Here is a 230,686-nt window from a genome sequence, read left to right on the forward strand (position 1 = left end):
GAGTTGATACTGCACAAAACGTGATGGTTGCAGTCAACGAAATATATACGAGGGGAAATGCTGAAGTGCGTAGCGGGGACACTGTTGCACTCATTCCTCCTGTAAGTGGTGGATAATAGATATTAGAGGATTTGGTTATGGCCAGCGGCTGTAACCAATTTTTTTATGTGTGAAAAGATTGTAGAGGTACTTGGGTATGATCTTCGTAAATAAAACATCCCCGGCGTGCTTTAGAAATGTGAGGATCGAGCTGTTGAATGAGATCATACAATTCGCTGATTCGTCTCACATTGAAATCTGTTTGAGCTTGAAGCTGTTCTTTTAGTTCTTTTGTGCTCACGATGCTTCCCTTTTTTTCTTTAATAATATCTACACACCTTGCTGCGTAGTATATTTTGTCATTAGAAGGTCTGCTCTCTTTCATATCAAGTAATTTGAGCTCATGATAAATCAGTTCTCTTTCCTTTCTAAAGTATTGCCATGCTTCTTGTTCCTTTTCATAAAGTAAAATCAATTGCATTTTCAATTTTTCTCTTAACATTCACTTGACTCCATTTCCACTATCATTTAACCTACCTCTATTTTACATTATATGAAAAAATAACATTTGATCAAGTAAAATCCTTTTATTTTTATTTTTTTAATATGAAAGTATTGATACTAAAGGCTCATCTGTTCTATAAAAGGCGCTAAACATAGTCCTATAAAGCCGGGATTCATTGAAATTACTAGGAATATTTTAACAAAAAATTGTTGTGTCTAACTGAGACCATCTGAATCCAAAGGAAAAGGATATTTATTCCGAAAGACATGTTGTTTACTTCATAAACTGTTTTTCAGTCAGTAAAATCATAATTTTTTCATATGAATATGGTCGGATCAAGGTATCATTTGAAGGATGTCGTTCATGAAAATAGAATAATAGATTCAATCCTATCACTATGAAAATAAGAAAATCAAATGATCTATCACTTATTGGCAATCTTTTGATAAAATAGAAACAACAAGAGTATGAAAAAACGATTCCATACTTACAGCACATGGAGAGGATGACATTTGATGAAAGAAACAACGCAAAAACCCACAATAATAGGCGTAAGCACAAGACCATCAGAGTATTTAAAAAGAGTGTGGGAGCAGCCATTCGTTTGGTGGCCTTTATCATGTGTGCTTGTATTAACAGTTGTTGTCACTTATTTGTCTCAGCTAGTGAATGAAGGATTGTGGGCAGATTTAATTTTACCAATCCCTTTCGTTTATGTGATCACGCTCATTGGTCTGGTCATTGGGATTGTCATTAATACTGCCGTATACAAGTTCATCGTCTTTTTAGCAAAAGGTGATGCAACGTTTCAGCAGCTATTTTCAGGTGTACTTTATATCACACCTATTACGATCATTGGTACGATTATTTCTCATTTGGCGATCATTTTTTTTCATGTGCCAAAAGATATCACGGTTACCTCATTAAACGCATTCATTCGAATGTCTGGTCCATGGCATGCCGTGTTAGCCAATATCGATCTTTTTGTGATCTGGAATCTTGTTTTAACAGGCTTTTTATTGATCAAAGTCGGCCGCATTTCGCCAAGAATATCTTGGATTATTGTGAGTGTCTTTTATGTATTATCTTTAATTTTTCAATATGTAGGAACCACAATCACCATCAACATGCAGTAAGCTGGGGGTAGAATGTTTTTATGAGAAAGAAAATCATTATCGGATCCATTATCATTATTGTGATTGGTCTATTCATTGGATTTAATATTGCAAAAAACCAATCAAAGCCTGCCTCTACGGCATCATTTAAAACAGTCCAACTTGCATCAAAAGAAATAACTTCTACGGTGATGACGCCTGGAACACTTTCATTCTCGGAGGAGCAATTCATTTATACAGAAGAAGAGAAGGGAAGCCTGAATCATATCGCTGTGAAAGAAGGAGAAAAGGTGAAAGTTGGAACACCGCTCCTTACATATGAAAATAAGGAACTGGAGCTTGAAGAACAGCAGCAAGCACTTGCGGCTGAATCAAGTACACTAAAGCTTGAACAATTACAAAATAGACTCAATTCATTAGATGAAAATCAGGGAAAAAAGGTGGGCGCTGATTCGAAAAACGAGCGAGATCAGCTTGAACTCGAACTCAAAGCTGCTGAATTAGAGCAAAAACAAGCGGAGCTTAACCAAGAAAAAGTAAAGGCACAAATAGAAGATTTGACGATACATAGCAAAATTGAAGGAACAGTCATCTCCATCGAGCAAGATGCTGGCGCAGGGAAGCTAGAAGAGAGACAGCCGGTAATCCATATTGGCAATGAGAAAAAAATGATTGTACGAGGCTTAATCAGTGAGTATGATGCTATGAAAGTCAAAAAGAAACAAAAAGTAAAGGTAACGTCTGATGTCATTCGCGGAAAGAGTTGGCAAGGAGTAGTGAAAAAAGTGGGCGCTGTGCCTGCCCAGTCAACAGCAGAAACAGCTGCTAGTGATCAAACGGTACAATATCCAGTCGAAATTGAAATAAAAGGGAAAAAGCCGGATGCAAAACCAGGCTTTAAAATGATCATGGAAATTGAAACGGACAAGCGTCAAGTGCTCACAATTCCTGAAACAGCTGTGAAAAAAGAGAAAGATGGTTCATACGTTTATGTTGTTGAAAAGAATGCACTGAAGAAAGTAAAAGTGACATTAGGTGAAACGTCAGGTCAAGATCTTGAAGTGACGAAAGGTTTAACAAAAGAAGATCAAATCATTGCAGAGCCATCAGATGATATGTATGACGGAATGGAAGTGAATGCTGAATGATTCAGCTTTCAAACGTGACAAAAAGCTACGAAGTCGCTGAGGAGACATTTGATGTATTAAGTGATGTGGACCTCGTCATTGGTAAAGGCGAGTATATGTCCATTATGGGCCCGTCCGGTTCTGGAAAATCAACGTTAATGAATATCATTGGCTGTTTGGACCACCCGACCTCCGGACAGTACCATTTTCAAGGTATGGAGCTGTCGGCAGCAAAGGATCAAGAACTGGCAGTGATTCGAAATCGATCCATTGGTTTTGTTTTTCAACAATTTTATTTACTGCCTAGATTAAATGCGAGGCGAAATGTGGAACTTCCGATGATTTACGCTGGTATCAGTCAAAAGGAAAGAAAAGAGCGTGCGGAAATGGCACTTGAAAAGGTTGGTTTGGCAGATCGAATGAAGCATATGCCAAACGAGTTGTCAGGGGGACAAAAGCAAAGAGTAGCCATCGCACGTGCGATTGTCAATGAGCCGGAGCTCATCTTGGCAGATGAACCAACAGGCGCTCTTGATTCAAAAACGAGTGGCTCGATTATGGAACAGTTTACAAAGCTCAATGAGGAAGGAACAACGGTTGTGCTCGTTACTCATGAAGAAGAAATAGCTGCGTATACAAACCGGATAGTCGTTGTAAGAGATGGACGCCTCGCTCAAGATAGATTGATACAAGGAGACACAATGAATGAAACTCTTTGAAAATATCAAAATAGCGCTGAATTCTGTCCTAGCTCATAAATTGCGGTCTATTTTAACGATGCTTGGCATTATTATTGGGGTTGGCTCGGTGATTGCAGTCGTTGCCATCGGTCAAGGCGGCGAGCAAATGCTGAAAGAATCAATTTCAGGACCAAACAATACCATTGATATGACCTATACACCCTCTGATGAGGAGTTAAATGCGAATCCGAATGCGTTATTTGAAGCCACATTTACTGAAGAAGACATTCAAAGTGTTCAAGCATTGAATGGGGTTAAACAGGTTGCCTCCTCCACGGCACAAGGCATGCAATTAAGATTCCAAGATACAACAATAGATGCAACGGTCAATGGGATTAATGAAGGCTACACGAATGTACATTCATTACATATAGCAGAAGGACAGGACTTACGTGAAATCGATTTTAGGAGCGGAAGAAGGGCAGCTGTTATTTCAGAAGGGATACAAAAAGAATTGTTTAATGGAGAGAAGGCAGTAGGCGAGTTGATTTGGATGAATGGACAGCCGGTTGAGGTGATCGGGGTTTTAGCAAAACAGGAAGGGCTGTTTTCATTTGATATGAATGAAATATATGTCCCTTTTGCAATGCTGACAACTGCATTTGGTGTGAAAGAATATGATAAGTTGTCTATTCAAGTCGCACATGCTGATCAAATGAAAGAAGTAGGAAAGAGTGCGGCTGCACGCTTAAATGAAAATCACCATACAGAAGATGCTTACGAAATGATCAATCTGGAAGAGATTGCAGCAGGCATTGGTCAGATTACGTCTGTCATGACAACAATCATTGGCTCAATTGCTGGTATCTCATTACTTGTCGGCGGCATTGGTGTCATGAATATTATGCTCGTATCAGTCACAGAAAGAACAAGAGAAATCGGAATTCGAAAGGCACTTGGGGCAACTAGGACTCAAATACTCGTTCAGTTTTTAATTGAGTCTGTCGTCCTTACACTGATCGGTGGGTTACTTGGAATCGCTCTTGGCTTAGGAGGTGCTTCACTTGTGTCACTGTTTGCAGGGTGGCCTTCTCTTGTATCGTGGCAAATCGTATGTGGAGGCGTCCTATTTAGTATGCTCATTGGTATTATTTTTGGACTGATTCCTGCCAATAAAGCAGCGAGGCTCGATCCTATTGAATCACTTAGATATGAATAATCCTAAAGTTAACGTACGAGGTGCTGACAAGAAGGTAGAACGAGATATGTTGCCTGCTGTTCCGCACCTGAAGCCTTTATGCAAAACGCATAAAGGCTTTTTTTCGTTCAATTGAATGAAATGAAAAATGATAGAAATGCTAATATCATGACTTTCTTCTTAATGTCACATATTTTTCAGTTTACAAATGGTACATATAAAGGTAAGATGACCATTGTGAAAGATTTTGATAGTTATTGAATGTATTTGATTGTTTTGTATTGATAATGTTGAAAAAAGCGATTACAATAAAGGTGCGCGCAAAATGAATACGTTTTCAAAAGGGGGTGTTTTCAATGCTAACACCAGAAAGACATCAACTCATTATCGACTATTTAGAAGAAAACGATGTCATCAAAATACAGGACTTAACGATTATGACGGATGCGTCTGAATCTACAATTAGAAGAGATTTATCAGCCCTCGAAGAAAAAGGCTTTCTTAAAAGAGTTCACGGAGGAGCTGCTAAAATATCTAGTATTCGTCTTGAGCCAGATGTGTTTGAGAAATCTGCCAAAAACCTTCATGAAAAGTCATTGATTGCAGAGGCAGCTGCATCACTTTTAAAACAAGGCGATTGTATTTACTTAGATGCTGGTACGACAACACAGCAAATGATTGACTTTATCGATCCAGATCAAGATATCGTGGTGGTGACAAATGGTGTCATGCACATTGAAGCACTCATGAGAAAAGGCATTTCTTTTTACCTGATAGGCGGATCAGTGAAACATCGAACAGGAGCCATGGTGGGAGCCGCATCTTTGACAGCTATGGAAAATTACCGTTTTGACAAAAGCTTTGTTGGGACGAACGGCATTCATCCCGAGGCAGGGTTTACAACACCTGATCCAGAAGAAGCGCTCATTAAAAAAAGAGCCATAAAGCAGGCGAAAAAAACCTACATCTTAACAGATGCCTCAAAGTTTGGCGAAATATCGTTTTCAACCTTTGCTAGTTTACAGGAAGCCACCATTATCACAAACGACGCAAAAGAGGATTCATTCGATAATTACCATGAAAAAACGGTTATAAAGGTAGTGAAAACATGATTTATACAGTTACTTTAAACCCATCAGTTGATTACATCGTACACGTGGAGGATTTTGCGGTCGGCGGTTTAAATCGTTCAACCTATGACAAAAAATATCCAGGTGGTAAAGGAATCAATGTCTCAAGGCTTTTAAAACGGCACGGTGTTGAATCAAAAGCACTTGGATTCATTGGCGGTTTTACAGGCAAATATATTCAAGACTTTTTACAAAACGAACAATTACAAACAGCCTTTCATGAGGTGTCAGAAGATACACGTATCAATGTGAAACTAAAAACAGGCGAAGAAACAGAAATCAACGGGCTCGGTCCAAGTATTAATGAGGCACAGTTCGATTCGTTTTTGTCCCAATTCACTTCATTAACAGAAGGCGATGTCGTTGTATTAGCAGGCAGCATTCCTTCTTCACTGCCTCATAACACATATGAGCGCATTGCTGAAGTATGTGCGAAGCAAGGGGTAAGAGTAGTACTTGATATTTCTGGAGAAGCCTTAAAAAAAGCAGCAGATCTGAAACCATTCTTAATGAAACCAAACCATCATGAGTTAGGTGAAATGTTTGAAACCAGTATTTCATCTGCAGAAGAAGCCATTCCTTATGGGAAAAAGCTGTTGGAACAAGGTGCTGAACATGTCATTGTATCTATGGCTGGAGACGGCGCTCTCTTATTCAGTAAGGAAGGGATCTTTCAATCTAATGTTCCAATAGGCAAGCTGATCAACTCAGTTGGTGCAGGGGATTCAGTTGTTGCAGGATTCTTAGCTGGCGTTTCTAAAGGCCTTTCCATAGAAGAATCATTTAAGCTTGGCGTCACATCAGGAAGTGCTACAGCATTTTCTGAGGAACTTGGAACAAAAGAGCTTGTCGATACATTATTGCCACAAGTAAAAGTCACACGCATTTAAAGGAGGAGTCATCATGAAAATTACAGAACTACTCACGAAGCATACGATTAAGCTTCAATTAGACAGCCAGCAAAAAGAAGCCGTTATTGAAGAACTGGTCACTGTATTAGATACAGCTGGTAAATTAAATGATAAAGAAGGCTACAAAGCAGCTGTTGTTAATCGTGAAAAACAAAGCTCTACGGGAATCGGAGAAGGAATTGCGATTCCTCATGCGAAAACAGCAAGTGTGAAAGAACCTGCCATTGCATTTGGTCGTTCAACAGCTGGTGTAGATTATGAATCATTAGACGGACAGCCAAGTCATCTTGTCTTTATGATTGCAGCAACTGAAGGCGCAAACAACACGCATTTAGAAGCACTTTCTCGTTTATCCACACTTCTCATGCGTGAAGAGATCCGAAAGCAGCTTCTTGAAGCGGCTACTGAAGATGAAATCATTGAAATTATCAATACACATGATAAAGACGATGAAGAAGAAGAGGAAGTCAAAGAGGAACCGGCTGCACCGGGAAAACCTGCTAAAATTTTAGCGGTGACAGCTTGTCCAACAGGCATCGCGCATACATTTATGGCCGCAGATGCTTTGAAAGAAAAAGCAAAAGAAATGGGCGTTGACATTAAAGTTGAGACAAACGGCTCTAGTGGAATTAAACATGCCCTGACAGCAAAAGAAATTGAAGAAGCGCCAGCTATTATTGTGGCAGCTGATAAACAAGTTGAAATGGAACGCTTTAAAGGCAAACATGTCATTGAAGTACCTGTGACAGCTGGAATTCGCCGTCCGCAAGAATTGATCGAAAAAGCCATCAATCAAGATGCGCCGATTTATAAAGGTTCAGGCGGCAGTTCTTCCAAAGATGAAAATGAATCGTCAAGCAAGGGAAGAAGTGGATTCTATAAGCACTTAATGAGCGGTGTAAGCAACATGCTTCCGTTTGTTGTTGGGGGCGGTATCCTCGTTGCGATTTCATTCTTCTGGGGAATTAACTCAGCTGACCCTAAAGATCCTTCTTTCAATTCATTTGCAGCTGTATTAAAAGGGATTGGCGGAGATAATGCTCTTGCTTTAATCGTTGCTGTACTAGCTGGATTTATCGCAATGAGTATTGCAGACCGTCCAGGTTTCGCACCAGGTATGGTTGGCGGATTCATGGCCTCAGCAGCAGGAGCTGGATTCTTAGGCGGATTGATTGCTGGTTTCCTTGCTGGTTACATTGTGGTGCTGCTCAAAAAAGTATTCACCTTTGTACCACAGTCGCTCGATGGTATTAAACCAGTTCTGCTCTATCCATTGTTCGGTATTTTCTTTACAGGGATTATCATGCATTACATCGTCAACACGCCTGTTAAAATGGTCATGGACGGATTAACACACTGGCTTGAATCACTTGGTACTGGAAACCTTGTATTAATGGGGATTATTTTAGCTGGTATGATGGCCATAGATATGGGTGGTCCGATTAACAAAGCGGCCTACACATTTGGTCTTGCGATGATTGCTGCTGGCAACTATGCACCGCATGCTGCGATTATGGCAGGTGGAATGGTGCCGCCGCTAGGAATTGCTCTAGCGACAACGATCTTTAGAAACAAATTCTCTAAACGTGACCGTGAAGCAGGTATTACATGCTACTTCATGGGAGCTGCGTTCATTACAGAAGGGGCGATCCCATTTGCAGCGGCAGATCCTCTGCGCGTCATTCCTTCAGCTGTGATTGGTGCAGCTGTTGCAGGTGGATTAACAGAATTCTTTAGAGTGACGCTTCCTGCACCGCACGGCGGACTATTCGTTTTCTGGGTAACAAACCATCCAGTTCTTTACATCATCAGCATCTTAATCGGTGCCATCGTTACAGCGCTACTTCTCGGAATTCTAAAAAAACCAGTCCGACAAGAAGCTTAATTTGAAAAGAAGCATCGTGAAGAGCGGTGCTTCTTTTTGTTTAATCATCAGCAAATTAGGAAAAAATATCTAATTGAATGGTTGTCTTGTGAATTTTTAAATGACATGTGATAAAGTAAAGTTATTCAATTCGCGTTTCAAGTCTTTTAGCAGAAAGTCTTAGGAGGAAGCAGTATTTTGAACGAAGAAAACAAACAAAACGAAAATGACATTCAATCTGATGGGAAACAAGCCAAAAAAGAGAAGAAAAGTTCTCTGTTTGAATGGATCAAAGCTATTTTAATTGCACTTGCCCTCGTCCTCATCATCCGTACGTTTATTTTTGAGCCGTATGTGGTGGAAGGAGAGTCAATGGAACCAACCCTTCATGATGGAGAAAAGCTGTTTGTCAACAAAACCATCAACTATCTCGGTGGAGTCAAACGTGGTGACATCGTGATTATTAATGGAAAAGACGGTCAGAAAATTCATTATGTCAAACGATTGATCGGCCTTCCAGGCGACACGATTGAAATGAAGGATGATACGCTTTACATTAATGGTAAAAAAGTAGATGAGCCTTATTTAAAAGAGAACAAGGCGCATGCCAAAGAGTATGAGGTACATTTAACAGGAGATTTTGGTCCAGTGAAAGTACCGAAAAACGATTACTTTGTTATGGGTGACAACAGACTGAATTCTATGGACAGTCGAAATGGACTCGGACTCATTGAAAAGGATCGGATTGTCGGCACATCAGAATTTGTTTTCTTCCCATTTGGCGATATTCGACAAACACAATAAATACACCTTTCTCAATGCGTAAGAAAGGTGCTTGAATGGACGACCCTTCATGTAGGGTCGTTTTTAATTTGGTGTGAGCATCGTGACAATGATGACAATGGCCAAAACAGAAGCGAAAACGGACCCAGTAATCGCCAAAACAGAACGGAATAATCCGATTTTCACATTGTCTTTTCCGCGCTTTTGTAAAAAGCGTTTTGAAAAGATGTGGACCAGTGTGTAAATGAGGACAAGCCCAATATAAAGGCCAAAGTCTCTTGCATTAAAGCCAGTCGCCGATAAATAAATGCCCATAAAGAAAATCAATAAACAGTATTCCATGAGTGTGAGTAATCTCAAATCGCCCGAACTCCTTCAATAAAAACATTCCCACTTATTATACCATATTGGACAAAAAGCCTTTGTTCTTAGCGAGAGACGTTTCTATCAATCGTTATTCATGTTATACTTCATATTGATGAATGAGTGATGGAGGATTAATAAATGATTGCAGTGAATAATGTTAGTTTGCGATTTGCTGATCGTAAATTATTTGAAGAAGTAAATATTAAGTTCACTCCTGGCAACTGCTACGGACTAATTGGTGCCAATGGAGCTGGTAAATCAACGTTCTTAAAGATTCTTTCTGGAGAAATTGAAGCTCAAACGGGCGATGTTCATATGAGTCCTGGTGAACGTTTAGCGATTTTAAAACAGAACCACTTTGAATACGAAGAGTTTGAAGTGTTAAAAGTCGTCATCATGGGTCACAAACGTCTATATGATGTGATGCAGGAAAAAGATGCGATTTATATGAAACCTGATTTCTCAGATGAAGACGGGATTCGTGCAGCAGAGCTTGAAGGTGAGTTTGCTGAGTTAAACGGATGGGAAGCGGAAAGTGAAGCTGCGATCCTATTAAAAGGTCTTGGCATTCCAGAGAGCTTGCAATCGAAGAAAATGTCTGAGCTTGGCGGATCTGAAAAGGTTAAAGTATTGTTAGCACAAGCTCTATTCGGTAAACCTGACGTTCTCCTTCTCGATGAGCCAACGAACCACTTGGACTTACAAGCGATCCAGTGGCTAGAAGAGTTCCTCATTAACTTTGAGAATACCGTCATCGTCGTCTCGCATGACCGTCATTTCTTAAACAAAGTATGTACGCATATTGCAGACCTTGACTTTGGAAAAATTCAAGTGTATGTCGGAAACTATGATTTCTGGTATGAATCAAGCCAGCTGGCATTAAAACTCAGCCAGGATGCCAACAAGAAAAAAGAAGAACAAATTAAGCAGCTTCAAGAATTCGTTGCTCGGTTCAGTGCGAACGCATCTAAATCGAAGCAAGCGACATCAAGAAAGAAATTGCTTGATAAGATTTCGCTAGATGACATTAAACCATCTTCTCGTAAATATCCTTATGTTCATTTTGCGCCAGAGCGTGAAATCGGAAATGATGTCCTTCAAGTAGAAGGTCTATCAAAAACGATTGACGGTGTAAAAGTACTGGATAACGTCAGCTTTATTATGAATCGCGAGGATAAAATTGCGTTCTTAAGCCGTAATGAGCTTGCTGTCTCTACTTTATTTAAAATCCTTGCTGGTGAAATGGAGCCAGACAGCGGGACGTTTAAATGGGGCGTGACAACATCTCAAGCCTTTTTCCCTAAAGACAACAGCGAATATTTTGAAGGAAGCGATTTAGATCTTGTTGATTGGCTTCGTCAATATTCTCCTAATGATCAAAGTGAAAGCTTCCTGCGTGGTTTCTTAGGCCGTATGCTTTTCTCTGGGGAAGAAGTGAAGAAAAAAGCAAGCGTCTTATCAGGTGGAGAAAAGGTTCGTTGTATGTTATCAAAAATGATGCTGTCTGGAGCGAATATTTTGCTGTTAGACGAGCCGACGAACCATTTAGACCTAGAGTCCATCACAGCGCTGAATAACGGTCTAATGAGCTTTAAAGGGGCTATGCTCTTCTCATCTCATGACCATCAGTTTGTTGAAACAGTTGCAAACCGTATTATCGAAGTGACGCCAAATGGCATCGTTGATAAACAAACAACTTATGATGAGTTCTTATCAGATCAAGAGATTCAAAAAAGACTACAAGAGCTGTATGCATAAACATAAAGAAAAGACATCCACATGAGGATGTCTTTTTTCTTTAAAAAGCCCAATTTCCATTTCGGAAAATCGGTTCACGTTTACCATCTTTTGTGATTCCATCAATATTCATTTCCTTTGAACCAATCATGAAATCGACGTGTGTAATACTGCTGTTCACACCAGCTGCGTCTAATTCCTCTCGTTTCATCTCTTTACCGCCTTCGATATTAAATGCATAACCGCTGCCGATGGCAAGGTGATTGGATGCATTTTCATCGTAAAGTGTATTGTAATAGAGGATATTTGAGTTAGAAATTGGTGAATCATCTGGTACAAGGGCAACCTCACCTAGATAATGTGAGCCTTCATCTGTTTCAACGAGAGAGGTTAAAATGTCTTCGCCCTCTTTGGCTTTCACATCTACAATACGCCCATTTTCAAAGGTTAACGTAAATTCATCGATAATGTTTCCTGCATAACTAAGTGGCTTAGTGCTAGAGACAGTCCCGTTTACACCATCTTTTTTAGGTACGGTAAAGACCTCTTCTGTTGGCATATTGGCCATGAATGATACGCCGCGTTCACTCACGCTGCCAGCACCTACCCAAATATGCTGTTCTGGAAGTTCAATCGTTAAATCTGTACCTGGTGCTTCATAGTGCAGCTTGTGGTAGTGACGTTCATTTAATACTTTTACTTTTTCATTTAGTGATTCATCATGCTTTTTCCACGCTTCAACAGGATCTGGCTGATCAGCGCGGGCGACTTTAAAGATTTGTTCCCATAATAATGCAACAGCTTCTTCATCTGCATGCTCAGGGAAAATCTTTTTCGCCCAATCTTTTGATGCAGCACCGACGACTGTCCATGCAACTTTGTCAGATTGAACGTATTGACGATATGTATGAAGTGCTGAACCTGCAGCTTTTTGCTGTGAAGCAATTTTTTTCGAGTCAATGCCACTTAGAAGATCAGGGCTTTCTGACAAGATCGTAATAAAAGCACCGCCACGTTTTGCGATGGTTTCCATCATCTGTGCTTCCCATTCTGGAAATTGCTCAAACACATCTTGTGGGGCATGTTCATATTTTAAACGGGTCAGGACACCATCACTCCAGCGGACATGTACGTTTTTCGCTCCGCGCTCATATGCGTGTTTTGCCACAAGACGGACAAGGTCTACAGATTCAGTGAACGCAGATACGACCACTTCTTGACCACTTTGAACATTTACACCTACTTCAACGATGGTTTTTGCATATTGATCTAGTTGTTTTTCAAATGAACTCATAAAAAACCCTCCTTTAGTCATGTTCATCATATCAGATTTAAGACCGAAAAGGAAAATGGGGAGCCGTCCCGAAGCAAAATAAAAAAGCCGCTTTCGTGCGGCTTTTTTAGCGGTTCAGTTGTTTCACAGGCTGTGCATTAGAAGGGGGCATATGTGAAAACGACAGACTCATTCCTCCTAAAATAATACCGGTTAAAATGACTGTGACAACGACCCGTTTACCTAAATCAAGCAACATGTTCTTCCTCCTTCACGTTTATCCATTCATCACGATATGATCGAAATGATGAAAAAAGAAGTAGAACATGAAGATTATTTTAATGTTTTTTGCAATTTGTCGATTACTTCTAATGAACGACCTGTTCCAATTGCGACAGATTCAAGAGGATTTGCTGCGATATGAACTGGGACGACAATTTCTTGAGAGAGCCATTCTTGAATGCCGTTTAATAGTGCACCACCGCCAGTTAGAATGACGCCGCGATCTACGATATCACCACTCAGTTCTGGAGGGCTGTCTTCTAATGTAGCCCGAATCGCCTCTAAAATATGAAGAAGTGATTCTCGCATAGCACCTTGAATTTCTGTTGATTCAAGTGTAATTGTTTTTGGAAGACCTGTGACAAGGTCGCGTCCACGAACTTCTAATGATTCAGGTTCGTGTTCAATGAGTCCATAACCAATTTCCATTTTTACCTGCTCAGCTGTCCGTTCACCGATCAGTAAATTGTATTTCTTTCTCACAAAAGTAATGATATCTTCATCCAGTTGATCTCCGCCAATTCGGATCGAGTGGCAAGAGACAACTCCGCCAAATGAAATGATCGCTACCTCTGTCGTTCCTCCACCAATATCTACAACGACGTTGGCAACAGGCTCGTCCACCGGGAGATCAGCACCGATTGCAGCTGCGACGGGTTCTTCAATTAAATGCACATGCTTTGCCCCGCAATTTTTGACAGCATCGCTGATCGCGCGGCGTTCGACAGCTGTTGAACCTGATGGTGTACAAACAACCACAGTCGGCTTTCTAAAGGTAAAACCAATATTTTTTCCTGCTTTTTTCATAATTTGTTTAAGTAAATCGGTTGTCATATCATAATCAGCGATGACACCATCTTTCATCGGACGGATCGCTACAATTTTGCCAGGTGTTTTCCCAATCATCTCTTTTGCTTCTGACCCCACTGCAAGGACAGTTTTTGTTTCCGTATCTACTGCCACAACGGATGGTTCATTGAGAATAATTCCTTTATTTTTACTGTAAACCAATATGTTAGCTGTTCCTAAATCAATTCCAATTTCGGCATTTTGAAACATGTTTTCACCCAATCTCTATTTTTGCTGTTTTAAACAATTTTACATTTAAAAGTTCAGAGGGTTGAGGTCATTTGTGGGGGTTTGTGATCACCTTGAAATGAATCTGTAAAATTCAAGTCTCATTTTGACAATCACAATAAATTTTCCCTTTGGTTTTTCGATTTTGAAAAAAATTTTTATGCAGGAGAAACCTTTTAAGAATCTCTTACGTCTACGATATATCAATTGGTGAAAAACAGATTGATCTTGAGCTAATGAAAGAAAGAGGGAACGAAATTGAAATCTATCGGAGTTGTAAGAAAAGTAGATGAACTAGGGCGTATTGTGATGCCAATCGAATTGAGAAGAGCACTTGATATCGCTATTAAAGACAGTATGGAATTTTTTATAGATGGAGATAAAATCGTCTTGAAAAAATATCAGCCAGAGGGCGTCTGCCTGATGACTGGTGAGATTACTTCTGAGAACCACGAGTATGGAAATGGTCAAATTACATTAAGCGCTGAAGGCGCAGAACTACTGCTAAAAGAGCTTCAAGAAGCCCTTCAGCAGTAAATAAAAATAGCCTGTTCTCTCCCATTGTGCTGAGAGCAGGCTATTTTTTCTAAAAAAGTTCCTTAAAAATGCCGCATCTCCCTCAAAAAATAAGTGGAAAATGGTACAATTGACAAAGAATCTCAGGGCGGCAGGTGGAATTATTTGAACAAAACATATCAAGTACGGATCCTGTTATCCGTTCTTGCATTTATATTAATTTTGAGCTGGGATTTCTTTTATTATCTTAGCGGCTATCACATTAATTGGCCGCTCGATCTAGCCTTTACAGTCGTTGTTTTGGCCGGTATTTGGACCATCTCAGGCTATGTGGACCGGTTGAATTTGCTTGTATCAGATTTGAATAAACGAGAAAAAGAAGCACACGAACTGACAGAGCGGCTGAATCGAATAACAGATAACTTGCAAGAAATCGTCTTTGAAACCAATGAAAAAGGTGAAATCATTTTTTTAAATCAAGCATGGAAACAAATGACGGGTTACGACATAGAGGAGTGTCTAGGTACGATGTACAATCAGTACTTTGATCAAGAAGAGCATGTCGTTCAGCATTTGTTGTCTGTGATCAAAGAGCATAAGGATGAGGGGCGGGTGGAGCTGCAGCTTCTCCATAAAGAAGGAAAAAAGGTATGGGGAGATGTGCATTATAAGCTTTATTTCGATGAACAGCACCAGTTTACTGGAGGTATTGGAACGGTTGCGGATATCACGAAACAAAAGCAGGCAAAGCTTGAACTTGAAAGATCAAATCAGCAATTACAAATGCAGGCACAAAAGCTGGCTGTTGCAGGACAAATAGCCGCTGGCATTGCCCATGAAGTCAGAAATCCGCTCACCTCAGTCAATGGATTTTTGCAGCTGATGAAAACGCAATATCCTGAAAGAACCGATTATTTTGATATCATCTTTTCTGAAATTAAACGCATTGATTTTGTTTTAAGTGAGCTGCTTGTCTTAGCAAAACCTCAATCGGTTCAATTTCAAGAAGTACAGCTCCATGATTTGCTAGAGCAGGTGATTACCTTATTAAAGACAAATGCCGTTCTTTCAAATATTGATCTCAAACAGCCGTTTAAGAAGCAGGATGCTGGCACGATATTAGCAGACGCCAATCAAATGAAGCAGCTGTTCATTAACTTAATCAAAAATGCGATCGAGGCGATGCCTGAAGGCGGCAATATATACATATCAACAGAAAAAGTGATGAATGAATGGAAAATCACGATTCAAGATGAAGGAAAAGGAATGTCCGAAGAGGACATTCTGAAAATATATGATCCTTTCTTTTCGACTAAAAAAGAAGGTACAGGACTTGGTTTAACGATCTGTGCGACGATCTTAAAAGATCACCATGGAAGAATGGATGTAAAGAGCGAGCTCAGCAAAGGGACGGCTTTTGATATTTACTTACCTGTGTATCAAAAAAGCAGATAGTAGCAAGGTGAGAGGATGTGATGTGTGATGACGAAAGAGACAAAGACGTTATTTGTGTATGGGACACTTTTAAAGCACGAAAAGTATCACGAGACATTGATGAAAGAAAGCAGTCCATTAGCAGCATCTGCTTGGATAAAAGGGAGACTGTACGATACAGGTGAGGGTTACCCTGTGTGTGTTGTCTCGGAACAAAACACAGTATATGGAGAATTGTATGAGGTCAGTGATGAAACGCTGCATAAGATAGATGAGCTAGAGGAAGGGTATGACCAGCAGGAAATAGAGGTTATGACAGACCAGGGGCCAAGATCAGCCGTTGCTTATACAATATGTAAGCAGAAGGCATCGAGTCTGAAGGAGATTGAAAGCGGCTGCTGGAAGTCATATCAACTATGGGAGCGCAAACCGTCTTCCTTCTATTATTTTGCCTATGGGTCCTGCATGGATGATGCAAGGTTTAAGCTTGCGAAAGTGGATCATTATTTCAAACAAATCATCGGCGGCGGCACACTTGATCGTTTTACCACAAGGTTTACATTGGTGCGTCCTGATGGATCAAGAGCAGATATGGTAGAAGACGGCGGAGAAACAGAGGGTGTTCTATATGAAGTACCTTTTGATGCCATTCGTTATTTGTACAAACGAGAAGGTGTAAATGAAGGGACTTATCGTCCAGCATTTGTCGATGTCACAGTAGGTGATCAAGTGTATGAGGACTGCTTAACGTTTCTCGTTTTAAAAAAGAGCGAAGAAATTGCGCCTCCTGGTCATTATCGCAGTGAAATCGAAAAAGGAGCAGACCTTTACTTAAGTGAAGCGTTCCGCAAAAAAATACGGTCGCATATGGATTCATTAATGAAACCGTAGTAAAATGCATGGTAAGTGATATAAAAGGAGTCTGAACATGAAAAAGGAATATGCAGTCATTGGTCTTGGACGCTTCGGCGGAAGTATCTGCAAGGCGCTAAGCGAAGAAGGACTTGAAGTCATGGCCATGGATATGAATGAAGATCGTGTGAACGAATATGCTAAAATTGCATCACATGCCGTGATTGGTGATTCGACGGACGAATCTGTTTTAAAGAACCTAGGCATTCGCAATTTTGATCATGTGATCGTGGCGATAGGTGAAAACATTCAGGCGAGTATTTTAACAACGATTATGCTGAAAGAACTTGGTGTCAAAATGGTCACAGTGAAAGCTCAAAATGACTACCATGAAAAGGTTTTGAATAAAATTGGTGCGGACCGTATTGTCCATCCTGAACGAGACATGGGCAGACGGATTGCACATAAAATTATTTCTAACAACGTGCTTGATTATTTAGAGCTGTCAGATGAGTACAGCCTCATTGAAATCGTCGCCAACAGCAGACTCGCTGGGCACTCTTTGTTAGATCTCGACATTCGTGCAAGGTACGGGATCAATATCGTGGCAATTAAACGCGGGAAAGAAGTGATCGTTTCACCGCTCGCAGATGAAATGATTCAAAAAGAAGATATCCTCATTGTCATTGGGGCAGTGGCAGATATCGGGCGCTTTGAAAAACGGGAAATGCAGAACGACTATTAAACACTCCGAGAAGGGGTGTTTTTTTGTTTTAGAAGTGTACATATGGGGCGGACATTGTGGGAGAGAACAAAGTGGAAAAGAGCCGTTTACTTTCTAAAAGAACAGCAAAATAGAACATGGTTATTTTTCAGCCAATTATCACTATTCAGAAATAAAAATCAATCTTTTGATATGGTTGATTTTCTCTAAATGTCATTGACTGGACAAACAGATTCGTTTACGATAAGAAACATTATATTGTTTACTCGGAGGAGGCAGTGTCGTTGGATAAGGAGCTTTTCAGACATCAAATTGAGGTAGCTGCAAAGAGAAAAAAAGCAGCCCTAGTGATTAAACATGCGAAGGTTATGGACGTGTTTAACCAGGAATGGATAGACGCTGATGTCGCTGTTGAAAATGGAAAAATAGTAGGAATTGGGGAGTATGAAGGAGAACAGGAGCTGGATGCAACAGGTCAAATGCTTGTTCCCGGTTTCATTGACGGCCACGTTCATATCGAATCCTCGATGGTGACTCCTGCTGAATTTTCCAAAGCTGTCGTTCCTCACGGCGTGACAACTGTTGTAACAGACCCGCATGAAATTGCCAATGTATCCGGTGTTGCAGGTATCCGTTTTATGCTCGAAGAAGCGAGAAAAGCTGCTTTAAATATATATTTCATGCTGCCATCCTGTGTACCGGCAGTCAGCTTTGAACGATCAGGTGCTACACTAAAAGCAAAAGATTTAAAGCCTCTTTATCAGGAGAAAGAAGTGCTTGGTCTTGCCGAAGTGATGGATTATGTCGCGGTGGAACAAGCGGAAGAAGATATGCTTCAAAAACTGCTTGATGCTCAACATGAACATAAACTCATTGATGGCCATCTAGCAGGATTAACGGACCGATTAATTAATGTGTACCGAACAGCTAATGTCCAAACGGATCATGAGGTGACAACAGCTCAAGAGGCCCTTGAACGTGTCAAAAGAGGCATGTATGTCATGCTCAGAGAAGGCTCTGTTGCTAAAAACGTGAAAAACGTATTACCTGCTGTCAATGAGAAGAATGCGAGACGCTTTTTCTTTTGTACGGATGATAAACATTTAGATGATTTAATGGCTCAAGGAAGTATTGATGAACAAGTACGGATGTCGATACAAGAAGGATTGGACCCCTTTATAGCATATCAAATGGGAAGTTTAAACGCAGCGGAGTGTTTCGGTCTCAAAACAAAGGGAGCGATTGCACCAGGCTTTGACGCGGACTTTATGCTCATTTCTGACTTACATGAGGTAGGAATTACAAGCGTCTTTATCGCAGGAGAATTGGTCTCTGAACATGGAGAATATTTGCCGAGTGTCGACAAGATCACGCCAATTTCTTCGCTCATGCAATCGGTACATGCAGTGGACGTTCAAGAGAAAGATCTAACGCTGCCTATAACAGATCACCAAAAGATGAATGTCATTCGCATTATACCGAATCAGCTTGAAACGAAATTAGAACAAATATCTCCTTCTGGAAGCGATGGACAATTTACGAGTGATATTGATCGAGATGTATTAAAAATAGTACTTGTCGAACGCCATAAAGGTCTATCTGAAATTGGGATAGGGGTTGTCAGCGGATTCGGCTTAAAAGAGGGGGCAATTGCAACAACAGTTGCCCATGACTCGCATAACTTAATTGCCGTTGGAACAAATGATGCTGATATGATCAAAGCCATTGAGACGTTAAAAGAAGCAGGGGGGGGTTTGACCGTTGTAAAAGACGGAGAAGTTCTTCATACGCTTCCATTACCGATTTCCGGTTTATTATCAGATCAACCTGCACATACGGTCAATGAAAGCCTTCATGCACTCCATGAAGCGTTAAACGAAACAGGCTTTGTCTTAGACTTTAATCCGTTTTTGACATTATCCTTCTTGGCACTGCCAGTCATTCCTGATGTGAAAATGACAACACAAGGATTGTTTGATGTGAGAAGTTTTCAGCATCTCCCAATTCAATCGTAAAACAATGACTAGACCCGCACGTATCGTACAGATATGCGGGTTTTTTTATTGCGCATAAAAAAGAGACACAGCCAATTGGCTGTGTCTCCCTGTACGTCATTACACTTCCATAATAATCGGTAAGATCATTGGGCGGCGTCTTGTTTTTTCATAAAGGAAAGGAGCAAGAGTGTCAGTAATCTCGTTCTTAATTTCTGACCATTGAGTCGTCTTACGTTCCATTACTTTTTCAAGATGCTTTGAAATGAGATCTTGCGCGTCATTAATGAGGTCTCCAGATTCTCTCATGTAGACAAAACCTCTTGAGATTAAATCAGGACCTGCAGAAATTTTGAATTCTTTCATATCCATGCTGACAACAACAATGACAAGACCTTCTTCTGAAAGAATGCGGCGGTCTCTTAACACGATGTTGCCGATATCACCAATACCGCTACCGTCGATATACACGTTGCCTGATGGAATTTTGCCAGCGACACTTGCTTCGTCACCTTTCAGAGCAAGAACTTCACCGTTATCCATGATAAAGCAGTTTTCCTCAGGAATTCCGCAATCATTCGCAAGTTTAATATGCGTTTTTTGCATGCGGTACTCACCGTGGATCGGCATGAAGAATTTAGGTTTAATTAAACGGAGCATCAGCTTTTGTTCTTCCTGCCCGCCGTGTCCAGAGGTATGAATATTATTAAGTGAGCCATGAATGACTTCAGCACCAGCACGATACAGCTGGTTAATAGTACGGCTTACGCTAATATTGTTACCTGGGATCGGTGAAGACGAGAAGACAACAGTGTCTCCAGGGTTAATTGAAATCTGGCGGTGCGTACCGTTGGCAATACGAGAAAGAGCGGCCATCGGTTCGCCCTGACTACCAGTACAAAGAATGGTTACTTTGTTTGCTGGAAGGCGGTTGATTTCATTGTGTTCAATGAACGTGTTTTTTGGACATTTGATATATCCGAGCTCTTGTCCAATATCAATGGCAGACTCCATGCTACGCCCAAACACAGCGACTTTTCGGCCGTTGGCAACAGCTGACTCGATCACTTGCTGAAGTCTGTGAATGTTAGATGCAAATGTAGCAAAGATAATACGTCCATCTACTTTTCTGAAGATGTCATCAATGCTTTCACCTACACGTCTTTCGGACATCGTAAATTCTGGAATTTCACTATTTGTACTGTCAGATAGAAGACAAAGAACGCCTTCTTTCCCGATCTCAGCCATTTTCGTTAAATTGGCAGGCTCGCCAACAGGAGTAAAGTCAAACTTGAAATCGCCTGTATGTACGATGTTACCAGGAGGTGTCTTCACGACAATTCCATAAGAATCTGGGATACTGTGCGTCGTTCTAAAGAAAGACACAGCTGTTTTTCTAAATTTGATCGTATCCTCTTCTTCAAAGATGTGAAGTTTGGTCTGTCTTAATAGACCATGCTCTTCCAATTTGTTACGAAGTAGGCCGATTGCGAGTTTGCCTCCGTAAACTGGAATGTTCACTTGCTTGAGAAGGTAAGGGATACCGCCGATGTGGTCTTCATGTCCATGAGTAATAAAAAGACCTTTGATTTTATCTTCGTTTTTAACTAAATACGTATAGTCAGGGATGACGTAATCAATTCCAAGAAGTTCATCTTCAGGGAACTTAATACCAGCATCAATCAAAATGATTTCATCTTGAAATTGAACGCCATACGTGTTTTTACCGATCTCGCCTAATCCGCCGAGCGCAAAAACTGCCGCCTGATCGTTTTTTACAAATTTCATTCCTCTCATAGCTCCAATACTTTAAAATTTTCACTTTCTCGTTCATAGTCTAAAAAAGCACCGTCTACAGGCTGAATGAATTCAATATTGTAGTTATGTTTTTTCAACTTATCGCGTACGTCTCTTTCAGAAACCGCTTCAACGTATAGTGAATCTGTGTGTTCTCTCACAGGTACCTCAGTCGTACTTGCCTGAAAAAATACCTTATATATCATCCAAATCTCTCCTTAAATACCGTATGTTACACTCGCTTATTCTATTATATTAAAAAAACGCGCATAAGAAAAGTCTCAGAGAAAAAAGGACCTTCAGCAAATGTGCGGAAGATCCTTTTAAGCAATCGATTTTTTACGAAGCATGTCCTTCCATTGTCTTCGAATTTTCTTGCGCAGACGACGAAGCATCGCGGATCGCCTCCTTTCGGTATGAGTCTCATTCAGCCATTTGTTCCGTTCTCTCTATATACTTGTATTATATGATGTTTCCACTTAATGTTACATGGTTATATGTGGGAAATGGGCGTTTTAAGAGGAAGTGGTTTCGTCAGTGAAGATCTTTCTGTATGATGAAGGGGAGAGGGTATACATAACAAGAGACAGGAGACGAGATATGAATAAAAAAGTCATCTTCTTTGATATCGACGGTACTTTATATGACCATGATAAAAAAATACCTGAATCAACGAAGCGAGCTGTTCGTTTATTAAAAGAAAAAGGGCATCATCTCTTCATTGCATCTGGCCGTTCGCCTTTTCTTATCCAGCCTATTTTAGAAGAAATAGGGCTTGACTCATTTATTGCTTATAACGGTCAGTATGTCATGTACGAAGGAGAAGTCATTTATGGCAATCCGCTTAAGCAAGAGCTGATGGATAAAATTTATGAAACAGCGGATCAACATGATCATCCGCTTGTTTTCATGGGAGAGAAGACGATGAAGGCGTCTGTGCCGAACCATCCATTTATCCATGAAGGGATTGGCACTTTAAAAACAGAGCATCCCGAGCATGATTTGTCATTCTTTAAAGAAAACGTCATTTATCAAATGCTGCTATTTTGTAAAGCAGAAGAGGAACATCTATATGAAGCGTTCCGTGAAGAAATTGATCTCGTCAGGTGGCATGAGCTGTCTACTGATGTCCTGCCAAAAGGTGGATCAAAGGCTGAAGGAATTAAACGAGTCATTGAAAGACTTCCGTACGATCAAAAGGACACAATTGCCTTCGGTGACGGGCTGAACGATCGAGAAATGATTTCGTTTGTTGGAACAGGCGTTGCAATGGGGAATGCAGTCAATGAATTAAAAACATTAGCTGACTTTGTCACCAAACCTGTAGATGAGGATGGCATATTCCACGCTGTGACTGAATTAGGCCTTATTGAAGAATAAAAAACAAGACCCGCTGATGGACGGGTCTTGTTTTTATTTTATGATCTGCCGATCGCAACCGCGTTGTCTGGCTCGGCGAATGGATGATCTTTTTGAATATGATCATAAAACATAATGCCATTTAAGTGGTCAATTTCATGCTGAAAAACGATGGCCGGAAACCCTTTGAGGCGAATATCAATGTCTTCACCTTCAAGCGTTGTACCTTTCACCCTGATTTTTTCATAGCGCGGGACGAATCCAGGGATGGCTTCATCAACAGATAAACAGCCTTCTCCAGTAGCTAAATAAGCTCTTTTGACTGAATGGCTAACAATGCGTGGATTGAATAATGCATAGCTGTAAAGTTCTCCGCCCTCGTCTTCACAGTGAACAGCGATCATTCGTTTACTGATATTGATTTGCGGAGCTGCTAGGCCAACACCGGGTCTAAGTTCATATTTTTCAGCAATGTCTGCATCCTGACTGTTTTTGACAAATTCAATCATGTCAGCTAATTGCTGTTTTTCTTCTTCTGTTGGCGGGAGTTCGACCGCTTCAGCTGTTTGTCTTAAGACGGGATGCCCGTCTCGTACGATATCATCCATGGTAATCACAAAACTTCACTCCTATTTCCTTTGTATGTAAAGTATATAAAATGATACACGACATATGCAATGAAATAAAGAAGACCGGTCGTATGAGACCGGTCAGAGGCTTATTCAGCCATTAGCAGCAGCCACCGCCGCCTAAGAATGCTGCGCCAACAATGATCAATAGAATGAATAGGACGACGATTAAAGCGAATGTACGTCCACCACCGTAACCGCAACCGTATCCACCACCATAACTTGGATAGCAACAACCGCCGCCGTATCCATAACCGTAACCGCCGTATCCACCATACATACTTCCATGACTATAATTAGACATACTTTTGACCTCCTTTGGAAATACACTCGGCCTCTCATAAGTGAAGGCGAAGCGTGTAATATAAACTATGTATGAATGCACTATTTGTATAGTCATGAGCCTAGAGCATGAAAAAAATCTTCTTTCCCCTCAAAAAACCAACCTCTTTCCTTGTCACAACCGCCCTGAAAAATTATAGTGGTATGTGGAGATGTAAAGGGGGACCTTGTAATTGAAACAGATGAAAAGAAGAATAAAAGCAGGTGCAGCTTTAGCGGGGATATGTACCCTCTTGCTTGCGGGCTGCGGAGGTCAAAATCCGCTTTATGAGATGCAAGATGCCATGACAAAAATGAGCGAAAAAGAAGCATCCTTTGAAAAAGAACAAGGTACACTGCAAAGCTATGAGAAAAAAGAGCAGCAGTTGTATAAAAAAATGATTCAAACAACAAAAGACCACACAAAAACAGTCTCAAGCTTGTCTGATCAAGCATTAGCATCGGCAGAAAAGCGTGAAGAACATTTAAAGACAGAAAAAGACAGCATGGATCAATCGAAAAAAGAATTTCAATCTGTAAAGGAATTCGCTGGACAGATAAAAGATGAAGAAGTAAAAGACAAAGCAGAACAAACAGTCAAATCAATTGAAAAAAGATATGCATCGTATGATCAGCTTTACCGTGAGTATCAAAAGGCGCTGAAACAAGACAAGCACTTGTATGAATCCTTAAAAAGAAAAGACTTAGGATACGCCGAACTGAAATCCAAACTGAAAACAGTCAATCGTTCCTATAGTAAAGTGAGAAAAGAAAGTAAGAAGTTCAATCAATATACAGATCAATTGAACGAATATAAACAAGCTTTATACAAAACAGCTCAGAAAGAATCGCAAAATAGCTAAAAACAGTACTTGCATATTTGCTAGCTCTGTTTATCGCTGCTACTCACAAAGTGCCTGCGTGTCGTTACTCGTTTTTCCAAGATGTCAAACTGAAAAGAAGAGAAAGGGTTAAAATGAAGTCCATTTTGGCCCTTTGTCCATCACGTTCAAAAGAGTTGGAAATAGCTCTTTTTTTATTTTTCGACAAAAACAAACATGTGCTATTGTAGTACAGTGATCCACTCTATACTAGTACAGTTTGTGCTGTTGATTAAACAGATTGATACAGGTCACCATAAAAAGTAAAGCGAATACATTTATTTAAATAAAGCCGTTAAATCAATTGACGGACTATTTTTCTTGTTGTAAACTATTCCTTGTTAACAGAAGTTGTATTAGTTTTTTGTGAACTATCGTTAATACAGTTAGAAAAACTCAAAAGCAAGCGATCATCCAATGTTTCGACAATGATCTTTGTGGCTATTATATACAGGAGTCATATGAGCATTTTGGGTTATCCTATATCTGTATGTATAAATGGATTCACGACAAATTGACTGTTAAAAGAAAGGAAGAGGTGACTTTAGAATGGCTGCAAAAACAAAAAAAGCAATTGTTGATAGCAAAAAGCAATTCGATGCCATCAAAAAGCAGTTTGAAACGTTCCAAATTTTAAACGAAAAAGGCGAAGTCGTAAACGAAGCGGCAATGCCAGATCTTTCAGATGACCAATTAAAAGAATTAATGCGCCGTATGGTGTTTACACGTGTATTAGATCAACGTTCAATTTCATTGAACCGTCAAGGACGTCTTGGCTTCTATGCGCCAACAGCTGGACAAGAAGCTTCTCAGCTTGCAACTCACTTTGCACTTGAGAAAGAAGATTTCATTCTTCCAGGATATCGTGATGTACCACAATTAATCTGGCATGGTCTTCCACTAACAAAAGCATTCTTGTTCTCTCGTGGACACTTTGTTGGAAACCAAATGCCTGAAGATGTGAATGCACTTTCTCCGCAAATCATTATCGGTGCACAAATCATTCAAGCTGCTGGTGTAGCTCTTGGTTTGAAAAAGCGCGGTAAAAATGCTGTTGCAATCACTTACACTGGTGATGGTGGAGCTTCACAAGGTGATTTCTACGAAGGTATTAACTTTGCAGGGGCTTACAAAGCGCCAGCGATTTTTGTTGTCCAAAACAACAGATATGCGATCTCTACACCTGTTGAAAAGCAATCTGCTGCACAAACGATTGCACAAAAAGCAGCTGCAGCTGGTATCGTAGGCGTACAAGTTGACGGTATGGATGCATTAGCTGTATATGCAGCGACTGCTGAAGCTCGTGAGCGTGCTGTAAATGGTGAAGGTCCAACATTAATTGAAACTCTTACATTCCGTTACGGCCCACATACAATGGCTGGTGACGATCCAACAAGATATCGTACAAAAGAAGATGAAAATGAGTGGGAGCAAAAAGATCCATTGGTACGCTACCGCAAATTCTTGGAAAACAAAGGCCTTTGGTCTGAAGAAGAAGAGAATAAAGTCATCGAAGATGCAAAAGAACAAATCAAACAAGCAATCAAAGAAGCTGACGAACAGCCTAAGCAGAAAGTCACTGATTTGATTGAAAACATGTACGATGTGAAACCATTTAACTTGGTTGAACAGCTTGAAATCTACAAACAGAAGGAGTCGAAGTAAGCCATGGCGCAAATGACATTGATTCAAGCGATCACTGATGCGTTACGCACAGAACTGAAAAATGACGAAAACGTTCTTGTTTTCGGAGAAGACGTTGGTAAAAACGGCGGCGTATTCCGTGCGACTGAAGGATTGCAAAAAGAGTTTGGTGAGGATCGTGTATTCGATACTCCACTTGCTGAATCTGGTATTGGCGGTCTTGCAATTGGCCTTGGACTACAAGAATTCCGCCCAGTAATGGAAATTCAATTCTTCGGATTCGTTTACGAAGTATTAGATTCTGTTTCTGGACAAATGGCTCGTATGCGTTACCGTTCTGGTGGACGCTGGCATTCTCCAGTGACAATCCGTTCTCCATTTGGCGGAGGAGTTCACACACCTGAGCTTCACGCTGATAGCTTAGAAGGTCTTATTGCACAACAGCCTGGTATCAAGGTTGTTATTCCTTCAACACCTTACGATGCAAAAGGACTATTAATTTCTGCAATCCGTGACAACGATCCGGTTGTATTCCTTGAGCATATGAAACTTTATCGTTCTTTCCGTCAGGAAGTTCCTGAAGAAGAGTACACAATTGAAATCGGTAAAGCTGACGTGAAACGTGAAGGTTCTGACCTTTCAATCATCACTTACGGTGCAATGGTTCACGAATCACTTAAAGCTGCTGAAGAACTTGAAAAAGAAGGCGTTTCTGCTGAGGTCGTTGACCTTCGTACAGTGAGCCCGCTTGATATTGAAACAATCATCGCTTCTGTTGAAAAAACAGGCCGTGCGATCGTTGTTCAAGAAGCACAAAAACAAGCTGGTATTGCAGCAAACGTAGTAGCTGAAATCAATGATAGAGCAATTCTTAGCCTAGAAGCACCAGTACTTCGTGTAGCTGCACCTGATACTGTATTTGCTTTCTCTCAAGCTGAGAGCGTATGGCTTCCAAACCATAAAGACGTGCTTGAAACAGCTAAGAAAGTTCTTGAATTTTAATTAAATGACAGAGGGGAAAAGAATTTATTTCTCTTCCCCTTTATCAATTACATGACCGTGTAATGTTGACAGAACAAGGGTTTAACATAATCTAGGAGGCGAAAAACAGTGGCATTTGAATTTAAACTTCCGGACATCGGAGAAGGTATCCACGAAGGTGAGATCGTTAAGTGGTTTGTAAAACCAAACGACGAAATCAATGAAGATGACGTTTTAGCAGAGGTACAAAATGATAAAGCAGTTGTAGAAATTCCTTCACCTGTTAAAGGAAAAGTATTAGAATTAAAAGTTGAAGAGGGAACAGTTGCAACTGTAGGACAAACAATCATTACGTTTGATGCACCTGGTTACGAAAATCTTCAATTTAAAGGCAGTGAAGAAGAAGGCGAAGCGAAAACTGAAGCTCAAGTACAAGGTACTGCTGAAGCTGGTAACGAGCCTGAAAAGAAAGAAGTTGCTCAAGAAGAAGCGGCAGCAGCAACTGGTGCTGGCGCACAAGAGCAAGTAGATGCTGATCCTAACAAACGCGTTATTGCTATGCCATCTGTACGTAAATATGCGCGTGAAAAAGGCGTTGAAATTTACAAAGTTGCAGGTACTGGTAAAAATGGCCGCGTGCTAAAAGAAGATATCGACAGCTTCCTTAATGGCGGTTCTGCAGCAACTCAAGAAGCAGCACCTCAAGCAGCTGAAAGTGCGAAAGAAGAAGCGGCTCCAAAAGCGGCAGCAGCTCCAGTTCTAGAAGGAGAATTCCCAGAAACTCGCGAGAAAATGAGCGGAATCCGCAAAGCGATCGCGAAAGCAATGGTGAACTCTAAGCACACAGCTCCTCACGTAACATTAATGGATGAAGTTGATGTAACAAACCTTGTTGCACATCGTAAACAATTCAAACAAGTTGCAGCTGATCAAGGAATCAAGTTAACTTACTTGCCTTACGTTGTAAAAGCTCTAACTTCTGCTTTGAAAAAGTACCCAGTACTTAACACTTCTATCGATGATAAAACAGATGAAGTTGTTCAAAAGCATTACTACAACATCGGAATTGCAGCAGATACTGAAAAAGGCTTGCTTGTTCCAGTTGTGAAAAATGCAGATCGCAAAGCGATTTTCGAAGTATCTAACGAAATCAACGAGCTTGCAACAAAAGCACGTGATGGTAAATTGGCTCCAGCTGAAATGAAGGGTGCATCTTGCACAATCACAAACATCGGTTCTGCTGGTGGACAATGGTTTACTCCAGTCATCAACCACCCAGAAGTAGCGATCCTTGGTATTGGCCGTATCGCTGAAAAAGCGGTTGTTCGTGATGGCGAAATCGTTGCAGCTCCAGTCTTAGCTCTTTCCCTAAGCTTTGACCACCGTATGATTGATGGAGCTACTGCGCAAAATGCCCTTAACCACATCAAGCGTTTATTGAATGATCCACAATTAATTTTAATGGAGGCGTAAATTCATGGTAGTAGGAGATTTCCCAATCGAAACAGATACTCTTGTCATCGGTGCAGGTCCTGGTGGATATGTAGCTGCTATTCGTGCTGCACAGCTAGGACAAAAAGTAACAATCGTTGAAAAAGGAACACTTGGCGGCGTATGTCTAAACGTCGGCTGTATCCCTTCAAAAGCATTGATCAATGCTGGACATCGTTTCGAGAATGCAAAGCATTCTGAAGACATGGGTATCAAAGCTGAAAACGTAACAGTTGATTTCACAAAAGTTCAAGAGTGGAAAGCTTCTGTTGTCAACAAATTAACAGGTGGAGTTCAAGGTCTTCTAAAAGGAAATAAAGTAGACATCGTCAAAGGTGAAGCTTATTTCGTAGACAGCAACTCTGTACGTGTCATGGATGAAAATTCAGCGCAGACTTATACATTTAAAAATGCAATTCTTGCAACTGGATCTCGTCCAATCGAATTGCCTACATTTAAATACACAGACCGCGTGATTAACTCAACTGGTGCTTTAGCGCTTAAAGAAGTACCTAAAAAGTTAGTTGTCATCGGTGGTGGATACATCGGTACTGAGCTTGGTACTGCTTATGCGAACTTTGGAACAGAAGTTGTCATCCTTGAAGGTGGAGACGAAATCCTTCCAGGTTTTGAAAAGCAAATGAGCTCATTAGTGAAACGTAATCTGAAGAAAAAAGGAAACGTTGAAATTCATACAAACGCTCTTGCAAAAGGCGTTGAAGAAAAATCTGACGGTGTCACTGTTACTTTCGAAGTAAAAGGTGAAGAAAAAACTGTCGATGCTGACTACGTACTTGTGACTGTTGGTCGTCGTCCAAACACAGATGAGCTTGGTCTTGAGCAAGTTGGTGTTGAATTGACAGACCGCGGAGTTGTCAAAACTGACAAACAATGCCGTACAAGCGTTTCAAACATCTATGCAATTGGTGACATCGTTGATGGACCACCACTTGCACACAAAGCTTCTTACGAAGGTAAAATTGCTGCTGAAGCAATCGCTGGAGAGCCAGCTGAAATTGATTACCTTGGTATTCCTGCTGTTGTATTCTCTGAGCCAGAACTTGCAACTGTTGGATACACTGAAGCAGAAGCAAAAGAAGAAGGAATCGACATCGTTGCAGCGAAATTCCCATTCGCAGCAAACGGACGTGCACTTTCTCTTGATGCAACTGATGGCTTCATGAAGATGATCACTCGTAAAGAGGATGGTCTTGTGATCGGTGCACAAATCGCAGGTGTTGGTGCTTCTGATATGATTTCAGAGCTTAGCCTTGCAATTGAAGCTGGTGTGACGGCTGAAGATATCGCAATGACAATTCACGCTCACCCAACTTTAGGTGAAATCACAATGGAAACGGCTGAAGTAGCAATCGGAAGCCCAATCCATATCGTAAAATAATGAACGTTTAACCCCTCTCCACACGGAGAGGGGTTTTTTATGTATGTGAAACGTCGCTGAAAAAGAAAAACCCTCATGAGATGAGGGCTTTTTTCATATGGATATATAAGTGCAAAGTCGAACCGTTAATTTGTATTCACTCGATCTAATGCTTGGCATATGGGTGATAAGATATCCTCTTTACTTCGGACATTACCTTCCACCTTCACAATGACTTTTTCATTATTGACAAGTAAAATAGCCGGCAGTTCGTCTACTTCATTTTTCCAGCCTTTACGATCTTCTTTGACAATCATCTTGGACATTTCCTTCGGATATTCATTTTTTAAATCGAGCACTGCGTCATAATAAGGACTTTCTTTATCAAGATTTTCTGCATCAGTAAAAAAGAGAATTCTTGGCTTTTGAATATGACTGACCTGGTCTGTCTGATTCGGTATGATATACGCAAATGAGCATGAACTAAGTACAAAGAGCATAGGGAATATAATGAGAAGGGTCCTCATAAAATTCAATCTATTCACCTCAAAATCCTTTGGGGTTGTACCAACATTTTTAGGAGCCAGTTCCCTGTTAGTCACTCTAGTGTATCACGTCCTTTTTGACAATTTTCGATTGTTACTCAATTGTTACAGAATTGATATGAAGCAAAATACATTTGAAACGTTTCCTCAATATGATGAGAAAAAAGCATATTTTTATAAAAAATGATTAAATGTGTCATACAATTAACCGTTGACAACTTAAATGTGACATCATATTATAGAGATATGAAATAGATTAAACGCTTTCAAACTTTGAGTAAAGAAAAGGGGAATGTACGTGGGTACAATTATTTGTCAAGATTGCAATGAAACCATTGATCAATTTGAAAATGAAAAAGTGACAACACTTTATGGAACATGTGGTCACTGTCATTGCTGTGATGAAGCCTCTGAATAAATAAAAAAGCATGCAGCTCCAATTGGGGCTGCATGTTTCTTTTTTTATAAAATGGCTTTTTGTTCTTTAATGACACGAATCATATCTAGTGTGGAATCTTCAGGTCCTTGAACAGGAAGACCGATTTCGATATTTTTAAAGATATAGGAGATATTTTCTTCTGTGATGATTTCTCCTGGTATAAAAATAGGAATACCAGGCGGATAAACCATGACAAATTCTGCAATGATCCGGCCTGCCGCTTCTTTAAATGGAATGACTTCCGTTGTTGCGTAAAAAGCGTCACGCGGCGTCATCGCAAGCGAAGGGATCTCAGGCAGTAACACTTCTGTCACGGCTTGTTTGCCGCCTTGACGTGCAGAGGTGGCCGCAATTTCCTTCATAGCCGTTACAAGCGTATCAATCGTCTCATCACAATCGCCAGGCGTCACGATACATAAAATGTTGTATAGGTCAGAGAGCTCTACTTCAATTCGGTAGCTTTCTCTCAGCCATTTCTCCACATCATGGCCATTCAGTCCAAGGTCTTTAATGGAGATGATTAATTTTGTTGGGTCATAATCGTAAGTAGAAGGTGAACCGAGAATTTCTTGACCAATACAAGTAATACCTTCAATTTCGTTTAAACGAGTTCTTGCTGATTCAGCTAATCGAATGGCTTCATCTGCAAGTGCCTTTCCTTCAGTCGCTAATCGCTTTCTAGCGACATCCAGGGAGGCTAAAAGCAAATAAGAAGTAGACGTAGTTGTCAGCATGCTTAAAATAGATTGTACTCGATCCTTTGAAACAAGCCCTTCTTTTATATTTAAAATCGAGCTTTGGGTGAGAGAGCCACCAAGTTTATGCACACTTGTTGCTGCCATATCAGCTCCCGCCTGCATCGCAGACAATGGAAGCTCATCGTGAAAATGAATGTGCACACCATGTGCCTCATCTACAAGAACAGGTACGTCATATGAATGAGCAATCTCTACAATGGTTTTTAAATCAGCTGAAATGCCAAAATACGTTGGGTTAATCACAAGCAGCCCTTTCGCATCTGGATGTTTAGTCAGCGCTTTTTTAGCTGACTCTGGCGTGATGCCATGAGAGATGCCAAGCTCTTTGTCAATTTCCGGGTGAATAAAAACAGGTACTGCACCAGAAAATACAATCGCAGACATAATCGACTTATGGACATTACGTGGAACAATAATTTTGTCTCCAGGGCCACAGACGGTCATCACCATTGTCATGATCGCACCGCTTGTTCCTTGTATAGAGAAAAACGTATGGTCTGCACCAAATGCTTCTGCTGCAAGCTCCTGTGCTTCTTTGATCATTCCTCGAGGCGAATGTAAATCATCAAGAGGTTCTATATTAATAAGGTCAATGCTTAATGCATTATCTCCAATGAATGCTCTAAATTCAGGATCCATTCCGGCTCCTTTTTTATGGCCTGGAATGTGAAATTGGACTGGATTGGTTGAAGCGTGTTTTTTTAGTCCAGTGTATAAGGGTGTATCATGTTGTGACAATTGCTTTCCCACCTTCATCGAAATACCTGCTATTATTATCCCAATAACAGCAGATTTCATTGCATAAAACAAAAGAATTATATTATGAACTGATCGGAATGTAAAGCATAAAATCAATCGGATTCTGATCAAACAGATGCTATAATAAAAGTTCAAATAAGAAATGTGGATTAAAGTGAGGGACAAGTAATGGAATATCAATATCCAATGGACGTCGACTGGACAACTGAAGAAAAGATGGCGGTCATTTCATTTTTTCAAGCCGTTGAAAAAGCCTATGAAACAGGAATTGCGAAACAAGCGTTACTAGAGGCTTATAAACGATTTAAAGAAGTTGTACCATCAAAAGCAGAAGAAAAGACGCATTGTGCGGCGTTTGAAAAGGGAAGTGGGTATTCCCCTTATCGCACAGTAAAAAGTGCAAGAGAGGCTGAAGAAACAGCTATGATACGGATGTAAAAAACGAGCCAATATAGGCTCGTTTTTTTATACAGATTCTTTTTGTGTAAAGCGGTATAGATAAGTTACTGTGCGGAAGGCATCTTCAATTTTCGATAAGAATTCTTCATTATTCATTTGAATAACTTCTTCTCTAGGAAGCTGGATGCCGCAAAGGAGTTCGGCCTTTTTGACTGTTTGAACACGTTCAAATAGTGTTCTCAGCTGTTCAGCATCAAGTTCGCTGTGGCGGAGGACGTCCGGTTTCATATGATCCTTAGACCAAACAAAGTCTTGCGGTATTTTCTTTTGGATCGTGTCCAGCTCTTTTTCGAATAGTTGCCCATATTCACCTTTCACTGGAGATTCATAAATGAGCGCAAACCATACAAATACATGAGTTTTCCAAAGCCCAATTTGAAAATGAGGGAGCTTTTTATACCCACGCTTACTGTTAGCGAAAGCCACCCAAGTGTCATTTGGCGGGTTGACTGATCTTCTTGCATGTTTTGCCACGTGGACAAACATTTCGTCACCTGTAATAGAAGAAAGAAGCGGTGCAAAATGTTCACCAAGTGCTTCAAGCTTTGGACGGACTCTCTCTTTTAATACGGTCATACGTTCATCTAAACCGTCTACTGTGAATGTTTCAAAATCTTCATCTCTAAAACGCATTTCACTCATGTTATGCCTCCTGTATCTTTTCGCTGATCATATTTTATCATAGCTTGGGTCAAGCTCAAAAAAAGATGCACTTTAAAGAGAAAGATAGCAGGGATCTTGGTTCGGCGTTTAAAAACTTCGATTTTGTGGTACATAACAAATAGGTAAAAACACAATTTTCAGAATGTCGTTGCGGTTATGCGATCGCTTCATACGATATAAGCAAGAACCATTTCTCTTATCGATTGTATTTTTTATCAATGAAAACTGACAAGGAATGAATCATTCTCTGGAAGGGGCGTTGACCAATGAAGCAAATCGTGAAGCATGGGTATAGACAAGAGAAGAAGAATCGCATCGCTGTGTGGAGATTAGAGGTTGATTATGAGCTTTCTACGCTTCATGAAGCCATCGAGCAAAAAGATGATATCCAGGTAGAACGCAGCAAACGAAAGCTTGAGCGCCTAAGAAAAGAATGGGAGCAGCTTCAAGGGTAAAACAAGGTGAGGTAAAAACGAACCAATTCATCGGTTCGTTTTTGTATGAAGCTGCTTTTTTCTTGCTTTTACGTACATAATATCAGTATGCTAATACAAATAGGTACTACATAGAAAAGAGGTTTACAGTCCGATGACAAACTGGGTGGAAATTGACCGACTTGCAAAGCTTTGGGTAAAAGAAGCGGGTAGCCGCATTAAATCATCCATGCAGGAAGGTCTATCAATTGAAACAAAATCAAATCCAAATGATCTTGTCACAAACATCGATAAAGAAACAGAACGTTTCTTCATTGAAAAGATACAGTCGACATTTTCAGATCATCATATTTTAGGAGAAGAGGGTCAAGGGGAAGAAGTGACCTCTCTTGACGGGATAGTATGGATCATTGATCCAATTGATGGCACCATGAACTTTGTCCATCAAAAACGAAATTTTGCCATTTCAATTGGGATATTTGAACATGGTGTGGGGAAAATCGGCCTTATTTATGACGTCATCCATGACGAGCTCTATCATGCAGTCAAAGGAGAAGGGGCGTATATGAACGATACCTTACTCCCGCCTTTAAAAGATGTTGCCATTGAAAAAGCTATTGTCGGCATTAACCCAACATGGGCGATTGAAAGCCCTCATTTTGACGCTAAGCCGTTTGCCCGTCTCGTACGCGATGTGAGAGGAACACGAACGATTGGGTCAGCTGCACTTGAACTAGCTTACATTGCAAGCGGAAGAAGCGACGCATATGTCACGTTAAGGCTAGCGCCTTGGGATTATGCGGCTGGATGTGTGTTACTTGATGAAGTAGGTGCTGTTTACTCGAATATTCACGGAGAACGCTTGACGTTTCTAGAGAAAAATAGCATTGTTGCTGGAAATCGATCCGTCTGTGAAAAAATCTTGCATGATTACATAAAGGGAAGCGAAAATAAAAAATAAACAACATCACTTCATGAGAATGAAGTGATTTTTTGTATTTGATGAAACTTTTTGACAAGTCAAATGTCTATACGAACGAGGCCTTAATTTGAAGTAAAGGATTGTGTAGCGATGTTTGATTTGTTTAGTGATTTATCCCTCCATTTTGAAAGGTTTTTTATTTTAAATGAGTACAGTATCCACATGATTCAATGGTGTGTGCTTGGACTATTTGTCCTTTTCATTACACTTCCCATATGGAAAGAAAAGAAGAGTAGTTATGTATTTTATGCTGGAATCGTATTAAGAGTAGTTCTGCTAGGGAGTATGACACTTGAGATGATCCACCAAGTGCTAGCTAGACAGTATACGATCGAAACATTTGAAGTGCTGACAGATTTCATGCAATTTCTCATCTATGGATATGTCTTGCTTGCATCACTTTTCTATGTGATTTCTCTTCCTTATTTAAAAAATAGGGGCATGTTTTTTGCGTTTGATTTATCTGTGTTACTTCTGCCTTTATGTCAAACGGTATTTATTGTGTTAGTTGAAAGCAAAAAGTTCTTTCTCAGCGGTGATACGGAGCTGGTATGGAGAGATTTAATCATCATTTTGCTTATGATTGGCTTTGCCGCATTGGTACTTCACCTATTCTTTCGTTTGTTTTGGCATCAGAAGTGGAAAGAATTGCTGTTTTTCTATGGCCTGATTTTCGCTGCGCTGCTGTATATTTTTTATCCTTCTATCTCGAAGCATGAGCTGCAATCTTCGTTTAAATCCATTGTGATTTTAGTAGCGGCCGCAGGAAGCTTTATGACCTTACATTTGTTATGTGCGTTACTACAAAACAAGGTGAAGTTGAGAAAGTGGGGTGCTTGGGGAATTGTCGTCTTTTTTATGCTAATGCTAAACCCGGTCCTAAATCTCCCACATATCATGTTTCAATTTACTAAAACGGAACTGACAGATACTTTCTCAGAAGAATATCGCCCTTTATCTGAAGCAAGTGCAAAAGCATTCGCTTCAAAGTTTGTACCAGCGGACACTACATTATATTCAACGACTATTAAACAGCCGATCTCTGATAACTACGTGTTTGCAGCCGATCAGTATGAAGTGAATGTTTCTGCGTTTACAGGTGAATTAAACAGCTATTTTTATCATGGTCGCGCAAAGGGTCAGCATTTGACCGATAAAGAATATAGGGAAAAAACCATTGAATTTTTTGAAAGAAGCGGCCGATCCGTTGATCTAGACCGCATTCATGTAGTGGTTGAAAAAGAAGACGGGGAGACAAGCGTTCTTCTTTTGCCAAAAATGTCTCAGAATAAAGATGAGAGCTTAGCGTTTGCCACTTGGAAAAAAGAGACGCTTCGACAAGCGCAATATGGGAACGCCATCTTTCAATTGAAGGATGTAGACGGGATCAATTTAACAAACAAAGAAATGAAAACGAAAATTAATCGTATTTATAAAAAGTTAAATTTACAGCCCCCAGCTTACCAGATCACAGACGTTGATGCTTTTTATTTTGAATGGCAGCATGAAGTGGCGGTAAAGACAGCCGATCAATCTGAATTTCTGTTTAATGGTTCAACGAAAGAATTGCTGAAAATACAGCTATCAAAAGCGATTCTTCAACAGAAAAAAGGAAATATCAGTGACGAAGATTTGTTTGAAATGATAGGGGAACAGTCAAAAGACGTGAAGACAGAAACAGGAACTCGTGAACACAAACAATATACTTTTCACGGGTCATCAAATTTACTTCATGTGACGAGAGATGCCGATGGAATTGAGTTGAATTGGCAATCAGACTCTTCTTTACCGCATACGGTATCGAATCAAGAACGTGATGAAGTCTATCAGCAAGTTCTCAAAAAGTATGAACCTTATGCCATCTATAAAAAACAAATCAAGCCGGTGAGAATGATCGACAAAGAGGGGAAAATGAGCATTTCGTGGTTTGTGATCATTCAAACCTTCGGATCGAATGAGCGGAAAATATATGAAGTAAATGGACGAACAAAAGAGGTGCAACGTTTTGACAGATAAAGAAAAACAAGCCATCTTTCAAGACTTATATGAATTGTATCAGGAAGGGGAGCTTGGAGAAGAGGCTTCTAACTGGATGAAGACGCATGAAAAGCAGTTTCAGCATTCTGTTAAGGGAAACGAGTTTGCTCCTGTCCACACTGAGGATCAGAGCGATTATCACGAATTAAAACGCATGAAGTGGTTTATTTCTTCGTTATACTTCTTTTTTATCGTTTTATCAATTTGGATGACTGTGTGGTTTTATTTTTGATGTCTAGACCGACCAATCAAATTGAAAAAATATATGAAGAATATTTTCAGGAAATCACCAAATATTTATATCGCAGAACGGGAAATGTCGAAACAGCCAAGGATCTTGCGCAGGATGTATTTATCAAGGCACTGCATGGATTATCCTCTTTTAAAGGACATTCAAGCATTAAAACATGGCTTTACACCATTGCTTATCATACATTTGTCAACGACTATCGCCGAAAAGTAAAACGAACTTTTACGGATGTAGAAAAAGCTGACTTTTTAGAGCAGCAGATATTCATGACACCTGAAGAGCATTTAGAAACTCAAGCGGATATTCAAAGACTGTGGAGCCATATCAATCAATTGAAGGATTCTTACCGGGAAGTCCTCATTTTAAGAGATATTCAGGAATTATCGTATGAAGAAGTAGCGGAAATTTTGAATTGGACTTTATCTAAAGTAAAGACAACCCTTCATCGAGCAAGATTAGAGCTGAAACGAAAGCTACATTGTGAGGAGTTCAACAAATGAACTGTTATTTGATTGAAGAACTATTACCACTTTATATAGAAGGGGACACGAGTGAAGAAACAAATCAATTAGTGAATGAGCACTTACGTTCATGCAAAAAATGCCTTCATCTATATGAAGAAATGAAAGAACCAGTCTCTATTGCAAAGTCAACAGATTTTATACCGTTCATAGATGAAAAAGAAGAAAAAAGAAAGTTTGAAAAGCGCTACTATGGAAAACTGTTATTAAGGGCAAGTATCGTTTTTAGTATCGTCTATCTCATCATGCTCTTGATCTATTGGATATAAGAAAGAACCCCCATCTGGATGAACCGGATGGGGGTTTTTTGAGCTTAGTTCAATTTTTCTTTAGCAATTTGAACTGCATCATAGAACGTTTTTAATTGCTCTTGAGGAATTTTCTTAAGCAATTGGTTGAAAACAAGTAATTCAGTAGAGCTGAATCCAAGACCTTTAGCGATTTTAGAATCAATTACAACGTTTCCTTTTTTGTCTAGAACAAGTGCATCACCAGCAAGATCAGCAATTCTGATCACTGATTTGAAAAGCTTTTCGAATTTAGTTGCTTCTTCTTTAGTAAGACCAAGTTCAACAGCTTTTTCTGCATCAAAAACTAATTTTCCTTTTTCGTTTTTAGTGATGCTTTCACTGAAAACGATTGTAAGAACAGCTGCGCGATCTAAGAATTTCTCAGCAGTCGCCGCTTCTTCTTCAGTCAAACCGAGCTCAACAGCTTTTTTCACATCAAATGTGTAGTTGTTGTCTTCCTCAACAAATGAATTGATGAGAATGTTGATGACACGCTCGTTTTTCTCCAATAATTCTTTAATAATTTGTTGCTGCTCAAAAGGAATCCCTTTGAAAGTTGCAGCACTTGCTTGCCCAGGAGCTACTGTTGTGAAAGTAAAAATGATAGCTAAAGCGAAAAATACAACAGAGCTGAGCGATTTGCTCAAAAACTTCTTCATGCTTCTTTTCTCTCCCTTTTCTGTTAAATTTTGTTGCAAGAACAGCATACCATGAGAAACTTTGTGGAAGAATAGGAAAAATGTAACTTTGTGTTTGATTTTGGAGAACTATAAAAGTTCTTGTCGAAAAATGGAAGAGTTCAGATTGCTTAGATTTGCCAACACTATATGAATTTTTTAGTTGAATCACTAGGATTACATAGGTGGTTGGTCTTGTTTTTACCCAAAATAAAAGCCTTCTACATGTAAAATGTAAAAGGCTTTTCATAAATTTTATGATTGTACGTTTAATTTTCGTTTTAATGTAAATCCTGTACCCATGAAAATCATGGCGAACACAATACTTAAGCATGTTCCCAGTATGCTTTTTTCTGCAACAGACACTCCAATAAACGCCATACTGACGACGGCAAGTAATGCACATAATAATAGAAGCCATTTGATTTGTTTCATTTGTCTCCATCCCTTTTTTTAGAGTTAATATAAGTTTACAGAAAAACGATCGGCATTTAAAGGGGATTGTGATATAATATGAAAGTTATCTAATTATTTTAGGAGATGAAAATGTGAAACTTCGAAAAGACCTTCGCAACATCGCAATTATTGCCCACGTTGACCATGGTAAAACGACGCTTGTTGACCAATTGCTCCATCAAGCTGGTACTTTCCGTGCGAATGAAAATATCGCTGAGAGAGCCATGGATTCAAATGATTTAGAGCGAGAGCGCGGTATTACGATCTTAGCTAAAAATACTGCGATCCATTATAAAGATACACGCATTAATATTTTAGATACACCAGGACACGCCGATTTCGGTGGTGAAGTTGAGCGTATCATGAAAATGGTAGATGGTGTACTTCTCGTTGTGGATGCATATGAAGGTTGTATGCCTCAAACACGATTCGTGCTAAAAAAAGCACTTGAGCAAAACTTAACACCAATTGTTGTTGTCAATAAAATTGACCGTGACTTTGCTCGTCCAGCTGAAGTAGTCGATGAAGTCATTGACTTGTTCATTGAATTGGATGCAACAGAAGAACAGCTTGAATTCCCAGTTGTATATGCATCAGCAATCAATGGTACAGCAAGTAACGATGCTAGTAAGCAAGATGAAAACATGGAATCGTTGTTTGAAGCGATTGTTAACCATATCCCATGCCCAGTCGACAACCATGAAGAACCGCTTCAATTCCAAGTGGCGCTACTTGATTACAATGATTATGTTGGAAGAATTGGAATTGGCCGTGTATTTAGAGGAACGATGCAAGTAGGACAGCAAGTTGCTCTAATGAAAGTGGATGGCAGTGTAAAACAATTCCGCGTGACGAAGATTTTTGGTTTCCAAGGGTTAAAACGAGTGGAAATCAATGAAGCGAAAGCTGGAGATCTTGTCGCAGTATCTGGTATGGAAGACATCAACGTAGGTGAAACAGTCTGCCCGGTAGAACACCAAGAGGCTTTGCCGATCCTTCGTATTGATGAGCCGACACTTCAAATGACATTTGTTGTGAATAACAGCCCATTTGCAGGCCGTGAAGGAAAGTACGTGACATCACGTAAAATTGAAGAGCGTTTAGAACAGCAGCTTCAAACAGACGTAAGTCTTCGTGTAGATCCAACGGATTCACCTGATGCTTGGGTTGTATCAGGACGCGGTGAGCTTCACTTATCAATTCTGATTGAGAATATGAGACGTGAAGGATTTGAACTGCAAGTATCGAAGCCAGAAGTTATTGTAAAAGAAGTAGATGGTGTTCGATGTGAGCCTGTAGAGCGTGTTCAAATTGATGTACCTGAAGAGCATACTGGCTCTGTTATGGAATCAATGGGTGCAAGAAAAGGTGAAATGATTGACATGATCAATAATGGTAACGGTCAAGTTCGCCTGATCTTTACAGTTCCATCACGTGGTTTAATCGGATATACAACTGAATTTCTTTCATTAACTCGTGGTTTTGGTATTTTGAACCATACATTTGACAGCTACCAGCCGATGCAGTCTGGTCAAGTTGGCGGACGCCGTCAAGGTGTACTTGTTTCAATGGAAACAGGTAAAGCAACTGCTTACGGAATCCAAGGCGTTGAAGAGCGCGGTGTGATTTTCGTTGAGCCGGGTGTTGAAGTATACCAAGGAATGATTGTTGGTGAGCATAACCGTGAAAACGATCTTGTTGTCAACGTAAGCCGTATGAAACAACAAACAAACGTACGTTCAGCGACAAAAGATCAAACGGTTAGTATGAAAAAACCACGTATTATGTCACTTGAGGAATCTCTTGAGTACTTAAATGAAGACGAATACTGTGAGGTTACACCGGAATCGATCCGTTTAAGAAAGAAAATTTTAGATAAAAATGAACGTGAAAAAGCAGCGAAGAAGAAAAAGCTAGCAGGATTATCTTAATTCCATGAAGAATTAAAAAGATAGAACCCTGAAAGATAAGGGGAGGGAATCTTTTTGAATGATCAGGAAGTAAGTGAGAATCTATCCTTTTTCGCGATGCTGTTTCGTGTCGATGAAAATCCGCAAACAGGGATGTGGCTCCTATATGGCACCATCCTTGTTTTAGCGATTATTGTTTTTAAACTCGGATTTGCTAGACGTTTACCGATTTTAAAAGCACTTGTCATTTATTTGTTTTTGATTTTTGGTTGCACGTTTCTCACATTTCTAGGTATCTTCTTGCCAGTCGCAGAAGGCCTGGTTGTGGCAGCTGTCATTTTGATTATTTATAAAATACGACTGCATCGTGCGAAAAAAGAAGGAACAGTGAGTACGTAAAAAAGACCTGAACTTGTGTCAGGTCTTTTTTATGTCTTCTGTTCTTTTTTTCCTTTTTTCTTCTTTTTCTCTTTCGTCGCAGGATCTTGATAAAGAGAGAATCTGCCTGTTTTGATGCGTGCCTCTGTCTTTACTTTAATTCTTTCTTGGCAGTCATCGCACATATATGTATGAATCGGTCGATTTCTTAACCGTTTAGCAACAAGTGTATCATCATTAATGGTTTCAAGCTTTTCACATAATGAGCACTTCACTCTCATCATTTTCACCTCACTTTGGTCATGCCTTCATTATAGCATGTTTTTTGAGCCACTTAAAATCAGTATAAAAAAGGCTTATATCACAAGAGATATAAGCCGCAGCGTGTAGACAAACCCTCGCATTCGGTGTCAGGCCTGCGCTTCGGTGCTCACGAATGTCAAATTCGCTCCGCGCCGATGCTCGTCCTTCCTAGGGCTGCAAAGGTTTTCTATCACGCTGAAAAGAAGACAAAGAGCCAAAATAAAGTTCATTTTAGCCCTTTGTCAACAATCTGAGGCTTATATCACAAGAGATATAAGCCGTTCTCATTATTTCTTCTGATTCATATGATGGTTTGATTGATCGTTTTGGTTTTTTTCTAATTGCTTTTGATCTTGTTGTTTGAGCTGATGATTCGGATCATTCGTTGGATCTGTTTCGTTACGGTCGATTTCATTTCGAGGCATTTCTGGCATAACACGGCCCACAATAGCTGCTAATTCGTCCATAATTCCGCTTACTGGCCTGCCAGCTTGTATTTCTTTGCCCATTTCCTTTAAACGGCTCACTGTATCTGGATCAGCGACGACAACAGCATTCGCACCTTCTGGGTCATTTTTTAGCGCTTTGGCGACTGAATATTTAATGGTTTCAACTTTGCTTCTATCTAAATCATCTTTTACATCAATGCCGACGACAGCATACTTGCCGATGACGATCACTGTTGCGTCATTTACATCTGCTACATGCTCAGTCACATTCACTAGGTGCTTTGCCACATCTGTTGATGGGCGGGCTTTGTCAGTGTTTTTCTTGGATGAGTCTGATACTCTTACTAAATGCTTGTTTCCGTCTTGATGTTCTTGTGCCAAAGGCTTCTCTTGATGCTGGCAAGCGCCTAATAAAAGAATGGTTTGAACCATGAATAACGTCAAAAATAGTCGCATGTGTATTCCCTCCTTCACAAACTGCATGATTTATTTTATTGTTGAATTAACCTTCTAACTTTATTCATGAAAACATATATTTTAACAATCGTTTTTGGAAAGACAAGGATGAATGAAACCCCGATCAGGAGGCGAAGGACCTGAGTAAAATTTATGTATTAGACACAAATGTGTTATTACAGGATCCGAATTCAATCTTTTCATTTGAAGACAACGAGGTCGTGATTCCGGCCGTAGTGTTAGAAGAAGTAGACTCGAAAAAAAGATATATGGACGAGGTTGGGCAAAACGCACGACGTGTCTCACGTTTAATCGACGGGTTGAGATCGAAAGGGAAACTGCATGAAAAAATTACGCTGGAGTCAAAAGGAACGCTGCGTATTGAGCTGAATCATCGCTCTTTCCATGAACTTCAAGAAATTTTCATCGAAAAAACAAACGATAACCGGATTTTGGCTGTTGCCAAGAATTTGAGCTTAGAGGAAGAAACAAAACCGGATGGCCGGCCTGTCATTTTGGTCAGCAAAGATGTCCTAGTGCGAGTAAAGGCGGATGCCATTGGTCTGCAAGCAGAGGATTTCTTAAGCGATCGAGTGCTACAAAATGAAGACATTGATAACGGCTATCACGAGCTCTATATTCCGACTGAGCAGCTGAATACATTTTATAAGCAAAATCAGTTACCAATAAAAGACGTCACCCAAACGCCATTAAACCCTCATCAATTTGTTATTATGAAGGGAAATGAGGGTGGTTCTGCTTTGGGGATGCTTGATCAAAAAGCAGAGCATGTAAAACGGCTTATTTATGACCAAGAACATATTTGGGGAATTCGTCCAAAAAATGTCCAGCAAACGATGGCGCTTGAGTTACTTTTACGCCGCGATATTCCGCTTGTGACACTTATCGGAAAAGCGGGAACAGGAAAGACACTGCTTGCACTTGCTGCTGGATTAATGCAGACAGAGGACCTCGGCATGTTTAAAAAGCTCATCGTGGCGCGCTCTATTGTTCCTGTCGGTAAGGACTTAGGGTATTTGCCAGGCGAAAAAGAAGAGAAGCTCAGACCGTGGATGCAGCCGATCTATGACAACCTAGAATTTTTATTTAACACAAAAAAACCTGGTGAACTCGATGCGATACTAGCGGGCATCGGTTCAATTCAAGTGGAAGCTTTAACGTATATTCGCGGGAGAAGTATCCCTGATCAATTTATCATTATCGATGAAGCGCAAAATTTAACAAAACACGAAGTAAAAACATTATTAACGCGGGTTGGTGAGGGAAGTAAAATTGTGCTCATGGGAGACCCAGAGCAGATTGATCACCCTTATTTAGACAGCTTAAATAATGGGCTCACATATGTCATTGAGCGTTTCAAAGGGCAGCAAATATCTGGACATGTCAAGCTTGTCAAAGGAGAAAGGTCTGGACTTGCACAGCTTGCAGCTGATTTATTATAGTCCAGACCCGTCATCTTATGTAATGATTAACTCTTTGACGCTTTTAATCGGCTGAGTGATGTTGGACTGATCCTCGAAATAGACGTGGATTGGTCCTTCTTCTGTTATAGGCTTTCCATTTTGGCTGAAATGGGCAATGCTATCCATCGCCTTAGAGAGCGGAACAGCAATCGTTTCTGTTTCTGTGACAAATTCACACGTCTCCGCTTGTTCGAGCGGTTCTGCATTTTTTATCATGTCGCCAAGTTTCATCCCGAAGCTGCCTGTGACAAGTCTTTCTTTTTCGTACTTTTTCTCTGTTTTTAATGTGGGTGGAAGTGTTTGACCTTCTCTTATGACCCGCTCTTGATCGAGTTCCTGATCTAGCTGCTGCTCTTCGTTTGCTGCACTTTTCTCAAAAAATGAATCCATTAAAAATTTACGGTCATCAAAAATCCATACACTCGGATCAATGGTGATCTTGTATTGTACGTTCCCCTTGATTTGAATAATGCTCATGTTCAAGACAACCCCTTTCCAACATAAATTATAGAAGTTTTCGCCCGCTTTGTCACTTTCATAAACATGCACTTCCTTGTACACACTACGATTAGACGAAAAATAGGGAGGATTTTGGGCATGGCATGTCGTGACAATGAAGAGCTTCAGCGATTTGTAGAAGAGGCAAAAAAGGTGGCCAAAAATGGAAAGGTAGCATCCTATATTCCGGCACTCGGTAAAGCGGATCAATCGGATTTATCTGTCGCTGTTTATCATGTGAGTAATACGTGCCACTCAGCGGGAGATGTTGATAAACGATTCACCCTGCAAAGTATTTCAAAAGTATTAGCACTGGCGCTCGTGCTCTCAGAAGAAGGACCGAAAAAAGTGTTTCAATATGTTGGACAAGAACCGACTGGCGACCCGTTTAATTCGATGATTAAACTAGAGACTGCAAGCCCCAATAAGCCGCTTAACCCAATGATTAATGCAGGAGCGCTTGCCGTTACAAGTTTAATAAGAGGGGCAACGCCGCAAGATCAGCTGAACCGGCTGCTTGGTTTTATTAGAGAGCTTGCCAATGACACCACCATTACATATTGCAAAGAAACCGCTGCATCCGAATTTGAAACATCAATGATTAACCGCGCAATGTGCTATTATATGAAGCAATATCATATCATTAAAGGGAATGTAGAAGAGGTGATGGATGTCTATACGAAGCAGTGCGCCGTCATGATGAATAGCCTGGATTTGGCGAAGATCGCGTGTGTTTTTTCATTAGATGGCAGGCATCCAGAGACAGGAAAGCAAATCCTTTCGAAAGATGTTGCTAGAATTTGTAAAACGTTTATGGTCACATGCGGTATGTACAATGCGAGCGGGGAATTTGCAATCAATATCGGAATCCCTGCTAAAAGTGGTGTTTCAGGCGGAATTATGGGGGCGGCGCCATACGACTTTGGGATAGGTATATTCGGGCCTGCTTTGGATGAAAAAGGGAATAGTATTGCGGGTATTAAGCTGCTTGAACTCATGAGTGAAAAATATGAGATGAGTATCTTTTAATGACGAATGGCTTCTTTTTATTTTTACAGAGCGAACTGTACAAATCTGCTTGCAATTTTGGGCGTTTCGCTTTATGATAAATAGAAGAATTAGGTACTCGCCTGGGGAACGGAGGGATACTTTTGGCGTCAGAAATTTTAGTCGATCATCGGCAAAAAGCACTGGCTTTATTAAAATTGGATGCAGATAAAATTTTAAAATTGATCCAAGTGCAAATGGACAACTTAACGATGCCGCAATGTCCTCTTTATGAAGAGGTTTTAGATACTCAAATGTTCGGATTATCGAGAGAAATTGATTTCGCTGTCCGGCTTGGATTAGTTGATCAACATGAAGGCAAAAAACTACTCGATAAACTTGAGAGAGAACTATCCGCACTTCATGATGCGTTCACAAAAAAATAATGATTGAAAACTCAAACTTCCACAACATAAGTTTGAGTTTTTTTGTCCGCCTTTTTATTTTGATTGATGCCAAACGGACTTGATTGTCTCATGAAAGACGAACAATATAAAGAGGTAAAACGGGATCAAACGGAGAAAATGTAGTAGAATAAGAACAGCTAAGAGAAGAGAGTATCAAGCAGTAGAAATAGACGTTAGGAAGAGGATTATATGTTAAAGAGAATGCTAAAATCGTATGACTACTCATTATTGTTCGCCATTATATTAATTAGCGCATTCGGCTTGGTGATGGTGTATAGCTCAAGTATGATTACATCTGTGATCAGATATGATGCTGCGCCAGATAATTTTTTCAAGAAACAGCTTTTATTTATGATTGTCGGGGCGGTCATCTTGATGTTTACAGCCCTCATTCCGTATCAGCTGCTCTTAAATAAAAGATTCCAAATTGTGATGCTTTTGCTATCTGTGTTTTCTCTCATCTATGTGTACTTTGGCGGTCACATTGCAGGGAATGCTAGAAGCTGGATCAAATTTGGGCCTTTTAGTCTTCAGCCAGCGGAATTCGTGAAGATCGTTGTCATCATTTATCTTGCTGCTGTCTATGCAAAGAAGCAGCATTATATTGACCATATTTTAAGAGGGGTTACACCTCCAATTGTGGTTGTCTCCATCCTATGCGGATTTATTATTTTGCAGCCAGACTATGGGACAGCTTTTATCATTGGTATGATTGCCCTTGCGATGATTTTATGCTCAGGGTTTAGCGGTAAAACGCTGGCCAAGCTGCTCGCTTTATTTAGTGCGGTGATGGTTGTTGTGACACCGTTTATTATTCTTTTTTGGGATAAAATTTTCACGCAGAATCGTCTTGGACGTTTTGAGAGTTTCCAAGATCCATTTAAAGACGCAGGCGCTTCTGGGCATCAATTGATTAATTCATATTATGCGATTGGGTCAGGCGGCTTTTTTGGGCTTGGTCTTGGAGAGAGTGTACAAAAGTATGGATACCTTCCAGAACCGCATACAGATTTTATCATGGCAATTATCTCGGAAGAGCTTGGTTTTTTCGGTGTATTTTTTGTCCTTGCTCTCCTTGGCTTTATTGTCGTGAAAGGTTTTTATATTGCGAGAAAGTGTGAAGATCCGTTTGGAAGTTTGCTTGCAATAGGAATTTCTTCAATGATTGCCATCCAAACGTGTATTAATTTGGGCGGTGTTTCAGGTCTCATTCCGATTACTGGGGTCACACTTCCGTTTATCAGCTACGGGGGATCCTCTATCATTTTACTGAGTGGATGTATGGGAATATTGCTGAATATCAGCATGTTCACTGAATATAAAGAGCGTTATAAAAAGAAAAAATCAATCAGCAAACCATCGATTCAAAAAAATGGATTGCAGAAAACTTTGAATCTTTAGAAAACAAAAGTGTACAGTTTTCATTTCTTCCTTTATTATAGAGTACATATAAAATTTTAAGGGATATGGAGGAGTGAGAATGTCACAGAGAACAATTCAAAAGGTTCTAGTTGCAAACAGAGGGGAAATCGCTATCAGAGTCTTTAGGGCCTGTACGGAGCTCAACTTACGTACAGTGGCCATTTACTCCAAAGAAGACTCGGGCTCTTATCATCGCTATAAAGCCGATGAAGCATATCTAGTTGGAGAAGGGAAAAAGCCGATTGATGCCTACCTTGATATTGAGGGGATCATCGAAATTGCAAAACGAAATGACGTGGATGCGATTCATCCAGGATACGGATTTTTATCTGAAAACATTCATTTTGCAAGACGATGCGAAGAGGAAGGCATCCAATTCATCGGCCCAACTTCTCAACATTTAGATATGTTTGGAGATAAAGTAAAAGCGAGAGATGAAGCGAAAAAAGCTGGGATTCCAGTCATTCCAGGAAGTGACGGGCCAGTTGATTCGGTCAAAGAAGTCGAAAAATTCGGTGAAGAATACGGTTACCCGTTTATTATTAAAGCTTCACTTGGAGGCGGCGGCCGAGGTATGCGGATTGTCAGATCAAAAGAGGAGCTAAGCGAAGCCTATGACCGTGCAAAGTCAGAGGCGAAAGCGGCTTTTGGAAATGACGAAGTATACGTTGAAAAGCTGATTGAAAATCCGAAACATATTGAAGTGCAGGTGATTGGAGACAATCACGGCAATATCATTCATTTATACGAGCGTGACTGCTCTGTTCAAAGGCGTCATCAAAAAGTCATTGAGGTTGCACCAAGTGTGTCCCTTTCAGATCAATTGCGTGAAGACATCTGTGAAGCGGCTGTTCAGCTGGCCCAGAATGTATCGTATATCAATGCAGGGACTGTAGAATTCCTAGTGGCAAATGGCGAGTTTTATTTTATTGAAGTCAATCCTAGGGTCCAGGTGGAACACACGATCACAGAAATGATCACAGGTGTCGATATCGTCCAAACCCAAATTCTTGTCGCAAAAGGACATGACCTCCACAGCAAAGAAGTCGGGATACCAAAACAAGAAGATATCTTTACACATGGATTTGCCATTCAATCAAGGGTCACAACAGAAGATCCTTTGAATGATTTTATGCCAGATACAGGAAAAATCATGGCTTACCGTTCAGGCGGTGGTTTTGGTGTACGTCTTGATACAGGGAACAGCTTCCAAGGTGCGGTGATTACACCTTATTACGATTCACTGTTGGTCAAGCTGTCTACTTGGGCACTTACATTTGATCAAGCTGCGGCTAAAATGGTCCGAAATTTACAAGAATTCAGGATTCGTGGCATTAAAACAAATATTCCGTTTCTTGAAAACGTAGCAAAGCACGAGAAGTTTCTAAGAGGGGAATATGATACATCGTTTATTGATTCAACACCTGAGCTATTTAACTTCCCTAAGCAAAAAGACCGCGGAACGAAAATGCTTACTTATATTGGTAACGTTACCATTAATGGGTTCCCTGGTATTTCGGAAAATAAGAAGCCTCATTTTGATCAACCAAATGTGCCGAAACTTGCTGTCCATGAAACGATTCCTTCTGGAACAAAACAATTGTTAGACAAGCATGGACCTGAGGGACTCGCCAATTGGGTGAAAGAACAAAGCGGTGTACTCTTAACGGATACAACCTTTAGAGACGCACATCAATCCCTGCTTGCAACACGCTTTAGAACACACGACTTAAAGAAAGTTGCTCAGCCAACAGCAGGCTTATGGCCAGAGTTATTCAGTATGGAAATGTGGGGCGGCGCTACATTTGATGTGGCATATCGTTTCTTGAAAGAAGATCCTTGGGAAAGATTGAAAGAGCTTCGTCAAGAAGTGCCAAACACTTTGTTCCAAATGCTATTAAGATCTTCAAACGCTGTCGGATATACAAACTATGCGGATAATGTGATTAAAGCATTTGTAAAGGAATCGGCAGAGGCAGGCATTGACGTCTTCCGTATTTTCGACAGTCTAAACTGGGTCAAAGGTATGACGCTTGCTATTGATTCTGTTCGTGAATCCGGCAAAGTGGCAGAGGCAGCGATTTGTTATACAGGTGATATTCTTGATCCATCACGTCCGAAATATGATTTGAAATATTATGTCTCTCTTGCGAAGGAGCTTGAATCCGCAGGCGCTCATATTTTAGGTATTAAAGATATGGCGGGATTATTAAAACCGCAGGCGGCTTATGAACTTGTATCGGCTCTAAAAGACGAGCTCACGATTCCAATCCATCTTCATACACACGATACGAGTGGAAATGGACTCTTCACCTATGCAAGAGCGATTGATGCAGGTGTTGATATTGTTGATGTTGCTGTCAGCTCTATGGCGGGGCTCACATCACAACCAAGTGCGAGCTCATTATATTATGCTTTAGACGGACATGAAAGAAAGCCCGAAATGAATGTTCAAGCGGTTGAACGTCTTTCTCAATATTGGGATTCCGTCAGAAAATATTACCATGAGTTTGAAAGCGGAATGAATTCACCTCATACAGAAATTTATGAGCATGAAATGCCTGGTGGCCAGTATAGTAACCTGCAACAGCAGGCGAAAGGGGTCGGCCTTGGCGACCGCTGGAATGAAGTAAAAGAAATGTACAGACGTGTAAATGACATGTTTGGTGACATTGTGAAAGTGACACCGTCTTCTAAAGTGGTCGGAGATATGGCACTTTATATGGTGCAAAACGATCTGACAGAAGAGGATGTTTATGAAAAAGGAGGAACACTGGATTTCCCAGATTCGGTTGTTGAATTGTTTAAAGGCTATTTAGGACAGCCTCATGGCGGATTCCCAGAAAAATTGCAAAAGCTGATTTTAAAAGGGGAGGAGCCGCTTACTGTCAGACCAGGTGAGAAACTGAAGCCTGTGGACTTTGAAGAGATCAAAAAGCAGTTCAAAGAATCACATGATCTGACGTTGACAGAACAAGATGCCATTGCATATGCTTTATATCCGAAAGTCTTTTCTGAATTTGTTCAAACAGCAGAAAGCTATGGAGACATCTCTGTTCTTGACACACCAACCTTCTTCTACGGGATGAGACTTGGTGAAGAAATTGAGGTGGAAATTGAAAAAGGGAAAACCCTCATTGTCAAACTCGTGTCAATTGGAGAACCGAATCCGGACGCTACAAGAGTGCTTTACTTTGAGCTGAATGGACAGCCGCGTGAAGTGGTCATTAAGGATGAAAGCATCAAATCCTCCGTTCAAGAAAAAATGAAGGCAGATCGCTCAAATCCAAATCACATTGCCGCATCGATGCCAGGTACTGTGATCAAAGTACTTGTTGAAAAAGGACAGAAAATTTCACAAGGTGAGCATTTGATGATTAATGAAGCGATGAAAATGGAAACGACGGTACAAGCACCGTTCTCAGCAGTCGTGGATGAAATTCATGTCACGAATGGAGAAGGGATTCAAACTGGAGATCTGTTGATTGTCTTAAAGCCAGAATAATGAGTGAGACACATCCACTGCGATGTGTCTTTTTTTGAGCGCATTAAAATGTGCAGCCGCCCGCTAGAGTGATTACACTATAGAATGAGGTGAAGAAAGAGTGGAAATTGTCGTGATTTGGTTTCGCCGAGATATGCGATTGGATGATCATATCGCCTTATCAAAAGCGATCACATATGCAAAAAAACATCAGTACCGATTATTTGCTTTTTATCATCTAGATCCATTTTTTACAGAAATGGAACTGGATTTGAACAACGAACATTTCTTTCAAAACTTGGCCAATTTCGTCAAGGAAGCAAGAGAATCTCACATGTATGTTCATCTCATTCATGATGAGATTTTGTCCGCTTTTCAAAAGCTCTTGGATGCTTATGACATCAATGCGGTCTTTTTTAATGAGGACGAAGTAGGAAATGGTCAAACACGTGATGAACAAGTGACCCGTTTCTTAGAAGAAAAGGGCATTCATGTGTCAAAGTGGCAAGATACGCATCTGCATGGGGCGAGAGATATTTTAAAAGCGGATGGTTCTCATTATCAAGTGTTTACTCCATACTACCAAGCGTGGCGGAAGCAGGAGAAGCAGTCTGTGATAAAAGTTGACAAATCATTTCTGAGCAGTGAGCATACGATTTGTGATGAGTCACTTTCTGAAAAGGGAGATGCGAAACTAAGGGACATCATCGAGAAATGTACAAGGAAATTCGATCAGATTGGATCAGACAAAGCGATGAGCACGCTAGGCGGCTTTATTCAAGAAAGATTGACGCATTATCATGAGAAACGAGATATTCCGTCTGTTTTTGGGACGAGCAAGCTGTCTCGGTTCTTAAAAACCGGGACCATTTCTATTCGCACAATCTTTCATGCGGTCAATGAGGAAGAACTTTTTGAAGATGAGGGCAAGGAAACATTTTTGAAAGAGCTAGCATGGCGTGATTTTTATCATATGATCTTTGCGCATTATCCAGAGATGAAAGAAAAAGAAATCAACGCCTCCTTTCAACATATAAAATGGAATGATGATGAGACACTTTTTGAAACTTGGTGTAAAGGACAAACAGGCTTCCCGCTCGTTGACGCTGGGATGAGACAGTTAAATGAAGAAGGCTGGATGCATAACCGTTTGAGAATGGTGACGGCTTCATTCCTGACAAAAGATTATCTCATCGATTGGAGAATGGGCGAAGCGTATTTTGCGAGAAAACTTGTCGACTATGATGAGGCTTCGAATATTGGAGGATTTCAGTGGGCAGCCTCTGTCGGAACGGATGCAGTTCCTTACTTCCGTATTTTTAACCCAACGACCCAGTCGAAACGATTTGACCCAAGCGGAGAATATATTAGAAGGTATGTGCCAGAACTTAAGCACGTGAATGAAAAATGGATTCATGAACCGAGTAAAATGCCGATAGATGAGCAAATGAAATCAGGATGTGTGCTGGGGGATACATATCCTCTGCCTACAGTCGATCATCAAGAAAGACGGAAAAAAGCTATTTCGCTATTTGAAGAAGCGAAACAAACATAAAAGAAATCCCCCTTTTCGGATGAAAGGGGGATTGTATGTTTATCTGAAAGGCTCTCTATTTTCATATTTAAACCGGGCAATGAGTAAGCAGAAGTAGCATAGTACCCCAAACAAACAAGAAATAAAGAATGAATGAGCAAGCGCATAACCGAGTGCGAGCTGAGAATAAACAGACATGACACCAGAGATCGCTTGAAGTGTAATGAGAATGGCTGAAATGATCCATCCATAATACAGCTGCTTTTGTTCTTTATAATGTTTAAGCGCATGGAACATCGCAATAAATATCCAAACGAATAAAAGAAGGGCTGCTGCTCGGTGAGACATTTGAACCCATTGATTAAAATACGCTGGAAGTGCGCCGTCTTTTGAACAAAATGGGAAGACAGAGCATGCAAGACTTGATTTTGTATGTCTCACATAGGCGCCCGTATACACCACAATATACGTATATGTGATCAACCCATAAATATGGAACTGCATTCTTTTGCCGATATGAAGCGGCTTCACAAGCTTTGTTTCAGATCTGGTGGCTTCAAACACAAGCAGTGCCAGCAGTAAAACGGAAGCAAAAGAAATCAGTGAAATACCGAAGTGCAGTGCCATGACAAGTGCGTTAGAACCAAACACAACGGCGAGTGCCCCTAACAGCGCTTGAAGCAGTAAGAATATAATGGACATGATGACCAAAAATTTGGTTTCACGGAATACTGGACTGATTTTTTTCCAGCATAAGACCGCCAGTGCCAATACAAGAATGGTGGAAACTCCTGTTGACATGCGGTGGCTCCATTCGATAATGGAAGCAGGGTTCATTTCTGGAAAGAAACGACCGTGGCAAAGGGGCCACTGTCTGCCACAGCCAAGACCGGAGCCAGTTTTCGTCACAAGCGCACCGCCAATCAGAACGATCAGCATCACAAATGTTGTGACAACGCTCAATAACCTTAAAGCAAATTTCATCAAATGATTTCACCTTCTCTAAATAACTTCTGATCTAAATGAAAACCTCACATGCTCTCAAGTTTAAGCCAAATGCGTGTTCTGTTGCAATTCATAATGACCAAAGTTCACAAAAAAATGATATGTTAGTTCACAAAGTTTACAGATTTAGAGTGCTTGATCTTTCTTTGACAGTCTGATAGAAATAGAGGAGAGAATATTTCATTTTGCACCGCCTTCTGAAACGCACATCCTAATAAATTCACGAAAAGTTCACAAATAACTTCAAGTTTGTCGTTTATTATTTAATAGGATGTTTTTTTACAGCTCTTTATCTTGTATGATAGAGTTGTAACGATTTTACGTTTTATTCGTTCGTTTGAAGGTTTGGGCAAGGGAGGTTATACACATTGGCAAATTCCAAAACAGCCGCGGAAGCAGCTATTCATGGACAAATAGAAGAAACAACCGCTTTAAAAGATTTTCTTGCTCTTATTAAAATGGGCATCGTCAATTCCAATTTCATTACAACATTTACTGGAATGTGGCTTGCTTTTTATTTTACAGATATGAGTTTCCTTGGGAATCTTGATATTGTGCTGTTAACAATGATTGGTTCTTCTCTTATTATTGCCGGTTCATGCGCCATTAATAATGCGTTTGACCGTGATATTGATATACTAATGGAAAGAACAAAAACAAGACCGACGGTGACAGGTAAAGTTCAGCCAGGTCAAGCGTATGCATTTGGTATTCTGCTTGTTGTACTTGGACTGATTATGCTTCTGATGACAACTGTTACATCAGCAGTGATTGGATTTATCGGTGTCTTTACTTATGCAGTTCTATACACGATGTGGTCTAAACGCCATTACACCATTAATACAGTCATTGGGAGTGTATCTGGTGCGGTTCCGCCATTAATTGGCTGGACAGCTGTTACAGGCACCATCGATACAACGGCTTGGGTCCTGTTTATGATTATGTTCATCTGGCAAATTCCGCATTTCTTATCACTTGCGATTAAGAAAACGGAAGATTACCGCAAAGCAGGTATTCCAATGCTGCCAGTTGTTTACGGCTTTGAAGTCACAAAACGCCAAATCATCATTTGGACAGCATGTCTTCTTCCGCTTCCATTTTTCTTAGGTGGATTAGGATGGCCGATTGTCGCACTTGGCACATTGCTGAACATTGGATGGCTCGTCATTGGTCTTATGGGCTTTAAAATGAAAGATATCATGAAGTGGTCAACACTCATGTTTGTTTATTCATTAAACTACTTAACGATCTTTTTCGTTGCGATGATTATTATTACACTATTCTAGAGTGAAATACACTTTGATCACATCAAAACAATGGCTATATCTTATAACACAACATTTTCTTACAACTATGAAAGCCGCCTGATATTCAGTTCTATTTAGGCGGCTTTCTGTTTATACATAGATGGTATTTTGAGTAAAAACATCATTTTTTTATGAAAAGAGGAAATGTAAGTGCTTTTATAAGAGGCGGGGGTTATGGATGGGTGAAAGGTGATTTTATAAATAAGAGGTAAAAGCGAAAGGCAAAGGAGATCAAGCAAAAGGGGTTGGGACAAATTATGATAAGAAAATGGCGTGTTTATTCACTGTTTCTCTTACTGACGCTCGTTTTGGCGGGCTGCGGTGAACCATACTTATCAACACTCAAGCCAGTTGGGGAAGTAGCAGATAAACAGTTTTTCCTAACGGTACTGAGTACACTTATTATGGTTCTTGTCGTTATTGTTGTATCGATCATTTTCTTTTACGTCATCATTAAATTCAAACGTTCTAAAGTGGGAGAAGATACGATTCCTAAACAGGTAGAAGGGAACCGTAACCTCGAAATTACGTGGACAGCGATTCCGATACTTCTACTCATTATTCTCGTTGTACCTGTTGTGGCATACACGCTTGAGCTAGGGGATACAAGCGCCATGGATAAGAAAAAACGAGATCCTGAAAAAACACTTGTAGTGAATGTAAGAGCCAGCTTATATTGGTGGGAATTTGAATACCCTGATTATGGGATTGTGACAAGTCAGGAATTGATTGTTCCAACTGATCAAAAGGTTTATTTTAAGCTGAAAGCATCTGATGTGAAACACTCATTCTGGATTCCATCAGCTGGGGGTAAAATTGATACAAATACAGACAACGAGAACAAGTTTTATTTAACATTTGACTCAAAACGAACGAAAGATGCTGGAGAATATTTCTATGGGAAATGTGCAGAGCTTTGTGGTCCATCACATGCTTTAATGGACTTTAAAGTTAAAACGCTTTCTCAAGATGAGTTTTTAGGCTGGACGAAAAAGATGACAGATTATAAGAAGCCTGCATCTACGTCAGATCTAGCCCTTGAGGGTGAAAAACTCTTTAAAGAGAAAAACTGTTTAAGCTGTCATGCGGTAGAGCCTGGAGATGAACGACCAGAGGCGGCAAGGACTGCACCAAACCTTGCAACCTTCGGAGAGCGGACAAAAGTAGCTGGAATTAAAGACATGAACAAAGAAAATGTCAAAGCCTGGCTGAAAGATCCAGAGAGCTTTAAACCAGGTAATAAGATGACAGGGACGTACCCTAAACTAAATGACTCAGAAGCAGATGCACTCTACGAGTATTTAAAAGGTCTTAAAATACAGTAAATGCCTTGAGCAGCTTGAAGTTGCGCACATTCAAAAGGGTATACGATCTATGTGAAGTTTTTGTTAAGAGCTCCCGACTAAGTCTCTACATCCAAGAATAAGTCATCTGTCAGATATAGTCTGTTTTTAGAACGTGAAGATAGACATTGATATGAAAAGGGGCAAATGGGAGATAAGAGGGGGATTTCATGGTGAGTACAATAGCTAAAAAGCGGGGGTTTGGCGCTGTCTTATGGGATTACTTAACGACGGTTGACCACAAAAAAATTGCCATACTATATTTAGTGGCAGGGGGATTTTTCTTTTTAATTGGTGGCCTGGAAGCGATGATTATCCGTATTCAGCTAGCCATCCCTGAAAATGATTTTGTGAGTGCAGGGTTTTACAATGAAGTCATGACGATGCATGGAACAACGATGATTTTCCTTGCAGCAATGCCGCTTTTATTTGCATTAATGAATGCGGTTGTACCCATTCAAATTGGTGCACGTGACGTAGCGTTTCCATTTGTGAATTCACTTGGTTTTTGGCTGTTCTTTTTTGGAGGTATTTTCTTAAACCTTGGATGGTTTATGGGCGGAGCACCTGATGCAGGCTGGACTGCCTATGCGTCGCTCACGCTGAATTCAGAAGGGCACGGCATGGATTTCTATATTTTAGGGTTGCAGATAGCGGGTATTGGTACGCTAATTGCCGGAATCAACTTTCTTGCAACGATTATTAATATGAGAGCGCCAGGTATGACGTATATGAGAATGCCGCTCTTTACCTGGACGACGTTTGTGGCATCCGCACTAATTTTATTCGCATTCCCGCCGCTGACAGCAGGGCTTGCGATGCTGATGCTTGATCGAATGTTTGATACGAGCTTTTTTAATCCAGAGCTCGGCGGAAATACAATCATCTGGGAGCATTTGTTCTGGATTTTTGGACACCCAGAAGTGTATATCTTGATTTTGCCGGCATTTGGGATTTTCTCTGAGATCATTCCGGTGTTTGCAAGAAAAAGATTGTTTGGTTATTCGTCCATGGTGTTTGCAACTGTATTAATTGGTTTCCTTGGATTCATGGTGTGGGCGCATCACATGTTCACAACAGGACTTGGTCCAATTGCCAATGCGATCTTTGCCGTAGCCACAATGGCGATTGCGGTGCCAACTGGAATTAAAGTATTTAACTGGTTGCTCACCATATGGGGCGGTAATGTGAAGTTTACAACGCCGATGCTATATTCAGTTGCGTTCATTCCGTCATTCTTACTTGGCGGTGTAACCGGCGTCATGCTTGCAGCAGCAGCAGCGGATTATCAGTTCCATGACACGTACTTCGTTGTGGCGCATTTCCACTATGTCATTATCGGTGGTGTGGTTTTCGGTATTTTAGCAGGTGTGCATTATTGGTGGCCGAAGATGTTTGGGAAAATACTGAATGAGAAGCTTGGGAAAATTGGCTTTGTGCTGTTTTTCGTCGGTTTCCATTTAACGTTCTTTATCCAGCATTTTCTCGGTCTTTGGGGCATGCCGCGCCGAGTCTTTACATTCTTGCCAGGTCAGGGTCTAGACCTTGGGAACTTGGTGAGTACGATTGGGGCACTGTTCATGTTTGTAGCAGTTGTCATCATGCTGATTAATATCATCTGGACGACAGCAAAAGGGGAGCGTGTATCGGGCGATCCTTGGGGAGATGGAAGAACGCTTGAATGGGCAGTATCTTCACCTCCGCCAGAATATAACTTTAAGCAGCTGCCTCTTGTACGGGGACTTGATCCATTATGGATTGAGAAAATGGATGGTAAAAAAGGAATGACAGCATCTGAACCGCTCGATGATATTCACATGCCGAATAATTCCATCTTGCCTATCATTATCTCATTCGGTCTATTTGTGTCAGCGTTTGGTTTTATGTATCGTCAAGAACACAGCTGGGGTCTGCCGGTGATCTTCATTGGTCTTGGCATCACGTTTGCGACCATGCTCGTTCGCTCTCTTAAAGATGATCATGGATACCATATTCACAAAGAAGATTTGACGGATGACGATGACAAAGGGGTGAAAGCATAATGGAACCACAAAAAATGACAGCGGAAACCTTTCCGGCTTCTCCTGAGAAAGCCACGTTAGAAGGAAAGAATAAGTTCGTCGGGTTCTGGTTGTTTCTTGGGGGAGAAACGGTCCTGTTTGCATCTTTGTTTGCCACTTATTTGGCGCTGAAAAATTCAAATGCAGGCGGCGCAACAACAACTGAAATGTTTGACCTCACACTTGTCTTTATTGCCACAATGCTTCTGTTAACGAGCAGTTTAACGAGTGTGTATGCTATGTATCATATGAAAAACTTTGCCTTTAAAAAAATGCAGCTTTGGTTAGGTGTAACCGTTCTTTTAGGTGCTGGATTTTTAGGGGTAGAAATTTATGAGTTTTATCATTATGTGCATGCGTATGAATTTACCATTACGAGCTCTGCACTTGGCTCTTCCTTCTATACGCTTGTTGGAACACACGGGGCTCACGTCGCATTTGGACTTTGCTGGATCACCGCTCTGATGATTCGGAATATGAGACGCGGACTCGATTTATACAATGCACCAAAATATTATGTGGCAAGCCTTTATTGGCACTTCATTGATGTTGTGTGGGTCTTCATCTTTACCGTTGTATATTTAATGGGAATGGTGGGATAAGAATGGGAAATAAAAACACAAATCAGTCCAAAGTCGATCTTGTCTATCGGAAAAAGAAAAATGCCGAAGAAATGAAGCATCAGCTCATTTCTTTCGGCTTGATGATTGGTTTAACGTTTGTTGCCTTTTTAACAATCGCCTCTGAAGACGTCGGAAATTGGTTCGCTGTCCCTTTTATTTTACTGCTTGCAGTGATTCAGGTCGCTTTTCAGCTTTATTATTTTATGCACATGAACCAAAAAGGGCATGAAACACCCGCGTTGTTTCTTTACTCAGGTGTGTTTGTCGCGTTTATTACCGTTTTAGCCTTTTTGACCATTATTTGGTGGTAAGCTCGCTTTGCCCTTGAAGGAGGCGCAGCAATGGAAAACTTAGAGATATTTGGATTTCGTGCATTATGGAGTCCTTACTATTTGACATGTATTGTAGCAGCAGCCGCTTTTTATCTGCTTCTCGTGACGAAGGGTAAGCACCGTGCGACGGTGAAAGAGAAAACGCTGTTTCTCACGGGGCTTGTGTTGCTTTATGCGGTGAAGGGGAGCCCGATTGATTTAATGGGGCATATTATGTTCAGTGCGCATATGGCGCAAATGGCAGTGCTCTATTTGGTCATCCCGCCCCTTCTCATTACAGGTTTACCTGCGGCGATTTGGGAGCGGATCATTCAAACACGGGGTATTCAGCCGATTTTCCGCTTGTTTTCTAAGCCGTTGATTGCCTTGCTCGGATTTAACGGGTTGTTTTCGCTGTATCATATTCCGCTTGTGTTCGATTTTGTCAAAACAGATCCGTTTTATCACGCATTGATGACGGTTGTCATTTTTATCGCTGCCTTTTTCATGTGGTGGCCGCTTGTCCATAAAGTGCAAAGTCAGCCGCAGATTACAGGCATTTTAAAGCTTGGATATATTATGGCAGATGGGATTTTAATGACACCTGCCTGCGCACTCATTATGTTTAGTGAAGCGCCTATCTATGCCACTTATTCAGATGCCGGCGCATGGATACAAGCACTGCACCTATGCGTACCGAGTGATATGCTTGCAGGTCTTGCGCTTACGGGACCTGACATGTTTCATACATTGCCGCTGCTAGAAGATCAGCAGCTAGGTGCTATTTTGATGAAAATCATTCAAGAGATTGTATACGGATCCATTCTTGCTGTTGTCTTCTTTGACTGGGCGAGAAAAGAAAGAGCGAAAGATGCCGTACCAGATGCGCTCATTCCGAAATATGAATAAATGAAAAGCACAGCCGTAGGGGCTGTGCTTTTTATGCTTCAGCAGTTATCGCTTCTAGTTTTTCTTTCAATTGGTTCAGCGTTTTTTTGCTGGATTGAATAAGAGATTTAGGGAAGTCTTCGCCTTCTCCATATTCAACACCATGCGGATAATAGTGTTTTCCAAGTAAAGGTGTCAGCAGCTGGATGTGGGCTTTTTTGGAGCCGACATCTCCCTCAGTGGCGTAGCCAGAGATCCGTAAGTAAAACGTCCCCTCTACCATGTTATACTTCCTGTCGTACGTCACACGCTCATAATCCCATTGATCGGCTCGTACAAATCCTTCACTTTCCATAATGAAATCCAATTTATTTAAGTCAGCTGATACCTTTTCAATCCCCGTACCTTCAAACTTCACCCAAAACCCCTCCTTATAAAAATTCCCTTTACTGACAATCATAGTATGAAAGCGTTAAACTTTCAACTGTGAAGGGTATGTTCTTTTATAAGCTGGTTACAGTAATAAAGAAAATAACGGATGGAGGAATCAACGTGAAAACGAAAAAAATCAAAGATATCATGACGAAAAAAGTAGTGACGTTGCAAAAGGACGACAATGCATATGAAGCGGCAGTCAAAATGAAAGATGCTGACATTGGTGCCATTCCAGTAGTCGACGGAGATCAGCTTGTTGGTATTGTCACAGACCGCGACCTTGTACTTAGAGGTATTGCTGAGAAAAAGCCGAACTCACAAGAGGTTGGTGCCCTCATGACGAAGGAAGTTTTGACAGCTGAAGAAGATGCAACCCTAGAAGAAATTGTCCGGTTGATGTCAGAACATCAGCTCCGCCGTATCCCGGTTGTCAAAAACGGGGCACTCACAGGAATCGTAGCCCTTGGGGATTTATCAGTTGAAGATTTATCAAACGATCGTGCAGGTGATGCTCTGACGGAAATCTCTCAACAAGACCAGGATCATGGCCAAGGATTTCTTCATTAGGAGGGGCATATTTTAAATTCGTGTTAAATAGGCTGTATTGTCGTTGATAAATGGAGCAAGTTTTGTTTAAATGACAGTAGAAGGTACTTTTTGTACCTTGCCAATTTAACGGAGGTGTTTATTTGAAAACTGTGCTGAAAACACTCTTCATCCTCCTGATTATATCTGGAACGTACGTTCTGTTTATTCAATATGGATCTTCACCAGAAAAAGAAAACAGCAATGAGCCGAAGGTGTCTAATGAAGAAACATCTAGCGATAAGCCGATCAACATTCCGAAAAAAGGTCTCATGTCCTTTATGGGGAAGTCTTCAAACGAAGTGCTTAAACAGCTAGGGGAACCAGATCGCATTGATCCTTCCGCATATGATTATGACTGGTGGATATACAATCAATCGAAGAAACACTATATTCAAGTAGGGGTAAAGGACAGTAAAGTGGTGACCTTGTTTGCAACAGGGGATGGGCTGAATGTTGAGCCGTTTAAAATCGGTCAAGCCACAAGTGAAGTGTTTAAAAAAACACAAATCGCTCCTTACATTCATGTAGAGGACGAGGGAAATTCATATCGCTTTGAATTCTCAGAAGATGATATGAATACCAGGCCGACGGTGAAAGTGGGAGATGATGTGTATGTCCAGCTCTACATGGATAAGTTTGAAAGCACTCTTTCGAGCATTCGAGCCTTTAACGCAGATACATTTGTCAAACAAAAGCCGTATGAAGTCGTTTATCGAGGTCAATTAATTGAACCTGAGGCGATATCAGGCGAAAAGTGGAAGGATATTGAAGCGTCGAGTCAAAAACAAATTTTTGATATGACCAATATTATCCGCCATAAGTACAAACTGCCGACCTTAAAGTGGGACGATGAAACCTCTGAAGTGGCATTCATGCATAGTGAGGACATGAAGGATCATCATTATTTCTCCCATGAATCTAAAAAATACGGCACGCTGAAAGACCGGTTAGAAAGAGGCGAGGTCGCATTTCAGCTTGCGGGGGAAAACATTGCGTATAATTATGTTGATGGCCCTGCAGCTGTAGAAGGTTGGCTGAATAGCGAAGGTCACCGGAAGGCATTGTTAAATCAAGATTACACGCACCTTGGCGTTGGTGTGAAAGAAAAGTATTATACACAAAACTTCATTAAGAAAACGTCTTAATCCTCTAAACAGCTGCGCACAGATGGCGGCTGTTTTTTTATGAAAAGGGCTCACCAAAATAGACCCAGATGTATATAGTATAGTAGGCATTTGTATGGGGGGTGAGGATATGACAAATAAGCAAAAGCAAACATCCATTGATGAATTTAAACAGTTCGTCAGACGCCATCCGAAATTAATTCAAGAAGTGCAGACGCAAGAAAAAAGCTGGCAAAGTTTATACGAGAATTGGGTCATGTTTGGTGAGGAAGATGACATGTGGTCTCCTTACCGGCAAACACAAACGGAAGAAGCAAAAGAAGAAAAAGCCGCTAAGCAAAGTGAATCGGGAAAAGCAGATTTTATGTCTAAAATGGTCTCTGCAGTGAAAAAAATGGACGCTGATCAAATGAATGAACAGATTAATAAAATGAGCCAGTCTATTTCCTCTTTACAAAGCTTACTCGGTCAATTTTCATCAAATGGCTCAAAGAAGGGTTCATCTGGAGGCAGCCAGCACCCATTCTCCTTCAGGAAAGATTAATTGAAAGGGGATGCTTTTGGTGCGGAGAGAAGTACAAGAGTTTGTCATGGCCGAAGAGGATCGAATCAAATTCATCAGGCAGCGCCCACTCTGGTATAGACAGTTAACGCGGCATCCTGAAAATGTCACTTCGTTTGAATTAGATAAAATGAACTTTTACGAAAAAACCATTCCTCATCGTGTGAGCCAGTTGAGCAATAGTGTCCAAATGGCTGAAATGATGATCCAGATGTTCCAAGCAATGCGCAATCAAAATGGAGCCGGGTGAGGCTTTTTTTGATTTGATTAAGATGTCTATTTCATGAGCATCCTATGAAAGTAGACGAAAGGAGAATCAGAACATGAAATGGATGCTGTCAATATGCGCATTGCTTTTTCTTCTCACCGGATGTCAAAGTCAACATGATCAAGAGCAAGTAACTAGGCAAGAACCAGCAGTACCAGTCATGCAGCAGACGCAAAGTGAAATGAAGCAGCAAGGCTTTTTAAAATACAAAGTGCAGGGATCTGTTGTGTATATAGAAAGTACACTTCAAGATTTTCACCTTGAACCTTCACCCCTCAAAAAGGATAAGAAGGCGGGGTATTTTACAGTGTATGTAGACGGGAAACGGGCAGGCAATGAGTATACTGCGGCGTTTGTGGTCAAGCACCTTTCAAAAGGAAAGCATAAAATGACCGTTGTGCTAAATTCTCGTCACCCTGAATATAAGCAGAAAAGAGAGACGTGGGATGTATTTGTCACGTAAAAGCATTTTCTGATCCATAGGTTTCGTGGTAAACTATGAATTGGAGGTGCAACATTTATGTATGCGACAATCGAATTCGTGGAGCTCCAAGAGGAAGCAAATCAATTGGCTGCCATGATTCTTCAGTCGGAGGAGGCTGAACATTACCGCAACTGCTTTAAGCGTCTCCAGCAAGACGAAGAAGCCCAACAAATTATTGCCCATTTTACAAAAGTAAAAGAGCAATATGAAGATGTGCAGCGGTTCGGCAAATACCATCCGGACTATAGAACGATCTCAAAAGAAATGCGTGAGGTCAAAAGAAAGCTAGATCTTCACGATACAGTGGTTGATTTCAAAAAAGCAGAAACAGCGATTCAATCCATCTTAGATGAGATTAGTATTGAAATCGGTCAAGCTGTATCAGCATATATTAAAGTTCCAACAGGGAACCCATATTTTGATGGTCTATCATCATGCGGCGGTGGCTGTGGATCAGGAGGCAGCTGTAGCTGTAAAGTATCTTGACGAGACTTGAACGTCTCGTCTTTTACATAATGAACGGAAAGAATTGAAAAGCGGCAGGTGATAAGATGGATACCAAACGTCAAGGAATGGTCGTTTGGCTGCATTCGTTAAAGCAGTCAAAAGCGCTAAGGAAATTTGGGAATGTTCACTATATTTCAAGGAAAATGAAATATGCAGTGATTTATTGTGATATGAATGATCTTGAGCGCCACATGGCAAAGCTCAGTTCATTGCCATTTGTAAAACGTGTTGAGCCTTCCTATAAACCTTTTATTAAATTAGAGTACGAATCGAAATTGGACAAAGCAAAAGAGTATGATTATAAGGTGGGCTTTTAAAGACACAAAAAAACCCCCGCGGCATCACCCGCGGGGTCCTTCTATTCTTAATGATTCATTAAGGAGAAGGCAAAGGGAGAGGAGAAACCGGAGGAAGAACTTATGGGGAAACGTAAGTCTTCTCCGCGGTTGGCAACAGCACCACATCAGATGCTGTTAACAGTAGTATGACCCTCTCTTTTGTGATCTATACATAGAAAATGAATGGAATTCAGTGCATTGTCCCATGTGGAGTGGATATGGTAAGATAATGTTGAATTTTTTGTCATCAAACAATATTCAATAGATGCAAGCAGAAAAAGTGGTGGAAAAATGAGAGTGATTTCTGGAACAAAAAAAGGCCGCACGCTGAAAGCCGTACCCGGCCAATCAACAAGACCAACAACAGATAAAGTAAAAGAATCCATTTTTAATATGATTGGACCGTATTTTGATGGGGGATGGGCCCTTGATTTATTTGCTGGAAGTGGTGGTTTAGGTATTGAAGCGCTTTCTAGAGGATTCGATCATTGTATATTTGTGGATCGAGATATGAAGGCGATTCAGACGATTAAAGGCAACTTGAATCAATTGTCGCTGATGGATCAAAGTGAAGTGTTTCGAAATGATGCAAACCGTGCACTCGCCGCTGTAGTGAAGCGAGAAGAATCTTTTCAAGCCATCTTCCTTGATCCGCCGTATAAAGATCAAAAGTTGAAAGCACTTCTTGATACGATTGATGAGCATTCCTTATTAGCAGATGATGGCGTCATTGTGTGTGAGCATGATAAAGATGTGACACTGCCAGAGGAAGCAGGACAGCTGCATATCTCAAGGCAGGAAATGTACGGAATGACTGGTATTACGATCTATAGAAAGCGGGGAAATTAGAGCATGGGGAATATAGCCGTTTGTCCGGGTAGCTTCGATCCAGTCACATTGGGCCATTTGGATATTATCAAAAGAGGGGCAAAGATTTTTGATGAAGTATATGTGTGCGTCCTCAATAACTCGTCAAAAAAGCCGTTGTTTACTGTTGAAGAGCGATGTGAACTCATTCGTCAAGCAACAAAGGAGCTACCAAATATCAAAGTGGAATCCTTTCATGGACTGCTCGTTGATTATGCGAAACAAAAAGAGGCGAAAGTCATTTTGCGCGGACTTAGAGCGGTGACGGACTTTGAATACGAAATGCAAGGGACATCAATGAACAAAGTGTTGAATGATGACATTGAAACGTTCTTTATGATGACGAATAATCAATACTCCTTCTTAAGTTCAAGCATTGTTAAAGAAGTAGCGAAATATCATGGATCAGTCAAAGAGCTTGTACCGCAAGAGGTCGAAGCTGCGCTGAAAGAAAAATTTAATGGATGAGTGCATTGTGCACTCATCCATTTTTTAATTTCTGATAATAGAGCGCAATATACACGATCAGACTGAACAAGGTGATGAGAGGACCAACAGATACAAGTTGATTCCATAACACGCTGCTAAACATCACGACTTGCTCGCTTGTTTCAAATGCCCCTGCTGGAAGCGCCATGTCTGCTTTAGAGACATAAAGGGGTTTGAATAACAAAAAGGCAAAGACGGCTGCGTAAATACCGTGAAGTAAACGGGCGAAGAAAAAGGGTTTAAAGCGTATATCGGTTGCTGCCAAAATGCCGGCTACCTGAGCTTGAACGGAGAATCCGCTAAATCCTAAAATAAAGCTGACCACAATTGTTTTAGCGAGCAGGGAAACCTCTTGTGACCCTGTGAGCTGACTTCCTAATGTGATTTCAAATAGACCCGCAATCATGGCTAGATCTAATTCCGGCGGAAGGTGCATCGTTTTCAGTATAGAGCCGATCCCGATAGAGAGAAGATCTGTTACATGAACGACAGCGAGCATTTTACTAAAGACAGAAAATAAAATGATAAAGCCGCCAATCATAAAGAGCGTTTGAACAGATGACATGACAGCGTCACTTAATATTTGGCCAAGTGGTCTTTTTTCTGCGAGTCTTGCCATATGAAGAGCGCTGAATGCTTCTCGAATTGGAGGCAATAAAAATCCTTTTCGGCTTCTGAGGTGCGCATCATGACGTGCTTTATATCCGCGCATTGTCACCCCAACCGCGAGATTTCCTAAATAATGTGCACAGGCTAACACAATGCCTAAAGCTGGGTGATGAAAAAATCCTACAGCCACTGCTCCAAAAATGAACAAAGGGTTTGAAGAATTGGTAAACGACACAAGGCGTTCTGCTTCAATTCTTGTCAGCTGTCCTTCCTGCCGAAGTCTTGTCGTCAATTTAGCGCCAGAAGGAAAACCAGAGGCCATTCCCATCGCCAGCACAAATCCGCCGACACCAGGCACCCGAAAGATAGGCCGCATAAATGGCTCTAATAATACGCCGACAAATCTGACAATCCCGAAACTGATTAATAGCTCGGACAAAATAAAAAAAGGTAGCAGCGATGGAAAAACCACTTCCCACCACATTGCAAGTCCATTTTTCGATGCTTGCAAAGAGGCTTGTGGATGTGTAATCACAGTGGCTGTTAAAAAGATAAAAAAAGCAGCGATGAACAGAGTGTTCCATTTTTTCATGGAGATGTCGCCCCTTGCCGTTATAATCTATTGGCGAGCTCGTGATTAAAGAAAAAGAGATGCTAGCCGAGCCTGTCTTCTATTACTATACGATGAGAAGGGGCATGTTTAGACCTATAGATTCGTATATATGCATAGAAAGAGGAGGGTGGATTCATGAAACGACCGATTATCGGGCTTGCGCTGGGCTCCGGGGGTGCCAGAGGGATGGCGCATATCGGGGTTTTATCTAGTCTTGAGAAACAAGGAATTCAGGTGGATATGATCGCAGGAAGCAGTATTGGTGCTCTTGTGGGGAGCTTTTATGCAGCAGGACAAGACGTAGAAAAAATGAAAAAACTTGCACTTGTCTTCAGAAGAAAGTATTATGCTGACTATACACTGCCAAAAATCGGTCTGTTAAAAGGAAATCGAATTTTGCAGCTGATTCACACGTTTACATATGGGAAGAATATTGAAGAAATGCGCATGCCTCTTGCGATTGTCGCCTGTGACCTTCAGACAGGGGAGAAGGTTGTGTTCAAAGAAGGGTCTGTCTCACAAGCAGTCAGGGCAAGCATTAGCATTCCGGGTGTGTTTGTTCCGCATGAAATAGGCGGCAGGCAATTGGTGGATGGAGCGGTAGTGGACCGCATTCCTGTCTCTGTTCTCAAAGAAATGGGGGCAGATCTCATTATCGCCTCTGATGTATCAAGGGTGAAAAAAACAGAAAAGGCAACGAGATTATCGGATGTCATTATGCAAAGTTTGGACATCCTTCAAAATGAATTGGTTCGTCACCAAACCATTCATGCAGATCTCATGATTCGGCCGAAGCTCGAGACCTTTAGCTCTAGTGCGTTTACACAGGTTCAAGAAATGATTGAAGCAGGTGAACTCGCCGCCGACCAACTAAAAGGAAAACTGAAAGATGTCATTGATAAATGGGAGTGTTAATCGAATGAAAAAATTAAATATTCGCTGGCTCAGCTTTTTTGCTGTTGTTCTAGTCTTATTTGGCTTAACTTTTGTGAAACTGCCCTATTACGTCACAAAGCCAGGTGATGCAACAGAAATTGCGCCACACATTCAAGTAGACGGAGGATATGGCGAGAAAGGCAGCTTTTCTCTTATGACCATTAAAGTAGGTCCAGCCAATCCATATACGTATTTACTTGCAAAAATGAACAAGTATGACGAAATCGTTCCAGAAGAAAATATTAAAGCGGACGGAGAGTCTGATGAGGATTATATGAAACGGCAGCTGCAGCTCATGAAAAGTTCTCAAGAAAATGCGATGATTGCCGCTTATACAAAAGCAGGGAAAAAAGTAGATTATACGTTTAATGGGGTATATGCGAGCTATGTGATGAAAGGAATGCCTGCATATGGGAAGATTGAAGTTGGCGATAAGATCAAAAGCGTCGACGGCCATACATATGAGTCAGCAGATAAAATGGTTTCGTATATCAGCAGTAAAAAAGCAGGCACGACTGTCCGTTTTGTACTTGAACGTAATGGCAAAGAAATCACGCAGAACGTGACGTTAAAACCATTTAAAGAAGAGCCAAAACGAGTGGGAATTGGCGTATCATTATTTACAGACCGTCATGTGAAAGTGTCTCCTTCTGTGAAAGTGGATATTGAAAACATCGGCGGTCCATCGGCTGGTTTAATGATGTCACTTGAAATTTACAATCAGCTGACAAAAGAAGATGAAACACACGGCTATGCGATCGCAGGAACTGGAACGATTGATGCAGATGGTACAGTCGGACCGATTGGCGGAATTGATCAAAAGGTTGTTGCAGCAGACAAAGCAGGAAAAGACATCTTCTTTGCACCGAATGATAAAGGTGACCCAAACTCTGACTACAAAAATGCAGTCAAAACAGCAAAAGATATTAAAAGTGATATGAAAATCGTTCCTGTGGATACCATGCAGGACGCACTAAACTATTTAAACAAATTAAAAGAGAAAGCATCATAAAAAAGAGCAGCCTGCAAATCAGGCTGCTTTTTTCTATCGAGATGAAAAGAGTCCGCTCTCTTCATCATATCGAATCGGTGATGTTTTAAACTCTGCTTTTGTTAACTCTGTTTGCATGGGTTCAGAGATGGGAAGGCTAAACACCCTTGAAGCGCGAATATCAAGATCAAGGGCGGGATGTGAAAAGGAAGACAGTTTACTCACAAGTGGTACATCCAACTCTTTTTTTACAAGAGACAAGTACTGTTGTCCTTTCCTTGTCATTCCAAGTAAACGAATATAGGGCGCTTTTTTCTCTTCAAGCAGCTCGTGCATCGTCTTTTTCTTCACGTTCATTAATAGATGCGTATTCATCCGCTGTAACCTTGTCCACGTATATCGTTTTGTTTTGACAAGTGATAGATACTCCTCGTAGGAAGATGCATGTGTCATGGCTTTTTGCATGCGGTGTTCAATGCCTTCTTCAATTTCATAGATGCCCTCTAATTCACTCGTATCCATTGTATGAAAAACATGTTTCAGAAAGCGAAAATAGGCTTCTTGCGTATGTAAAAGACCATATGAAGAATGATAGTCGTGTAATTGCTTTAAAGTAGCGTCCGGGAGGTAGGGCGTGACTGCTTGAAATGAGCTCTGTTCTTTTAATGCTTTTCGGATACTTGTGGCGCTTGCGATTTTTTGGTTGTCAGGCAGTTCTTCATCATGATAATCAGATGCAATTCTTTGAGACGTAAAAGGCTGCATGTGAGGAGCTCTCTCTAAGATGGCTTTAACATAATGAAAGCCTAAAATGTTATTTGGTTTGGACAAATCCAGTAAGTGTTCAGAATGAATGGCCTCTTGAAACGCACCTGCTGCTGCTGCGGGATAACTAAGACCTTCTTTCACCTTTTCTTTTGTTAAAAGATCAATCTCTGCCTTTTTTTCATGCCAAGCGTGTGCTGTGCGCTCAAATGCGTTGATCTCTCCATCCTCACTGCCGAAAAAAAGAGAATGGCATTTTAATGCATCGAGGATGGACACAGCGCCATTGGCGAAGGTTTCTGCCTTTTGTACGGCATATATGTATGGAAGCTCACACACAATGTCTACGCCGTTTTGCAGTGCCATTTTTGTACGTGCCCATTTTGAGACGATGGCAGGCTCCCCGCGCTGGAGGAAAGAACCGCTCATGACGGCAATGGCAACATCTGAGGAGGTTTGTTTTTTCGCCTGATTCACATGATAGGCATGCCCATAATGAAATGGATTGTACTCGACAACGACTCCCACTGCTTTCAATAGATGTTCCGCCTTTCTTGCTATGGTTAAATGGTCTGTGCTACAGTAGCATAAGGGAAAAATGAAGACCATTTTTTTCAGTGTAGGCATTCCGAGAACTGATGTCAAACAGCCCTTTGACATCATGAAGGACTGTAAAGAAAAAATATTGACAAATAGCATGATGAAAGCTATAATCATGTTTGTTGCTCTTAGAGGTGATACAATTGAAATGGACAGTTTATCAGTTACATCAAAAAGCTAAAAACAGCTTCGATTTTCATGAGACGGTTGACTTAAATGAACTTACTAGCCTTCATTCAGATATACGTCGTATTTCACCAGTAGAGGTGAAAGGGACTGGAGTGATCGAATCAAAGCAAGTCGCATTTGATTTAACCATCACAGGTGAAATGACATTGCCTTGTTCAAGAACGCTTGTTGATGTAAATTATCCATTTGCGATTTCAACAAAAGAACTATTTGTACTTCATAAGACAGACGACATAGAAGATGAAGACGTTTCTATTGTAGAAGACGATATCATCGACTTAACGCCTTTAGTCAAGGAAGAAATTCTTCTTGAAGTGCCCATGCAAATCTTTTGCGACCAAGCTGACGTAAAAGGTGCTGCACCACAGGAAGGGAATGACTGGGCGGTCATTTCGGAAGATGCACATCATAACCGAATTGATCCTCGTCTGGAAGGCTTGAAGAAGCTCTTAGAAGAAAATAATGAATCTTAACTCTTTAAGGAGGTGGGAATAATGGCTGTACCTTTTAGAAGAACTTCTAAAATGAAAAAAAGATTGCGTCGTACGCATTTCAAACTACAAGTACCTGGTATGGTAGCTTGCCCAGAATGCGGTGAAATGAAAATTTCTCATCGTGTCTGCAAATCTTGCGGAACATACAAAGGCAAAGACGTAAAAAGCAACTAATGCTTGATAAAAAAACGTGAGGGAATCTTCCCTTGCGTTTTTTTATTGATCTATTTTTTAGGTTTCTCTCCTGCAAATAGTCTATCTACTCTAGTAAGCGCATATGATGTGGTATTCAGATTCAGGGGGGATGATGAGTTGACGATTACACGGCAGGACGCATGGACACAAGATGAAGATTTACTTTTAGCAGAAGTTGTCTTAAGGCATATCCGAGATGGGGGTACCCAGCTTTCAGCATTTGAAGAGGTTGGAAAAGCATTGTCAAGAACAGCAGCAGCATGTGGATTCAGGTGGAATTCTTACGTCAGAAAGCAGTATCAGGCAGGCATTGAGCTTGCCAAAAAACAGCGAAAAGAACTGCGTAAAAAAATTGGTATCCATTCTTCGGGTTTACCGCAGCATGCGTTCACCATAGAGGAGAAGGCATCTTCTGATCAGACTGAACTGACGCTTCGAGAAGTAATTCGGTTTCTAGAGCAGCTTGAGAAAGAACCATCTGGTCCAGCTTATTTACGGGAGGAGCTTAAAGATGCACAGCATCAATTAAAATCACTCACCGAAGAAAATGAACAGCTGAAACGTCAATTAAAAATGACAGAAGAAGATTACCGGGCACTTATTGGTATTGTTGAAAGAGTCAAACAGAATATCAGCTTAAAAGATTACGCAAAATAAGAAAACGCCCCTCACAGATGGAAAGAGGGGCGTTTTCTTAATGATTAAAATGATTAAGCGGACTCACCTGTGTTCTTTTGAATATGTGCAGGCTCCCAAATGAGTGGGTTTTCTCCTTTATCGCGTTCCATATCATATTTCACCGCTTCAAAGCCCATTTTATCCCAAAAACCGGCAGATTTGACGCGTGGATTCGTTCGAATTGGAAGGCCAAAAGATTTTGCGAAATCAACAAGTGCTTCGCCGTAACCTTTACGCTGATATCCTGGCAACACTTCTAGCTTCCACAGCTCTAGATAATCATGATTATGGTCAAAATACGTCGTCGTCGAGCCATCTACTTGATAGAGGCTCATACGTGCCACAAGCTTATCTCCAAAGTAAATCCCATAAAATGGAGAGTTGCTGTCATTTTCAATCATATTACTTTCTAGGTCTTCAAGCATGGAAAGTTCTTGTATGCCATATTCCTTAAATTGTTTAAATTCCTCTAATGTTTTGTAGTTAATCAGAAGACGTTTTACTTGTGTCATGTGATCTTCCCCCTTACACACATAATGTCGACAGTGATGTCATTGAAGGCGTTTTCATCCCATCCGCCTAAAAAAGTTTTTACACTTATTATTATAGTTTTTTAATTAAAAAAATTCAATCATAGCGCGTTATCTGCTTTTTGCATCGTAGCACGAAACTGGTAAAATAGTTGATAACATGAAGTAAACAGAAAAAGGGAAGTGCGGCAATTGAAAATTGGAATCATTGGCGGTGGTGCGATTGGTCTGCTTTGTGCCAGTTATTTATCAGAGCATCATGACATCACCCTCTTTACAAGAAGAAAACAGCAGGCAGAAGAAATTCGAGCATTAGGCATTGAACGAATGGTAAGAGGGGAAACCATTCAATCAGCTGTTTGGGCCGATACGGGAGTCAAAGGATTATTTGATTTGCTGATTGTGACAGTGAAGTATCATCATCTGCAAGATGTTCTAGGGGAATTATCGGGACTGCCTCGTCAGCGGATCTTATTTTTGCAGAACGGAATGGCCCACCTCGTCGATTTAAAGAACTGGAAAACGGCACATCAGTTATATATTGGTGTAGTAGAGCATGGCGCAATGAAGGTGTCTGATCGCGCAGTAAACCATACAGGAATTGGTGTCATCAAGTGGGGAGCATTTCTGCATGAGGAAAAAGAACCTATGGGTAGTGAACTATCAACGGGCGATTTTCAAATGGTTTATACAGAGGAATGGAAGAAAGTACTGGAGGAAAAGCTGCTCGTCAATGTGTGTATTAATACGTTGACGGCTTTATTACATGTGAATAATGGGGAATTGGTATCGAACCCGTCATATGAACATATGATGACATGTGCATTTGAAGAAGCGGTTTCCATTCTAGGGTTGCTTGAGAAAGATCGTCTATGGGCTCATGTGAAATCAATTTGCCATCAAACGGCTGCCAATCAATCGTCAATGCTACAAGATATCGTCAAAGGCCGCCAAACTGAAAGAAAAGCAATCATTGGCTACCTTTTAAAAAAAGCTCAAGGTCAAGGGATGACGCCGCCATTCCTCACTTTCTTGAATAGAAGCTTGGAAGTATTGGAAAAAAAGCAAACAAAATCTTTTGAGTGAGCTCATTTACATGCTATACTTTTTTCGGGAAACTAACTATTTATTGAAGAAAGGAAGTTCTAAACATGCAATTGACTGAACTTTCCATCCGAAGTCAGAATTTATTCATACGTGATTATATAGAAGAAAAAAAAGAGATGACTGCTTTTTTTGATTATGATATACATTCTGAGCACACATGGAAAAAGAGATACGACGATCTCATGGAAAGGAGCTTCCCGCGCGAGGCTTTAGCGGATTATATGAGCGCATATCATGCGAAATTTGATTCGGCTGCGATGCGTGAGAATATTGAGAAGATCCGTGATGAACGGAGCGTCATGGTGGTTGGAGGACAGCAGGCAGGCTTACTGGCAGGTCCGCTTTATACCATACATAAAATCATTTCCATTATTCAGTTTGCCAAAGAAAAAGAATCAGCGCTTGGCGTTCCTGTTATTCCGGTCTTTTGGGTAGCGGGTGAAGATCACGACGTAGACGAAATTAACTTTGTGTACACGTCTGGCGAAAAAGGCCCAGTCAAACAAAAGCTTCCATTACATCATGTGAAAAAAACAGCTGCGAAAAGAACACCTCTTCACCAAGAGAAAACAGAGAGATGGCTTCGTGATGTATTTTCAACCTATGAGGAATCTGCTTACACCAATGACTTGTTTGATCAGCTTCTTCGATGTTTACGCAAATCAGAAACGTTTACTGATTTCTTTGAGTGGATTGTTTGCGATCTATTTGAAGAAGATGGACTGCTGTTATTGAATTCAGGAGACTTCGGCGTGAAGCCACTTGAACGTACGTTATTCAAGCAAATTGTGGAGTCGAGTGATGCGATCGTGGCTCGCTTAGATAACACGCAGGCTGCCATGAAACAAGCGGGGTATCAGCCGATTATTGAAGCTGGTGACCATCAAGCCAACTTGTTTTACGAATATGATGATGAACGTTTCCTCATTGAACAAGAGAATGGCCAATTTTCTATATCTGAAGTGGGGCTTACTTGGACAAAAGATGAGCTTTTGCAGGAAGTCGAGGAGCACCCAGAGCGGTTTAGCAATAATGTGGTGACCCGTCCATTGATGCAGGAAGCCCTTCTTCCAACGCTTGCTTTTATGGCTGGACACGGTGAAGTGAACTATTGGGGTGAGCTGAAAGGCATCTTCGAGTACTTCGATGTCAAAATGGCACCCGTTCTTCCAAGACTGCACGTCACCATTCTTGAAAGGCATATTGATAAGAAGCTGCCAATAAGAGAATTGTCGGTTGAAGAGGTGCTGACAAAAGGCGTGAAAGAAAAGAAGGATGCGCACTTTCAGCAAAGTCTTCCAGACAGCTTCGTTCAATCAGTTCAACATGCCAAACGTGAATTAGCGAATGTTCACGAGGCAATGAGACAAGAAGCGCTAGAGATCGAACCAAGCTTTGAACAGCTATTAGATAAAAATGCCAAATTTATAGAAGACCAGCTTCAATTTGTTTATCAAAAGGTTGCAAAGCGTGTGGAAGAGAAGGAAGGATACATCCTTCGAGATTTTGAAAGGATTGAAAATAGTTTAAAACCACTCGAAGCACCACAAGAAAGAATTTGGAATATCATGTACTTTTTAAACAAATATGGTCCAGAATTCTTCAAAACGTTCAAAAATCTGCCATTTTCATTTCAAAACAAGCAACAAATTGTCAAACTTTGAAATAAAGTTTTAATGAACCCTGACTAGTTCAGGGTTTTTTTTTATGTGGAAACAGTGTAAAATAAGTTTTGTGGAGAGAAGTGGTGGATAGTGGAGAGTATGGGTGAGAAAGTGGGGCTCTAATATCATGTTCATGGGTGAATACCAACATACGATTGATACAAAAGGGCGCATGATCATCCCTGCTAAATTTAGAGACGGTCTCGGAGAACAGTTTGTGCTGACGAGAGGGCTTGATCAATGTTTATTTGGCTACCCTATGAGTGAGTGGAAACTAATTGAAGAGAAACTCAAAGCACTGCCGCTAACAAAAAAAGATGCACGTGCGTTTACCCGGTTCTTCTTCTCCGGCGCAGTTGAATGTGATCTGGACAAGCAGGGGCGCATTAACATCGCATCCAACCTACTCCAATATGCAAAACTCGAAAAAGAATGTGTGGTCATCGGCGTTTCAAATCGAATTGAGTTGTGGAGTAAGTCGATCTGGGAACAATATACAGAAGAGCAAGAAGATTCTTTTGCTGAAATTGCTGAAAACATGATTGGATTTGATATATAATAATCCCTTGTGCAGCAAGCTTTCTACACATTCATTTCTATTTGAAAAAGGTGGGACCATATCATCATGTTTCAACATGAGACAGTATTATTAAAAGAAACAGTTGACGGTTTAAACGTCAAAGAAGACGGTACATATGTGGACTGCACGCTAGGCGGCGCAGGTCATAGCTCATATTTACTATCTCAATTATCAGAAAAAGGTACATTGATTGGGTTTGACCAAGACGATGCTGCACTGGATCATGCACGAGAGAAGCTCGCACATGTTAAAGCGAACATTCTTTTCATAAAAAGCAACTTCCGATATTTAAAAGAACGTCTGAATGAACAAGGAATTACAAGCGTAGACGGTGTGATTTTTGATCTTGGGGTTTCATCACCTCAGCTTGACACACCAGAGAGAGGCTTTAGTTATCACCATGATGCACCTCTTGACATGCGAATGGATCAAACCGCTGCTTTGTCGGCAAAACAAGTGGTGAATGAATGGCCATTTGAAGATCTAGTTCGGATTTTCTACAAATATGGGGAAGAAAAATTCAGCAAGCAAATCGCACGCAAAATTGAAGAAGCCAGAAAAAAAGCGCCAATTGAAACAACAGGTGAGCTTGTCGACATTATTAAAGAAGGAATTCCCGCACCTGCAAGACGAAAAGGCGGACATCCAGCGAAAAGAGTATTTCAAGCGATCCGAATTGCCGTAAATGACGAATTGAAAGTATTTGAAGAAGCACTAGAACAAGCAATAGAGTTACTCAATCCGAAGGGGAGAATTTCTGTCATTACATTCCATTCACTTGAAGATCGGATTTGTAAAAGTACATTTAAAGAAATGTCTTCTCTTCCAGAACTTCCGCACGGACTACCAGTGATTCCAGAAGGACTTGAACCAAAACTGAAGCTGATCACGAGAAAACCAATCGTTGCATCAGAACAAGAGCTGGAATATAACAACCGTGCCCGTTCAGCGAAGCTCCGAATTGCAGAAAAAAAGTAAACGACACCATAGATGATGATAAAAAGGAGGTTTCTTATGAGTAATTTGGCTTACCAAAGAGAAGTAAAGCAACATCAAACCGAGCAACAAGGTCAATCGGTTGTGATTAGAAGAAGAGGTTCTATTACACTTGGTGAAAAAATCTTACTTGTCATGTTTGTCATGGCTCTCATGTGCAGCTCGATCCTCATCATTTCTAAAGCCTTTGCTGTTTATCACGCAAATATCGAAGTGCAGAAGCTAGAACAGCAAGTGTCTTTAGAATCGAAAAAGATCACTGAACTGCAAAAGCAAAAAGATTTACTAAGTGAACCAGAGAGAATCATTGAAGCCGCTAAAAAAGCAGGCTTAAGCATGTCGAAAGATGTTAAGAAGGTCGATTAACATGGCGATGCCTAAAAAGAATAAAATGATGAACAGAGGCGCGGCAATTGCGAGTATTTGCTTCGCCCTGTTTTTCTTTATCATCCTTGCACGTTTTATTTATATTCAGATTACGGGAACCGTCGATGGACAAGTGTTAGCTGCAAAAGCCAATGAACAATATCAATCGAAAAAAACACTTGAAGCCAAAAGAGGGTCCATTTTAGACAGAAACGGAAATGTGATTGCAGAAGATACATCTGTGTATAAGCTGATTGCGATCATGAGCAAGAAAATGACGGTCGATCCAAAGCATCCGATGCATGTCATTGACAAAGAAAAGACAGCAAAAGAGCTGTCAAAGGTCATTGATATGAGTGAGAGTGAAATTTTAAAGCGTCTGAATACAAAAGATGCGTTCCAAGTCGAGTTTGGTAAAGCCGGAAAGGATATTAGTTTTTCAACTAAGGAAAAAATTGAAAAGCTAAAACTTCCTGGGATCGCCTTTGAAAAAGATACAAAGAGGTATTATCCAAACGGCATGTTTGCTTCGAACTTAATCGGTTATGCTAGATTAGATGAAGCCACCAAGGACATGTCAGGCGCAATGGGTCTAGAAAAGGCTCTGAATAAATATTTAAAAGAAAAAGATGGCTATGTAACGTATAACAGCGACAGAAGCGGATGGGCACTTCCGAATAGTAAAGAAGACATCGTTGCCCCGAAAGACGGGAAAAACGTCACATTGACCATCGACCAAAAAATTCAAGCATTTCTTGAAGAAAGTATGACGCAGGTCGCTAAAAAATATAAGCCGAAGAAAATCATTGCGACAGTCGTTGATCCGAAAACTGGAAGAGTTCTTGCAATGGGACAGCGGCCAAGCTTTAATTTAAATGAACTCGACATTACGAATTATAACAACGATGTCATTTCTTACGCATTTGAACCAGGTTCGACGATGAAAATTTTCACACTTGCTGCTGCTATCCAAGAAGGAGTGTACCAAGGCAGTGACAAGTATCAGTCTGGTACTTATAAAGTAGGCGGCGGTCTTGTAAGAGACCATAACAACGGAAATGGCTGGGGAAAAATTGATTTTCATGAAGGTGTTCTACGTTCTTCAAACGTAGCTTTTGCGAAATTGGCAAAAGAAAAATTAGGTTTCACACGCTACGAACAATACTTGCAAAAATTCCATTTCTATGACAAAACAGGCATAGACTTGCCGAACGAAGCGTCTAGTAAAATCAATTTCAGATACGAATATGACAAAGCATCGACTGCTTATGGTCAGGCGTCCGCGATTACCCCAATTCAGCAAATTGAAGCGGCGACAGCCATTGCAAACGGTGGAACGATGATGAAGCCATATGTAATCGATCATATTACAGATCCGAACACAAACAAAACAATTTTACAGCACGAACCAACAGTAGCAGGAAAACCAATTTCTTCTGATACAGCGAAGCAAGTCCGTGACATTTTAGGTGAGGTCGTTTCCTCAAAAATTGGCACAGGACAGCCATATCAAATCAAAGGTTTTGATGTCGCTGGGAAAACGGGTACAGGACAAATTGGCGGTGCTGGCGGCTACCTTCAAGGGAGAAACGATTATGTCTTTTCATTTATGGGAATGGCACCAAAAGATGATCCGAAGCTGCTCGTTTATGTGGCTGTCCAACAGCCTCAGCTATCTGAAACACAAACGGGCTCTGCCCCTGTTTCAGAAATCTTTAACCCTGTGATGAAAAATAGTTTGCTCTATTTAAATATCGCACCAACAAAAACAGACGATAAAAAATCTGGCAAACAGAAAATAAAACAAGAAACAATGCCGTCATTCCTAGATTTAGAAGTGAAACAGGCAGAAACAGAAGCAAAAAACAAAAAGTTATCACCTGTTGTCATTGGTGACGGTCTATCCATTAAACGCCAATGGCCAAATGCGGGCTCTGAATTCTCTGAAAGCCAGAAAGTCTTTTTGAAAACAGCAGGGAAAACCATTAAAATGCCTGATATGACAGGCTGGTCCAGAAGGGAAGTTCTTCAATATGCGTCTATTTCAGGTGTGCATATTGAAACAAATGGACAGGGATATGCTGTCAAACAAAGCGTGAAAAGTGGAGCGGAGATTTCAGATAAAGTCGTCACAGTGACCTTCAAAAGTCCAAATTAACTTGAAAACCTAGCAAATCATTTGCTAGGTTTTTTTCTTTTGCTTGAGCGATGGACGAGATCGTTCTATAAAAAGACGAGCCTGCATATGATGAAAACAAGCCATATGTAAGGAGTGAACCGGGCGTGCGAGTGTCAAGTGTAACAGTGAGAAAAAGATTGCTTTTCGTGCTGCTGTTTGGGGTGATCATTTTTTTCATCATAGATACTAGATTAGGATATGTGCAGTTTATTATGGGCGAGAAGCTGACAAGTTTAGCGAAAGATTCATGGAGCCGTAACCTTCCATTTGAACCAGAACGAGGAGATATTTTGGATCGAAATGGGGTGGAGCTTGCGACGAACAAAAGTGCTCCCTCTATTTTAGTCGTGCCGCGGCAGGTGAAAGACCCAGCAGAAACAAGCAAAAAATTAGCTGCAGTACTGAATATGTCTGAGGAGAAAGCGTACAAGCATGTCACCAAGAAAACGTCTATAGAGCGGATTTCTCCAGAGGGGAGAAAAGTATCTCATGAAAAAGCAAAAGATGTCAGAGAGCTTGATTTAGATGGAGTCTATGTAGCAGAGGACAGCATCAGACATTACCCGTTTGGAAGTTTCTTATCTCATGTATTAGGTTTTGCTGGAATTGATAATCAGGGCTTACTTGGGCTAGAAGCGTACTATGATGATGACCTAAAAGGTGAAAAAGGCTCTGTGAAATTTTATTCTGATGCAAAAGGGCAGAAAATGCCAGATGAAGCAGATGATTATACACCGCCTAAAGATGGGCTTGATATGAAATTAACAGTTGATTCAAAAGTGCAAACCATCATCGAACGAGAACTAGACAATGCTCAGGCAAAATATAACCCAGATGGCATGATTGCCATTGCCATGAATCCGAAAAATGGTGAGGTGCTGGGAATGTCGAGTAGACCTGACTTTGATCCGGCTGACTATCAATCAGTTGATTCAAAAGTATTTAACCGAAACTTACCGGTGTGGAGCACATATGAGCCAGGATCGACGTTTAAAATCATTACACTGGCAGCTGCCTTGGAAGAAAATAAAGTGAATTTAAAACGTGATCATTTTTTTGACAGCGGATCTGTGACAGTGGATGGCGCAAGGCTCAGATGCTGGAAAAAGGGAGGACATGGATCACAGTCGTTTCTAGAAGTGGTACAAAACTCTTGTAACCCAGGTTTCGTCGAGCTAGGCGACCGTCTTGGAAAAGATAAACTATTTTCTTATATTAAAAATTTCGGCTTTGGTCAAAAGACAGGAATCGACCTTCAAGGAGAAGGTAGAGGAATTTTGTTCCCGCTTGATCGTGTTGGTCCTGTAGAACAGGCAACAACAGCCTTTGGTCAAGGTGTATCTGTTACGCCGATTCAACAAGTAGCTGCAGTGGCAGCCGCAGTAAATGGAGGAACGCTTTACACGCCGTATATTGCAAAAGAATGGATCGATCCAATTACAAAAGAGGTGGTGAAAAAGCAATCACCAATTGCCAAGAAGAAAGTCATTTCAGCGGAGACGTCTAAAGAAATCAGGTATGCCCTTGAAAGTGTAGTCGCTCAAGGAACTGGTCGGAATGCATTCGTTGAAGGATATCGGGTGGGCGGAAAAACAGGAACAGCACAGAAAGTAAAAGACGGAAAGTACATGGAAAATAACCACATTGTGTCATTTATCGGGTTTGCACCTGCGGATGATCCAAGCATTGTTGTATATGTAGCAGTAGATAACCCAAAAGGCACGATTCAATTTGGTGGGACAGTAGCCGCACCTATTGTGGGCCATATTATGCGAGACAGTCTGCCTGAAATGGGCGTGAAAAAAAGAAAAGGACAAATTGAAAAGAAGTATCAATGGCTGGACACAAAAACCATTGAGGTACCGAATCTTGTAGGAGGATCTGTTTCTGACCTTGAATCACTCCTGATTAATTTAAAGATTGATGCTTCAGGAACTGGCAGTAAAGTGGTGAAGCAATCGCCTGCTGCCGGCGCAAAGGTCAAAGAAGGTTCCACGATCCGATTATACTTAAATGATGAATAATAAAGAATGAACAGAGGGTAGCCGCACTCATTCGGCTGCCTCTTTTTGTTGAAAGAGAAGGGTCGCTTTAAAAAAAGAGCATAAAGTGTGCTTTTTCCAAGAGAAACTTAAGGAATACGCTGGATGTATCCTTTTTTTTACGATAAAATATAGACTGTGTGTTTTTTTCACAAGACATGCACGTGAACGAATTTGAGAGGTTTGATATGAAATGAAATTACAAGAACTCCTTACATACTTTAAAAGTGAAAACAATGAACTGATAAACGAAAATCCGGAGATTACTTCCATTGAAATGGATTCAAGAGAAGTGAAAAAAGGGAGTCTTTTTGTCTGTATAAAAGGCTATACAGTAGATGGACATGATTACGCTGAAAAAGCAGTGAAAAGCGGGGCTGCAGCGATTGTAGCAGAACACCCACTTCACATAACAGATGTACCAGTCATTATTGTAAAACACTCTCAAAGAGCACTTGCAAGAATAGCAGATGCTTTTTACGAACAGCCAACTCATCAACTCAATCTAATTGGTATTACAGGAACGAACGGGAAAACGTCCACAACACACATGATTGAGCAAATGATGAGAAAAGCCGATAAAAAAACAGGTTTAATCGGTACGATGTATATGAAGGTAAACGATGAAATTCTCGAAGTGAAAAACACAACACCTGAGAGTGTCACCCTTCAGAAGACCTTTAAGCAGATGCTTGATCAAGACGTAGATACGGCCATTATGGAAGTATCATCACATGCTTTGCATCTTGGGCGTGTTCATGGATGTGATTATGATATTGCCGTCTTTACAAATCTTACCCAAGATCATCTGGACTACCACAACACAATGGAAGAATATAAACATGCAAAAAGCTTGCTCTTTTCTCAGCTCGGAAGTGCCTTTCAGCACGATAAGCCAAAGCATGCCATTTTAAATGCAGATGATGAAGCGTCTAGTTATTTTGAAAAAGTCACAGCTGCTGAAATTATGACGTATGGCTTAGAGCAAGAATCAGATGTAATGGCAAAGAACATTCAAATCAAACCAAAGGGAACACAATTTGATTTGATCACCCCAATCGGCACAAAAAATGTGACGGTTGCCCTTGTTGGGAAATTCAATGTGTACAACATTCTAGCAGCTGTATCAGTAGGAATTGTATCAGGCTTAACGTTTGAAACGATCGTTAGTGCCATTGAAGAACTTGAGGGAGTCAAAGGAAGATTCGAACTTGTGAATTTTGATCAAGACTTCCCAGTCATCGTTGATTATGCGCACACACCTGACAGTTTAGAAAATGTACTGACTACGTGCAGAGAATTAACAGAAGGTAGAATTTATTGTGTAGTTGGCTGCGGGGGCGACCGTGATAAAACCAAGCGCCCTCAAATGGCCCAAATCGCTGTGAAATATGCAGATGAGCCTGTTTTTACATCAGATAATCCAAGAAGTGAAGATCCATCAGCCATTTTGAAAGACATGGAAAATGGCGTGCCAAACGCCTATTATCACAGCTTTGTGAACCGGAAACAGGCCATCTTTTTTGCCATTGCTAATGCAAAAAAGGGCGATACAGTCTTAATAGCTGGAAAAGGCCATGAGACGTACCAAATCATTGGTGATCAAGTCTATGACTTTGATGATGCCAAGGTGGCAGCCGACGCTATTTTAGATCTAAACAAATCTTAAAAATGATGAAAAGAGTGTAATGAAATGAAGCATTTTGTACAAAAACAACATACGAAAGACACGAATGAATATCATAATAATGAATGCTATTTTCTAATGGAAAACGGCTTTGGAAATTCGGAAGGAGTAAAGAACAATGCTTGAACAGGTGATATTGTTTACAATCATAATGGGATTTTTAATCAGTGTTCTTTTATCCCCGATTTTTATTCCGTTTTTAAGAAGGCTTAAATTTGGTCAAAGTATTAGAGAAGAAGGACCTCAGTCTCACCAAAAGAAATCTGGTACCCCAACAATGGGTGGAATTATGATTATCTTTTCTATTACAATTACAACGATCGTGATGATTAACAAATTCTCTGAGATTAGTCCAGAAATGTTTTTATTGTTATTTGTCACCCTTGGCTACGGATTATTAGGATTTTTAGATGATTATATTAAAGTAGCGATGAAACGAAATCTTGGCTTAACATCAAAACAAAAACTGATCGGGCAAATTGTGATTGCTGTGATTTTCTATGCAGTCTTCCATTATTATGAGTTTGCAACGACTATTCGCATTCCAGGAACAGATGTCAGCTTTGACTTAGGATGGGCATACTTTATCCTCGTCGTTTTCATGCTTGTCGGTGGTTCTAATGCGGTAAACCTTACAGATGGACTTGATGGTTTATTATCTGGAACAGCTGCTATTGCATTCGGAGCTTTTGCTATATTGGCTTGGAATCAATCTCAGTATGATGTGGCGATCTTTTCGGTAGCAGTAGCAGGGGCTGTCCTTGGGTTCCTTGTCTTTAATGCGCATCCTGCAAAAGTATTTATGGGTGATACGGGATCGCTTGCTTTAGGCGGTGCCATCGTGGCCATTGCCATTTTAACGAAACTTGAGATTTTACTCGTCATTATTGGAGGAGTATTTGTTGTTGAAACGTTATCCGTTATCCTTCAAGTCATCTCCTTTAAAACAACTGGAAAAAGAATCTTTAAGATGAGCCCGCTTCACCACCACTATGAGTTAGTTGGCTGGTCTGAGTGGAGAGTAGTTGTCACCTTCTGGACAGCTGGTTTATTGCTTGCTGTTTTAGGAATTTACATCGAGGTGTGGTTATAATTGAATAGGATGCAAATGTTAAAAGACGAACATGTACTAGTACTAGGCCTTGCAAAAAGCGGATATGCGGCAGCCACAATTCTTCACGAGCACGGAATAAACGTGACGGTCAATGACCAAAAAGCTTTTGAAGAAAACGAGCCTGCTCAGCTACTTTCTGAAAAGGGGATTGATGTCATTTGTGGCAGTCATCCTCTTCGTATGTTCGACGATAAAGAAATTACGATTTTAATTAAGAACCCTGGAATTCCTTATGAGAATGTGATGGTTCAAGAGGCGCTTCGCCGAAAAATTCCAGTTTGGACTGAAATAGAATTGGCGTATCATTTGACCTCGTCTCCTTTTATTGGGATTACCGGATCAAATGGAAAAACGACCACGACCACTTTGATTTATGAAATGTTGAAAAAAGACAGCCAAAAAACATTGGTAGCAGGTAATATCGGAACGGTCGCAAGTGAAGTTGCCGCGCGTGCAGCGGGCGATGAATGGATCGTAACTGAGCTCTCTTCATTTCAGTTAATGGGAACCGTTGAATTCAGACCTAAAATCAGCTTAATATTAAATATTTTTGACGCACATTTAGACTATCATCACACGCGTGAAGAATACGAAAAAGCAAAACAGAAAGTGTATGCACATCAACAAGAAGATGACATAGCTGTGGTTAACCTAGATGATCCTTCTGTTGTCAAACTAGCAGAAGATTCGAAAGCGCAAAAAGTGTTTTTCTCAGTTAAAGAGCCGGTAGCACATGGAGCGTTTATTAAAGATGGTGCCATTTACTATATGAATGAACATGTCATTGACCTCAAGGATGTTGTTCTTCCTGGTGAGCATAACCAAGAAAATATTCTAGCAGCTATTTGTGTTGTAAAAAATGCAGGCTGCTCAAACGAAGCGATTGCGCAAGTTCTTACTACATTTAGTGGAGTGAAGCATCGTTTGCAATTTGTGGAGACGATTCAAAATAGAAAATTTTATAATGACAGTAAAGCGACCAATATACTGGCAACAAGTAAAGCTTTGTCTGCCTTCAAGCAGCCGACCATTTTACTAGCAGGTGGACTGGATCGTGGCAATGAATTTGATGAATTAAAACCTTTTATGAAGAATGTAAAAGGAATGATTACATTTGGTGAGACTGCGCCTAAGTTTGTGAAGCTTGGTGAAGAGCTGGGAATACATCACGTAAAACATGTCGATAATGTTGAACAAGCAGTACCTGCGGCGTTTAGCATATCTGAAGAAGAAGACGTGATTTTATTGTCTCCAGCTTGTGCAAGCTGGGATCAGCATAAAACATTTGAAGAACGTGGAGACATGTTTGTAAACGCCGTGCATATGCTTAAATAAGGGCTTGTCTCTCATATGACTGACAGCCCAAATGAAATTATGCTTGGGGTGTCGGTCTCTTGACGAATAAGAAAACTTCTCCGGATTTTTTGCTTGTTGTCATTACGTTACTTTTATTGACGATTGGTTTAATTATGGTGTACAGCGCAAGTGCTGTGTGGGCATCGTATAAATTTGATGATTCGTTTTATTTTGCAAAAAGACAGCTTTTGTTTGCCGGAATCGGAGTTATCGCAATGTTTTTCATTATGCGGGTCGATTATTGGACGTGGCGGACTTGGTCAAAGATACTGATTGCAGTGTGTTTTCTCCTTCTCGTGCTTGTCTTGATTCCTGGAATCGGTATGGAGAGAAATGGTTCAAGAAGCTGGATTGGTGTCGGTGCGTTTAGTATTCAGCCCTCTGAATTTATGAAGCTTGCGATGATTGCGTTTCTTGCAAAATTCTTATCTGAAAAGCAAAAGAATATCACATCCTTTCGTAAAGGTTTCGCCCCAGCACTAGGCATTGTGTTTTCTGCATTTGCCATCATTATGCTGCAGCCGGACCTAGGTACAGGAACGGTTATGGTTGGAACTTGTATTATTATGATATTTGTTTCAGGTGCGAGAATCGCTCACTTTATCTTTCTCGGTCTTTTAGGGCTTAGCGGATTTGCCGCACTTGTCTTATCAGCACCCTATCGAATAAAACGAATTACATCTTATTTAAATCCTTGGGAGGATCCACTTGGCAGCGGGTTTCAAATTATTCAATCGTTATACGCTGTCGGTCCAGGCGGCCTGTTTGGAATGGGGTTAGGTCAAAGTAGACAAAAATTCTTCTATTTGCCTGAGCCTCAAACAGACTTTATCTTTGCTATATTGTCTGAAGAACTTGGATTTATAGGTGGATCACTCATTTTGCTGCTCTTTAGTGTTCTATTGTGGAGAGGCATTAGAATAGCCCTCGGGGCACCAGATTTATATGGAAGTTTCTTGGCAGTGGGCATCATCTCAATGGTTGCCATTCAAGTAATGATTAATATCGCAGTTGTCACTGGTCTCATCCCTGTGACGGGCATCACACTCCCATTCATAAGTTATGGCGGTTCATCACTGACATTAATGCTGATGGCAATTGGCGTACTTTTGAATGTAAGCAGGTATGCTAGATATTAATGTGCTGATAGTTCATGAAACCATATAGACTTTTATTTTTCAAAAGTATGAAAAAATGATTTGAAGAGTGAAAATGGCAGTTTTTGTTTCGAAAACATGATGATTGACTCTTCTTTACAGGTTTTGACGGAGCCCTGTTGTTTAAAACAGGGTTTATACTTTGTTCAGAGCAGAAAAAAATTGAGGGGAAATGGTATAATGCGTATAGTTATTAGTGGAGGCGGAACAGGCGGGCATATTTATCCTGCTCTAGCTTTTATTAAAGAAGTGAAAAGACTGCATCCTGATGTGGAATTTTTATATATTGGCACTGAGAATGGGCTTGAAAAGAAAATTGTAGAAAGAGAAAATATCCCTTTTAAATCAATTGAAATTTCAGGTTTTAAAAGAAAGCTTTCCTTTGATAATGTAAAAACAGTGATGAGGTTTCTAAAGGGCGTCCAAAAAAGTAAATCTTATTTAAAAGAATTTAAGCCGGATGCTGTTATTGGAACAGGTGGTTATGTGTGTGGTCCAGTTGTTTATGCTGCGTCTAAGCTAAAAATCCCGACGATCATTCACGAACAAAATAGCCTGCCAGGCATCACAAATAAGTTTCTGGCACGGTATGTGAATAAAGTAGCCATCTGTTTTGAAGAAGCAAAGGAACACTTTCCTTCAGAAAAGGTTGTTTTTACGGGAAACCCAAGAGCCTCTGAAGTCGTCTCTATTAAAGAGGGAAAATCTCTTAAAGAGTTTGGGCTGGATGAGAAGAAAAAAACGGTTCTCATTTTTGGCGGGAGCAGAGGTGCAGCTCCAATCAATCGAGCAGTGATTGACATGCAAGATGAATTAAAGGCAAAGAACTATCAGCTTTTATATATTACAGGTGATGTTCATTATGAAAAAGTGCTGAACGAATTAAAAGAAAAAGGTGAAGCACCAAATATGATCACAAAGCCTTTCTTGCATCAAATGCCGGAGTATTTAAAATCAATTGATGTCATTGTTGCAAGAGCGGGAGCCACAACGATTGCTGAAGTGACGGCACTTGGAATTCCGACCATCTTCATTCCAAGTCCATACGTGACCGCAAATCATCAAGAAATTAACGCTAGATCACTTGAAAAACATGATGCTGCGATCGTTTTAAGAGAATCAGAGCTTTCTGGAGATCGCTTGCTTCATGCAATTGATGAAATTGCTGGTAATGACGAGAAACTACATCAAATGAGCCGTTTAACAAAAGAACTCGGAGTACCAGATGCGGCCACACGTTTATATAATGTGTTAAAAGAAATTACGACTTCATGATGAATGATATGAGGTAAGGCGGAGGGTAATATGGAGAACTTGAAGAATGAATTATTAGAAGCGCAAGTTGGTAAAGTACTTGAAAATGAACCGCTTGCAAATCATACGACAATGAAGATAGGCGGACCGGCTGATCTATTAGTCATCCCTAAAGATATCGATGCTGTCAAAACAATTATGGATCAGGTGAAAAAACATGATACTCAATGGACAGTCATTGGGAGAGGATCCAATTTACTTGTCCTTGATAAAGGAATTCGCGGGGTCGTTTTAAAGCTGGGCGCTGGGCTTGATCACTTAACTGTCAATGATGAAGAAATTACAGTTGGTGGAGGCTATTCAGTTGTAAGACTCGCGACGTCTCTTAGTAAGCAGGGGCTGTCAGGATTGGAATTCGCAGCTGGTATTCCAGGATCTATTGGTGGCGCTGTTTATATGAACGCAGGGGCACATGGATCTGACATTAGCAAGATTCTTGTGAAAGCGAGAGTCTTATTTGAAGATGGAACGATCGAGTGGTTAACTAATGAGCAAATGAATTTTAGCTATCGAACTTCTGTGCTTCAAAAGGAACGCCCTGGAATTGTTCTCGAAGCAGTGTTCAAGCTTAAACAGGACGAACGTGAGAAAATCACAAAGAAAATGCAGCAAAATAAAGATTATCGCAAGGAAACACAACCGTATAATAAACCATGCGCCGGCAGTATTTTCCGAAATCCATTACCTGAATATGCAGGACAGCTTGTAGAAAAGGCGAATTTAAAAGGATATCAGATTGGCGGCGCTAGAATTTCTGATATGCACGGAAACTTTATTGTCAATGCTGGTGGGGCGAAGGCTCAAGATGTGCTCGACTTAATTCAGTACATTCAAAAGAAAATCAAAGATGACTACAATGTAGAGATGCATACAGAAGTAGAAATTATTGGTGAAGCAAATTAAAGGCTACTACTTATGAATGATGGTATCACAGGAAAACAAACGGCATTTTTTCATGCCGTTTGTTTTCTAATCAATATGAGATAAAGAATGATCCAAAGGTGCGGACAAGCAGCTTTGAATGAGGTGAAGAGTATATATGCGGCCTGATCATGAAAATGAAAAGATCGTCAATATAGAAGAGCGAATCCCTAAAATTAAAGAACAAAGGAAGCAGAAAGCGAACCGGAGATTAATCTCTTTTATTTTGCTGTTTTTTATCATGGTTTTAATTATTGTCTATTTGCAAACACCAATCAGTAAAATTTCTTCTTTAACCATTACCGGTAATGAACATGTACCAACAAAACAGCTCGTTAAACTTTCGCAAATTAAAGAAGGCGAGACAGAGTTTTGGAATTTAAATAAAGATATAACAGCAGACCATATAAAGCAAAATAAATTGATTAAAAGTGTCAGTATCAAAAAACATTTCCCTAATAAGGTCAGTATTGCTGTCAAAGAGTATGCAAATATTGCGTATCTGCAAAAGGGACATTTTTATTATGAGCTTCTTGAAAACGGGACGGCTTTGCCAGATGAAGTAACGCCAAGTCACGCAGGACCTATTTTTGTCGATTGGGACAATAAAGAGAAATTGAAGCAAACAGTGAAAGCTCTGAATCGACTGCCGGCTTCTATTCAGGAACTAATCTCAGAAATATATTACGTACCGACTAGCTCCAATCAGTGGCTCGTTAAATTTTATATGAATGATGGAAACACCGTTATTGCATCAATTAAAACATTCGCAGATAAAATGACGACGTACCCTGCCATTGTCAAAGAGCTTTCGTCCTCTGAGAAAGGTACGATTCATATGGAAGTAGCCACATATTTTGAAGCTTTTAAATCTAAGAAAAAGGAAGATGAACGTTGAGAGGCAAAACCGTCATATTCTCAATTGTAATGCTTGTTCTTGGATTTCTGATTTCTTTTTCTTACCAATATACGAAGCAGCATCGAGCAGATGTCAATCGAACAGAACAATGGAAAAAAGAATATTCTTTGAAAAGTCAGCTAACAAAGCAAGAAAAGGCGAATCAAAAACTTGAAAAAGAACTTTATCGTCTTCAATCAAAAGTCCAAGAAACAGAGTTTGGTTTGAAAAATGAAAAAGAGCAGTATTTTAATGTTTTGGAAGATGTTGAGAAATACAGAATGTTTACAGGAGAAATAGGTGTGAAAGGGAAAGGGGTAAAAGTATCTCTTGAAGATGCATCTTATATCCCGAGTGGACAAAATGTCAATAATTACATTGTGCATGAGAGCCACATTTTCCATGTGATAAACGAACTATTTATATCAGGGGCATCTGCTGTAGCTATAAACGGACAAAGAATCACACACCAATCATACATACATTGTAACGGTCCAGTCGTCACGGTTGATGGTGTTCAACATCCAGCACCATTTGTCATTTCTGCTATTGGAGATCCAGCTGTTTTAATTCCTGCATTAAACATTGCAGGCGGGGTGGTTGATCAGCTGACAAGTGATCATATTTCCATGACGATTGAAAAGAAGGATATTCGTATGAATCCTCTTCTAAGAAACAAAGATTAAATGTGAAAAGGTGAGTGGTGTTGAGGAAAAAGAAGCCATTACTTAGTTTGACAGTCCTGATGGTCATATTTGGCATCATGGTCTCCATCCAGTTTAACTCTCTACAAAAGCCTAAAGTTCGCGATACTCGAGACGTTTGGGAATTAAGAGAGGATTTATCTGCATCTAAAAGTAAAGAACTGGATTTATTGAAAGAAATTGATAAATATGATGAAATGCTAAAAAAGTATGGCAACCAAGAAGATCAATCAAAAGAAGCACAATTAACAAAAACGTTGAAGGATTTGAAAGAAAAGGCTGGTTTTACAGAGGTAACGGGTGAAGGAGTTGAAATAGAAATTACTCAGCTTTTTTCTAAGGAACTTACCGGAGAAGAAGTCAAAAATATACCACCTGATCTTCTAAAAAAACTAATCAACGAAGCCAATATGTTTGGGGCAAAACATATTTCCATTAATGAACACCGGGTGATTAACACCAGTGTTATTCGAGATATTAATGGTACGACGAAAATGGATGGTTACAGCATAGACGGTGATACAGTCACGATTAAGATGGTCAGCGAGCAGGCCGATAAATTATACAGCCGTTTAAATGTATCAGATATTGGTGATTTGTTTGCTCAGGAAAATTTCAGTTTGAGTATTAGACCGCCGAAGAAAAAAATTCATTTAAAAGCATTCGACGGTACAATTCAATTAAATGAATTGAAGCCTCTTGACGATGTAAAGGAGGGAAAATCTTAATGTGGCTTCCTGTACTTGGTTTAATCATAGGAGTTGCGATCGGTTTCTTAACGAATTTTACGATACCGAATGAGTATTCTAACTATCTTTCCCTCGCTGTACTTGCTGCGCTTGATACATTGATTGGTGGAATCAGAGCACATCTGCAAGGGGCATACGATGAACTAGTGTTTGTATCAGGTTTCTTCTTTAATATTATACTCGCAATAAGTTTAGCTTTTCTGGGCGTCCATCTTGGTGTAGACTTGTATTTAGTCGGAATGTTTGCATTCGGTGTTAGATTGTTTCAAAATATCGCCGTTATTCGAAGAATTCTACTAACAAAATGGACAATTTCTAGAGAAAAAAAGAAAAAAAGTGAGTCATAAAAAAGGATATACATATGATGTAACGAATATTTTCAGTAATCCTAATAAAAAATGTTGATTTTTTAAGTTTTGTTACACACTTGTAAAAACACATTCATTGTATTGTTGTTCAGCAAATAATAGAATAGAAAGTATTGATATGTGAGGAGGTGCCATAGAATGAACAACAATGAAATTTACGTCAGCCTTGACATCGGTACATCCAATATAAAAGTCATCGTCGGAGAAATGGCGGATGATTCGCTTAACATTATAGGTGTTGGAAATGTCCCTTCAGAGGGGTTAAAAAAAGGATCGATTGTTGATATAGATGAAACAGTTCATTCTATTAGACAAGCATTTGAACAGGCTGAGAGAATGGTAGGTTTTCCTTTACAAAAGGCGATAGTCGGAATTAACGGAAACCACATTCATATTCAAAATACGAGCGGCGTGGTCGCAGTGTCTAGTGAAAATAAAGAAATACATGCTGAAGATGTGAGACGTGTCTTGGATGCTGCACAGGTAGTATCTATTCCGCAAGAACATCTCGTAGTAGACGTAATTCCGAGACAATTTATCGTCGACGGAAGAGATGAGATCACAGATCCGAAAAAAATGCTAGGTGTACGGCTAGAAGTGGATGGATCGTTAATCACAGGTTCTAAAACGATTCTACATAACTGGCTCCGATGTGTAGAGCGGGCTGGTATTGAAATTATGGATATTTGCTTGCAGCCACTCGCATCGGGTTCAGCGGCGTTATCGAAAGATGAAAAAAATCTAGGGGTAGCTCTTGTCGATATTGGCGGCGGCTCTACTACGATATCCGTATTTGAAAACGGGCATCTCTATTCTACTCACAGTATCCCATTGGGCGGAGAGAACATTACAAAAGATTTGTCTATAGGACTTAGAACTTCCACTGAAGAAGCTGAACGAATCAAAAAGCAATTTGGGCATGCATTCTATGATGAGGCATCGTCTGAGGAGACATTTGAAGTTTCCGTCATCGGTACGGACCAAAAACAGACGTATACACAACTTGAAGCAGCCAATATCATCGAAGCGCGATTGGAAGAGATTCTGCTTTTTGTGGCAGAGGAATTACGCAATATGGGTGTCCATGATTTGCCTGGCGGATTCGTTCTAACAGGTGGACAGGCAGCTATACCAGGTATCCTTTCTCTGGCACAAACGGTCTTACAAAACAATGTAAGAATCGCAAGTCCTAATTATATTGGGGTCAGGGAACCTCAATATATGACAGGAGTGGGCCTGATCCATTTTGCTTATCGCAATGCAAAGATTCAGGGCAGACAGGTTGGATTCCAAATGCCGGATGAAGCATTTCATGAAGTAGGCGCGTCCATGGAGCCGGTTTCTTCTACACCACAAGTAAAAGAAGCTCAGCCAAGACCGAAAGTGAAACAAAAAGCGCAACAAGAGACAAATAAAAAACCGGGCAAAATGAAAAAACTATTTAATATGTTCTGGGAATAGAACTAGATTTTCGACGGATTAGGAGGATTCAGCATGTTGGAGTTTGAAACAAATATAGACGGCCTAGCATCAATTAAAGTAATCGGTGTAGGTGGCGGCGGAAATAACGCTGTCAACCGAATGATTGAAAATGACGTACAGGGTGTCGATTTTATTGCAGTGAATACAGATGCACAGGCGTTAAACTTATCAAAAGCAGAAACAAAAATGCAAATCGGTGCTAAGCTGACAAGAGGGCTTGGAGCAGGTGCGAATCCTGAAGTCGGTAAAAAAGCTGCTGAAGAAAGCAAAGAACAAATTGAAGAAGTCCTAAAAGGCGCTGACATGGTCTTTGTGACAGCAGGTATGGGCGGTGGAACTGGTACGGGTGCTGCACCTGTCATTGCGAAAATCGCAAAAGATTCTGGAGCCTTGACAGTTGGAGTTGTGACTCGTCCTTTCACATTTGAAGGAAGAAAGCGTCAGCTTCAAGCAGTTGAAGGGATTGCTTCTATGAAAGAAGCAGTTGATACGTTAATCGTGATTCCAAACGATCGCCTGCTTGAAATTGTCGATAAAAACACGCCAATGCTTGAAGCATTCCGTGCAGCAGATAACGTGTTAAGACAAGGTGTTCAAGGGATCTCAGATCTCATTGCAACACCAGGTTTAATTAACCTTGACTTTGCTGACGTGAAAACGATCATGTCTAACAAAGGTTCAGCTCTTATGGGAATTGGTGTCGCAACAGGCGAAAACCGTGCTGCTGAAGCAGCGAAAAAAGCCATTTCTTCACCACTTCTTGAAACAGCGATTGATGGAGCACAAGGTGTTATCATGAATATTACTGGTGGTACGAACCTTAGTCTTTATGAGGTACAAGAAGCAGCGGATATTGTTGCATCAGCCTCTGATGAAGATGTCAACATGATCTTTGGATCTGTCATTAATGATAACTTGAAGGATGAAATTGTGGTCACAGTCATCGCAACCGGTTTTATTGAGCAAGAGCCGGAAGTGACAAAACCTCAAAGAAATCCATTAGGACAAGGATTAAAGCAAAATCAATCCATTCCACAAAAGCGTGAAGTAAAACGTGAGGAACATCAGCAAACATCATCACAACCAAGACAAAATACACAGTCAAGTGATGATACATTGGATATCCCAACGTTCTTACGTAACCGCAACAAACGATAAGCAAGCACGATTCATCCCCTTCCTTTGGAAGGGGTTTTTTTATGTCTGCATGGTGAGAAGATCCTGAGCCTGATTGATATAAAAGTCTTGTTTCCGACGTGTTATTTGGAACTATCGTATGTGTTTTGGTTTGAGCCTTTTAAGTCAAAAGAATCATTTTTAATTCCCTTTACAAAAAACGACAAAATGTTGAACTTTATTTGACTACATTAATGAGAACACCATGAAACTTGTCATGATCAAAAAGAAGGGGGAGGGCCAGGATACACACTGTTTGACCATTTGAGGAGGAGGGATTTTATTGAAAGTGAAGTTTCGCAAAACCGCCGTCTATCGTTTCATGAGTCTTTTGGTGATAGGTACTTTAACGATGACAAGCTTTGGGATGGTTCAAGCAAAATCGACTTCTACCTCATATCAGGAGGAAGCCGTTTCCTCTAAGACAACAAAAGCCAAGATTTCTTCGAGATTAAAGAAGCAGTTTCAAAAGGAAGATAAGGTGACCTTCTTAGTCAAAATGAAGGAACAAACGAATGTACAAAAAGTAGCAAAAGAAGCTGTATCAAAAGCAAAAAAACAAAAATTAACTGCGGCTAAAACGCAGTACACAAAAAGATCAGCCGTTGTATCTGAGCTGAGAGCAACATCTGATGAAACGCAGCAAGCGCTCCTAGCGTATTTACAAAAGGAAAAAAAGAATAAGCAAGTGAAAGATATTCATTCCTACTATATTGTGAATGGTCTAGCTGTGACGGCAACAAAAGAAGTGATGGAAAAGGTTGCTTCTTTTCCAGAAGTAGCTCAAGTGCTGCCGAATGAAACTCGTCAACTTCATCGTCCTGTTGATTTGAAGCATGCTAAGCCAAACAAACAAATCAAAGCAGTAGATGGAGTCGAATGGAATATTGCTCAGGTGCATGCACCAGAAGCGTGGGATTTAGGCTATGACGGGACCGGAACCGTTGTGGCAAGTATTGATACAGGTGTCGAATGGGATCATCCTGCGCTAAAAGAAAAATACCGCGGGTTTGATCCTGCTCGTCCGAACGAACCATCTCATGAACTGAATTGGTATGATGCTACGGCAGGCTCTGAAGTCCCTTATGATGACTTGGAGCATGGGACCCATGTGACAGGCACAATGGTTGGTTCTGAGCCAGATGGAAAGAATCAAATTGGGGTCGCACCGGGAGCAGAATGGATTGCAGTGAAAGCTTTTTCAGAAGATGGCGGTACAGATGCTGATCTGTTAGATGCCGGTGAGTGGATTTTAGCACCGAAAGATCAAAACGGAAACCCTCACCCAGAAAAGGCACCTGATGTTGTGAATAATTCGTGGGGCGGTGGGCCAGGTCTTGATGATTGGTATAAAGATGTAGTGAATGCTTGGAGAGCAGCAGACATCTTTCCAGAATTTTCAGCCGGTAATACCGATTTATTCAATCCAGGCGGCGCGGGTTCGATTGCAAATCCCGCTAACTATCAGGAAGCCTTTGCTACAGGCGCAACAGATCATGACAACAAGTTAGGGTCTTTCTCCCTTCAGGGTCCATCTCCATATGGCGTAATGAAACCAGATATTGCTGCTCCGGGAGTAAACATTCGTTCTTCGATCCCGGGAAAAGGATATGAGGATGGGTGGAATGGTACATCGATGGCAGGTCCGCATGTCTCAGCTGTTGTTCTTCTTCTTCGCCAAGTGCAATCAGACCTTTCTGTTGATGAAATTCAGCAAATTCTCATTGAGACAGCGAAACCACTGACAGATCAGCAATTTCCTGAATCCCCTAACAACGGCTATGGGGCAGGGTTAGTTGATGCAAGAGAGGCGATTATGGCTTTAACCAATGGCATCGGTACGATTGAAGGTCAGGTGACAAAAGAGGGAGAAGATACAGAACCACCTGTTTTTTCACATAAAGGTCCGAATGAAATTTTTGCTGCAACGCCAACCCCATTGACCATCACTGCAGAAGATGGGATAGCAGTGGCAAATGTTTCTTTGACTTACCGAGTAGATCAAGGTGAATGGGAGACATTGCAAGCCAACCGCACGGATGGAAATCATTTGAAAGGAACCTATACGGTGCAGCTCCCTGAACTTGAGGGGGAAAACGTGACGTACCGATGGATTGTGAAAGATTTTAGAGAAAATGAAGCGGCATCAGATTCTTATACACTTCCAATTAAAACATCCATCACCACTGGCTACTCACAAGATTTTGAAGCATGGCCAAGTGGATGGTTCAGTGGTGGAACAAAAGATCCGTGGCAGTGGGGAAAACCGTCCACAGGTCCAAAACAAGCATTTAGCGGGGAACATGTCTATGCCACCAATTTAGACAGTCCTTATGAAAATAAAACGGACGCCAATTTGTCTATGCCGCTCATTGCTGTACCAGATTCAGGTTCTTCCTACCTGCAATATCAATACTGGCATGATCTCGAAGCCAATTATGATTATGTGCATGTCTATGTACAGCCAGAGGGGGAAGACGCCGTTCAAGTGACAGCTTATACGGGGAAAACAAATGCGTGGACAGCAGGCGAGGTTGATTTATCTGCTTATAAAGGTCAAAAAGTGAGAGTCCTGTTTCAGATAAGAACAGATGGCAGTGTCACAAAAGATGGCTTTTATTTAGATGATGTGAAAATCACAGATGAGGCTTTGTCTCAACAAGCTAAGAACCAGCTAGGTGTGATCAAAAAAGAAAAATCCACAAGCCAGAATAAGAAATCAGTTGATCCAAAAAAGGCAAAGCCTGCTAAAGTAAAAAATAAACATGTACACATTCAAAAGCAAAACAGTCATGATGCTCCGTCTATTCAAGCTCTTCCAATGAAAGCACAAATCAGTGTTCTAGAAAGCGGAAAATCAACTTCCACCGATGAAGCGACAGGGAAATATCAGCTGTCTCAAGGAGCAGGAGAATGGACAGTGAAAGCGGAAGCTTACGGCTTTGAATCACGGTCCCAAAAAGTCAAAGTGGCATCAAAAGAAACAGCAGAAGCGAATTTCTCCTTACAGCCGCTAGAGAAACGAACGATCTCCGGCACGGTCGTCAATGAAACAACTGGTGAAAAGGTGAAGAATGCAACTGTTTATCTTGTGGAGGACGCAAAAATTGAGCCGGTGAAAACAGATGAATCCGGTGAATTTTCTCTAGAGGCATTAAGCGGTGTCTATACAGTCAAAATTTTTGCAAAGGGGTTTAAGGGCTATACGTTTACAGCGGATGTGACGGAAAAGCCACTTGAAAAGTCAGTGAAACTTGAGCCTTTTATCGGCTTTCCGGGAGAGATTGGCTACGATGATGGCACGGCTGAAAATGCGCGGGCTTTCTACGATCCTGGCAATGGCTGGGCTGTGAAGTTTTCATTAGAAAAAGGAAAGAAACAAGCACAAGTCACAGGTGGTCTTTTCCGGTTTTGGACATCAGAATGGCCAGCTCCTGGAGGCGATGAATTTGCTGTTGAAGTATATGATGCTTCTGGGAAGGGTGGCGCACCAGGTGAGAAAATCGCAGGACCTTTAAAAGCAAATGCGCTGCGTAATGGTGAATGGACAAAAGTAGATTTAGAAGATCAAGCCATTACAGTGGATGGAGATTTCTATCTTGTTTATATTCAAACGAAAAAGAATACCGAATCGCCGGGACTTGCCACAGATGAAGATGGCCCTAATGCTGAAAGAAGCTGGCAGCTGACGAGCGGTGCTTTTTCTCCTTCTCCGAAAGAAGAGGGGAATTATATGATTCGTGCGCTCGTAAACTATGAAGCAGATGTACCAGAAATCACTTCTCCAAAGGAAGGAACCATTACAAATCAAGGTGAATTGACGATTGAAGGCACAGCCTCTCCGGGTCTCGATGTGGCCATTTATCAGAATGATGAAGAGGTGGCCAACGTCAAATCAGATGAGTCGGGTACTTTCAAAGAAAATGTATCTGTTCCAAGTGGAGAGCATGTCTTCACGGCGGCGACTGTAACGGATAAAGGCTCAACAAAACATTCCAAGCCAGTCAAGGTGATCATCGATCAAACAGCACCGACGTTGACCATTGATACACCGAAAAAAGGCGACAAGTCTAATAGAGAATCACTCACGGTGGAAGGGAAAGTAGCGGATGATTATCTAGATCAAGTCACAGTCAATGGAAAAAAAGCGACTGTAAAGGATGGGGCATATTCTGCAAGGGTGCTGCTTGAGAACGGGAAAAATACAATCAAAGTGACAGCAAAAGATGCAGCTGGAAACAAAACGACTAAAAAGGTCGACATCGATGTTCAATATGGTGCACCTGTCATTTCTGAATTAACGCCAAAAGATAATATGAATCTATCATCAGGTGAATCGGTTAAGATTTCATTTAAAAGCAGGGAAAAGCTAGATGCCACCTTTGTTCTTCATATGCCGCTGACAAATGCTAGATCAAAACTTCAAAACACAACCGAACTGCCGATTCGTGAAGTAGCACCGGGAACGTATGAAGGCTACTGGACGGCGACATCTATTGCAAAAGCAAAAGGTGCAGTGATTGAAGTCATTGTCAAAGATGATTATGGAAATGTCACAAGACAGAAGGCAGAAGGAACACTCACCATCAATGAGAAAGAATGACAGCGAAAAAGACACGACTCTTCGGAGCGTGTCTTTTTTTGTGCAATGGATAGAGGAGACACTTGTCCAACAAATCATTCGGATGTTCTTTCTGTCTCATACGTCGACAAAAACGATAACAATCCACCAAAAGTTCTCTATCATCCCCTACAAGAATTGACAGACTTCCATCCGATGACTGTTTTATACTGGTACAAACAAGTGCAAGTACTGCTTTTGATTCTTTGTTTCAGATGAAAGGAGCAGAAGGTGGTCATTTATTTAGATGTCATTTGGCTGTTAAACTTTTGTTTTGATCTATTGCTGCTCTTACTCACGGCATTTATTCTCAAACGACAAGTGAAAAAAAGGCGATATATGTTAGGAGCTCTCATTGGATCGAGCATTGTTCTCTTGCTCTTTACGCCATTTGCAATGATTGTGTCGCATCCTTTAGGTAAACTGCTTTTTTCTGTCTTGATCGTGCTTGGAACCTTTGGCTTTCAAAGATTTCGTTCCTTTTTTCAAAACCTGTTTGCTTTTTACTTTGTCACATTTTTGATGGGAGGGGGCATGATCGGGGTTCATTCGTTTTTGCAGACAAATACAGTCATTCAAGATGGACTGCTTATTTCACAAAATGATGGATTTGGTGATCCCATTAGCTGGCTTTTTGTTCTCACTGGCTTTCCGGCCATTTGGCTGTTTTCAAAGAAACGATTAGGAGAGGTTGGTGCGAAAAAAAGACAATATGACGAACAAGTACTTGTGGAGATACACATACAAGGAGAAACAATCCGCTTAAATGGTCTGGTCGATTCTGGAAATCAGCTGTATGATCCATTGACGAAAACACCTGTCATGATCGTCCAGCTCGATCAGCTCACATCTATTTTCGGAGAGCCATTTATAGAAAAAATGAAACAGTTTCATCCTGTTGAAGTGATGCAAAAGCTTGATGACCATTTTCCGCTGCTTGATCGTTTAAGACTCGTTCCGTATCGCGCAGTCGGTCATGATCACGGGTTTCTACTATGCTTTAAACCAGATACGGTCGACCTTTATACAAAAACGCATATGATCCAGCCAGCGAAGTGTTTTGTTGGGATGGGTCTAAGTGGATTATCAGCAGATCAGGAATTTCAATCCATCATTCATCCAGAGATGTTAGACGGAAAAATGATACAAGGGGTGTCGTAGTTTTTTTGTGATGTCTTTTATCTTACGAAGTCAACTGGACATTTAGAAGGGAGAAGAAGATGAAAAAATTAAAATTTAAACTCACTTACTACTGGTATAAACTCCTCATGAAGCTAGGGCTAAAGAGTGATGAGATTTATTATATTGGTGGAAGTGAGGCACTGCCTCCGCCATTATCAAAGGATGAAGAACAAGAATTGCTCGTTAAATTACCTAAAGGGGATCAAACAGCAAGAGCCATTTTGATCGAAAGAAACTTGCGATTGGTCGTTTATATCGCAAGAAAATTTGAAAACACAGGCATTAACATTGAGGATTTGATTAGTATCGGAACGATAGGCCTCATCAAGGCAGTAAATACGTTTAATCCAGAAAAAAAGATCAAACTGGCCACATATGCGTCTAGATGTATTGAAAATGAAATTTTGATGTATTTGCGCCGAAATAATAAAATCCGTTCAGAAGTATCCTTTGATGAACCGCTTAACATCGACTGGGACGGAAATGAATTGCTTTTATCAGATGTACTTGGGACAGATGATGATATTATCACCCGGGATATTGAAGCAAATGTCGATAAAAAATTACTGAAAAAAGCGTTAGAACAATTAAACGATCGTGAAAAACAGATCATGGAACTGAGGTTCGGTTTAGTTGGCGGTGAAGAAAAAACCCAAAAAGATGTTGCCGACATGCTTGGTATTTCTCAGTCCTATATTTCAAGGCTCGAAAAAAGAATTATTAAACGATTGCAAAAAGAATTTAATAAGATGGTCTAAAAATTTTTTTTTGAAAGCTTTATCCCTGTACTGTCAAAGGGATCACCATTTTTTCACATATTTCTCGTCATAGACCGTGCATATTTTTCCATCCCACGGAGATACTGAACTTTGTACAACAGCTCCTGTAGGGAGGGAAAAAAGTGTCCAGAAATAAAGTGGAAATCTGCGGAGTCGACACCTCCAAACTGCCTGTTCTGAAAAACGACGAGATGAGAAAATTATTCAGACAGCTGCAAGATGAAGGTGACGATACAGCAAGAGAAAAGCTAGTCAATGGCAATTTGCGGTTGGTTTTAAGTGTGATTCAGCGTTTTAACAACAGAGGCGAGTATGTTGATGATCTCTTCCAAGTAGGCTGTATCGGATTAATGAAATCAATTGATAATTTTGATTTAAGCCACAATGTCAGATTTTCAACTTATGCGGTCCCTATGATCATAGGAGAAATCCGTCGATACTTGCGCGATAACAACCCTATCCGGGTGTCTCGTTCACTAAGAGATATTGCCTATAAGGCGCTTCAAGTTCGTGAGAGACTAATTAGTGAGACAAGCAAGGAACCAACGGCAGAAGACATTGCCAAAGTGTTAGAAGTCCCTCATGAGGAAATTGTTTTTGCCCTAGATGCCATTCAAGATCCTGTTTCTTTGTTTGAACCGATTTATAATGACGGAGGAGATCCGATTTATGTGATGGATCAAATTAGTGATGAACGGAACAAAGATACACAATGGGTAGAAGAATTGGCCTTAAAAGAGGGAATGCGCAGATTGAATGATCGAGAAAAAATGATTCTTCGCAAACGCTTCTTCCAAGGTAAAACACAAATGGAAGTGGCAGAAGAAATCGGCATTTCTCAAGCACAAGTATCAAGGCTTGAAAAAGCAGCAATCAAACAAATGAATAAAAATATTTTTTAAAGCCGCCGCTAATGTGCGGCTTTTTTCATTCTTTTTAGAGAACCCATCTGTAGTATTGACTCTGTTATTTTTTTCATTTAATCTGTTTTTAACAAATGTTATTTAAAATATCATTTGTGAGGGAATAGAGAAGCGGAAAGAAGGGTTATTATGACATTCCATGATGAAAGAAGGCTGCTCATTAAGGTTGCGCATATGTACTATGAAGAAGGCGCCACTCAATCTAAAATTGCAGAAGCTGTTGGGGTTAGCCGTTCGCTCATATCGAAATATTTGGCAAAAGCACGTGAAGCAGGAATCGTGGAAATCATTATTCATGATGAAGTAAATCAACAATATGGTTCGTTAGAAAGAAAAATAGAGCGGAAATACGGGCTGCGAGAAGTCGTGTGTGTGGAATCTCTCAGTCAAGAAACAACAAAAAGTCGAATAGGAGCTGCGGCTGCGGGCTTTTTATTAAAAGTCATGAAGGATGGACAAGTCATCGGTTTTTCATCAGGGACAACCTTGCATGAAATGGCGAAAGCGCTTACGTCTGTTCAGCATTTTCCATCTGTGACATTTGTTCCGCTTGTCGGAGGCGTCGGAAATGAAGATGTTGATATTCATGCCAACTATATTATTGGAAGATGCTCAGAAGCACTCAAATCCAAATGTGAGTTTTTACATGTGCCTGTCATGCTTGATACGAAAGAAGCGAAAGATGTACTTATTAGACAGCCGTCGATCAAAAAAGTCATTGAATTAGGAGAATCATCAAATATCGCGGTCGTAGGAATAGGCGGGGTTCCGCAACATTCAACGATGGTGAAATCCTATATGACAAGTGGTGAGGAAGATATCCTGCAAGCGAAAGATGTCGCGGGTGACATTTGTTATAACTTTATTGATCATAAAGGTGAAGTGTATCCGCATCCGTGGAACGACCGGGTGATGGGGATCAGTCCTCTAAAACTGAAAGAGATCCCACTTGTGATTGGTGTCGCTGGAGGAGAAGAAAAAATTGAAGCGATCAGGGCAGCGTTAGAAGGTGGATTAATTCATGTGTTAATTACAGATGAACAAACCGGAGATGCCCTATTAAAGTAACTACCTAAGCCGATTAGGTAGTTTTTTTGAGTCTTTAGACTCAAAAAGATTGAGAATTTTATCGATTTTATCTTGACACAAAGTTGACACATCATATAAACTAAGTTCATAACAAATGATAAATAAAATAACAAATGTTACAAGAAACAGATTTTTGTTAATTTTTATAACATTTGTTAAAAGTTTCAGATTATTTTTCTAGCAATCTATTGTGAAGCAAGAAAACCTGAAAGGATGATTTAGATGTCAATTTATCAACAATTGTTAGCACGAGAACGCAGCGGAGATCCAATCAAAGTTGGGATTATCGGGGCAGGTCAAATGGGGTTTGGACTCATTTCACAAATTTCTAAAATTCCAGGCATGATTGTCGCAGGTGTTTGTGATATTCATCTTAGTGCAGCTGAGAAAGCAGCGAATTTTTACAAGCAACATGCGAAACCACATCAAATGGTCGTCACAAATGATTACAGAGAAGTGATTCAATCAGATTCTGTGGAAGTCGTTGTGGATGCAACAGGTGTTCCAGAGGTCGGAGCAAACATTTCTTTGGAAGCGCTTAATTCAAAAAAACATCTCGTTCTTTTAAATGTAGAAGTCGATATTACGATCGGCTTGGTCATGCATAAATTATTCACGAATGCAGGACTTGTTTACTCTGGATCAGCTGGAGATGAACCAGCAGCAACGCTAGAACTATACGAATTTGCAAAAACAATGGGGCTTGAAGTATTGGTTGCTGGGAAAGGTAAGAACAACCCATTCTTCCCAGAAGCAAACCCAGATACGTGTAAAGCTGAAGCAGATAGTAAACATATGAGTGCCCACATGCTGGCAGCATTCCAAGACGGAACAAAAACGATGGCAGAAATGAACCTATTAAGTAATGCAACAGGACTTTTGCCTGATAAGGTCGGGATGCATGGAGTAGAAGCGAATTTAGAAAATGTAGCAGATAAATTAAATCAAAAACAGCAAGGCGGCGTACTGGATAACTTCGGAGTCGTTGAATATGTAAATGGACTGGCACCAGGTGTCTTTGTCATCGTCAAGAGTGATCTTGAGCCAGTAGATGAAGAACTTCGCTACTTAAAAGTTGGAAAAGGTCCTCACTACACACTGTATCGTCCTTTCCACTTAGCAAGTCTTGAAACACCAGTGACGATCGCAAAAGCAGTCTTACAACACGATTCTTCAATCCATCCAATTGGTGTACCAGTATCAGAAACTGTCGCTGTGGCGAAAAGAGATATTAAAGCAGGAGAAACACTTGATGGTATTGGCGGATACTCCGTAAGAGGTGTACTTGAAACACATCAAGACATGAAAGCGAACGGCCACATCCCAATTGGCTTAATCAGCGGAAAAGTGGTAGCGAAAAAAGATATCAAATTGGGGCAATTCCTATCTCATGATGATGTAGAACTCGATGCAAGCACAACGGTCTGGAAGCTGCGTTCATTACAAGATCACTTATTTCAATCATAAGGACGTGAGGCTATGGAAAAATTAGCAATCGTACTTTGCATTATTCTGATTGTGCAGTATGGTTTATCGTTTATTCAAATCAAGTACTACCGCAAGAGCATGGATTCACTGATTGACGACTATAAAGGGAAACAAGGCTATCACTTGTTTTCAGGAATGGAGCGGCGCAAATTTGGTCCTGGAGCCATTGCGCTCATCATTGTCGATGAATCATACATCATCCAAAAGTGTCATGTGCTAGGCGGCGTCTCGATTTTGTCTAAATTTAAGGAACTGCCTTCCTATGAAGGAAAACATGTGGGGGCTGTGCTTGATGAGCATCACATGATGAAACAAACATTGAAAAAGCGCAAAAGGGGACCAGCTGTCATGCAAGCACTCTCCATGGCAGCGGAGCAGGCGCTTGTCTCGATTTCTAAAAAAAATATAACAAATGTGAACTAAGAAAGGGGAGATGAAACATGGAATGGATTCAATGGTTTGGAGAGCACTTTATCGGGATGTTTGAAGCCGGCGGAAAGCAGTTCATGGGTCTTGTGACAGGTATCGTTCCAACGCTTGTTGTGTTACTTACTTTCACTTATGCTGTCATGAAGTTTATTGGAGAAGAGCGAGTGAATAGAGCGATTCAGTTTGCAGCGAAATATACCATTTTGCGCTATACGTTAATGCCGATCTTATCCGTTCTTATTTTGACAAACCCAATGGCTTATACGTTTGGCCGCTTCTTACCTGAAAAACAAAAACCAGCATTCTATGATTCAGCTGTTTCATTTGTTCATCCGGTGACATCGCTGTTCCCGTATGCCAACGCAGGAGAACTGTTTGTCTACTTAGGAATTGCGAACGGGATTAAAGAAGCTGGATACTCTATGTCAGAGCTGGCTGTTCGTTACTTCTTAGTCGGGATCGTTGTCATTTTACTTCGCGGAATCATTACGGAATGGATCACAAAGTACTTAGCAGGAAAAATGAAAGCGAATTCACAATAGGGGAGGGTTAGACATGACAAACCACAAAGTATTTGTTGCAAAAGGTGCTGGCGGATGGGGAAAAGGATTAGAGCTTGAACCAACCGGTAAAAGAAGAAAGGTCGTTTCCATTACAGGAGGAGGCATTCACCCAGTTGCACGAAAAATTGCAGAAATGACAGGGACAGAAGCATGTGATGGCTTTAAAAATTCTATACCAGAAGATGAAATGATGTGTGTTGTCATTGACTGCGGAGGAACAGCGCGAATCGGACTTTATCCAATGAAACGCATTCCTACTGTCGATGTGCTGGCATCCTCTCCTTCTGGACCGCTTGCAAAACACATTACAGAGGATATCTTCGTATCAGGTGTCACAGAAAAAGATATTTCCTTTGCTGAAGCATCTGATAGTGAAGGGAATGTAGAAGGTCAAGAAAGCAGCGGCTCAATTGACAAAGAGAATTTCAAAGAAACCTATTCAAAACTGAAAGAGGAAAATATCGAGCGTCAAGAAAAAGGGAATTTCCTCATGAGATTCTCAAGAGGAATCGGAAAAGTAACCGGCACATTCTATCAAGCTGGTCGTGATTCTGTTGATATGCTCCTTAAAAACATTATTCCATTCATGGCCTTTGTCAGTATGTTAATTGGAATTATCAATTATACAAAAATCGGTGATCTGATTGCCCATTTCCTTTCACCTTTGGCAGGATCTTTATGGGGGCTCTTACTGCTCGTTGTTGTCTGTACCTTACCGTTCCTGTCGCCTGTCTTAGGACCTGGGGCAGTCATCGCACAAGTCATCGGTGTACTAATTGGTAGTCAAATTGCACTAGGAAACATTCCGCCTCAATTTGCTCTTCCAGCACTGTTTGCGATCAACGGTCAAGTAGGGTGTGACTTTATCCCGGTTGGGCTATCACTTGGTGAAGCGAAGCCGGAAACGGTACAATATGGGGTACCAGCTGTTTTGTATAGCCGTCTCATTACAGGCGTTCTATCTGTTGTGATCGCATACGTTGCCAGCTTCGGTATGTATTAAACGTATTAAAGGAGGAATCGAGATACATGGTAACACAATCTGTCGTAAAAGAAATTGGGATCTTAGTCCCGCAGTTTAAAGAAGATAAGCTGATTGTTTTATTTGGACCAGCAGCGCCGCAGGAATTAAGAGATATGTCTGTCATTCATGAGTTTGAACACTTAGAAGAAGAGCCGCTGAAATTAGGCGGAACGATTCAAGTGGGCGACCAAACTTATACCATTACTGCTTTAGGCAATAAAGCAAATGACAACTTTAAGGAACTCGGCCATATTTCGATCTACTTCCAAGAGCCGTTTGATGATGTATTACCGGGAGCTGTCTTTGCATCCCCGCATACGTTTCCTGACATTAAAGAGGGCGTACGAATTGAAATTTCGTAACCATGCAAAAAAGCTGTTCCTTAATAGGGAGCAGCTTTTTTGCGTTAGGTTTACTGAATGAAACATTTGCGATATGCTGTAGACGTTATTATTTGTATATTCAGAATTTTTATTCAGGGGGAAAAGATAGTGTCGCTTGACTTGAAGGATGTTTCTTTAAAACGAAATGGAAAATGGCTGCTTCGTTCTATTGACTGGCAGGTGAAAAACCAGGAACACTGGGTGCTTTATGGTTTAAATGGTGCTGGGAAAACGGCTTTATTAAATATGCTTTGCTCATATTATTTTCCAACGTCAGGTGAGATGACGGTGTTAGGCCATGTGTTTGGCAAGGAAGCGCTTGGTGAAAAACTAAGGAAGAAAATTGGTCTCATCTCTGCTGGTCTTGAAAAGAAGCTGCAGAGAGATGACAATGCATTTGAAATTGTTTTGAGCGGGGCATTTGCTTCGATCGGACTTTATGAAACACCGACAGATGAGATAAGAGAGAAGGCGATTGATTTATTAAAAACATTTGGCTCGTTTCAATATGCCAATCGCACGTATGAAACCCTGTCGCAAGGAGAGAAACAAAAAGTGCTCATCGCAAGAGCTTTAATGAATGATCCGAAGCTTCTGATCTTAGATGAACCTGTGACGGGTCTTGATTTTTTAGCAAGAGAACAGGTGCTAGAGACGATCTCATTGATTGCATCAAAGCCTGATGCGCCTACTTTGCTTTACACGACCCATCATGCAGAAGAGATTTTGCCTGTTTTTCAGCACACCCTATTATTAAAAGAGGGGTCTGTTTTTGATCAAGGGAAAACAAAAGAGATGATGACAAGTGACTTGCTTTCTTCCTTTTTTGAATGTCCAGTCGAAGTCATGTGGCAAAACGGCCGTCCTCACTTAAGTAAATTGTAGATAAGAGAAACTATTGGTCTGCTTCCCTGCTTTTCCATCATACATATTATAGTAGAAAACGAAAGGCGGGGAAGGACAGATGATCAGTATTTCTGAATTCCAAATCAAAGATGTTGTCGATGTGTCCAGCGGAAAAAAATTAGGTACTATTGGAGACATCGATATCAATGTCACAAGCGGTAAAATACAAGCGATTATCATTGGCGGTACAGGTAAAATGATGGGATTTTTCGGAAAAGAAGAGGAAATGATTGTCCCGTGGCGAAATATAGTAAAAATTGGCGAAGATGTGATACTTGTCCGTTTGTCTTCTTAATTTGTGTAAATTCCTCAACTAATAGATCAAATTTTCCTTAAAAACAACCTCTCCATTCTCAGCAATCAATGTCTTTTTCGGGTAAAAAGATTACGTTTTCATATCAATTTGAAAAAAAACCTGTAGAAAGGGCACATTTGAGTGTAATATTTAATGAATCCCACTAACTGTCTTAGCAGGTCTTGTGGTAAAATAGGAGCGATATAAAGAGAGATGAATGAAAGGTGGGAGGCAGCTTTGATAGACAAATTTGACCCCTTTCAGCAGAAATCACCTTATGCAATGCTGATTCATGATTGGACGAACATGACATGTTCTGGAAAAGAGATATTGGCCGGTTTTACGACAAAAAATGGCGGCTTTAGTCTTTCTCCATATCAATCAATGAACACTGGACTCCATGTAGGAGATGATGCTTCTAGTGTCCAAATGAATCGTCAAGTCATTGCAGATGCTACTGCTGTGCCGCTCTCTAATTGGGTGTTTGCTGACCAAACACACGAGGATCGCATCATGAAAGTCACGAAGGAACAAAAGGGAAGAGGAAGTCTTCAGTATGATGAAGCGCTCTCTAGAACAGATGGTTTATACACCTCTGAACCAAACATCATGCTCGCTCTTTGTTTCGCTGACTGTGTTCCGCTTTATTTTCTAGCTCCGCAATCTGGGCTGATTGGAACAGCTCATGCCGGCTGGAAAGGAACCGTCAAACAAATCGGCGCTAACATGGTTGATGCATGGGTTCGCCTAGAAGGCGCTGATGCCGATCATATACAAGTCGTCATTGGACCATCCATTGGCAGCTGCTGCTACATAGTAGATGATGTTGTCATAGATCAAGTGAAACAGCTTCCTTTTTCAACAGAGGATGTGTATTCCGAGATTTCACAAGGACAATACAAAATTGACTTAAAAACACTAAACAAAAACGTATTACTTCATGCAGGATTAAAAGAAGAAAACATACATGTCAGTTCGATGTGCACAAGTTGCAATGAGCAGCATTTCTTCTCACACCGGCGTGATCAAGGGAAAACAGGACGTATGATGTCTTTTGTCGGGTTTAAGGAGGCATAAGTGCAATTGAATGTACGAGAGAATCTCAGACAAATAAATGAACAAATCAACGAAGCATGTAAAAGAGCAGGTAGACATCCAGACGATGTATCGGTTGTCGCTGTCACAAAGTATGTCTCGATTGAACGAGCATTAGAAGCAAAGGATGCCGGAATTTTGCACTTTGGTGAAAATCGTGACCAAGGGTTACTTGAAAAACAGGCAGCCATAACCGATGAAAACATTAGCTGGCACTTCATCGGCAGTTTACAGACGCGAAAAGTGAAATCTGTCATTCAGACCATTGACTACTTACATTCGCTAGACAGAATGTCCCTTGCGAATGAAATTGAAAAAAGAGCGGATCACACGGTTCGCTGTTTTGTACAGGTGAACACATCACTTGAGGAGTCAAAACACGGCTTACAAAGCGAAGACGTGATTCCATTTGTCAAACAGCTCGCTGATTTCAAACATATTGAAATTGCTGGACTCATGACAATGGCTCCATTTACAGATGATCATACTGTGATACGAAACTGTTTTAAAACATTAAAAAGCCTTCAACAAGAGGTAAAACAACTGAACCAAGTAAATGCACCTTGTCAGCATTTATCGATGGGCATGTCAAACGATTTTGAAATCGCAATTGAAGAAGGTGCGACATTTGTTCGGATTGGCTCTTCACTTGTTGGAAATGAAACAGGAGGTGCGTGACATGAGCATAAAAAATAAGTTTAAAAGCTTCTTCACACTCGATGATGAAGAGTATGAGTACGAATATATTGATGAAGAAAGAGAACCAGCACAAGAAGAAAAAAACACAAAAGATAAAACAGCATTTCAAGAGCGTCCTCAGGCAGGAAAACAAAATGTCGTCAGCTTGCAAAGCGTGCAAAAATCCTCTAAAGTGGTGTTAAGTGAGCCACGTGTTTATGCAGAGGCTCAAGAGATTGCAGATCATATTAAAAATCGGCGTGCAGTCGTCGTCAATTTGCAGCGCATTCAGCACGATCAAGCAAAGCGAATCATCGACTTCTTAAGCGGAACGGTTTATGCAATCGGTGGAGACATTCAGCGTATTGGCTCGAATATATTCCTCTGCACACCTGATAATGTGGATGTATCTGGCACAATATCAGAGCTATTGACAGAGGAAGAACCTCAGAGGTGGTAAATCATAGTTATTCTAAATTTCATTTTTAATATTTTGGGTACGGTATTAACGATTTACTCATTCGCGATCATTATTTACATCTTTATGTCATGGGTGCCATCTGCAAGAGAAACAGCGATTGGCCGCTTCTTGACAAACATTTGCGAACCGTATTTAGAACCATTCCGTAAAATTATTCCGCCAATTGGCATGATTGACATCTCGCCGATTGTGGCATTGCTTGTGATTCGTTTCGCATCATCGTATGGACTAACTGGTCTTTATAATATGATTGTACGATTCATGTAAACAGGCTGCCGGGCTTGGCATCTGCCAGGCTCTTTTACATAAAAGGGGAACAAAATGAGCGATATTTATCAACATTTTAGAAAAGACGAACAGCCATTTGTCGACCAAGTATTAGGCTGGAAAAACATCGCACTCGATCAATATCGAATGAAATTAACAGACTTTCTTGATCCGCGTGAGCAGTTCATTACCCAGTCCGTGATTCAGCATTCTGATGAACTGGGTCTCATGTTTTTTGGCGGGTATGAGGAAGCGGAGCGAAAAAGGGCTTTGATCTATCCTGACTATTTAGCACCGACCATACAGGATTTTGAACTGACTTATTTTCAGGTGAACTATGCGAAAAAGTTTATTTCTATAGAACACCCCAACCTTCTCGGTTCGCTCATTGGGACAGGCCTGAAGCGTCAAAAATTCGGTGATTTGTTATTTTCAGAGGACAACGTGCAATTTATTTGTACAAGCGATGTTGCCGATTTTGTTCGGGCTCAGCTGACGCATGTCGGCAGAGCATCTGTTTCATTAGAGGAAATCAGCAAGGCAGATCTTCAGCCAGTCATCAGCAAAACCGATATCAAAGAAGATACGATTTCTTCACTGCGGCTTGACGCTGTATGTGCTGCTGTCAGCCGTCAGTCTCGGCAAAAAGCACAGCTTTTGGTCAAAAATGGTCTTGTCAAAGTAAACTGGAAAGTCACTGAAGACCCTTCCTTTACAATTGGTGAAGGTGATCAGCTCTCTGTCAGGGGATTTGGCCGCTTTAGCTTAAAAACAATTGATGGGAAGACGAAAAAAGATAAATTCAAAGTAACATTTGAGCTTCTGACATAACGAATTTGAATCTGGAGGTGGCAAAATTGCCATTAACACCTAATGATATTCATAATAAAACGTTCACAAAAAGTTTTCGCGGCTATGACGAAGATGAAGTAAATGAGTTTTTAAGCCAAGTACGTAAAGATTACGAGATCGTACTTCGCAAAAAGAACGAGCTTGAAGACAAAGTCAACGAGCTTGATGAAAGACTAGGCCATTTTGCAACAATTGAAGAAACATTAAACAAATCCATTCTTGTGGCGCAAGAAGCAGCAGAAGACGTGAAGCGTCATTCTGATAAAGAAGCGAAATTGATCATTCGTGAAGCTGAGAAAAATGCAGACCGTATTATCAACGAAGCGTTATCAAAATCAAGAAAGATTGCAATGGAAATCGAAGAGCTCAAGAAACAGTCGAAAGTCTTTAGAACTCGTTTCCAAATGCTCATCGAAGCTCAGCTTGATCTTCTGAAAAATGATGATTGGGATCATTTGCTGGAATATGAAGTTGACGCTGTCTTTGACGAAAAAGAATAAGCGCATCACCTTGACATGACGTGCTCATGTTGCATATAATACCATCATAAATTAACAAGAGATAAACGTTTGAAAGGGACACTCGCAGCGGTTACATGCGTAATAAAGCGAATCAGGGACGGTGGAAGCCTGACATTACGAAACGCTGCAATGAGATCACCCCTTTAGTTCCTTTTCTGAAATGAATGAGTAAGAAAAGGCGTCAGATCACGTTACGATTTTAGAGTGGATAAGCGGCAATTTCAAAGCGCTTGTCTAAAAGGGTGGTACCGCGAGACAAGCCTTCTCGTCCCTTATGGGATGAGAGGGCTTTTTTTATTGTTTTTTAATACGAATTTGCATGTGGAGGAATAGGTATGAACTACAAAGACACCTTATTAATGCCAAAAACAGAATTCCCGATGAGAGGGAACTTGCCGAACAAAGAGCCTGAAATCCAAGAGGAATGGGCAGAAAAAGACATCTATCAAATGGTTTTAGAGCGGACAAAAGGACGCCCAACCTTTATTTTGCATGATGGACCTCCATATGCGAATGGTGACATTCATATGGGGCACGCACTCAATAAAATCCTCAAAGATTTTATTGTCCGTTTTAAATCAATGAATGGATTCCATGCACCGTACGTACCGGGCTGGGATACACATGGCTTACCGATTGAAACAGCCCTTACGAAAAATAAAAAAGTCAAACGCAAAGAAATGTCGACAGCAGAATTCCGTAAACTATGTGAGGAGTATGCTTGGAAACAAATCGAAGGTCAGCGCAATCAGTTTAAACGTTTGGGCGTAAGAGCAGACTGGGATAATCCATATGTGACATTGAAGCCTGAATACGAAGCGCAGCAAATTCTTGTCTTTGGTGAAATGGCGAAAAGAGGCTATATTTACAAAGGTCTTAAGCCTGTTAACTGGTCTCCATCAAGTGAATCAGCACTTGCTGAAGCAGAAATTGAATACAAGGACAAACGTTCACCATCGATTTACGTATCATTTAAAGTGAAAGATGGCAAAGGCGTACTTGAAAACGGCGAGCAGTTCATCATCTGGACAACAACACCTTGGACACTTCCTGCAAACCTTGGCATTTGTGTACATCCAAACCTAGAGTACAGTGTGCTTCAAGTGGGTGCTGAGCGATATGTCATCGCATCTGAGCTAGTTGAACAAGTGGCAAAAACACTTGGCTTTGAAGAGTACGAAGTTGTGAAAACCTTAAAAGGTAAAGAATTAGATAAGGTCGTTGCAGCACATCCAATTTACGATAGAGATTCTCTTGTGATGCTTGGCGATCACGTCACAACAGATGCAGGAACAGGCTGTGTTCACACAGCGCCAGGTCACGGGGAAGATGACTTTATCGTAAGTATGAAGTACGGTCTTGATGTGTTATGTCCAGTAGATGAAAAAGGTGTGATGACAGAAGAAGCACCTGGTTTTGAAGGAATATTCTACGAGGATGCCAATAAAGCCATCACAGAACAGCTTGAAGCAAAAGGCGCATTGAAAAAGCTCGACTTTATCACGCACTCCTATCCGCATGACTGGAGAACGAAAAAACCAACAATTTATCGTGCAACTGCTCAGTGGTTTGCTTCCATTAAAGATTTCAGAGAAGCGCTATTAGATAATATTAAAGAAACGAAATGGGTTCCAGCTTGGGGCGAAACGCGCCTGTTCAATATGGTGCGTGACAGAGGTGACTGGTGCATTTCAAGACAGCGTGTATGGGGCGTTCCAATCCCAGTCTTCTATGCTGAAAATGGTGAGCCAATCATCACAGATGAAACGATTCAACACGTCTCTCAATTATTTAGAGAACATGGCTCGAATATTTGGTTTGAAAAAGAAGCAAAAGAATTATTGCCTGAAGGCTTTACACATCCAGGCAGCCCGAATGGTGAATTTACGAAAGAGCAAGATATCATGGATGTATGGTTTGATTCTGGTTCTTCTCACCAAGCGGTATTAGAAGAACGAGATGACCTGGTTCGTCCGGCAGACCTTTACCTTGAAGGTTCTGATCAATATCGCGGCTGGTTTAACTCATCTTTATCTACAGCAGTTGCAGTCACTGGAAAAGCGCCATATAAAGGTGTTCTCAGCCATGGCTTTACGCTTGATAAAGAAGGACGCAAGATGAGTAAATCATTAGGCAATACGATTGATCCGACGAAAGTGGCGAAGCAGCTTGGTGCGGAGATTCTTAGACTTTGGGTATCTTCTGTCAACTATCAAGCCGATCATCCAGTGTCTGACGACATTTTAAAACAAGTCGCAGAAGTTTATCGTAAAATCCGTAACACGTTCCGCTTCTTGCATGGTAACCTGTTTGACTTTGATCCAGCAGTCAATGCAGTACCAGTCGAAGAGCTTCGCGAAGTGGATCAGTATATCTTAATCAAATTAAACAAATTGATTGATAAAGTGAAAAAAGCTTATGATGATTACGAATTTGCGGTTGTCTATCATGCCATCCACAACTTCTGTACGATTGAGCTTAGCTCTTTCTATCTCGATTTTGCAAAAGATGTGGTATACATTGAGCATGCGGATCATCCAGACCGCCGCAGCATGCAAACGGTTTTCTATGAAACATTAATGGCGTTAGTGAAGCTAACAGCACCAATTCTTCCGCATACAGCAGATGAACTATGGAGCCACTTAAGCTTTGTTGAAGAGCCAAGTGTTCAGTTAACAGATATGCCAGAAGGTGTAGCTGTTCCTCAAGCAGAAGCGACAGAAGTGAAGTTTGACCGCTTTATGGAAGTACGTGACGATGTGCTAAAAGCGCTGGAAATTGCGCGTAATGAGAAAGTCATCGGACGTTCACTTGAAGCGAGTGTGACCCTTTATGCAACAGAGGAAGTGAAAAACCTTCTTGCATCCATTAAAGAAGATGTGAAGCAGCTCTTTATCATTTCTGAGTTAACAGTAGAAGATGAGAAGCATGCAGACGCATCAGCGCCTGAATACACATCAGGACGTATTGTTGTTCAAAAAGCAGAAGGCGAACTGTGCGAACGTTCCCGCATTATTTCAAAAGATGTTGGCGCAAATCCAAAATACCCAACATTGTCGCTCAAAAATGCTGAAATCGTGGAGAAATATTACCAGAATTAACAGCGTGATATCACCAACTAGCGCCCCGCATATAGCGGGGCGTTTTTGATATAGAGAAAATGACAGCGTTTAGAACGAAAGGAAAAATCTTATGGCTTTAAAGTGAACAGGCGGGGCAACAATATGATTATCACGACAGGGCAGGAGTTGAAACAGCGACATGAATGGCGATCTAGAGACGATTTACATGGAACTCCTTCAAATGAGAGAAGAACTGCAATCGAAACTGTTTGAATATGCATCATTGCGTTCACCCGCTGAACATGTCACGTTCGATCAAGCAAAAACGACCACGCTTCTTTATCACATTAAAGAAGAACTGCAAGATGTTTCGCTCGCGATTGCAAAAATTGAACAAGGAACTTATGGCATATGCGAGGCGACAGGGCATACAATGCCTATTGAACAAATGAGTATTCTTCCGACTGCTCGTACGACTGACGACTTTTTATATCATAAGCAATACGAGAAAAAAGCATTCACCCCTTATCCTTATGAATCAAACGATTCTCATTTTGAAGCCTTCCACATGTAGGGAGGTTTTTGTCTGTCAACTAAAGTTTCTTTACTCCATCCTGTTTTCTTGATAAAATGCATAAAGACCAAAGTATGAAGATGGAGGAACGTGTGTGTTCTATTACATAATCGCATTCGTGATAATTTGTTTAGATCAATTAACAAAATGGCTCATTGTCAAACATATGATGCTCGGTGATTCTATTCCTGTGATTGATGGCTTCTTTTACATCACATCCCACCGAAATTCAGGAGCCGCATGGGGGATTCTCCAAGGACAAATGTGGTTTTTCTATGTGATCACACTCGTTGTTATTGCAGGAATTGTTTATTATTTGCAAAAACATGGACAAAAGGACAAGCTACTTGGCGTAGCGCTTGCCTTAATGCTTGGCGGAGCAATTGGAAACTTTATTGACCGTATTTTCCGTCAAGAAGTGGTTGATTTTGCTCATTTCGTATTTGGGGATTATCATTATCCAATCTTTAATATCGCAGATTCCTCTCTATGTGTGGGGGTCATTCTGCTCTTTATTCAAATGCTGTTAGATGGAAAGAAAAATAAGGAGTCAACTACATGAATCAAGTAAACATTGCCGTTTCAGAAGAACAAACGAGTGAACGGCTTGATAAATTTTTAAGCACAACTGAACCAGAATGGTCAAGAACCCAAGTCCAGCAGTGGGTGAAAGATGGGCTCATCGAAGTAAATGGAAAACAAGTGAAGGCCAATTATAAAGTACAAGCTGGAGATCAAATCAAAGTAGAAATTCCAGATCCAGAAGCACTAGATGTAGAAGCGGAATCAATGGATCTTGATATTTATTATGAGGATGAAGATGTACTAGTGGTTAATAAACCAAGAGGAATGGTCGTTCATCCAGCACCAGGACATGTGACAGGTACTCTTGTCAATGGCCTCATGGCTCATTGCAATGATTTGTCAGGCATTAATGGTGTGATGAGACCAGGAATTGTCCACCGGATTGATAAAGATACGTCAGGGCTTTTAATGGTCGCAAAAAATGATATGGCGCATGAATCACTCGTCAATCAGCTGGTGGCGAAAACGGTCACTAGAAAATACACAGCCGTTGTTCATGGCATCATTCAGCATGATACTGGAACGATTGATGCACCAATTGGTCGAGACAAAAAAGATCGCCAAAGCATGACGGTCACAAAAGAAAATGCAAAGCAGGCGGTCACTCATTTTGATGTGATGGAGCGCTTTAAAGACTTTACCGTTGTAGAATGCCGCCTTGAAACAGGAAGAACCCACCAAATTCGTGTTCATATGAAATACATTGGCTATCCGCTTGCAGGAGATCCAAAATATGGCCCGAGAAAAACTGTTGATTTCAATGGACAACTGCTGCATGCAGGCGTGTTAGGATTTGATCACCCTAGAACAGGAGAATATATGGAGTTTACAGCTCCAATTCCAGCTGATATGCAAGCTTTTATCGATTCATTAAGAAATAACGATTGACAGGCCGTTCTTTTTTTGAAATAATAAACGAAGAAATTGAGATTCTTTAAAACAGTCCAGAGAGGCTGAGAAGGATAACGGATCAATTTGTGCACGAGTATGCACAAATGAGCGCCCCTCTCTGCCCTTTGCAGAAGGGGCTTTTTATTTGTCAAAAAGAGGTGTAAAAGATGGAACAAAAAGCAGTTATTCTTGATGAACAAGCGATAAGACGAGCGCTTACCCGTATTGCACATGAAATGATTGAGCGCAACAAAGGGATGAAGGATGTCATCTTGGCCGGGATCAAGACAAGAGGTATTCATCTTGCAAAGCGCCTTGCAGAGCGCATCGAGCAAATAGAAGGAAACCCCGTGACTGTGGGTGAACTGGATATTACGCTATACCGTGATGACCTGACAAAAAAGACAGAGAATCAAGACCCGCTTGTCAAGGGTGCAGACATTCCAGCTGACATTAATGACAAAACACTCATTGTCGTGGATGATGTGCTGTTCACAGGCAGAACGGTGAGAGCAGCAATGGATGCGCTTGTGGATGTAGGAAGACCATCTTCCATTCAGCTGGCTGTTCTAGTCGACCGGGGACACCGGGAGCTGCCGATTCGGGCAGATTATATCGGAAAAAACATCCCGACATCAAAAGCAGAGACAGTCATGGTTCAGCTTAATGAAGTAGATCAAAACGACCTTGTCGCTATATATGAAAAATAACCTTTTTAAATGCATTCCAGAGAGTTTGCAAAGAGGGCAATAACAGAGACACCGAGCACACGACTAAAGTGACGTGTACGGTTTTTCTAGGCCTCTTTGCGCATACTCGCAAAGAGGCTTTTTTAATGAAAAAGGACACATCTAGGAGGAAAATCATGAGTCAGCAAAAAGCCAATTTAGGCATTCGAGATATCCCAAAACCGTTCACATGGCTGTCACTCAGCCTGCAGCACTTGTTTGCCATGTTTGGTGCAACCATTCTTGTACCAAAGATCATTGATATGAGCCCAGCCGTTGCGCTCATCTCAAGCGGGGTTGGAACCATTGTGTACTTAATCATCACAAGAGGACAGATTCCGGCGTATCTTGGATCGTCCTTTGCCTTTATCGCCCCTATCTTGAATGTAAAAGCCACCGGCGGCCCTGGAGCCGCAATGGTAGGTGCCTTTATGGCGGGTGTGGCATATGCACTCATCGCATTATTTATCAAATGGCTCGGCACAGGCTGGTTAATGAAGCTTCTGCCGCCTGTCGTTGTAGGCCCCGTCATTATGGTCATCGGACTCGGACTCGCTGGAACAGCTGTTAACATGGCGATGTACGTGGATCCAAATGCAAAGGAGCTTGTTTACAGCCTGAAGCATTTAATGGTTGCAGGCTTCACGCTCGCTGTCACCATTATTAGTATGATCTTCCTAAGAGGATTCCTTAGCTTGATTCCAGTCTTAATCGGCATTATCAGCGGCTACCTTTTTGCTTTAACACAAGGCATTGTGAACTTCCAGCCGGTCATTGACGCAAAATGGTTTGCTGTACCAGACTTTGTTGTGCCATTTGTCGACTATACACCTGCTGTGACCTTAAGCATTCTCACAGTAATGGTGCCGGTTGCCTTTGTGACCATGTCTGAGCACATCGGCCATCAAGTCGTGTTAAGCAAAGTTGTTGGACAAGATTTTATTAAAAAGCCAGGTCTTCATCGCTCCATTTTAGGAGACAGTGCGGCGACAATCTTCGCTTCACTCATCGGCGGACCTCCAACAACGACTTATGGAGAGAACATTGGCGTCCTTGCGATCACAAGAGTGTTCAGTATCTTCGTCATCGGCGGAGCAGCGGTGTTTGCGATCTGCTTCGGCTTTGTTGGGAAAATTTCAGCATTAATCAGTACAGTACCGTCCGCGGTTATGGGGGGCGTTTCGTTCCTGCTCTTTGGAATCATAGCCTCAAGCGGACTGCGAATCCTGATTGATCATAAAGTGAATTTTGAAGAAAAGCGCAATCTCATTATCGCATCAGTCATCTTAGTCATTGGAATTGGCGGGGCATTCATTGAGGTGAAACAAATCAATCTGACGCTGTCAGGAATGGCACTCGCTGCCATTACTGGCGTCCTGTTAAACCTGATTCTGCCGCATCAGAAGGCAGAAGATGATGAGTCAAATGAATCGAATACTGAAAACCTTTTAAAAGAAGTCCAGTGAGGCTGACAAGGGTTCTAAACGGAGCAGAACGTGCGAAAGCACCCCTGCTTCTTTTGGAGAACCCTAAGCTGTCGAGGCTTAGGGTTTTTTTGAACCTGAAAGTGATGAAAAACTAGAGGGGGCAGAAAAAATGAATGATTTATCGACAATGAGCAGCTTGTCAAAGGAAGAAATTTTACAGCTGATTGAAGAAGCATGTGCATTGAAAAAAGGGAAACAGGAACATGGTTTAACAGGTGAATTTGTAGCGAACCTCTTCTTTGAACCAAGTACAAGAACGCGTTTTAGCTTTGAGGTGGCAGAGAAGAAACTTGGAATGAATGTGCTGAACCTAGACGCAGCAAGTACCTCTGTTCAAAAGGGAGAGACCCTTTACGATACAGTGAAAACACTTGAATCCATCGGAGTTAAGGCATGTGTCATCAGAGACAGTACAGACGAATATTACAAAGAGCTGATTGGGAAGGTCGGGATTCCAATCATTAATGCTGGAGATGGCTGCGGTCAGCATCCTACCCAATCATTGCTGGATTTGATGACGATCTTCGAAGAGTTTGGCGGCTTTGAAGGCTTAACGATCTCGATTCATGGTGATATCAAACATAGCAGGGTGGCAAGGTCCAATGCTGAAGTCCTCGCAAGACTAGGAGCGACAGTGCTCTTTTCAGGACCAGCTTCTTTCCAAGATGAACAAAACCCTCATGGAACGTATGTCGAAGTGGACGAAGCCATGAAGCGGTCTGACGTGGTGATGCTGCTGAGAATTCAGCATGAAAGGCACTCAGAAAAGATGGGCAATGAGGGTTACTTATCGACTTATGGATTAACAGTAGACAGGGCAAGCAAAATGAAAGAAAGAGCGATTATTATGCATCCAGCACCAGTAAATAGAGGTGTTGAAATAGATGATTCATTAGTAGAGTCAAAACAGTCAAGAATTTTTAAACAAATGGAAAATGGTGTGTATATCCGAATGGCTGTGTTAAAAAGAGCTTTTCAAAATAGCAGACTACATCAAAAAGGGAGAGATTCTGTCTATGTCATATCTCATTAAAAACGGTTTTATCTTATCAAGCACAGGGGAAAGAGTGCAGCAGGATATTAGGGTAGAAGGAAAAGTGATTCAAGCAATGGGTCACTTAGAAAGAGAAGACGGAGAAGAAGTCATTGATGCAGCAGGGCTATTTGTATCACCAGGTTTGATTGATCTGCATGTGCATTTAAGAGAGCCAGGCGGCGAGAAAAAAGAAACCATTGAAACAGGTTCTAAGGCAGCAGCAAGAGGCGGGTATACGACCATTGCAGCAATGCCGAATACACGACCAGTTCCAGATACAAAAGAACAAATGGAATGGCTGATGAATCGAATCAAAGAGACCTCCTCTGTAAGAGTACTGCCATACGCTTCCATCACGACGAGACAAATTGGCGAAGAGATGACAGACTTTGCAGCGTTAAAAGAAGCGGGCGCATTTGCCTTTACGGATGACGGTGTTGGTATTCAAACCGCAGGCATGATGTACGAAGCAATGAAAAAGGCAGCAAGCCTTGATCAAGCCATAGTGGCGCACTGTGAAGATAACTCACTCATTTATGGAGGGTGCGTTCATGAAGGAGACTTTTCAAAAGCAAATGGGTTAAACGGGATACCGTCCATTTGTGAATCGGTGCATATTGCAAGAGATGTCCTCTTAGCAGAAGCAGCGAATTGTCATTATCATGTATGTCATATCAGTACAAAGGAATCCGTTCGAGTGGTACGCGATGCAAAAAAAGCAGGCATTCGTGTGACGGCTGAGGTCTCTCCACATCACCTTCTCTTATGTGATGCAGACATTCCAGGTCTTGACACAAACTATAAAATGAATCCGCCGCTCAGAGGAGCAGAAGATCGAGAGGCACTGATCGAGGGACTTTTAGATGGCACGATTGATTTTATTGCCACAGACCATGCACCGCATACAGAAGAAGAAAAGAACGAAACGATGCAGAGGGCACCTTTTGGGATTGTTGGACTTGAAACAGCGTTCCCGCTTCTGTACACACGTTTTGTGAAAACAGGGGAATGGACATTAAAAGAACTTGTTGATTATATGACCATCAAACCAGCAGAAGCCTTTGCTCTTCCATACGGAAAGCTGGAAGAAGGTCAAATCGCTGATATCACACTGATTGATTTAAACAAAGAAATGGCAATTGACAAAAAAAGCTTCTTATCTAAAGGACAAAATACACCGTTTGACAAATTGACTGTATCAGGATGGCCGGTCATGACACTTGCATCTGGGAAAGTCGTTTATGAAGAGGGGAGACTAGTAAAATGAAGAGACGCTTAGTGCTAGAAAACGGAACAGTATTCGAAGGAACAGGCTTTGGCAGCTTAGAACCGTCAGTCGGAGAAGTCGTCTTTAACACAGGGATGACAGGCTATCAAGAGATTTTGTCTGACCCGTCGTACTGCGGACAAATTGTCACACTCACTTACCCGCTGATCGGCAACTATGGCATTAACCGTGATGATTTTGAATCGATCACACCGTTTGTGAAAGGGCTGATCGTGAAAGAGCTTTGTGAAAAGCCTTCAAACTGGCGCTCTTCATACTCACTTGATGAGTATTTAAAAATGAAAAATATCCCGGGTCTTAGCGGCATTGATACACGCAAGCTCACGCGCATGATCCGAAGTGCAGGTACATTAAGAGGAGCTTTTGCAGGACCGGATGAACAAGTAGAAGACGTTGTAAGCCGCCTTCAAACGATGCAGCTACCAACAGATCAAGTAAGCCAAGTATCTGTGAAAAATGCGTATCCAAGCCCAGGAAGAGGAAAAAGAATTGTGCTTGTCGATTTCGGCATGAAGCATGGCATTTTGCGCGAACTCAATAAGCGAGATTGTGATGTCATTGTGGTGCCATACAATATCACGGCAGATGAAGTATTACAGTTAAAACCAGACGGCATCATGCTTTCAAACGGACCTGGGGATCCAGTCGATGTGCCAGAAGCGGTTGAAATGATTCAGCAGCTGATTGGAAAGGTACCACTCTTTGGTATCTGCCTAGGACACCAGTTATTCGCGCTTGCGTGCGGCGCAAGTACAGAAAAAATGAAATTTGGGCATAGAGGATCCAATCATCCAGTCAAAGAATTAGCAACTGGCAAGGTAACCTTGACGTCTCAAAACCATGGCTACACGGTTAGCGCCATTAATGAAGACGTGCTTGAAGTCACACATATTGCGCTAAATGACAACACCATTGAAGGATTAAAACATAAAGAAGCACCAGCATTCACTGTCCAGTATCACCCAGAAGCATCACCGGGTCCAGAAGATGCGAACTACTTATTTGACGAGTTCATGGACATGATTCATACAACTGAGAAAGAAGGGGAAGAAGTATGCCAAAACGCGTAGATATCAAAAAGATTTTAGTGATCGGTTCAGGTCCAATCATCATCGGTCAGGCAGCGGAGTTTGACTATGCAGGCACACAGGCTTGCTTAGCGCTAAAAGAAGAGGGCTATGAAGTCGTTCTTGTGAACTCTAACCCTGCGACGATCATGACGGATACAGAAATGGCCGATAAGGTATACATCGAACCACTGACACCAGAATTTTTAACACGAATCATTCGAAAAGAACGTCCTGATGCGATTCTGCCAACACTTGGCGGACAAACTGGATTGAACCTTGCTGTTGAATTATCAGATCTTGGTGTACTCGCTGAATGCGGTGTTGAAGTACTAGGCACCAAGCTGTCAGCTATTCAAAAAGCAGAGGACAGAGATTTATTCCGTAATCTAATGAATGAATTAAATGAACCTGTACCAGAAAGTGAAATCATCCATAACCTTGAAGAAGCGATGGCATTCACAGATCAAATCGGTTTCCCAGTCATTGTTAGACCAGCCTATACACTAGGCGGAACAGGCGGCGGAATTTGTACAAATGAGCAAGAATTAAAAGAAATCGTCGAGAATGGACTGAAGTTAAGTCCGGTGACACAATGTTTGCTTGAAAAAAGTATCGCAGGCTTTAAAGAAATTGAATATGAGGTCATGCGTGACAGCGGAGATCATGCCATTGTGGTTTGTAACATGGAAAACTTTGATCCTGTCGGCATCCACACAGGTGACAGTATCGTTGTGGCACCAAGTCAAACGCTAAGTGATCGTGAATATCAGCTGCTTCGTAATGTGTCACTCAAGCTGATCCGTGCACTTGGCATTGAAGGCGGATGTAACGTACAGCTGGCGATTGATCCAGACAGCTTCCAATACTATATTATCGAAGTAAACCCCCGCGTGAGCCGTTCTTCTGCTCTTGCGTCTAAAGCAACTGGATATCCGATTGCAAAACTTGCAGCGAAAATCGCAGTTGGCCTAACACTTGATGAAATGATGAACCCAGTCACAGGCAAAACATATGCAGCGTTCGAGCCAGCACTCGACTATATCGTTTCAAAAATCCCGCGCTGGCCGTTCGATAAATTTGAATCTGCCAACAGACGACTTGGAACACAAATGAAAGCAACGGGTGAAGTCATGGCGATTGGCCGCACATTAGAAGAGTCTCTTTTAAAGGCTGTTCGTTCACTTGAAGCGGATGTGCATCACATTGAATTAAAAGACGAAGCGAACATTACGAACGAAGTGCTTGAAAAGCGGATTATCAAAGCAGGAGATGAGCGTCTGTTTTATATCGCTGAGGCGCTAAGAAGAGGCTATACCGTCGAACAGATTCATGAATTCTCGAAAATTGATTATTTCTTCCTTCATAAACTGGAAGGCATCATCACATTTGAAAAGACACTAAAAGAAAACAAAGGCAATGTAGACGTTTTAAAAGAAGCGAAAGAAAAAGGTTTCTCAGATATTTATATTAGCCGCGAATGGAATATGAATGAGGCAGATGTCTATAACCTAAGAACAGAAGCAGGCATCGTTCCTGTGTATAAGATGGTGGACACATGTGCGGCAGAATTTGAATCAGAAACACCGTACTTCTACAGCACATATGAAGATGAAAATGAATCCGAACGATCAGAGAAGAAAAGTGTCATTGTGCTAGGCTCAGGTCCAATCAGAATCGGACAAGGGGTTGAATTCGATTATGCGACCGTTCATTCAGTGTGGGCAATCAAACAAGCAGGCTATGAAGCCATTATTATTAACAACAACCCTGAAACCGTCTCAACAGACTTTAGTATTTCAGATAAGCTCTACTTTGAACCACTCACTGTAGAAGATGTGATGCACATCATCGACCTTGAACAACCAGAAGGTGTCGTCGTTCAGTTTGGCGGACAAACAGCGATTAACTTAGCAGATGAATTATCAAATAGAGGGGTTAAGATACTTGGAACATCGCTTGAAGACCTTGACCGTGCGGAAAACCGTGACAAGTTTGAACAAACATTAGAAACTCTCGGCGTGCCGCAGCCAAAAGGTAAGACAGCAACGTCTGTGCCAGAGGCAGTAGCGATTGCGAATCAAATCGGTTACCCCGTGCTTGTCCGTCCTTCCTATGTATTAGGCGGCCGTGCAATGGAAATTGTGTATCAAGAAGCTGAGCTCCTTCACTACATGGAGAATGCGGTGAAAGTCAATCCGCAGCACCCAGTGCTCATTGACAAGTATTTGACAGGAAAAGAAATTGAAGTAGATGCTGTGTCTGACGGAGAAACGGTTGTCATACCAGGCATTATGGAACACATTGAAAGAGCCGGAGTTCACTCTGGAGACTCCATTGCGGTCTACCCGCCGCAAACTTTGTCAGAGGACATCAAAGCGAAAATTGCAGAATACACGATTAAACTGGCAAAAGGCCTTAACATCATTGGGCTTTTGAACATTCAATTTGTTCTATCAAAAGGAGAAGTGTACGTACTTGAAGTGAATCCGCGCTCAAGCCGGACTGTCCCATTCTTAAGTAAAATTACAGGCATTCCAATGGCGAACTTAGCTACAAAGGTTATTTTAGGAGAAAAACTGAAAAACTATGGCTACCAAGAAGGGCTTCATGTTGAGCAAGAAGGCGTATATGTGAAAGTTCCAGTCTTCTCTTTTGCAAAACTAAGAAGAGTAGATATTACACTAGGGCCTGAAATGAAATCAACAGGTGAAGTCATGGGGAAAGATGTCACAATCGAAAAAGCCCTCTACAAAGGGTTGATTGCATCAGGCATTCAAATTCCAAAAGACGGAACGGTGCTCCTGACAGTGGCTGATAAAGATAAAGAAGAAGGACTTGAGATTGCAAGAAGATTCCATTCCATCGGCTATCATATTTTAGCAACAGAAGGAACAGCGAATTACTTAAAACAAGCCTCTATTCCATCAAGTGTTGTCGGCAAAATAGGAGAAGAAGGAAAGAACCTGCTGGATGTCATTCGAAATGGTGAAGCCCAATTTGTCATCAATACCTTAACAAAAGGAAAACAGCCGGCAAGAGACGGCTTTAGAATTAGACGTGAATCTGTTGAAAATGGTGTCGCTTGCTTAACGTCACTAGATACAGCGGAAGCGATTTTAAGAGTGCTAGAGAGCATGACATTTAGAGCAGATGAAATGCCAGAAGTGAAAACGAATGCTGAGGTGACAGTAACGATATGAAAAAAGCATACTTGACGGTCGTCTCAAACCGAGAGATCGCTGATCATATTTACGAAATGACATTAAAAGGTGATCTTGTTGAATCCTTTCAAACAGCTGGACAGTTTCTTCATATAAAGGTCAGTGAATCCATGACACCGCTGCTGAGAAGACCGATCAGTATTGCCAACATTCATGCCGAAAAGCAAGAAGCAACCATCATTTACCGCGCAGAGGGAGAGGGCACAAAGCTCCTTTCCCAAAAGCGGGCGGGAGAGTCAGTCGATGTGTTAGGACCGCTTGGAAACGGCTATGACCCTTCAGTCGTTCAGGCCGGACAGACCGCATTATTAGTCGGTGGAGGAATCGGTGTGCCTCCGTTATATGAACTGTCTAAGCGGTTAACGAAAAAAGGCGTCATCGTAAAACATGTTCTCGGTTTTCAATCGAAAAAAGATGTATTTTATGAGGAGATGTTTCAAGCGCTCGGAGATACATTTATCGCAACCGTTGATGGAACATATGGCTCGAAAGGTTTCGTGACAAATGTCATTGAAGAGAATGAGCTGGACTTTGATGTCTTGCTTTCCTGTGGACCGACACCTATGTTAAAAGCACTAAAAGACTCTTATCCCGATAAGCCTGTCTATATTTCAATGGAAGAACGAATGGGCTGCGGAATCGGTGCATGCTTTGCTTGTGTCTGTCATACCGATCAGCACGAGAAACCGTACGTTAAAGTTTGTCTGGATGGACCTGTTTTTAAAGCGGAGGAGGTGGCGCTATCATGCTAAACATCGAATTACCCGGCTTATCTTTAAAAAATCCAATCATTCCTGCATCAGGCTGTTTTGGATTTGGAAAAGAATTCGCATCATTATATGACCTTTCCTTGCTGGGCGGCATCATGATTAAAGCCACGACCCTTGAACCGAGATTTGGCAACCCGACACCTAGGGTAGCTGAGACAGGAGCCGGTATGCTGAATGCGATTGGTCTCCAAAATCCAGGTCTAAAAGGCGTGCTTGAACATGAATTACCTTGGCTTGAGCAGTTCGATACCCCTATTATTGCCAATGTTGCTGGATCACAAGTTGATGATTATGTTGAAGTAGCAAAGCAAATTAGTCAAGCAAGCAATGTTCACGCCCTTGAACTGAATATCTCGTGTCCGAATGTGAAAACAGGAGGAATTGCCTTTGGGACCGATCCAGAAATGGCGGCTACATTGACAAAAGCCGTCAAGGAAGTTTCCTCCGTTCCTGTTTATGTGAAGCTGTCACCTAATGTAGCCAATATCGTTGAGATTGCTAAAGCGATTGAATCGGCTGGAGCGGATGGACTCACCATGATCAATACTTTGATTGGGATGCGTTTAGATTTAAAAACAGGCAAACCCATTCTTGCCAATAAAACAGGCGGATTATCAGGTCCTGCCGTAAAACCTGTTGCCATCCGAATGGTGCATGAGGTCAGTCAAGCCGTTACTATTCCGATTATTGGGATGGGCGGGGTGCAAAGCGCTGAAGATGTACTTGAATTTTTACTAGCTGGCGCAAGTGCGGTAGCTGTTGGGACAGCCAATTTTGTGAACCCATTTATTTGCCCGGAAATCATTGATGAACTGCCGAATGTGTTAGCGGCTTATGGGTATTCATCTGTAGAGGAATGCATCGGAAGGAGCTGGAAACATGAAGCACTTGCCCATCATCGCGCTTGATTTTCCATCAGGACAGGAGGCGCACGCCTTTATAGATCGTTTTGAAGGCACTCCATTATTCGTAAAGGTTGGCATGGAGCTGTTTTACCAAGAAGGTCCTGCCATTATTGATGCACTGAAAGAAAAAAATTGCCGTATTTTCCTTGATCTGAAGCTTCATGACATTCCAACAACCGTGCAAAAAGCGATGAACAGGCTTGCTGCACTTGGTGTTGATTTGGTGAATGTGCATGCAGCCGGCGGGAAAAGGATGATGCAGGCGGCCGTAGAGGGGCTTGAAAGCGGAACCCCTGCCGGGCAAAATCGCCCAGGCATTATTGCAGTGACCCAGCTGACAAGCACGTCAGAAGATATGATGAAAAAAGAATTGCTAATTGACCGCCCATTGCAAGAGGCTGTGCTTCATTATGGACAATTGGCATATGAAAGTGGACTTGATGGTGTAGTGTGCTCTGTTCATGAATCAAAACAGCTTCATGAACAAATCTCTCCTTCCTTTCTCACTGTCACACCAGGAATTCGCTTACCAAATGATCAAACGGATGACCAAAAGCGTGTGGCGACACCTGCTTTTGCCAAAGAGCAGGGTGTTTCACAGATTGTTGTGGGAAGATCGATCACAAAAGCCACAAACCCAGTGGAAGCTTATCAACAAATTTTGAAAGAGTGGGAGTGACTGCCGGATGAAAACGAAAATCGCGAAGCATTTATTACAAATCAAAGCTGTCTCTTTAAAACCAGACGAACCATTTACATGGGCGAGCGGTATCAAATCACCGATTTACTGTGACAATCGCCTCACCTTGTCTTATCCTGAGGTCAGAGGGGACATTGCGGAAGGTTTAAAAGACTTGATTCTCACTCATTTTGAAGGAGCGGAAGTTGTCGCAGGTACAGCTACAGCTGGCATTCCTCATGCGGCATTAGCAGCTGATCGTCTGAACGTACCGATGTGTTATGTAAGAAGTAAACCAAAAGCACACGGAAAAGGAAATCAAATTGAAGGAGCTATATCACCTGGACAAAAGGTGGTTGTCGTAGAAGACCTTATCTCAACTGGAGGCAGCGTTCTTGAAGTTGTGGCTGCTCTAGAAGAAGAAGGCTGTGACGTACTCGGAGTTGTTGCGATCTTCACTTATGGACTGCCAAAAGCAGCTGCGGCTTTTCAAGAGAAAAACATTCCCTATGTCACGCTGACAGACTATGACACACTGACAGAAGTGGCACTTGAGCTAAAAGCAATCGAGTCTTCTGCTATGAATAAACTAAAACGCTGGAGACAGGATCCTTCGTCTGAATCTTGGATGGAAGAAACGGTCTAAAAAGCTTGTTTTGTTTTAAAAAAAGCTGTGCTGCGCTGCACAGTTTTTTATTTGGTTAAAAATAGTAAAATAGACTCAAATTTAAATAAAAACTAATCCTATCAATAAAGTCGGGTTGACTTTTGTTTGAATTGTGTTAATATTTAATACAAATTAAAACTCTTATCCAGAGAGGTGGAGGGACTGGCCCGATGAAGCCCGGCAACCTGCGATTTGCAAGGTGCTACTTCCTGCAAAATGATTCTATTTTGAAAGATAAGGAAATCGTGAGCTTCCTCATCTTTCTTTCGGACTGAAAGAAAGTTTTTTTATTTTAACGGTGAGGAGGAAGAGGAGATGGAACTGAAACAAAACCAGGATGAGGACTTAGTGAAGCATATGCAAGAGCTGATTGGGGATATGAAATTCGGTTCAATTACGTTGGTCGTTCAGGACGGTCAAGTGATTCAAGTGGAAAAAAATGAAAAAATCAGATTAAAGTAGTGCGGAGAATAGCAATAGAAGCAGTACTCCGGAAGGGGAGAAACAATGTTAACTTATGAAAATTGGCAAGAGCCGTCCATTACATTTCAAGAGGACGATTTGTATAAAGGGGCCCTATCTGTGCTGAAATGGGCGTACGGCCACTATGGTGATCAGCTCGTTTATGCATGCAGTTTTGGCATTGAGGGCATTGTCCTGATCGATCTTATTGCGAAAGTAAAAAAAGATGCAAGAATTGTCTTTTTAGATACAGGTCTGCATTTCAAGGAAACATACGACACCATTGATGCAGTTAAGGAAAGATATCCTGGTTTAGACATCGTGCTGAAAACACCTGAGCTGACGGTGGAAGAGCAGAATGAGCAGCATGGTGATAAATTATGGGAAACGAATCCTCAAAGCTGCTGCCATATGAGAAAGGTCATTCCATTGCAAGAGGCACTATCTGGCTATCCGGCATGGCTGTCTGGTTTAAGAAGAGAGCAGTCGCCTAAACGAGCAGGTACGAACTTCTTAAATAAGGATGAAAAATTCCAATCAGTCAAAGTATGTCCGCTCATCCACTGGACGTGGAAGGACATATGGAGATATGCGTCTAGAGAGGATCTTACTTATAATCCGCTGCATGACCAAGGATATCCAAGCATCGGGTGTGCACCTTGTACACAGCCGGCATTTACTGCTGATGATTTGCGTTCTGGAAGATGGTCAGGGACAGCAAAGACTGAGTGCGGATTACATGAGTAAGGGAGCATAATGTATGGAAATCGCCGCAATTTTATTTAGCTTATTCTTTGCTTTAAATATTGGCGCAAGCGGAGCAGCCGCTTCGATGGGCATCGCATATGGTTCAGGTGCGATCAAAAAGCCAATATACGCGCTCAGCGTTTGTGCAGTTGGAATATTAGCAGGTTCAGTGATTGGCGGCGGCGAGGTCGTCAAAACGATCAGCTCCGGGATTATGCCTGAATCTGTCATCACACTTGAAATTGTGTGTATCATCATTGGCTCGGCCGCATTATCACTTTTCATAGCGAACCTCTTGGCCATTCCTTTATCCACAAGTGAGGTCACAGTAGGAGCTGTGGTCGGTGTGGCAGCCGCATATAAAGTGCTGTATGTGAAATCGATCTTAGTCATTGTCTCTTTTTGGGTGATTATTCCGATTGTTGCCTTTGTTTTTACCTTTGCTGTTGTCAAAATCATCAGATTGTTTCCTAAACGGACATTATCCAAAAAAGGTACATTGATCTTATCTGTTGTTTTGATTATCAGTGGGTTTTTAGAAGCGTTTTCAGCCGGCATGAACAATGTCGCCAATGCGGTCGGCCCGCTTGTCGCATCAGGTGTTTTATCAGTCGGGCAAGGAACCCTTTACGGCGGAATCTTTGTGGCCATTGGGGCGCTGCTTCTAGGAAGAAGGGTACTAGAAACAAACGGAAAGAAAATTACACGCTATCAAACGGGTGAAGGCATTCTATTATCGAGCACCGGTGCAGGACTTGTCATCGTCAGCTCTATATTCGGACTCCCTGTTCCCCTTACTCAAATTACCTCCTCGTCCATTATTGGGCTTGGTATGGCAAAGGGTGGACCGAACATATTCCATAAACATGTTGTGAAAAAAATGCTGAAGGTATGGGTTGTGTCACCTTTCTTATCACTTAGTCTATCTTATTTGTTGGTAAGCCTTTTCTTAAAAGGAGACTATTACTCTATCTTTATCATGATGAGTGTACTGCTTGCTTCACTAGGTGCACTGAGTCTTATGAAGGCAGTTAAAAATGAGAGCAGCTCGATTCATGAACAGGGCGGCGGGATTTAAATATAAATCCGACTATTAACATCTAATAAATATGAACATTGAGAGGAAGATGAACAAATGAGTTTAACACCACATGGTGGCGTATTAATTAATCGAGTAAATGAAGAATTTGATCTAAGCACAGCTGCGAAAGAAATTGAGCTGGATGCCATCTCTTTTGCAGACCTTGAACTCATCGCAATTGGCGGGTATAGTCCAATTGAAGGGTTTTTAACGAAAGCTGATTATGAAGCAGTTGTCAGCAGTATGCGACTAGCAAGTGGTGTCGTTTGGTCTCTTCCGATTACTTTGCCTGTCACAAAGGAAAAAGCAGCGGAGATCAATCAAGGTGACATTGTTCGTCTATCGTATAATGGAACAGTATACGGGGTCATTGAGGTGGAAGATCAATACACACCTGATAAGGAAAAAGAAGCAGTGAATGTGTATAAAACAGATGACCGCAATCACCCAGGCGTGAAAAAATTATTTGAACGCGGTGATACGTATATTGGTGGTAAAATTACACTGACGAAACGCAGCGAAAAACCTTTCCCGCAATTTACGTATGAGCCAGAAGAAACAAGAAAACAGTTTAAAGAAAACGGCTGGAAAACCATTGTCGGTTTCCAAACGAGAAACCCAGTCCATCGTGCGCATGAATACATTCAAAAGACAGCACTGGAAACAGTGGATGGTCTATTTCTAAATCCACTTGTTGGTGAAACAAAATCTGATGATATTCCAGCAGATGTAAGAATGAAAAGTTATCAAGTGTTACTGAACGGTTATTACCCGAAAGACCGCGTCTTTTTAGGTGTTTTTCCTGCTGCCATGCGTTATGCTGGACCAAAGGAAGCGATTTTTCATGCGCTTGTGCGTAAAAATTATGGCTGCACACATTTTATTGTCGGCAGAGATCATGCAGGTGTTGGTGATTATTACGGGACATACGAAGCGCAGGAGCTATTTGAACAATTTACAAGCGAAGAAATTGGGATCACACCATTAAAATTTGAGCACAGCTTTTACTGCAATACATGTGAAGCCATGGCAACACCAAAAACATGCCCACATGATAAAAGCGAACATGTCATTCTCTCAGGTACAAAGGTCAGAACGATGCTGAGAAATGGTGAATTACCACCGAGCACGTTCAGCCGAAAAGAAGTCATTGAAACATTAATCGAAGGATTAAAAACGACGGTATCTTAAAGGAGGATATGACATGAGCAACGAACATATCGTGTGGCATGATTCATCTATTACTAAAAAAGAATATCAACAGAAAAACAACCATACAAGCGGAATCATTTGGCTGACAGGTCTAAGCGGTTCAGGTAAATCGACGATCGCCAACGCAGCGGCTCGAGAGCTGTTTGAACAGGGGTATCAAGTGACAGTTCTTGATGGCGATAACGTACGCCATGGACTCAATAAAGACTTAGGCTTTTCAGATGACGACAGAAAAGAGAACATTCGGCGCATCGGTGAAGTGGCGAAATTATTTGTTGAGCAAGGAACGATTGTCATTACTGCTTTTATTTCACCATTTCAAGAAGACCGCCAAATCGTAAGACAGTTAGTCGAAGACGGAGAATTTCACGAAGTGTTTGTGAAATGTGATCTGAACGTGTGTGAAGAGCGTGATCCAAAGGGATTATATAAAAAAGCAAGAAACGGCGAAATTCCATTTTTCACGGGAATCGATTCACCATACGAAGAGCCAGCTGCGCCTGAGCTCGTCCTAGATACAGGTGAATTATCACGCGAGGAGTCAAAACAGCGCCTTGTTGATTATGTAAAGGATAAAACGAAATAATCGCCTGATGGCAGGGGGAGAAAGCAAGATGGGGAAAGTATACATTGTTGGTGCCGGACCGGGTGACCCAGACTTAATTACGCTAAAGGCCCATAAGGCAATACAGCAGGCAGATGTCATTTTATATGATCGTCTTGTCAATCAAGAGATTCTTGCCCATGCCAAACCGGAGGCGGAGTTGATCTATTGCGGCAAACTGCCGAATCATCATACGATGAGACAGGAAGCGATTAACGAAGCACTTGTTGCTCATGCGAAGGAAGGGAACATAGTCGTTCGTCTAAAAGGCGGTGATCCCTTTGTATTTGGCCGTGGCGGTGAAGAAATCGAATGCTTAGCTGAGCATGGTATTCCGTATGAAGTTGTCCCGGGGATTACTTCTGGCATTGCAGCGGCTGCTTATGCAGGCATTCCAGTCACGCACCGAGAATTCAGCTCAAATGTTGCGTTTGTGACAGGGCATTATCAAAAGGATGAACATTTTGAAGAAAAGTGGGAAGCGCTGGCGACGGGGATTGATACCCTTGTCATTTACATGGGCGTCAAAAACGTGGAAAGAGTCCAGCGGCTGCTTTTGAAAAATGGGCGGAATCCTGAAACACCAGCTGCGTTTATTCACTGGGGAACGACCACAAGGCAAAAAACGACTTGCTGCACGGTGGCGACACTATCTGAAACGGTTGAAAAAGAAGGGATCGAGCACCCAAGTTTAATCGTGGTAGGAGATGTCGTTCACTTTCATCAAAAGTTGAACTGGTTTGAACCAGCACTGATTGAGAAATGAGAACAAAGGTGAAAAGACACGTGTAGACATCGTGTCTTTTCGTCTGAATAAAACTAAGGTCGCAAGGAGGAGTCAAATGAAACAAGCTGTCCTTTATGTTGGGCATGGAAGCAGGGTAAAAGAAGCACAGGATAAAGCCATTTCTTTTATGAAAAGCTGTATGCCGTTAGTGGAAGCAGATATCCAAGAAATTTGTTTTTTAGAGTTGACGGACCCTTCAATCGAAGAAGGGTTTGAGACTTGTGTACAAAAAGGAGCAACCCACATTGCGATCGTCCCGCTCCTCCTTTTAACTGCCATGCATGCCAAATCAGATATTCCAGATGAGATTGTGAAAGTACAAAAACGTTTCCCACAAGTGAAGGTGACATATGGAAGACCTATAGGCGTGAACCAAGAAGTCACGAAAGCGGTTATCGCAAGAATTGAAGAAGCAGGATACAAGGGAGAGCACGCAAAAATTCTCTTAATTGGCCGCGGAAGCTCTGATCCAGATGTAAAACGGGATGTGTTTGGCATTGCAGATGATGTCCGAAGCATGTTGCCTTGTGCAGAGGTTTTTCCGTGTTTTATTACAGCGTGTGAACCGAATTATCGTGACGTCTTAGCACAGTTAACAGTAGATGACGATACGCCTGTCTATCTCGTGCCTTATCTTTTATTTACCGGCATTTTAATGAAAGAGATTGAGAGTGAAGCGAATCAGGCGAGAGAGCGGCTGCGAGATGTCCGTGTCTGCCGATATATTGGGTTTCATCCCCATGTAAAAGCAGCTTATATTGAACGTGTGCAGGAAACCATCTTAAACAAAGAGGATGCGTTTCGTTTTCAAGGAGAAAGCCATGCTTCCAGTTCATCTTGATCTAACCAATAAACACGTGCTAATTGCCGGCGGTGGAAGGATTGCGGCTAGAAGGACGAGTGCGCTATGCATGGAGCCATGCAGCATAACCATTGTGAGCCCTGACATTTGTGATGAAATGGCGAATCTCATTGAGACATATCAGCTGACTTGGAAGAAAAAGAAAGTGGATGCGGAAGATGTAAAGGATGCATTTTTAATTGTTGCTGCTACAGATGATCCTTCAGTAAACGAGTGGATGACGCAATCAGCGCTTCCGCATCAGCTCGTCAACTGTGTGAGCCAGTCAGAGCTAGGCAATGTGATTGTGCCAAAGGTTGTAAGGGCAGGAAAAGTGACAATCTCCATATCTACGAGTGGTGCAAGCCCAGCCCGCACTAAACAGCTGGCTGCGGCCATTGAGACCTTGCTTGAACAAGAGGATGTAGATGCACTGGATGAGCTCTATATAGAAAGAAAAAAAAGACAAAGAAAAAGCCGATAAAATCTCATCTAAAGATTTAATCGGCTCTTTTTTATTTTCTCAGCTTTAGGACAACATCCTCATCAGGCGTCACAAATAATGTTTGCTGCTGATCATATGTGACAAAGCCCGGTTTTGCTCCGTTTGGTTTTTTCACATGCCGGATTTTCGTATAATCGACAGGGACGGAGCTTGATTCTTTTGCCTTCGAGAAGTAGGCAGCAATTTGTGCCGCTTCAAGCAAGGTTTGTTCATCAGGCGCTTTGTGACGAATGACAACATGTGATCCAGGAATATCCTTTGTGTGCAGCCAAATGTCATCACGAGCTGCCGCCTTTGTGGTCAAATATTCGTTTTGCTTGTTGTTTTTTCCAACGAGAATCGGAACACCTTGAGAAGATTCATATGCTTCAAGCTGAATGGCCGATGGTTTTTTCTTTTTGGCATTGCGTTTTTGTTTGGGACGCAAATATTTTCCTTCCACCAGTTCTTCTCTTATTTCCTCTAAATCTTTTGGTGAGGCAGAGGACAGCTGCTGGATCAGCTCGTCAAAATAAACAATTTCTTCATGTGTTCGCTCAATTTGTTCATTTACGGCCTCTACTGCATTTTTTGCCTTTTGGTATTTTGTAAAATACGCTTGCGCATTTTCAGAAGGGGTTTTGTTTGTTTTGAGCGGGATCGTGATCTCTCCGCCTTCTTCATCATAATAATTGATGACAGTCGCTTCTTTATCCCCTTTTTTAATCGCATATATATTGGCAGTAAGCAATTCACCATAAAGCTGATACTTATGAGCATTTTGAGATTCTTCAAGCGTTCTTGTTAGTTTTTTTAGCTTGTTTTCATTTTTCTTTTTTTCATTCACAACAAAACGTTCAAGATCAGCCGCCTGCTGTTTGACTCTGTCTCTTTCAGCTTTTCCGAAATAAAAGCGGTCAAGCAGCTCGCTTAGAGAATCAAATGTCTTCATGTCACCATGGACGTGCTGAAGTTCTAATAAATAAAAATACTCTTTCCCGTCTTTTCTCGTGAGCTGAGGGGTAAAAGAATGCGCCTGAATGAGCTGAAACATCTCGAGCAATGTACTTGGAATCGTTTCCTGATTGGCAAGACCGGCCCTGTGGACAGCTTCCTTAGCAAACAGCGGAGAAACCCCGGAGAATGTATCGACAATTTGATTGGCAATTTTCCCTTCTTGAAAACGTAAATGCTTTAAAATATCTTCCTTCGTCACGTCAAAAGGATTCAGCTTTTGCTGTGCCGGCGGCAGAAGATATTGATGTCCGGGCAGCACCGTTCGATAGCTGTTCACAGATGGAGAAAGATGTTTCAGTCCGTCAATGATCTGCTCCGTTTCGTCCTCCACGAGAATCAAGTTGCTGTGCCGGCCCATAATTTCAATATACAGCTTACGGGTTTGTTCATCGCCAATTTCATTTCGGCTTCGCACGTGCAGCACGATCACCCGATCTAACCCAATTTGTTCAAAACGTTCAATGAACCCACCCTCAAGATGTTTTCTGAGAAGCATACAAAACATTGGCGGTTCGCTCGGATTATCATCATGGTGCTCAGTGAGCTGTACCCTTGCATAGCTCGGGTGAGCGGATAAAAGAAGCTTATGATTCTTCCCCTTTGACCGGATATGAAAAATCAGCTCATGCTTGTATGGCTGATGTATTTTCGAAATTCTTCCGCCAGTTAATGTTTCTTGCAATTCATTAGTCATACCGTATGTAAAAATGCCGTCAAATGACATGTTGGATACACCCTCTTCTTTCACACAAATCTACTGAAAGAACCTTACGTTTTCTCGTTCTTTAGGCAGTCTTATTATTATAGCATGATTTAGGACGAGTCTGAATAAACTGGCTTATAGAACACTGCATAAGAGAGAGAACAAAAGAGGAGTGGACGAGGTCAAATGAATTGGCATGAACTGAACCAAACCGATTTATTAAAAACAATGAATACATCGATAGGTGACGGACTGTCAGAAAAAGATGTGCAAAAGCGGCTTGAAAAGCATGGGCCAAATGAATTGCAGGAAGGGAAAAAGGCATCGGCGTTCGTTATTTTTTTAGCACAATTTAAAGACTTTATGGTGTTAATCCTGCTTGCGGCAACGATTATTTCTGCCTTTTTAGGTGAATACATTGATGCTGTGGCGATTGTGGCGATTGTGCTGATAAATGGTGTGCTTGGCTTTTATCAGGAACGCCGTGCGGAAAAGTCCCTCCAAGCACTAAAGGAATTATCAACGCCGCATGTCTATGCAAGGAGAAACAATGAATGGGTCAAGATCCCGTCCAAGCACCTCGTGCCGGGAGATATTGTGAAGTTTTCAAGTGGGGATCGAATTGGCGCAGATATCAGATTACTAGAAACAAAGAGTTTGGAAATCGAAGAATCTGCCCTCACTGGAGAGTCCATCCCAGCGGTCAAACATGCGAGTCCGCTCTCGCGAGATCATGTCTCGCTTGGAGATTTGACGAACATGGCCTTTATGGGGACGCTTGTCACAAGAGGAAGCGGTGTAGGGGTTGTCATTGGTACAGGGATGAATACGGCGATGGGACAAATTGCCGGTATGCTGGATTCAGCAGGTAATATGGAAACACCGCTGCAAAGACGCCTTGAGCAGCTGGGGAAAATTTTAATTGTTGCTGCATTATTTTTAACTGTTCTTGTGGTTGTTCTTGGTGTGGTGCAAGGTCATGATTTGTATCATATGTTCTTAGCGGGTGTATCTCTCGCTGTTGCTGCGATTCCAGAAGGACTGCCGGCGATCGTCACTGTCGCACTTTCCCTAGGTGTGCAGCGGATGATTAAACAAAAATCCATTGTCAGAAAGCTGCCGGCTGTGGAAACACTCGGCTGCGCCTCGATTATTTGCTCAGATAAAACAGGCACAATGACACAAAATAAAATGACAGTGACACATGTATGGGCAGAGGGGAAAACGTGGAATATTTCTGGCACTGGGTACGAGCCGTCAGGTGATTTTACCTTAAACGGAGAACTTGTCCATGTAGACAAACATCCAAGCCTGCAAAAGGTGCTATTATACGGAGCACTTTGTAATACATCGACCATTGTTGAAAAAGACGGTGAGATGAGACTTGATGGCGATCCGACAGAAGGAGCACTTCTAACCGCTGCGCGTAAAGCGGGTTTTACAGAGCAATTCATCGAAGCGGGATTTCGTGTGGTGGAGGAATTCCCTTTTGACTCTGAAAGAAAAATGATGTCAGTCGTCGTGGAAACGAATCAGAAGGAGCGGTATGTCATTGCCAAAGGGGCGCCAGATGTGCTGATGAACCGTTCAAGTCATATGATGCACGGCGGACGCACCGCATCATTTTCAAAGGCCCACCGGCAAGAAACAGAAGCTGCCATTCAAGGTTTAGCAAGACAAGCGCTTAGAACCATTGCGATTGCATATAAAAAAGTAAGCCTGACAGAAAAAATCACCTCTGTTCAGCAGGCAGAAACTGGCCTCACATTTATCGGTCTAGAGGGCATGATTGATCCACCTCGTCCTGAAGTGAGACGAGCGATTAAAGAATGCCGGGATGCTGGCATTAAAACAGTGATGATTACAGGCGATCACGTAGAAACGGCTAAAGCGATCGCTAAAGATTTAAGTCTCTTACCGAAGCAAGGAAAGGTGCTTGATGGAAAAGCTCTGGATCAGCTAAGCGACAAAGAGCTGGAGCAAACAGCAGAAGATGTGTACGTCTTTGCCCGTGTATCACCTGAGCATAAACTGAGAATTGTGAAGGCCTATCAAAAAAATGGCCATATTGTCGCGATGACAGGTGATGGGGTGAATGATGCGCCAGCGATTAAACAGGCGGATATCGGCATATCCATGGGGATTACCGGAACAGACGTTGCCAAAGAAGCTTCTTCTCTTATTTTGCTTGATGACAACTTTGCGACCATTAAATCCGCTATTAAAGAGGGCCGGAATATTTATGAAAACATTCGCAAATTTGTCCGCTATTTGCTGGCATCGAATGTGGGAGAGATTTTGGTCATGCTGTTTGCGATGCTTCTTGCGCTTCCATTGCCTCTCGTTCCAATTCAAATTTTGTGGGTAAACCTTGTCACAGACGGCTTGCCGGCTATGGCACTTGGAATGGATAAACCAGAAGGCGATGTCATGAAGAGAAAGCCGCGGAACATGAAAGAGGGGATTTTTGCAAGAGGGCTTGGTTGGAAGGTCATATCAAGAGGGTTTCTGATCGGGATTGCCACTTTGTTAGCCTTTATGTTTGTGTATCACCGTGATCCGAACAATCTTCAATATGCGCAGACGGTTGCATTCAGCACACTCGTTTTGGCGCAGCTCATTCATGTGTTTGACTGCCGCAGTGAACGGTCTATTTTTGAACGCAATCCATTCGGGAATATGTACTTGATCGGCGCCGTTGTGTCTTCCCTTCTGCTGATGCTTGTGGTCATTTATTATCCGCCGCTTCAGCCGATTTTCAAAACGGTGGCAGTCGCACCAGTCGATTGGCTTCTGATCATCGGTATGTCTGCATTGCCAACTTTTTTACTGGCAGGATCACTTTTGACAAGAAAAAAATAATTGGTTATGGTATAATTTTGAGGTAATAGTGTCTGCTATTACCTTTTTCATTTTATTAATATGAAAGAATTGGGTGTTTTCACATGATACGCAGTATGACGGGATTCGGCCAAGCGAGTAAAACGGATGGTGAACTGACAGTGTCAGTTGAGCTAAAATCGGTCAATCACCGTTTTAAAGAGGTTCATGCCCGTTTGCCGAGGCCGCTTTTATATTTCGAAGATACATTAAAAAAAATCATTCTTCGTCACGTGCAGCGCGGTCGAATTGAGCTGTTTGTTACGATTGAAGGCGGTAAACTTGCAAGCCGGTCTTTACAGATTGACTGGCCGCTGCTTGATGAATATATGAAAGCCGCAAAAGACCTTGAGGACCGCTATCATATTTCAGGTATTCAGCATGCACATGACTTACTGAAGCTGGAACAGGCTGTTCAGGTGGAAGAGTCAGTCAGCCGTAATGAGCAGCTGGAGCATTTGCTGATAGACACTTGTGAAGAAGCTGTCAAGGAGCTTTGCTTTATGAGAGAGCAGGAGGGAACATCACTTCAAAAAGACTGTGAACTCAGGCTGTCTGAACTCGAGGCATTTACAGAAGAAATCAAAGTGTTTGCACCAGAGGTTGTGAGTCAGTACAAAGAACGATTGAATCAAAGATTGCAAGAATGGATCGGAGAGGCGCTTGAAGAGAGCAGGCTGATCACAGAGGCGGCCATCTTTGCGGATCGCTGTGACATTACAGAAGAGATTACCAGGCTGAAAAGTCATTTTCAGCAGTTCCAGCAAATTTTGACGCAAGGCGGCGCTGCCGGACGAAAGCTTGACTTTCTTGTACAGGAGCTCAACCGTGAAGTGAACACGATTGGATCTAAAGCAAACCATCACCATTTAACAAAGCTGGTGGTTGAAATGAAAAGCGCTATTGAAAAAATAAAAGAACAAGTGCAAAATATAGAATAGTCATTGTGTATGCTGTTTACAGTGCGTCTCTTTCGGCGAGACTAGAGACGTTTATATTACAGGGGGACGAAAGAAGATGACCATAAAGTTGATCAATATCGGATTTGGAAACATCATTTCAGCGAATCGGATGATTTCGATCGTCAGTCCGGAATCAGCACCGATTAAACGAATGATACAAGACGCAAGAGATCGAGGCATGCTCATTGATGCGACATACGGAAGAAGAACCCGTGCTGTTGTCATTATGGACAGTGACCATGTCATCTTATCTGCCGTTCAGCCTGAGACTGTCGCGCAAAGACTTTCTGTAAAAGAAGAAATCATAGATGAAGGGCAGGGGTAATACGCCATTATGAAAGAAAGAGGACTTTTAATCGTTCTCTCTGGACCTTCGGGAGTTGGAAAAGGAACGGTCAGACAAGCCATTTTCTCCCAGGAAGATACGAAATTTGAATACTCTATTTCTGTGACAACCCGCAAACCGCGTGAAGGTGAAAGAAATGGTGTTGATTATTTCTTTAAAACCAGGGAAGAATTTGAACATATGATTGAAAACAAAAAGCTGTTAGAATGGGCAGAGTATGTCGGGAATTACTACGGCACGCCTGTTGACTATGTAGAACAAACATTGAGCGAAGGAAAAGATGTTTTCCTTGAAATCGAAGTGCAAGGTGCACTTCAAGTAAGAGAAGCATTCCCGGAAGGTCTCTTTATTTTCCTTGCACCGCCAAGTCTTTCAGAACTTCAAAACCGCATTATTACACGCGGGACAGAATCTGAGGATCTCATCCGTAACCGAATGGCTGCTGCAAAAGAAGAAATTGAAATGATGGATGCTTATGACTATGTCGTTGAAAACGACGATGTCGAGCTTGCATGTGAAAGAATTAAAGCGATCGTCCTTGCAGAGCACCTGCGAAGAGACAGAGTCGCACCAAGATATAAAAAAATGCTGGGGGTAGAATAAACCATGTTAGATCCTTCAATTGACTCATTGATGAACAAACTTGACTCAAAATATACACTTGTCACAGTGTCTGCACGCCGTGCACGTGAAATGCAAATCCATCAAGATCAACAAATCGAAAACACAAAATCCTATAAATTTGTAGGGAAAGCTCTTGAAGAAATCGATGCTGGTCTTTTGACATTTGAAAAAGAAGAGCAAGAATAACATCGCTTCTGCTATGCAGATACGATACGTTCAAAAAAGTCAAAACTATGATTGGTTTTGACTTTTTTGAATTGTAGACGAATTTGTGAAAAAGGCCGTTAAGGGGGACAAACAAATGTTACAGTCAAAGAATATTTTACTCGGCGTCAGCGGAGGAATCGCCGTATATAAAGCAGCTGCACTCACTAGTAAACTCGTACAGGCAGGCGCAAATGTAAGAGTGATTATGACAGAATCTGCCCGTGAGTTTGTGTCTCCGCTCACCTTCCAAGCCCTATCTCGGCATGAGGTGTATGTGGATACATTTAAAGAAAACAATCCAAAAGTCATTGCGCATATTGATGTAGCTGACTGGGCCGATCTCATTCTTGTTGCCCCTGCAACAGCACATACCATTGGTAAAATGGCCGCAGGACTTGCTGATGATATGCTCACAACGACTTTGCTTGCTTCAACAGCTCCTGTATGGGTTGCACCGGCTATGAATGTGCACATGTATGACCATCCAGCTGTCAAGCGGAACATCCGCACTTTATATGAAGACGGCTACCGGTTTATAGAGCCAAGTGAAGGCTATTTAGCATGCGGCTACATTGGAAAAGGACGCTTAGAGGAGCCTGAAAAAATTGTTGAACACATCCGTGCGTTTTTTGATGAGCCAACCAGCTTGCCGCTTTCAGGTAAAAAAGTCGTGGTCACAGCTGGCCCTACACGAGAAGTGATCGACCCTGTTCGTTTTCTTTCAAATCGATCTTCTGGGAAAATGGGCTATGCCATTGCAGAAGCTGCCGAGCAAATGGGCGCCGATGTTACGCTTATTTCAGGACCTGTTTCGTTAACTGCGCCTGAGCATGTGGATGTGGTGCAAGTGGAATCGGCTGAGGAGATGTATCAAGCAGCGTTAGAGGTGTACGAGAAAGCAGATATAGTGATTAAATCAGCAGCCGTTGCCGATTATACGCCTGTCACGACGTATTCTCATAAAATGAAAAAACAAGACGGTGAACTAGCGGTTGAATTTAAGCGGACGAAAGATATTTTAAAAGAGCTTGGGAAAAGAAAAGAACATCAGGTGCTAGTCGGCTTTGCAGCTGAGACGCAGGATGTAGAATATTATGCGAAAAAGAAAATCGAATCCAAGCATTTAGATATGATTGTCGCGAACAATGTTGCAGCAGAGGGCGCAGGCTTTGGCACAGATACAAATGTCGCAGCATTGATCAAAGCAGACGGAACAAAAAAAGAGCTGCCAATGATGAGCAAAAAAGACCTTGCCTTTGAAATCTTACAGGAGGCAAAGCAGCTGCTGCCAAAAGAGCGTGATCGAGCATGATTGCTGAAGTGATCGTCGATGTCACAACGAAATCCATTGACAGGCCATTTGACTATCGTGTGCCAGACCGCTTTAAAGGCCTTGTCAAGGCTGGTATGAGGGTAGTGGTTCCTTTTGGCCCAAGGAAGATTCAAGGGTTTGTGACAAAAATCAAAGAAGAAACAGACGTACAGTCAGGAAACATCAAGGACATTGTCGATTTATTTGATTTATCTCCTGTTCTGACAGATGAGCTATTGGAGCTTTCCCACTGGCTGACGGAAAAAACATTGTCCTATCATATTACGGCGCTTCAATCGATGCTCCCAGCAGCGATGAAAGCCAAATATGAAAAAGAAATTCAGGTGTTATCAGCTGAGGAACTTCCGCAGTCATTGAAAGAGCTTTTCGGTCAGCAAGAGAGCATCCTTTACGCTGACATTCCGCCTGAACAGCTGAAGCCTATTCAAAAGCATGTCCAAAAAGGCCATCTAGAAGTCAGATATCACGTCTCACAAAAATCCGGAAAGAAAAAGGTGCGGACACTTCAGATAGCAGTTACGAAAGAAAAACTTGAAGAAAAGCAGGAACAGTTAAAGAAAAATGCGGTGAAACAGAAGGCGCTGCTTACCTTTTTATTTCAAGCGAATGAAACGACGTTTTTAGCAAAAGATTTGCAGCAACAAACAGGTGCTAGTTCTCAAACGATAAAAGCCTTGATTCAAGAAGGTCTGTTAACAGAAAGCTATGAAGAGATTTATCGAGATCCTTATCGGGATAGGGAGTTTACACCGTCTACTCCTCTTGATCTCACAGCAGAGCAAGCAGAAGCGGCAAAACCCATTCATCAAGCAGTGAGCGATGACAAACATGAAACGTTTTTACTGCACGGAGTCACAGGAAGCGGTAAAACCGAAATTTATTTACAGACGATTGATCATGTCCTCCAAAAGGGAAAAGAAGCGATCGTCCTAGTTCCTGAAATTTCATTAACGCCTCAAATGGTCCAGCGTTTTAAAGAGCGCTTCGGGTCCAATGTGGCTGTTCTTCATAGCGGCTTATCGACTGGGGAAAAATACGATGAATGGCGGAAAATCCACCGCAAGGAAGTCAAGCTTGTCGTTGGCGCAAGATCGGCTGTTTTCGCCCCGTTTGAAAATCTAGGAATGATCATTATAGATGAAGAACACGAATCGTCATATAAACAAGAAGAAATGCCTCGGTATCATGCGAAAGATGTGGCCATTGAACGAGCAGGGCGGCACCAATGTCCGGTTGTATTGGGCAGTGCAACGCCTTCACTTGAGTCATATGCGCGTGCGAAAAAGGGTGTGTATACACTGCTGACGCTCAAACGGCGCGTCAATCAGCAGCAGCTGCCGCACGTTTCGTTAATTGATATGAGAGAAGAATTAAGAAACGGCAACCGCTCCATGTTCTCAGAAGAATTAATGCTCAGGTTAAAAGAAGTACTTGAAAGGAAAGAGCAGGCGGTTTTATTTCTCAATAAAAGAGGCTATTCATCCTTTGTGATGTGCCGTGATTGCGGATATGTGGAACAATGTCCACATTGTGAGATTTCTCTCACTTATCACCGCTTTCAAAAACGGCTGAAGTGCCATTACTGCGGTCACGAAGCTCCTGTACCTGCAGAATGCCCAGAATGCCATAGTGAGCATATTCGCTATTTTGGTACAGGCACGCAGCGTGTGGAAGAAGAGCTGACGAAGGTATTGCCAGAAGCAAGGGTCATCCGAATGGATGTAGATACAACCTCTCGGAAAGGCGCGCACGAAAAGCTTCTCACGTCCTTTGGCAACAAAGAAGCGGATATACTGCTTGGGACGCAAATGATTGCAAAAGGCTTAGACTTCCCAGATGTTACACTTGTCGGTGTCCTTAGTGCGGATACGTCTCTTCACATCCCTGATTTTCGTTCAAGTGAAAAAACGTTTCAGCTTCTCACGCAAGTAAGCGGACGTGCGGGACGTCATGAAAAAGCGGGGTCAGTCATTATTCAATCATATACACCTTCGCATTATAGTATTGAATTAACCAAACAGCATGATTATGAAGCCTTTTATGAGCAAGAGATGTTGCACCGTCGTCATCAGTCCTATCCGCCATTTTATTTTTTGGCGATGGTGACTGTATCACATGAAGAAGTGACGAAGGCAGCGCATGTCACAGACAAAATTGTTCAGTTCTTGAAAATGAATTGTGCACCGAATACAAGGATTCTCGGTCCTGCTGCTTCTCCGATCGCTAAGATCAAAGATAGATATCGATATCAATGCGTGATAAAATACAAAAGGGAAAATGAACTGGCAAGTTTATTACGAAAAATACAAGATCATTATCAAAAAGAAATGGAACAAAAACAGTTGATGATATCAATCGATATGAATCCATATATGATGATGTAAAACGGAGGTCTTTTCGTGGCAATCAAACCGATAGTCTTACATCCTGCAGACGTGCTTGAACAACAAACAGAGCTTGTTGATACATTCGATAAAAAACTGAAAAAACTGCTGGATGATATGTATGATACAATGCTTGAACTAGATGGAGTCGGCCTAGCCGCACCACAAATCGGCATCTCAAAAAGAATCGCCGTGGTCGATATCGGAGAAGATTCTGGGAGGATTGACTTAGTTAATCCTGAGATTCTTGAAGTGGAAGGGAGCCAGACAGACATTGAAGGCTGCCTGAGCTTTCCATCTTTGTACGGAACGGTTGAAAGACCAAATTATGTGAAGGTGAAAGCCTTTGATAAGAAAGGCAAACCATTTACAATAGAAGCAGAAGGATTTTTAGCAAGAGCTTTATTGCATGAAATTGATCACTTAGACGGTGTATTATTCACGTCGAAAATCATTCAAACCTATACAGAAAAAGAACTTGCGGAAATGGAAGGGTGAAGAAAATGGCACGTATCGTATTTATGGGAACCCCTGATTTCTCAGTACCTGTGCTGCAAACACTTATCACAGAAGGATATGAAGTTGTCGGGGTCGTCACACAGCCAGATCGCCCGAAAGGCAGAAAACGAGTACTGACGCCGCCTCCTGTAAAAGTAGAAGCCTTAAAACACAGCATTCCAGTTTTACAGCCTGAAAAGGTACGTCTTGATGAAGAAATTGATAAAGTGCTTGCCTTAAAGCCAGATTTGATCGTAACAGCAGCGTTCGGACAAATTTTGCCAAAAAGATTACTTGATGAACCTGAATTTGGCTGTATCAACGTTCATGCCTCACTGCTGCCAGAATTAAGAGGCGGTGCACCGATCCATTATGCGATCCTGCAAGGCAAAAAGAAAACAGGCGTGACGATCATGTATATGGTAGAAAAGCTTGATGCAGGTGACATGATTAGCAAAGTAGAAGTAGAAATTGATGAATTAGACAACGTCGGAACACTGCATGATAAATTAAGTGTGGCTGGTGCGGCCTTATTAAAAGACACAGTTCCAAATGTGTTAAGCAGGTCTATCTCGCCAATTCCGCAAAATGAAGAGGCAGCAACGTATGCACCAAATATTAAGCGGGAGCAGGAAAGATTAGACTGGACCAAGCCAGGAGAAGAGCTTTACAACCAAGTTCGCGGCTTAAATCCATGGCCAGTTGCCTATACTGAATGGAGCGGTGCTAACTTAAAAGTATGGGAAGCGAAAAAAGTTCCGCTTCAAGCACCAGAAGAACCTGGGAAAGTGATTGAGCTTCAAAAAGAAGGACCAGTCGTTGGAACAGGAAATCAGCAAGGCCTTTTATTAACGAGTGTACAGCCCGCTGGAAAGAAAAAAATGAGCGGTGAAGACTTCTTAAGAGGCGCAAATATCGAAATTGGACAGAAATTAGGGTTAATCAATGAAGAAAAGTAATGTGAGAGAAATAGCGCTGGACGCTTTAATCAAACTCGAACAAAATCAAGCCTACAGTAACTTGCTTTTGCAGTCAGTGATGAAAGAGAAAGAACTTTCCGATCAAGACAAACCGCTATTAACAGAACTTGTATACGGTACACTGCAAAACAAGCTGGCACTTGATTATATGCTCACACCCTTTGTGAAAAAACCGCAAAAAGTGGCTCCATGGGTGATGCAGCTTTTGCGGATGTCTCTTTATCAGATGGTTTACCTTGAAAAAATTCCAGATCGTGCAGCCATCCATGAAGCAGTGGAGCTAACGAAAAAGCGCGGACATAAAGGCATTTCTTCACTAGTCAACGGCGTTCTTCGTTCTGTGCAAAGAGAAGGCGTGCCATCATTTGATGCGATCAAAGATCCGGTAAAAAGGCTCTCGGTTGAGACAAGCCATCCATTATGGCTCGTACAAGAATGGGTGGAGGCGTACGGTTTTGAAGCAGCAGAAAGCATGTGCCGTATTCATTTAGTCCCGCCAAAGCAGACATTGCGTGTCAATCAAATGAAAAAAAACCGCACTGCACTGCAGCAAGAACTCATGGATGCAGGAATTGAGACAGAGCTCGGCGACCTATCTGAGGATGCACTCAAACTCATGAAAGGATCTATCGTATCTACTCCTTTCTTTCAAGAGGGCTTTGTCACGATTCAAGATGAAAGCTCCATGCTTGTCGCAAGAGCGCTGGATCCTCAGCCGGGAGAAATGGTGCTTGATGCCTGTGCCGCTCCTGGTGGTAAATCAACACATATCGCAGAGCGAATGAACGATGAGGGTAAGATTGTGTCTCTTGATTTACATGAGCACAAAGTAAAACTGATCAAACAGGCAGCAAAGCGTCTAAACTTAACGCATATTGAGGCAAAAGCGCTTGATGCAAGAAAAGCATCCGACCATTATGATGATGCTTCGTTTGACCGTATTCTCATTGATGCACCATGTTCAGGTTTTGGCGTCATCAGACGAAAACCAGATATGAAATATACAAAGTCCTCGGAAGACTCAGCAAGACTTGCGACAATTCAGCAATCGATCTTGCATGAAACAGCCCAGCTGCTAAAGCCAGGCGGAACCCTTGTATACAGTACATGTACAATGGATCCAACAGAAAATCAACAAGTGATTCATGCGTTTTTACAAGAACACCAAGACTTCGAACCCGATCTATCTCTTAATGAACGGCTGCCTGAGCAGGTTGCTCCGTTTGTTCAAAACGGAAGTGTACAAATTCTTCCTCATTATTTCGGAACAGATGGTTTCTTTATTTGCAGCATGAGAAAGAAGGGATAAAAAATGACAGAACAAAAACAAAAAGTAAGAAAAGAACTGAAAACAGACATGCCGTCGATCTACTCGTTTGAGCTAAATGAAATCAAAGACTGGTTAAAGGAACAAGGCGAAAAGCCTTTCCGTGCAACACAAATTTTTGAGTGGCTTTATGAAAAACGCGTCACATCCTTTGATGAAATGTCTAACCTATCAAAGGAATTAAGAGAAAAATTAAAAGATCAATTCGCCATCACGACTTTAAAAACAGTGATCAAACAAACTTCTCAAGATGGAACGATTAAGTTTTTATTTGAATTACACGATGGCTATACCATTGAAACCGTACTAATGCGCCACGAATACGGCAACTCTGTCTGCGTCACAACACAGGTTGGCTGCCGGATTGGTTGTACATTCTGTGCATCTACACTTGGCGGTTTGAAACGTAACCTTGAGGCGGGAGAAATTGTGGCCCAAGTATTGAAAGTACAACAGGCGCTTGATGAAACAGATGAACGCGTCAGCTCAGTTGTCATCATGGGAATTGGCGAACCGTTTGATAACTTTGATGAAATGCTTGCATTCCTTAAAATCATTAACCATGATAACGGCTTAAATATTGGAGCACGTCATATTACCGTTTCGACGAGCGGGATCATTCCAAAGATTTATCAATTTGCTGATGAGCAAATGCAAATCAACTTTGCTGTCTCCCTGCACGCACCAAATACTGACATTCGAAGCCGCCTCATGCCGATCAATAAGGCATACAAGCTGCCAAAATTAATGGAAGCTATTGAATACTACATTCAAAAAACAGGCAGACGCGTGAGCTTTGAATACGGTCTGTTTGGCGGAGTCAATGATCAAGTCCATCATGCAGAAGAACTTGCTGATTTATTAAAAGGAATCAAATGCCATGTAAACCTCATCCCGGTGAACTATGTACCAGAAAGAGATTACGTGAGAACACCAAGAGAACAAATCTTCCTATTTGAAAAAACGCTGAAAGAACGAGGCGTAAACGTAACGATTAGACGAGAGCAAGGCCATGATATTGATGCTGCTTGCGGTCAGCTAAGAGCGAAGGAGCGTCAGGAAGAGACGAGGTGACGAATGTTGATAAGGGCAGCCTTTCAAACCGATACAGGAAAAGTCCGTCAGCATAATGAAGATGATGCAGGTATTTTTGAAGCAAAAGAAGACACACTTCTAGCTGTTGTAGCAGATGGAATGGGAGGTCATCTTGCTGGTGATGTAGCCAGCAAGATGGCAGTTTCTTCTTTAAAAGAATACTGGCAGGAAACATCTTCAATTCCAAATAAACCAGCCGATCAAGAAAATTGGTTAATCTCAAAAATTAGCGACATTAATGACCAAGTATACGAACATGCGAAAAACAATGAGGAGTGCCAAGGAATGGGGACGACCATCGTTTGTGCGCTCGTTCATTTGCAAACGGTCACAATAGCCCATATTGGTGACAGCCGCTGCTATTTGCTAAGAGAAGGCGCGCTAACCCAATTAACAGATGATCACTCACTAGTGAATGAGTTAGTGAAAACAGGAGAAATTTCAAAAGCGGATGCAGAATATCATCCAAGAAAAAATGTGCTGACCAAAGCGTTAGGAACGGATAAACACGTTCAAATTGATGCACGAACTTTTGAAGTGGATCCAGGAGATCAAATTTTGCTTTGCTCAGACGGGTTATCGAATAAAGTAGAAGAAGAGCATTTGATTCAGATTTTATCGAAAACAACCGCACCAGATGAAAAAGTAACAGAGTTAGTTCAAACAGCGAATGACAACGGCGGTGAAGATAACATTACAGCAGTACTGTTAGAAATCTCCTCCCAAACAGAGGAGGGTGACAGCAAGTGTTGATCGGAAAAAGGATCAGCGGCCGTTATCAAATTCTTCGCGCCATAGGCGGAGGCGGAATGGCCAACGTTTATTTGGCGGAGGATATGATTTTAGATCGCGAAGTGGCGATTAAAATTTTACGGTTTGACTTTGCAAGCGATGATGATTTTATTAGACGGTTCCGGAGAGAAGCGCAATCAGCAGCCAGCTTAGATCATCCGAATATTGTCAGTATCTACGATGTAGGGGAAGAAGATGACATTTATTATATTGTCATGGAATATGTCGAAGGGATGACGCTGAAGGAATACATACACGCCAATGGACCGCTTCATCCAAAAGAAGCCGTTCGCATTATGGAGCAAGTCGTTGCGGCGATGGAAGAAGCCCATGCGAAACAGCTCGTCCATCGAGACATTAAGCCTCACAATATATTAATAGACAACTTGGGGAATATCAAAGTCACTGATTTTGGCATTGCCATGGCGCTTAGCTCAGCGACCATTACCCATACGAATTCTGTTCTTGGCTCCGTGCATTATTTGTCCCCAGAGCAAGCGCGCGGCGGTCTTGCAACGAAAAAGTCAGACATTTATTCACTTGGTATTGTTCTTTATGAGCTGATTTCAGGACGCATGCCATTTGAAGGAGAATCCGCTGTCAGTGTCGCACTGAAGCATTTGCAATCAGAGCCGCCATCTGTGAGAAGGTGGAATCCTTCTGTACCACAAAGCGTGGAGAACATCATTTTAAAAGCGATGGCCAAAGATCCATTCTATCGATACGAAGATGCATCTGAAATGCAAAAAGACTTAAAAACGGCTTTTGACCCTGCAAGACTAAAAGAAAAGCGCTTTGTCATTGAAGAAGATCATGAAGCAACAAAAGCCATTCCTATTATAAAAGATCATCAAGTCGATCAAGACAATGAAAAAACAGCCGTCCACCCGGTTCAAAAACCAAAGAAAAAAGAGAAACAAAAGCCGAAGAAAAAACGGAAAAAATGGCCGTGGATTGTAGCATCGATCTTATTTGTTTTGACGGCTGCGACCATTTTAGCGATCACGGTATTCCCAGGATTACTCTTTCCAAAGGATGTAGAGGTGACCGATGTTTCTGGCATGACGGTTGAAAAAGCGGAAGACACCTTGAAGAAAGCCGGATTTACCGTCGCTTCTGACCCCATTGATATTGCCGACGAGAAGATTGAAAAAGGGCTGGTTGTCAAAACAGACCCGAAAATCGGAACTAAGGTAAAAGAAGGGACAGAAATTCAACTTTATCAAAGTACAGGTAAAGAAAAAACCGAATTACCTGATGTAACAGGTGAAAAGGTCGAGAAAGCAAAAGAACGATTAGAGAAAAAAGGGTTTAAACAGGTTGTTGTAGAGGAAGTGAATGATAATGACACAGAATCAGGCATTGTCATGGAACAGAAACCTTCCGCGAATACAGAACTTGTCGCAGCAGATGAAGAAGTCACATTGACCGTCAGTATAGGCCCTGCCGATATTACCTTACGGGATTTAACGACGTATAGTAAACAGGCCGCATCAAATTATCTAGAGGATAATGGACTAAAGCTAGATGAAAAAGAAGCATATTCTGACGATGTGCCGAAAGGTGAGGTCATGAAGCAGGAACCGGGAGCGGGGACAGCTGTTAAACCTGGTGATACGGTTAAAATTACGTTCTCTCTTGGACCAAAAGAGAAACCGGCCAAAACGGTGACTGAAAAGATTGCGATCCCGTATGAACCAGAAACAGAAGGACAAGAAATGAATGTTCAAATATCTATTGATGACGCAGAACATAGCATTTCTGATTTATATGAAACCTTTAAAATCACTGCGCCCACTGAGCGAACGATTAAATTTAAGATAGAACCTGGTCAAAAAGGATACTATCAGGTGACAGTGGATGATAAAGTAGTGAGCTCCAAAACGATTGAATACCCTGATGATGAATAAAGGAGGGACTTTATGCCTGAGGGCAAAATTATTAAAGCATTAAGCGGATTTTATTATGTGCTAGATGAGTCTCTAGAAAGTGGCAAAGTAATTCAGTGTAGAGCGAGAGGGATTTTTCGTAAAAACAAAATAACCCCTCTTGTTGGAGATTATGTCGTCTATCAAGCAGATAACGATAAGGAAGGCTATTTGCTGGAAGTAAAAGAGCGGACAAATGAGCTGATTCGGCCGCCTATTAGCAACGTTGATCAAGCGGTGCTCGTTTTCTCAGCAGCAGAGCCGACTTTTAGTACATCGCTTTTAGACAGATTCCTAGTGCTTGTTGAAGAGAGCCAGATTGAACCGATTATCTGCATCACAAAAATGGACTTGCTGAAAACAGACCAAGAGCGAGAAACGATTCAAGCCTATGCAGAAGACTATCGCCAAATTGGATACGACGTTCATTTAACATCGACGATCGAAGGGGATGGAATTGAAAAACTGACCCCGCATTTCCATCACAAAATTACTGTATTTGCAGGTCAATCAGGTGTAGGGAAGTCTTCGCTCTTAAATGCGATGAGTCCTGATTTAGCACTGAAAACAAATGATATTTCCTCCCATCTTGGCAGGGGGAAACATACAACAAGACATGTGGAACTCATTCGAACGGCTGAAGGGCTCATTGCTGATACACCAGGATTTAGCTCACTTGAATTTACAGGCATCGAAGTGGAAGATTTAGGGCTCTATTTCTTAGAAATCAGAGAGAAGAGTGCAGAATGTAAATTTAGAGGCTGTTTGCACGTAAAAGAACCTGGATGTGCGGTAAAAGAGGCAGTAGAACACGATCGCATCAGAGAGTATCGCTATCAGCATTATTTAGAGTTTTTAACTGAAATTAAAGATAGAAAGCCGAGGTACTAAATCATGGTTTATATTGCCCCATCCATTTTATCAGCCGATTTTGCCAATCTGGAGAAAGATATCCGTGATGTGGAACAAGGTGGTGCGGATTATATTCATATTGATGTGATGGACGGTCATTTTGTACCGAATATGACATTTGGACCAAATGTAGTGGAGGCGATCAGGCCGCATACAAAGCTGCCGCTCGATGTTCACTTAATGATTGAGCAGCCAGACCAGTATATCCCTGCATTTGCAAAAGCGGGCGCTGATATTATTTCTGTTCATGTCGAGGCGTGTCCACACTTACATCGCACGATTCAGCATATAAAAGAACAAGGTGTCAAAGCAGGGGTCGTTTTGAACCCGCACACACCCGTTTCTCAAATCGCGCATGTATTAGAGGATGTTGACCTAGTCTTATTCATGACGGTGAACCCTGGTTTTGGCGGACAGGCGTTTATTCCTTCTGTTCTCTCAAAGGTAAAAGAAGTAAAGACACTTAGTGAACAAAAAGGCTTAACTGATTTACTCATTGAAATAGATGGCGGTGTCAATGTAGAGACAGCAAAGAGCTGCAAAGAGGCAGGCGCTAATCTACTTGTTGCCGGCTCAGCGGTATATGGGAAAGATGACCGCGCGGCGGCCATTCAGGCCATTCGAGAAGTATAAGAAAAAGAACCAAAGTCATTGTGATCTTTGGTTCTTTTTCAATGGAGAGGAGCGTAATCATGCACATACATATCGTAGCCGGCGGTCCTTTTGCGTACATCCCGCCGCTTGATCATGAAGCATCTGAGGAGGACATTCTCTGGGTCGGCGTAGATCGGGGAACCCTTTTCTTACTAGAGCACGGCATTGTACCTGACAGAGCATTTGGTGATTTTGATAGTGTGACAGAAGAAGAGCTTCATGAACTGAAAAAGAAATTGCCTGCACTCAATTTATTTCAGGCAGAGAAAGATGAAACGGATTTAGAACTTGCGCTGAACTGGTCTTTGCGTCAGAATCCAGCACATATTCAAATTTACGGCATCACAGGCGGAAGAGCAGATCATTTTCTTGGGAATATCCATCTCCTTTACAAAGGCATTCAGCACAAACAGAGCATGACCCTTGTAGATAAACAAAATATCATTCAAATGTTTGGACCTGGTACATACGAAATCAAACAAGACTCGGATAAAAAATATGTGTCGTTTTTGCCCTTCGGTACATCGGTTGAAAAGCTGACATTAAAAGGTTTCAAATATCCTCTGAAAAATTGTCATATTGAGCCTGGTTCCACACTATGTATTAGTAACGAACTCATCCACTCAAATGGTACTTTTTCTTTTCATGAAGGCATATTAATAATGGTAAGAAGCAAAGATTGACCAACCTATCAATGTGGATGGCTGATTAAGCTCAATTGTGCTGCAAGCGGTACTTTTAGGAGGGGGACAAAATGAAATTTTATACAATCAAACTGCCTAGATTTCTTGGCGGCATTGTCCGTGCGATGCTTGGTTCATTTAAGAAAGATTAATGAGTAATCTCCTTTATTTCCACATAAAAACGCCTGCTACAGTTAAATGTAGCAGGCGTTTACTCTTGCTTATACACGCTCAACTTTACCAGATTTCAAAGCTCGAGCTGATACATATACTCTTTTAGGCTTACCGTCCACTAGAATACGAACTTTTTGAAGGTTCGCGCCCCATGTACGTTTTGTAGAGTTCATTGCGTGAGAACGGTTGTTCCCAGCTTTTGTTTTTCTGCCTGTAATAACGCATTTACGTGCCATTTGTTTCCCTCCTAACTGCGAAAACATCATCATATTCTTCATATACGTACTTAGAGATGCCTCAAGATACTTTAATAATTTACCACAGCTTCAAGGGGTTTGCAAGGATTGTTTACTCCTCTTTCAAGAAAAATACCTTGACATCTTGATAAAAAATCAAGGCTATAGTATAAGTAGGATTGGGTCGGATTGAATGATTTCTTTTAAAAAGAAGGGTCTTATAGTAAAATAGTGATAACTCAGGGCAATTTCTCAAAAAGGGGGAACCAATGTGTCCATTGAACTTAGAACGAAATACGGACAAATTGATATATCAAATGAAGTCATTGCAATGGTGGCAGGAGGCGCTGCGATCGATTGCTATGGTATTGTTGGCATGGCGTCCAAAAATCAAATAAAGGACGGCTTGACGGATATTCTCCGCAAAGAGAACTTCAGCCGGGGTGTTCTTGTGCGTCAAAAAGAAGATCGCATTCATATTGATATGTACATCATCGTCAGCTACGGTACAAAAATATCAGAAGTCGCACATAATGTTCAAACGAAAGTCAAATATACGATTCATCACACGATTGGACTTTCAGTTGACTCAGTCAACATTTATGTACAAGGAGTAAAAGTTACGAACCCGTAGTAAGGAGGAAATATATTGTCTATTAGAAATCTGGGTGGCCGCTCATTTGCAAAAATGATTCTTGCAGGTGCTCACCATCTTTCTCAAAACGCACAAATTGTTGATGCGTTAAATGTTTTTCCAGTGCCAGACGGAGACACGGGGACAAATATGAATTTGTCAATGACTTCAGGGGCAAAAGCAGTTGAAGAAACAAATACCGATCACATTGGTAAGGTCGGGGTGGCTCTGTCGAAAGGGCTGTTAATGGGGGCAAGAGGAAACTCAGGTGTGATCCTGTCTCAGCTCTTCAGAGGTTTCAGCAAAAATATAGAACAAAAAGAAACAATTGACGCAAAAGAATTTGCGCTTGCCTTGCAGGCCGGTGTTGATACAGCATATAAAGCCGTCATGAAACCGATTGAAGGAACCATCTTAACGGTTGCAAAAGACGCAGCAAAGAAAGCGGTTGCTGTTTCAGCAACAGAAGACCAAATCGATCGTGTGCTTGAATTAACGATTGAGGAAGCAAGAGCATCACTAGACCGCACACCAGATCTCCTTCCTGTTTTAAAAGAAGTCGGCGTTGTAGATAGCGGCGGTAAAGGGCTTCTTTGTGTATATGAAGGTTTTCTTGCTTCATTAAGAGGAGAAGAGCTCCCTCCTAAAACGGCCTCTTTGCCAACATTAAAAGAATTAGTGAGTGCAGAGCATCATAAAAGTGCACAAAGCCATATGAACACAGAAGATATTGAATTTGGCTATTGTACAGAATTTATGGTGAAATTCGAAGAAGACAAACAGTCCTTTGACGAAAATGCCTTCAGAGAAGAATTAAGCGAATTCGGAGATTCACTTCTTGTGGTATCTGATGATACGCTTGCAAAAGTTCATATTCATGCAGAGCAGCCAGGAGATGTCTTATCATATGCACAGCGCTACGGCAGCTTAATTAATATGAAAATTGAAAACATGAGAGAGCAGCATAGCTCGATCGTCAATGAAGAAAAAGATCACTCGCCTGCTGCACCAAAAGCAACAGCTGCTGAAAAACAGCGTTTTGGAGTAGTGAGTGTCGCAATGGGAGAAGGGATTGCTGACTTGTTTAAAAGTATCGGAGCATCCGTCGTCATTGAAGGCGGACAGACGATGAATCCGAGCACAGAAGACATTGTCAAAGCAATTGATAGCATTCATGCCGAAACCGTCTTTATCTTACCTAATAATTCTAATATTGTCATGGCAGCTAAACAGGCGGCAACTGTCTCAAGTCGTGAGGTCGTTGTTATTCCGACAAAGACCGTTCCTCAAGGAATGTCGGCACTTCTTTCTCTCAATGAAGCAGCTTCAAATGAAGACAATGAAGCAGCGATGTTAGAAGCGATTGATCATGTGAAAAGCGGCCAAATTACCTTTGCAGTGAGAGATACCCAAATTGATGGGATCGACATTGCCAAAGGCGACTATATGGGCCTATACAATGGAAAAATCACCTTAACAGCTAAAAATCAATTAGATGCAGCAAAAGAGCTTTTGACCCAAATGGTGACAGAAGATGATGAGATTGTCACAATCATCAAAGGGGAAGATGCATCATCTGATGAGATGGAAGCTTTAGAAGCATATATTGAAGACACATTTGAAGATGTAGAAGTTGAAGTCCACGATGGAAAACAGCCGCTTTATTCATATATTTTGGCTGTTGAATAAAGAAAGAAGGGCACATGAAGCCCTTCTTCTTCTTTTGCATTTTTTTACTATGTGTTCATCGGTGAAATGAGTTGCGGGAATCGAATGAATCCATTAGTCTAAAGGGAGTAACAAACCAATCTGTGATTGGTGATGAGAGGGGAAGACCTATGAAATTTAGAAGTGTGTTTGATATTATTGGACCCGTCATGATTGGTCCATCAAGTTCGCACACGGCGGGTGCGGCTCGTATTGGAAGAGTGGCTCGCAGCTTGTTCGGAAGGGAACCGAAACGAATTGTTGTGTCGTTTTATGGCTCTTTTAAAGATACGTATAAAGGACACGGGACAGATGTAGCCATTATCGGCGGTGTTCTTGACTTTGATACATTTGATGAACGAATTAAAACAGCGATCGATATTGCAAAAAGCAAAGAAATCGACATTGAGTTTAAAGAAGAAGATGCGGTACCAGCGCATCCAAATACAGCAAAAGTAGAAATTTCAGATGCGAATGGAAGCCTTGAATTAATCGGGATTTCCATTGGCGGAGGTAAAATTGAAATCACAGAATTAAATGGCTTTGAACTGAGACTCTCAGGAAATCATCCGGCCATTCTTGTGGTTCATAACGACCGCTACGGGACGATTGCAGCAGTTGCCAATGTGTTAGCGAAATTCGCCATCAACATTGGTCATATGGAAGTGGCACGTAAAGAGGTCGGGCAAGAAGCACTCATGACGATTGAAGTGGATCAGAATATTGATCCAGCGGTTTTAACAGAGCTTGAGACGCTGCCAAACATTATTCAAGTCACACAAATTGCAGAGTAACAACAAGGAGGTTATGTATGATGTTTAAAAACGTCAAAGAACTCGTGCAGCTAACAGAAGAACGGAATACCTCCATTTCAGAAATTATGATTACTCAAGAAATGGAAGTGACAGGGAAGTCACGTGAAGACATTTTCTCGCAGATGTACCGCAACCTAGAAGTGATGGAACAGGCCGTTGAAAACGGATTGAAAGGTGTGAAATCATTATCTGGTTTAACAGGCGGGGATGCTGTGAAACTTCAAGCATATATCGCATCAGGCAAAACATTGTCTGGTCATACCATTTTAGATGCTGTCAGTAAGGCAGTGGCAACAAATGAAGTGAATGCAGCAATGGGAACGATCTGTGCAACGCCTACAGCTGGCTCAGCAGGTGTTGTGCCAGGAACGCTCTTTGCGGTGAAAGAAACATTAAAGCCAACAAAGGAACAAATGGTCAGATTCCTATTTACATCTGGTGCATTTGGTTTTGTTGTCGCCAATAACGCAAGTATCTCTGGTGCAGCAGGCGGTTGTCAGGCAGAAGTAGGATCTGCATCAGGTATGGCAGCAGCAGCCATTGTAGAAATGGCAGGCGGTACGCCGCAGCAATCCGCTGAAGCCATGGCCATCACCCTAAAAAACATGCTGGGTCTTGTTTGCGATCCAGTCGCAGGACTTGTGGAAGTGCCATGTGTGAAACGAAACGCAATGGGCGCTTCTAATGCGATGATTGCAGCAGATATGGCACTTGCCGGCATTACAAGCCGCATCCCTTGTGATGAAGTCATTGATGCGATGTACAAAATTGGTCAAACGATGCCAACAGCTCTTCGTGAGACTGCACAAGGCGGACTTGCTGCAACACCGACAGCAAGGGAGCTTGAAAAGAAGATTTTCGGAGGTGTGACCTCATCTCGTGATACAGAAATTGCAAGATAAGATCTCTGCCCTCAAAGGGATTGGAGAAGAAACAGAAAAAACACTAAATGAACTTGGAATCTACACAGTAGCCGATTTACTCGGCTACTTTCCTTATCGATATGACGACTATGAGCTTCGCAACTTAGAGGAAGTCAGGCATGACGAACGTGTCACAGTTGAAGGAAAAGTGCACAGTGAGCCCGTTCTCACCTATTATGGAAAAAAACGAAGCAGGCTGACATTCAGGCTGCTTGTCGGTCGTTTTTTGATTACAGCTATATGCTTCAATCGCCCTTATTTAAAACGAAGTCTTGTTTTAGGCGATACGGTATCCGTCACAGGGAAGTGGGATAAAAACCGGCAATCCATGATGGTTCAGGAATTTAAAAAAGGAACACACGAACAAGATGGCAGTATAGAACCTGTTTATTCGGTCAAAGAAAATGTAACCGTGAAAATGATGAGGCGTTTTGTGAAACAAGCGTTGTCACTCTATGTAGATCATGCAGAAGATCCACTGCCAAAACAGCTTGTAGCTGCTTATAAACTCATGTCTTATCAAGAAGCACTAAAAACCATTCATCTCCCTGAAACGAGAGACTCGCTCAAGCAAGCAAGACGACGCTTCGTGTACGAGGAATTTCTCATCTTTCAGCTGAAGATGCAGGCGATCAGAAAAAAAGAACGAGAAAAAACATCAGGCATCCAGCATCCGTTCTCAAAAGAGGCGGTCTTTGAGTTTGTTCATAGCCTGCCGTTCCCACTGACAAAAGCACAATCAAGAGTGCTGGATGAAATTATGTCAGATATGGCATCCCCGTACCGAATGAACCGGCTTCTTCAAGGGGATGTTGGATCGGGGAAAACAGCTGTAGCGGCAATTGCCCTTTATGCCGCTCATTTATCCGGCTTTCAAGGTGCGCTGATGGTGCCAACTGAAATCTTGGCTGAACAGCATGCCGATTCACTGTATCAGCTATTTGAAAAATGGGGGCTAAATATTGCTCTTTTGACGAGTTCAGTGAAAGGAAAGCGCCGCAGAGAACTGCTTGAACGTCTGAAAGAGGGAGATATTGATATTTTAGTCGGCACGCATGCCCTTATCCAGGACGAAGTGGAATTTCAGCAGCTTGGTCTTGTTATTACAGATGAACAGCACAGGTTCGGCGTGGAACAGCGGAAAAAACTGCGAAGCAAAGGGCAGGACCCAGATGTTTTGTTTATGACCGCAACGCCGATTCCAAGAACGCTTGCCATCACAGTATTTGGAGAAATGGACGTTTCTGTCATTGATGAGCTACCAGCCGGCCGAAAGCAGATTGAAACGTATTGGGTGAAGCATGACATGCTTGAGCGGATTCTTGCTTTTGTTGATAAAGAGCTGAGAAAAGGCAGACAAGCGTATATTATTTGTCCACTTATAGAAGAATCAGACAAACTGGATGTCCAAAATGCGATTGATGTTCACAGCATGCTGACAGAGGCGTATCGCGGAAAATGGTCGATCGGCTTAATGCACGGGAAACTTGCAAGTGATGAAAAAGATCAAGTGATGAGAGATTTCACTTCCAATGAAGTGCAAATCCTTGTGTCAACGACAGTTGTTGAAGTTGGAGTCAACGTGCCAAATGCGACCATCATGGTCATTTATGATGCGGACCGTTTTGGACTGTCACAGCTTCATCAGTTAAGAGGCCGAGTCGGACGCGGAGAGCATCAATCTTTTTGTATTTTAATGGCGGACCCTAAATCAGAGACCGGTAAAGAGCGCATGCGGATCATGTCTGAAACAACGGATGGCTTTGAACTGTCTGAAAAGGACTTAGAACTAAGAGGCCCTGGCGACTTCTTTGGCAAAAAACAAAGCGGAATGCCTGAATTTAAAGTGGCAGACATGGTTCATGACTATAGAGCGCTTGAAACCGCTAGAAAAGATGCGGCAGAGCTCGTGCAGTCTGAAGCCTTTTGGACAGACCCTGAATACAAAGAACTTAGGCAAACACTCGTAGACAGCGGTGTGCTTGGCGGAGATAAATTGAGCTGATCAAGTGCTGGAGGAATTTTCTTGTCTTTTTGAAACAAGGATTGATTTATCATCTATGAGATTATATACTACTATTAGTACCTAGTCATAAATGTACGGATGGTGTCTGCATATGAAACTAAATAAAAAAGAACGACAAAGGCTTCTCCAGCAAACGATCAGCTCGACTCCGTTCATTACTGATGAAGAATTGGCAAGTAAGTTCGGTGTAAGCATTCAAACGGTTCGTCTTGACCGTTTGGAGCTATCAATCCCTGAATTACGCGAACGAATTAAGCACGTGGCCGAAAAGACATTAGAGGATGAAGTGAAGTCTCTACCGCTGGATGAAGTCATTGGAGAAATGATTGATGTAGAGCTTGATGATCAAGCGATTTCCATTTTTGAAGTAAGAAAAGAGCATGTATTCAGCCGTAACCAAATTGCCAGGGGACATCATCTTTTTGCCCAGGCAAATTCGCTGGCAGTAGCCGTCATCGACGATGAACTGGCTTTGACAGCAAAAGCAAATATTAAGTTTACAAGGCAGGTCAAACAAGGCGAAAGAGTCGTCTCAAAAGCCAAAGTTGCCTCACATGATAAAGAAAAAGGCAGAACCGTAGTTGAAGTAAACAGCTATGTAGGTGAGGAAGTTGTCTTCTCAGGCGATTTCGTCATGTATCGCTCAAAACAAAAGTAAAAGGTGGCACATAACATGAGAATTGCAGTCGATGCAATGGGGGGAGATCATGCCCCTAAAGCCATTATTGACGGTGTGCAAAAAAGCTTAGAAGCATTTTCAGATATCGAGATTACACTAGTCGGCGATGAAAGCAAGATCAAATCATACATAACAAATCATGAACGCATCACGATCTTAGATGCAAAAGAAGTCATTGAACCAACGGATGAACCAGTGCGTGCAGTGAGACGTAAAAAGGATTCTTCTATGGTGAAAATGGCGCAGGAAGTTTCAGAAGGAAGAGCAGATGCCTGTATTTCAGCTGGAAATACTGGGGCACTCATGACAGCAGGCCTGTTTATCGTAGGCAGAATTGATGGCATTGACAGACCAGCACTTGCTCCGACGTTGCCAACACTTGATGGCAGCGGGTTCTTATTATTGGATGTCGGCGCAAACGTTGATGCAAAGCCAGAGCATCTTGTGCAATATGCCATGATGGGATCTATTTATGCAGAGCATGTCTTCCCGAAGAGCAATCCACGCGTTGGACTTTTAAATGTCGGGACAGAAGATAAAAAAGGCAACGATTTAACGAAAAAAACCTTTGAATTATTAAAAGCATCAGATTTGAATTTCGTAGGAAATGTAGAATCGCGTGATTTATTAGAGGGTGTAGCTGATGTCGTTGTCACAGATGGTTTCACGGGGAATATCGCCCTTAAAACGATCGAAGGCACAGCCCTTTCTGTTTTTAAAATGCTGAAAGAAACCTTAACATCCAGTTTCACAGCTAAAATAGCAGCAGGTATGATGAAGCCAAAATTAATGCAGATGAAATCTAAAATGGATTACTCCGAATATGGTGGTGCCGCATTATTTGGTTTAAAAGCACCGGTTATTAAAGCGCATGGTTCCTCTGATGAAAATGCGATTTTTCATGCTATTCGTCAGGCGCGCGACATCGTTAAAAAAGACGTTTCAGCTATCATTCATCAAGAAGTTCAAAAAGAAGACACGAATGAGTCGTAATGGAGGTAGAGCAGCATGAGTAAAATTGCTTTTTTATTCCCAGGCCAAGGCTCTCAAAAAATTGGCATGGGAAAAGATTTATTTGACCAAGAAGCAGCATCCAAAGCTGTGTTTGAAGAAGCAGATCAGACCCTTGGTTTTGATTTATCTTCAATGATTTTTGAAGGAGATGCAGAAGAACTGACGCTGACATATAATGCACAGCCAGCTCTTTTAACGACAAGCATCGCGATCTTAAAGAAGTTTGAAGAGAGCGGAGTCAAAGCAGATTATGCAGCAGGGCACAGCCTGGGTGAATATACAGCCCTTGTTGCAGCGGGAGCTCTTTCGTTTAAAGATGCCGTTTTCGCAGTGAGAAAGCGCGGCGAATTAATGAATGAAGCCGTTCCAGCAGGAGAAGGCGCAATGGCGGCGATTCTTGGCTTAGACCAAGCAGCGCTTGTAGAAGTGACAAAAGAAGTGACAGAAAGCGGTCATCTTGTAGAACTTGCGAACTTAAACTGTCCGGGCCAAATCGTCATCTCTGGTACAGCAAAAGGTGTGGAACTTGCATCAGAGAAAGCGAAAGAAAAGGGCGCAAAACGTGCAATTCCACTTGAAGTGAGTGGACCTTTCCATTCTGCATTAATGAAACCAGCAGCTGAAAAATTCACAGATGTATTATCTAAATTAGACATTTCTGATGCCGCGACGCCAGTGATTTCAAACGTAACAGCAGACATCGTGACATCACGTAATGAAATTGAAACGAAGCTGATTGAACAATTGTATTCTCCTGTTCGATTTGAAGAAAGTGTAGAACGCCTAATTGACTTAGGTGTGACAACATTTATTGAAATTGGTCCTGGTAAAGTGCTCTCAGGTCTTGTGAAAAAAGTCAATCGCCGCCTGACGACCATTTCCGTATCAGATCAAGAAACAATTGAAGCAGCCATTCAAACACTCAAGGGGGATTCTTGATGCTTACAAATAAAACAGCCGTTGTCACAGGTGCATCTCGCGGTATTGGTCGTTCGATTGCGATCGATTTGGCGAAAAAAGGTGCCAATGTTGTGGTGAACTATTCAGGCAACGAAGCAAAAGCAAATGAAGTCGTAGATGAGATCAAAGCACTTGGCCAGCAGGCTTTTGCTGTCAAAGCGGATGTGTCAAATGCAGAAGAAGTACAGGCATTAATGAAACAAGCCGTTGATACATTTGGTTCAATCGACATTCTTGTGAATAATGCTGGAATTACAAAGGACAACCTGCTCATGAGAATGAAAGAAAATGAATGGGATGATGTCATTAACATAAACTTAAAAGGTGTCTTCAACTGTACAAAAGCTGTGACACGTCAAATGATGAAACAGCGCAGCGGAAGAATCATCAATGTAGCATCTGTTGTCGGCGTTTGCGGAAACCCTGGACAAGCAAACTACGTTGCAGCAAAAGCTGGTGTGATCGGTTTAACGAAAACAACAGCGAAAGAGCTGGCAAGCCGTCATATTACAGTCAATGCCGTAGCACCAGGCTTTATTTCTACTGATATGACTGACAAGCTTGATGAGAATGTTCAAACAGAAATGCTAAAGCAAATCCCGCTCGCACGCTTTGGTGCGCCTGAAGATATAAGCAACGTTGTTGTCTTTTTAGCTTCAGAAGGAGCAGGTTATATTACAGGCCAAACCATCCAAGTAGATGGCGGAATGGTTATGTCCTAAGAAATATCAAAATTTCGTTACGTTTTCTCTAGTTTTTTAAAAACGAATCAACTATAATACTTTGAGGGGAGGTGAAAGGCAATGGCAGACGTATTAGAGCGTGTATCAAAAATTATTGTAGACCGCCTTGGCGTTGATGAGGCTGACGTGAAAATGGAAGCTTCATTTAAAGAAGATTTAGGCGCTGATTCCCTTGATGTAGTTGAGCTAGTTATGGAACTTGAAGATGAGTTCGATATGGAAATTTCTGACGAAGATGCTGAAAAAATTGCAACAGTCGGTGACGCTGTGAACTACATAAATAGCCAGCAATAAGCGTAACAAAGTCCCGTCTATTTTCATGGCGGGACTTTGAAAATTTATGTTAGTTTCAACATATTCAGCTGATCAATTGTCAGCCTTTTTCAGATGCTAAGGAGCACGGTTTCCTTGCATGTAGAAAGAGAGACTCCATATAATCAGTATCCTTAAAGGCGATGACGCCTACCTGGAGGTTGCTATGCCAAAACACTATAAAGACAAACAGAAACAGAGCAAAAAACTAGAGCAATTCAGAGAATTTCAGCAGCGCATTTCTGTACACTTTAAAAATGAAAAACTACTCTATCAAGCCTTTACACATTCCTCTTATGTGAATGAGCATCGGAAAAAACCTTATGAGGATAATGAAAGACTTGAATTTTTAGGGGACGCTGTTTTAGAATTGACGATCTCACAGTTCTTATTTGCAAAGTATCCAGCCATGAGCGAGGGAGATTTAACAAAACTGAGAGCGGCGATCGTATGTGAGCCATCACTTGTGTCATTAGCACATGAGCTGTCCTTCGGAGACCTTGTTCTTTTAGGAAAAGGGGAAGAAATGACAGGCGGCAGAAAGCGTCCGGCACTCTTAGCAGATGTATTTGAGGCGTTTATCGGAGCGCTTTATTTAGATCAAGGACTTGAGCCTGTTGAAAGATTCCTAGAAGCCTATGTGTACCCGAAAATTAATGACGGGGCATTCTCACATGTCATGGACTTTAAAAGCCAGCTTCAAGAATTTGTTCAGCGAGATGGAAAAGGTGTACTTGAATACCGAATCCTGCATGAAAAAGGCCCAGCACATAACCGGGAATTTGAAGCCAATGTATCCCTTAGAGGAGAAGTGCTAGGAATTGGAAATGGTCGTTCAAAAAAAGAAGCGGAACAGCATGCTGCACAGGAAGCACTTGCTAAATTACAGAAACATCATATGAACCAATAAAATCCCCCTCGTGATTCAGGGGGATTTCACTCTGTTTTCCATCATCTTTTTTCAGTTCATATGGTAAGATAATAGTACTTTAAATACATAAGGAGGATCACTCTCATGTTCCTCAAACGTTTAGACGTGATAGGATTCAAATCTTTCGCACAGCGGGTGACTGTAGACTTTGTCAAAGGGGTTACAGCTGTTGTTGGACCAAACGGAAGCGGCAAAAGTAATATTACTGATGCGATCCGCTGGGTACTTGGAGAGCAATCAGCAAAAAGCCTCCGCGGAGGAAAAATGGAAGACATCATTTTTGCAGGAAGTGACTCAAGAAAACGAGTCAACTTAGCAGAAGTGACATTAACGCTCGATAACGAAGATCACTTTTTGCCAATCGATTTTCACGAAGTCAGTGTGACAAGAAGAGTCTATCGTTCTGGAGAAAGTGAATTTCTCATTAACAATCAATCTGTCCGCTTAAAGGATATTATTGATCTTTTCATGGATTCAGGTCTTGGAAAAGAAGCTTTTTCGATCATCAGCCAAGGTAAGGTAGAAGAGATTCTATCGAGTAAAGCTGAAGAAAGACGAAGCATCTTTGAAGAAGCAGCTGGTGTCCTGAAATATAAAACAAGAAAGAAAAAAGCCGAGAATAAACTGTTTGAAACGCAGGACAACTTAAACCGGGTAGAAGATATTCTGCATGAACTAGAAGATCAAGTAGAACCACTAAGAATGCAGGCATCTATTGCAAAAGACTATCTGCAAAAGAAAGAAGAACTTGAAAATGTAGAAATTGCTCTCACCGTCCATGATATTGAAGCACTGCACAAAAAATGGACAACACTTGGTGAAGCTGTCGAGCGGTTCAAACAAGATGAAATGAAGCAGTCCACAGACATTCAAGCGAAGGAAGCCAAAATCGAAGAATCGAGAGACCGTATTCAGGCACTTGACGATTCGATTCATGACCTTCAAGAAGTCCTCCTTTTCACAAGTGAAGAACTAGAAAAGCTTGAAGGGAAAAAAGAAGTTCTAAAAGAACGGAAAAAAAATGCGGCCGCTAACCAAGGTCAGCTAGAAGATACGCTCGTGCGTTTAACCGAAAAACAGTCGTTGTTAACGGAAAAGATTGAACAGCAGAAAGTCACACGTGACAGCCTGCAAACAGAAGTGCAGCAGCTAAAAGATGAAGTGAAAACAAAACAGCATCAGCTGTCTCTTCATAGTGAAGATGTGGAAGGGCAAATTGAACAGCTAAAAAGCGATTATTTTGACCTGTTAAACGAGCAAGCTACTATCCGAAACGAACGTACATTACTAGAAGAACAGCAGCGCCAAGCTGCCTTGCAGCTAGAGCGGTTAACGCAAAATAATCAGAAACATATCGAAGAACGGGTATCTGTGAAGGAAAAGAAAACAGAAGCCGAGAAGCAACTTTCAGAACGAGAAGAAGACATTTTGGCTCAGGTGAAACGCTTTAGAGAAGCGGAACAAAAGCTAGAGCAGATGAAACGTCAATACGAGAAAAAAGAAACGGCACTTTACCAAGCCTATCAATATGTACAGCAGGCAAAATCTAAAAAAGAAATGCTTGAATCCATGCAGGAAGACTTCTCAGGATTTTTCCAAGGAGTGAAAGAGGTTTTAAAGGCAAAGGACCGGTTAGGCGGTATTCACGGGGCGATTGCAGAGCTGATTCAAACAGAGCAGCAACATGAAACAGCGATTGAAATTGCACTTGGCGCAGCCACGCAGCATGTCGTTACTGAAAATGAAGCGGCTGCCAGACAGGCCATTGGATACTTAAAGCAGCATTCCTTTGGGCGTGCGACCTTCCTGCCAATGAACGTCATCAAAGAACGAACCATTCAGTTCAGAGATATTCAAACAGCTGAGCAGCATGACGCATTTATCGGCGTAGCGAGTCAGCTCGTTTCCTTTGATGAAAAGTATGAAAAAGTCATTCGGAATTTGCTTGGAACGGTCCTAATCGTGAAAGACTTAAAAGGTGCCAACGAGCTAGCGAAAATGCTTGGACATCGTTATCGTATCGTGACCCTTGATGGGGACGTGGTGAACCCAGGTGGTTCAATGACTGGAGGAGGCGTAAAGAAAAAGAACAATTCCCTCCTGTCCAGAAACCGAGAGATTGAAACATTAACAAAGCAGCTCGTTGAAATGGAAGAAAAAACAACGATCCTTGAAAAAGAAACAAAAGAAACGAAGCAATCGATTGCGGAAAGCGAAGTCCAATTAAATGAATTGCGTCAGCGCGGCGAAATGCTTCGAGAAAAGCAGCAAGAGTTAAAAGGGACATTATATGAACTGCAAGTAGCTGAAAAAAATATTAACGCTCATCTAGAGCTCTATGATCAAGAAAAAGCAGAGTTGCAGCAGCGCTCTAGCGAACTTGCGAGCAAGGATAAAGAGCAGGCAGCCCTTGAAACATCTATAGGTGAGAAACTGACCTCTCTTGACGAAGAGATCAACACGTTAACAAAACGGAAGCAGACCCAAAGCTCAACGAAAGAAACCATTTCTTCCGAATTAACAGAGCTGAAAATCTCGCTTGCCAAAAAAGAGCAGTCTTTAGCAAATGAACAAGAAAAACTGTCGAGCTTAACGGCTGAATTAGAAGAGGCTGAAAAGACGCTGACGGAAACAAAAGAAGATTTGTCCCTCTTAACAAGTGAAATGTCATCCAGCTCAAGCGGCGCCGAACAACTGGAAGAAGCGGCAAAAGAGAAACTGGAACATAAAAACAAAACGACAGCGCTTATCTCAGAGCGACGCAAACAGCGCCTGGCTCTTTCTGAAACATTAGAATTCGCTGAACGAGAACTGAAAGAGCAAAAACGCCTGTATAAACAGCTCACGACAAGCTTAAAAGATGAAGAAATCAAGCTTGGCCGCATGGAAGTTGAACTTGATAACCTCATCGCCTATTTAAACGAAGAGTATGCCCTTTCGTTTGAAGGAGCAAAAGAAATGTATCATCTGACGCTATCGCCAGATGAAGCAAGAAAACGCGTGAAATTGATCAAACTAGCCATTGAAGAGCTTGGAACAGTGAACTTAGGCAGCATTGACGAGTATGAACGTGTGAATGAACGTTTTCTCTTCTTAACTGAACAGCGCAATGATCTGACAGAAGCGAAAAATACGTTATTCCAAGTCATTGAAGAAATGGATCAGGAGATGACGAAACGTTTCTCTGAGACATTCTCTCAAATCCGCGGGCATTTTGAATCTGTTTTCCAAGCATTATTTGGCGGAGGAAGAGCAGACCTTAAGCTCACAGATCCAAACGATTTACTAAACTCAGGTGTCGATATTGTGGCGCAGCCGCCGGGGAAAAAGCTGCAAAATCTAAGTCTGCTTTCAGGCGGAGAAAGAGCATTAACAGCCATCGCTTTATTATTCTCGATCTTAAAAGTGAGACCAGTTCCATTCTGTGTGCTAGATGAGGTAGAAGCGGCACTTGATGAAGCGAATGTGTTCCGCTTTGCCCAGTATTTAAAGAAATACAGCCAAGAAACACAGTTCATTGTGATTACACACCGAAAAGGAACCATGGAAGAAGCAGATGTTCTGTACGGTGTCACGATGCAGGAGTCAGGTGTCTCAAAACTGGTATCTGTCAAACTAGAGGAAACGAAAGAGCTTGTCCAGTAATTAAAGGAGGTTTTTGAACCCATGAGCTTTTTTAAGAAATTAAAAGAAAAATTTACGCAGCAAACCGATTCAGTATCAGAAAAGTTTAAAGATGGACTTGAAAAAACGAGAAATTCATTTCAGGGAAAAGTAAATGAACTCATTTCTCGCTATCGTAAAGTGGATGAAGACTTTTTTGAAGAACTAGAAGAAGTGTTAATCGGTGCTGATGTTGGTTTCACGACTGTGATGGAACTGATTGATGAGCTGAAAAAAGAAGTGAAATTAAGAAACATTCAAGACCCAAGTGAAGTACAAGCAGTCATCTCTGAAAAACTTGTGGAGATTTACAATAGCGGTGAGGAACAAATCTCTGAACTGAACATTGAAGACGGCCGTTTAAATATTATTTTATTCGTAGGCGTGAACGGTGTCGGTAAAACCACAACCATTGGTAAGCTGGCAAACAAGCTGAAAAATGAAGGGAAATCCGTCATTTTAGCAGCAGGTGATACGTTCCGTGCGGGGGCGATTGAGCAGCTTGAAGTATGGGGCGAGCGCTCTGGTGTTCCTGTCGTTAAACAAACAGCAGGCTCTGACCCGGCAGCGGTCATCTATGATGCCGTTCAATCAGCTAAAGCCAAAAAAGCAGATGTCTTGATCTGTGATACAGCAGGCAGACTGCAAAACAAAGTCAACTTGATGAAAGAGCTAGAGAAGGTCAAGAGAGTCATTGAACGCGAAGTGCCCGATGCACCGCACGAAGTACTGCTTGCCCTTGATGCGACAACGGGTCAAAATGCGATGGCGCAAGCGAAGGAATTTTCTAAAGCAACAAACGTGACAGGTATCGCTTTAACAAAGCTTGACGGTACTGCAAAAGGCGGGATTGTTCTTGCCATTCGCAATGAGCTCAACATCCCTGTAAAACTTGTCGGATTAGGTGAAAAAGTAGACGATCTGCAAGAGTTCGATGCTGAATCGTATGTGTACGGATTATTCTCAGACATGATTGATCAAGAAGACTAATCAAAATGCCGGCAAACTGCCGGCTTTTTTATTTAAATATCGCCGCAGGAAGTGACAAGATAAAAACTTGACACATAGATCAGAACCGTGTAAACTTAGTTGTTGTAAAGGGAATGAACTTAACAAAGGGGAGAGAGCCCATGACGCTTGAAAAAACAACGAGAATGAACTACTTGTTTGATTTCTATCAATCGTTGTTGACCGCAAAACAAAAGAGCTACATGTCGCTTTACTACCTAGACGATTTTTCCCTCGGTGAAATTGCGGATGAATATGAAGTATCAAGACAGGCTGTTTATGATAATATTAAACGGACTGAAGCGATGCTTGAACAATATGAAGAAAAGCTGCTCTTGTTTAAGAAATTTAAAGAGCGTAAAGAACTTCTCACAAAAATGAGAGAGCTTGTAGCAGATTCCGCGCAAAAGGAAGAAGCAGAAGCTTTAATTGAATCGCTTGAGAAATTAGATTAGGAGGCGGCACAGTATGGCATTTGAAGGATTAGCCGACCGACTGCAGCAGACGATTTCAAAAATCCGCGGCAAAGGAAAAGTGTCAGAGCAAGATGTAAAAGAAATGATGCGCGAGGTACGCCTTGCCCTTCTTGAAGCTGACGTCAATTTTAAAGTAGTCAAAGACTTTGTGAAAAAAGTAAGCGAGCGGGCAGTTGGACAAGAGGTCATGCAAAGTCTTACCCCAGGACAACAGGTCATTAAAGTTGTAAAAGAAGAACTCACTGAATTAATGGGCGGGGAAGAGAGTAAAATCGCTGTAGCGAAAAAATCTCCGACTGTCATTATGATGGTTGGTCTTCAAGGGGCAGGTAAAACGACCACAACTGGAAAGCTTGCCAACTTACTTCGCAAAAAACATAATCGCAAGCCGATGATGGTGGCCGCTGATATTTACAGACCAGCAGCGATCCAGCAGCTTCAAACGCTTGGGAAACAGCTTGATATGCCCGTATTCTCATTAGGTGATCAAGTTAGTCCTGTCGAAATTGCCAAACAGGCAATTGAAAAAGCGAAAGAAGAACATCATGATTATGTCATTTTAGATACAGCAGGACGTCTTCATATTGATGAAGACTTAATGGATGAACTTCAGAAAGTAAAAGAAGTCGCAAATCCAGAAGAGATTTTCCTCGTTGTTGACTCGATGACTGGTCAAGATGCTGTCAATGTCGCAAAAAGCTTTAATGAACAGCTTGGTTTAACAGGTGTCGTTCTGACAAAACTAGACGGTGATACGCGAGGCGGGGCAGCATTGTCAATTCGTGCAGTCACAAATACGCCGATTAAATTCGCCGCACTAGGTGAAAAGCTTGATGCAATTGAACCATTCCATCCAGAGCGGATGGCATCGAGAATTCTTGGCATGGGAGATGTGCTCACGCTTATTGAAAAAGCACAAGCAAACGTTGACCAAGATAAAGCGAAAGAGCTTGAACAAAAAATGCGGACAATGAGCTTCACGCTCGATGATTTCCTCGAGCAGCTTGGGCAGGTTCGCAACATGGGTCCACTTGATGAACTGATCCAAATGATGCCGGGAGCCGGTAAAATGAAAGGGCTCAAAAACGTCCAAGTAGACGAAAAGCAGCTCAATCACATCGAAGCGATCATTAAATCAATGACGACTGAAGAAAAAGAACAGCCAGAGGTCATCAATGCAAGCCGAAGAAAACGGATTGCAAAAGGAAGCGGAACATCTGTACAGGAAGTCAATCGCCTTTTAAAACAATTTGACGAAATGAAAAAGATGATGAAGCAAATGACCAATATGTCCAAAGGAAAGAAAAAAGGCGGCTTTAAATTACCATTTATGTAATTGGTTATACATGATAAAACCGTTGTTAAGAAAAAACACTTTACAAACCCTTTTATCATTGTTAATATACTATCTTGTTGAAATATTTTCGGAGGTGCTAGTAAAATGGCAGTAAAAATTCGTTTAAAACGTATGGGAGCAAAAAAATCTCCTTTCTATCGTATTGTTGTAGCAGATTCTCGTTCACCACGTGACGGTCGTTTCATCGAAACAGTTGGAACTTACAACCCAGTGGTATCACCAGCTGAGGTGAAAATCAACGAAGAATTAGCGCTTAAATGGCTTCAAAATGGTGCGAAACCATCTGATACAGTTCGTAACCTTTTCTCAAGCCAAGGAATTCTTGAAAAATTTCATAATGCGAAAAACAGCAAATAATGAATGAGCTGTCCTTGGAAGAATTGATTGTGTCCATCGTCGAGCCACTTGTTGATTTCCCTGAAGATATTCACGTATCTTCATTAGAAAAAGATGAGCAGGTCATTTACACACTGTCTGTCAATGCTGAAGATACCGGAAAAGTGATCGGAAAGCAGGGACGTACAGCTAAAGCGATACGAACAGTCATGTTTGCAGCAAGTGCAGAGTCTTCTAAGAAAGTTCAACTTGAGATTGCTGACTAAAAAGGGAGAGGGCTTAGGACCTCCCCTTTTTTACACGTTTAAATCTATTTTTCGTTATACTGTAGAGGACAAATGCCTTCGGATAGGGGGACAAAAAGGAAGATGCAGATCATTCAACATGTCACCGTCATGCAAGTATTAACTGAAAGCAGTAAGGACAAACTGTTAACGACTTTTTTGGAGAAAAAAGAAAGACTAGAACGTGAGTGCAATCAACTATATTTTCAACTAAAAAAGCATGAAAAAGAACCACATCAGCAAGAAGCCATCCCTCAATTTCAAAAAGCCATTGAAAAAAGACAAGAGAAAATGAGGCAAATTGACTTTCAAGTCGAGCAGCTGCATATCTTGCCTCTTGGCAGTGAAATGAAAGAAACAGAAGTGGATGCGCTGATTGAAGTGAAAATAGGTGATAAATGGGATGACAAAATGCAAGACAATGTCATCGTCGTGAAAGACGGCACCATTGTGGAAATACGTCAGGGGTGATTGAGAACATGGAGCTAGAATGGTTGAATGTCGGAAAGATCGTCAATACACATGGAGTGCGCGGAGAAGTACGTGTTGTGTCAAAGACTGATTTCCCAGAAGAACGCTACAAAAAAGGCAGCGTCCTTTATATTTTCAAACAAAATCAAAAAGAACCGCTAAAAGTGACTGTCGCATCACATAGACAGCACAAACAATTTGATTTACTGACATTTGAAGAAGTCGGCTCGTTAAATGAAGCTGAGCAATTAAAAGAGTCGATTTTAAAAGTAGAAAAAGAACATCTTGGCTCATTAGATGAAGGGGAATTCTATTTCCACGAAATCATCGGCTGTGAAGTATATGATGAAGAGGACAAACTGATTGGTCAAATCAAAGAGATTTTAACGCCAGGGGCAAATGATGTATGGGTGGTTGGAAGAAAAGGCAAAAAAGATGCCCTCATCCCTTATATTCCATCTGTCGTCAAAACAGTTGATATTTCATCCAAGAAAGTACACATTGAAGTGATGGAAGGACTCATTGACGAATGAAAATTGACTTTTTAACACTGTTTCCTGAAATGTTTGAAGGAGTGCTTCACTCATCGATCTTAAAAAAAGCTCAGGAAAAAGATGCGGTCTCGTTTGATGTCGTGAATTTTAGGGAGTATTCCGATCATAAACATAAAACAGTGGATGACTATCCGTATGGCGGCGGTGCTGGCATGGTTCTGAAAGCACAGCCTGTATTTGATGCGGTAGAAGATTTAACGAAAAAAGCAAACAAGAAGCCCCGCATTATTCTTGTCTGTCCTCAAGGAGAAAGATATACACAAAAGAAAGCAGAAGAGCTTGCAAAAGAAGAGCATCTTATGTTCATTTGCGGCCACTATGAAGGCTACGATGAGCGCATCAGGGAGCATCTTGTCACAGATGAAATCTCAATCGGAGATTTCGTTCTCACAGGCGGAGAGCTGCCGGCGATGATGATTGCAGACAGTGTGGTCAGGCTTTTGCCTCATGTGCTTGGAAAAGAAGCGTCTCATATCGAAGATTCATTTAGTACAGGTCTGCTTGAGCATCCGCACTATACAAGACCAGCTGATTATAAAGGATTGAAAGTACCAGATGTGCTTCTCTCTGGAAATCATGCCAAAATTGAAGAGTGGCGGCGTAAAGAATCGTTGAAGCGAACCTATACAAGACGGCCAGATTTGATCGATTCTTGCAAAACATTAACGGATGAAGAAAAAAGATGGCTTTGGCAGCTTCATAATGACTAGATTGTATTGCACAAGGTATACAGGTGTGGTATGATACTACTTGTGACTTGGACGGCTTGCCGATTCAAGTTTGAAAACGATGTTCCGCTGCAATGAAGAAAGAGGACATGAGCATCTGTTGGAAGGAGTTGAAAACGATGCAACAATTGATTGAAGAAATCACAAAAGAACAATTACGCACTGATCTTCCTGCGTTCCGTCCTGGTGACACTTTACGTGTACACGTGAAAGTTGTCGAGGGTACTCGTGAGCGTATCCAGATCTTTGAAGGTGTTGTAATTAAGCGTCGTGGTGGTGGAATCAGCGAAACTTTCACAGTTCGTAAGATCTCTTACGGTGTAGGCGTTGAGCGTACATTCCCTGTACACACACCAAAAATCGCTAAGATCGAAGTTGTACGTCACGGTAAGGTACGTCGTGCGAAACTTTACTACCTACGTGAACTTCGCGGTAAAGCGGCTCGTATCAAAGAAATCAGACGATAATGATATCAAAGGAAAGAGCTTGTTACCTGTAACAGGCTCTTTTTTTGTACAATGTATAGAGACAACCGTTAGAAGAGAGAAGGTGCACATATGACAATTCAATGGTTTCCAGGCCATATGGCAAAAGCAAGACGGGAAGTCACAGAAAAATTAAAGCTCATCGACATCGTATTTGAATTAACCGATGCAAGAATTCCGATGTCCTCTAGAAACCCAATGATTGAAGAAATCCTCCAAAACAAACCGAAAATTATGCTTTTGAACAAAGCAGATAAAGCAGATCCTCGTATGACAAAAGAGTGGCAGGCACACTTTGAAGCGCAAGGCGTAAGGTCACTTGCCATTAATTCTGTCGATGGACAAGGGTTAAATCAAATCATTACGACATCAAAAGAAATCTTAAAAGAAAAGTTCGATCGAATGAAAGCAAAAGGTGTTAAGCCGCGTGCCATTCGAGCTTTGATTATCGGAATTCCCAATGTCGGCAAATCAACGCTGATCAATCGGTTGGCAAAGAAAAATATTGCGAAAACAGGAGATCGACCTGGTATTACGACGTCACAACAATGGGTGAAGGTCGGAAAAGAACTTGAACTGCTCGATACCCCCGGAATTCTCTGGCCGAAATTTGAAGATGAACAAGTAGGTCTTAGGCTGGCCGTCACTGGAGCGATTAAAGACTCAATCATCAACTTGCAGGATGTCGCTGTGTATGCGCTCCGCTTTTTAGAAGAGCACTATCCAGAGCGGTTAAAAAAACGCTATGATTTAGCAGAAATACCTGAAGATACAGTTGAGCTGTTTGATGCCATTGGCACAAAACGCGGCTGTCTGATGAGTGGAGGATTCATTAATTACGACAAAACGACCGAAATCATTATTCGGGATATTCGAACGGAAAAATTTGGTCCCCTCACTTTTGAGAAGCCTGAAAGCTAAAAGACACGCAGCTCATGCGGGTCTTTATTTTTTGCGAAAAACTGCCGATATAAAGAAGGAGGCTGCGGAAAAGCCAATGTACACGGTCAAACAAATAAAAGAATTAATAGAACAACATGCTGACGACGAGTCATACATTCGTGAACTATTGAAAGACGATACAAGAAAAAGTGTCCAGAAACTGATGGACAAATGGAACAAAGAGAGAGAAAAACAGCAAGAACTGCATGCAGCATGGAAGCAAATGCTGCAATTTGAAACCAAAGCAAGAGCGCAAGGATACACTTGTATTGCAGGCATAGATGAAGCAGGAAGAGGACCACTTGCTGGCCCAGTTGTTGCGGCAGCTGTGATATTAAAAGAAGATACCGTCCTACTCGGTTTAAATGATTCAAAACAGCTATCTGAGAAAAAAAGAATGACCTATTATGAGCTCATTCAAAAGGAAGCACTCGACATCGGCATCGGCATTGTTGATGCGGCAACGATTGACGAAATGAATATATACGAAGCATCAAGACTGGCGATGGTGAAGGCTGTAAAGCAGCTCACTCACACACCTGATTATCTACTCATAGATGCGATGACGCTCCCGCTTCCTACTCAACAGGAGAATATCATCAAAGGAGATGCTAAAAGCGCATCCATCGCAGCTGGTGCATGTATTGCCAAAGTGACAAGGGACAAAATGATGGAAGAGTATGGACGCCAGTACCCTGAGTATCAATTTGAAAAACATAAAGGGTATGGAACGAAAGAGCACCTGGCTGCCATTCAAACACATGGCGCCACACCTATCCACCGGTTATCATTTGCACCAGTGAAATCTGTTATTTCATAAATATTTTGACACAAGGAGGCTGCCTGTGATGACAAGAGTTGAAGATATACATACTGCACTGAATAGTCGGCTGAATACGGCAGAATCTGTTCCGCTTAACACGGAAGGAAAGGAAAATATTCACCGGCTCATTCTCGGCAAAGTACTGAAAATGCTTGGTGATGATACAGCACTTGTTCAAATAGGTTCGACCAAAATCAAAGCGCAGCTAGCGGCTCAGCTCAAAGCCGATTCTTTCTACTGGTTCCAATTAGAACAAGAAGGTGGAGGCAGTCTGAGTAAATTAAGACCTGTTCAGCAATTTGACCAAGATCCTAAAACATTAAAGGATGCCGCAGCTAAACTACTAGAAGGTCTGTCGCTTAAAAATGGACTTGAACAAATGTTAACAGCTACAGCCTTTTTAAAAGAAAAACCGGTCATCAACGAAGCAGAGTTAAAAACGGCAGTAAAATGGATTGAACAACTTCAAGGCGCGGATATCAAAAAAGGTCTGCAAGCACTTCTTTTTGCTTTAAAGAAAGATTTGCCGATTCAGCAAGGAGTGCTCCAATCAATATTAGCGATGAAATCCCCCTCTGCACTTCATCAAGATGTGACAGCACTGCTAGATCGATTAACACAGCTTCCGAAGCAAACAGAAGCCACACAGGCTCTTACACAGGCCGTTCGTACGGTTGTAAATGCTGAGACAATTGTTCATGCAGAAAAGCTCTTATCGGTGCTTCTAGGAGCAAAAGAAGGTCAAACGAAGCAAGGAGAAAGCTTGCCGCAGCTGCAGCCTCATGTCAATCCGGCTCAGCAAACAAAGCAGAGCCAGCCCGCCGCTATACAAGGGCGGCAGGTGGATACAGTGAATCAGAACAGCGTGCAGCAATTATTAAGTCCAAAACAGCTCCCGCTTCAGCAAATAGAACGCATTCTGACAAGCATCACAAAGCAAGGCACAGACGGACAGCAGCAGCTTGATGTAAAACAACTCACATCACTGGTTCAAGCAGTCCAGCAGGCAGGGCCACAGGCTGACGCAAAGGCAGCCGTGCTTCAAAAGGAATTTCCGTTTCTTTCAAAAACAGAGGCGAACGCATTGGTAAAGGTCATTCAGCAGACTGAACCAGCATTAAGCAATAAAACCGATGTACTCGATTTACTGATGACGATGAAAAAAGCGATAGGTGTACGAGATGAAATCGGGATGCTGAAATTACTGGAAAAGGGCAGCCAAGATGTCAAAAGCCAAGAGCTTCACCAATTAAAGATGGTTTTAAATGATGCAAGGCAAGCTGATGTTCCGGAACCCGTAAAAAAAGAAATGGATCAATTATTCCATAGATTAAATGGGCAGTTACTAGTGCATCAGGAAAACCAAACAGTTAGTCAAATGATGGTTTCTTACCCTCTTTTCTCAAAACATAGTGTTCAAGATTTAACCTTTATTCTAAAAGGGCATAAGAAAAAAGATGGCTCTATTGATATTTCTCAGTGCCGTTTAATGTTTTATTTAAACATGGAGAACTTAGAAGAAACGTTAATAGACTGTACGATTCAGCAAAAAGTGATGTCAATTACAGTCGAGACGGCTCACGAACTTCAAGGGACCATTAATCCAATGATTCCAGCTGTTCGAGAGAATTTAAATGCCCTAGGGTATAGTTTAACGGGGATTACAGCGAAAAAGAGAGAAGAGCCAATTGATCCGTCTGACTTTCTAGATGAACACTTTCATAAAATCAGCGAGAAAGGGCTGGACTTACGAGTATGAAAGATTCAAAACCGCTTAGAAGAGCGGTCGCTCTACACTATGATGAAGAAAAACAAAAGGCGCCAAAAGTCGTTGCAACAGGCAGCGGCTATGTGGCTGATCATATTATTGAAGAAGCTCAAAAAGCTGGCGTCCCTATCCAAGAAGACCGTAATTTAGTAGAACTGATGCGCCACTTAACGCTCGATGAGGAAATCCCAGAAGCGTTATACGATACTGTAGCAGAAATATTTTCATTTATCTATCGGTTGGATCAAAAAATGAAAAAATAAGGTAAAATAAGTGTTTTGACTGAAAAATTTATATTTTTAATAAAATAAAAGTTTGAATGTTTAGAAGGATTTTACGATTTTACATAGAACCCTAGACATTCTCTTTTTTATTCTTTAAAATGAAAGCGCAGTCTATTTTATAATTTTTGTTTCTACATATGTTGGGAGGATGGGAAATGAATATCCATGAGTACCAAGGAAAAGAAATCCTAAGAAAATATGGGGTTTCAGTTCCAAATGGTAAAGTAGCATTTACACCTGATGAAGCAGTGAAAGCATCAGAAGAGCTAGGAAGCTCTGTATATGTCGTAAAAGCACAGATTCATGCAGGCGGCCGTGGTAAAGCAGGTGGGGTAAAAATTGCAAAAACAAAAGATGAAGTGAAAGGGTTTGCAGAGGAATTGCTCGGCAAGACACTTGTCACACATCAAACTGGGCCTGAAGGGCGCGAAATAAAACGCTTACTTATTGAAGAAGGCTGCGATATTCAAAAAGAGTACTATGTAGGACTCGTTTTGGATAGAGCGACATCAAGAATTGTTTTGATGGCTTCTGAAGAAGGCGGTACTGAAATTGAAGAAGTAGCAGAAAAAACGCCAGAAAAAATCGTGAAAGTGGTCATCGACCCAGCGATTGGTCTCCAAGCCTATCAGGCGAGAGAAGTTGCGTTTAAAATTAATATTCCAACAAAATTAGTTGGTCAAGCTGTTAAGTTTATGACAAGCCTTTACAATGCGTTTATTGAAAAGGATTGTTCAATTGCCGAGATAAATCCTCTTGTTGTAACAGGTGATGGAAAAGTCATGGCACTTGATGCAAAATTAAACTTTGATAGCAATGCCTTATATAGACAAAAAGATATATTAGAATACCGTGACCTTGATGAAGAAGATCCAAAAGAGATTGAAGCATCTAAATATGACCTAAGCTACATTTCTCTAGATGGGAATATTGGCTGTATGGTGAATGGAGCAGGCCTTGCGATGTCTACAATGGATATCATCAAGCATTACGGCGGGGACCCTGCAAACTTCCTTGATGTTGGCGGCGGTGCAACTGCTGAAAAAGTAACGGAAGCATTTAAAATCATCTTATCTGATCAAAATGTCAAAGGGATTTTCGTGAACATTTTTGGCGGCATCATGAAATGTGATGTCATCGCAGAAGGTGTTGTTGAAGCGACGAAACAAGTCGGCTTAACATTACCACTCGTTGTACGTCTTGAAGGAACAAACGTTGAATTAGGGAAGAAAATCCTGAGTGATTCAGGCTTAAATATCACTTCTGCTGAGTCTATGGCTGACGGGGCAGAAAAGATTGTATCTTTAGTCAAGTAGAGCAGAAAGGCAGGGAACCTAAATGAGTGTATTTATTAATAAAAATACGAGAGTAATTGTTCAGGGGATTACCGGTTCAACCGCTTTATTCCATACAAAACAAATGATTGAGTATGGAACAAATATCGTTGGCGGTGTCACACCTGGAAAAGGTGGAACTGAAGTAGAGGGAGTTCCTGTATTTAATACTGTATCTGAAGCAGTACAGACAACTGGAGCAAATGCTTCTGTTATCTATGTACCAGCACCATTTGCAGCAGACGCCATTTTAGAGGCTGTTGATGCAGAAGTGGATCTAGTGATTTGTATCACAGAACACATTCCAGTTCTGGATATGGTTAAAGTGAAACGCTACATGGAAGGTAAGAAGACAAGACTTGTTGGACCGAACTGTCCTGGCGTGATTACACCTGAAGAATGTAAAATTGGCATCATGCCTGGCTACATTCATAAAAAAGGTCATGTTGGTGTTGTGTCTCGTTCTGGAACGCTTACATATGAAGCGGTACATCAGCTTTCAGAGGCTGGTGTTGGTCAGTCAACAGCTGTAGGAATTGGCGGAGACCCTGTCAATGGCACGAACTTTATTGATGTATTAAAAGCCTTCAATGAAGATCCTGAAACGCATGCTGTGATCATGATTGGTGAAATCGGTGGTACTGCTGAAGAAGAAGCAGCTGAATGGGTAAAAGCAAATATGACCAAGCCGGTTGTTGGCTTTATTGGCGGTAAAACAGCGCCTCCAGGAAAACGTATGGGACATGCTGGTGCCATTATTTCTGGTGGTAAAGGAACTGCTGATGAAAAAGTAAAAACAATGCGTGAATGTGGAATTGAAGTGGCAGAGACACCATCTGTCATGGGAGAAACCTTAATTAAAGTGTTAAAAGAGAAGAATCTCTTCGAAGCTTGTAAAACGCATTAATGACACAAGAAGACTTGTTCTTTGACAAGTCTTCTTCTTTCTATCTTAAACTGGAGGAATGGTATGTACAACGTGTCCGAAAGAATGATTTTTCACCGCTTAAAAGGCCTCATCTCACCCTCTTTGTTAACAAAATGGTGGAAAGTCGATCCTGAGCTATATATAAATGAAGAAACACATCATTTCAAACAGGATCGATCATTACAAAAGATCGACTTTACCCGCTTACAACAAGCTGAAGAAAATGAATTCCCCATTTTTCAACACATCGTTCAAGCCTATTTAAAGCAAAATATTCACATGATTCCCATCACATCACCTTTATATCCCAGCTCACTAAAACACATTTATGATCCTCCCCCAGTATTATTCCTAAAAGGAAACGTTACCTATTTAAATGAAGAAAAAAGTTTAGGTGTAGTAGGTACACGAGTGCCATCCTCTTATGGAGAAGCGTGCGTGAAGAAAATTGTTGGAGAACTTGTAGAGGAAGATTGGATGATTGTGAGTGGTTTAGCAAAAGGAATTGATGGACTTGCACACAAAGAGTGCATAAGAAAAAAAGGAAAAACGATTGGTGTTGTAGCTGGCGGCTTTCAACATGTATATCCAAAAGAACATGTGCAAATGGCTCAATATATGGGAGAACATCATTTACTGTTGTCAGAGCATCCGCCTTATATCAAACCAGAAAAATGGCATTTTCCAATGAGAAACCGATTAATTAGTGCCCTGACAAGAGGAACCATCGTGGTCCAGTGCAAAGAAAAGAGCGGTTCGCTTATTACAGCCTACCAGGCATTAGAGCAAGGAAAAGAAGTGTTTGCTGTTGCAGGATCGATCTTTGATTCTAATTCTATAGGTCCAGCTAGACTGATTCAGCAAGGTGCCAAGCTTGTTCATTCAACGAAGGATATTTTAGAGGAATTCTCCTTGAGTGGTGTTCAATATACTGAACTCCCATAAAAATATCGTTTGACAAAAGACATCGGAATATTTAATAATAGTGAGGATTTAAGTTTACACTTTGTTTTTCGTGTTTATAATGATATTCATCATAAAGAATTTTTAACGATTGCCTGTTAGATAGGTGCAATTAACATAAATATAATTTGTGAAATGGATAAAGAGAGAACACCTCTTAAGGGGGATTTTGAGTATGGCTGATTATTTAGTCATCGTTGAGTCGCCAGCAAAGGCGAAAACGATTGAGCGTTATTTAGGAAAAAAGTATAAAGTAAAGGCTTCAATGGGGCACGTAAGGGATTTACCGAAAAGTCAGCTTGGTGTTGACACTGAGCATGACTTCGAACCGAGATATATTACGATTCGAGGAAAAGGTCCAGTCTTAAAAGAATTAAAAACAGCAGCGAAAAAAGCAAAAAAAGTATATCTCGCAGCTGACCCCGATAGAGAGGGAGAAGCGATTGCTTGGCATTTAGCCCACAGCCTTGACCTTGACCTCTCTTCAGATTGCCGCGTTGTCTTTAACGAGATTACAAAAGATGCAATTAAAGATTCCTTTAAACATCCACGTATGATCGATATGGACTTGGTTGATGCGCAGCAGGCAAGACGAATCTTAGATCGTCTCGTTGGATATAAAATCAGCCCAATTTTATGGAAGAAAGTCAAAAAGGGCTTAAGCGCCGGTCGTGTTCAATCAGTTGCACTTCGCCTGATTATTGACCGCGAGAATGAAATTAATGAATTCAAACCAGAAGAATACTGGACAATTGATGGTACCTTCCTAAAAGGGAAAGAAAGCTTTGAAGCGAGTTTCTTTGGCGTAAATGGCAAAAAACATCCGCTAAAAACAAAAGAAGATGTAAAAGAAATCCTTTCGAAATTAAAAGGAAGCAAGTTTTCTGTTGAAAAAGTGACGAAAAAAGAACGTAAACGCAACCCAGCTGTTCCGTTTACAACATCTACCTTACAACAAGAGGCAGCGAGAAAACTAAACTTCCGTGCGAAGAAAACGATGATGATTGCACAGCAATTATATGAAGGAATTGATCTTGGTAAAGAAGGTACAGTAGGTCTCATTACATATATGAGAACGGACTCAACACGTATTTCCAATACGGCTATTGAAGAAGTATCTGCTTTCATTGATCAAACGTATGGCAAGAATTTCTTGAATGCAACAAAACGTACTGCCAAAAAGAATGAAAATGCACAGGATGCTCACGAAGCCATCCGTCCGACTTCTACGCTAAGAAAACCAGCAGATGTCAAACACGTGCTAAGCAGAGATCAGCTTCGTCTTTATAAATTGATTTGGGAACGTTTTGTGGCAAGCCAAATGGCACCAGCTGTTCTTGATACAATGAGTGTGGATCTTGAAAATAACGAGCTTACTTTCCGTGCAAATGGAAGTAAGGTGAAATTCCCTGGATTTATGAAAGTATATGTTGAAGGGAAGGACGACCAGTTAGAAGAAAAGGACAAAATGCTTCCTGATCTGAAAGAGGGAGATACCGTTCTTTCAAAAGATATTGAACCAGAGCAGCACTTCACGCAGCCGCCTCCACGCTACACTGAGGCAAGACTTGTCAAAACCCTTGAAGAGCTGGGTATCGGCCGCCCATCGACGTATGCACCAACATTAGATACCATTCAAAAGCGCGGCTACGTGGCACTTGATAACAAACGGTTTATTCCAACAGAGCTTGGAGAGATTGTGCTCAACTTAATTATTGAATTCTTCCCTGAAATCATTAACGTAGAATTTACTGCGAAAATGGAAAAAGAACTTGATAGCGTTGAAGAAGGTACGATTGAATGGGTACGCATTATCGACAGTTTCTATCAAGATTTTGCAAAACGGGTAGAAAAAGCAGAAGCAGAGATGCAGGAAGTTGAGATCGAGCCTGAATACGCCGGAGTTGATTGCGAAGAGTGTGGTCATCCAATGGTGTACAAAATGGGGAGATACGGTAAGTTCATGGCATGCTCTAATTTCCCTGACTGCCGTAACACAAAACCAATTGTCAAAGATATTGGTGTCAAATGCCCGACTTGTCACGAAGGAAATATCGTTGAACGGAAATCTAAGAAGCGCCGCATTTTTTACGGTTGCGATCGTTTTCCAGAGTGTGAATTCGTCTCTTGGGACAAACCAATTGAAAGAAAGTGTCCAAAATGCGAAAATATGCTTGTAGAGAAAAAGCTGAAAAAAGGCATTCAAGTTCAATGTGTGAACTGTGATTATAAAGAGGAACAACAAAAATAGCGGTGAGCAGCCTTGTTCACCTGCTTTTTTATGTCATCAAATAGAACTTACGAAATAGGAGAGTTGTACAATGAGTCAATTTGTAAATGTGATCGGAGCAGGTTTAGCAGGAAGTGAAGCGGCATGGCAAATTGCCAAGCGCGGAATTAAAGTTCATCTGTATGAAATGAGACCTGTTAAACAAACACCAGCTCACCACACTGATAAATTTGCGGAGCTCGTATGCAGTAACTCATTGCGTGCGAACGCTTTAACAAACGCAGTAGGTGTACTAAAGGAAGAAATGCGTCATTTAGACTCAGCAATCATCGCAGCAGCAGATGAAAGCTCGGTTCCTGCTGGTGGAGCGCTTGCAGTAGATCGTCATGAATTTGCAGCTAACGTCACAGACCGCGTGAAAAATCACCCGAATGTGACGGTCTTTCAAGAAGAAGTGCAAAGCATTCCAGAAGGTCCGACGATTATCGCAACGGGTCCTCTAACATCAGAAGCACTTTCAAAAGAATTAAAATCCTTAACAGGTGAAGAGTATTTATATTTCTACGATGCAGCAGCGCCGATCCTCGAGAAAGACAGCATCGATATGGATAAAGTGTACTTGAAATCACGTTATGATAAAGGGGAAGCGGCTTATTTAAACTGTCCGATGACAGAAGAAGAATTCGATCGTTTTTATGAGGCGCTCATTTCTGCTGAAACTGTGCCGTTAAAAGAGTTCGAAAAAGAAATCTTCTTCGAAGGCTGTATGCCCATTGAAGTCATGGCCAAAAGAGGGAAAAAAACCATGCTCTTTGGCCCGATGAAACCAGTTGGACTTGAAGATCCAAAAACAGGGAAAAGACCTTACGCTGTTGTTCAATTAAGACAGGATGATGCAGCAGGTACTTTATATAATATTGTTGGGTTCCAAACTCATCTGAAGTGGGGCGATCAAAAGGAAGTATTCCGTTTGATTCCAGGTCTTGAAGAGGCAGAGATTGTTCGCTATGGTGTGATGCACCGTAATACATTTATTAACTCGCCAAGCCTTCTAAAACCGACGTATCAATTTAAAAATAGAGACGACTTATTCTTTGCCGGACAAATGACTGGTGTTGAAGGATATGTTGAGTCCGCGGCTTCAGGACTAGTGGCTGGAATCAACGCAGCTCGTTTTGTTAAAGGAGAAGAGCTTGTGACACTTCCAGAAGAAACAGCGATTGGCAGTATGGCTTACTACATCACATCAACAAACAAGAAAAGCTTCCAGCCGATGAATGCAAACTTTGGCTTGCTGAAAGATCTTGGCGTTCGAATTAAAAACAAACAAGAGCGCTATGCAGAGTACGCTAAACGCGCAATCGAAACTATTCAAACTATTTCGAAATCTCTGTAGTAAAACATTGCACGGGAAGCAAGATATGTGATACCATTTAAAAGCCTTAAAGAGGTGTAAAAATGACAGATAAACAGCGTCTTGTCCACTTATTCATTGAATATTTGCAGATTGAAAAGAACTATTCAGCTTTAACGATCTCGGGTTATACTGAGGCGATTGAAGAGTTTGTCAGATTTATGAACATTCAAGGAATAGACGGTTTTGAAGAGGTATCCTATCAAGATACGAGAATTTATTTAACAGAAGCTTATGAAAAAGGCCTTACAAGAAGAACGATTAGTAAGAAAGTCTCTGCACTTCGCAGCTTTTATAAATTTTTATTAAGAGAACAGCTTGTGAAAGAAAATCCTTTTTTACTCGTTAGCTTACCAAAGCAGGATAAGCGAATTCCTTCATTTTTGTATGAAGAGGAACTAAAAGAGCTATTTACAGTTTCTGATGTAAATACACCGCTTGGTCAAAGAAATCAAGCCATATTAGAACTTCTTTATGCAACAGGTATGAGGGTCAGTGAGTTATGTTCATTAAAAGAATCTGATCTTGATTTATCGATGGATACAGTGCTTGTTCATGGGAAAGGCAGCAAACAACGGTATGTACCTTTCGGCTCTTATGCACATGAAGCGCTCTCCACATATTTAGAGGATGGAAGGCAGAAGCTGAAAGTGAAGGGAAAGGATCGTGCTGATTCACATGTGTTTTTGAATCAGCGCGGAGCTCCTCTTACAGACAGAGGCGTTCGATTCATTCTAACTGAATTAATGAAAAAGGCGTCTGGCACATTACATATCCATCCTCACATGTTAAGGCACACCTTTGCTACGCATCTTTTAAACGAGGGAGCGGATTTAAGAAGTGTTCAAGAACTTCTCGGTCACTCAAATTTATCATCAACACAGGTGTACACACATGTATCAAAAGATTCTTTAAGAAAAACGTACATGTCTCATCATCCAAGGGCTTTTAAACGATCCTAAAAGGAGGTTTTTTCATGTCATCATTTCATGCAACCACAATCTTTGCCGTTCAACATAAAGGAAAAAGTGCGATGGCTGGAGACGGTCAAGTCACTTTTGGGCAGGCTGTCGTCATGAAACACACAGCAAAAAAAGTGCGCCGTCTTTTCGGAGGCAAAGTACTCGCAGGTTTTGCTGGTTCAGTTGCAGATGCATTTACACTCTTTGAGAAGTTTGAAACGAAGCTTGAAGAATACGGTGGTAACCTAAAACGAGCAGCTGTAGAACTGGCGAAAGAATGGCGAAGTGACAAGATGCTCAGACAGCTTGAGGCCATGCTGATCGTCATGAATAAAGAAAGCATCCTGCTCGTATCTGGAACAGGAGAGGTCATCGAGCCAGACGATGGCATTTTGGCTATCGGGTCAGGCGGTAACTATGCGCTTAGCGCCGGGAGAGCACTCAAAAAACATGCAGGTGACCATCTCTCAGCTCGAGAGATTGCAAAGGCGGCTCTTGAAACGGCCGGAGAAATCTGTGTCTACACGAACGATCAAATCACTTTAGAAGAGCTTGAATAGAAAGGACATGAGACGTATGGAGAAAAAGCCGTTCACCCCAAGAGAGATAGTTGAAAAGCTCGATCAGTACATTATTGGTCAGCTTGATGCGAAAAAAGCAGTGGCGGTGGCTTTAAGAAACCGTTACAGAAGAAGTCTTTTACATGATAAGCTAAAGGATGAAGTCGTTCCTAAAAACATCTTAATGATTGGTCCGACAGGTGTGGGGAAAACAGAAATTGCCCGCAGAATTGCAAGGATTTCTGGTGCACCTTTCATTAAAGTGGAAGCGACGAAGTTTACTGAAGTTGGATATGTCGGACGTGACGTAGAATCAATGGTCAGAGATTTAGTGGAAACAGCAATCAGACTAGTCAAAGAAGAGAAAATGAAGGATGTTCAAGAAGAAGCGGAAAAACAAGCAAACAAACGGCTTGTTCATCTACTTGTTCCTGGAAAGAAAAAAAGTCAGTCTGTGAAAAATCCTTTTGAGATGCTGTTTGGTAGTTCTGATGCTGATGAAAGTGATCGAGATCACTCAAGTGAAGAAGTAGAGCTTGAGTCGACGAGAAAACGCATTGCGCACCAGCTGGCGATGGGTGAACTTGAAGACCATTACGTCACGATTGAAGTCGAAGAGCAGCAGCCTTCCATGTTTGATATGCTTCAAGGCTCGGGTATGGAGCAAATGGGTATGAACATGCAGGATGCGCTTAGCAATCTCATGCCTAAAAAGAAAAAACGCAGAAAGCTGACCGTCAGAGAAGCGAGAAAAGCGTTAACTGCTGAGGAAGCTTCAAAACTGATTGATATGGATGAAGTCGGTCAGGAAGCCGTGCAAAAAGCAGAGCAGCAAGGAATAATCTTTATCGATGAGATTGATAAAATTGCCAAAAGCGGTGGTGCATCGTCTGCAGATGTTTCTCGTGAAGGGGTTCAACGTGATATTTTACCGATTGTAGAAGGTTCCACTGTGATGACGAAGTATGGGGCTGTGAAAACAGATCATGTTCTATTTGTAGCAGCAGGCGCTTTTCATATGGCGAAACCCTCGGATTTGATTCCAGAGCTTCAAGGGCGCTTCCCAATCCGTGTAGAATTAGATAAATTAAGTATAGAAGACTTTGTGAAAATCTTAACGGAACCAGATAACGCGTTATTAAAGCAATATAAGGCTTTACTTGAAACAGAAGGTATATCTCTTGAATTTTCTGACGATGCTATTCATAAGATTGCCGAAGTGGCTTATCACGTCAATCAGGAGACGGATAACATCGGTGCAAGAAGGCTTCACACCATACTTGAGAAGCTGCTAGAAGAGCTCTCATTTGAGGCGCCTGATATTACAATGGAAACAGTGACCATTACCCCTCAGTATGTAGAAGAGAAGCTAGGAAAGATTGCAAATAATAAAGACTTAAGTCAATTTATACTTTAACAAATGAATAAAGTAATCTAGGAGGATCATTATTATGGCGTTACTACAAAAAACAAGGATTATTAACTCGATGCTGCAAGATGCAGCGGGGAAGCCGGTTAATTTTAAAGAAATGGCAGAAACATTGAGAGATGTCATTGATTCAAACATTTTCGTATTAAGCAGAAGAGGGAAGCTTCTTGGCTACTCCATTAACCAGCAGATTGAAAATGCACGTATGAAAAAAATGCTGGAAGATCGTCAGTTCCCTGAAGAATATACAAAAAGCTTATTCAATGTCCCTGAAACATCTTCAAACCTTGACATCAACAGTGAGTACACAGCTTTCCCGATTGAGAACCGTGATTTATTCCAATCAGGTTTGACAACGATTGTACCAATCATCGGAGGCGGAGACCGCTTAGGGACGTTAATCCTTTCTCGTTTGCAAGATACATTCACAGATGATGATTTAATTCTTGCTGAATACGGCGCAACAGTTGTTGGAATGGAGATTCTTCGCGAGAAAGCGGAAGAAATTGAAGAAGAAGCAAGAAGTAAAGCGGTTGTTCAAATGGCAATCAGCTCTCTTTCATATAGTGAGCTTGAAGCGATTGAGCATATCTTTGAAGAACTTGATGGAAACGAAGGGCTGCTTGTGGCAAGTAAGATTGCTGACCGTGTAGGAATCACTCGTTCAGTGATCGTAAACGCACTTCGTAAATTAGAAAGTGCAGGCGTTATTGAATCTCGTTCTCTTGGAATGAAGGGAACATACATCAAAGTGTTAAACAACAAATTTTTAATTGAACTTGAAAATTTAAAATCTCACTAATCAAAAAAACCCTTTTCGGCCGAAATAAATGCTGAAAAGGGTTTTTTTGTATAAAAAATGAGGATTTGTCCGAAAAATGACACTCTTTTTTCCAAGAAACCCCTTACAATTCTGTAGTGCTTTGAATCTAGGTCTTTATACCTATTCGTAAAATAGATATATATTACGAGTTTTTTTTACAATTACATCATAGACTTTAATCCTATTATTTCTTACAATGAACATATGGTTTTACAAATCTCGACATGATTAAATGGAATGAAATACATATGATTGGAGGTATATGGTTTTGGATATATTTTCTGGAACGATAAGTAACCTTGAGAATGCCTTGGGCAGAGCGAACGTTAAGCAAAAAGTCATAAGCAATAATATCGCGAATATAGACACACCGAACTACAAGTCTAAAAAAGTTGCATTCCACGACATGCTAAATGATGCGTCAATCAAATTAGATGCTAAAAAAACATACCAAGGTCACATTGATTTCTCTAAAACAGGGTCTAATTATTCAGTTGTTTCGAGTAACCGTACTTCTTATCAAGAAAACGGAAATAATGTCGATATTGATCAAGAGATGAGTGAACTCGCTAAAAACCAAATTCAGTATAATGCGTTGGTTGAAAGAATGAGCGGAAAGTTCAATTCTCTTAAAACAGTTTTGACAGGAGGTAAGTGATGTCGATTTTTTCAGGCGTGAACGCTTCGGCCTCAGCATTAACAGCACAGAGGCTCAGAATGGACGTTGTATCCTCTAACCTTGCGAATATGGATACAACAAGAGCTAAACAGGTTGATGGCAAGTGGGAGCCTTATAGACGCAAGCTCGTCACATTACAGCCGTCAGGTGAATCATTTTCATCTATATTGAACTCAAGCATGAATTCGAGCGGCAAATTAGGAAACGGCGTCAAAGTAACAAAAATTACTGAAGACGAAACTCCATTCAACCTTCAATATGATCCTACAAATCCCGATGCCAATGAAAATGGATATGTTCAAACACCAAACGTTGATCCATTAAAGGAAATGGTTGATCTCATCAGCAGCTCAAGGTCATATGAAGCAAACGTGACTGCGCTGAATGCGAATAAAAGCATGCTGATGAAAGCTTTAGAAATAGGAAAGTAAGGTGAAAAGAATTGGTTAACGCAATATCTCCTTTCCAGCTTCAAACCGCTCAGCAAGCAAGTGAATTGACGAATGCATCGTCTGTGCAGGCGGCTGCACCTAAAAGTCAAACGAATTTCTCTGATGTGCTGAAGAATTCCATTGAGGCATTAAATCAATCACAGCTGAAATCAGACCAGTATACGAATGCTCTCGCACAAGGGAAAGATGTCAATCTCGATGAAGTCATGATTGCTTCACAAAAAGCGAGTGTGACACTCACAGCTGCAACCGAGTTTCGGAATAAAGCAGTCGAAGCGTACCAAGAGATTATGAGAATGCAGATGTAGGAGGTGCTGGTGGACAAAAAATAGACTGAATGGAATGACCGGGGGTTAAGATGAATCGTACTTTAATGCAATTAAGAACAAAAACAGTTGAGTTTTGGCGAAATCGATCAAAATTACAAAAAATACTCATGATTGGCGGCGTAGCTGCCCTAGCAATCATTATTACGGTTGTTAGCATCTTTGCTTCTTCTGAAAAAATGGTTCCGTTGTTTAGAGATTTGTCTGAGGCAGAAGCAGGACAAATCAAACAGGAACTGGATGGCAAAAACGTTAAATCGGAACTTGCAAATAACGGAACGACGATTTTAGTTCCAGAAAAGCAAGCAGACACTTTAAAAGTAACACTTGCATCAGAAGGACTTCCTAAAACGGGGAATATTGATTACTCCTTCTTTGCGAACAATTCCGGCTTCGGTTTAACAGATAATGAATTTGATGTTCTGAAAGTAGACGCAACTCAGACAGAACTATCCAATCTGATCAACACGATTGATGGGATTAAAGATTCAAAGGTTATGATTAACCTGCCAAAAGATTCCGTTTTTGTTGGAGAAGAGCAAAGTAATGCATCAGCATCAATTGTGCTGCAAGTTCAACCAGGCTACACGCTTACTCAGCAACAAGTAAAAGGCCTTTATCATCTTATTTCAAAAAGTGTGCCGAATTTAAAAACAGAAAACATTGTCATTATGGACCAAGATTCCAACTACTATGACTTAAACAGCAGCTCAGATTCCTATGCAAGTGGAATGGATGCACAGCAGCAGAAAAAAGAGGAGATTGAAAAGAATCTTCAACGAAAAATTCAACAGCTACTTGGAACGATGATGGGTCAAGAGAAAGTTGCCGTATCGGTCACTACAGACATTGATTTTACTGAAGAAAAAAGAAAAGAAGATCTTGTCGAACCAGTTGATCAAGAAAACATGCAAGGAATTGCTGTCAGCGCTGAAAAGATTGCTGAAACTTATTCAGGCAATGGCGCAGCAGCTGGAGGCACCGCTGGAACAGGTGACGATGATGTCACAAATTATCAAGGTGCCGATGGAACGAATGGAAGCGGAGATTACGAAAAGAGCGAAGATCGTATCAATTATGAAGTCAACCGCATTCATAAAGATATCAAAGAAAGTCCTTATAAAATCAGAGACGTTGGCATTCAGGCACTGGTTGAACCGCCTACTGCAAACGATCCGAACTCATTAACTGCTGAAAGGCAGGATGATATCAAAAAAATTCTTTCAACCATCATCAGTACATCGATTGATAAAGAATACACAAACGGTCAAGCGCTCACTCAAGCTGACTTAGATAACAAAATCGTTTTATCTGTATCAAAATTAGACGGTAAACAGCAAACGGCAGCAGAAAACCCTTCAAACAATATTCCAATTTGGGTTTATATTGTTGGCGGTGTGCTACTACTTGCCATTATCGCTCTCATTATCCTTCTCGTACGTAAGAGAAGAAAAGATGAGGAAGAAGAGTTTGAGTTTGATGAACGTACACCAATTCATGTTCCTGATATCGATACTGAGCCAGAAACAGAAGAAATGGTGAGAAAAAATCAGCTTGAAAAAATGGCAAAAGATAAACCAGAAGACTTTGCTAAATTGCTACGCAGCTGGCTGTCCGAGGATTAGGAGGAATACACATGTCGAGAAAAGATCCAAATCGACTAACAGGCAGACAAAAAGCAGCAATCCTAATGATTTCCTTAGGGCTAGACGTGTCAGCATCTGTATACAAACATCTGTCTGAAGACGAAATAGAAAAATTAACATTAGAAATTTCAAATGTAAGAAGTGTAGATACTGCTAAAAAAGATGAGATCATCGAAGAATTTCACAGCATTGCCATCGCGCAGGACTACATATCACAAGGTGGTCTTATGTACGCAAGACAAGTGCTTGAAAAAGCGCTTGGTGAGGACAAAGCGGACAGCATCTTAAATCGCTTAACATCCTCACTTCAAGTGAAACCATTTGATTTTGCTAGAAAGGCTGACCCAGAGCAAATTTTAAACTTTATCCAGCATGAGCATCCACAAACCATTGCGCTCATTCTTTCCTACCTAGATCCAGTACAGGCTGGACAGATTTTATCTGAGTTAGGCGAGGAAGTACAAACCGAGGTTGCAAGAAGAATTGCTTTAATGGACCGCACATCTCCAGAGATCATCAATGAGGTTGAACGTATTCTTGAACAAAAGCTCTCTTCAACCTTTACGCAAGATTATACCCAAACGGGCGGAGTCGAAGCGGTAGTCGAAGTCCTGAATGGTGTAGACCGTGCAACGGAGAAAACCATTTTAGATACACTGGAAATTCAAGATCCTGAGCTTGCTGATGAAATTAAGAAACGTATGTTTGTCTTTGAAGACATTGTCACTCTTGATAGCAGAGCCATTCAGCGCGTGATTCGAGATGTTGAAAATGACGATTTACTACTTGCACTCAAAGTGGCAAGCGAAGAAGTCAAAGAAATTGTCTTCCGCAACATGTCGCAGCGTATGGTCGAAACGTTCAAAGAAGAAATGGAGTTTATGGGACCTGTCCGGCTTAGAGATGTCGAGGAAGCACAGACTCGTATTGTCAGCATCGTAAGACGACTTGAAGAGGCTGGAGAAATCGTCATAGCTCGAGGTGGAGGAGACGATATCATTGTCTAGGATTATCAAACATGAAACATCTGTTATTCCTGAACAAGGCCGTCAAACCATTCCCTTGCAGCAAGTGGAATTCAAAAGAGAACATCACGAAGAAGAGCTTGTCAACGAAACAGAAGCATCTCAACTTGTATTAAGTGATGCACAAGATGAAGCAAGCCGTATTTTAGAACAAGCAAATCGTGAGCTGGAACAAACAATGGCTGAAATCAATCAGCGGCGAGCTGATTTTGAAGCAGAAAGAGTACAGCTCATTGAAGAAGCGAAACAAACAGGATATCAAGATGGTTTTCAAAAGGGCGAAGCAGATGCGACTTTACAGTATCAATCGATTCTTGATCAAGCGAATGACATTGTCAGCCTTGCAAAGCAGGACTATGAAGCAAAAATCGAAAGCTCTGCTGAAGAAATTGTCGAACTTGCCTTTGAGCTCGCTAAACGAGTATGGAACGCAGCTGAGGACACAAAAGAACAATTTTTAACGCTAGTGAAGCAGGTCATTTCAGAAGTGAAAGAATATGACGATATTTCCATCTATGTCGACCCTGCACATTACGAACATGTGATGGAATATAAAGACGAATTAAATAGAATCCTTCAAAAGAATACACATCTTGCCATTTACTCGGATGAAAAAGCACCAAAAGGTACTTGTTACGTCGAAACAAGCTTTGGAAAAGTGGAAGCGAGTGTTGATACCCAAATGAATCAGTTAAAAGAAAAGTTATTAGAAGTCATTGATTCAGGTGATCACAAATGAACATAGATGTGCTAAAAGAAACGATTGAAACCGCCGATCCTTATAAACGTTTTGGTAAAGTCAATCGAGTTGTTGGACTGATGATCGAGTCCAAGGGGCCAGAAAGCTCAATCGGTGATGTATGTCTTATTCACAAAAAAGGGAGTAAGAATCATCCGATCAAAGCAGAAGTCGTTGGTTTTAAAGATGAAAACATTCTGCTCATGCCCTATGTAGAAGCCTCTAACATCTCACCAGGCAGTCTTGTTGAAGCAACAGGTGAGTCGTTAAAGGTCAAAGTAGGAACTGGTTTAATCGGGCAGGTTGTTGATGCCTTCGGTGATCCACTGGATGGCAGCATGCTTCCTAAAGGACTTGCACCTGTCTCAACAGAACAATCTCCTCCAAACCCGATGGACAGACCGCCTATTCGTGAAAAAATGGGCGTTGGTGTCAGAGTGATCGACAGCTTGCTCACAGTCGGCACTGGTCAAAGAATTGGCATATTCGCGGGAAGCGGTGTTGGTAAAAGTACCTTGATGGGGATGATTGCCAAGCAGACAGAAGCGGATCTCAATGTCATTGCACTTGTTGGAGAGCGTGGACGTGAAGTTCGCGAGTTTATCGAAAAAGATTTAGGAGCTGAAGGACTGAAGCGTTCGATTGTTGTTGTCGCAACTTCAGATCAGCCCGCACTGACAAGATTAAAAGCAGCCTATACAGCAACAGCTATTGCCGAATATTTCAGAGACAGAGGAAAAAATGTCATGTTTATGATGGATTCTGTCACAAGGGTCGCCATGGCACAGCGGGAAATAGGACTTGCAACCGGTGAACCGCCAACAACAAAAGGATATACGCCTTCAGTGTTCGCTATACTGCCAAAATTGCTAGAACGAACTGGTACAAATCAACTTGGTTCCATCACAGCGTTTTACACAGTGCTTGTTGATGGTGACGATATGAATGAGCCGATCGCTGATACAGTGCGGGGGATTTTAGATGGCCACATAGTACTTGATCGTGCATTGGCCAACAAAGGACAGTTTCCAGCTGTCAATATTCTGAAAAGTATCAGTCGTGTCATGAGTAATATCGCAAGTCATGATCATAAGGAAGCGGCTAACCGGTTCCGCCAGCTTTTATCCACATATCAAAACGCTGAAGACCTCATTAACATTGGAGCATATAAAAAAGGCTCCTCTAAAGATATTGATGAGGCCATGCAAGCTTACCCACAACTGATTTCATTTTTGAAGCAGGACGTTGAAGAGGCTGTATCGATTGAAGACAGCGTGAGGATATTGCTCAGTTTGATGAATAGAGAGGATTGACAAAAACAGTGAGATATCAATACAAATTTCAAAAGCTCTTAGAATTGAAAGAAAGTGAAAAAGACAAATCACTCGCAGCGTATCAACAATCCGTTTCGGCATTTGAGCAAGCCGCTGAAAAACTCTATGAAAATATGAGTAAAAAAGAGCTAATGGAAAAGAGCAAAGAAGAAAAGCTGAGAAGTGGGATGAGTGTTCAAGAAATGCGTCATTATCAGCAATTTGTGACGAACTTAGATAACACCATTCATCATTATCAGCAGCTTGTGATCATGAAACGCCATCAAATGAATGAAAAACAATCTGATTTAACTGAAAAAAATATTGAGTTTAAAAAGTTTGAAAAAATGAAAGAAAAGCAATTTGAAAAGTTCTCCCTTGAACATAAGGCAATTGAAATGAAAGAAATGGATGATATCTCTATCAGCCAATTCATGTTTCAAGGACATTAGGAGTCGAGATGAATGCCTAAGAAGGAAAAAACAAAGGAATCAAGTGGCGGCGGTAAATTTCAATGGATCTTGTTTATTGTCATTATCCCATTGGTTGTGCTTGTGATCGTGACGGGCACAATCCTTTATATGGCGGGTTATGATCTAAAGAAACCGCTCCAAAACATTCCGGGGATTAGCAGCTTGGTTGGATCAGATGACACATCAAAAACGTCATCTTCAAATAACGATCAACGTGATACAGAGTTGAAAGCGTTGAAAAAGACGATTAAAGAACAAGAGAATGAACTTGAAATTGCTCAAAAAGACTTGAAGACAAGTGATGAAGAGATTAAACGATTGAATCAAAAAATCAATTCACTTGAAAAAACATCTGATAAAGAGAACACGTCAGCAAGTGACAGTTCATCAAACAGTACATCATCAAGTAATAACGCATCAGGATCTTCCTCTGATTCGTCAGCATCTTCTAATCAGCAATCAAAAGGAAAGGTCGCCAGCATTTATGAAAGCATGGATGCAGGGAAATCTGCCAAAATTTTATCAGAGCTAAGTGATAAAGAAGCTTTGAAGATCCTTGAAGAACTGAGTAAAAATAAGCTGACGGACATATTAGCAAAACTGACACCTCAGAAGGCAGCAACGTTCACGAAGGAGCTTGCCAAAAAAGAAGAAAGTGAAAATGGGGGTGGACAATAAGTGAAGCTATTGGACATTGGAGCCTTACAGCAATCTTCCCAAAGTCTCTCGGGACTAAAGGGAGAGGGGGCAGTATCTGCTCGCGGCCTGTTTAAACAATTGTTAAATGGCGCAGGTATTCAAAGTGGTCCAGCTATTTCTCAACCAGCGGAAATCACTCTATCCATGAATGATGCGATGCAAATCATTGAAAGATGGATGCAATCACCTGAAGAAGGAATAGATGGAGATCTTCTTACGGCACTTCAGGCGCTGCAAGGTCAAAAGCTTGAAGGGGCTGACTTAAAGTCACTTGAAGAGCTATTTCAAAAGATGGAATCGGTTATCTATGGCGATCAGGATGAGAAGCCAGTTGCTGAACATAGTGAACAGCTCATACAAGTCCACTTTTTCTTATATCAAATACTGAATCAGCAGCCGGTGAGCTTTGATGCAAAACTTGTACAGAATATCCAAGCAAAAGGTGAAGATTTCATCAAGTTTCTAACGAAAAACGGAGCAGATGAAAAGCTCATTCAACAAGTAAAAGAGCAGTTCTTCTCGCAAGGATCGGCACCTAAGCTGAATAATATGTCGCAAAGCGAGCTGAAACACTTTAATCAGTTAATCGATCATATGATGGCGAATGCGAAAGGGTCAGATAAAGAGTGGAAAATTTCCTTAGGAGAGTTAAAAGAAATGGTTGCTCCAAGGCAAGAATCTTCCTTCTCATCTCCAGCAAAAGGTGCTGCCTCACTTGAATGGCTTATGAAAAAAGAAGTCACCAAAGGTCAAGGCACTACGGCACCTGCTTCTGAAAAAACAATCACCCATACGCTGCTTCCAGGGCATAAACAGTTCTTCCAACTGCAATCAGCTGCTCCTGTGCAGCAGACGCAAACAACTGACGAAAAGCCAGGCACGGTTGATCAGCAGATTTTAAATACGTGGAAACAAATGAAGTTCACACCATTTGGCAATTCAAGCGGACGGTTTACCGTACGATTAAATCCAGAAAATCTAGGGTTTATTACCATCCAGCTAACGAAACAAAACGGGATGTATGCGAGTAAAATTACAGCTTCAACGCAAGCAGCAAAAGAGCTGCTCGAGCATCATCTGCCGCAGCTCAAGCAGGCGCTACCGAATATGTCGGTTCAAGTTGACCGTTTCCATATACCGCTTCAGTCAAATGAGCAGCCGTCTTTTGGACAATTTAATGAGGAAGGCAAGCAGCAGCCATCAAAAGGACAAAGTTTCCAGCAGCCTGATGAACAGGAAGCTGAATTCCAAGATGTACTAGATGCGCTTGTTGGATCAGAAGAAGAAGAGGAGGAGATCTAATGGCAACTGTTGATGCGACGAATAGAACAGCCGCACAAGCGGACACTTCTTCAAACGCAGCAAAGAAAACAGATACACTTGGCCGAGATCAGTTCTTGAAAATCTTGCTTACGCAGCTTCAAAACCAAGATCCGACAAACCCGATTGATGACCGTGAGTTTGTCACACAGCTTGCAACATTTTCTTCTTTAGAACAGCAAATGAATATGAACGAATCTATCACTCAAATGAATCAGATCATGTCTACATTTGTTGCACACCAGGATCCATTTACGACATATGTAGGATGGATTGGTAAAGAAGTAGCGGGCAAACAAGATGATAAAGACATATCTGGCACTGTGAAGTCTGTGAAAAACATAAACAATGAATACTTCCTATATTTAGAAGATGGAACGAAAATCAGCCCATGGGATGTTACAACTGTTGGAGAAAAATCGTAAGCAAATCGAGGAGGAAAATAAATGTTACGCTCACTTTACTCAGGAATTAGTGGAATGAAAAACTTCCAATCAAAATTAGATGTTGTAGCCAACAACGTAGCCAACGTCAACACACACGGATACAAAAAAAGCCGTATCACTTTTAAAGATATGGTCAGCCAAACCATTGGAAGTTCTGGTGGGCCAACGAACAACTCTGGTTCAATCAACTCAAAGCAAATTGGTTTAGGGTCATCTTTATCTTCAATCGATAAAATCATGTCAGCGGGATCTTCTCAAAATACAAATGAACCTTACGACTTCTATATCAATGGAGATGGGTTTTTCCGTATTGAAGTTCAAGGAGAAGTTCTTTATACAAGAACAGGAAATTTCGACACTGATTCAGAGGGAAGCTTAGTCACCCCTGATGGAAATTATCTACTTGGAATGAATGGACAAAAGATAACGATTCCAGACGGTGTTTCAAGTGTAAGTGTTGGTCCAGATGGAACGATTTCGGTTGTTGAAAACAATGTATCAAGAACCGTTGGTCAAATATCACTCGTATCTTTCCGTAACGCAGGAGGGCTAGACAAAGTTGGTGACAACCTTTACCGCCAAACGTTAAGCTCAGGTGCTCCAAGTAATCCAATCGTACCAGGTGAACAAGGAACGGGCGTGGTCCAAACAGGTAAACTTGAAATGTCAAACGTTGATTTAACAGACGAGTTTACAGAAATGATTATCGCACAGCGTGGATTCCAATCGAATGCAAAGACGATCACAACATCTGATGAAATTCTGCAAGAACTTGTGAATCTGAAACGATAGGAGGTAGGGGGAGCGGTTTATCGCTTCTCTGCTTAATATGATTGAAGTGACAAGATTAAATGGCAAAGGATTTATGCTCAACGCTCTCCATATCGAGCAAATCGAAAGCTTTCCAGACACGACCATTACACTCGCCAATGGAAAGAAATTCGTTGTGAAAGAAGATGAAGAGCAGCTTCAGGAGAAAATCATTTCTTTCTATAGAAAAATCCAAGTCATTTCATTGAATCAAGGAATAGAGGAGTTTGAATGAAGAAGAAATTAGTCGTAGTAATGCTAATCATGATTATTGCTATCGTCGGAATTGGAGCAGGTATTGTCTTTCTGGTGAATGGGTCAGACGAAGCAAAAGCAGAAAAAGAGCCAACAGCAGATGAAGTCGTAAAAGCTTCTGTTGAAATTCCTGAGATTGTGACCAATTTAAAATCTGAAGGAAATGCGGTTAAACTTGTACTAAATATTGAAACTGATTCAGAAAAAGCCAAAGAAGAGCTTGAAAAAAGAAGCTTCCAAGTGAAAGATGCCGTGATTGACATTTTATCAGACACGAATGCAGATGAACTTGATGGCAAAAAAGGCAGAGAACATTTTAAAACACAGGTCAAAAACAAAGTGAATAACTATTTGCAAGATGGCAAGGTGAAAGAAGTTTATATAACCTCCTTTAATCTGCAATAGAGGCGATTAATTGACACGATGGAGGTGAAGAAATGTCAGGAGAAGTGCTTTCCCAGAATGAGATCGATGCATTATTATCCGCCATATCAACAGGCGAAATGGATGCAGAAGAGCTGAAAAAAGAAGAAACGACGAAAAAAGTGAAAGTGTATGACTTTAAACGTGCACTGCGCTTTTCAAAAGACCAGATTCGAAGTTTAACAAGAATTCATGATAACTTCGCTAGACTGCTTACCACACACTTTTCAGCGCAGCTAAGATCATATATTCAAATTTCTGTCAGCTCGGTTGACCAAGTGCCATATGAAGAATTTATTCGTTCGATTCCTAATATGACATTATTAAACTTATTTTACGTCAGCCCGCTTGAAGGAAGAATCATGCTTGAAGTGAACCCAACGATTGGCTATGCCATGATGGATAGGCTGATGGGTGGGATTGGCATTAGTCATAATAAGACAGAATCACTGACAGAAATCGAAACAAAGATTATCTCAAACATGTTTGAGGGAGCTTTGGAAAACTACAGAGAAGCGTGGCAGTCCATAACCGACATCGAGCCAGAAATGGCAGATTTCGAGGTAAATCCCCAGTTTGTTCAAATGGTGTCACCAAACGAAACAGTTGTCGTCATTTCTCTTAATACACAAATTGGTGAGGTAAGCGGGGTTATTAATCTCTGTATTCCTCACGTAGTATTAGAGCCTATTATTCCGAAGCTGTCTGTACACTACTGGATGCAATCGGAACGAAATGAACCGAAACAAGAAGAAACAAAGGCCATTGAAAAACGGATTATGACGGCGAAAATACCGGTAGTCGCAGAGCTTGGACAATCGGAAATGACGGTGGAAGAGTTTTTGAATTTGGAAATTGGTGATTGTATTGCCTTGGACAAACCAGTAAATGCGCCTCTTACTGTTATGGTCGGAAATAAACCGAAATTCTTGGGACAGGCCGGCCGCGTGAATCGGAAACAGGCGATTCAAATTCTAGATCACGACATAAGAGGTGAAGAAGATGGAGAATAACGGAAGTAAATTATCACAAGATGAAATCGATGCGCTCCTTAAAGGAGGCAGCAATGACGATATAGAGCCTGATACACTCCTTTCTGCAATGGAACAAGATGCCATTGGGGAAATCGGAAATATATCATTTGGAAGCTCTGCAACAGCACTTTCAACCCTATTAAGTCAAAAAGTGGAGATTACAACTCCAACTGTCACAGTGATTCAAAAAAGCAAGCTGAATGAGGAATTTCCTCATCCGTATGTCGCGATTGAAGTGAATTATACGGAAGGCTTCAGCGCTAGTAACCTGCTTGTCATCCAGCAAACCGATGCGGCAGTCATTGCGGATTTAATGATGGGCGGAGATGGAACAAATGCTGACCCGTCGTTAAGTGAAATTCACTTAAGTGCAGTACAAGAAGCGATGAACCAAATGATGGGTTCAGCAGCGACGTCCATGTCAACAGTCTTTAATAAAAAGATTGATATTTCTCCGCCTCGCGTTGAGTTGCTTGATGTGAAAGAAGGAGAAGGCACAGACCGCATTCCAGCTGAAGAGATGCTTGTCAAAGTGTCCTTTAGATTAACAATAGGTGAACTCATAGATTCAAATATTATGCAGCTTTACCCTATTACGTTTGCGAAAGATTTGATTGCAGAATTAACAGACCCAGCGGAAGAAGAGCCGGTTCAAGAAGCACCTCAGAGTGCACCTGAACCACAGCAGGCTGCTCCGCAAGCACAATCTGCTCCTATGCAGCAATCGGCACCGCCGAAAAGACAGGCGAAGCCAAAGCCGGCAGAACCTGTCAATGTGGCGCCAGTTGAATTTGAGGCATTTAGTGAGCCTCAGCATACAACAAGTCAGCTCGGTAATCTTGATATGCTGATGGATATTCCACTTTCCATTACAGTGGAGCTTGGAAGAACGCAGCGCAGTGTGAAAGAAGTACTTGAACTTTCCGCTGGAAGTATCATTGAACTGGACAAACTTGCAGGTGAGCCAGTCGACATTCTGGTCAACAAACGAATCGTCGCCAAAGGAGAAGTTGTTGTCATTGATGAGAACTTTGGTGTACGTGTGACTGACATTTTAAGTCAGTCTGAAAGACTTTCTAATTTAAAATAAACAAACATATAGGGAGAGAATAAGTAAATGGCTACTAAGGTATTAATCGTAGATGATGCAGCATTCATGAGAATGATGATTAAGGATATTCTTGTAAAAAATGGATTTGATGTAGTAGGAGAAGCAGAAAACGGCGCACAAGCTGTTGAAAAATATAAAGAAACATCTCCTGATCTAGTCACAATGGATATCACAATGCCAGAAATGGACGGGATCACAGCATTAAAAGAAATTAAACAAATCGATGCTTCGGCAAAAATCATTATGTGCTCAGCGATGGGACAACAATCAATGGTTATTGATGCCATCCAAGCAGGTGCAAAAGACTTTATCGTGAAGCCATTCCAGGCAGACCGTGTACTTGAAGCAATTAATAAAACGTTAGGCTAAAAAAGGGTGTAAGACTTGTTGAAAAAACGTTTGATATGTATAGCAATGATCAGTTTTATGCTTTTCTTGACAGCGCAGCCAGCCTCACTGTTTGCTGAAACAAAAGATCCTGAAAATGGCATGGTGAATGACTGGATCAAAGATGAGAAAGAAAGCAAAAAGGATACAGAAAAGAAAACCACTGACAATCAAACGAATCCGGCAGAAGAAGTTCCCTCTTCTTCTGTCTCCATTATGGATTTTGTCAAAATGATTGGTGCCTTACTTTTTGTCATCCTGCTCATTTACGGATTGGTGAGATTTGTTGGAAAGCAAAACCGCTTACTCAAGCCATTTCGCTATGTTGAAAATATTGGCGGAACGACGGTTGGTCAAAATCGTTCAGTTCAGCTGATCAAAGTGGGCAAACGAGTATTAGTTGTCGGCGTAGCAGACTCAATCCAGCTGCTAAAAGAAATCGATGATGAACAAGAATGCGAAGCGATTGTGAAACAATACGAAGAAGCGATGGAAAGTAAGACTGACTTACCGAAAATGATGCAAAAATTAACATCGCAAGTGAAGAAACACGATCAGCCGACCACTTCTTCTTTTTCAGCCAATTTAAAGGCGCAGCTAGCCGAATTGAAAAAGACCCAATCAGAAGTCAGAAAGAAAGGCCCGAAACAAAATGAATGAGTTTATCGATTTATTTAATTCCAGTGGCGCAGGGAATATTAGCACATCTGTCCGTCTTCTTTTATTGTTAACTGTATTTTCAGTTGCACCAGGCATTCTTATTTTAATGACCTGTTTTACACGGATTGTGATTGTTCTTTCGTTCGTCAGAACATCACTTGCAACCAACTCAATGCCGCCAAACCAAGTGCTTGTAGGACTTGCTTTGTTTCTCACATTTTTTATTATGGCACCCACGTTCTCAGAGATTAATAAAGAGGCACTCACGCCGCTTTTAAATGATGATATTACGTTAAATCAGGCCTATGAAAAAGCCGAAGTGCCAATTAAAGAGTTTATGAGTAAACATACGAGACAGAAAGATTTGGCTTTATTTCTTAGTTACGCAAAAATGGATACCCCTGAATCGATTAAAGATATTCCTTTAACGGCGATGGTACCAGCGTTTGCAATTTCAGAATTAAAGACGGCATTTCAAATTGGTTTTATGATTTTTATTCCATTTTTAATTATTGACATGGTGGTCGCAAGTGTCCTGATGTCGATGGGGATGATGATGCTTCCGCCGGTTATGATATCGCTCCCTTTCAAAATATTGTTATTTGTATTAGTTGATGGATGGTATTTGATTGTTAAATCTTTGCTGCAAAGCTTTTAGAGTAGGTGCTTAAAACATGAGTTCAGAATTTGTCATTACGATGGCTGAAAGATCAGTGTATGTTGTATTACTTGTCAGCGGGCCGCTTCTAGCGCTCGCACTAATCGTGGGACTAATTGTCAGTGTGTTTCAGGCGACAACCCAAATCCAAGAACAGACGCTTGCGTTCATTCCGAAAATTGTTGCAGTGCTCATTGGGCTTGTTGTGTTTGGTCCGTGGATGCTTTCAACAATTGTGTCATTTACAACAGAGCTGTTCTCGAATTTAGATCGATTTGCAGGTTAATCAGAGATGTCAATCATAGAATTATTTCCTGCCTTTCTTCTCGTTTTCATTCGGATCACCGCTTTTTTCGTGACAGTGCCGCTATTAGCGCATCGAACGATACCAGCAGTTCACAGAGTTGGTTTTTCACTGTTTTTGGCTGTCATTAGTTTTAGCACCATTAAAGAACCGCCAGCACTCGATATCGATGGTCTTTATATGATGCTTGCCGTGAAAGAAGCAATGGTCGGACTTCTTCTTGGACTGATTGCATATATCATGGTGTCCGCAGTTCAAATTGCCGGCTCATTCATCGATTTTCAAATGGGTTTTGCAATCGCCAATATCATTGATCCACAAACAGGGGCGCAAACGCCGCTGATGGGGCAGTTTTTTTATACGGTGACCTTGCTGCTGATGCTGGCAACAAATGCACATCATTTGCTGCTTGATGGAATCTATTACAGTTTTCAATATATTCAAGTTGATCAGTATGCGCTGAACTTCGGTAGTGAATCCTTTGCTTACTTTATTGCAAAGAGCTTCAACCAAATGTTCATCATAGCCTTTCAAATCTCAGCACCTGTTGTGGCTAGTTTGTTTTTAGTCGATTTGGCATTAGGAATTGTGGCACGTACAGTTCCACAAATGAACGTATTTGTCGTTGGACTTCCCATTAAAATGGGCGTGAGTTTTATTATGATCATCATTTGTATGGGTGTCATCTTCGGGGTCGTCCAAAATACATTTGAAACGATTGTGCTCACCATGAGGAATTTCTTAGCATTGGTCGGTGGTTCGTCATGACGACAAGACTTAGACTCGACTTGCAATTTTTCGCAGGTGAAAAAACAGAAAAAGCAACACCGAAAAAAAGACGGGATTCACGTAAAAAAGGGCAGGTTGCCAAAAGTACCGACGTCAATACAGCCATCTCATTTCTACTAATCTTTTTATCATTCTTTTTTATTGGGCCTTTTATGAAAGAGCGTATTATTGCGCTCATTGAACGTTTTTATTCAACAACGATGCTAATGAAGGTTAGCACATCTAATATTCACCAGTTGTTCTTGGAATTGCTTCAAGAGACAGGTCTCCTCCTCATGCCAATTCTTGGTGTTGGGATGCTTGCAGGGATCATTAGTAACTATTTGCAGGTTGGCTTTCTCTTTTCGACAGAAGTAATCAAACCGAAATTAGAAAAACTCGATCCAATCAAAGGGTTTAAACGAATATACAGTATTCGAGCACTCGTTGAGCTATTAAAATCCATTTTGAAAATTGGTTTTGTTGGTTTTGCAACATTTATCGCTCTATGGATGCACTTTGACGAAATCTTGCGGCTCCCTCTACTCACTGCAGAGGAAACTCTTCATTTCGTGGCAAATATGACCTTGATTATGGGGCTATATGCAGCAGGTGCTCTTCTGATCTTAGCCGGGCTTGATTATATGTATCAGAAATTTGATTATGAAAAAAACTTACGGATGTCTAAACAAGACATCAAAGATGAGTATAAAAAATCAGAGGGTGACCCGCTCATAAAATCAAAAATTAAACAGCGGCAAAGGGAAATGGCCATGAGACGGATGATGCAGGAAGTCCCAAAAGCGGACGTCATCATTACAAACCCGACCCACTACGCAATTGCCTTGAAATATGACGAAGAAAAGATGGACGCGCCCTATGTTGTGGCAAAGGGAACAGATATTTTGGCTTTGAAAATTAGAACAATTGCGAAAGAACATGATGTCATGACTGTAGAGAACCGGCCACTCGCCCGCGCCCTCTATGATCAAGTGGATATCGACCAAGCGGTGCCGGAGGAGTATTTTAAGGCGATCGCAGAAATTTTGGCTTACGTATATAAAACGAAACAAAAGATTTTATGAATTTTTGGTTTTAAAAGGAGAGAACAGGCATGTCAGCAAGAGATTTATCTGTTTTATTCAGTGTTATTTTAATCGTGGCGATGCTGGTCATACCGTTTCCGCCCATCCTATTAAGTATTTTAATCATTATTAATATTTCTCTTGCGCTTATCGTGCTTCTCACCACAATGAACATGCAAGAACCACTGCAATTTTCCATTTTTCCATCTTTGCTTTTGCTCTTAACACTGTTTCGTTTAGGGCTTAACATCTCTACAACCCGTTCTATTTTATCAACTGGAGATGCTGGTAAGGTTGTAGAAACGTTTGGATCATTTGTTGTTGGGGGCAATATACTCGTTGGTCTGGTTGTCTTCCTTATTCTGATCATCATTCAGTTTATTGTCATCACCAAAGGGGCAGAGCGTGTATCAGAGGTTGCGGCCAGATTTACACTCGATGCGATGCCAGGTAAACAGATGAGTATTGACGCAGATTTGAATGCAGGAATGCTGACAGAAAGTGAAGCTAGAAACCGCCGTGAAAAAGTAGCAAGAGAAGCAGACTTTTATGGTGCGATGGATGGTGCAAGTAAGTTCGTTAAAGGGGATGCCATCGCAGGTATTATCATCGTTATTATCAATATTATTTTTGGCATCATTATTGGGATGATTCAGCAAGGAATGTCGATTCAAGAATCAGCTTCCCACTTTACTCTTTTAACAGTAGGGGACGGAATTGTGTCGCAAATCCCTGCACTTCTCATCTCAACAGCGACAGGGATTGTTGTCACGAGAGCGGCTTCTAACGGAAACCTTGGTTCAGACATTACGGGTCAGCTCTTTGCCTTCCCTGCCATGCTTTACGTCACAGCAGGTACGATCTTCCTGCTTGGATTGTTTACGCCAATTGGCGTACTTTTGACAGGGCCGATCGCAGGTTTACTTGCACTCGGTGCGTACATGATGTCGAAGAACAAACAGGATCAAGAAGAGATTGAAGAAGTACTGGAAGAACAGGCAGAGGTAGAAGAGATGAAAAGTCCAGAAAGTGTCATTCATCTCCTGCAAATGGATGCCATTGAATTTGAATTTGGCTACGGGTTGATCCCGCTTGCAGATGCCAATCAAGGCGGAGACCTGCTAGACCGAATTGTCATGATCAGAAGGCAGCTTGCTCTTGAACTAGGTCTTGTCATTCCAGTTGTCCGTATTCGAGACAACATTGCGCTGAACCCGAATGAATACAGGCTCAAAATAAAAGGGAACGAAGTGGCAAAAGGAGAGCTGCTGCTCGATCATTACTTAGCGATGTCTCCAACGCCTGATGATGATCCGATTGAAGGAATTGAAACAATCGAACCATCCTTTGGTCTGCCGGCAAAATGGATATCAGAAGCAGAAAAAGATCAGGCTGAAATGCTTGGGTATACAGTGGTCGATCCAGCATCTGTTGTGTCTACCCACATCACAGAGAAGATTAGACAAAACACCCATGAACTGCTTGGACGCCAAGAAACGAAGCAATTAATCGATCATCTGAAAGAAAGTTATCCAGTTCTAGTAGATGAGGTAACACCGAATCCACTAGCGGTCGGGGATATCCAAAAAGTACTTGCAAAGCTTCTGAAAGAAAAGGTCTCCATTCGAAACCTTGTGACCATTTTTGAGACCCTTGCAGACTACGGAAAATTAACGACTGATACAGACTTGCTAACAGAGTATGTTAGACAGGCACTTGCAAGACAGATTACTGCACAGTATGCAAGAGAAAATGAATCACTGAAAGTCGTGACATGCTCAGGCCGAGTCGAAAAGGTGATTGCAGACAGCGTGCAGCAAACAGAGCATGGGAACTACTTATCGTTAGATCCAGAATCCTCTGAAAGTGTGATTCAATCAGTGGCGAGAGAAATTGAACAGCTTTCGCTTCGTCAGGAAACGCCGGTTCTATTATGCTCACCTCCTATAAGAATGTACGTCAAACAGTTGTTAGAAAGATATTTCCCAGATTTACCGGTACTATCTTATAACGAACTAGAAGCAAATGTGGAAGTACAGAGCATCGGAGTGGTGGATATCTAATGAAAATGAAAAAAATCACAGCGAATTCTATGCAGGAGGCAACGATCCAAATCAGGCAGCAGCTTGGGAAGGATGCCGTCATATTAAATTCGAAAACCGTTGTCAAACGAAAGCTGTTCGGTTTAAAGAAACAGCAAATGGTCGAAGTGATTGCAGTGCTGGATCAAGATTTTGAAGAAAGAGCCGGCAAAGGATTACAACCAGCAGCTGCGCCTATCCCGGTGTTACCGAAAAAGGAGCAGACTCAACACCTTACACAAGAGCTGCCGTCTGCCACTCAAGCAGTCAAAGCAGCGCCTTCTCATTCTCAGCCTATAGAATATGCAAGAAACGAACGCCATGCCGGGATCTTGCCGGATTCTCTCATGAAAATGGATCAAAAGCTAAAGGATCAAGGTCTTGATGATGAGATTCGAGATGAATGCTTAAAGGGTCTTTTAACAAAGGGTGCTGTGAAAGAAGAGCAGATTGAAAAAGAACTTGAAAAATTACTCACAGGGATGCTGCCGGCTCACACTTCTGATGAGCCGATGATTCGTTCGAAATACATTGTGCTGTTTGGTTCAACTGGTGCTGGTAAAACGACAACGATTGCAAAGCTGGCTGCGAAAACGGCTATTCAGCAGCAAAAGAAAATTGCTTTTATCACAACAGATACGTACCGGATTGCAGCGATTGAACAACTAAAAACATATGCTGAACTGCTGAATGCACCTCTTGAGGTTTGTTATTCAAGAGAGGACTTTGTGAAAGCACAGCAGACCTTTAAAGACTATGATCATATTTTCATCGATACAGCAGGCCGTAACTTTAAAGAAGAGGCGTACATCAAAGAGCTGACAGATATCATTCCATTTGATGAAAGCATTCAAAGTTTTCTTGTCATGAGTGCGACATCGAAATATCAAGATATGAAAGCCATGGTCAAACGTTTTGAACACGTTCCAATCGATCAATTTATTTTTACAAAAGTTGATGAAACAGACACGATGGGAACGATCTTTCAAATCATTGCAGAATCTCAAATCGGGCTCGGGTTTTTAACAAATGGCCAAAATGTGCCTGAGGATATTCTTGAGAGTTCCCCCCTTGATTTGACAAGGATGGTCTTACAATGATGAAGCCTGACCAAGCCGAAGGTTTAAGAAAGCTTGTTCAGCAGAACCAACTGATCGTACCGAACTCTCTTCATGCGAATGGACAAGCGAAAACCATTGCTGTCATGAGCGGTAAAGGCGGAGTAGGTAAATCGAATTTGACACTGAATATGGCACTGTCTATCGCAAGTACGGGCAAGCAAGTGCTCATCATCGACCTCGACTTTGGCATGGGGAATATTGATATTTTACTAGGGAAAACATCGACCAGCTCTATATTAGACGTGCTTGTTAGAAAAAAATCCTTCCAAGCGGCTATGACAAAAGGAACGGACAATCTGTATTACATTTCTGGCGGAAGCGGGCTTGAACAGCTGTTTTCTTTAGACAAAGATCAATGGTCGTTCTTTTTAGAAGAGATGGAGAAAATATTGAATGACTTTGATTGTATATTCTTTGATATGGGTGCAGGCTTGTCAAAAGATCAACTCCCATTTGTCTTATCGGCAGGAGAAGTGGTCGTTGTGACAACGCCAGAACCAACATCCATCATGGATGCCTACAGCGCAATTAAGCACTTAGCCATTCATCAGTTTGAACAGTCTGTTCAAATCATTGTCAACCGGTGTAAAACCCCTTCGGAAGGATCTGAAACGTACCGGAAATTAGCGGGAGTGGTGACGTCATTTCTACACCGAAAGCTTGTGTTTGCTGGTGCGGTACCTGATGATCCTGCTGTTCCTAAAGCAGTCACTGAACAAATACCATTTTATATGAAGCAGCCTCATTCAAGGCTAAGTAAAACCATTAAAATGTTGGCTGAAACACTTTATCATCAGCAGATAAGAGAGGCACAGAGAGAGCAGCATACGTTTATAGATAAGTTGTCCTCTTTTTTTAAAAGGAGGAAAGTGGACTCATGATTAGAGTGCTTGTAGTAGATGACTCGGCTTTTATGAGAAAACTCATCAGTGATTTCCTAAGTGCCGAGCAAGAAATTGAAGTCGTCGGAACGGCGAGAAATGGAGAAGATGCCTTAAAACGGATTAAGGAATTGAATCCAGATGTTGTCACACTTGATGTGGAAATGCCTGTTCTAAATGGAACAGAAGCATTAAAACAAATTCTGGCTGAACACGACCTTGCTGTGATTATGGTGTCAAGCCAGACGAAGCAAGGGAAGGAATTAACCATCCATTGCTTAGAACTCGGTGCTTTTGACTTTGTGACAAAGCCTTCAGGAAGTATTTCGCTCGATTTACACAAAGTAAGAGGTCAAATTGTAGAGCGGGTACTTGCGGCAGGCCTGTCTAGAAAACGTACTGAGAAACAAGTTTCTCCTAAGCCGTTCATGAAGCCGCCAAGTCCAATTCCAGCGGCCGCTCCCCGCCTGCAAGAAGTAAGAAGCGGCTCATCACTCCGAAAGATTATTTCAATCGGAACTTCTACGGGAGGGCCTAGGGCGCTTCAACGAGTCGTCACGAAGCTGCCAAAAGACATAGAGGCGCCGATTTTGATTGTGCAGCATATGCCGGCAGGATTTACGGCATCGCTGGCTACTAGATTAGATCATTTATCACAAATTACGATCAAAGAAGCTCAAGATGGAGACATCGCTAAAAATGGAGTGGCTTACATAGCTCCTGGTGGATTGAATATGTCACTTCATGAACAAGGGGCAGCTTTAGTGATCAGGCTGTCCCCAGAAGACACTGACAGCCGTCACAAACCTTCTGTTAACTATTTATTTGAATCCATCAGCAACATAAAAGGTTACGAGAAAATCGCTGTCATTATGACAGGAATGGGTAGTGACGGCACAGAAGGTGTCAAAAAAATGGTCGCAAGTGGTCATACAAAAGTCATTGCAGAAAAAGAAGAATCATGTGTTGTTTTCGGAATGCCTAAATCAGTCATTAAAGCAGGCCTTGCACATGAAACAAGGCATGTGGATGACATCGCACATGCAATTATAAGCTCCATGAAAAAAGAGAGGGCGTGAACACGTTGGATGTAAACCAATACTTAGATATCTTTTTAGATGAAAGCAGAGAACACTTACAAACTTGTAATGAAAAACTTCTTGAATTAGAAAAGAACCCAACAGACTTGCAGCTAGTGAATGATATATTCAGAGCCGCTCATACACTGAAAGGCATGAGTGCAACGATGGGCTATGATGATATGGCTCAATTAACACATCATTTAGAAAACATGTTTGATGCCATCAGAAACGAACAAATGATTGTCACTCCTGAATCAATGGATACGATGTTTGAAGCACTCGATCACCTTGAAGCAATGGTTCAATCGATTGCAGAGGGCGGGGATGGAAAACGTGATGTCACGGAGATTAGTAAAAAACTAGATGTGACAGGAAGCCATGCAGAAACAGCATCTGCCGTTGAGACAGCTGAAGCATCATCAGCTGCAAGCGACCTAGATTATAACGAATTTGAACGAACAGTTCTTGATGAAGCAAGAGAACAAGGCTTTAAATGTTATGAGCTGACCGTGACATTAAGTGACGCATGCTTATTAAAAGCCGTTCGTGTCTATATGATTTTTGAAAGACTGAACGAAGCAGGAGAAGTTGTCAAAACGGTTCCGAATGCAGAACTTTTAGAATCAGAAGATTTTGAATCTGAATTCAGCATTTCTTACTTATCGAAACAGCCGATGGAAGAAGTGAAAAAAATCGTGACAGCGATCTCAGAGGTTGAACAAGTGGAGATTTCTGAAGTCTCTGCCTTTGAAGAAGCGGCTCCGGCTGAAACAAAAGCAGCGAAACCTGAGCAGAAAAATGAAGAAGCCACAGTTCCTGCCACTAAAGCGCCAGCAAACGATGCGCCAAAAGCAAATGGCAATAACGGTGCAGCTGCCGGCGGAACGAAAACGATCCGTGTCAACATCGATCGTCTAGATTCACTTATGAACCTGTTTGAAGAGCTTGTCATAGATAGAGGACGTTTAGAACAGATTGCCAAAGAACTTGAAAACAACGAACTCACGGATACAGTGGAAAGAATGTCCCGTATTTCTGGCGACCTGCAATCGATCATCTTGAACATGAGAATGGTGCCTGTAGAAACGGTGTTTAACAGATTCCCTCGTATGATTCGTCAATTGACGAAAGAGCTCAATAAGAAAATTGAACTGATCATTGAAGGTGCTGAGACAGAGCTTGATCGAACAGTGATCGATGAAATTGGCGATCCGCTCTTACACTTACTTAGAAACAGTCTCGATCACGGGATTGAATCACCAGAAGAACGTGTGAAAAAAGGCAAACCAGAAAAAGGAACCGTTCTATTAAAAGCGTATCATAGCGGAAACCATGTCTTCATTGAAGTAGAAGATGATGGCGGCGGGATTAACCGTAAAAAGGTCCTTGAAAAAGCATTAGAGCGCGGAGTTATTACGGAAAGAGAAGCGGAAACACTTGAAGATCACCAAATTGATTCATTGATCTTTGCAGCAGGGTTCTCTACAGCTGATACGATTTCTGATATCTCGGGCCGAGGTGTAGGTCTTGACGTTGTGAAAAACAAGCTGGAATCATTAGGTGGTTCTGTGAGTATTAACTCAACAGAAGGTCAAGGCTCACTTTTCTCAATTCAGCTTCCACTCACATTATCGATCATTTCCGTACTTCTTGTGAAACTAGAGGAAGAAACATTTGCTATTCCGATTTCTTCTATTATAGAAACGGCTGTCATTAAGAAGAGTGACATCCTTCAAACGCATGATCGTGAAGTCATTGATTTCCGCGGATTTATCGTACCGGTTGTGTACTTGAAGAAACAGTTCAACGTACCAAATGCGAATGATTTAGAAGAAGAACTGCACATTATTGTTGTCCGTAAAGGAGACAAGCTAACAGCATTTGTGGTCGATTCGTTTATCGGTCAGCAAGAGGTCGTATTAAAATCACTTGGAGATTACCTACCAAACGTATTTGCGATATCAGGCGCAACAATCTTAGGTGACGGTCAGGTTGCACTCATCGTTGACTGTAATGCACTGATCAAGTAAAAAACAATAGAGGAGCGGTCTGAAATGAGTACAGATATCAAAACTGGCGAAAAGATGATTGTGTTTATCGTAAACAAAAAAGAATACGCCATTTCAGTATCAGAAGTAAAGTCCATTGAAAAATGGCAGCAGCCGACAAGAGTTCCTGGCGTTGCCCCTTATATTTGCGGTGTCATTAATCTACGTGGTGTCGTGACACCTGTCATTGACCTTAGAGTGAGACTTGGATCAACTGACAACGAGATTACAGACGAAACAAGAATGATTATTGTACAAGTTGGTGACATTGAAGTCGGCTGGATTGTTGATGAAGCAAATGATGTCATTACTGTTCATCAGGAAGAGGTAGAATCTTCTACTGATACAGCTGAAAAAGAAGGACTGTCATGGGTGACAGGAATTATTAAGCATGATCAGCGTCTATTCAATATCATTCATGCTGGTGCGGTCCTCGACAAGAGCGTGCAAGATGCACCTGTTCATTAAGGGGGATGTGAGATGAGCATTTTCAATGAAATTAAAGATGAACAGCTAGATATATTAAGTGAGGTTGGGAATATCGGAGCAGGCCATGCAGCGTCTGCTCTTGCCAGCCTATTGAATCGCAAAATTGATATGGCTGTTCCTTTTGTCAAAGTTCTCTCGTTTGAAGATTTAATGGATTTCTTTGGTGGAGCAGACCTTCCAGTTGCCAGTATCTTTTTGCGAATGGAGGGTGATCTTACCGGTTCAATCTTTTTCATTATGCCGTTTGAACAAGCTGAACAATTTGTAAGAGAGCTTGTTCAGGACCCAGCATTTGATATTGATACGATTCATGAACACATGCTAGGAACATCAGCGCTTCATGAGCTAGGAAATATTTTAGCAGGCTCTTATTTATCAGCACTTGCCGATTTAACAAAACTGCAGCTTCACCCAAGTGTTCCAGATGTCACGCTCGACATGTTCGGGGCTGTCATTAGTGAAGGATTAATGCAGTTTAGCCCTCTCGGCGATCAGGCGATTGTGATTGATACATCGATTTTCGATGATCAAAATCAGCAAGAGCTGAAAGGAAATATGTTTCTATTACCAGACTTTGAATCGTTTGAAAAACTGTTCAAAGCATTAGGTAACCTATAATGAACGTGCAGATTCCGGCAGTTGTAAAGGTTGGTATAGCGGATGTTCAGCTTGTGAAAACACCGGACCGTATTCGGACATCCGGTCTCGGTTCTTGCGTAGGACTTGTCCTTTTTGACCAAGAAAAAAAACTGGCAGGACTTGTCCATGTCATGCTTCCAGACTCCTCTCTTTCAAAAGGAGCTGTAGAGAACTTGGCTAAGTATGCAGATACAGGTGTCAAGCATACAATTGATCTGCTCTTAAAAGAAGGAGCGCGCAAACATGCGCTAAAAGCGAAGCTTGCTGGCGGTGCAGAAATGTTTAAATTTAAGTCAACCAATGATCTGATGAGAATTGGACCTAGAAATGTATCAGCTGTGAAAGAACATCTGTCTCTTCATCATATCCCGATCATTAGTGAGGACACGGGCGGAAACAATGGACGCACGATTGAATTCGATCCGCTTACAACAGAACTTGAGATCCGCACTGTGAAACAAGGCATTATGAAGATATAACTAAGGAAGTATAGGGGGAGAAAGATGCAATCCTTAAATTACGAAGATCAGGCGCTATGGGCTAGATGGAAAGAGTGGAAGGACCCAGCTGCTGGAGATGATCTTATGCGCCGCTATATGCCGCTCGTCACATATCATGTTGGAAGAATTTCCATCGGTCTCCCGAAGTCAGTGCACAAAGAAGACTTGATCAGTCTAGGGATGCTCGGTTTATATGATGCCCTTGAAAAATTTGACCCCGGAAGAGATCTGAAGTTTGATACATATGCATCCTTCAGAATTCGCGGGGCCATCATCGACGGTCTTCGTAAAGAGGACTGGCTGCCTCGTACATCAAGAGAAAAAACAAAAAAAGTAGAAGCGGCAATTGAAAAGCTTGAACAGCGATATTTACGAAATGTGACACCAACAGAGGTTGCTGAAGAACTCGGCATGAGTGAACAAGATGTGGTCACAACGATGAATGAAGGGTTCTTTGCGAATTTGCTCTCGATTGATGAGAAGCTGCATGATCAAGAAGACGGAGAAAACGTTCAAGTCATGATTCGCGATGAAAAGACTGTGACACCTGAAGAGAAAATGCTGAAAGATGAATTAATTGAACAGCTTGCCGAAAAAATGACAGAGCTTTCGGAAAAAGAAAAGCTTGTGATTAGTCTTTTCTATAAAGAGGAATTGACGTTAACGGAAATTGGTCAAGTGCTTAATTTATCGACCTCCCGCATTTCGCAAATTCATTCAAAGGCATTGTTCAAGCTTAAGCATCTGCTTGATAAAGCCATTCAATCTTAAAGAGTTAGTGAGTGAAAAAATATGCTATGGCTGATTAGCTTTATGCTTCATGCTGCACTTATTTATTTTGTGATCATTTTATACACGAGAATGAATTCGCTGAAGGCAACAGAACAAAAGCAGCGAGAGCTTTTAGAAGAAACGGAAAATACCCTGGCTGCATTTTTGATGGAAGTCAAAGAAGAGAATGAAAAACTATCAAAAGCTGCAGCCACTTCCCCTGATTTTTCTGCTGAAGAGCTGAAATCGGATCTTCAGACACCAAAGCAGCCACAACCACCAATTGAATCCCAGCAATCGGTAGAAAGTGAAGATCCAGTTCCAGAGCACCTGTCGGCTCTCCTTAGCGAAGTTGAGGTGCAGGAAGAGAAGGTAAACGAACCCGTTTCAAGTCTCGAAACAGAAGCTTCTGCGCCTTCTGAAAGTGAAAGAGAAGAAACATTTGAGGATCAAGTAAAGGCCTTATATGATCAAGGGCTATCATTAGAAGAAATAGCGAAAGAATTAAAAACGGGCAAGACAGAAATCGAGCTTTTATTAAAATTTAGCGGAAAGCTGTAAAGGATTCTTGATTGTCAGTCCATCATGTGTTATATTATTTCTTGGTGTTAAATACACACGCTTAATGATTCGTATGAAGGTGCTGCCGTGGCGCAGTTTTATGTGAACATGACTTAAGCGGAGGAAAAAAAACCATTATATTAGGAGGCAACAACATGTCAGTTATTTCTATGAAACAATTGCTAGAAGCTGGTGTTCACTTCGGTCACCAAACACGCCGTTGGAACCCAAAAATGAAGCGTTACATCTTTACAGAGCGTAACGGTATCTACATCATCGATCTTCAAAAAACGGTGAAAAAAGTAGAGGAAGCTTACAACTTCACGAAAAACCTTGCTGCTGACGGAGGAAAAATCCTTTTCGTTGGTACGAAAAAGCAAGCACAAGATTCAGTGAAAGAAGAAGCAATCCGTTCTGGTATGTTCTATGTAAACCAACGCTGGCTTGGTGGAACGTTAACAAACTTTGAAACAATCCAAAAACGTATCAAACGTTTAAAAGATATTGAAAAAATGCAAGAAAACGGTACGTTCGAAGTTCTTCCTAAGAAAGAAGTCGTTCAACTGAAAAAAGAATTAGAACGTCTTGAAAAATTCCTAGGCGGAATCAAAGACATGAAGGGTCTTCCAGATGCACTTTTCATTATCGACCCTCGTAAAGAGCGTATTGCAGTTGCAGAAGCTCGTAAATTGAATATCCCAATTATCGGTATCGTTGACACAAACTGTGATCCAGACGAAATTGATGTTGTGATCCCTGCAAACGATGATGCAATCCGTGCTGTAAAACTTCTAACTGCTAAAATGGCAGATGCGATTCTTGAGTCTAAACAAGGCGAAGAAGAAGCTGTTGTAGAAGAAACGACAGAAACTGAAACAACAACTGCGTAACCTATTCAAAAGGTGATAAGAGGGAACTGCCTTTTATCACCTTTTTTTCACCTAGTAATCCGTGTTTTAACATAGAAGGAGGAAATGTAAAATGGCAATTACTGCTCAATTAGTAAAAGAACTGCGTCAAAAAACTGGTGCAGGTATGATGGACTGTAAAAAAGCGTTAACAGAAACTGATGGTGACATCGACAAAGCAATCGATCTTCTAAGAGAAAAAGGGATCGCAAAAGCTGCGAAAAAAGCAGACCGTATTGCGGCAGAAGGATTAACTCTTATTAAAACTGACGGCAACACTGGTGTTATCCTAGAAGTAAACTCTGAGACTGATTTCGTTGCGAAAAACGAAGGATTCCAAAATCTTCTTAACGAACTTGCTGATCATTTACTTGCTGCGAAACCTGCAACAATTGAAGAAGCACATGCTTCTAAAATGGAAAATGGTTCAACAGTTGAAGAACATATTACTTCTGCAATTGCGAAAATCGGAGAAAAAATTACGCTGCGCCGTTTCTCAGTCATCACAAAAGAAGATAACGCTGCATTCGGTTCTTACTTACACATGGGCGGACGCATCGGTGTATTAGCGGTTCTTAACGGAACAACTGATGAAGAGCTTGCGAGAGACATCGCAATGCACGTTGCTGCTGTAAACCCTAAATACATTTCTCGTGACCAAGTGTCTGAAGAAGAAGCAAACCGTGAGCGTGAAGTATTAACACAACAAGCGCTTCAAGAAGGAAAGCCTGAAAATATCGTTGCTAAAATGGTAGAAGGCCGTCTAAACAAATTCTTCGAAGAAATTTGCTTACTTGACCAAGCATTCGTTAAAAACCCAGATGAAAAAGTGAAACAAGTTGTAGGTGCGAAAAACGCAACTGTTCAAACTTATGTTCGCTATGAAGTGGGCGAAGGTATCGAAAAGCGTCAAGACAACTTTGCTGAAGAAGTCATGAGCCAAGTGAAAAAATAATGTTTGAAAAGCTCTCTGGGGCTTTTTTAGGGAGCACAAGCACTGTGTTCCCTATTTTTTAGAGGATATTGATTTACAAAAGACGGTTTCTTACGCATAATAAGAGACGGTATAGTTTACACTTGGAGGTTATCATGAGCAAACCGAAATATAATCGCATTGTACTGAAGCTAAGTGGAGAAGCACTAGCTGGTGATGCTGGAAATGGAATTAACCCAACTGTCATTCAATCAATTGCAAAGCAAGTAAAAGAAATTGCAGAACTTGATGTTGAAGTTGCAGTCGTTGTAGGTGGAGGAAACCTTTGGCGTGGTAAGACAGGCAGTGACTTAGGAATGGACCGGGCAACAGCAGACTATATGGGGATGCTTGCAACAGTGATGAATTCATTGGCATTACAAGACAGCCTAGAAACGCTTGGCATTCAGTCTAGAGTACAAACCTCTATCGAAATGAGACAGGTTGCAGAGCCATACATAAGAAGAAAAGCGATCCGTCACCTTGAGAAGAAACGTGTCGTGATTTTTGCTGCAGGTACTGGTAACCCTTATTTCTCTACTGATACAACAGCAGCACTTCGTGCAGCTGAAATTGAAGCAGATGTCATTTTAATGGCGAAAAACAATGTAGACGGTGTCTACAGTGCTGATCCTCGTACAGATGCGGATGCAGTAAAATATGATAAGCTTTCATATCTTGATGTACTAAAAGAAGGGCTTGCTGTAATGGATTCTACTGCGTCCTCATTATGTATGGACAATGACATTCCATTAATCGTCTTCTCTATTATGGAAGAAGGAAATATTAAACGTGCCGTCAATGGCGAATCAATCGGAACGATCGTGAGGGGGAAATAACGTGTCAAAAGAAGTGTTGAACCAAACAAAAGAAAAAATGGAAAAAGCCGTTCAAGCATACGGACGTGAACTAGCAACTGTCCGTGCGGGCAGAGCTAATGCTTCCCTTTTAGACAAAGTAACAGTGGATTACTATGGTGCGCAAACACCACTAAACCAAATTGCGTCAATTACAGTGCCAGAAGCACGTATGCTGATTATCACACCTTACGATAAAACAGCGATCGGTGATATCGAAAAGGCGATCCAAAAGTCTGATCTTGGTATCACACCAACAAGTGACGGAAACGTGATCCGTATTGCGATCCCAGCACTAACAGAAGAAAGACGTAAAGAACTTGTAAAAGTTGTGAGAAAATACTCAGAAGAAGCAAAAGTAGCTGTTCGTAACGTTCGTCGTGATGCAAACGATGAATTGAAAAAGCTAGAGAAAAATGGGGAGATCACTGAAGATGAATTAAGATCATCTACAGAGGATGTTCAAAAATTGACAGATGAATATGTCGCTAAAATTGATGAAGTGACAAAAGATAAAGAAAAAGAAATCATGGAAGTTTAAGAAAAAACTATGTACAATAGATAATAGTGAAAAGACCCTCTTCATGTTTACAGGGGGTTTTTTTGTTAATACTGTTGAGGACTATATTATTAGCGGGAACGCAACCTTTTTGGGTGATGGAGGAATCTCATGCTCAATATACTCAAAAATTGGAAGAATCAGCAAACAGCAGCTTCCAACTTAGAAAGCCTGACAAAAGAAGACATATTAAATGGAGAAATTCCTGAACATATCGCCATTATCATGGATGGGAATGGAAGATGGGCGAAAAAACGTGCGCTTCCACGGGTAGCAGGACATCATGAAGGAATGAAAGTTGTCAAGCGCATGACCAAGCTTGCAAATGAGCTGAATGTCAAAGTGCTGACTTTGTATGCTTTCTCTACAGAAAATTGGAAACGTCCAAAACTAGAAGTAGACTTTTTAATGAAGCTTCCTGAAGAGTTTCTAAACATCTATCTGCCTGAACTCATCGAGGAAAATGTCCGTGTACGTTTAACAGGTGATCCAGACGGCCTCCCGCAGCATACGAAAAAAGCGGTAGAGAACGCAGTGAAGAGTACGGCGAATAATGACGGACTCATTTTAAATTTTGCGCTCAATTATGGAGGACGGACAGAAATTATTTCTGCATGCAGACAAATTTCTGAAAAAGTCAAAGAAGGCAAGCTTCGAGCAGAAGACATCACAGAAGAGATGTTTTCAGCTTATTTAATGACAGAATCTCTTCAAGATCCGGATTTGCTTATTCGTACGAGTGGAGAAATTAGATTAAGCAACTTTATGCTTTGGCAAATTGCATACAGCGAGTTTGTCTTTACGGATGTGCTTTGGCCTGACTTTTCTGATGAGCATCTCATAGGCGCTATCGGAGAGTACCAGCGCCGCGGCCGGAGGTTCGGTGGAATTTAGAGGGTGGTGCAGATGAAACAAAGAATTTTGACGGGTGTTCTGGCAGCTGCAGTGTTTTTACTTGCAGTGATTTATGGACAAATGCCATTTACCCTGCTGATTTATTTAATGGGAAGTGTCGCTCTCTTTGAGCTTCTTAGAATGAAAAAGATTTCGATTTTCAGCTTTCCTGGCATTGTCAGCTTAATATTGCTTTGGCTTTTAATGGGCGGAGAAAATAGCTTCTTCCCGAACGTAGACGCATCAAAAATGCAGATTGCTTTATTTGCAGTCTTAATCCTTTTAACTTATACAGTTCTGAGCAAAAACTCTTTCACATTCGATGAGGTTGCTTTTGTTATATTAGCCACATTATATATTGGCGTTAGTTTCTATTATTTTATTCAAATTAGAGGCTTGTATGGCATGAGTGCGATCTTCTTCGCAGCGGTGATTATTTGGTCCACTGACTCAGGTGCCTATTTTATTGGGAAATCTATGGGGAAACGAAAGCTTTGGCCAGAGATCAGCCCAAACAAAACAGTAGAAGGATTTATCGGCGGAATCGTCACAGCGGTCGTGCTGTCACTTGTGTTCCAGGCGGTTACAGGATTTTTGCCATCATATCTGCTTGTTATGTTTATTACTCTTTTGCTCAGTATTTTTGGACAGCTTGGCGACCTTGTGGAATCTGCTTTAAAGCGTCATTACCATGTGAAGGATTCAGGGACAATCCTCCCAGGTCATGGCGGAATTTTGGACAGGTTTGACAGCTTTTTATTCGTTCTGCCGTTTTTATATTTATTGCTGGCCACGTTTGCTAGCTAACCTCATAGAAACTAATTGAACGAGAGAAGGAGTGGCAATTTGAAATATATTTCGCTATTAGGCGCAACAGGATCAATTGGAGAACAAACATTAGATGTGATCAGGCAGCATCCAGACAAATTCAAGTTGAAAGCGATGACGTTTGGCAGAAATATAGACAAGGCCATCCCTATCATTGAACAATTTCAGCCTGAATTTGTTGGATGTGTAGACGAAGCGACCTATCGCACGTTAAAAGGTCATTCATTTCAATACGATGTCAAAATGGCTGCGGGTGATGAAGCAAACATCGAAGCAGCGACCTATGATGCAGTGGATGTTGTGGTCAATGCACTGGTAGGAAGTGTCGGACTTGTACCGACATTAAAAGCCATTGAACAAAAAAAGACGATCGCACTTGCAAATAAGGAAACACTTGTGACAGCTGGTCATATAGTAAAAGAGTACGCCAAAAAGTATGACGTGCCTTTACTTCCTGTCGATAGTGAACACTCCGCTATTTTTCAATCCCTGCAAGGTGAACAAGCTAAAAACATTGAACGCTTAATCGTCACAGCTTCAGGCGGCAGTTTCCGAGATAAAAAACGCACGGAGCTTGAAGGTGTAACGGTTGAAGAAGCGCTGAATCATCCGAACTGGTCCATGGGCGCAAAAATCACGATCGATTCAGCGACCATGATGAATAAGGGGCTTGAGGTGATTGAGGCGCATTGGCTGTTTGATATCCCATACGATCAAATTGATGTGCTGTTACATAAAGAGAGCATCATCCATTCCATGGTGGAATTCCATGACAAAAGTGTCATGGCTCAGTTAGGTACACCTGACATGAGGGTTCCGATTCAATACGCGCTCACTTATCCTGATAGAGCGCCATTAAAAGAGGCGAAATCATTAAACCTTTGGGAGATTGGACAATTAAATTTCCAAAAAGCGGATTTTGACAGGTATCGCTGCTTACATTTTGCTTATGAATCAGGTAAAATAGGAGGGACAATGCCTACTGTGCTTAATGCAGCCAATGAAATAGCTGTTGATGCATTTTTAAAAGGCAAAGTAACGTTCCTGCAAATTGAAGAATTGATTGAAAAGGCACTGAACAGACATCATGTGATTTCAACGCCTAGTTTGCAAGATATCCATGAAGTGGACAAAGATACACGAGACTTTGTTCAATCAATCCTCGCATAAGGTGGTATGTTCGTGAATACAGTGATTGCGTTTATTATTATTTTTGGAACGCTCGTTTTTTTCCACGAGCTTGGCCATTTAATTATGGCGCAGCGCGCAGGCATTCTATGCCGCGAGTTCGCAATTGGTTTTGGACCGAAGATTTTCTCCTTTAAACGAAAAGAAACCGTCTATACCATCAGACTTCTGCCAATCGGCGGATTTGTTAAAATGGCTGGAGAAGACCCTGAAGTCATTGAAATTAAACCGGGTCATACAGTGGGGCTCTTATTCAATGAGCAAAATGAAGTAGAAAAAATCATTTTAAATGATAAAGAGAAATATCCTGATGCACTTGTCATTGAAGTTGAACAAATTGATTTAGATCATGCGATGAGAATTTCAGGATATGAGGCTGGAAATGAAGACATTCTGACTGGCTACAATGTAAGCCAAACAAGCTTCTATATTGCAGATGGTGAAGAAATTCAAATTGCGCCATACAACCGTCAGTTTGGTTCAAAAACAGTATGGCAGCGTATTAAAGCCATTGCAGCTGGACCGATTATGAACTTTATCCTGGCATATGTGATTCTAGTGGCTTTAGGATTTATTCAAGGTGTAACCGTGGATGATCCTGTACTTGGTAAGCTGACAAAAGACGGCCGGGCAGCGCAAGCTGGGCTTATGCAGGGAGATCATATCGTTTCAATTAACGGGGATAAAATGAATTCTTGGACAGACGTTGTTCAAACGGTTCAAAAGAACCCAGATAAAAAAATGAATGTCGTCATTGACCGAGATGGCAAAGAAAGCACCATTCAAGTTGTACCGGAAGCTGTGAAGGCCGAAGGAAAAACCATTGGCCGTTTTGGCTCTTACCCGCCAACAGAAAATGGCTTTCTCAAAGTCATCTCATCTTCAGGAACGACAGTGATATCAACAGCAGGTCTCATCTTAACGAACTTGCAAAAGATTGTCACAGGACAATTTTCATTAGATATGCTTGCAGGTCCTGTTGGAATATATGACATGACAGGAGAAGTAGCGAAACAAGGTGTGTTAACATTAATGCAGTTTGCTGCGTTTCTTAGTATCAACTTAGGGATCGTGAATTTATTACCGATTCCTGCATTAGACGGAGGAAGATTACTTTTCCTATTCGTTGAAGCCATTCGCGGCAAACCAATTAATCGTGAGAAAGAGGCACTTGTTGTCTTCATTGGTGTTGCGTTCCTCATGCTATTAATGCTAGTAGTGACATGGAATGACATCCAGCGATTATTTTTATAAAAACCAATGTCTCTTGTTTCTCATTCTGGGAAACAAGAGTTTTTGTGAGAAGTCCTATTTCTTAAATGAGGTGTAACGACATGAGACAATCCCTGACTTTCATTCCAACTCTTCGAGAGGTGCCGGCAGATGCTGAGGCAAAAAGTCATCAGCTATTAGTAAGAGCTGGATTTATTAGACAAAACACGAGCGGTATCTATCATTATCTGCCGCTAGCACATAAAGTTATTCAGCACATTCAATCCATTGTTCGCAAGGAAATGGAAAAGGCGGGAGCAGCTGAGCTGTTAATGCCAGTGCTGCAGCAAGCAGAAATGTGGCAAGAGTCAGGAAGATGGTATACATACGGTCCAGAACTCATGCGTATGAAAGATCGTCACGGCCGCGAGTTTGCACTTGGCCCAACACACGAAGAAGTGATCACATCACTCGTACGCAGTGAAGTCAAATCGTATAAAAAGCTTCCTTTGACACTGTATCAAATCCAATCAAAATTCCGTGATGAACAAAGACCTCGCTTTGGGTTATTGCGCGGACGTGAATTTATTATGAAGGACGCCTATTCATTCCACTCTTCACCAGAGAGCCTTGATGACACATACAACAAAATGTTTACAGCTTACTCGAATGTCTTTTCAAAAGTAGGTCTTAACTTTAGACCCGTCATTGCCGATTCTGGGGCAATGGGAGGAAAAGATACACATGAGTTTATGGCACTGTCAGAAGTAGGAGAAGATACAATCGCATACTCTGACACATCTTCCTACGCTGCGAACATTGAAATGGCTGAGGCTGTGTATCACGGAGAAGAAGCAAACCCTGCGGACTTCAAAGAACTCGAAAAAGTACACACGCCTCAGGTGAAGACGATACAAGATGTTGCGTCATTCTTAGAAGTGGCTCCTTCTACATGTATCAAATCTGTCTTGTTTAAAGCGGACGATGCGTATGTACTTGTCCTGACAAGAGGCGATCATGAAGTAAATGATGTGAAAGTGAAAAACTTAGTTGGAGCACAGCTTGTAGAGCTTGCTTCACGTGAGGAAGTACTAGACGTGATCGGAACAGAACCAGGATTTGTTGGACCAGTGAAGCTTGAAGCGGAAGTAACGATTTATGCAGACCACGCTGTCAAAGGAATGACAAACGCAGTTGCAGGTGCAAATGAATCGGATTATCACTATGTCAATGTTAATCCTGCTCGTGATCTGTCAGTGAAGGAATATACAGATCTTCGCTTGATTCAAGAAGGAGACGTTTCTCCAGATGGTGAAGGCACAATCCAGTTCGCAAAAGGAATTGAAGTAGGACAAGTCTTTAAGCTAGGCACGCGTTATTCAGAGGCAATGGATGCAACATACCTCGATGAAAATGGACGTGCGCAGCCAATGATCATGGGCTGCTATGGCATCGGAATTTCTAGAACCCTTTCTGCGATTGTTGAACAGCATCATGATGACAAGGGGATTATTTGGCCAGAAACAGTTGCGCCATATGATCTTCATCTACTTGCCTTAAATATGAAAAACGATGCACAAAAGGAACTGGCTGAAACGCTGTATGAGCGTTTACAGGAAGAGGGCTATGAAGTCCTTTTCGATGACCGCCAAGAGCGTGCAGGCGTCAAATTTGCCGACAGTGACTTAATTGGACTGCCAATTCGCATTAGCTGCGGGAAACGTTCAGAAGAAGGTATTGTCGAAGTGAAATTCAGAAAATCAGGTGAATCACACGAAGTATCTGTTGATGAACTGATTTCATTTATACGCCAAGCATAAAAAACGAACAAAAAAATGAAGGTACCTCCTGCAAAAAAGAGGTACCTTTCTGATTTGCAAAAGGAGGGTCCTGTCTTGGATGAACAATTACCGATTACCCGACGGCAATTTCATATATTACTCAATCAGATTCAAATGACAGATGATGACCTCAGCCGTTACTTTGAAGAAGGCGAGATCGTCAAATTGACGGTGCATAAGGCGGCAAAAACGTGGCATTTCCATTTTAAATTTAAGGCGCTTTTGCCTTACAAAGTATATGCAATGTTTTTAAGCAGGCTGACAAATGCATTTTCTCATATCGCACAAGTCACTTGTACGATTGAAGTCAATGATCCGCACATATCTGAAGAGCTCGTTCAATCATATTGGTCACATTGTGTGGAAGAGCTTCAAGGAATTTCTCCCCCAATCATCAGCTTGCTTCAACAGCAAAAACCAGCGCTGTCTGGACATAAGATCATCATCAAAACAAAAAGCGAAACTGAGGCTCTGGCCATCAAGAAGAAATATAGCCCAATGCTTCAGGCTGCATTTAAACAAGTTGGTTTTCCAGAACTTCAATTTGATACAGAAATTTTTGTGTCAGATCAAGAGATTCAGAAGTTCAGAGAACAAAAACTTGCTGAAGATCAAGAAAGAGCCATGCAAGCCCTTGTTGAGATGGAGAAGAAGGAAAGTGAGGATCAAGAGGAAGCCCCTTCTGGCCCTCTGATGATTGGCTATCAAATCAAAGACAATGAAGAAATACGTACGCTTGATAGTATTATGGACGAAGAAAGACGAATCACCGTCCAAGGATACGTGTTTGATGCAGAAACGCGCGAACTAAAAAGCGGCAGAACCCTTTGTATCTTTAAAATTACCGATTATACGAATAGTATTTTGATCAAAATGTTTGCGAGAGAAAAAGAAGATGCTCAGCTCATGAAATCCTTGAAAAAAGGGATGTGGGTCAAAGCAAGAGGAAGTATTCAAAACGATACGTTTGTGAGAGATCTTGTCATGATCGCAAATGACGTCAATGAAATGAAACCTCAGCTGAAAGAAGATACTGCACCAGAGGGAGAAAAGCGTGTTGAGCTTCATTTGCATTCGCCAATGAGCCAGATGGATGCTGTCACTGGCATCGGTAGACTTGTTGAACAAGCAAAAAAATGGGGGCATGAGGCCATTGCCCTGACAGATCACGCCGTTGTACAATCCTTTCCAGATGCGTATGCAGCAAGTAAAAAGCATGGCATCAAAATGATGTACGGGGTGGAAATCAATTTAGTCGATGACGGGGTACCGATTGCGTATAATCCAGAGCACCGCTTGTTAGAAGATGCGACGTTTGTCGTATTTGATGTTGAGACAACAGGACTCTCTGCTGTGTATGATACGATCATTGAACTTGCAGCCGTGAAAATCAAAGGCGGGGAAATCATTGACCGCTTTGAGGCATTTGCAAACCCTCATCATCCGTTATCAGCGACAACCATTGAACTAACCGGTATCACGGATGACATGGTGAGAGATGCACCAGATGTGGTCGATGTTGTTCGAGATTTCAAAGAGTGGATTGGACAAGATATCCTTGTTGCTCACAATGCGAGCTTTGATATGGGCTTTTTAAATGCAGCATATAAGCGCCTGTTAAAAACAGATAAAGCGTCAAACCCTGTCATTGATACACTAGAACTCGGCCGATTCCTTTATCCTGAATTTAAAAATCACCGGCTGAACACGCTGTGTAAAAAGTTCGATATTGAACTCACGCAGCATCACCGGGCGATTTATGATGCAGAAGCAACTGGTTACCTCATGCTGAAGATGCTAAAAGATGCGGCTGAAAAAGAGATTGCTTACCACGATCAATTAAATGAAAACATGGGGCAGTCCAATGCGTATCAGCGCTCACGTCCTTACCATGCAACCGTGATTGCACAAAATGAGACGGGTCTAAAGAATTTATTTAAGCTTGTCTCACTTTCTCATATTCATTATTTCTACCGCGTGCCGCGTATCCCGCGCTCACAGCTTGAGAAATATCGAGAAGGTTTAATTGTTGGGTCTGCTTGTGATAAGGGTGAAGTGTTTGAAGGGATGATGCAGAAGTCACCTGATGAGGTAGAAGACATTGCCGCATTTTACGACTATTTAGAAGTTCATCCGCCAGAAGTGTATCAGCATTTACTCCAGCTGGAGCTTGTTCGGGATGAACGTGCATTAAAAGAGATCATCACAAACATTGTGAAACTTGGTGAAAAACTGAATAAACCAGTCGTGGCGACTGGAAATGTGCACTACCTGCATCCAGAAGACAAAATTTATCGCAAAATCTTAATTTCATCACAAGGCGGGGCGAATCCGCTTAATCGTCATGAACTGCCAAAAGTTCATTTTAGAACAACTGATGAAATGCTAGAAGCATTCTCTTTCCTTGGAGACGAGAAGGCGAAAGAGATTGTCGTGACGAATACGCAAAAAGTATCTGAGATGGTCGAAAGTATTAAACCAATCAAAGACGATCTTTATACACCAAAAATCGAAGGTGCAGATGAAGAAATTCGGGAAATGAGCTATAACATGGCTCGCAGCATCTACGGTGACGATTTACCGAAAATTGTAGAAGACCGGATTGAGAAAGAATTAAAGAGTATTATTGGTCACGGTTTCGCTGTTATTTATTTAATTTCTCATAAGCTTGTTAAGAAATCACTTGATGATGGATATCTAGTTGGTTCAAGGGGATCAGTTGGTTCATCTTTCGTTGCGACATTAACAGAGATTACAGAAGTAAACCCGCTTGCGCCGCACTATGTATGTCCAAGTTGCAAGCACTCTGAGTTCTTTAATGACGGATCTGTTGGCTCAGGATTTGACCTTCCTGATAAAGACTGTCCTGAATGCGGGACGCCGTATAAAAAAGACGGACACGATATTCCGTTTGAAACGTTCTTAGGTTTTAAAGGAGATAAAGTGCCTGATATCGACTTGAACTTCTCAGGAGAATATCAGCCGATTGCCCATAACTATACAAAAGAGCTGTTTGGTGAAGAGTATGTATATCGCGCAGGTACAATCGGTACCGTTGCAGAAAAAACGGCATATGGTTATGTGAAAGGCTACGCAGGAGATCATAACCTTCATATGAGAGGTGCTGAAATTGACCGGCTCGTACAGGGCTGTACGGGCGTCAAACGGACAACAGGCCAACATCCAGGCGGTATTATCGTCGTGCCGGATTATATGGACATTTACGATTTCTCACCAATTCAATATCCAGCAGATGCGACAGGTTCTGATTGGAAAACGACGCATTTTGATTTCCATTCAATCCATGATAACTTGCTGAAACTAGATATTCTTGGACACGATGATCCAACGGTCATTCGGATGCTTCAGGACTTGAGCGGAATTGATCCAAAAACGATTCCGACAGATGATCCTGAGGTCATGAAAATCTTCCAAGGAACGGAACCTCTCGGTGTCACAGAAGAACAAATTGGATGTAAAACGGGAACACTTGGGATCCCAGAGTTTGGCACAAGGTTTGTTCGTCAGATGCTTGAGGATACAAAACCGACCACCTTCTCGGAGCTTGTTCAGATCTCTGGTCTATCTCACGGTACAGATGTATGGCTCGGCAACGCCCAAGAGCTGATTCATAATAAAACGTGTGAACTAAGCGAAGTGATTGGCTGTCGTGATGATATTATGGTCTATCTGATTTATCAAGGTTTAGAGCCGTCACTTGCCTTTAAAATCATGGAATCTGTTCGTAAAGGGAAGGGACTTCCTCCTGAATGGGAAGAAGAAATGAAGAATAATAACGTACCGAACTGGTACATTGATTCTTGTAAAAAGATTAAATACATGTTCCCTAAAGCCCACGCGGCTGCTTATGTATTAATGGCCGTTCGGATTGCTTATTTCAAGGTGCACCATGCACTTCTGTACTACGCGGCTTATTTTACCGTTCGTGCTGATGATTTTGATATCGAAACGATGACAAAAGGATCGAATGCGATTCGAGCGGTCATGGACGATATTAACTCAAAAGGTCTTGATGCATCACCGAAAGAGAAGAACCTATTAACTGTACTAGAGCTTGCACTTGAAATGTGTGAAAGAGGCTATCACTTTAAAAAAGTAGACCTATACCGATCAAGTGCCACTGAGTTTATCATTGATGGAGACGGGTTAATCCCGCCATTCAACTCCATCCCTGGACTCGGAACAAACGTTGCGTTAAATATTGTACGCGCACGCCAAGATGGTGAATTCCTCTCAAAAGAAGATTTACAAAAACGAGGAAAAGTGTCTAAGACCATCCTTGAGTATTTGGATCGTCAAGGCTGCTTAGAAGCACTTCCTGATCAAAACCAGCTTTCTTTGTTCTAATGTGAAAAATGAAGAGCGCCCTTAAAGGGCGTTCTTTTTTTGTATATACAATAATATTATTATGTTAACTAAATATTTTAACTGGAATTATTTTCTTGTTGGTTCATATATCTTGATTTAACGTCGTGTTTTGAGAGAAGAGATTGTATGTCATTCTTTCTACCCAAATAGAGCAAAAAAGAGAATTTAGCCGTCTGAAATGTTCTCATACGACATATGATCATTTTGGGTACAGTCACATGAAGAATCAGGAGAAAACCACCCTCGGTGAGCGTCAAGCTGATGGCTGTTTACTATGCACATTTTTGAAACACGCTTGATTCTTTTCAACACTGTACAAAACACGAACGGAATAACAAGGAGGTGGTCATTTCTTGTTCAATGTTTCACGTTTAAGAAAAAAGAAGGGGTGAGAAGTAGGTACATGTCAGATTACAACTATGTAGAGGTGCTTCAAAAATCCATTTTGTTTTACGAAGCCCAGCGTTCCGGAAAGCTTCCTGAAAGCAATCGTCTTAACTGGCGAGGGGATTCTGGACTAGAGGATGGGAAAGATGTTGGTCATGATTTAACAGGCGGCTGGTACGATGCTGGTGATCATGTGAAGTTCGGACTTCCGATGGCTTACTCGGCAGCCGTGCTTGCATGGACAGTCTATGAGTACCGAGAAGCTTACGAAGAGGCAGAGCTGCTTGATGATATGTTAGATCAAATCAAGTGGGCAACCGATTATTTTTTGAAAGCCCATACAGGTCCAAATGAATTTTGGGCACAAGTAGGCGATGGGAACGCGGATCATGGCTGGTGGGGTCCAGCAGAAGTGAT

234 protein-coding genes, 1 riboswitch and 1 other annotated feature (2 of these 236 running past the window's edge) are annotated in these 230,686 nt (G+C 41.4%); of the genes, 210 read left to right on the forward strand and 24 right to left on the reverse strand.

Annotated features, from left to right (window positions below):
- Positions 1 to 116: the 3' end of a molybdopterin converting factor subunit 1 gene (moaD, locus tag ACTJJD_RS04860; protein ID WP_008345159.1), read on the forward strand. Its footprint begins 118 nt before the window's first position; 116 of the gene's 234 nt are visible here — the last part of the coding sequence; its start codon lies beyond the left edge, outside the window; it ends in the stop codon at positions 114 to 116.
- Positions 117 to 163: 47 nt separating this feature from the next.
- Here the strand turns inward: moaD and ACTJJD_RS04865 are convergent, their stop codons facing one another.
- Positions 164 to 541 (reverse strand): Rok-like winged helix domain-containing protein, encoded by a 378-nt coding sequence (locus ACTJJD_RS04865; protein ID WP_008345156.1) that lies wholly within the window; start codon positions 539 to 541, stop codon positions 164 to 166.
- A 518-nt stretch (positions 542 to 1,059) separates the two neighbouring features.
- On the opposite strand from ACTJJD_RS04865, the gene ACTJJD_RS04870 reads away from it, so the two are divergent.
- The 8 genes from ACTJJD_RS04870 to lepB all read left to right on the forward strand — a co-directional run bounded on the left by ACTJJD_RS04870 (position 1,060) and on the right by lepB (position 9,373).
- Positions 1,060 to 1,680 (forward strand): YIP1 family protein, encoded by a 621-nt coding sequence (locus ACTJJD_RS04870; protein WP_242731943.1) that lies wholly within the window; start codon positions 1,060 to 1,062, stop codon positions 1,678 to 1,680.
- Between the two features lie 20 nt (positions 1,681 to 1,700).
- Complete coding sequence (locus tag ACTJJD_RS04875) at positions 1,701 to 2,807, forward strand: efflux RND transporter periplasmic adaptor subunit (RefSeq protein WP_242731945.1); 1,107 nt, start codon at positions 1,701 to 1,703, stop codon at positions 2,805 to 2,807.
- Positions 2,804 to 3,505 carry an ABC transporter ATP-binding protein gene (locus ACTJJD_RS04880; RefSeq protein WP_173407977.1) on the forward strand — a complete coding sequence of 234 codons (702 nt, stop codon included), beginning with the start codon at positions 2,804 to 2,806 and terminating at the stop codon, positions 3,503 to 3,505. Before ACTJJD_RS04875 ends, ACTJJD_RS04880 begins: the two co-directional genes overlap by 4 nt.
- Complete coding sequence (locus ACTJJD_RS04885) at positions 3,492 to 4,685, forward strand: ABC transporter permease (protein ID WP_242731947.1); 1,194 nt, start codon at positions 3,492 to 3,494, stop codon at positions 4,683 to 4,685. Before ACTJJD_RS04880 ends, ACTJJD_RS04885 begins: the two co-directional genes overlap by 14 nt.
- A gap of 335 nt (positions 4,686 to 5,020) precedes the next feature.
- Positions 5,021 to 5,776, forward strand: a complete 756-nt coding sequence (locus tag ACTJJD_RS04890; protein WP_242731949.1) for a DeoR/GlpR family DNA-binding transcription regulator — start codon at positions 5,021 to 5,023, stop codon at positions 5,774 to 5,776.
- Entirely contained in the window at positions 5,773 to 6,684 is a 912-nt protein-coding gene (gene pfkB / locus ACTJJD_RS04895; protein ID WP_242731951.1) for a 1-phosphofructokinase, read from the forward strand. The genes ACTJJD_RS04890 and pfkB overlap by 4 nt, the downstream gene beginning before the upstream one ends.
- Before the next feature lie 13 nt (positions 6,685 to 6,697).
- Positions 6,698 to 8,590: a PTS fructose transporter subunit IIABC gene (locus ACTJJD_RS04900; protein WP_035700610.1), complete on the forward strand. Its 1,893-nt coding sequence runs from the start codon at positions 6,698 to 6,700 to the stop codon at positions 8,588 to 8,590.
- 210 nt (positions 8,591 to 8,800) lie between these two features.
- Positions 8,801 to 9,373 (forward strand): signal peptidase I, encoded by a 573-nt coding sequence (lepB, locus tag ACTJJD_RS04905; RefSeq protein WP_034647709.1) that lies wholly within the window; start codon positions 8,801 to 8,803, stop codon positions 9,371 to 9,373.
- A 63-nt stretch (positions 9,374 to 9,436) separates the two neighbouring features.
- Here the strand turns inward: lepB and ACTJJD_RS04910 are convergent, their stop codons facing one another.
- Positions 9,437 to 9,712: a hypothetical protein gene (locus ACTJJD_RS04910; protein ID WP_008345136.1), complete on the reverse strand. Its 276-nt coding sequence runs from the start codon at positions 9,710 to 9,712 to the stop codon at positions 9,437 to 9,439.
- 144 nt (positions 9,713 to 9,856) lie between these two features.
- On the opposite strand from ACTJJD_RS04910, the gene ACTJJD_RS04915 reads away from it, so the two are divergent.
- On the forward strand, positions 9,857 to 11,476 hold the full coding sequence (locus ACTJJD_RS04915) for an ABC-F family ATP-binding cassette domain-containing protein (RefSeq protein ID WP_007498620.1): 1,620 nt from the start codon (positions 9,857 to 9,859) through the stop codon (positions 11,474 to 11,476).
- Between the two features lie 40 nt (positions 11,477 to 11,516).
- Here the strand turns inward: ACTJJD_RS04915 and ACTJJD_RS04920 are convergent, their stop codons facing one another.
- The 3 genes from ACTJJD_RS04920 to mreBH all read right to left on the reverse strand — a co-directional run bounded on the left by ACTJJD_RS04920 (position 11,517) and on the right by mreBH (position 14,069).
- Complete coding sequence (locus tag ACTJJD_RS04920) at positions 11,517 to 12,749, reverse strand: aminopeptidase (protein WP_327878366.1); 1,233 nt, start codon at positions 12,747 to 12,749, stop codon at positions 11,517 to 11,519.
- 106 nt (positions 12,750 to 12,855) lie between these two features.
- A complete protein-coding gene (locus ACTJJD_RS04925; protein WP_003210922.1) occupies positions 12,856 to 12,987 on the reverse strand; it encodes a protein YkpC in 132 nt (43 codons plus the stop codon).
- A 74-nt stretch (positions 12,988 to 13,061) separates the two neighbouring features.
- Positions 13,062 to 14,069 carry a rod-share determining protein MreBH gene (mreBH, locus tag ACTJJD_RS04930; RefSeq protein WP_017359401.1) on the reverse strand — a complete coding sequence of 336 codons (1,008 nt, stop codon included), beginning with the start codon at positions 14,067 to 14,069 and terminating at the stop codon, positions 13,062 to 13,064.
- Positions 14,070 to 14,345: 276 nt separating this feature from the next.
- On the opposite strand from mreBH, the gene ACTJJD_RS04935 reads away from it, so the two are divergent.
- From ACTJJD_RS04935 to ade, 5 genes are all read left to right on the forward strand, one after another.
- On the forward strand, positions 14,346 to 14,624 hold the full coding sequence (locus ACTJJD_RS04935; protein WP_017359400.1) for an AbrB/MazE/SpoVT family DNA-binding domain-containing protein: 279 nt from the start codon (positions 14,346 to 14,348) through the stop codon (positions 14,622 to 14,624).
- 144 nt (positions 14,625 to 14,768) lie between these two features.
- Positions 14,769 to 16,058, forward strand: coding sequence for an ATP-binding protein (locus ACTJJD_RS04940; RefSeq protein WP_007498613.1), 1,290 nt, complete (start codon positions 14,769 to 14,771; stop codon positions 16,056 to 16,058).
- A gap of 27 nt (positions 16,059 to 16,085) precedes the next feature.
- The gene (locus ACTJJD_RS04945; protein ID WP_035700616.1) at positions 16,086 to 16,928 is read left to right on the forward strand and encodes a gamma-glutamylcyclotransferase; all 843 of its coding nucleotides are present in this window, start codon (positions 16,086 to 16,088) and stop codon (positions 16,926 to 16,928) included.
- 37 nt (positions 16,929 to 16,965) lie between these two features.
- Positions 16,966 to 17,634, forward strand: coding sequence for a potassium channel family protein (locus tag ACTJJD_RS04950; RefSeq protein WP_008345123.1), 669 nt, complete (start codon positions 16,966 to 16,968; stop codon positions 17,632 to 17,634).
- A gap of 263 nt (positions 17,635 to 17,897) precedes the next feature.
- On the forward strand, positions 17,898 to 19,628 hold the full coding sequence (ade, locus tag ACTJJD_RS04955) for an adenine deaminase (RefSeq protein WP_440608152.1): 1,731 nt from the start codon (positions 17,898 to 17,900) through the stop codon (positions 19,626 to 19,628).
- 99 nt (positions 19,629 to 19,727) lie between these two features.
- On the opposite strand, the gene rnjA is transcribed toward ade, so the two are convergent.
- Positions 19,728 to 21,395, reverse strand: a complete 1,668-nt coding sequence (gene rnjA, locus ACTJJD_RS04960; RefSeq protein ID WP_008345116.1) for a ribonuclease J1 — start codon at positions 21,393 to 21,395, stop codon at positions 19,728 to 19,730.
- A 5-nt stretch (positions 21,396 to 21,400) separates the two neighbouring features.
- Positions 21,401 to 21,610, reverse strand: coding sequence for a DNA-dependent RNA polymerase subunit epsilon (locus ACTJJD_RS04965; protein ID WP_008345114.1), 210 nt, complete (start codon positions 21,608 to 21,610; stop codon positions 21,401 to 21,403).
- Between the two features lie 394 nt (positions 21,611 to 22,004).
- Here ACTJJD_RS04965 and ACTJJD_RS04970 point away from each other — a divergent pair, with 394 nt between their 5' ends.
- Entirely contained in the window at positions 22,005 to 22,784 is a 780-nt protein-coding gene (locus tag ACTJJD_RS04970) for a Cof-type HAD-IIB family hydrolase (RefSeq protein ID WP_098680855.1), read from the forward strand.
- A gap of 38 nt (positions 22,785 to 22,822) precedes the next feature.
- Here the strand turns inward: ACTJJD_RS04970 and def (ACTJJD_RS04975) are convergent, their stop codons facing one another.
- Both def (ACTJJD_RS04975) and ACTJJD_RS04980 read right to left on the reverse strand, forming a co-directional pair.
- A complete protein-coding gene (gene def / locus ACTJJD_RS04975; protein WP_008345111.1) occupies positions 22,823 to 23,380 on the reverse strand; it encodes a peptide deformylase in 558 nt (185 codons plus the stop codon).
- A gap of 112 nt (positions 23,381 to 23,492) precedes the next feature.
- Complete coding sequence (locus ACTJJD_RS04980; protein ID WP_026050085.1) at positions 23,493 to 23,672, reverse strand: YjcZ family sporulation protein; 180 nt, start codon at positions 23,670 to 23,672, stop codon at positions 23,493 to 23,495.
- A gap of 235 nt (positions 23,673 to 23,907) precedes the next feature.
- On the opposite strand from ACTJJD_RS04980, the gene ACTJJD_RS04985 reads away from it, so the two are divergent.
- The 5 genes from ACTJJD_RS04985 to lpdA all read left to right on the forward strand — a co-directional run bounded on the left by ACTJJD_RS04985 (position 23,908) and on the right by lpdA (position 30,109).
- Complete coding sequence (locus ACTJJD_RS04985; protein ID WP_440599987.1) at positions 23,908 to 24,576, forward strand: YkyA family protein; 669 nt, start codon at positions 23,908 to 23,910, stop codon at positions 24,574 to 24,576.
- A 567-nt stretch (positions 24,577 to 25,143) separates the two neighbouring features.
- Complete coding sequence (gene pdhA, locus ACTJJD_RS04990; RefSeq protein WP_007498599.1) at positions 25,144 to 26,259, forward strand: pyruvate dehydrogenase (acetyl-transferring) E1 component subunit alpha; 1,116 nt, start codon at positions 25,144 to 25,146, stop codon at positions 26,257 to 26,259.
- 3 nt (positions 26,260 to 26,262) lie between these two features.
- Positions 26,263 to 27,240 carry a pyruvate dehydrogenase complex E1 component subunit beta gene (pdhB, locus tag ACTJJD_RS04995; protein WP_007498597.1) on the forward strand — a complete coding sequence of 326 codons (978 nt, stop codon included), beginning with the start codon at positions 26,263 to 26,265 and terminating at the stop codon, positions 27,238 to 27,240.
- Positions 27,241 to 27,348: 108 nt separating this feature from the next.
- Positions 27,349 to 28,692, forward strand: a complete 1,344-nt coding sequence (locus ACTJJD_RS05000; RefSeq protein ID WP_008345100.1) for a dihydrolipoamide acetyltransferase family protein — start codon at positions 27,349 to 27,351, stop codon at positions 28,690 to 28,692.
- A gap of 4 nt (positions 28,693 to 28,696) precedes the next feature.
- A complete protein-coding gene (gene lpdA / locus ACTJJD_RS05005; RefSeq protein WP_003211097.1) occupies positions 28,697 to 30,109 on the forward strand; it encodes a dihydrolipoyl dehydrogenase in 1,413 nt (470 codons plus the stop codon).
- Between the two features lie 125 nt (positions 30,110 to 30,234).
- On the opposite strand, the gene ACTJJD_RS05010 is transcribed toward lpdA, so the two are convergent.
- Entirely contained in the window at positions 30,235 to 30,615 is a 381-nt protein-coding gene (locus ACTJJD_RS05010) for a hypothetical protein (RefSeq protein ID WP_223255627.1), read from the reverse strand.
- Between the two features lie 316 nt (positions 30,616 to 30,931).
- On the opposite strand from ACTJJD_RS05010, the gene ACTJJD_RS05015 reads away from it, so the two are divergent.
- Positions 30,932 to 31,051, forward strand: a complete 120-nt coding sequence (locus ACTJJD_RS05015) for a GapA-binding peptide SR1P (protein WP_003212464.1) — start codon at positions 30,932 to 30,934, stop codon at positions 31,049 to 31,051.
- A gap of 44 nt (positions 31,052 to 31,095) precedes the next feature.
- Here ACTJJD_RS05015 and ACTJJD_RS05020 read toward each other — a convergent pair whose 3' ends face one another.
- Positions 31,096 to 32,568: an aminotransferase class I/II-fold pyridoxal phosphate-dependent enzyme gene (locus tag ACTJJD_RS05020; RefSeq protein WP_090756397.1), complete on the reverse strand. Its 1,473-nt coding sequence runs from the start codon at positions 32,566 to 32,568 to the stop codon at positions 31,096 to 31,098.
- A gap of 189 nt (positions 32,569 to 32,757) precedes the next feature.
- Here ACTJJD_RS05020 and ACTJJD_RS05025 point away from each other — a divergent pair, with 189 nt between their 5' ends.
- A complete protein-coding gene (locus tag ACTJJD_RS05025) occupies positions 32,758 to 33,027 on the forward strand; it encodes a UPF0223 family protein (protein ID WP_008345089.1) in 270 nt (89 codons plus the stop codon).
- Between the two features lie 27 nt (positions 33,028 to 33,054).
- Here ACTJJD_RS05025 and ACTJJD_RS05030 read toward each other — a convergent pair whose 3' ends face one another.
- Positions 33,055 to 33,690 carry a DUF1054 domain-containing protein gene (locus ACTJJD_RS05030; protein ID WP_045034227.1) on the reverse strand — a complete coding sequence of 212 codons (636 nt, stop codon included), beginning with the start codon at positions 33,688 to 33,690 and terminating at the stop codon, positions 33,055 to 33,057.
- A gap of 287 nt (positions 33,691 to 33,977) precedes the next feature.
- Here ACTJJD_RS05030 and ACTJJD_RS05035 point away from each other — a divergent pair, with 287 nt between their 5' ends.
- The 6 genes from ACTJJD_RS05035 to ACTJJD_RS05060 all read left to right on the forward strand — a co-directional run bounded on the left by ACTJJD_RS05035 (position 33,978) and on the right by ACTJJD_RS05060 (position 38,204).
- Positions 33,978 to 34,166 carry a hypothetical protein gene (locus tag ACTJJD_RS05035; protein WP_008345085.1) on the forward strand — a complete coding sequence of 63 codons (189 nt, stop codon included), beginning with the start codon at positions 33,978 to 33,980 and terminating at the stop codon, positions 34,164 to 34,166.
- 133 nt (positions 34,167 to 34,299) lie between these two features.
- Positions 34,300 to 35,106 carry an inositol monophosphatase family protein gene (locus ACTJJD_RS05040; protein WP_440608153.1) on the forward strand — a complete coding sequence of 269 codons (807 nt, stop codon included), beginning with the start codon at positions 34,300 to 34,302 and terminating at the stop codon, positions 35,104 to 35,106.
- Positions 35,107 to 35,289: 183 nt separating this feature from the next.
- Positions 35,290 to 37,143 carry a hypothetical protein gene (locus tag ACTJJD_RS05045; protein ID WP_440608154.1) on the forward strand — a complete coding sequence of 618 codons (1,854 nt, stop codon included), beginning with the start codon at positions 35,290 to 35,292 and terminating at the stop codon, positions 37,141 to 37,143.
- Positions 37,133 to 37,396, forward strand: coding sequence for a hypothetical protein (locus ACTJJD_RS05050; RefSeq protein ID WP_058337388.1), 264 nt, complete (start codon positions 37,133 to 37,135; stop codon positions 37,394 to 37,396). The genes ACTJJD_RS05045 and ACTJJD_RS05050 overlap by 11 nt, the downstream gene beginning before the upstream one ends.
- Entirely contained in the window at positions 37,396 to 37,914 is a 519-nt protein-coding gene (locus tag ACTJJD_RS05055; protein WP_025207276.1) for a sigma-70 family RNA polymerase sigma factor, read from the forward strand. Before ACTJJD_RS05050 ends, ACTJJD_RS05055 begins: the two co-directional genes overlap by 1 nt.
- Positions 37,911 to 38,204 carry an anti-sigma factor family protein gene (locus ACTJJD_RS05060; RefSeq protein WP_025207277.1) on the forward strand — a complete coding sequence of 98 codons (294 nt, stop codon included), beginning with the start codon at positions 37,911 to 37,913 and terminating at the stop codon, positions 38,202 to 38,204. Before ACTJJD_RS05055 ends, ACTJJD_RS05060 begins: the two co-directional genes overlap by 4 nt.
- A 44-nt stretch (positions 38,205 to 38,248) precedes the next feature.
- Here ACTJJD_RS05060 and ACTJJD_RS05065 read toward each other — a convergent pair whose 3' ends face one another.
- Complete coding sequence (locus tag ACTJJD_RS05065; protein ID WP_203144304.1) at positions 38,249 to 38,884, reverse strand: hypothetical protein; 636 nt, start codon at positions 38,882 to 38,884, stop codon at positions 38,249 to 38,251.
- Positions 38,885 to 39,157: 273 nt separating this feature from the next.
- The gene (locus tag ACTJJD_RS05070) at positions 39,158 to 39,337 is read right to left on the reverse strand and encodes a DUF5325 family protein (RefSeq protein ID WP_008345070.1); all 180 of its coding nucleotides are present in this window, start codon (positions 39,335 to 39,337) and stop codon (positions 39,158 to 39,160) included.
- Positions 39,338 to 39,450: 113 nt separating this feature from the next.
- On the opposite strand from ACTJJD_RS05070, the gene typA reads away from it, so the two are divergent.
- Positions 39,451 to 41,289, forward strand: coding sequence for a translational GTPase TypA (typA, locus tag ACTJJD_RS05075; RefSeq protein WP_008345068.1), 1,839 nt, complete (start codon positions 39,451 to 39,453; stop codon positions 41,287 to 41,289).
- 96 nt (positions 41,290 to 41,385) lie between these two features.
- Positions 41,386 to 41,667 carry a YlaH-like family protein gene (locus ACTJJD_RS05080; protein ID WP_045034298.1) on the forward strand — a complete coding sequence of 94 codons (282 nt, stop codon included), beginning with the start codon at positions 41,386 to 41,388 and terminating at the stop codon, positions 41,665 to 41,667.
- Between the two features lie 29 nt (positions 41,668 to 41,696).
- Here the strand turns inward: ACTJJD_RS05080 and ACTJJD_RS05085 are convergent, their stop codons facing one another.
- Together ACTJJD_RS05085 and ACTJJD_RS05090 are read right to left on the reverse strand one after the other, a co-directional pair.
- A complete protein-coding gene (locus ACTJJD_RS05085) occupies positions 41,697 to 41,927 on the reverse strand; it encodes a YlaI family protein (protein WP_008345063.1) in 231 nt (76 codons plus the stop codon).
- Positions 41,928 to 42,236: 309 nt separating this feature from the next.
- Entirely contained in the window at positions 42,237 to 42,854 is a 618-nt protein-coding gene (locus ACTJJD_RS05090; protein WP_440608155.1) for a YhcN/YlaJ family sporulation lipoprotein, read from the reverse strand.
- Positions 42,855 to 42,994: 140 nt separating this feature from the next.
- Between ACTJJD_RS05090 and ACTJJD_RS05095 the strand changes: the two genes are divergently transcribed.
- Complete coding sequence (locus tag ACTJJD_RS05095; RefSeq protein ID WP_025207279.1) at positions 42,995 to 44,317, forward strand: PhoH family protein; 1,323 nt, start codon at positions 42,995 to 42,997, stop codon at positions 44,315 to 44,317.
- 15 nt (positions 44,318 to 44,332) lie between these two features.
- On the opposite strand, the gene ACTJJD_RS05100 is transcribed toward ACTJJD_RS05095, so the two are convergent.
- Entirely contained in the window at positions 44,333 to 44,815 is a 483-nt protein-coding gene (locus ACTJJD_RS05100) for a peptidyl-prolyl cis-trans isomerase (RefSeq protein ID WP_159159603.1), read from the reverse strand.
- Positions 44,816 to 44,935: 120 nt separating this feature from the next.
- Between ACTJJD_RS05100 and glsA the strand changes: the two genes are divergently transcribed.
- From glsA to ACTJJD_RS05125, 5 genes are all read left to right on the forward strand, one after another.
- Positions 44,936 to 45,865 carry a glutaminase A gene (gene glsA / locus ACTJJD_RS05105; RefSeq protein WP_019743436.1) on the forward strand — a complete coding sequence of 310 codons (930 nt, stop codon included), beginning with the start codon at positions 44,936 to 44,938 and terminating at the stop codon, positions 45,863 to 45,865.
- A gap of 122 nt (positions 45,866 to 45,987) precedes the next feature.
- Complete coding sequence (locus ACTJJD_RS05110; RefSeq protein ID WP_003212509.1) at positions 45,988 to 46,269, forward strand: YlaN family protein; 282 nt, start codon at positions 45,988 to 45,990, stop codon at positions 46,267 to 46,269.
- A gap of 210 nt (positions 46,270 to 46,479) precedes the next feature.
- Positions 46,480 to 47,691 (forward strand): putative lipid II flippase FtsW, encoded by a 1,212-nt coding sequence (gene ftsW / locus ACTJJD_RS05115; RefSeq protein ID WP_007499829.1) that lies wholly within the window; start codon positions 46,480 to 46,482, stop codon positions 47,689 to 47,691.
- Between the two features lie 79 nt (positions 47,692 to 47,770).
- Positions 47,771 to 51,217 (forward strand): pyruvate carboxylase, encoded by a 3,447-nt coding sequence (pyc, locus tag ACTJJD_RS05120; RefSeq protein WP_440608156.1) that lies wholly within the window; start codon positions 47,771 to 47,773, stop codon positions 51,215 to 51,217.
- Positions 51,218 to 51,317: 100 nt separating this feature from the next.
- Complete coding sequence (locus ACTJJD_RS05125) at positions 51,318 to 52,751, forward strand: cryptochrome/photolyase family protein (protein ID WP_440608157.1); 1,434 nt, start codon at positions 51,318 to 51,320, stop codon at positions 52,749 to 52,751.
- A 39-nt stretch (positions 52,752 to 52,790) separates the two neighbouring features.
- Here ACTJJD_RS05125 and ACTJJD_RS05130 read toward each other — a convergent pair whose 3' ends face one another.
- On the reverse strand, positions 52,791 to 53,714 hold the full coding sequence (locus tag ACTJJD_RS05130) for a COX15/CtaA family protein (RefSeq protein ID WP_440608158.1): 924 nt from the start codon (positions 53,712 to 53,714) through the stop codon (positions 52,791 to 52,793).
- Between the two features lie 389 nt (positions 53,715 to 54,103).
- Between ACTJJD_RS05130 and cyoE the strand changes: the two genes are divergently transcribed.
- The 6 genes from cyoE (at position 54,104) to ctaG (ending at position 60,288) form a co-directional block, all read left to right on the forward strand.
- Positions 54,104 to 55,021, forward strand: a complete 918-nt coding sequence (gene cyoE / locus ACTJJD_RS05135) for a heme o synthase (protein ID WP_007499825.1) — start codon at positions 54,104 to 54,106, stop codon at positions 55,019 to 55,021.
- Between the two features lie 278 nt (positions 55,022 to 55,299).
- The gene (gene coxB / locus ACTJJD_RS05140) at positions 55,300 to 56,367 is read left to right on the forward strand and encodes a cytochrome c oxidase subunit II (protein ID WP_039168612.1); all 1,068 of its coding nucleotides are present in this window, start codon (positions 55,300 to 55,302) and stop codon (positions 56,365 to 56,367) included.
- 188 nt (positions 56,368 to 56,555) lie between these two features.
- Entirely contained in the window at positions 56,556 to 58,427 is a 1,872-nt protein-coding gene (gene ctaD, locus ACTJJD_RS05145; RefSeq protein WP_007499823.1) for a cytochrome c oxidase subunit I, read from the forward strand.
- Positions 58,427 to 59,047 carry a cytochrome c oxidase subunit III gene (gene ctaE, locus ACTJJD_RS05150; RefSeq protein WP_007499822.1) on the forward strand — a complete coding sequence of 207 codons (621 nt, stop codon included), beginning with the start codon at positions 58,427 to 58,429 and terminating at the stop codon, positions 59,045 to 59,047. The genes ctaD and ctaE overlap by 1 nt, the downstream gene beginning before the upstream one ends.
- Before the next feature lie 2 nt (positions 59,048 to 59,049).
- Positions 59,050 to 59,379, forward strand: coding sequence for a cytochrome c oxidase subunit IVB (gene ctaF, locus ACTJJD_RS05155; RefSeq protein ID WP_003211520.1), 330 nt, complete (start codon positions 59,050 to 59,052; stop codon positions 59,377 to 59,379).
- Between the two features lie 30 nt (positions 59,380 to 59,409).
- Entirely contained in the window at positions 59,410 to 60,288 is an 879-nt protein-coding gene (gene ctaG / locus ACTJJD_RS05160) for a cytochrome c oxidase assembly factor CtaG (protein ID WP_017367183.1), read from the forward strand.
- Positions 60,289 to 60,319: 31 nt separating this feature from the next.
- Here ctaG and ACTJJD_RS05165 read toward each other — a convergent pair whose 3' ends face one another.
- Positions 60,320 to 60,685 carry a YugN family protein gene (locus ACTJJD_RS05165; protein ID WP_008345035.1) on the reverse strand — a complete coding sequence of 122 codons (366 nt, stop codon included), beginning with the start codon at positions 60,683 to 60,685 and terminating at the stop codon, positions 60,320 to 60,322.
- Between the two features lie 161 nt (positions 60,686 to 60,846).
- Between ACTJJD_RS05165 and ACTJJD_RS05170 the strand changes: the two genes are divergently transcribed.
- From ACTJJD_RS05170 to coaD, 9 genes are all read left to right on the forward strand, one after another.
- Positions 60,847 to 61,269 (forward strand): CBS domain-containing protein, encoded by a 423-nt coding sequence (locus tag ACTJJD_RS05170; RefSeq protein WP_045034299.1) that lies wholly within the window; start codon positions 60,847 to 60,849, stop codon positions 61,267 to 61,269.
- Positions 61,270 to 61,391: 122 nt separating this feature from the next.
- Positions 61,392 to 62,435 (forward strand): CAP domain-containing protein, encoded by a 1,044-nt coding sequence (locus tag ACTJJD_RS05175; protein ID WP_008345031.1) that lies wholly within the window; start codon positions 61,392 to 61,394, stop codon positions 62,433 to 62,435.
- Positions 62,436 to 62,544: 109 nt separating this feature from the next.
- A complete protein-coding gene (locus ACTJJD_RS05180) occupies positions 62,545 to 62,958 on the forward strand; it encodes a YlbD family protein (protein ID WP_281201368.1) in 414 nt (137 codons plus the stop codon).
- 19 nt (positions 62,959 to 62,977) lie between these two features.
- Complete coding sequence (locus ACTJJD_RS05185; RefSeq protein WP_017359376.1) at positions 62,978 to 63,226, forward strand: YlbE-like family protein; 249 nt, start codon at positions 62,978 to 62,980, stop codon at positions 63,224 to 63,226.
- Between the two features lie 73 nt (positions 63,227 to 63,299).
- A complete protein-coding gene (locus ACTJJD_RS05190) occupies positions 63,300 to 63,707 on the forward strand; it encodes a hypothetical protein (protein WP_007499810.1) in 408 nt (135 codons plus the stop codon).
- A 57-nt stretch (positions 63,708 to 63,764) separates the two neighbouring features.
- Positions 63,765 to 64,214: a YlbF family regulator gene (locus tag ACTJJD_RS05195; protein ID WP_281201367.1), complete on the forward strand. Its 450-nt coding sequence runs from the start codon at positions 63,765 to 63,767 to the stop codon at positions 64,212 to 64,214.
- Between the two features lie 65 nt (positions 64,215 to 64,279).
- Positions 64,280 to 64,552 carry a YlbG family protein gene (locus tag ACTJJD_RS05200; RefSeq protein WP_008345023.1) on the forward strand — a complete coding sequence of 91 codons (273 nt, stop codon included), beginning with the start codon at positions 64,280 to 64,282 and terminating at the stop codon, positions 64,550 to 64,552.
- Between the two features lie 312 nt (positions 64,553 to 64,864).
- Positions 64,865 to 65,422: a 16S rRNA (guanine(966)-N(2))-methyltransferase RsmD gene (gene rsmD / locus ACTJJD_RS05205; RefSeq protein WP_007499805.1), complete on the forward strand. Its 558-nt coding sequence runs from the start codon at positions 64,865 to 64,867 to the stop codon at positions 65,420 to 65,422.
- A 3-nt stretch (positions 65,423 to 65,425) separates the two neighbouring features.
- On the forward strand, positions 65,426 to 65,908 hold the full coding sequence (gene coaD, locus ACTJJD_RS05210; protein ID WP_007499803.1) for a pantetheine-phosphate adenylyltransferase: 483 nt from the start codon (positions 65,426 to 65,428) through the stop codon (positions 65,906 to 65,908).
- A 13-nt stretch (positions 65,909 to 65,921) separates the two neighbouring features.
- On the opposite strand, the gene ylbJ is transcribed toward coaD, so the two are convergent.
- On the reverse strand, positions 65,922 to 67,130 hold the full coding sequence (gene ylbJ, locus ACTJJD_RS05215; RefSeq protein WP_058213799.1) for a sporulation integral membrane protein YlbJ: 1,209 nt from the start codon (positions 67,128 to 67,130) through the stop codon (positions 65,922 to 65,924).
- A 156-nt stretch (positions 67,131 to 67,286) separates the two neighbouring features.
- Between ylbJ and ACTJJD_RS05220 the strand changes: the two genes are divergently transcribed.
- A complete protein-coding gene (locus ACTJJD_RS05220; RefSeq protein WP_025207288.1) occupies positions 67,287 to 68,066 on the forward strand; it encodes a patatin-like phospholipase family protein in 780 nt (259 codons plus the stop codon).
- 4 nt (positions 68,067 to 68,070) lie between these two features.
- Positions 68,071 to 69,099 (forward strand): SepM family pheromone-processing serine protease, encoded by a 1,029-nt coding sequence (locus ACTJJD_RS05225; RefSeq protein WP_017359372.1) that lies wholly within the window; start codon positions 68,071 to 68,073, stop codon positions 69,097 to 69,099.
- A gap of 33 nt (positions 69,100 to 69,132) precedes the next feature.
- Here the strand turns inward: ACTJJD_RS05225 and ACTJJD_RS05230 are convergent, their stop codons facing one another.
- Positions 69,133 to 70,380 (reverse strand): nucleotidyltransferase, encoded by a 1,248-nt coding sequence (locus ACTJJD_RS05230; RefSeq protein WP_349497111.1) that lies wholly within the window; start codon positions 70,378 to 70,380, stop codon positions 69,133 to 69,135.
- Between the two features lie 206 nt (positions 70,381 to 70,586).
- Between ACTJJD_RS05230 and ACTJJD_RS05235 the strand changes: the two genes are divergently transcribed.
- From ACTJJD_RS05235 to gerR, 3 genes are all read left to right on the forward strand, one after another.
- The gene (locus ACTJJD_RS05235; protein WP_242731969.1) at positions 70,587 to 71,105 is read left to right on the forward strand and encodes a YceD family protein; all 519 of its coding nucleotides are present in this window, start codon (positions 70,587 to 70,589) and stop codon (positions 71,103 to 71,105) included.
- Between the two features lie 21 nt (positions 71,106 to 71,126).
- Positions 71,127 to 71,300 (forward strand): 50S ribosomal protein L32, encoded by a 174-nt coding sequence (gene rpmF / locus ACTJJD_RS05240; RefSeq protein WP_008354700.1) that lies wholly within the window; start codon positions 71,127 to 71,129, stop codon positions 71,298 to 71,300.
- A 138-nt stretch (positions 71,301 to 71,438) separates the two neighbouring features.
- Positions 71,439 to 71,978: a sporulation-specific transcriptional regulator GerR gene (gerR, locus tag ACTJJD_RS05245; protein ID WP_017359370.1), complete on the forward strand. Its 540-nt coding sequence runs from the start codon at positions 71,439 to 71,441 to the stop codon at positions 71,976 to 71,978.
- Positions 71,979 to 72,031: 53 nt separating this feature from the next.
- On the opposite strand, the gene ACTJJD_RS05250 is transcribed toward gerR, so the two are convergent.
- Positions 72,032 to 72,511: an N-acetyltransferase gene (locus tag ACTJJD_RS05250; protein ID WP_007499784.1), complete on the reverse strand. Its 480-nt coding sequence runs from the start codon at positions 72,509 to 72,511 to the stop codon at positions 72,032 to 72,034.
- Between the two features lie 210 nt (positions 72,512 to 72,721).
- Here ACTJJD_RS05250 and ACTJJD_RS05255 point away from each other — a divergent pair, with 210 nt between their 5' ends.
- From ACTJJD_RS05255 to ACTJJD_RS05545, 59 genes are all read left to right on the forward strand, one after another.
- On the forward strand, positions 72,722 to 73,615 hold the full coding sequence (locus tag ACTJJD_RS05255) for a 2-dehydropantoate 2-reductase (RefSeq protein WP_440608159.1): 894 nt from the start codon (positions 72,722 to 72,724) through the stop codon (positions 73,613 to 73,615).
- A gap of 65 nt (positions 73,616 to 73,680) precedes the next feature.
- Positions 73,681 to 75,300: a bacillithiol biosynthesis cysteine-adding enzyme BshC gene (gene bshC, locus ACTJJD_RS05260; protein ID WP_440599980.1), complete on the forward strand. Its 1,620-nt coding sequence runs from the start codon at positions 73,681 to 73,683 to the stop codon at positions 75,298 to 75,300.
- 127 nt (positions 75,301 to 75,427) lie between these two features.
- Positions 75,428 to 75,859 (forward strand): division/cell wall cluster transcriptional repressor MraZ, encoded by a 432-nt coding sequence (gene mraZ, locus ACTJJD_RS05265; protein WP_003211163.1) that lies wholly within the window; start codon positions 75,428 to 75,430, stop codon positions 75,857 to 75,859.
- A 66-nt stretch (positions 75,860 to 75,925) separates the two neighbouring features.
- Positions 75,926 to 76,858, forward strand: coding sequence for a 16S rRNA (cytosine(1402)-N(4))-methyltransferase RsmH (rsmH, locus tag ACTJJD_RS05270; RefSeq protein WP_007499781.1), 933 nt, complete (start codon positions 75,926 to 75,928; stop codon positions 76,856 to 76,858).
- A 36-nt stretch (positions 76,859 to 76,894) separates the two neighbouring features.
- Positions 76,895 to 77,242, forward strand: coding sequence for a cell division protein FtsL (gene ftsL / locus ACTJJD_RS05275; RefSeq protein ID WP_025207292.1), 348 nt, complete (start codon positions 76,895 to 76,897; stop codon positions 77,240 to 77,242).
- 7 nt (positions 77,243 to 77,249) lie between these two features.
- Positions 77,250 to 79,400 carry a penicillin-binding protein gene (locus ACTJJD_RS05280; protein WP_440608241.1) on the forward strand — a complete coding sequence of 717 codons (2,151 nt, stop codon included), beginning with the start codon at positions 77,250 to 77,252 and terminating at the stop codon, positions 79,398 to 79,400.
- Between the two features lie 125 nt (positions 79,401 to 79,525).
- Positions 79,526 to 81,445: a stage V sporulation protein D gene (locus tag ACTJJD_RS05285; protein WP_440608160.1), complete on the forward strand. Its 1,920-nt coding sequence runs from the start codon at positions 79,526 to 79,528 to the stop codon at positions 81,443 to 81,445.
- Positions 81,446 to 81,656: 211 nt separating this feature from the next.
- Positions 81,657 to 83,132, forward strand: coding sequence for a UDP-N-acetylmuramoyl-L-alanyl-D-glutamate--2,6-diaminopimelate ligase (locus tag ACTJJD_RS05290; RefSeq protein WP_440608161.1), 1,476 nt, complete (start codon positions 81,657 to 81,659; stop codon positions 83,130 to 83,132).
- A 136-nt stretch (positions 83,133 to 83,268) separates the two neighbouring features.
- Positions 83,269 to 84,243 (forward strand): phospho-N-acetylmuramoyl-pentapeptide-transferase, encoded by a 975-nt coding sequence (gene mraY / locus ACTJJD_RS05295; RefSeq protein WP_007499771.1) that lies wholly within the window; start codon positions 83,269 to 83,271, stop codon positions 84,241 to 84,243.
- A gap of 9 nt (positions 84,244 to 84,252) precedes the next feature.
- Positions 84,253 to 85,599: a UDP-N-acetylmuramoyl-L-alanine--D-glutamate ligase gene (gene murD, locus ACTJJD_RS05300; protein ID WP_440608242.1), complete on the forward strand. Its 1,347-nt coding sequence runs from the start codon at positions 84,253 to 84,255 to the stop codon at positions 85,597 to 85,599.
- 59 nt (positions 85,600 to 85,658) lie between these two features.
- The gene (gene spoVE, locus ACTJJD_RS05305) at positions 85,659 to 86,759 is read left to right on the forward strand and encodes a stage V sporulation protein E (RefSeq protein ID WP_039166797.1); all 1,101 of its coding nucleotides are present in this window, start codon (positions 85,659 to 85,661) and stop codon (positions 86,757 to 86,759) included.
- Between the two features lie 198 nt (positions 86,760 to 86,957).
- The gene (gene murG / locus ACTJJD_RS05310) at positions 86,958 to 88,052 is read left to right on the forward strand and encodes an undecaprenyldiphospho-muramoylpentapeptide beta-N-acetylglucosaminyltransferase (protein ID WP_045034239.1); all 1,095 of its coding nucleotides are present in this window, start codon (positions 86,958 to 86,960) and stop codon (positions 88,050 to 88,052) included.
- Between the two features lie 30 nt (positions 88,053 to 88,082).
- The gene (gene murB, locus ACTJJD_RS05315) at positions 88,083 to 88,994 is read left to right on the forward strand and encodes a UDP-N-acetylmuramate dehydrogenase (RefSeq protein ID WP_024720310.1); all 912 of its coding nucleotides are present in this window, start codon (positions 88,083 to 88,085) and stop codon (positions 88,992 to 88,994) included.
- Between the two features lie 136 nt (positions 88,995 to 89,130).
- Complete coding sequence (locus ACTJJD_RS05320) at positions 89,131 to 89,910, forward strand: cell division protein FtsQ/DivIB (protein ID WP_440608162.1); 780 nt, start codon at positions 89,131 to 89,133, stop codon at positions 89,908 to 89,910.
- Positions 89,907 to 90,596 carry a DUF881 domain-containing protein gene (locus ACTJJD_RS05325; RefSeq protein WP_007499760.1) on the forward strand — a complete coding sequence of 230 codons (690 nt, stop codon included), beginning with the start codon at positions 89,907 to 89,909 and terminating at the stop codon, positions 90,594 to 90,596. Before ACTJJD_RS05320 ends, ACTJJD_RS05325 begins: the two co-directional genes overlap by 4 nt.
- Before the next feature lie 20 nt (positions 90,597 to 90,616).
- Positions 90,617 to 91,342 carry a DUF881 domain-containing protein gene (locus ACTJJD_RS05330; RefSeq protein WP_007499758.1) on the forward strand — a complete coding sequence of 242 codons (726 nt, stop codon included), beginning with the start codon at positions 90,617 to 90,619 and terminating at the stop codon, positions 91,340 to 91,342.
- Positions 91,342 to 91,710: a small basic family protein gene (locus ACTJJD_RS05335; protein ID WP_003210988.1), complete on the forward strand. Its 369-nt coding sequence runs from the start codon at positions 91,342 to 91,344 to the stop codon at positions 91,708 to 91,710. Before ACTJJD_RS05330 ends, ACTJJD_RS05335 begins: the two co-directional genes overlap by 1 nt.
- Positions 91,711 to 91,869: 159 nt before the next feature.
- Entirely contained in the window at positions 91,870 to 93,192 is a 1,323-nt protein-coding gene (ftsA, locus tag ACTJJD_RS05340; RefSeq protein ID WP_007499754.1) for a cell division protein FtsA, read from the forward strand.
- 33 nt (positions 93,193 to 93,225) lie between these two features.
- Positions 93,226 to 94,371 (forward strand): cell division protein FtsZ, encoded by a 1,146-nt coding sequence (ftsZ, locus tag ACTJJD_RS05345; RefSeq protein WP_007499752.1) that lies wholly within the window; start codon positions 93,226 to 93,228, stop codon positions 94,369 to 94,371.
- 301 nt (positions 94,372 to 94,672) lie between these two features.
- On the forward strand, positions 94,673 to 98,992 hold the full coding sequence (locus tag ACTJJD_RS05350; protein ID WP_440608163.1) for a S8 family serine peptidase: 4,320 nt from the start codon (positions 94,673 to 94,675) through the stop codon (positions 98,990 to 98,992).
- A gap of 249 nt (positions 98,993 to 99,241) precedes the next feature.
- On the forward strand, positions 99,242 to 100,171 hold the full coding sequence (gene spoIIGA / locus ACTJJD_RS05355) for a sigma-E processing peptidase SpoIIGA (protein WP_440608164.1): 930 nt from the start codon (positions 99,242 to 99,244) through the stop codon (positions 100,169 to 100,171).
- Between the two features lie 59 nt (positions 100,172 to 100,230).
- Positions 100,231 to 100,950, forward strand: coding sequence for an RNA polymerase sporulation sigma factor SigE (sigE, locus tag ACTJJD_RS05360; protein ID WP_007499746.1), 720 nt, complete (start codon positions 100,231 to 100,233; stop codon positions 100,948 to 100,950).
- A gap of 143 nt (positions 100,951 to 101,093) precedes the next feature.
- Positions 101,094 to 101,873: an RNA polymerase sporulation sigma factor SigG gene (gene sigG / locus ACTJJD_RS05365; RefSeq protein WP_003211879.1), complete on the forward strand. Its 780-nt coding sequence runs from the start codon at positions 101,094 to 101,096 to the stop codon at positions 101,871 to 101,873.
- A gap of 150 nt (positions 101,874 to 102,023) precedes the next feature.
- Positions 102,024 to 102,962, forward strand: a complete 939-nt coding sequence (locus ACTJJD_RS05370) for a sugar-binding transcriptional regulator (RefSeq protein ID WP_024720314.1) — start codon at positions 102,024 to 102,026, stop codon at positions 102,960 to 102,962.
- Positions 102,963 to 103,205: 243 nt separating this feature from the next.
- On the forward strand, positions 103,206 to 104,450 hold the full coding sequence (locus tag ACTJJD_RS05375) for an NAD(P)H-dependent oxidoreductase (RefSeq protein WP_007499740.1): 1,245 nt from the start codon (positions 103,206 to 103,208) through the stop codon (positions 104,448 to 104,450).
- Positions 104,451 to 104,462: 12 nt separating this feature from the next.
- Complete coding sequence (locus tag ACTJJD_RS05380) at positions 104,463 to 104,894, forward strand: transcriptional regulator GutM (protein ID WP_008354650.1); 432 nt, start codon at positions 104,463 to 104,465, stop codon at positions 104,892 to 104,894.
- 17 nt (positions 104,895 to 104,911) lie between these two features.
- Positions 104,912 to 105,442: a PTS glucitol/sorbitol transporter subunit IIC gene (gene srlA / locus ACTJJD_RS05385; protein ID WP_003210918.1), complete on the forward strand. Its 531-nt coding sequence runs from the start codon at positions 104,912 to 104,914 to the stop codon at positions 105,440 to 105,442.
- A gap of 13 nt (positions 105,443 to 105,455) precedes the next feature.
- Entirely contained in the window at positions 105,456 to 106,466 is a 1,011-nt protein-coding gene (gene srlE, locus ACTJJD_RS05390) for a PTS glucitol/sorbitol transporter subunit IIB (RefSeq protein ID WP_440599974.1), read from the forward strand.
- Between the two features lie 26 nt (positions 106,467 to 106,492).
- Complete coding sequence (locus tag ACTJJD_RS05395) at positions 106,493 to 106,849, forward strand: PTS glucitol/sorbitol transporter subunit IIA (RefSeq protein ID WP_007499733.1); 357 nt, start codon at positions 106,493 to 106,495, stop codon at positions 106,847 to 106,849.
- A gap of 129 nt (positions 106,850 to 106,978) precedes the next feature.
- On the forward strand, positions 106,979 to 107,755 hold the full coding sequence (locus tag ACTJJD_RS05400) for an ABC transporter ATP-binding protein (protein ID WP_440608165.1): 777 nt from the start codon (positions 106,979 to 106,981) through the stop codon (positions 107,753 to 107,755).
- A 79-nt stretch (positions 107,756 to 107,834) separates the two neighbouring features.
- Positions 107,835 to 108,071, forward strand: a complete 237-nt coding sequence (locus ACTJJD_RS05405) for a YlmC/YmxH family sporulation protein (RefSeq protein ID WP_008344958.1) — start codon at positions 107,835 to 107,837, stop codon at positions 108,069 to 108,071.
- A gap of 213 nt (positions 108,072 to 108,284) precedes the next feature.
- The gene (gene pgeF, locus ACTJJD_RS05410; RefSeq protein ID WP_440608166.1) at positions 108,285 to 109,148 is read left to right on the forward strand and encodes a peptidoglycan editing factor PgeF; all 864 of its coding nucleotides are present in this window, start codon (positions 108,285 to 108,287) and stop codon (positions 109,146 to 109,148) included.
- A gap of 6 nt (positions 109,149 to 109,154) precedes the next feature.
- The gene (locus ACTJJD_RS05415) at positions 109,155 to 109,844 is read left to right on the forward strand and encodes a YggS family pyridoxal phosphate-dependent enzyme (RefSeq protein ID WP_026050091.1); all 690 of its coding nucleotides are present in this window, start codon (positions 109,155 to 109,157) and stop codon (positions 109,842 to 109,844) included.
- Between the two features lies 1 nt (position 109,845).
- Complete coding sequence (gene sepF, locus ACTJJD_RS05420) at positions 109,846 to 110,304, forward strand: cell division protein SepF (protein ID WP_216942286.1); 459 nt, start codon at positions 109,846 to 109,848, stop codon at positions 110,302 to 110,304.
- A 9-nt stretch (positions 110,305 to 110,313) separates the two neighbouring features.
- Entirely contained in the window at positions 110,314 to 110,592 is a 279-nt protein-coding gene (locus tag ACTJJD_RS05425) for a YggT family protein (RefSeq protein ID WP_370539204.1), read from the forward strand.
- A gap of 54 nt (positions 110,593 to 110,646) precedes the next feature.
- A complete protein-coding gene (locus tag ACTJJD_RS05430; RefSeq protein WP_017367204.1) occupies positions 110,647 to 111,423 on the forward strand; it encodes an RNA-binding protein in 777 nt (258 codons plus the stop codon).
- Between the two features lie 26 nt (positions 111,424 to 111,449).
- Positions 111,450 to 111,944 carry a DivIVA domain-containing protein gene (locus ACTJJD_RS05435; protein ID WP_008344947.1) on the forward strand — a complete coding sequence of 165 codons (495 nt, stop codon included), beginning with the start codon at positions 111,450 to 111,452 and terminating at the stop codon, positions 111,942 to 111,944.
- Between the two features lie 59 nt (positions 111,945 to 112,003).
- Positions 112,004 to 112,241, forward strand: a binding site (T-box leader).
- 59 nt (positions 112,242 to 112,300) lie between these two features.
- On the forward strand, positions 112,301 to 115,066 hold the full coding sequence (gene ileS / locus ACTJJD_RS05440; protein WP_159145664.1) for an isoleucine--tRNA ligase: 2,766 nt from the start codon (positions 112,301 to 112,303) through the stop codon (positions 115,064 to 115,066).
- A gap of 160 nt (positions 115,067 to 115,226) precedes the next feature.
- A complete protein-coding gene (locus tag ACTJJD_RS05445; protein WP_008344944.1) occupies positions 115,227 to 115,601 on the forward strand; it encodes a TraR/DksA family transcriptional regulator in 375 nt (124 codons plus the stop codon).
- Positions 115,602 to 115,695: 94 nt separating this feature from the next.
- The gene (lspA, locus tag ACTJJD_RS05450; protein ID WP_008344942.1) at positions 115,696 to 116,163 is read left to right on the forward strand and encodes a signal peptidase II; all 468 of its coding nucleotides are present in this window, start codon (positions 115,696 to 115,698) and stop codon (positions 116,161 to 116,163) included.
- Complete coding sequence (locus tag ACTJJD_RS05455) at positions 116,160 to 117,074, forward strand: RluA family pseudouridine synthase (protein WP_024720321.1); 915 nt, start codon at positions 116,160 to 116,162, stop codon at positions 117,072 to 117,074. Before lspA ends, ACTJJD_RS05455 begins: the two co-directional genes overlap by 4 nt.
- Positions 117,075 to 117,244: 170 nt before the next feature.
- A complete protein-coding gene (gene pyrR, locus ACTJJD_RS05460; RefSeq protein ID WP_007499718.1) occupies positions 117,245 to 117,787 on the forward strand; it encodes a bifunctional pyr operon transcriptional regulator/uracil phosphoribosyltransferase PyrR in 543 nt (180 codons plus the stop codon).
- A 155-nt stretch (positions 117,788 to 117,942) separates the two neighbouring features.
- Positions 117,943 to 119,271, forward strand: a complete 1,329-nt coding sequence (locus tag ACTJJD_RS05465) for a uracil-xanthine permease family protein (RefSeq protein WP_045034243.1) — start codon at positions 117,943 to 117,945, stop codon at positions 119,269 to 119,271.
- 130 nt (positions 119,272 to 119,401) lie between these two features.
- A complete protein-coding gene (locus ACTJJD_RS05470) occupies positions 119,402 to 120,325 on the forward strand; it encodes an aspartate carbamoyltransferase catalytic subunit (protein ID WP_160757718.1) in 924 nt (307 codons plus the stop codon).
- Positions 120,309 to 121,595 (forward strand): dihydroorotase, encoded by a 1,287-nt coding sequence (locus ACTJJD_RS05475; RefSeq protein ID WP_008344934.1) that lies wholly within the window; start codon positions 120,309 to 120,311, stop codon positions 121,593 to 121,595. The genes ACTJJD_RS05470 and ACTJJD_RS05475 overlap by 17 nt, the downstream gene beginning before the upstream one ends.
- A complete protein-coding gene (locus ACTJJD_RS05480) occupies positions 121,592 to 122,686 on the forward strand; it encodes a carbamoyl phosphate synthase small subunit (protein ID WP_019743288.1) in 1,095 nt (364 codons plus the stop codon). Before ACTJJD_RS05475 ends, ACTJJD_RS05480 begins: the two co-directional genes overlap by 4 nt.
- Positions 122,671 to 125,886 carry a carbamoyl-phosphate synthase (glutamine-hydrolyzing) large subunit gene (carB, locus tag ACTJJD_RS05485; RefSeq protein ID WP_440608167.1) on the forward strand — a complete coding sequence of 1,072 codons (3,216 nt, stop codon included), beginning with the start codon at positions 122,671 to 122,673 and terminating at the stop codon, positions 125,884 to 125,886. Before ACTJJD_RS05480 ends, carB begins: the two co-directional genes overlap by 16 nt.
- Positions 125,883 to 126,659: a dihydroorotate dehydrogenase electron transfer subunit gene (locus ACTJJD_RS05490; protein WP_008344928.1), complete on the forward strand. Its 777-nt coding sequence runs from the start codon at positions 125,883 to 125,885 to the stop codon at positions 126,657 to 126,659. The genes carB and ACTJJD_RS05490 overlap by 4 nt, the downstream gene beginning before the upstream one ends.
- Entirely contained in the window at positions 126,653 to 127,585 is a 933-nt protein-coding gene (locus tag ACTJJD_RS05495) for a dihydroorotate dehydrogenase (RefSeq protein WP_281215352.1), read from the forward strand. The genes ACTJJD_RS05490 and ACTJJD_RS05495 overlap by 7 nt, the downstream gene beginning before the upstream one ends.
- Positions 127,557 to 128,261: an orotidine-5'-phosphate decarboxylase gene (pyrF, locus tag ACTJJD_RS05500; RefSeq protein WP_017367211.1), complete on the forward strand. Its 705-nt coding sequence runs from the start codon at positions 127,557 to 127,559 to the stop codon at positions 128,259 to 128,261. The genes ACTJJD_RS05495 and pyrF overlap by 29 nt, the downstream gene beginning before the upstream one ends.
- 7 nt (positions 128,262 to 128,268) lie before the next feature.
- Positions 128,269 to 128,907, forward strand: coding sequence for an orotate phosphoribosyltransferase (gene pyrE, locus ACTJJD_RS05505; RefSeq protein WP_440608168.1), 639 nt, complete (start codon positions 128,269 to 128,271; stop codon positions 128,905 to 128,907).
- 159 nt (positions 128,908 to 129,066) lie between these two features.
- Positions 129,067 to 129,169, forward strand: a riboswitch (SAM riboswitch).
- Between the two features lie 116 nt (positions 129,170 to 129,285).
- A complete protein-coding gene (locus tag ACTJJD_RS05510; protein ID WP_373367998.1) occupies positions 129,286 to 129,390 on the forward strand; it encodes a DUF2292 domain-containing protein in 105 nt (34 codons plus the stop codon).
- A 45-nt stretch (positions 129,391 to 129,435) separates the two neighbouring features.
- Positions 129,436 to 130,137, forward strand: a complete 702-nt coding sequence (locus tag ACTJJD_RS05515; RefSeq protein WP_008344917.1) for a phosphoadenylyl-sulfate reductase — start codon at positions 129,436 to 129,438, stop codon at positions 130,135 to 130,137.
- A 13-nt stretch (positions 130,138 to 130,150) separates the two neighbouring features.
- Positions 130,151 to 131,215, forward strand: a complete 1,065-nt coding sequence (locus ACTJJD_RS05520) for an inorganic phosphate transporter (protein WP_008344915.1) — start codon at positions 130,151 to 130,153, stop codon at positions 131,213 to 131,215.
- A gap of 57 nt (positions 131,216 to 131,272) precedes the next feature.
- Entirely contained in the window at positions 131,273 to 132,409 is a 1,137-nt protein-coding gene (sat, locus tag ACTJJD_RS05525; protein WP_045034247.1) for a sulfate adenylyltransferase, read from the forward strand.
- A gap of 13 nt (positions 132,410 to 132,422) precedes the next feature.
- Positions 132,423 to 133,016, forward strand: a complete 594-nt coding sequence (gene cysC / locus ACTJJD_RS05530) for an adenylyl-sulfate kinase (RefSeq protein WP_008344911.1) — start codon at positions 132,423 to 132,425, stop codon at positions 133,014 to 133,016.
- A gap of 28 nt (positions 133,017 to 133,044) precedes the next feature.
- The gene (gene cobA / locus ACTJJD_RS05535; RefSeq protein WP_035700704.1) at positions 133,045 to 133,800 is read left to right on the forward strand and encodes a uroporphyrinogen-III C-methyltransferase; all 756 of its coding nucleotides are present in this window, start codon (positions 133,045 to 133,047) and stop codon (positions 133,798 to 133,800) included.
- A 76-nt stretch (positions 133,801 to 133,876) separates the two neighbouring features.
- Positions 133,877 to 134,662: a sirohydrochlorin chelatase gene (locus ACTJJD_RS05540; protein WP_017367214.1), complete on the forward strand. Its 786-nt coding sequence runs from the start codon at positions 133,877 to 133,879 to the stop codon at positions 134,660 to 134,662.
- Positions 134,643 to 135,146, forward strand: a complete 504-nt coding sequence (locus ACTJJD_RS05545) for a precorrin-2 dehydrogenase/sirohydrochlorin ferrochelatase family protein (RefSeq protein WP_039166748.1) — start codon at positions 134,643 to 134,645, stop codon at positions 135,144 to 135,146. Before ACTJJD_RS05540 ends, ACTJJD_RS05545 begins: the two co-directional genes overlap by 20 nt.
- A 31-nt stretch (positions 135,147 to 135,177) precedes the next feature.
- Here the strand turns inward: ACTJJD_RS05545 and ACTJJD_RS05550 are convergent, their stop codons facing one another.
- Positions 135,178 to 136,887 carry an Rqc2 family fibronectin-binding protein gene (locus tag ACTJJD_RS05550; protein WP_440608169.1) on the reverse strand — a complete coding sequence of 570 codons (1,710 nt, stop codon included), beginning with the start codon at positions 136,885 to 136,887 and terminating at the stop codon, positions 135,178 to 135,180.
- 165 nt (positions 136,888 to 137,052) lie between these two features.
- On the opposite strand from ACTJJD_RS05550, the gene ACTJJD_RS05555 reads away from it, so the two are divergent.
- The 17 genes from ACTJJD_RS05555 to spoVM all read left to right on the forward strand — a co-directional run bounded on the left by ACTJJD_RS05555 (position 137,053) and on the right by spoVM (position 154,623).
- A complete protein-coding gene (locus ACTJJD_RS05555; RefSeq protein WP_007499684.1) occupies positions 137,053 to 139,728 on the forward strand; it encodes a calcium-translocating P-type ATPase, SERCA-type in 2,676 nt (891 codons plus the stop codon).
- A gap of 83 nt (positions 139,729 to 139,811) precedes the next feature.
- On the forward strand, positions 139,812 to 140,687 hold the full coding sequence (locus tag ACTJJD_RS05560) for a YicC/YloC family endoribonuclease (RefSeq protein WP_017359340.1): 876 nt from the start codon (positions 139,812 to 139,814) through the stop codon (positions 140,685 to 140,687).
- Between the two features lie 76 nt (positions 140,688 to 140,763).
- Positions 140,764 to 141,033: an extracellular matrix/biofilm regulator RemA gene (remA, locus tag ACTJJD_RS05565; protein ID WP_008344898.1), complete on the forward strand. Its 270-nt coding sequence runs from the start codon at positions 140,764 to 140,766 to the stop codon at positions 141,031 to 141,033.
- Between the two features lie 9 nt (positions 141,034 to 141,042).
- Positions 141,043 to 141,657, forward strand: coding sequence for a guanylate kinase (gene gmk / locus ACTJJD_RS05570; RefSeq protein ID WP_007499680.1), 615 nt, complete (start codon positions 141,043 to 141,045; stop codon positions 141,655 to 141,657).
- Positions 141,658 to 141,660: 3 nt separating this feature from the next.
- On the forward strand, positions 141,661 to 141,864 hold the full coding sequence (rpoZ, locus tag ACTJJD_RS05575; RefSeq protein WP_008344896.1) for a DNA-directed RNA polymerase subunit omega: 204 nt from the start codon (positions 141,661 to 141,663) through the stop codon (positions 141,862 to 141,864).
- Positions 141,865 to 141,979: 115 nt separating this feature from the next.
- Positions 141,980 to 143,197, forward strand: a complete 1,218-nt coding sequence (gene coaBC, locus ACTJJD_RS05580; protein WP_326110332.1) for a bifunctional phosphopantothenoylcysteine decarboxylase/phosphopantothenate--cysteine ligase CoaBC — start codon at positions 141,980 to 141,982, stop codon at positions 143,195 to 143,197.
- The gene (priA, locus tag ACTJJD_RS05585) at positions 143,194 to 145,602 is read left to right on the forward strand and encodes a primosomal protein N' (protein WP_440599968.1); all 2,409 of its coding nucleotides are present in this window, start codon (positions 143,194 to 143,196) and stop codon (positions 145,600 to 145,602) included. Before coaBC ends, priA begins: the two co-directional genes overlap by 4 nt.
- A gap of 15 nt (positions 145,603 to 145,617) precedes the next feature.
- Positions 145,618 to 146,100, forward strand: coding sequence for a peptide deformylase (gene def / locus ACTJJD_RS05590; protein WP_017359337.1), 483 nt, complete (start codon positions 145,618 to 145,620; stop codon positions 146,098 to 146,100).
- Positions 146,101 to 146,105: 5 nt separating this feature from the next.
- Positions 146,106 to 147,059: a methionyl-tRNA formyltransferase gene (gene fmt, locus ACTJJD_RS05595; protein ID WP_007499673.1), complete on the forward strand. Its 954-nt coding sequence runs from the start codon at positions 146,106 to 146,108 to the stop codon at positions 147,057 to 147,059.
- On the forward strand, positions 147,046 to 148,389 hold the full coding sequence (rsmB, locus tag ACTJJD_RS05600) for a 16S rRNA (cytosine(967)-C(5))-methyltransferase RsmB (protein WP_250026530.1): 1,344 nt from the start codon (positions 147,046 to 147,048) through the stop codon (positions 148,387 to 148,389). Before fmt ends, rsmB begins: the two co-directional genes overlap by 14 nt.
- A 3-nt stretch (positions 148,390 to 148,392) precedes the next feature.
- On the forward strand, positions 148,393 to 149,481 hold the full coding sequence (gene rlmN, locus ACTJJD_RS05605) for a 23S rRNA (adenine(2503)-C(2))-methyltransferase RlmN (RefSeq protein ID WP_007499669.1): 1,089 nt from the start codon (positions 148,393 to 148,395) through the stop codon (positions 149,479 to 149,481).
- A gap of 3 nt (positions 149,482 to 149,484) precedes the next feature.
- Positions 149,485 to 150,255 (forward strand): Stp1/IreP family PP2C-type Ser/Thr phosphatase, encoded by a 771-nt coding sequence (locus ACTJJD_RS05610; RefSeq protein ID WP_017359109.1) that lies wholly within the window; start codon positions 149,485 to 149,487, stop codon positions 150,253 to 150,255.
- Positions 150,249 to 152,204 carry a Stk1 family PASTA domain-containing Ser/Thr kinase gene (gene pknB, locus ACTJJD_RS05615; RefSeq protein ID WP_076821729.1) on the forward strand — a complete coding sequence of 652 codons (1,956 nt, stop codon included), beginning with the start codon at positions 150,249 to 150,251 and terminating at the stop codon, positions 152,202 to 152,204. Before ACTJJD_RS05610 ends, pknB begins: the two co-directional genes overlap by 7 nt.
- Positions 152,205 to 152,216: 12 nt before the next feature.
- Positions 152,217 to 153,113: a ribosome small subunit-dependent GTPase A gene (rsgA, locus tag ACTJJD_RS05620; protein WP_440599965.1), complete on the forward strand. Its 897-nt coding sequence runs from the start codon at positions 152,217 to 152,219 to the stop codon at positions 153,111 to 153,113.
- 3 nt (positions 153,114 to 153,116) lie between these two features.
- On the forward strand, positions 153,117 to 153,767 hold the full coding sequence (gene rpe, locus ACTJJD_RS05625; RefSeq protein ID WP_440608170.1) for a ribulose-phosphate 3-epimerase: 651 nt from the start codon (positions 153,117 to 153,119) through the stop codon (positions 153,765 to 153,767).
- 59 nt (positions 153,768 to 153,826) lie between these two features.
- On the forward strand, positions 153,827 to 154,471 hold the full coding sequence (locus ACTJJD_RS05630) for a thiamine diphosphokinase (RefSeq protein ID WP_047947055.1): 645 nt from the start codon (positions 153,827 to 153,829) through the stop codon (positions 154,469 to 154,471).
- A gap of 71 nt (positions 154,472 to 154,542) precedes the next feature.
- A complete protein-coding gene (gene spoVM, locus ACTJJD_RS05635) occupies positions 154,543 to 154,623 on the forward strand; it encodes a stage V sporulation protein SpoVM (protein WP_008354550.1) in 81 nt (26 codons plus the stop codon).
- Positions 154,624 to 154,692: 69 nt separating this feature from the next.
- Here the strand turns inward: spoVM and rpmB are convergent, their stop codons facing one another.
- Positions 154,693 to 154,881, reverse strand: coding sequence for a 50S ribosomal protein L28 (rpmB, locus tag ACTJJD_RS05640; protein ID WP_003212514.1), 189 nt, complete (start codon positions 154,879 to 154,881; stop codon positions 154,693 to 154,695).
- A gap of 271 nt (positions 154,882 to 155,152) precedes the next feature.
- Between rpmB and ACTJJD_RS05645 the strand changes: the two genes are divergently transcribed.
- From ACTJJD_RS05645 to ACTJJD_RS06025, 77 genes are all read left to right on the forward strand, one after another.
- Positions 155,153 to 155,515 (forward strand): Asp23/Gls24 family envelope stress response protein, encoded by a 363-nt coding sequence (locus ACTJJD_RS05645; protein ID WP_008344871.1) that lies wholly within the window; start codon positions 155,153 to 155,155, stop codon positions 155,513 to 155,515.
- Positions 155,516 to 155,530: 15 nt separating this feature from the next.
- Complete coding sequence (locus ACTJJD_RS05650) at positions 155,531 to 157,204, forward strand: DAK2 domain-containing protein (RefSeq protein ID WP_025207321.1); 1,674 nt, start codon at positions 155,531 to 155,533, stop codon at positions 157,202 to 157,204.
- A 149-nt stretch (positions 157,205 to 157,353) separates the two neighbouring features.
- The gene (sdaAB, locus tag ACTJJD_RS05655; RefSeq protein WP_008344864.1) at positions 157,354 to 158,016 is read left to right on the forward strand and encodes an L-serine ammonia-lyase, iron-sulfur-dependent subunit beta; all 663 of its coding nucleotides are present in this window, start codon (positions 157,354 to 157,356) and stop codon (positions 158,014 to 158,016) included.
- Between the two features lie 20 nt (positions 158,017 to 158,036).
- A complete protein-coding gene (sdaAA, locus tag ACTJJD_RS05660) occupies positions 158,037 to 158,939 on the forward strand; it encodes an L-serine ammonia-lyase, iron-sulfur-dependent, subunit alpha (protein ID WP_024720342.1) in 903 nt (300 codons plus the stop codon).
- The gene (gene recG / locus ACTJJD_RS05665) at positions 158,917 to 160,965 is read left to right on the forward strand and encodes an ATP-dependent DNA helicase RecG (protein ID WP_024720343.1); all 2,049 of its coding nucleotides are present in this window, start codon (positions 158,917 to 158,919) and stop codon (positions 160,963 to 160,965) included. The genes sdaAA and recG overlap by 23 nt, the downstream gene beginning before the upstream one ends.
- Before the next feature lie 112 nt (positions 160,966 to 161,077).
- Positions 161,078 to 161,644, forward strand: coding sequence for a transcription factor FapR (fapR, locus tag ACTJJD_RS05670; RefSeq protein WP_008344859.1), 567 nt, complete (start codon positions 161,078 to 161,080; stop codon positions 161,642 to 161,644).
- A 15-nt stretch (positions 161,645 to 161,659) separates the two neighbouring features.
- Positions 161,660 to 162,658 carry a phosphate acyltransferase PlsX gene (plsX, locus tag ACTJJD_RS05675; RefSeq protein ID WP_017359101.1) on the forward strand — a complete coding sequence of 333 codons (999 nt, stop codon included), beginning with the start codon at positions 161,660 to 161,662 and terminating at the stop codon, positions 162,656 to 162,658.
- 15 nt (positions 162,659 to 162,673) lie between these two features.
- Positions 162,674 to 163,618, forward strand: coding sequence for an ACP S-malonyltransferase (gene fabD / locus ACTJJD_RS05680; protein WP_440608171.1), 945 nt, complete (start codon positions 162,674 to 162,676; stop codon positions 163,616 to 163,618).
- On the forward strand, positions 163,618 to 164,361 hold the full coding sequence (fabG, locus tag ACTJJD_RS05685; protein ID WP_008344855.1) for a 3-oxoacyl-[acyl-carrier-protein] reductase: 744 nt from the start codon (positions 163,618 to 163,620) through the stop codon (positions 164,359 to 164,361). Before fabD ends, fabG begins: the two co-directional genes overlap by 1 nt.
- A gap of 81 nt (positions 164,362 to 164,442) precedes the next feature.
- Complete coding sequence (gene acpP / locus ACTJJD_RS05690; protein WP_003212028.1) at positions 164,443 to 164,676, forward strand: acyl carrier protein; 234 nt, start codon at positions 164,443 to 164,445, stop codon at positions 164,674 to 164,676.
- Positions 164,677 to 164,860: 184 nt separating this feature from the next.
- The gene (gene rnc / locus ACTJJD_RS05695) at positions 164,861 to 165,604 is read left to right on the forward strand and encodes a ribonuclease III (protein WP_017367233.1); all 744 of its coding nucleotides are present in this window, start codon (positions 164,861 to 164,863) and stop codon (positions 165,602 to 165,604) included.
- Between the two features lie 105 nt (positions 165,605 to 165,709).
- Positions 165,710 to 169,270, forward strand: a complete 3,561-nt coding sequence (gene smc, locus ACTJJD_RS05700) for a chromosome segregation protein SMC (protein ID WP_440608172.1) — start codon at positions 165,710 to 165,712, stop codon at positions 169,268 to 169,270.
- A gap of 21 nt (positions 169,271 to 169,291) precedes the next feature.
- Positions 169,292 to 170,278 (forward strand): signal recognition particle-docking protein FtsY, encoded by a 987-nt coding sequence (gene ftsY, locus ACTJJD_RS05705; RefSeq protein WP_017359097.1) that lies wholly within the window; start codon positions 169,292 to 169,294, stop codon positions 170,276 to 170,278.
- Between the two features lie 140 nt (positions 170,279 to 170,418).
- The gene (locus tag ACTJJD_RS05710) at positions 170,419 to 170,751 is read left to right on the forward strand and encodes a putative DNA-binding protein (protein WP_008344844.1); all 333 of its coding nucleotides are present in this window, start codon (positions 170,419 to 170,421) and stop codon (positions 170,749 to 170,751) included.
- A gap of 13 nt (positions 170,752 to 170,764) precedes the next feature.
- A complete protein-coding gene (gene ffh, locus ACTJJD_RS05715) occupies positions 170,765 to 172,108 on the forward strand; it encodes a signal recognition particle protein (RefSeq protein WP_008344842.1) in 1,344 nt (447 codons plus the stop codon).
- Between the two features lie 105 nt (positions 172,109 to 172,213).
- A complete protein-coding gene (rpsP, locus tag ACTJJD_RS05720; protein WP_008344841.1) occupies positions 172,214 to 172,486 on the forward strand; it encodes a 30S ribosomal protein S16 in 273 nt (90 codons plus the stop codon).
- A complete protein-coding gene (locus ACTJJD_RS05725) occupies positions 172,486 to 172,731 on the forward strand; it encodes a KH domain-containing protein (protein ID WP_012009937.1) in 246 nt (81 codons plus the stop codon). The genes rpsP and ACTJJD_RS05725 overlap by 1 nt, the downstream gene beginning before the upstream one ends.
- A 102-nt stretch (positions 172,732 to 172,833) precedes the next feature.
- A complete protein-coding gene (locus ACTJJD_RS05730) occupies positions 172,834 to 173,220 on the forward strand; it encodes a YlqD family protein (RefSeq protein WP_008344839.1) in 387 nt (128 codons plus the stop codon).
- Between the two features lie 8 nt (positions 173,221 to 173,228).
- A complete protein-coding gene (rimM, locus tag ACTJJD_RS05735) occupies positions 173,229 to 173,753 on the forward strand; it encodes a ribosome maturation factor RimM (RefSeq protein WP_007499637.1) in 525 nt (174 codons plus the stop codon).
- Positions 173,750 to 174,484: a tRNA (guanosine(37)-N1)-methyltransferase TrmD gene (gene trmD, locus ACTJJD_RS05740; RefSeq protein WP_007499635.1), complete on the forward strand. Its 735-nt coding sequence runs from the start codon at positions 173,750 to 173,752 to the stop codon at positions 174,482 to 174,484. Before rimM ends, trmD begins: the two co-directional genes overlap by 4 nt.
- 137 nt (positions 174,485 to 174,621) lie before the next feature.
- Positions 174,622 to 174,969, forward strand: coding sequence for a 50S ribosomal protein L19 (rplS, locus tag ACTJJD_RS05745; RefSeq protein WP_008344834.1), 348 nt, complete (start codon positions 174,622 to 174,624; stop codon positions 174,967 to 174,969).
- 90 nt (positions 174,970 to 175,059) lie between these two features.
- Entirely contained in the window at positions 175,060 to 175,908 is an 849-nt protein-coding gene (ylqF, locus tag ACTJJD_RS05750; RefSeq protein ID WP_007499632.1) for a ribosome biogenesis GTPase YlqF, read from the forward strand.
- A 76-nt stretch (positions 175,909 to 175,984) separates the two neighbouring features.
- Entirely contained in the window at positions 175,985 to 176,749 is a 765-nt protein-coding gene (locus ACTJJD_RS05755; protein WP_193804275.1) for a ribonuclease HII, read from the forward strand.
- A gap of 28 nt (positions 176,750 to 176,777) precedes the next feature.
- Positions 176,778 to 178,511, forward strand: coding sequence for a glycosyltransferase (locus ACTJJD_RS05760; RefSeq protein WP_440608173.1), 1,734 nt, complete (start codon positions 176,778 to 176,780; stop codon positions 178,509 to 178,511).
- Entirely contained in the window at positions 178,508 to 178,783 is a 276-nt protein-coding gene (locus ACTJJD_RS05765) for a FlhB-like flagellar biosynthesis protein (protein WP_008344827.1), read from the forward strand. Before ACTJJD_RS05760 ends, ACTJJD_RS05765 begins: the two co-directional genes overlap by 4 nt.
- A gap of 176 nt (positions 178,784 to 178,959) precedes the next feature.
- Positions 178,960 to 180,120 carry an ADP-forming succinate--CoA ligase subunit beta gene (sucC, locus tag ACTJJD_RS05770; RefSeq protein WP_008344824.1) on the forward strand — a complete coding sequence of 387 codons (1,161 nt, stop codon included), beginning with the start codon at positions 178,960 to 178,962 and terminating at the stop codon, positions 180,118 to 180,120.
- A gap of 22 nt (positions 180,121 to 180,142) precedes the next feature.
- Positions 180,143 to 181,045 (forward strand): succinate--CoA ligase subunit alpha, encoded by a 903-nt coding sequence (gene sucD, locus ACTJJD_RS05775; RefSeq protein ID WP_007499624.1) that lies wholly within the window; start codon positions 180,143 to 180,145, stop codon positions 181,043 to 181,045.
- 63 nt (positions 181,046 to 181,108) lie between these two features.
- Positions 181,109 to 182,011, forward strand: a complete 903-nt coding sequence (gene dprA, locus ACTJJD_RS05780) for a DNA-processing protein DprA (RefSeq protein WP_041090524.1) — start codon at positions 181,109 to 181,111, stop codon at positions 182,009 to 182,011.
- 193 nt (positions 182,012 to 182,204) lie between these two features.
- On the forward strand, positions 182,205 to 184,280 hold the full coding sequence (gene topA / locus ACTJJD_RS05785; protein WP_242731999.1) for a type I DNA topoisomerase: 2,076 nt from the start codon (positions 182,205 to 182,207) through the stop codon (positions 184,278 to 184,280).
- 70 nt (positions 184,281 to 184,350) lie between these two features.
- The gene (trmFO, locus tag ACTJJD_RS05790) at positions 184,351 to 185,655 is read left to right on the forward strand and encodes an FADH(2)-oxidizing methylenetetrahydrofolate--tRNA-(uracil(54)-C(5))-methyltransferase TrmFO (RefSeq protein WP_007499618.1); all 1,305 of its coding nucleotides are present in this window, start codon (positions 184,351 to 184,353) and stop codon (positions 185,653 to 185,655) included.
- Between the two features lie 62 nt (positions 185,656 to 185,717).
- On the forward strand, positions 185,718 to 186,635 hold the full coding sequence (gene xerC / locus ACTJJD_RS05795) for a tyrosine recombinase XerC (protein ID WP_007499616.1): 918 nt from the start codon (positions 185,718 to 185,720) through the stop codon (positions 186,633 to 186,635).
- Between the two features lie 14 nt (positions 186,636 to 186,649).
- Positions 186,650 to 187,195: an ATP-dependent protease subunit HslV gene (gene hslV, locus ACTJJD_RS05800; RefSeq protein WP_007499614.1), complete on the forward strand. Its 546-nt coding sequence runs from the start codon at positions 186,650 to 186,652 to the stop codon at positions 187,193 to 187,195.
- 16 nt (positions 187,196 to 187,211) lie between these two features.
- Positions 187,212 to 188,612, forward strand: a complete 1,401-nt coding sequence (gene hslU, locus ACTJJD_RS05805) for an HslU--HslV peptidase ATPase subunit (RefSeq protein ID WP_039166692.1) — start codon at positions 187,212 to 187,214, stop codon at positions 188,610 to 188,612.
- 34 nt (positions 188,613 to 188,646) lie between these two features.
- Complete coding sequence (gene codY / locus ACTJJD_RS05810) at positions 188,647 to 189,426, forward strand: GTP-sensing pleiotropic transcriptional regulator CodY (protein WP_007499612.1); 780 nt, start codon at positions 188,647 to 188,649, stop codon at positions 189,424 to 189,426.
- 289 nt (positions 189,427 to 189,715) lie between these two features.
- Positions 189,716 to 190,105: a flagellar basal body rod protein FlgB gene (flgB, locus tag ACTJJD_RS05815; RefSeq protein WP_017359092.1), complete on the forward strand. Its 390-nt coding sequence runs from the start codon at positions 189,716 to 189,718 to the stop codon at positions 190,103 to 190,105.
- A complete protein-coding gene (gene flgC, locus ACTJJD_RS05820; RefSeq protein ID WP_007499610.1) occupies positions 190,105 to 190,557 on the forward strand; it encodes a flagellar basal body rod protein FlgC in 453 nt (150 codons plus the stop codon). Before flgB ends, flgC begins: the two co-directional genes overlap by 1 nt.
- Positions 190,558 to 190,568: 11 nt before the next feature.
- On the forward strand, positions 190,569 to 190,886 hold the full coding sequence (fliE, locus tag ACTJJD_RS05825) for a flagellar hook-basal body complex protein FliE (protein WP_007499609.1): 318 nt from the start codon (positions 190,569 to 190,571) through the stop codon (positions 190,884 to 190,886).
- Positions 190,887 to 190,936: 50 nt separating this feature from the next.
- A complete protein-coding gene (gene fliF, locus ACTJJD_RS05830) occupies positions 190,937 to 192,529 on the forward strand; it encodes a flagellar basal-body MS-ring/collar protein FliF (protein ID WP_024720350.1) in 1,593 nt (530 codons plus the stop codon).
- 11 nt (positions 192,530 to 192,540) lie between these two features.
- Positions 192,541 to 193,557, forward strand: a complete 1,017-nt coding sequence (fliG, locus tag ACTJJD_RS05835; protein ID WP_008344808.1) for a flagellar motor switch protein FliG — start codon at positions 192,541 to 192,543, stop codon at positions 193,555 to 193,557.
- A complete protein-coding gene (gene fliH / locus ACTJJD_RS05840) occupies positions 193,550 to 194,314 on the forward strand; it encodes a flagellar assembly protein FliH (RefSeq protein ID WP_017359090.1) in 765 nt (254 codons plus the stop codon). Before fliG ends, fliH begins: the two co-directional genes overlap by 8 nt.
- Positions 194,311 to 195,627 (forward strand): flagellar protein export ATPase FliI, encoded by a 1,317-nt coding sequence (fliI, locus tag ACTJJD_RS05845; protein ID WP_008344803.1) that lies wholly within the window; start codon positions 194,311 to 194,313, stop codon positions 195,625 to 195,627. Before fliH ends, fliI begins: the two co-directional genes overlap by 4 nt.
- 8 nt (positions 195,628 to 195,635) lie before the next feature.
- Complete coding sequence (gene fliJ, locus ACTJJD_RS05850) at positions 195,636 to 196,079, forward strand: flagellar export protein FliJ (protein ID WP_024720352.1); 444 nt, start codon at positions 195,636 to 195,638, stop codon at positions 196,077 to 196,079.
- Between the two features lie 12 nt (positions 196,080 to 196,091).
- Complete coding sequence (locus ACTJJD_RS05855) at positions 196,092 to 196,778, forward strand: MotE family protein (protein ID WP_017359089.1); 687 nt, start codon at positions 196,092 to 196,094, stop codon at positions 196,776 to 196,778.
- Complete coding sequence (gene fliK, locus ACTJJD_RS05860) at positions 196,779 to 198,101, forward strand: flagellar hook-length control protein FliK (protein WP_440608174.1); 1,323 nt, start codon at positions 196,779 to 196,781, stop codon at positions 198,099 to 198,101. It begins immediately after the preceding gene.
- Positions 198,101 to 198,544: a flagellar hook assembly protein FlgD gene (gene flgD / locus ACTJJD_RS05865; RefSeq protein ID WP_041507305.1), complete on the forward strand. Its 444-nt coding sequence runs from the start codon at positions 198,101 to 198,103 to the stop codon at positions 198,542 to 198,544. The genes fliK and flgD overlap by 1 nt, the downstream gene beginning before the upstream one ends.
- Positions 198,545 to 198,565: 21 nt before the next feature.
- Entirely contained in the window at positions 198,566 to 199,357 is a 792-nt protein-coding gene (gene flgG, locus ACTJJD_RS05870; protein WP_017359086.1) for a flagellar basal body rod protein FlgG, read from the forward strand.
- A 37-nt stretch (positions 199,358 to 199,394) separates the two neighbouring features.
- Positions 199,395 to 199,610 carry a flagellar FlbD family protein gene (locus tag ACTJJD_RS05875; RefSeq protein ID WP_008344794.1) on the forward strand — a complete coding sequence of 72 codons (216 nt, stop codon included), beginning with the start codon at positions 199,395 to 199,397 and terminating at the stop codon, positions 199,608 to 199,610.
- The gene (gene fliL, locus ACTJJD_RS05880; RefSeq protein WP_007499592.1) at positions 199,607 to 200,035 is read left to right on the forward strand and encodes a flagellar basal body-associated protein FliL; all 429 of its coding nucleotides are present in this window, start codon (positions 199,607 to 199,609) and stop codon (positions 200,033 to 200,035) included. The genes ACTJJD_RS05875 and fliL overlap by 4 nt, the downstream gene beginning before the upstream one ends.
- A gap of 32 nt (positions 200,036 to 200,067) precedes the next feature.
- A complete protein-coding gene (fliM, locus tag ACTJJD_RS05885; protein ID WP_008354483.1) occupies positions 200,068 to 201,066 on the forward strand; it encodes a flagellar motor switch protein FliM in 999 nt (332 codons plus the stop codon).
- On the forward strand, positions 201,056 to 202,177 hold the full coding sequence (gene fliY / locus ACTJJD_RS05890; protein WP_007499588.1) for a flagellar motor switch phosphatase FliY: 1,122 nt from the start codon (positions 201,056 to 201,058) through the stop codon (positions 202,175 to 202,177). The genes fliM and fliY overlap by 11 nt, the downstream gene beginning before the upstream one ends.
- Positions 202,178 to 202,204: 27 nt before the next feature.
- Positions 202,205 to 202,567 carry a response regulator gene (locus tag ACTJJD_RS05895; RefSeq protein WP_007499584.1) on the forward strand — a complete coding sequence of 121 codons (363 nt, stop codon included), beginning with the start codon at positions 202,205 to 202,207 and terminating at the stop codon, positions 202,565 to 202,567.
- 18 nt (positions 202,568 to 202,585) lie between these two features.
- Complete coding sequence (gene fliZ, locus ACTJJD_RS05900; RefSeq protein WP_041090515.1) at positions 202,586 to 203,245, forward strand: flagella biosynthesis regulatory protein FliZ; 660 nt, start codon at positions 202,586 to 202,588, stop codon at positions 203,243 to 203,245.
- Positions 203,238 to 203,903, forward strand: coding sequence for a flagellar type III secretion system pore protein FliP (gene fliP, locus ACTJJD_RS05905; RefSeq protein ID WP_007499580.1), 666 nt, complete (start codon positions 203,238 to 203,240; stop codon positions 203,901 to 203,903). The genes fliZ and fliP overlap by 8 nt, the downstream gene beginning before the upstream one ends.
- Positions 203,904 to 203,919: 16 nt before the next feature.
- Positions 203,920 to 204,189 (forward strand): flagellar biosynthesis protein FliQ, encoded by a 270-nt coding sequence (fliQ, locus tag ACTJJD_RS05910; RefSeq protein WP_003211206.1) that lies wholly within the window; start codon positions 203,920 to 203,922, stop codon positions 204,187 to 204,189.
- Positions 204,190 to 204,195: 6 nt separating this feature from the next.
- Positions 204,196 to 204,975 carry a flagellar biosynthetic protein FliR gene (gene fliR / locus ACTJJD_RS05915; RefSeq protein ID WP_007499578.1) on the forward strand — a complete coding sequence of 260 codons (780 nt, stop codon included), beginning with the start codon at positions 204,196 to 204,198 and terminating at the stop codon, positions 204,973 to 204,975.
- Positions 204,972 to 206,060: a flagellar biosynthesis protein FlhB gene (gene flhB / locus ACTJJD_RS05920; protein WP_008344784.1), complete on the forward strand. Its 1,089-nt coding sequence runs from the start codon at positions 204,972 to 204,974 to the stop codon at positions 206,058 to 206,060. Before fliR ends, flhB begins: the two co-directional genes overlap by 4 nt.
- A gap of 29 nt (positions 206,061 to 206,089) precedes the next feature.
- Positions 206,090 to 208,123 carry a flagellar biosynthesis protein FlhA gene (flhA, locus tag ACTJJD_RS05925; RefSeq protein WP_008344782.1) on the forward strand — a complete coding sequence of 678 codons (2,034 nt, stop codon included), beginning with the start codon at positions 206,090 to 206,092 and terminating at the stop codon, positions 208,121 to 208,123.
- Positions 208,123 to 209,241, forward strand: a complete 1,119-nt coding sequence (gene flhF / locus ACTJJD_RS05930; protein ID WP_440608175.1) for a flagellar biosynthesis protein FlhF — start codon at positions 208,123 to 208,125, stop codon at positions 209,239 to 209,241. Before flhA ends, flhF begins: the two co-directional genes overlap by 1 nt.
- On the forward strand, positions 209,238 to 210,143 hold the full coding sequence (locus ACTJJD_RS05935; RefSeq protein ID WP_052320407.1) for a MinD/ParA family protein: 906 nt from the start codon (positions 209,238 to 209,240) through the stop codon (positions 210,141 to 210,143). The genes flhF and ACTJJD_RS05935 overlap by 4 nt, the downstream gene beginning before the upstream one ends.
- A complete protein-coding gene (locus tag ACTJJD_RS05940) occupies positions 210,140 to 211,222 on the forward strand; it encodes a protein-glutamate methylesterase/protein-glutamine glutaminase (RefSeq protein ID WP_008344775.1) in 1,083 nt (360 codons plus the stop codon). Before ACTJJD_RS05935 ends, ACTJJD_RS05940 begins: the two co-directional genes overlap by 4 nt.
- Positions 211,223 to 211,227: 5 nt before the next feature.
- Entirely contained in the window at positions 211,228 to 213,255 is a 2,028-nt protein-coding gene (locus ACTJJD_RS05945) for a chemotaxis protein CheA (protein WP_052320408.1), read from the forward strand.
- A 24-nt stretch (positions 213,256 to 213,279) separates the two neighbouring features.
- Positions 213,280 to 213,741: a chemotaxis protein CheW gene (locus tag ACTJJD_RS05950; protein ID WP_007499568.1), complete on the forward strand. Its 462-nt coding sequence runs from the start codon at positions 213,280 to 213,282 to the stop codon at positions 213,739 to 213,741.
- Between the two features lie 12 nt (positions 213,742 to 213,753).
- Positions 213,754 to 214,380, forward strand: a complete 627-nt coding sequence (locus ACTJJD_RS05955) for a chemotaxis protein CheC (RefSeq protein ID WP_007499567.1) — start codon at positions 213,754 to 213,756, stop codon at positions 214,378 to 214,380.
- Positions 214,380 to 214,880: a chemotaxis protein CheD gene (locus ACTJJD_RS05960; protein ID WP_007499566.1), complete on the forward strand. Its 501-nt coding sequence runs from the start codon at positions 214,380 to 214,382 to the stop codon at positions 214,878 to 214,880. The genes ACTJJD_RS05955 and ACTJJD_RS05960 overlap by 1 nt, the downstream gene beginning before the upstream one ends.
- A gap of 24 nt (positions 214,881 to 214,904) precedes the next feature.
- Positions 214,905 to 215,672: a FliA/WhiG family RNA polymerase sigma factor gene (locus ACTJJD_RS05965; protein WP_007499565.1), complete on the forward strand. Its 768-nt coding sequence runs from the start codon at positions 214,905 to 214,907 to the stop codon at positions 215,670 to 215,672.
- A gap of 21 nt (positions 215,673 to 215,693) precedes the next feature.
- Positions 215,694 to 216,233 carry a hypothetical protein gene (locus tag ACTJJD_RS05970; protein ID WP_045034267.1) on the forward strand — a complete coding sequence of 180 codons (540 nt, stop codon included), beginning with the start codon at positions 215,694 to 215,696 and terminating at the stop codon, positions 216,231 to 216,233.
- A gap of 155 nt (positions 216,234 to 216,388) precedes the next feature.
- Positions 216,389 to 217,123 carry a 30S ribosomal protein S2 gene (gene rpsB / locus ACTJJD_RS05975; RefSeq protein WP_007499561.1) on the forward strand — a complete coding sequence of 245 codons (735 nt, stop codon included), beginning with the start codon at positions 216,389 to 216,391 and terminating at the stop codon, positions 217,121 to 217,123.
- A gap of 91 nt (positions 217,124 to 217,214) precedes the next feature.
- Complete coding sequence (gene tsf, locus ACTJJD_RS05980) at positions 217,215 to 218,096, forward strand: translation elongation factor Ts (RefSeq protein ID WP_007499558.1); 882 nt, start codon at positions 217,215 to 217,217, stop codon at positions 218,094 to 218,096.
- A gap of 134 nt (positions 218,097 to 218,230) precedes the next feature.
- Positions 218,231 to 218,953, forward strand: coding sequence for a UMP kinase (gene pyrH / locus ACTJJD_RS05985; protein ID WP_008344767.1), 723 nt, complete (start codon positions 218,231 to 218,233; stop codon positions 218,951 to 218,953).
- Between the two features lies 1 nt (position 218,954).
- Entirely contained in the window at positions 218,955 to 219,512 is a 558-nt protein-coding gene (gene frr, locus ACTJJD_RS05990) for a ribosome recycling factor (RefSeq protein ID WP_008344764.1), read from the forward strand.
- A 129-nt stretch (positions 219,513 to 219,641) separates the two neighbouring features.
- The gene (locus ACTJJD_RS05995; protein ID WP_007499552.1) at positions 219,642 to 220,424 is read left to right on the forward strand and encodes an isoprenyl transferase; all 783 of its coding nucleotides are present in this window, start codon (positions 219,642 to 219,644) and stop codon (positions 220,422 to 220,424) included.
- Between the two features lie 12 nt (positions 220,425 to 220,436).
- Positions 220,437 to 221,231 (forward strand): phosphatidate cytidylyltransferase, encoded by a 795-nt coding sequence (locus ACTJJD_RS06000; protein ID WP_007499550.1) that lies wholly within the window; start codon positions 220,437 to 220,439, stop codon positions 221,229 to 221,231.
- A gap of 39 nt (positions 221,232 to 221,270) precedes the next feature.
- Positions 221,271 to 222,422, forward strand: a complete 1,152-nt coding sequence (dxr, locus tag ACTJJD_RS06005; protein ID WP_017359078.1) for a 1-deoxy-D-xylulose-5-phosphate reductoisomerase — start codon at positions 221,271 to 221,273, stop codon at positions 222,420 to 222,422.
- Positions 222,423 to 222,428: 6 nt separating this feature from the next.
- Positions 222,429 to 223,694, forward strand: coding sequence for an RIP metalloprotease RseP (gene rseP, locus ACTJJD_RS06010; RefSeq protein WP_007499546.1), 1,266 nt, complete (start codon positions 222,429 to 222,431; stop codon positions 223,692 to 223,694).
- 80 nt (positions 223,695 to 223,774) lie between these two features.
- The gene (locus ACTJJD_RS06015; protein WP_045034268.1) at positions 223,775 to 225,472 is read left to right on the forward strand and encodes a proline--tRNA ligase; all 1,698 of its coding nucleotides are present in this window, start codon (positions 223,775 to 223,777) and stop codon (positions 225,470 to 225,472) included.
- A gap of 75 nt (positions 225,473 to 225,547) precedes the next feature.
- Positions 225,548 to 229,861, forward strand: a complete 4,314-nt coding sequence (locus ACTJJD_RS06020; RefSeq protein WP_440608176.1) for a PolC-type DNA polymerase III — start codon at positions 225,548 to 225,550, stop codon at positions 229,859 to 229,861.
- Positions 229,862 to 230,285: 424 nt separating this feature from the next.
- Positions 230,286 to 230,686, forward strand: the start of a protein-coding gene (locus ACTJJD_RS06025) for a glycoside hydrolase family 9 protein (protein ID WP_440608177.1). The gene runs 1,450 nt beyond the window's last position; only the first 401 of its 1,851 coding nucleotides appear in the window; it begins with the start codon at positions 230,286 to 230,288; the stop codon falls past the right edge of the window.

This window comes from Bacillus sp. 22446 (assembly GCF_052044955.1).
GTDB classification, from domain to species: Bacteria; Bacillota; Bacilli; order Bacillales; family Bacillaceae; genus Bacillus; species Bacillus altitudinis.

Coding starts and splice junctions, on each gene's coding strand:
- ACTJJD_RS05855 (WP_017359089.1), top strand. CDS start 196,092: ATGCCTAAGAAGGAAAAAACAAAGGAATCAAGTGGCGGCGGTAAATTT.
- ACTJJD_RS05060 (WP_025207277.1), top strand. CDS start 37,911: ATGAACTGTTATTTGATTGAAGAACTATTACCACTTTATATAGAAGGG.
- ctaF (WP_003211520.1), top strand. CDS start 59,050: ATGGGAAATAAAAACACAAATCAGTCCAAAGTCGATCTTGTCTATCGG.
- ACTJJD_RS05630 (WP_047947055.1), top strand. CDS start 153,827: ATGCACATACATATCGTAGCCGGCGGTCCTTTTGCGTACATCCCGCCG.
- smc (WP_440608172.1), top strand. CDS start 165,710: ATGTTCCTCAAACGTTTAGACGTGATAGGATTCAAATCTTTCGCACAG.
- ACTJJD_RS05470 (WP_160757718.1), top strand. CDS start 119,402: ATGAATGATTTATCGACAATGAGCAGCTTGTCAAAGGAAGAAATTTTA.
- ACTJJD_RS05100 (WP_159159603.1), bottom strand. CDS start 44,815: ATGAGCATTATTCAAATCAAGGGGAACGTACAATACAAGATCACCATT.
- ACTJJD_RS04875 (WP_242731945.1), top strand. CDS start 1,701: ATGAGAAAGAAAATCATTATCGGATCCATTATCATTATTGTGATTGGT.
- ACTJJD_RS05445 (WP_008344944.1), top strand. CDS start 115,227: ATGAATGGCGATCTAGAGACGATTTACATGGAACTCCTTCAAATGAGA.
- rpsB (WP_007499561.1), top strand. CDS start 216,389: ATGTCAGTTATTTCTATGAAACAATTGCTAGAAGCTGGTGTTCACTTC.
- ACTJJD_RS05730 (WP_008344839.1), top strand. CDS start 172,834: ATGCAGATCATTCAACATGTCACCGTCATGCAAGTATTAACTGAAAGC.
- ACTJJD_RS05195 (WP_281201367.1), top strand. CDS start 63,765: ATGTATGCGACAATCGAATTCGTGGAGCTCCAAGAGGAAGCAAATCAA.
- fabG (WP_008344855.1), top strand. CDS start 163,618: ATGCTTACAAATAAAACAGCCGTTGTCACAGGTGCATCTCGCGGTATT.
- ACTJJD_RS05955 (WP_007499567.1), top strand. CDS start 213,754: ATGAGCATTTTCAATGAAATTAAAGATGAACAGCTAGATATATTAAGT.
- ACTJJD_RS05370 (WP_024720314.1), top strand. CDS start 102,024: ATGACATTCCATGATGAAAGAAGGCTGCTCATTAAGGTTGCGCATATG.
- ACTJJD_RS06015 (WP_045034268.1), top strand. CDS start 223,775: ATGAGACAATCCCTGACTTTCATTCCAACTCTTCGAGAGGTGCCGGCA.
- ftsW (WP_007499829.1), top strand. CDS start 46,480: ATGTTAAAGAGAATGCTAAAATCGTATGACTACTCATTATTGTTCGCC.
- ACTJJD_RS05010 (WP_223255627.1), bottom strand. CDS start 30,615: ATGAGGACCCTTCTCATTATATTCCCTATGCTCTTTGTACTTAGTTCA.
- ACTJJD_RS05430 (WP_017367204.1), top strand. CDS start 110,647: ATGAGCGATATTTATCAACATTTTAGAAAAGACGAACAGCCATTTGTC.
- cysC (WP_008344911.1), top strand. CDS start 132,423: ATGAGCAACGAACATATCGTGTGGCATGATTCATCTATTACTAAAAAA.
- plsX (WP_017359101.1), top strand. CDS start 161,660: ATGAGAATTGCAGTCGATGCAATGGGGGGAGATCATGCCCCTAAAGCC.
- ctaD (WP_007499823.1), top strand. CDS start 56,556: ATGGTGAGTACAATAGCTAAAAAGCGGGGGTTTGGCGCTGTCTTATGG.
- ACTJJD_RS05475 (WP_008344934.1), top strand. CDS start 120,309: ATGTCATATCTCATTAAAAACGGTTTTATCTTATCAAGCACAGGGGAA.
- fliI (WP_008344803.1), top strand. CDS start 194,311: ATGAACATAGATGTGCTAAAAGAAACGATTGAAACCGCCGATCCTTAT.
- ACTJJD_RS05510 (WP_373367998.1), top strand. CDS start 129,286: ATGCAAGAGCTGATTGGGGATATGAAATTCGGTTCAATTACGTTGGTC.
- ACTJJD_RS05965 (WP_007499565.1), top strand. CDS start 214,905: ATGCAATCCTTAAATTACGAAGATCAGGCGCTATGGGCTAGATGGAAA.
- trmFO (WP_007499618.1), top strand. CDS start 184,351: ATGAGTCAATTTGTAAATGTGATCGGAGCAGGTTTAGCAGGAAGTGAA.
- rpoZ (WP_008344896.1), top strand. CDS start 141,661: ATGTTAGATCCTTCAATTGACTCATTGATGAACAAACTTGACTCAAAA.
- sucC (WP_008344824.1), top strand. CDS start 178,960: ATGAATATCCATGAGTACCAAGGAAAAGAAATCCTAAGAAAATATGGG.
- ACTJJD_RS04915 (WP_007498620.1), top strand. CDS start 9,857: ATGATTGCAGTGAATAATGTTAGTTTGCGATTTGCTGATCGTAAATTA.
- ACTJJD_RS05170 (WP_045034299.1), top strand. CDS start 60,847: ATGACGAAAAAAGTAGTGACGTTGCAAAAGGACGACAATGCATATGAA.
- tsf (WP_007499558.1), top strand. CDS start 217,215: ATGGCAATTACTGCTCAATTAGTAAAAGAACTGCGTCAAAAAACTGGT.
- sat (WP_045034247.1), top strand. CDS start 131,273: ATGAGTTTAACACCACATGGTGGCGTATTAATTAATCGAGTAAATGAA.
- ACTJJD_RS05940 (WP_008344775.1), top strand. CDS start 210,140: ATGATTAGAGTGCTTGTAGTAGATGACTCGGCTTTTATGAGAAAACTC.
- rnc (WP_017367233.1), top strand. CDS start 164,861: ATGCCAAAACACTATAAAGACAAACAGAAACAGAGCAAAAAACTAGAG.
- ACTJJD_RS04925 (WP_003210922.1), bottom strand. CDS start 12,987: ATGTTGCTTGATTTAGGTAAACGGGTCGTTGTCACAGTCATTTTAACC.
- ACTJJD_RS05960 (WP_007499566.1), top strand. CDS start 214,380: ATGAACGTGCAGATTCCGGCAGTTGTAAAGGTTGGTATAGCGGATGTT.
- ftsL (WP_025207292.1), top strand. CDS start 76,895: ATGAGTAATTTGGCTTACCAAAGAGAAGTAAAGCAACATCAAACCGAG.
- rseP (WP_007499546.1), top strand. CDS start 222,429: ATGTTCGTGAATACAGTGATTGCGTTTATTATTATTTTTGGAACGCTC.
- ACTJJD_RS05025 (WP_008345089.1), top strand. CDS start 32,758: ATGGAATATCAATATCCAATGGACGTCGACTGGACAACTGAAGAAAAG.
- ACTJJD_RS05995 (WP_007499552.1), top strand. CDS start 219,642: ATGCTCAATATACTCAAAAATTGGAAGAATCAGCAAACAGCAGCTTCC.
- rpmF (WP_008354700.1), top strand. CDS start 71,127: ATGGCTGTACCTTTTAGAAGAACTTCTAAAATGAAAAAAAGATTGCGT.
- ACTJJD_RS05180 (WP_281201368.1), top strand. CDS start 62,545: ATGACAAATAAGCAAAAGCAAACATCCATTGATGAATTTAAACAGTTC.
- ACTJJD_RS04980 (WP_026050085.1), bottom strand. CDS start 23,672: ATGTATGGTGGATACGGCGGTTACGGTTATGGATACGGCGGCGGTTGT.
- rnjA (WP_008345116.1), bottom strand. CDS start 21,395: ATGAAATTTGTAAAAAACGATCAGGCGGCAGTTTTTGCGCTCGGCGGA.
- xerC (WP_007499616.1), top strand. CDS start 185,718: ATGACAGATAAACAGCGTCTTGTCCACTTATTCATTGAATATTTGCAG.
- bshC (WP_440599980.1), top strand. CDS start 73,681: ATGCAATTGACTGAACTTTCCATCCGAAGTCAGAATTTATTCATACGT.
- ACTJJD_RS05875 (WP_008344794.1), top strand. CDS start 199,395: ATGATTGAAGTGACAAGATTAAATGGCAAAGGATTTATGCTCAACGCT.
- lpdA (WP_003211097.1), top strand. CDS start 28,697: ATGGTAGTAGGAGATTTCCCAATCGAAACAGATACTCTTGTCATCGGT.
- ACTJJD_RS04865 (WP_008345156.1), bottom strand. CDS start 541: ATGTTAAGAGAAAAATTGAAAATGCAATTGATTTTACTTTATGAAAAG.
- coaBC (WP_326110332.1), top strand. CDS start 141,980: ATGTTACAGTCAAAGAATATTTTACTCGGCGTCAGCGGAGGAATCGCC.
- fliF (WP_024720350.1), top strand. CDS start 190,937: ATGAATCGTACTTTAATGCAATTAAGAACAAAAACAGTTGAGTTTTGG.
- ACTJJD_RS05290 (WP_440608161.1), top strand. CDS start 81,657: ATGAAATTACAAGAACTCCTTACATACTTTAAAAGTGAAAACAATGAA.
- ACTJJD_RS05090 (WP_440608155.1), bottom strand. CDS start 42,854: ATGCGACTATTTTTGACGTTATTCATGGTTCAAACCATTCTTTTATTA.
- sigE (WP_007499746.1), top strand. CDS start 100,231: ATGAAAAAATTAAAATTTAAACTCACTTACTACTGGTATAAACTCCTC.
- ACTJJD_RS05280 (WP_440608241.1), top strand. CDS start 77,250: ATGCCTAAAAAGAATAAAATGATGAACAGAGGCGCGGCAATTGCGAGT.
- ACTJJD_RS05545 (WP_039166748.1), top strand. CDS start 134,643: ATGCTTCCAGTTCATCTTGATCTAACCAATAAACACGTGCTAATTGCC.
- ylbJ (WP_058213799.1), bottom strand. CDS start 67,130: ATGAAAAAATGGAACACTCTGTTCATCGCTGCTTTTTTTATCTTTTTA.
- fapR (WP_008344859.1), top strand. CDS start 161,078: ATGAAACTAAATAAAAAAGAACGACAAAGGCTTCTCCAGCAAACGATC.
- ACTJJD_RS05490 (WP_008344928.1), top strand. CDS start 125,883: ATGAAAAAAGCATACTTGACGGTCGTCTCAAACCGAGAGATCGCTGAT.
- pyrR (WP_007499718.1), top strand. CDS start 117,245: ATGGAACAAAAAGCAGTTATTCTTGATGAACAAGCGATAAGACGAGCG.
- fmt (WP_007499673.1), top strand. CDS start 146,106: ATGGCACGTATCGTATTTATGGGAACCCCTGATTTCTCAGTACCTGTG.
- pyrF (WP_017367211.1), top strand. CDS start 127,557: ATGAAGCACTTGCCCATCATCGCGCTTGATTTTCCATCAGGACAGGAG.
- ACTJJD_RS05220 (WP_025207288.1), top strand. CDS start 67,287: ATGAAACGACCGATTATCGGGCTTGCGCTGGGCTCCGGGGGTGCCAGA.
- ACTJJD_RS05080 (WP_045034298.1), top strand. CDS start 41,386: ATGCTGTTTCGTGTCGATGAAAATCCGCAAACAGGGATGTGGCTCCTA.
- ACTJJD_RS04965 (WP_008345114.1), bottom strand. CDS start 21,610: ATGATATATAAGGTATTTTTTCAGGCAAGTACGACTGAGGTACCTGTG.
- fliL (WP_007499592.1), top strand. CDS start 199,607: ATGAAGAAGAAATTAGTCGTAGTAATGCTAATCATGATTATTGCTATC.
- rimM (WP_007499637.1), top strand. CDS start 173,229: ATGGAGCTAGAATGGTTGAATGTCGGAAAGATCGTCAATACACATGGA.
- fabD (WP_440608171.1), top strand. CDS start 162,674: ATGAGTAAAATTGCTTTTTTATTCCCAGGCCAAGGCTCTCAAAAAATT.
- ACTJJD_RS05200 (WP_008345023.1), top strand. CDS start 64,280: ATGGATACCAAACGTCAAGGAATGGTCGTTTGGCTGCATTCGTTAAAG.
- ctaG (WP_017367183.1), top strand. CDS start 59,410: ATGGAAAACTTAGAGATATTTGGATTTCGTGCATTATGGAGTCCTTAC.
- mraZ (WP_003211163.1), top strand. CDS start 75,428: ATGTTCATGGGTGAATACCAACATACGATTGATACAAAAGGGCGCATG.
- pdhA (WP_007498599.1), top strand. CDS start 25,144: ATGGCTGCAAAAACAAAAAAAGCAATTGTTGATAGCAAAAAGCAATTC.
- fliG (WP_008344808.1), top strand. CDS start 192,541: ATGTCGAGAAAAGATCCAAATCGACTAACAGGCAGACAAAAAGCAGCA.
- ACTJJD_RS06000 (WP_007499550.1), top strand. CDS start 220,437: ATGAAACAAAGAATTTTGACGGGTGTTCTGGCAGCTGCAGTGTTTTTA.
- gmk (WP_007499680.1), top strand. CDS start 141,043: ATGAAAGAAAGAGGACTTTTAATCGTTCTCTCTGGACCTTCGGGAGTT.
- ACTJJD_RS04920 (WP_327878366.1), bottom strand. CDS start 12,749: ATGAGTTCATTTGAAAAACAACTAGATCAATATGCAAAAACCATCGTT.
- ACTJJD_RS05335 (WP_003210988.1), top strand. CDS start 91,342: ATGTGGCTTCCTGTACTTGGTTTAATCATAGGAGTTGCGATCGGTTTC.
- ACTJJD_RS05405 (WP_008344958.1), top strand. CDS start 107,835: ATGATCAGTATTTCTGAATTCCAAATCAAAGATGTTGTCGATGTGTCC.
- rsmB (WP_250026530.1), top strand. CDS start 147,046: ATGAAGAAAAGTAATGTGAGAGAAATAGCGCTGGACGCTTTAATCAAA.
- flhA (WP_008344782.1), top strand. CDS start 206,090: ATGTCAGCAAGAGATTTATCTGTTTTATTCAGTGTTATTTTAATCGTG.
- ACTJJD_RS05495 (WP_281215352.1), top strand. CDS start 126,653: ATGCTAAACATCGAATTACCCGGCTTATCTTTAAAAAATCCAATCATT.
- rpe (WP_440608170.1), top strand. CDS start 153,117: ATGGTTTATATTGCCCCATCCATTTTATCAGCCGATTTTGCCAATCTG.
- pyrH (WP_008344767.1), top strand. CDS start 218,231: ATGAGCAAACCGAAATATAATCGCATTGTACTGAAGCTAAGTGGAGAA.
- rplS (WP_008344834.1), top strand. CDS start 174,622: ATGCAACAATTGATTGAAGAAATCACAAAAGAACAATTACGCACTGAT.
- priA (WP_440599968.1), top strand. CDS start 143,194: ATGATTGCTGAAGTGATCGTCGATGTCACAACGAAATCCATTGACAGG.
- ACTJJD_RS05765 (WP_008344827.1), top strand. CDS start 178,508: ATGAAAGATTCAAAACCGCTTAGAAGAGCGGTCGCTCTACACTATGAT.
- murB (WP_024720310.1), top strand. CDS start 88,083: ATGGAGAACTTGAAGAATGAATTATTAGAAGCGCAAGTTGGTAAAGTA.
- murG (WP_045034239.1), top strand. CDS start 86,958: ATGCGTATAGTTATTAGTGGAGGCGGAACAGGCGGGCATATTTATCCT.
- fliY (WP_007499588.1), top strand. CDS start 201,056: ATGGAGAATAACGGAAGTAAATTATCACAAGATGAAATCGATGCGCTC.
- ACTJJD_RS05760 (WP_440608173.1), top strand. CDS start 176,778: ATGACAAGAGTTGAAGATATACATACTGCACTGAATAGTCGGCTGAAT.
- flgD (WP_041507305.1), top strand. CDS start 198,101: ATGGCAACTGTTGATGCGACGAATAGAACAGCCGCACAAGCGGACACT.
- ACTJJD_RS05040 (WP_440608153.1), top strand. CDS start 34,300: ATGACAAACTGGGTGGAAATTGACCGACTTGCAAAGCTTTGGGTAAAA.
- ACTJJD_RS05250 (WP_007499784.1), bottom strand. CDS start 72,511: ATGACACAAGTAAAACGTCTTCTGATTAACTACAAAACATTAGAGGAA.
- ACTJJD_RS05455 (WP_024720321.1), top strand. CDS start 116,160: ATGAATCAAGTAAACATTGCCGTTTCAGAAGAACAAACGAGTGAACGG.
- ACTJJD_RS05030 (WP_045034227.1), bottom strand. CDS start 33,690: ATGAGTGAAATGCGTTTTAGAGATGAAGATTTTGAAACATTCACAGTA.
- rsgA (WP_440599965.1), top strand. CDS start 152,217: ATGCCTGAGGGCAAAATTATTAAAGCATTAAGCGGATTTTATTATGTG.
- ACTJJD_RS05055 (WP_025207276.1), top strand. CDS start 37,396: ATGTCTAGACCGACCAATCAAATTGAAAAAATATATGAAGAATATTTT.
- srlE (WP_440599974.1), top strand. CDS start 105,456: ATGACAAACCACAAAGTATTTGTTGCAAAAGGTGCTGGCGGATGGGGA.
- ACTJJD_RS04885 (WP_242731947.1), top strand. CDS start 3,492: ATGAAACTCTTTGAAAATATCAAAATAGCGCTGAATTCTGTCCTAGCT.
- rpmB (WP_003212514.1), bottom strand. CDS start 154,881: ATGGCACGTAAATGCGTTATTACAGGCAGAAAAACAAAAGCTGGGAAC.
- sdaAB (WP_008344864.1), top strand. CDS start 157,354: ATGAAATTTAGAAGTGTGTTTGATATTATTGGACCCGTCATGATTGGT.
- pfkB (WP_242731951.1), top strand. CDS start 5,773: ATGATTTATACAGTTACTTTAAACCCATCAGTTGATTACATCGTACAC.
- ftsY (WP_017359097.1), top strand. CDS start 169,292: ATGAGCTTTTTTAAGAAATTAAAAGAAAAATTTACGCAGCAAACCGAT.
- srlA (WP_003210918.1), top strand. CDS start 104,912: ATGGAATGGATTCAATGGTTTGGAGAGCACTTTATCGGGATGTTTGAA.
- ACTJJD_RS05520 (WP_008344915.1), top strand. CDS start 130,151: ATGGAAATCGCCGCAATTTTATTTAGCTTATTCTTTGCTTTAAATATT.
- ACTJJD_RS05130 (WP_440608158.1), bottom strand. CDS start 53,714: ATGAAATTTGCTTTAAGGTTATTGAGCGTTGTCACAACATTTGTGATG.
- ACTJJD_RS05190 (WP_007499810.1), top strand. CDS start 63,300: ATGAAATGGATGCTGTCAATATGCGCATTGCTTTTTCTTCTCACCGGA.
- ACTJJD_RS05950 (WP_007499568.1), top strand. CDS start 213,280: ATGAGTACAGATATCAAAACTGGCGAAAAGATGATTGTGTTTATCGTA.
- ACTJJD_RS05540 (WP_017367214.1), top strand. CDS start 133,877: ATGAAACAAGCTGTCCTTTATGTTGGGCATGGAAGCAGGGTAAAAGAA.
- ACTJJD_RS05755 (WP_193804275.1), top strand. CDS start 175,985: ATGTACACGGTCAAACAAATAAAAGAATTAATAGAACAACATGCTGAC.
- ACTJJD_RS05375 (WP_007499740.1), top strand. CDS start 103,206: ATGTCAATTTATCAACAATTGTTAGCACGAGAACGCAGCGGAGATCCA.
- pgeF (WP_440608166.1), top strand. CDS start 108,285: ATGAATGAAAGGTGGGAGGCAGCTTTGATAGACAAATTTGACCCCTTT.
- fliP (WP_007499580.1), top strand. CDS start 203,238: ATGAATGAGTTTATCGATTTATTTAATTCCAGTGGCGCAGGGAATATT.
- mraY (WP_007499771.1), top strand. CDS start 83,269: ATGCTTGAACAGGTGATATTGTTTACAATCATAATGGGATTTTTAATC.
- ACTJJD_RS05320 (WP_440608162.1), top strand. CDS start 89,131: ATGCGGCCTGATCATGAAAATGAAAAGATCGTCAATATAGAAGAGCGA.
- ACTJJD_RS05380 (WP_008354650.1), top strand. CDS start 104,463: ATGGAAAAATTAGCAATCGTACTTTGCATTATTCTGATTGTGCAGTAT.
- ACTJJD_RS05895 (WP_007499584.1), top strand. CDS start 202,205: ATGGCTACTAAGGTATTAATCGTAGATGATGCAGCATTCATGAGAATG.
- cobA (WP_035700704.1), top strand. CDS start 133,045: ATGGGGAAAGTATACATTGTTGGTGCCGGACCGGGTGACCCAGACTTA.
- ACTJJD_RS05970 (WP_045034267.1), top strand. CDS start 215,694: ATGCTATGGCTGATTAGCTTTATGCTTCATGCTGCACTTATTTATTTT.
- dprA (WP_041090524.1), top strand. CDS start 181,109: ATGTACAACGTGTCCGAAAGAATGATTTTTCACCGCTTAAAAGGCCTC.
- murD (WP_440608242.1), top strand. CDS start 84,253: ATGCAAATGTTAAAAGACGAACATGTACTAGTACTAGGCCTTGCAAAA.
- ACTJJD_RS05555 (WP_007499684.1), top strand. CDS start 137,053: ATGAATTGGCATGAACTGAACCAAACCGATTTATTAAAAACAATGAAT.
- ACTJJD_RS05610 (WP_017359109.1), top strand. CDS start 149,485: ATGTTGATAAGGGCAGCCTTTCAAACCGATACAGGAAAAGTCCGTCAG.
- topA (WP_242731999.1), top strand. CDS start 182,205: ATGGCTGATTATTTAGTCATCGTTGAGTCGCCAGCAAAGGCGAAAACG.
- ftsZ (WP_007499752.1), top strand. CDS start 93,226: ATGTTGGAGTTTGAAACAAATATAGACGGCCTAGCATCAATTAAAGTA.
- fliQ (WP_003211206.1), top strand. CDS start 203,920: ATGAGTTCAGAATTTGTCATTACGATGGCTGAAAGATCAGTGTATGTT.
- ACTJJD_RS05725 (WP_012009937.1), top strand. CDS start 172,486: ATGAATGAGCTGTCCTTGGAAGAATTGATTGTGTCCATCGTCGAGCCA.
- remA (WP_008344898.1), top strand. CDS start 140,764: ATGACCATAAAGTTGATCAATATCGGATTTGGAAACATCATTTCAGCG.
- ACTJJD_RS05225 (WP_017359372.1), top strand. CDS start 68,071: ATGAAAAAATTAAATATTCGCTGGCTCAGCTTTTTTGCTGTTGTTCTA.
- ACTJJD_RS04890 (WP_242731949.1), top strand. CDS start 5,021: ATGCTAACACCAGAAAGACATCAACTCATTATCGACTATTTAGAAGAA.
- ACTJJD_RS04970 (WP_098680855.1), top strand. CDS start 22,005: ATGAATAAAAAAGTCATCTTCTTTGATATCGACGGTACTTTATATGAC.
- mreBH (WP_017359401.1), bottom strand. CDS start 14,069: ATGTTTCAAAATGCCGAAATTGGAATTGATTTAGGAACAGCTAACATA.
- ACTJJD_RS05070 (WP_008345070.1), bottom strand. CDS start 39,337: ATGAAACAAATCAAATGGCTTCTATTATTATGTGCATTACTTGCCGTC.
- flgG (WP_017359086.1), top strand. CDS start 198,566: ATGTTACGCTCACTTTACTCAGGAATTAGTGGAATGAAAAACTTCCAA.
- coxB (WP_039168612.1), top strand. CDS start 55,300: ATGATAAGAAAATGGCGTGTTTATTCACTGTTTCTCTTACTGACGCTC.
- rsmD (WP_007499805.1), top strand. CDS start 64,865: ATGAGAGTGATTTCTGGAACAAAAAAAGGCCGCACGCTGAAAGCCGTA.
- ylqF (WP_007499632.1), top strand. CDS start 175,060: ATGACAATTCAATGGTTTCCAGGCCATATGGCAAAAGCAAGACGGGAA.
- ACTJJD_RS05480 (WP_019743288.1), top strand. CDS start 121,592: ATGAAGAGACGCTTAGTGCTAGAAAACGGAACAGTATTCGAAGGAACA.
- ACTJJD_RS05395 (WP_007499733.1), top strand. CDS start 106,493: ATGGTAACACAATCTGTCGTAAAAGAAATTGGGATCTTAGTCCCGCAG.
- pdhB (WP_007498597.1), top strand. CDS start 26,263: ATGGCGCAAATGACATTGATTCAAGCGATCACTGATGCGTTACGCACA.
- flhF (WP_440608175.1), top strand. CDS start 208,123: ATGAAAATGAAAAAAATCACAGCGAATTCTATGCAGGAGGCAACGATC.
- pyrE (WP_440608168.1), top strand. CDS start 128,269: ATGAAAACGAAAATCGCGAAGCATTTATTACAAATCAAAGCTGTCTCT.
- flhB (WP_008344784.1), top strand. CDS start 204,972: ATGACGACAAGACTTAGACTCGACTTGCAATTTTTCGCAGGTGAAAAA.
- ACTJJD_RS05560 (WP_017359340.1), top strand. CDS start 139,812: ATGATACGCAGTATGACGGGATTCGGCCAAGCGAGTAAAACGGATGGT.
- glsA (WP_019743436.1), top strand. CDS start 44,936: ATGGCATGTCGTGACAATGAAGAGCTTCAGCGATTTGTAGAAGAGGCA.
- pyc (WP_440608156.1), top strand. CDS start 47,771: ATGTCACAGAGAACAATTCAAAAGGTTCTAGTTGCAAACAGAGGGGAA.
- rpsP (WP_008344841.1), top strand. CDS start 172,214: ATGGCAGTAAAAATTCGTTTAAAACGTATGGGAGCAAAAAAATCTCCT.
- ACTJJD_RS05710 (WP_008344844.1), top strand. CDS start 170,419: ATGACGCTTGAAAAAACAACGAGAATGAACTACTTGTTTGATTTCTAT.
- ffh (WP_008344842.1), top strand. CDS start 170,765: ATGGCATTTGAAGGATTAGCCGACCGACTGCAGCAGACGATTTCAAAA.
- ACTJJD_RS05935 (WP_052320407.1), top strand. CDS start 209,238: ATGATGAAGCCTGACCAAGCCGAAGGTTTAAGAAAGCTTGTTCAGCAG.
- rsmH (WP_007499781.1), top strand. CDS start 75,926: ATGTTTCAACATGAGACAGTATTATTAAAAGAAACAGTTGACGGTTTA.
- sepF (WP_216942286.1), top strand. CDS start 109,846: ATGAGCATAAAAAATAAGTTTAAAAGCTTCTTCACACTCGATGATGAA.
- ftsA (WP_007499754.1), top strand. CDS start 91,870: ATGAACAACAATGAAATTTACGTCAGCCTTGACATCGGTACATCCAAT.
- ACTJJD_RS04880 (WP_173407977.1), top strand. CDS start 2,804: ATGATTCAGCTTTCAAACGTGACAAAAAGCTACGAAGTCGCTGAGGAG.
- ACTJJD_RS04870 (WP_242731943.1), top strand. CDS start 1,060: ATGAAAGAAACAACGCAAAAACCCACAATAATAGGCGTAAGCACAAGA.
- hslV (WP_007499614.1), top strand. CDS start 186,650: ATGTCATCATTTCATGCAACCACAATCTTTGCCGTTCAACATAAAGGA.
- ACTJJD_RS05045 (WP_440608154.1), top strand. CDS start 35,290: ATGATTCAATGGTGTGTGCTTGGACTATTTGTCCTTTTCATTACACTT.
- fliM (WP_008354483.1), top strand. CDS start 200,068: ATGTCAGGAGAAGTGCTTTCCCAGAATGAGATCGATGCATTATTATCC.
- sucD (WP_007499624.1), top strand. CDS start 180,143: ATGAGTGTATTTATTAATAAAAATACGAGAGTAATTGTTCAGGGGATT.
- ACTJJD_RS05035 (WP_008345085.1), top strand. CDS start 33,978: ATGAAGCAAATCGTGAAGCATGGGTATAGACAAGAGAAGAAGAATCGC.
- ACTJJD_RS05515 (WP_008344917.1), top strand. CDS start 129,436: ATGTTAACTTATGAAAATTGGCAAGAGCCGTCCATTACATTTCAAGAG.
- ctaE (WP_007499822.1), top strand. CDS start 58,427: ATGGAACCACAAAAAATGACAGCGGAAACCTTTCCGGCTTCTCCTGAG.
- ACTJJD_RS05550 (WP_440608169.1), bottom strand. CDS start 136,887: ATGTCATTTGACGGCATTTTTACATACGGTATGACTAATGAATTGCAA.
- coaD (WP_007499803.1), top strand. CDS start 65,426: ATGGGGAATATAGCCGTTTGTCCGGGTAGCTTCGATCCAGTCACATTG.
- trmD (WP_007499635.1), top strand. CDS start 173,750: ATGAAAATTGACTTTTTAACACTGTTTCCTGAAATGTTTGAAGGAGTG.
- codY (WP_007499612.1), top strand. CDS start 188,647: ATGGCGTTACTACAAAAAACAAGGATTATTAACTCGATGCTGCAAGAT.
- hslU (WP_039166692.1), top strand. CDS start 187,212: ATGGAGAAAAAGCCGTTCACCCCAAGAGAGATAGTTGAAAAGCTCGAT.
- sdaAA (WP_024720342.1), top strand. CDS start 158,037: ATGTTTAAAAACGTCAAAGAACTCGTGCAGCTAACAGAAGAACGGAAT.
- ACTJJD_RS05085 (WP_008345063.1), bottom strand. CDS start 41,927: ATGAGAGTGAAGTGCTCATTATGTGAAAAGCTTGAAACCATTAATGAT.
- acpP (WP_003212028.1), top strand. CDS start 164,443: ATGGCAGACGTATTAGAGCGTGTATCAAAAATTATTGTAGACCGCCTT.
- flgC (WP_007499610.1), top strand. CDS start 190,105: ATGTCGATTTTTTCAGGCGTGAACGCTTCGGCCTCAGCATTAACAGCA.
- ileS (WP_159145664.1), top strand. CDS start 112,301: ATGAACTACAAAGACACCTTATTAATGCCAAAAACAGAATTCCCGATG.
- fliR (WP_007499578.1), top strand. CDS start 204,196: ATGTCAATCATAGAATTATTTCCTGCCTTTCTTCTCGTTTTCATTCGG.
- ACTJJD_RS05465 (WP_045034243.1), top strand. CDS start 117,943: ATGAGTCAGCAAAAAGCCAATTTAGGCATTCGAGATATCCCAAAACCG.
- rlmN (WP_007499669.1), top strand. CDS start 148,393: ATGACAGAACAAAAACAAAAAGTAAGAAAAGAACTGAAAACAGACATG.
- ACTJJD_RS04900 (WP_035700610.1), top strand. CDS start 6,698: ATGAAAATTACAGAACTACTCACGAAGCATACGATTAAGCTTCAATTA.
- ACTJJD_RS05065 (WP_203144304.1), bottom strand. CDS start 38,884: ATGAAGAAGTTTTTGAGCAAATCGCTCAGCTCTGTTGTATTTTTCGCT.
- carB (WP_440608167.1), top strand. CDS start 122,671: ATGCCAAAACGCGTAGATATCAAAAAGATTTTAGTGATCGGTTCAGGT.
- ACTJJD_RS04950 (WP_008345123.1), top strand. CDS start 16,966: ATGAAAAAGGAATATGCAGTCATTGGTCTTGGACGCTTCGGCGGAAGT.
- ACTJJD_RS04945 (WP_035700616.1), top strand. CDS start 16,086: ATGACGAAAGAGACAAAGACGTTATTTGTGTATGGGACACTTTTAAAG.
- spoVM (WP_008354550.1), top strand. CDS start 154,543: ATGAAATTTTATACAATCAAACTGCCTAGATTTCTTGGCGGCATTGTC.